This window comes from Streptomyces sp. NPDC048288, assembly GCF_043201555.1.
In the GTDB taxonomy this organism is placed as follows: Bacteria; Actinomycetota; Actinomycetes; order Streptomycetales; family Streptomycetaceae; genus Streptomyces.
This window is the reverse complement of the sequence record NZ_JBICZD010000012.1, coordinates 57155-283173: the sequence shown is the minus strand read 5'-3', so window position 1 is coordinate 283173 and position 226019 is coordinate 57155. Positions and strand designations below refer to the sequence as shown.

The 226019-nt window shown below is 72.4% G+C and carries 210 protein-coding genes, 2 pseudogenes and 2 riboswitches (2 of these 214 running past the window's edge); of the genes and pseudogenes, 108 read left to right on the top strand and 104 right to left on the bottom strand.

What is annotated here, in order from left to right:
• The 3 genes in view from ACGFZS_RS37515 to ACGFZS_RS37505 are tightly spaced (at most 29 nt apart) and all read left to right on the top strand, a layout consistent with a single transcriptional unit that may run on beyond the window.
• Window positions 1–808 carry the 3' portion of a carbohydrate ABC transporter permease gene (locus tag ACGFZS_RS37515; protein ID WP_393667145.1) on the top strand. It extends 188 nt beyond the left edge of the window, so 808 of the gene's 996 nt are visible here — the last part of the coding sequence; its start codon lies beyond the left edge, outside the window; its stop codon occupies window positions 806–808.
• Window positions 805–1641 carry a carbohydrate ABC transporter permease gene (locus tag ACGFZS_RS37510; RefSeq protein ID WP_393544184.1) on the top strand — a complete coding sequence of 279 codons (837 nt, stop codon included), beginning with the start codon at window positions 805–807 and terminating at the stop codon, window positions 1639–1641. The genes ACGFZS_RS37515 and ACGFZS_RS37510 overlap by 4 nt, the downstream gene beginning before the upstream one ends.
• Before the next feature lie 29 nt (window positions 1642–1670).
• Window positions 1671–2735: an endo-1,4-beta-xylanase gene (locus tag ACGFZS_RS37505; protein WP_393798853.1), complete on the top strand. Its 1065-nt coding sequence runs from the start codon at window positions 1671–1673 to the stop codon at window positions 2733–2735.
• 107 nt (window positions 2736–2842) lie between these two features.
• On the opposite strand, the gene ACGFZS_RS37500 is transcribed toward ACGFZS_RS37505, so the two are convergent.
• Window positions 2843–3049 carry a DUF5999 family protein gene (locus ACGFZS_RS37500; protein ID WP_355714643.1) on the bottom strand — a complete coding sequence of 69 codons (207 nt, stop codon included), beginning with the start codon at window positions 3047–3049 and terminating at the stop codon, window positions 2843–2845.
• Window positions 3050–3446: 397 nt separating this feature from the next.
• A complete protein-coding gene (locus tag ACGFZS_RS37495) occupies window positions 3447–4031 on the bottom strand; it encodes a hypothetical protein (RefSeq protein WP_393798852.1) in 585 nt (194 codons plus the stop codon).
• A gap of 556 nt (window positions 4032–4587) precedes the next feature.
• On the opposite strand from ACGFZS_RS37495, the gene ACGFZS_RS37490 reads away from it, so the two are divergent.
• Window positions 4588–6108, top strand: coding sequence for a glutamate--cysteine ligase (locus tag ACGFZS_RS37490; RefSeq protein WP_365689523.1), 1521 nt, complete (start codon window positions 4588–4590; stop codon window positions 6106–6108).
• 25 nt (window positions 6109–6133) lie between these two features.
• On the opposite strand, the gene ACGFZS_RS37485 is transcribed toward ACGFZS_RS37490, so the two are convergent.
• A complete protein-coding gene (locus ACGFZS_RS37485; RefSeq protein WP_393798851.1) occupies window positions 6134–7894 on the bottom strand; it encodes a substrate-binding domain-containing protein in 1761 nt (586 codons plus the stop codon).
• 120 nt (window positions 7895–8014) lie between these two features.
• Between ACGFZS_RS37485 and ACGFZS_RS37480 the strand changes: the two genes are divergently transcribed.
• On the top strand, window positions 8015–8815 hold the full coding sequence (locus tag ACGFZS_RS37480) for a CPBP family intramembrane glutamic endopeptidase (RefSeq protein ID WP_393544192.1): 801 nt from the start codon (window positions 8015–8017) through the stop codon (window positions 8813–8815).
• Here the strand turns inward: ACGFZS_RS37480 and ACGFZS_RS37475 are convergent.
• On the bottom strand, window positions 8805–9617 hold the full coding sequence (locus tag ACGFZS_RS37475) for a PhzF family phenazine biosynthesis protein (protein ID WP_393798850.1): 813 nt from the start codon (window positions 9615–9617) through the stop codon (window positions 8805–8807). The genes ACGFZS_RS37480 and ACGFZS_RS37475 overlap by 11 nt on opposite strands.
• Before the next feature lie 142 nt (window positions 9618–9759).
• Between ACGFZS_RS37475 and ACGFZS_RS37470 the strand changes: the two genes are divergently transcribed.
• A complete protein-coding gene (locus ACGFZS_RS37470; protein ID WP_393798849.1) occupies window positions 9760–10662 on the top strand; it encodes an aminoglycoside phosphotransferase family protein in 903 nt (300 codons plus the stop codon).
• A 292-nt stretch (window positions 10663–10954) separates the two neighbouring features.
• Here ACGFZS_RS37470 and argG read toward each other — a convergent pair whose 3' ends face one another.
• Window positions 10955–12403 (bottom strand): argininosuccinate synthase, encoded by a 1449-nt coding sequence (gene argG, locus ACGFZS_RS37465; RefSeq protein WP_393798848.1) that lies wholly within the window; start codon window positions 12401–12403, stop codon window positions 10955–10957.
• Window positions 12404–12570: 167 nt separating this feature from the next.
• Here argG and ACGFZS_RS37460 point away from each other — a divergent pair, with 167 nt between their 5' ends.
• Window positions 12571–13200: a PadR family transcriptional regulator gene (locus tag ACGFZS_RS37460; protein WP_355714513.1), complete on the top strand. Its 630-nt coding sequence runs from the start codon at window positions 12571–12573 to the stop codon at window positions 13198–13200.
• A gap of 61 nt (window positions 13201–13261) precedes the next feature.
• On the opposite strand, the gene ACGFZS_RS37455 is transcribed toward ACGFZS_RS37460, so the two are convergent.
• Window positions 13262–13690 carry an SRPBCC family protein gene (locus ACGFZS_RS37455; RefSeq protein WP_355714510.1) on the bottom strand — a complete coding sequence of 143 codons (429 nt, stop codon included), beginning with the start codon at window positions 13688–13690 and terminating at the stop codon, window positions 13262–13264.
• Window positions 13691–13815: 125 nt separating this feature from the next.
• On the bottom strand, window positions 13816–14010 hold the full coding sequence (locus tag ACGFZS_RS37450) for a hypothetical protein (protein WP_355714508.1): 195 nt from the start codon (window positions 14008–14010) through the stop codon (window positions 13816–13818).
• Between the two features lie 199 nt (window positions 14011–14209).
• Between ACGFZS_RS37450 and ACGFZS_RS37445 the strand changes: the two genes are divergently transcribed.
• Together ACGFZS_RS37445 and ACGFZS_RS37440 are read left to right on the top strand one after the other, a co-directional pair.
• Window positions 14210–14815 carry a Clp protease N-terminal domain-containing protein gene (locus tag ACGFZS_RS37445; RefSeq protein ID WP_393798847.1) on the top strand — a complete coding sequence of 202 codons (606 nt, stop codon included), beginning with the start codon at window positions 14210–14212 and terminating at the stop codon, window positions 14813–14815.
• A 46-nt stretch (window positions 14816–14861) separates the two neighbouring features.
• Window positions 14862–15836, top strand: coding sequence for a DMT family transporter (locus tag ACGFZS_RS37440; RefSeq protein ID WP_393798846.1), 975 nt, complete (start codon window positions 14862–14864; stop codon window positions 15834–15836).
• 25 nt (window positions 15837–15861) lie between these two features.
• Here ACGFZS_RS37440 and ACGFZS_RS37435 read toward each other — a convergent pair whose 3' ends face one another.
• Window positions 15862–16554, bottom strand: coding sequence for a pyridoxamine 5'-phosphate oxidase family protein (locus ACGFZS_RS37435; RefSeq protein WP_393798845.1), 693 nt, complete (start codon window positions 16552–16554; stop codon window positions 15862–15864).
• A 36-nt stretch (window positions 16555–16590) separates the two neighbouring features.
• Between ACGFZS_RS37435 and ACGFZS_RS37430 the strand changes: the two genes are divergently transcribed.
• Window positions 16591–17922 (top strand): aminotransferase class I/II-fold pyridoxal phosphate-dependent enzyme, encoded by a 1332-nt coding sequence (locus tag ACGFZS_RS37430; RefSeq protein ID WP_393798844.1) that lies wholly within the window; start codon window positions 16591–16593, stop codon window positions 17920–17922.
• Here ACGFZS_RS37430 and ACGFZS_RS37425 read toward each other — a convergent pair.
• Entirely contained in the window at window positions 17919–18905 is a 987-nt protein-coding gene (locus tag ACGFZS_RS37425; RefSeq protein WP_393798843.1) for a DMT family transporter, read from the bottom strand. The two genes, ACGFZS_RS37430 and ACGFZS_RS37425, sit on opposite strands and share 4 nt — an antisense overlap.
• Window positions 18906–18979: 74 nt before the next feature.
• On the opposite strand from ACGFZS_RS37425, the gene ACGFZS_RS37420 reads away from it, so the two are divergent.
• Window positions 18980–19882 (top strand): LysR family transcriptional regulator, encoded by a 903-nt coding sequence (locus ACGFZS_RS37420; protein ID WP_393798842.1) that lies wholly within the window; start codon window positions 18980–18982, stop codon window positions 19880–19882.
• Between the two features lie 6 nt (window positions 19883–19888).
• Here ACGFZS_RS37420 and ACGFZS_RS37415 read toward each other — a convergent pair whose 3' ends face one another.
• Entirely contained in the window at window positions 19889–20356 is a 468-nt protein-coding gene (locus ACGFZS_RS37415; protein ID WP_355714488.1) for a pyridoxamine 5'-phosphate oxidase family protein, read from the bottom strand.
• 85 nt (window positions 20357–20441) lie between these two features.
• Here ACGFZS_RS37415 and ACGFZS_RS37410 point away from each other — a divergent pair, with 85 nt between their 5' ends.
• Window positions 20442–21089 (top strand): cysteine hydrolase, encoded by a 648-nt coding sequence (locus tag ACGFZS_RS37410; RefSeq protein WP_393798841.1) that lies wholly within the window; start codon window positions 20442–20444, stop codon window positions 21087–21089.
• Between the two features lie 3 nt (window positions 21090–21092).
• Here the strand turns inward: ACGFZS_RS37410 and ACGFZS_RS37405 are convergent, their stop codons facing one another.
• The 4 genes from ACGFZS_RS37405 to ACGFZS_RS37390 form a co-directional block, all read right to left on the bottom strand.
• Entirely contained in the window at window positions 21093–21590 is a 498-nt protein-coding gene (locus ACGFZS_RS37405) for a Rieske (2Fe-2S) protein (protein ID WP_359216769.1), read from the bottom strand.
• A gap of 271 nt (window positions 21591–21861) precedes the next feature.
• Complete coding sequence (locus tag ACGFZS_RS37400; RefSeq protein ID WP_393798840.1) at window positions 21862–23145, bottom strand: hypothetical protein; 1284 nt, start codon at window positions 23143–23145, stop codon at window positions 21862–21864.
• A 73-nt stretch (window positions 23146–23218) separates the two neighbouring features.
• Window positions 23219–25045 carry a LamG domain-containing protein gene (locus tag ACGFZS_RS37395; protein ID WP_393798839.1) on the bottom strand — a complete coding sequence of 609 codons (1827 nt, stop codon included), beginning with the start codon at window positions 25043–25045 and terminating at the stop codon, window positions 23219–23221.
• A gap of 296 nt (window positions 25046–25341) precedes the next feature.
• Window positions 25342–27672, bottom strand: coding sequence for an ATP-binding protein (locus tag ACGFZS_RS37390; protein ID WP_393798838.1), 2331 nt, complete (start codon window positions 27670–27672; stop codon window positions 25342–25344).
• 329 nt (window positions 27673–28001) lie between these two features.
• Here ACGFZS_RS37390 and ACGFZS_RS37385 point away from each other — a divergent pair.
• Window positions 28002–28311: pseudogene (locus ACGFZS_RS37385) on the top strand (hypothetical protein); the annotation flags it as partial.
• 53 nt (window positions 28312–28364) lie between these two features.
• On the opposite strand, the gene ACGFZS_RS37380 reads toward ACGFZS_RS37385, so the two are convergent.
• Window positions 28365–28925: a hypothetical protein gene (locus tag ACGFZS_RS37380; protein ID WP_393798837.1), complete on the bottom strand. Its 561-nt coding sequence runs from the start codon at window positions 28923–28925 to the stop codon at window positions 28365–28367.
• Between the two features lie 399 nt (window positions 28926–29324).
• Entirely contained in the window at window positions 29325–29894 is a 570-nt protein-coding gene (locus ACGFZS_RS37375; protein ID WP_393798836.1) for a hypothetical protein, read from the bottom strand.
• A gap of 855 nt (window positions 29895–30749) precedes the next feature.
• On the opposite strand from ACGFZS_RS37375, the gene ACGFZS_RS37370 reads away from it, so the two are divergent.
• The 7 genes from ACGFZS_RS37370 to ACGFZS_RS37340 all read left to right on the top strand — a co-directional run bounded on the left by ACGFZS_RS37370 (window position 30750) and on the right by ACGFZS_RS37340 (window position 36959).
• Window positions 30750–31514, top strand: a complete 765-nt coding sequence (locus ACGFZS_RS37370) for a HipA family kinase (RefSeq protein ID WP_393798835.1) — start codon at window positions 30750–30752, stop codon at window positions 31512–31514.
• Window positions 31511–31960, top strand: a complete 450-nt coding sequence (locus tag ACGFZS_RS37365; protein ID WP_393798834.1) for a DUF3037 domain-containing protein — start codon at window positions 31511–31513, stop codon at window positions 31958–31960. Before ACGFZS_RS37370 ends, ACGFZS_RS37365 begins: the two co-directional genes overlap by 4 nt.
• Window positions 31961–32110: 150 nt before the next feature.
• The gene (fabG, locus tag ACGFZS_RS37360; RefSeq protein WP_393798833.1) at window positions 32111–32872 is read left to right on the top strand and encodes a 3-oxoacyl-ACP reductase FabG; all 762 of its coding nucleotides are present in this window, start codon (window positions 32111–32113) and stop codon (window positions 32870–32872) included.
• A gap of 41 nt (window positions 32873–32913) precedes the next feature.
• On the top strand, window positions 32914–33675 hold the full coding sequence (locus tag ACGFZS_RS37355) for a glucose 1-dehydrogenase (RefSeq protein ID WP_390980838.1): 762 nt from the start codon (window positions 32914–32916) through the stop codon (window positions 33673–33675).
• A gap of 231 nt (window positions 33676–33906) precedes the next feature.
• Window positions 33907–35484, top strand: coding sequence for an ABC transporter substrate-binding protein (locus tag ACGFZS_RS37350; RefSeq protein ID WP_393798832.1), 1578 nt, complete (start codon window positions 33907–33909; stop codon window positions 35482–35484).
• Window positions 35485–35577: 93 nt separating this feature from the next.
• Entirely contained in the window at window positions 35578–36264 is a 687-nt protein-coding gene (gene ung, locus ACGFZS_RS37345) for a uracil-DNA glycosylase (protein ID WP_393798831.1), read from the top strand.
• Between the two features lie 170 nt (window positions 36265–36434).
• Complete coding sequence (locus ACGFZS_RS37340) at window positions 36435–36959, top strand: hypothetical protein (RefSeq protein ID WP_393798830.1); 525 nt, start codon at window positions 36435–36437, stop codon at window positions 36957–36959.
• Window positions 36960–37013: 54 nt separating this feature from the next.
• Here the strand turns inward: ACGFZS_RS37340 and ACGFZS_RS37335 are convergent, their stop codons facing one another.
• A complete protein-coding gene (locus ACGFZS_RS37335; protein WP_393798829.1) occupies window positions 37014–37487 on the bottom strand; it encodes a hypothetical protein in 474 nt (157 codons plus the stop codon).
• 112 nt (window positions 37488–37599) lie between these two features.
• Entirely contained in the window at window positions 37600–38112 is a 513-nt protein-coding gene (locus tag ACGFZS_RS37330; RefSeq protein WP_393667200.1) for a DinB family protein, read from the bottom strand.
• Between the two features lie 98 nt (window positions 38113–38210).
• On the opposite strand from ACGFZS_RS37330, the gene ACGFZS_RS37325 reads away from it, so the two are divergent.
• Window positions 38211–39122 (top strand): Gfo/Idh/MocA family protein, encoded by a 912-nt coding sequence (locus ACGFZS_RS37325; RefSeq protein WP_393798828.1) that lies wholly within the window; start codon window positions 38211–38213, stop codon window positions 39120–39122.
• Here the strand turns inward: ACGFZS_RS37325 and lnt are convergent.
• The 3 genes from lnt to ACGFZS_RS37310 form a co-directional block, all read right to left on the bottom strand.
• Complete coding sequence (lnt, locus tag ACGFZS_RS37320) at window positions 39040–40614, bottom strand: apolipoprotein N-acyltransferase (RefSeq protein ID WP_393798827.1); 1575 nt, start codon at window positions 40612–40614, stop codon at window positions 39040–39042. The genes ACGFZS_RS37325 and lnt overlap by 83 nt on opposite strands.
• 76 nt (window positions 40615–40690) lie before the next feature.
• Complete coding sequence (locus ACGFZS_RS37315; protein WP_393798826.1) at window positions 40691–41173, bottom strand: nuclear transport factor 2 family protein; 483 nt, start codon at window positions 41171–41173, stop codon at window positions 40691–40693.
• Between the two features lie 92 nt (window positions 41174–41265).
• Window positions 41266–41937, bottom strand: coding sequence for a hypothetical protein (locus tag ACGFZS_RS37310; protein ID WP_393798825.1), 672 nt, complete (start codon window positions 41935–41937; stop codon window positions 41266–41268).
• A gap of 242 nt (window positions 41938–42179) precedes the next feature.
• Between ACGFZS_RS37310 and ACGFZS_RS37305 the strand changes: the two genes are divergently transcribed.
• Window positions 42180–42920, top strand: a complete 741-nt coding sequence (locus tag ACGFZS_RS37305) for an SDR family oxidoreductase (protein WP_393798824.1) — start codon at window positions 42180–42182, stop codon at window positions 42918–42920.
• Window positions 42921–42933: 13 nt separating this feature from the next.
• On the opposite strand, the gene ACGFZS_RS37300 is transcribed toward ACGFZS_RS37305, so the two are convergent.
• The gene (locus ACGFZS_RS37300) at window positions 42934–43113 is read right to left on the bottom strand and encodes a hypothetical protein (protein ID WP_355714438.1); all 180 of its coding nucleotides are present in this window, start codon (window positions 43111–43113) and stop codon (window positions 42934–42936) included.
• 251 nt (window positions 43114–43364) lie between these two features.
• Window positions 43365–44195 (bottom strand): helix-turn-helix domain-containing protein, encoded by an 831-nt coding sequence (locus ACGFZS_RS37295; RefSeq protein WP_393798823.1) that lies wholly within the window; start codon window positions 44193–44195, stop codon window positions 43365–43367.
• A gap of 134 nt (window positions 44196–44329) precedes the next feature.
• On the opposite strand from ACGFZS_RS37295, the gene ACGFZS_RS37290 reads away from it, so the two are divergent.
• The gene (locus tag ACGFZS_RS37290; protein WP_393798822.1) at window positions 44330–45037 is read left to right on the top strand and encodes an alpha/beta fold hydrolase; all 708 of its coding nucleotides are present in this window, start codon (window positions 44330–44332) and stop codon (window positions 45035–45037) included.
• Between the two features lie 38 nt (window positions 45038–45075).
• Here the strand turns inward: ACGFZS_RS37290 and ACGFZS_RS37285 are convergent, their stop codons facing one another.
• Window positions 45076–45951 carry an undecaprenyl-diphosphate phosphatase gene (locus tag ACGFZS_RS37285; RefSeq protein WP_393798821.1) on the bottom strand — a complete coding sequence of 292 codons (876 nt, stop codon included), beginning with the start codon at window positions 45949–45951 and terminating at the stop codon, window positions 45076–45078.
• A gap of 379 nt (window positions 45952–46330) precedes the next feature.
• On the opposite strand from ACGFZS_RS37285, the gene ACGFZS_RS37280 reads away from it, so the two are divergent.
• Genes ACGFZS_RS37280 through ACGFZS_RS37270 form a run of 3 tightly spaced genes read left to right on the top strand, consistent with a single transcriptional unit; the run spans window position 46331 to window position 49136 of the window.
• Entirely contained in the window at window positions 46331–47488 is a 1158-nt protein-coding gene (locus tag ACGFZS_RS37280) for a Gfo/Idh/MocA family protein (protein WP_393798820.1), read from the top strand.
• Entirely contained in the window at window positions 47485–48414 is a 930-nt protein-coding gene (locus ACGFZS_RS37275; protein WP_393798819.1) for a PmoA family protein, read from the top strand. Before ACGFZS_RS37280 ends, ACGFZS_RS37275 begins: the two co-directional genes overlap by 4 nt.
• Window positions 48408–49136, top strand: a complete 729-nt coding sequence (locus tag ACGFZS_RS37270) for a cupin (protein ID WP_355714422.1) — start codon at window positions 48408–48410, stop codon at window positions 49134–49136. The genes ACGFZS_RS37275 and ACGFZS_RS37270 overlap by 7 nt, the downstream gene beginning before the upstream one ends.
• Window positions 49137–49143: 7 nt before the next feature.
• On the opposite strand, the gene ACGFZS_RS37265 is transcribed toward ACGFZS_RS37270, so the two are convergent.
• Window positions 49144–49614 (bottom strand): winged helix-turn-helix transcriptional regulator, encoded by a 471-nt coding sequence (locus ACGFZS_RS37265; protein WP_393798818.1) that lies wholly within the window; start codon window positions 49612–49614, stop codon window positions 49144–49146.
• Between the two features lie 114 nt (window positions 49615–49728).
• On the opposite strand from ACGFZS_RS37265, the gene ACGFZS_RS37260 reads away from it, so the two are divergent.
• Entirely contained in the window at window positions 49729–50901 is a 1173-nt protein-coding gene (locus tag ACGFZS_RS37260) for a thiolase family protein (protein ID WP_393798817.1), read from the top strand.
• Between the two features lie 129 nt (window positions 50902–51030).
• On the opposite strand, the gene ACGFZS_RS37255 is transcribed toward ACGFZS_RS37260, so the two are convergent.
• Entirely contained in the window at window positions 51031–51792 is a 762-nt protein-coding gene (locus ACGFZS_RS37255) for a TVP38/TMEM64 family protein (RefSeq protein ID WP_393798816.1), read from the bottom strand.
• A gap of 333 nt (window positions 51793–52125) precedes the next feature.
• On the opposite strand from ACGFZS_RS37255, the gene tuf reads away from it, so the two are divergent.
• Both tuf and ACGFZS_RS37245 read left to right on the top strand, forming a co-directional pair.
• Window positions 52126–53295, top strand: coding sequence for an elongation factor Tu (gene tuf, locus ACGFZS_RS37250; protein ID WP_393798815.1), 1170 nt, complete (start codon window positions 52126–52128; stop codon window positions 53293–53295).
• A gap of 129 nt (window positions 53296–53424) precedes the next feature.
• Complete coding sequence (locus ACGFZS_RS37245; RefSeq protein WP_393798814.1) at window positions 53425–54270, top strand: spermidine synthase; 846 nt, start codon at window positions 53425–53427, stop codon at window positions 54268–54270.
• Here the strand turns inward: ACGFZS_RS37245 and ACGFZS_RS37240 are convergent.
• Together ACGFZS_RS37240 and ACGFZS_RS37235 are read right to left on the bottom strand one after the other, a co-directional pair.
• On the bottom strand, window positions 54232–55536 hold the full coding sequence (locus tag ACGFZS_RS37240) for an MFS transporter (RefSeq protein WP_393798813.1): 1305 nt from the start codon (window positions 55534–55536) through the stop codon (window positions 54232–54234). The genes ACGFZS_RS37245 and ACGFZS_RS37240 overlap by 39 nt on opposite strands.
• Before the next feature lie 113 nt (window positions 55537–55649).
• Window positions 55650–56669, bottom strand: coding sequence for a hypothetical protein (locus ACGFZS_RS37235; RefSeq protein WP_393798812.1), 1020 nt, complete (start codon window positions 56667–56669; stop codon window positions 55650–55652).
• A gap of 190 nt (window positions 56670–56859) precedes the next feature.
• Here ACGFZS_RS37235 and ACGFZS_RS37230 point away from each other — a divergent pair, with 190 nt between their 5' ends.
• Entirely contained in the window at window positions 56860–57297 is a 438-nt protein-coding gene (locus ACGFZS_RS37230) for a DUF4442 domain-containing protein (RefSeq protein WP_393798889.1), read from the top strand.
• Between the two features lie 436 nt (window positions 57298–57733).
• On the opposite strand, the gene galU is transcribed toward ACGFZS_RS37230, so the two are convergent.
• Window positions 57734–58696: a UTP--glucose-1-phosphate uridylyltransferase GalU gene (gene galU / locus ACGFZS_RS37225; protein WP_393798811.1), complete on the bottom strand. Its 963-nt coding sequence runs from the start codon at window positions 58694–58696 to the stop codon at window positions 57734–57736.
• 426 nt (window positions 58697–59122) lie between these two features.
• Here galU and ACGFZS_RS37220 point away from each other — a divergent pair, with 426 nt between their 5' ends.
• From ACGFZS_RS37220 to ACGFZS_RS37185, 8 genes are all read left to right on the top strand, one after another.
• Entirely contained in the window at window positions 59123–61003 is a 1881-nt protein-coding gene (locus ACGFZS_RS37220) for a ricin-type beta-trefoil lectin domain protein (protein WP_393798810.1), read from the top strand.
• A 265-nt stretch (window positions 61004–61268) separates the two neighbouring features.
• A complete protein-coding gene (locus ACGFZS_RS37215; RefSeq protein WP_393798809.1) occupies window positions 61269–63749 on the top strand; it encodes a beta-glucosidase in 2481 nt (826 codons plus the stop codon).
• Between the two features lie 529 nt (window positions 63750–64278).
• A complete protein-coding gene (locus ACGFZS_RS37210; RefSeq protein WP_393798808.1) occupies window positions 64279–71088 on the top strand; it encodes an SDR family NAD(P)-dependent oxidoreductase in 6810 nt (2269 codons plus the stop codon).
• 1 nt (window position 71089) lies between these two features.
• Entirely contained in the window at window positions 71090–76000 is a 4911-nt protein-coding gene (locus ACGFZS_RS37205; protein ID WP_393798807.1) for a beta-ketoacyl synthase N-terminal-like domain-containing protein, read from the top strand.
• Entirely contained in the window at window positions 75997–76314 is a 318-nt protein-coding gene (locus ACGFZS_RS37200) for an acyl carrier protein (RefSeq protein WP_359226744.1), read from the top strand. The genes ACGFZS_RS37205 and ACGFZS_RS37200 overlap by 4 nt, the downstream gene beginning before the upstream one ends.
• 3 nt (window positions 76315–76317) lie before the next feature.
• Entirely contained in the window at window positions 76318–77169 is an 852-nt protein-coding gene (locus tag ACGFZS_RS37195; RefSeq protein WP_393798806.1) for an alpha/beta fold hydrolase, read from the top strand.
• Complete coding sequence (locus ACGFZS_RS37190) at window positions 77166–78356, top strand: glycosyltransferase (protein WP_365689725.1); 1191 nt, start codon at window positions 77166–77168, stop codon at window positions 78354–78356. The genes ACGFZS_RS37195 and ACGFZS_RS37190 overlap by 4 nt, the downstream gene beginning before the upstream one ends.
• Window positions 78340–79395, top strand: a complete 1056-nt coding sequence (locus ACGFZS_RS37185) for a class I SAM-dependent methyltransferase (RefSeq protein ID WP_393798805.1) — start codon at window positions 78340–78342, stop codon at window positions 79393–79395. The genes ACGFZS_RS37190 and ACGFZS_RS37185 overlap by 17 nt, the downstream gene beginning before the upstream one ends.
• A 9-nt stretch (window positions 79396–79404) precedes the next feature.
• Here ACGFZS_RS37185 and ACGFZS_RS37180 read toward each other — a convergent pair whose 3' ends face one another.
• On the bottom strand, window positions 79405–80397 hold the full coding sequence (locus ACGFZS_RS37180) for a YbhN family protein (RefSeq protein ID WP_393798804.1): 993 nt from the start codon (window positions 80395–80397) through the stop codon (window positions 79405–79407).
• A gap of 202 nt (window positions 80398–80599) precedes the next feature.
• On the opposite strand from ACGFZS_RS37180, the gene ACGFZS_RS37175 reads away from it, so the two are divergent.
• The gene (locus tag ACGFZS_RS37175; protein ID WP_393798803.1) at window positions 80600–81244 is read left to right on the top strand and encodes a DedA family protein; all 645 of its coding nucleotides are present in this window, start codon (window positions 80600–80602) and stop codon (window positions 81242–81244) included.
• A 62-nt stretch (window positions 81245–81306) separates the two neighbouring features.
• Here the strand turns inward: ACGFZS_RS37175 and ACGFZS_RS37170 are convergent, their stop codons facing one another.
• Window positions 81307–81834 carry a gamma carbonic anhydrase family protein gene (locus ACGFZS_RS37170; protein WP_393798802.1) on the bottom strand — a complete coding sequence of 176 codons (528 nt, stop codon included), beginning with the start codon at window positions 81832–81834 and terminating at the stop codon, window positions 81307–81309.
• A gap of 118 nt (window positions 81835–81952) precedes the next feature.
• On the opposite strand from ACGFZS_RS37170, the gene ACGFZS_RS37165 reads away from it, so the two are divergent.
• A complete protein-coding gene (locus ACGFZS_RS37165) occupies window positions 81953–82717 on the top strand; it encodes an acyltransferase (protein WP_393798801.1) in 765 nt (254 codons plus the stop codon).
• A gap of 1 nt (window position 82718) precedes the next feature.
• On the opposite strand, the gene ACGFZS_RS37160 is transcribed toward ACGFZS_RS37165, so the two are convergent.
• A complete protein-coding gene (locus tag ACGFZS_RS37160) occupies window positions 82719–83576 on the bottom strand; it encodes an EamA family transporter (protein WP_393798800.1) in 858 nt (285 codons plus the stop codon).
• 115 nt (window positions 83577–83691) lie between these two features.
• Here ACGFZS_RS37160 and ACGFZS_RS37155 point away from each other — a divergent pair, with 115 nt between their 5' ends.
• Window positions 83692–84264 (top strand): helix-turn-helix domain-containing protein, encoded by a 573-nt coding sequence (locus tag ACGFZS_RS37155; protein WP_355719155.1) that lies wholly within the window; start codon window positions 83692–83694, stop codon window positions 84262–84264.
• 31 nt (window positions 84265–84295) lie between these two features.
• Window positions 84296–84850, top strand: coding sequence for a YbaK/EbsC family protein (locus tag ACGFZS_RS37150; RefSeq protein ID WP_393798799.1), 555 nt, complete (start codon window positions 84296–84298; stop codon window positions 84848–84850).
• On the opposite strand, the gene ACGFZS_RS37145 is transcribed toward ACGFZS_RS37150, so the two are convergent.
• Complete coding sequence (locus ACGFZS_RS37145; RefSeq protein WP_393798798.1) at window positions 84847–85986, bottom strand: cation diffusion facilitator family transporter; 1140 nt, start codon at window positions 85984–85986, stop codon at window positions 84847–84849. The two genes, ACGFZS_RS37150 and ACGFZS_RS37145, sit on opposite strands and share 4 nt — an antisense overlap.
• Before the next feature lie 62 nt (window positions 85987–86048).
• On the opposite strand from ACGFZS_RS37145, the gene ACGFZS_RS37140 reads away from it, so the two are divergent.
• On the top strand, window positions 86049–86426 hold the full coding sequence (locus tag ACGFZS_RS37140; RefSeq protein ID WP_393798797.1) for an ArsR/SmtB family transcription factor: 378 nt from the start codon (window positions 86049–86051) through the stop codon (window positions 86424–86426).
• A 30-nt stretch (window positions 86427–86456) separates the two neighbouring features.
• On the top strand, window positions 86457–86624 hold the full coding sequence (locus tag ACGFZS_RS37135) for a hypothetical protein (protein WP_393798796.1): 168 nt from the start codon (window positions 86457–86459) through the stop codon (window positions 86622–86624).
• A gap of 4 nt (window positions 86625–86628) precedes the next feature.
• On the opposite strand, the gene ACGFZS_RS37130 is transcribed toward ACGFZS_RS37135, so the two are convergent.
• From ACGFZS_RS37130 to ACGFZS_RS37115, 4 genes are all read right to left on the bottom strand, one after another.
• Complete coding sequence (locus ACGFZS_RS37130; protein WP_393798795.1) at window positions 86629–87852, bottom strand: 4-hydroxybenzoate 3-monooxygenase; 1224 nt, start codon at window positions 87850–87852, stop codon at window positions 86629–86631.
• Between the two features lie 75 nt (window positions 87853–87927).
• Complete coding sequence (locus ACGFZS_RS37125; protein WP_393798794.1) at window positions 87928–89565, bottom strand: APC family permease; 1638 nt, start codon at window positions 89563–89565, stop codon at window positions 87928–87930.
• Window positions 89566–89783: 218 nt separating this feature from the next.
• A complete protein-coding gene (locus tag ACGFZS_RS37120; RefSeq protein ID WP_393798793.1) occupies window positions 89784–90197 on the bottom strand; it encodes a CoA-binding protein in 414 nt (137 codons plus the stop codon).
• A 94-nt stretch (window positions 90198–90291) separates the two neighbouring features.
• Window positions 90292–91449: an ROK family protein gene (locus ACGFZS_RS37115; protein ID WP_393798792.1), complete on the bottom strand. Its 1158-nt coding sequence runs from the start codon at window positions 91447–91449 to the stop codon at window positions 90292–90294.
• A 186-nt stretch (window positions 91450–91635) separates the two neighbouring features.
• Between ACGFZS_RS37115 and ACGFZS_RS37110 the strand changes: the two genes are divergently transcribed.
• From ACGFZS_RS37110 to ACGFZS_RS37075, 8 genes are all read left to right on the top strand, one after another.
• Window positions 91636–94086 carry a glycoside hydrolase family 3 C-terminal domain-containing protein gene (locus tag ACGFZS_RS37110; protein WP_393798791.1) on the top strand — a complete coding sequence of 817 codons (2451 nt, stop codon included), beginning with the start codon at window positions 91636–91638 and terminating at the stop codon, window positions 94084–94086.
• Between the two features lie 36 nt (window positions 94087–94122).
• Window positions 94123–95751, top strand: coding sequence for a carboxylesterase/lipase family protein (locus ACGFZS_RS37105; protein WP_393798790.1), 1629 nt, complete (start codon window positions 94123–94125; stop codon window positions 95749–95751).
• 158 nt (window positions 95752–95909) lie between these two features.
• On the top strand, window positions 95910–96473 hold the full coding sequence (locus tag ACGFZS_RS37100) for a hypothetical protein (protein ID WP_393798789.1): 564 nt from the start codon (window positions 95910–95912) through the stop codon (window positions 96471–96473).
• Between the two features lie 124 nt (window positions 96474–96597).
• Window positions 96598–97329: a hypothetical protein gene (locus ACGFZS_RS37095; RefSeq protein WP_393798788.1), complete on the top strand. Its 732-nt coding sequence runs from the start codon at window positions 96598–96600 to the stop codon at window positions 97327–97329.
• Window positions 97326–97865 carry a SixA phosphatase family protein gene (locus ACGFZS_RS37090; protein ID WP_393798787.1) on the top strand — a complete coding sequence of 180 codons (540 nt, stop codon included), beginning with the start codon at window positions 97326–97328 and terminating at the stop codon, window positions 97863–97865. Before ACGFZS_RS37095 ends, ACGFZS_RS37090 begins: the two co-directional genes overlap by 4 nt.
• Before the next feature lie 26 nt (window positions 97866–97891).
• Window positions 97892–98518 (top strand): YigZ family protein, encoded by a 627-nt coding sequence (locus tag ACGFZS_RS37085; RefSeq protein ID WP_393798786.1) that lies wholly within the window; start codon window positions 97892–97894, stop codon window positions 98516–98518.
• Between the two features lie 130 nt (window positions 98519–98648).
• Entirely contained in the window at window positions 98649–99794 is a 1146-nt protein-coding gene (locus ACGFZS_RS37080) for an exonuclease SbcCD subunit D (RefSeq protein ID WP_393798785.1), read from the top strand.
• Window positions 99791–102781: an AAA family ATPase gene (locus ACGFZS_RS37075; protein WP_393798784.1), complete on the top strand. Its 2991-nt coding sequence runs from the start codon at window positions 99791–99793 to the stop codon at window positions 102779–102781. Before ACGFZS_RS37080 ends, ACGFZS_RS37075 begins: the two co-directional genes overlap by 4 nt.
• On the opposite strand, the gene ACGFZS_RS37070 is transcribed toward ACGFZS_RS37075, so the two are convergent.
• A complete protein-coding gene (locus ACGFZS_RS37070; protein ID WP_365689763.1) occupies window positions 102778–103224 on the bottom strand; it encodes an Lrp/AsnC family transcriptional regulator in 447 nt (148 codons plus the stop codon). The genes ACGFZS_RS37075 and ACGFZS_RS37070 overlap by 4 nt on opposite strands.
• A 136-nt stretch (window positions 103225–103360) precedes the next feature.
• Between ACGFZS_RS37070 and ACGFZS_RS37065 the strand changes: the two genes are divergently transcribed.
• Both ACGFZS_RS37065 and ACGFZS_RS37060 read left to right on the top strand, forming a co-directional pair.
• Complete coding sequence (locus ACGFZS_RS37065; RefSeq protein WP_393798783.1) at window positions 103361–103834, top strand: rhodanese-like domain-containing protein; 474 nt, start codon at window positions 103361–103363, stop codon at window positions 103832–103834.
• A 47-nt stretch (window positions 103835–103881) separates the two neighbouring features.
• Window positions 103882–104397 carry an immunity 21 family protein gene (locus tag ACGFZS_RS37060; RefSeq protein ID WP_359219618.1) on the top strand — a complete coding sequence of 172 codons (516 nt, stop codon included), beginning with the start codon at window positions 103882–103884 and terminating at the stop codon, window positions 104395–104397.
• 7 nt (window positions 104398–104404) lie between these two features.
• Here ACGFZS_RS37060 and ACGFZS_RS37055 read toward each other — a convergent pair whose 3' ends face one another.
• From ACGFZS_RS37055 to ACGFZS_RS37040, 4 genes are all read right to left on the bottom strand, one after another.
• A complete protein-coding gene (locus ACGFZS_RS37055) occupies window positions 104405–105634 on the bottom strand; it encodes a cytochrome P450 (protein ID WP_393798782.1) in 1230 nt (409 codons plus the stop codon).
• 34 nt (window positions 105635–105668) lie between these two features.
• Window positions 105669–107063: an NAD(P)/FAD-dependent oxidoreductase gene (locus ACGFZS_RS37050; protein WP_393798781.1), complete on the bottom strand. Its 1395-nt coding sequence runs from the start codon at window positions 107061–107063 to the stop codon at window positions 105669–105671.
• Entirely contained in the window at window positions 107050–107277 is a 228-nt protein-coding gene (locus tag ACGFZS_RS37045; RefSeq protein ID WP_393798888.1) for a ferredoxin, read from the bottom strand. Before ACGFZS_RS37045 ends, ACGFZS_RS37050 begins: the two co-directional genes overlap by 14 nt.
• A gap of 153 nt (window positions 107278–107430) precedes the next feature.
• Window positions 107431–108102 (bottom strand): hypothetical protein, encoded by a 672-nt coding sequence (locus tag ACGFZS_RS37040; RefSeq protein ID WP_393798780.1) that lies wholly within the window; start codon window positions 108100–108102, stop codon window positions 107431–107433.
• Between the two features lie 177 nt (window positions 108103–108279).
• On the opposite strand from ACGFZS_RS37040, the gene ACGFZS_RS37035 reads away from it, so the two are divergent.
• Entirely contained in the window at window positions 108280–109089 is an 810-nt protein-coding gene (locus ACGFZS_RS37035; protein WP_393798779.1) for an SDR family oxidoreductase, read from the top strand.
• A gap of 40 nt (window positions 109090–109129) precedes the next feature.
• On the opposite strand, the gene ACGFZS_RS37030 is transcribed toward ACGFZS_RS37035, so the two are convergent.
• Together ACGFZS_RS37030 and ACGFZS_RS37025 are read right to left on the bottom strand one after the other, a co-directional pair.
• Window positions 109130–110818: a DUF885 domain-containing protein gene (locus ACGFZS_RS37030; RefSeq protein WP_393798778.1), complete on the bottom strand. Its 1689-nt coding sequence runs from the start codon at window positions 110816–110818 to the stop codon at window positions 109130–109132.
• 33 nt (window positions 110819–110851) lie between these two features.
• Window positions 110852–111343 carry an Lrp/AsnC family transcriptional regulator gene (locus tag ACGFZS_RS37025; RefSeq protein WP_355719092.1) on the bottom strand — a complete coding sequence of 164 codons (492 nt, stop codon included), beginning with the start codon at window positions 111341–111343 and terminating at the stop codon, window positions 110852–110854.
• A gap of 59 nt (window positions 111344–111402) precedes the next feature.
• On the opposite strand from ACGFZS_RS37025, the gene ACGFZS_RS37020 reads away from it, so the two are divergent.
• Window positions 111403–112560, top strand: coding sequence for a trans-sulfuration enzyme family protein (locus ACGFZS_RS37020; RefSeq protein ID WP_393798777.1), 1158 nt, complete (start codon window positions 111403–111405; stop codon window positions 112558–112560).
• Window positions 112561–112659: 99 nt separating this feature from the next.
• On the opposite strand, the gene ACGFZS_RS37015 is transcribed toward ACGFZS_RS37020, so the two are convergent.
• The 5 genes from ACGFZS_RS37015 to ACGFZS_RS36995 all read right to left on the bottom strand — a co-directional run bounded on the left by ACGFZS_RS37015 (window position 112660) and on the right by ACGFZS_RS36995 (window position 121523).
• Window positions 112660–114057, bottom strand: a complete 1398-nt coding sequence (locus ACGFZS_RS37015; RefSeq protein WP_393798776.1) for a GNAT family N-acetyltransferase — start codon at window positions 114055–114057, stop codon at window positions 112660–112662.
• A gap of 114 nt (window positions 114058–114171) precedes the next feature.
• The gene (locus tag ACGFZS_RS37010) at window positions 114172–116832 is read right to left on the bottom strand and encodes a DUF6493 family protein (RefSeq protein WP_393798775.1); all 2661 of its coding nucleotides are present in this window, start codon (window positions 116830–116832) and stop codon (window positions 114172–114174) included.
• Window positions 116829–118262 carry an SWIM zinc finger family protein gene (locus ACGFZS_RS37005; protein ID WP_393798774.1) on the bottom strand — a complete coding sequence of 478 codons (1434 nt, stop codon included), beginning with the start codon at window positions 118260–118262 and terminating at the stop codon, window positions 116829–116831. The genes ACGFZS_RS37010 and ACGFZS_RS37005 overlap by 4 nt, the downstream gene beginning before the upstream one ends.
• Window positions 118263–118403: 141 nt before the next feature.
• Window positions 118404–119984, bottom strand: coding sequence for an alkaline phosphatase D family protein (locus ACGFZS_RS37000; protein ID WP_393798773.1), 1581 nt, complete (start codon window positions 119982–119984; stop codon window positions 118404–118406).
• A 108-nt stretch (window positions 119985–120092) separates the two neighbouring features.
• A complete protein-coding gene (locus ACGFZS_RS36995; RefSeq protein WP_393798772.1) occupies window positions 120093–121523 on the bottom strand; it encodes a PLP-dependent aminotransferase family protein in 1431 nt (476 codons plus the stop codon).
• Window positions 121524–121570: 47 nt separating this feature from the next.
• On the opposite strand from ACGFZS_RS36995, the pseudogene ACGFZS_RS36990 reads away from it, so the two are divergent.
• Window positions 121571–122428: pseudogene (locus ACGFZS_RS36990) on the top strand (DMT family transporter); the annotation flags it as partial.
• Between the two features lie 294 nt (window positions 122429–122722).
• Here ACGFZS_RS36990 and ACGFZS_RS36985 read toward each other — a convergent pair.
• Window positions 122723–123553: an alpha/beta fold hydrolase gene (locus ACGFZS_RS36985; RefSeq protein ID WP_393798771.1), complete on the bottom strand. Its 831-nt coding sequence runs from the start codon at window positions 123551–123553 to the stop codon at window positions 122723–122725.
• 133 nt (window positions 123554–123686) lie between these two features.
• A complete protein-coding gene (locus ACGFZS_RS36980; protein ID WP_393798770.1) occupies window positions 123687–124334 on the bottom strand; it encodes an NADPH-dependent F420 reductase in 648 nt (215 codons plus the stop codon).
• A gap of 120 nt (window positions 124335–124454) precedes the next feature.
• Between ACGFZS_RS36980 and ACGFZS_RS36975 the strand changes: the two genes are divergently transcribed.
• On the top strand, window positions 124455–125357 hold the full coding sequence (locus tag ACGFZS_RS36975; protein WP_393798769.1) for an RNA polymerase sigma-70 factor: 903 nt from the start codon (window positions 124455–124457) through the stop codon (window positions 125355–125357).
• Window positions 125358–125597: 240 nt separating this feature from the next.
• Window positions 125598–126359, top strand: coding sequence for a GntR family transcriptional regulator (locus tag ACGFZS_RS36970; protein WP_393666384.1), 762 nt, complete (start codon window positions 125598–125600; stop codon window positions 126357–126359).
• A gap of 124 nt (window positions 126360–126483) precedes the next feature.
• On the opposite strand, the gene ACGFZS_RS36965 is transcribed toward ACGFZS_RS36970, so the two are convergent.
• From ACGFZS_RS36965 to ACGFZS_RS36955, 3 genes are all read right to left on the bottom strand, one after another.
• Window positions 126484–127641, bottom strand: coding sequence for an ROK family transcriptional regulator (locus tag ACGFZS_RS36965; RefSeq protein ID WP_355719195.1), 1158 nt, complete (start codon window positions 127639–127641; stop codon window positions 126484–126486).
• A 101-nt stretch (window positions 127642–127742) separates the two neighbouring features.
• Entirely contained in the window at window positions 127743–128393 is a 651-nt protein-coding gene (locus ACGFZS_RS36960) for a response regulator (protein ID WP_393798768.1), read from the bottom strand.
• Between the two features lie 14 nt (window positions 128394–128407).
• Complete coding sequence (locus ACGFZS_RS36955) at window positions 128408–129562, bottom strand: sensor histidine kinase (protein ID WP_393798767.1); 1155 nt, start codon at window positions 129560–129562, stop codon at window positions 128408–128410.
• A gap of 109 nt (window positions 129563–129671) precedes the next feature.
• Between ACGFZS_RS36955 and ACGFZS_RS36950 the strand changes: the two genes are divergently transcribed.
• Together ACGFZS_RS36950 and ACGFZS_RS36945 are read left to right on the top strand one after the other, a co-directional pair.
• On the top strand, window positions 129672–130595 hold the full coding sequence (locus ACGFZS_RS36950; protein WP_393798766.1) for an ABC transporter ATP-binding protein: 924 nt from the start codon (window positions 129672–129674) through the stop codon (window positions 130593–130595).
• Between the two features lie 2 nt (window positions 130596–130597).
• A complete protein-coding gene (locus ACGFZS_RS36945; protein WP_393798765.1) occupies window positions 130598–131320 on the top strand; it encodes an ABC transporter permease in 723 nt (240 codons plus the stop codon).
• Between the two features lie 34 nt (window positions 131321–131354).
• Here the strand turns inward: ACGFZS_RS36945 and mug are convergent, their stop codons facing one another.
• From mug to ACGFZS_RS36905, 8 genes are all read right to left on the bottom strand, one after another.
• Window positions 131355–131900: a G/U mismatch-specific DNA glycosylase gene (gene mug / locus ACGFZS_RS36940; protein ID WP_359219632.1), complete on the bottom strand. Its 546-nt coding sequence runs from the start codon at window positions 131898–131900 to the stop codon at window positions 131355–131357.
• Window positions 131897–133348, bottom strand: coding sequence for an adenylosuccinate lyase (gene purB, locus ACGFZS_RS36935; protein WP_393798764.1), 1452 nt, complete (start codon window positions 133346–133348; stop codon window positions 131897–131899). The genes mug and purB overlap by 4 nt, the downstream gene beginning before the upstream one ends.
• Before the next feature lie 76 nt (window positions 133349–133424).
• Window positions 133425–134150, bottom strand: coding sequence for a GntR family transcriptional regulator (locus ACGFZS_RS36930; protein WP_393798763.1), 726 nt, complete (start codon window positions 134148–134150; stop codon window positions 133425–133427).
• A gap of 80 nt (window positions 134151–134230) precedes the next feature.
• Entirely contained in the window at window positions 134231–135718 is a 1488-nt protein-coding gene (locus tag ACGFZS_RS36925; protein WP_393798762.1) for an aldehyde dehydrogenase, read from the bottom strand.
• A gap of 57 nt (window positions 135719–135775) precedes the next feature.
• Complete coding sequence (locus ACGFZS_RS36920; RefSeq protein WP_393798761.1) at window positions 135776–136546, bottom strand: alpha/beta fold hydrolase; 771 nt, start codon at window positions 136544–136546, stop codon at window positions 135776–135778.
• A 1-nt stretch (window position 136547) separates the two neighbouring features.
• Window positions 136548–137099, bottom strand: a complete 552-nt coding sequence (locus tag ACGFZS_RS36915; protein ID WP_393798760.1) for an amino acid synthesis family protein — start codon at window positions 137097–137099, stop codon at window positions 136548–136550.
• Window positions 137096–137698: an amino acid synthesis family protein gene (locus tag ACGFZS_RS36910; protein ID WP_393798759.1), complete on the bottom strand. Its 603-nt coding sequence runs from the start codon at window positions 137696–137698 to the stop codon at window positions 137096–137098. The genes ACGFZS_RS36915 and ACGFZS_RS36910 overlap by 4 nt, the downstream gene beginning before the upstream one ends.
• Window positions 137695–138819: an LLM class flavin-dependent oxidoreductase gene (locus ACGFZS_RS36905; RefSeq protein ID WP_393798758.1), complete on the bottom strand. Its 1125-nt coding sequence runs from the start codon at window positions 138817–138819 to the stop codon at window positions 137695–137697. Before ACGFZS_RS36905 ends, ACGFZS_RS36910 begins: the two co-directional genes overlap by 4 nt.
• A gap of 210 nt (window positions 138820–139029) precedes the next feature.
• Between ACGFZS_RS36905 and ACGFZS_RS36900 the strand changes: the two genes are divergently transcribed.
• The 8 genes from ACGFZS_RS36900 (at window position 139030) to ACGFZS_RS36865 (ending at window position 147575) form a co-directional block, all read left to right on the top strand.
• Window positions 139030–139947 carry a flavin reductase gene (locus ACGFZS_RS36900; protein WP_393798757.1) on the top strand — a complete coding sequence of 306 codons (918 nt, stop codon included), beginning with the start codon at window positions 139030–139032 and terminating at the stop codon, window positions 139945–139947.
• A gap of 32 nt (window positions 139948–139979) precedes the next feature.
• Window positions 139980–141404, top strand: coding sequence for a purine-cytosine permease family protein (locus tag ACGFZS_RS36895; RefSeq protein WP_393798756.1), 1425 nt, complete (start codon window positions 139980–139982; stop codon window positions 141402–141404).
• Window positions 141405–141559: 155 nt separating this feature from the next.
• Complete coding sequence (gene glnT / locus ACGFZS_RS36890; protein WP_393798755.1) at window positions 141560–142867, top strand: type III glutamate--ammonia ligase; 1308 nt, start codon at window positions 141560–141562, stop codon at window positions 142865–142867.
• Window positions 142868–142878: 11 nt separating this feature from the next.
• Window positions 142879–143736: a glutamine amidotransferase gene (locus ACGFZS_RS36885; protein WP_393798754.1), complete on the top strand. Its 858-nt coding sequence runs from the start codon at window positions 142879–142881 to the stop codon at window positions 143734–143736.
• Window positions 143724–144398 carry a glutamate synthase gene (locus ACGFZS_RS36880; protein ID WP_393798753.1) on the top strand — a complete coding sequence of 225 codons (675 nt, stop codon included), beginning with the start codon at window positions 143724–143726 and terminating at the stop codon, window positions 144396–144398. Before ACGFZS_RS36885 ends, ACGFZS_RS36880 begins: the two co-directional genes overlap by 13 nt.
• 121 nt (window positions 144399–144519) lie before the next feature.
• Window positions 144520–145839 (top strand): FMN-binding glutamate synthase family protein, encoded by a 1320-nt coding sequence (locus ACGFZS_RS36875; protein ID WP_365689813.1) that lies wholly within the window; start codon window positions 144520–144522, stop codon window positions 145837–145839.
• Entirely contained in the window at window positions 145836–146927 is a 1092-nt protein-coding gene (locus ACGFZS_RS36870) for an FAD-dependent oxidoreductase (RefSeq protein WP_393798752.1), read from the top strand. Before ACGFZS_RS36875 ends, ACGFZS_RS36870 begins: the two co-directional genes overlap by 4 nt.
• 78 nt (window positions 146928–147005) lie before the next feature.
• Window positions 147006–147575, top strand: coding sequence for an XRE family transcriptional regulator (locus tag ACGFZS_RS36865; RefSeq protein WP_355726549.1), 570 nt, complete (start codon window positions 147006–147008; stop codon window positions 147573–147575).
• Between the two features lie 33 nt (window positions 147576–147608).
• Here the strand turns inward: ACGFZS_RS36865 and ACGFZS_RS36860 are convergent, their stop codons facing one another.
• The gene (locus ACGFZS_RS36860; RefSeq protein WP_393798751.1) at window positions 147609–148187 is read right to left on the bottom strand and encodes a hypothetical protein; all 579 of its coding nucleotides are present in this window, start codon (window positions 148185–148187) and stop codon (window positions 147609–147611) included.
• A gap of 480 nt (window positions 148188–148667) precedes the next feature.
• On the opposite strand from ACGFZS_RS36860, the gene ACGFZS_RS36855 reads away from it, so the two are divergent.
• Both ACGFZS_RS36855 and ACGFZS_RS36850 read left to right on the top strand, forming a co-directional pair.
• Entirely contained in the window at window positions 148668–149903 is a 1236-nt protein-coding gene (locus ACGFZS_RS36855) for a S8 family serine peptidase (RefSeq protein WP_393798750.1), read from the top strand.
• Complete coding sequence (locus ACGFZS_RS36850; RefSeq protein ID WP_393798749.1) at window positions 149900–150148, top strand: hypothetical protein; 249 nt, start codon at window positions 149900–149902, stop codon at window positions 150146–150148. Before ACGFZS_RS36855 ends, ACGFZS_RS36850 begins: the two co-directional genes overlap by 4 nt.
• Before the next feature lie 216 nt (window positions 150149–150364).
• Here the strand turns inward: ACGFZS_RS36850 and ACGFZS_RS36845 are convergent, their stop codons facing one another.
• The 7 genes from ACGFZS_RS36845 to ACGFZS_RS36815 all read right to left on the bottom strand — a co-directional run bounded on the left by ACGFZS_RS36845 (window position 150365) and on the right by ACGFZS_RS36815 (window position 158884).
• Window positions 150365–151147: an SGNH/GDSL hydrolase family protein gene (locus ACGFZS_RS36845; protein WP_393541293.1), complete on the bottom strand. Its 783-nt coding sequence runs from the start codon at window positions 151145–151147 to the stop codon at window positions 150365–150367.
• Window positions 151148–151635: 488 nt separating this feature from the next.
• On the bottom strand, window positions 151636–152649 hold the full coding sequence (locus ACGFZS_RS36840) for a hemolysin family protein (RefSeq protein WP_393798748.1): 1014 nt from the start codon (window positions 152647–152649) through the stop codon (window positions 151636–151638).
• Window positions 152646–153980 (bottom strand): hemolysin family protein, encoded by a 1335-nt coding sequence (locus tag ACGFZS_RS36835; RefSeq protein ID WP_393798747.1) that lies wholly within the window; start codon window positions 153978–153980, stop codon window positions 152646–152648. The genes ACGFZS_RS36840 and ACGFZS_RS36835 overlap by 4 nt, the downstream gene beginning before the upstream one ends.
• Window positions 153981–154143: 163 nt before the next feature.
• On the bottom strand, window positions 154144–154578 hold the full coding sequence (locus tag ACGFZS_RS36830) for a GNAT family N-acetyltransferase (RefSeq protein WP_393798746.1): 435 nt from the start codon (window positions 154576–154578) through the stop codon (window positions 154144–154146).
• A gap of 41 nt (window positions 154579–154619) precedes the next feature.
• Complete coding sequence (locus ACGFZS_RS36825) at window positions 154620–155477, bottom strand: TIGR03621 family F420-dependent LLM class oxidoreductase (RefSeq protein ID WP_393798745.1); 858 nt, start codon at window positions 155475–155477, stop codon at window positions 154620–154622.
• Between the two features lie 46 nt (window positions 155478–155523).
• A complete protein-coding gene (locus ACGFZS_RS36820; RefSeq protein WP_393798744.1) occupies window positions 155524–158091 on the bottom strand; it encodes an ABC transporter permease in 2568 nt (855 codons plus the stop codon).
• 4 nt (window positions 158092–158095) lie between these two features.
• Window positions 158096–158884, bottom strand: coding sequence for an ABC transporter ATP-binding protein (locus ACGFZS_RS36815; RefSeq protein WP_393668639.1), 789 nt, complete (start codon window positions 158882–158884; stop codon window positions 158096–158098).
• 129 nt (window positions 158885–159013) lie between these two features.
• Here ACGFZS_RS36815 and ACGFZS_RS36810 point away from each other — a divergent pair, with 129 nt between their 5' ends.
• A complete protein-coding gene (locus tag ACGFZS_RS36810; protein ID WP_355726538.1) occupies window positions 159014–159265 on the top strand; it encodes a toxin-antitoxin system HicB family antitoxin in 252 nt (83 codons plus the stop codon).
• Window positions 159266–159269: 4 nt separating this feature from the next.
• Complete coding sequence (locus ACGFZS_RS36805; RefSeq protein WP_359219537.1) at window positions 159270–159644, top strand: fic family toxin-antitoxin system, toxin component; 375 nt, start codon at window positions 159270–159272, stop codon at window positions 159642–159644.
• Here the strand turns inward: ACGFZS_RS36805 and ACGFZS_RS36800 are convergent, their stop codons facing one another.
• The gene (locus tag ACGFZS_RS36800; protein ID WP_393798743.1) at window positions 159645–160328 is read right to left on the bottom strand and encodes a class I SAM-dependent methyltransferase; all 684 of its coding nucleotides are present in this window, start codon (window positions 160326–160328) and stop codon (window positions 159645–159647) included.
• A gap of 81 nt (window positions 160329–160409) precedes the next feature.
• Window positions 160410–161096 (bottom strand): triacylglycerol lipase, encoded by a 687-nt coding sequence (locus ACGFZS_RS36795; protein WP_365689837.1) that lies wholly within the window; start codon window positions 161094–161096, stop codon window positions 160410–160412.
• A gap of 116 nt (window positions 161097–161212) precedes the next feature.
• Between ACGFZS_RS36795 and ACGFZS_RS36790 the strand changes: the two genes are divergently transcribed.
• Window positions 161213–163384 carry a LuxR C-terminal-related transcriptional regulator gene (locus tag ACGFZS_RS36790; protein ID WP_393798742.1) on the top strand — a complete coding sequence of 724 codons (2172 nt, stop codon included), beginning with the start codon at window positions 161213–161215 and terminating at the stop codon, window positions 163382–163384.
• A 145-nt stretch (window positions 163385–163529) separates the two neighbouring features.
• On the opposite strand, the gene bioD is transcribed toward ACGFZS_RS36790, so the two are convergent.
• The 3 genes from bioD to bioB are packed head-to-tail and all read right to left on the bottom strand — an operon-like array spanning window position 163530 to window position 166703.
• Entirely contained in the window at window positions 163530–164246 is a 717-nt protein-coding gene (gene bioD / locus ACGFZS_RS36785) for a dethiobiotin synthase (protein ID WP_393798887.1), read from the bottom strand.
• Window positions 164247–164248: 2 nt separating this feature from the next.
• Window positions 164249–165529 carry an adenosylmethionine--8-amino-7-oxononanoate transaminase gene (locus ACGFZS_RS36780; RefSeq protein WP_393798741.1) on the bottom strand — a complete coding sequence of 427 codons (1281 nt, stop codon included), beginning with the start codon at window positions 165527–165529 and terminating at the stop codon, window positions 164249–164251.
• Window positions 165522–166703, bottom strand: a complete 1182-nt coding sequence (gene bioB, locus ACGFZS_RS36775; protein ID WP_365689843.1) for a biotin synthase BioB — start codon at window positions 166701–166703, stop codon at window positions 165522–165524. The genes ACGFZS_RS36780 and bioB overlap by 8 nt, the downstream gene beginning before the upstream one ends.
• A 147-nt stretch (window positions 166704–166850) precedes the next feature.
• Here bioB and ACGFZS_RS36770 point away from each other — a divergent pair, with 147 nt between their 5' ends.
• Complete coding sequence (locus ACGFZS_RS36770; RefSeq protein WP_393798740.1) at window positions 166851–167978, top strand: 8-amino-7-oxononanoate synthase; 1128 nt, start codon at window positions 166851–166853, stop codon at window positions 167976–167978.
• Window positions 167979–168087: 109 nt separating this feature from the next.
• Here ACGFZS_RS36770 and ACGFZS_RS36765 read toward each other — a convergent pair whose 3' ends face one another.
• Window positions 168088–168315, bottom strand: coding sequence for a DUF397 domain-containing protein (locus ACGFZS_RS36765; protein WP_355720398.1), 228 nt, complete (start codon window positions 168313–168315; stop codon window positions 168088–168090).
• 9 nt (window positions 168316–168324) lie between these two features.
• Window positions 168325–169185, bottom strand: coding sequence for a helix-turn-helix transcriptional regulator (locus tag ACGFZS_RS36760; protein ID WP_365689849.1), 861 nt, complete (start codon window positions 169183–169185; stop codon window positions 168325–168327).
• Between the two features lie 211 nt (window positions 169186–169396).
• Here ACGFZS_RS36760 and ACGFZS_RS36755 point away from each other — a divergent pair, with 211 nt between their 5' ends.
• Window positions 169397–169855 carry an ATP-binding protein gene (locus ACGFZS_RS36755; RefSeq protein ID WP_393798739.1) on the top strand — a complete coding sequence of 153 codons (459 nt, stop codon included), beginning with the start codon at window positions 169397–169399 and terminating at the stop codon, window positions 169853–169855.
• 33 nt (window positions 169856–169888) lie between these two features.
• Here ACGFZS_RS36755 and ACGFZS_RS36750 read toward each other — a convergent pair whose 3' ends face one another.
• The 3 genes from ACGFZS_RS36750 to ACGFZS_RS36740 form a co-directional block, all read right to left on the bottom strand.
• Window positions 169889–170362 (bottom strand): C40 family peptidase, encoded by a 474-nt coding sequence (locus tag ACGFZS_RS36750; RefSeq protein WP_355720389.1) that lies wholly within the window; start codon window positions 170360–170362, stop codon window positions 169889–169891.
• Window positions 170363–170365: 3 nt separating this feature from the next.
• Window positions 170366–170550, bottom strand: a riboswitch (cyclic di-AMP (ydaO/yuaA leader).
• A 361-nt stretch (window positions 170551–170911) separates the two neighbouring features.
• The gene (locus ACGFZS_RS36745; RefSeq protein WP_355720386.1) at window positions 170912–171220 is read right to left on the bottom strand and encodes a hypothetical protein; all 309 of its coding nucleotides are present in this window, start codon (window positions 171218–171220) and stop codon (window positions 170912–170914) included.
• Window positions 171221–171227: 7 nt separating this feature from the next.
• The gene (locus ACGFZS_RS36740) at window positions 171228–171863 is read right to left on the bottom strand and encodes an ATP-dependent Clp protease proteolytic subunit (RefSeq protein WP_393798738.1); all 636 of its coding nucleotides are present in this window, start codon (window positions 171861–171863) and stop codon (window positions 171228–171230) included.
• Between the two features lie 143 nt (window positions 171864–172006).
• On the opposite strand from ACGFZS_RS36740, the gene ACGFZS_RS36735 reads away from it, so the two are divergent.
• The 8 genes from ACGFZS_RS36735 to ACGFZS_RS36700 all read left to right on the top strand — a co-directional run bounded on the left by ACGFZS_RS36735 (window position 172007) and on the right by ACGFZS_RS36700 (window position 178982).
• Window positions 172007–172288 carry a type II toxin-antitoxin system Phd/YefM family antitoxin gene (locus ACGFZS_RS36735; protein WP_393798737.1) on the top strand — a complete coding sequence of 94 codons (282 nt, stop codon included), beginning with the start codon at window positions 172007–172009 and terminating at the stop codon, window positions 172286–172288.
• A gap of 423 nt (window positions 172289–172711) precedes the next feature.
• Window positions 172712–173014 (top strand): urease subunit gamma, encoded by a 303-nt coding sequence (locus ACGFZS_RS36730; protein WP_037782101.1) that lies wholly within the window; start codon window positions 172712–172714, stop codon window positions 173012–173014.
• A gap of 11 nt (window positions 173015–173025) precedes the next feature.
• The gene (locus ACGFZS_RS36725; protein WP_355720377.1) at window positions 173026–173337 is read left to right on the top strand and encodes an urease subunit beta; all 312 of its coding nucleotides are present in this window, start codon (window positions 173026–173028) and stop codon (window positions 173335–173337) included.
• Window positions 173330–175051: an urease subunit alpha gene (locus ACGFZS_RS36720; protein WP_393798736.1), complete on the top strand. Its 1722-nt coding sequence runs from the start codon at window positions 173330–173332 to the stop codon at window positions 175049–175051. Before ACGFZS_RS36725 ends, ACGFZS_RS36720 begins: the two co-directional genes overlap by 8 nt.
• Window positions 175052–175067: 16 nt before the next feature.
• Window positions 175068–175742, top strand: coding sequence for an urease accessory protein UreF (locus ACGFZS_RS36715; RefSeq protein WP_393798735.1), 675 nt, complete (start codon window positions 175068–175070; stop codon window positions 175740–175742).
• A 66-nt stretch (window positions 175743–175808) separates the two neighbouring features.
• Window positions 175809–176489 carry an urease accessory protein UreG gene (gene ureG / locus ACGFZS_RS36710; protein ID WP_365689866.1) on the top strand — a complete coding sequence of 227 codons (681 nt, stop codon included), beginning with the start codon at window positions 175809–175811 and terminating at the stop codon, window positions 176487–176489.
• On the top strand, window positions 176486–177247 hold the full coding sequence (locus ACGFZS_RS36705; protein WP_393798886.1) for an urease accessory protein UreD: 762 nt from the start codon (window positions 176486–176488) through the stop codon (window positions 177245–177247). The genes ureG and ACGFZS_RS36705 overlap by 4 nt, the downstream gene beginning before the upstream one ends.
• Window positions 177248–177377: 130 nt before the next feature.
• The gene (locus ACGFZS_RS36700; RefSeq protein ID WP_393798734.1) at window positions 177378–178982 is read left to right on the top strand and encodes an alpha/beta hydrolase; all 1605 of its coding nucleotides are present in this window, start codon (window positions 177378–177380) and stop codon (window positions 178980–178982) included.
• 85 nt (window positions 178983–179067) lie between these two features.
• On the opposite strand, the gene ACGFZS_RS36695 is transcribed toward ACGFZS_RS36700, so the two are convergent.
• Together ACGFZS_RS36695 and ACGFZS_RS36690 are read right to left on the bottom strand one after the other, a co-directional pair.
• Complete coding sequence (locus tag ACGFZS_RS36695) at window positions 179068–179793, bottom strand: lysophospholipid acyltransferase family protein (RefSeq protein WP_393798733.1); 726 nt, start codon at window positions 179791–179793, stop codon at window positions 179068–179070.
• A 503-nt stretch (window positions 179794–180296) separates the two neighbouring features.
• Window positions 180297–182129: a protein kinase gene (locus tag ACGFZS_RS36690; RefSeq protein ID WP_393798732.1), complete on the bottom strand. Its 1833-nt coding sequence runs from the start codon at window positions 182127–182129 to the stop codon at window positions 180297–180299.
• 77 nt (window positions 182130–182206) lie between these two features.
• On the opposite strand from ACGFZS_RS36690, the gene ACGFZS_RS36685 reads away from it, so the two are divergent.
• From ACGFZS_RS36685 to ACGFZS_RS36660, 6 genes are all read left to right on the top strand, one after another.
• Window positions 182207–182755: a TetR/AcrR family transcriptional regulator gene (locus ACGFZS_RS36685; protein WP_393798731.1), complete on the top strand. Its 549-nt coding sequence runs from the start codon at window positions 182207–182209 to the stop codon at window positions 182753–182755.
• A gap of 35 nt (window positions 182756–182790) precedes the next feature.
• The gene (locus ACGFZS_RS36680) at window positions 182791–183384 is read left to right on the top strand and encodes a TetR/AcrR family transcriptional regulator (RefSeq protein WP_393798730.1); all 594 of its coding nucleotides are present in this window, start codon (window positions 182791–182793) and stop codon (window positions 183382–183384) included.
• A 696-nt stretch (window positions 183385–184080) separates the two neighbouring features.
• A riboswitch (cobalamin riboswitch) is annotated at window positions 184081–184258 on the top strand.
• Window positions 184259–184312: 54 nt separating this feature from the next.
• The gene (locus ACGFZS_RS36675; protein WP_393798729.1) at window positions 184313–185344 is read left to right on the top strand and encodes an ABC transporter substrate-binding protein; all 1032 of its coding nucleotides are present in this window, start codon (window positions 184313–184315) and stop codon (window positions 185342–185344) included.
• Complete coding sequence (locus ACGFZS_RS36670; RefSeq protein ID WP_393798728.1) at window positions 185341–186354, top strand: FecCD family ABC transporter permease; 1014 nt, start codon at window positions 185341–185343, stop codon at window positions 186352–186354. The genes ACGFZS_RS36675 and ACGFZS_RS36670 overlap by 4 nt, the downstream gene beginning before the upstream one ends.
• Window positions 186351–187172 carry an ABC transporter ATP-binding protein gene (locus tag ACGFZS_RS36665; RefSeq protein WP_393798727.1) on the top strand — a complete coding sequence of 274 codons (822 nt, stop codon included), beginning with the start codon at window positions 186351–186353 and terminating at the stop codon, window positions 187170–187172. Before ACGFZS_RS36670 ends, ACGFZS_RS36665 begins: the two co-directional genes overlap by 4 nt.
• Entirely contained in the window at window positions 187153–187542 is a 390-nt protein-coding gene (locus ACGFZS_RS36660) for a (2Fe-2S) ferredoxin domain-containing protein (protein ID WP_393798726.1), read from the top strand. Before ACGFZS_RS36665 ends, ACGFZS_RS36660 begins: the two co-directional genes overlap by 20 nt.
• A gap of 70 nt (window positions 187543–187612) precedes the next feature.
• Here ACGFZS_RS36660 and ACGFZS_RS36655 read toward each other — a convergent pair whose 3' ends face one another.
• Window positions 187613–188227: a TetR/AcrR family transcriptional regulator gene (locus tag ACGFZS_RS36655; RefSeq protein WP_393798725.1), complete on the bottom strand. Its 615-nt coding sequence runs from the start codon at window positions 188225–188227 to the stop codon at window positions 187613–187615.
• Window positions 188228–188290: 63 nt separating this feature from the next.
• The gene (locus ACGFZS_RS36650) at window positions 188291–189424 is read right to left on the bottom strand and encodes an FAD-dependent oxidoreductase (RefSeq protein WP_393798724.1); all 1134 of its coding nucleotides are present in this window, start codon (window positions 189422–189424) and stop codon (window positions 188291–188293) included.
• A gap of 237 nt (window positions 189425–189661) precedes the next feature.
• On the opposite strand from ACGFZS_RS36650, the gene ACGFZS_RS36645 reads away from it, so the two are divergent.
• Window positions 189662–190063 carry a DUF6153 family protein gene (locus ACGFZS_RS36645; RefSeq protein WP_393798723.1) on the top strand — a complete coding sequence of 134 codons (402 nt, stop codon included), beginning with the start codon at window positions 189662–189664 and terminating at the stop codon, window positions 190061–190063.
• Between the two features lie 80 nt (window positions 190064–190143).
• Window positions 190144–190749: a DUF305 domain-containing protein gene (locus ACGFZS_RS36640; RefSeq protein WP_393798722.1), complete on the top strand. Its 606-nt coding sequence runs from the start codon at window positions 190144–190146 to the stop codon at window positions 190747–190749.
• A 59-nt stretch (window positions 190750–190808) separates the two neighbouring features.
• Here ACGFZS_RS36640 and rocD read toward each other — a convergent pair whose 3' ends face one another.
• The 3 genes from rocD to ACGFZS_RS36625 all read right to left on the bottom strand — a co-directional run bounded on the left by rocD (window position 190809) and on the right by ACGFZS_RS36625 (window position 193501).
• A complete protein-coding gene (rocD, locus tag ACGFZS_RS36635; protein WP_393798721.1) occupies window positions 190809–192041 on the bottom strand; it encodes an ornithine--oxo-acid transaminase in 1233 nt (410 codons plus the stop codon).
• A gap of 19 nt (window positions 192042–192060) precedes the next feature.
• On the bottom strand, window positions 192061–192870 hold the full coding sequence (ddaH, locus tag ACGFZS_RS36630; protein ID WP_393798720.1) for a dimethylargininase: 810 nt from the start codon (window positions 192868–192870) through the stop codon (window positions 192061–192063).
• 145 nt (window positions 192871–193015) lie between these two features.
• Window positions 193016–193501 (bottom strand): Lrp/AsnC family transcriptional regulator, encoded by a 486-nt coding sequence (locus ACGFZS_RS36625; protein ID WP_355720316.1) that lies wholly within the window; start codon window positions 193499–193501, stop codon window positions 193016–193018.
• Window positions 193502–193611: 110 nt separating this feature from the next.
• Between ACGFZS_RS36625 and ACGFZS_RS36620 the strand changes: the two genes are divergently transcribed.
• Genes ACGFZS_RS36620 through ACGFZS_RS36605 form a run of 4 tightly spaced genes read left to right on the top strand, consistent with a single transcriptional unit; the run spans window position 193612 to window position 197681 of the window.
• The gene (locus ACGFZS_RS36620; protein ID WP_359219468.1) at window positions 193612–194361 is read left to right on the top strand and encodes a LytTR family DNA-binding domain-containing protein; all 750 of its coding nucleotides are present in this window, start codon (window positions 193612–193614) and stop codon (window positions 194359–194361) included.
• Between the two features lie 2 nt (window positions 194362–194363).
• Complete coding sequence (locus ACGFZS_RS36615; protein ID WP_365687948.1) at window positions 194364–194723, top strand: hypothetical protein; 360 nt, start codon at window positions 194364–194366, stop codon at window positions 194721–194723.
• 22 nt (window positions 194724–194745) lie between these two features.
• Complete coding sequence (locus ACGFZS_RS36610; RefSeq protein WP_393541369.1) at window positions 194746–196476, top strand: cation acetate symporter; 1731 nt, start codon at window positions 194746–194748, stop codon at window positions 196474–196476.
• Window positions 196473–197681: a histidine kinase gene (locus tag ACGFZS_RS36605; protein WP_365687946.1), complete on the top strand. Its 1209-nt coding sequence runs from the start codon at window positions 196473–196475 to the stop codon at window positions 197679–197681. Before ACGFZS_RS36610 ends, ACGFZS_RS36605 begins: the two co-directional genes overlap by 4 nt.
• Window positions 197682–197685: 4 nt before the next feature.
• Here ACGFZS_RS36605 and ACGFZS_RS36600 read toward each other — a convergent pair whose 3' ends face one another.
• The 5 genes from ACGFZS_RS36600 to ACGFZS_RS36580 form a co-directional block, all read right to left on the bottom strand.
• Window positions 197686–197868, bottom strand: a complete 183-nt coding sequence (locus ACGFZS_RS36600) for a hypothetical protein (RefSeq protein WP_355720303.1) — start codon at window positions 197866–197868, stop codon at window positions 197686–197688.
• Between the two features lie 83 nt (window positions 197869–197951).
• Window positions 197952–198902: a cytochrome c oxidase assembly protein gene (locus tag ACGFZS_RS36595; RefSeq protein ID WP_393798719.1), complete on the bottom strand. Its 951-nt coding sequence runs from the start codon at window positions 198900–198902 to the stop codon at window positions 197952–197954.
• A gap of 158 nt (window positions 198903–199060) precedes the next feature.
• The gene (locus tag ACGFZS_RS36590) at window positions 199061–200086 is read right to left on the bottom strand and encodes a 6-phosphofructokinase (RefSeq protein WP_393668101.1); all 1026 of its coding nucleotides are present in this window, start codon (window positions 200084–200086) and stop codon (window positions 199061–199063) included.
• 180 nt (window positions 200087–200266) lie between these two features.
• Window positions 200267–200995, bottom strand: coding sequence for a type 1 glutamine amidotransferase (locus ACGFZS_RS36585; RefSeq protein WP_393798718.1), 729 nt, complete (start codon window positions 200993–200995; stop codon window positions 200267–200269).
• Window positions 200996–201015: 20 nt separating this feature from the next.
• On the bottom strand, window positions 201016–202254 hold the full coding sequence (locus tag ACGFZS_RS36580) for a MurT ligase domain-containing protein (RefSeq protein WP_355720292.1): 1239 nt from the start codon (window positions 202252–202254) through the stop codon (window positions 201016–201018).
• A gap of 152 nt (window positions 202255–202406) precedes the next feature.
• Here ACGFZS_RS36580 and def point away from each other — a divergent pair, with 152 nt between their 5' ends.
• On the top strand, window positions 202407–202946 hold the full coding sequence (gene def / locus ACGFZS_RS36575) for a peptide deformylase (RefSeq protein ID WP_393798717.1): 540 nt from the start codon (window positions 202407–202409) through the stop codon (window positions 202944–202946).
• Window positions 202947–202949: 3 nt separating this feature from the next.
• Here def and ACGFZS_RS36570 read toward each other — a convergent pair whose 3' ends face one another.
• Window positions 202950–203591: a TetR family transcriptional regulator gene (locus ACGFZS_RS36570; RefSeq protein ID WP_359219453.1), complete on the bottom strand. Its 642-nt coding sequence runs from the start codon at window positions 203589–203591 to the stop codon at window positions 202950–202952.
• Between the two features lie 172 nt (window positions 203592–203763).
• On the opposite strand from ACGFZS_RS36570, the gene ACGFZS_RS36565 reads away from it, so the two are divergent.
• Window positions 203764–204990, top strand: a complete 1227-nt coding sequence (locus ACGFZS_RS36565; protein ID WP_365687943.1) for an acyl-CoA dehydrogenase family protein — start codon at window positions 203764–203766, stop codon at window positions 204988–204990.
• Between the two features lie 112 nt (window positions 204991–205102).
• Here the strand turns inward: ACGFZS_RS36565 and ACGFZS_RS36560 are convergent, their stop codons facing one another.
• The 3 genes from ACGFZS_RS36560 to ACGFZS_RS36550 are packed head-to-tail and all read right to left on the bottom strand — an operon-like array spanning window position 205103 to window position 207940.
• Window positions 205103–205624 carry a cupin domain-containing protein gene (locus tag ACGFZS_RS36560; RefSeq protein ID WP_393798716.1) on the bottom strand — a complete coding sequence of 174 codons (522 nt, stop codon included), beginning with the start codon at window positions 205622–205624 and terminating at the stop codon, window positions 205103–205105.
• Window positions 205625–205631: 7 nt separating this feature from the next.
• Complete coding sequence (locus ACGFZS_RS36555) at window positions 205632–206879, bottom strand: cytochrome P450 (protein ID WP_393798885.1); 1248 nt, start codon at window positions 206877–206879, stop codon at window positions 205632–205634.
• Complete coding sequence (locus ACGFZS_RS36550; RefSeq protein ID WP_355720275.1) at window positions 206876–207940, bottom strand: type III polyketide synthase; 1065 nt, start codon at window positions 207938–207940, stop codon at window positions 206876–206878. Before ACGFZS_RS36550 ends, ACGFZS_RS36555 begins: the two co-directional genes overlap by 4 nt.
• Before the next feature lie 160 nt (window positions 207941–208100).
• Between ACGFZS_RS36550 and ACGFZS_RS36545 the strand changes: the two genes are divergently transcribed.
• Entirely contained in the window at window positions 208101–208793 is a 693-nt protein-coding gene (locus ACGFZS_RS36545) for a transcriptional regulator (RefSeq protein ID WP_393798715.1), read from the top strand.
• A gap of 55 nt (window positions 208794–208848) precedes the next feature.
• On the opposite strand, the gene ACGFZS_RS36540 is transcribed toward ACGFZS_RS36545, so the two are convergent.
• The 5 genes from ACGFZS_RS36540 to ACGFZS_RS36520 form a co-directional block, all read right to left on the bottom strand.
• A complete protein-coding gene (locus ACGFZS_RS36540) occupies window positions 208849–209079 on the bottom strand; it encodes a DUF6213 family protein (protein WP_359219442.1) in 231 nt (76 codons plus the stop codon).
• A gap of 25 nt (window positions 209080–209104) precedes the next feature.
• Window positions 209105–210490 carry an NADP-dependent succinic semialdehyde dehydrogenase gene (locus ACGFZS_RS36535; RefSeq protein ID WP_393798714.1) on the bottom strand — a complete coding sequence of 462 codons (1386 nt, stop codon included), beginning with the start codon at window positions 210488–210490 and terminating at the stop codon, window positions 209105–209107.
• A 181-nt stretch (window positions 210491–210671) separates the two neighbouring features.
• The gene (locus tag ACGFZS_RS36530; protein ID WP_393798713.1) at window positions 210672–211139 is read right to left on the bottom strand and encodes an NUDIX domain-containing protein; all 468 of its coding nucleotides are present in this window, start codon (window positions 211137–211139) and stop codon (window positions 210672–210674) included.
• Entirely contained in the window at window positions 211136–212692 is a 1557-nt protein-coding gene (locus ACGFZS_RS36525) for an ATP-dependent DNA ligase (RefSeq protein ID WP_393798712.1), read from the bottom strand. Before ACGFZS_RS36525 ends, ACGFZS_RS36530 begins: the two co-directional genes overlap by 4 nt.
• Before the next feature lie 39 nt (window positions 212693–212731).
• A complete protein-coding gene (locus ACGFZS_RS36520) occupies window positions 212732–213664 on the bottom strand; it encodes an NAD(P)/FAD-dependent oxidoreductase (protein ID WP_393798711.1) in 933 nt (310 codons plus the stop codon).
• A 78-nt stretch (window positions 213665–213742) separates the two neighbouring features.
• On the opposite strand from ACGFZS_RS36520, the gene ACGFZS_RS36515 reads away from it, so the two are divergent.
• The 6 genes from ACGFZS_RS36515 to ACGFZS_RS36490 all read left to right on the top strand — a co-directional run bounded on the left by ACGFZS_RS36515 (window position 213743) and on the right by ACGFZS_RS36490 (window position 219000).
• On the top strand, window positions 213743–214315 hold the full coding sequence (locus ACGFZS_RS36515; RefSeq protein WP_355720254.1) for an XRE family transcriptional regulator: 573 nt from the start codon (window positions 213743–213745) through the stop codon (window positions 214313–214315).
• A gap of 109 nt (window positions 214316–214424) precedes the next feature.
• Window positions 214425–215393, top strand: coding sequence for an NADPH:quinone oxidoreductase family protein (locus ACGFZS_RS36510; protein WP_355720251.1), 969 nt, complete (start codon window positions 214425–214427; stop codon window positions 215391–215393).
• The gene (locus ACGFZS_RS36505; protein ID WP_393798710.1) at window positions 215390–216571 is read left to right on the top strand and encodes an acyl-CoA dehydrogenase family protein; all 1182 of its coding nucleotides are present in this window, start codon (window positions 215390–215392) and stop codon (window positions 216569–216571) included. The genes ACGFZS_RS36510 and ACGFZS_RS36505 overlap by 4 nt, the downstream gene beginning before the upstream one ends.
• On the top strand, window positions 216568–217641 hold the full coding sequence (locus ACGFZS_RS36500; RefSeq protein WP_393798884.1) for an acyl-CoA dehydrogenase family protein: 1074 nt from the start codon (window positions 216568–216570) through the stop codon (window positions 217639–217641). Before ACGFZS_RS36505 ends, ACGFZS_RS36500 begins: the two co-directional genes overlap by 4 nt.
• 201 nt (window positions 217642–217842) lie before the next feature.
• Window positions 217843–218703 carry a phosphatidylinositol-specific phospholipase C/glycerophosphodiester phosphodiesterase family protein gene (locus ACGFZS_RS36495; protein ID WP_393798709.1) on the top strand — a complete coding sequence of 287 codons (861 nt, stop codon included), beginning with the start codon at window positions 217843–217845 and terminating at the stop codon, window positions 218701–218703.
• A gap of 102 nt (window positions 218704–218805) precedes the next feature.
• Window positions 218806–219000, top strand: a complete 195-nt coding sequence (locus ACGFZS_RS36490; protein ID WP_355720240.1) for a hypothetical protein — start codon at window positions 218806–218808, stop codon at window positions 218998–219000.
• A 9-nt stretch (window positions 219001–219009) separates the two neighbouring features.
• Here the strand turns inward: ACGFZS_RS36490 and ACGFZS_RS36485 are convergent, their stop codons facing one another.
• A complete protein-coding gene (locus ACGFZS_RS36485) occupies window positions 219010–220251 on the bottom strand; it encodes a phosphodiester glycosidase family protein (protein WP_393798708.1) in 1242 nt (413 codons plus the stop codon).
• Between the two features lie 76 nt (window positions 220252–220327).
• Window positions 220328–220693 carry a DUF779 domain-containing protein gene (locus tag ACGFZS_RS36480; protein ID WP_359222398.1) on the bottom strand — a complete coding sequence of 122 codons (366 nt, stop codon included), beginning with the start codon at window positions 220691–220693 and terminating at the stop codon, window positions 220328–220330.
• 469 nt (window positions 220694–221162) lie between these two features.
• Here ACGFZS_RS36480 and ACGFZS_RS36475 point away from each other — a divergent pair, with 469 nt between their 5' ends.
• From ACGFZS_RS36475 to ACGFZS_RS36465, 3 genes are all read left to right on the top strand, one after another.
• Window positions 221163–221888 carry a hypothetical protein gene (locus tag ACGFZS_RS36475; protein WP_393798707.1) on the top strand — a complete coding sequence of 242 codons (726 nt, stop codon included), beginning with the start codon at window positions 221163–221165 and terminating at the stop codon, window positions 221886–221888.
• A gap of 138 nt (window positions 221889–222026) precedes the next feature.
• Entirely contained in the window at window positions 222027–223364 is a 1338-nt protein-coding gene (locus ACGFZS_RS36470) for a gluconate:H+ symporter (RefSeq protein ID WP_393798706.1), read from the top strand.
• A gap of 35 nt (window positions 223365–223399) precedes the next feature.
• On the top strand, window positions 223400–224731 hold the full coding sequence (locus ACGFZS_RS36465; RefSeq protein WP_393798705.1) for an enolase C-terminal domain-like protein: 1332 nt from the start codon (window positions 223400–223402) through the stop codon (window positions 224729–224731).
• Window positions 224732–224756: 25 nt separating this feature from the next.
• On the opposite strand, the gene ACGFZS_RS36460 is transcribed toward ACGFZS_RS36465, so the two are convergent.
• On the bottom strand, window positions 224757–226019 hold the 3' portion of the coding sequence (locus tag ACGFZS_RS36460; RefSeq protein ID WP_393798704.1) for an MFS transporter. The gene runs 330 nt beyond the window's last position; 1263 of the gene's 1593 nt are visible here — the last part of the coding sequence; its start codon lies beyond the right edge, outside the window; its stop codon occupies window positions 224757–224759.

Genomic DNA, 226019 nt, shown 5'->3' with positions numbered 1-226019 from the left:
CTCGTTCTTCCGCTGGGGCGGCTTCGGCATGCCCTCCGACTACACCGGCGCCGACAACTTCACCCGGCTCTTCCAGGACGACGTCTTCCTCGGCGACCTGTGGCGCTGCCTGCTCCTGGTCGTGCTGTCGCTGGCGCTGCAACTGCCGTTCGCGCTCGCCATGGCGGTCCTGCTCAACCAGCGGATCCGCGGCCGGGCCGTCTACCGGATGCTGTTCTTCGCGCCGTACGTGCTCTCCGAGGCGATCACCGGCGTGCTCTTCGGCATGATCTTCGCGCCCGGCGACGGGCTCGCCGACCACCTGCTGAGCGACCTCGGCCTGGGCGCGCTCGGCGGCAAGTGGTTCTCCGACCCCTCCACCGTCATGGCCACCCTCTTCCTGGTCATGACGTGGAAGTACTTCGGCTTCCACATGATGCTCTACCTGGCCGGACTCCAGTCCATCCCGGCCGAGTTGACGGAGGCGGCGACGGTCGACGGCGCGGGCGCCTGGCAGCGCTTCCGCCATGTCACCCTGCCGCTGCTCGCGCCCACCCTGCGGATCAGCGTCTTCCTGTCGGTGATCGGCTCCATCCAGCTCTTCGACCTGGTGTGGGTGGTCACCGCGGGCGGCCCCGACCACCACTCCGAGACCATGGCCGTGACCATGTTCCAGTACGGCTTCAAGCGCTACCAGGTCGGCTACGCCAGCGCCATCAGCGTGGCCATGTTCGCCGTCAGCCTCGTCTTCGCCCTCGCCTACCAGCGGTTCGTGCTCCGCCGCGACCTGGCCGGCGCCACCACCACCATGAGGGGAGACGGCGCATGAGCGGCAGCCGCAGGACGACCGTACGGAACCTGCCCCTGCACGTGATCCTCGTCGTGGTCGGCGCGGTCATGGTCGTACCCCTGCTGTACGCCCTGCTGTCCGGGTTCAAGACGACGGACGAGCTGTCCGGCAACCCGGTCGGGCTGCCCCGGTCCTGGGTGACCGCCAACTACACCGGCATCCTCGGCTCCGGCACGTTCTGGCGGCTGGTCGGGAACAGCACCCTGATCGCGGTGGCCACCACCGTGCTGGTGGTCGCGGTGTCGGCGCTCGCCGCCTTCTCCTTCGCGCGGTTCGCCTTCCGGGGCCGTGAGGTGCTGTTCACGGTGTTCACGATGGGGCTGATGTTCCCCTTCGCGGTGGCCGCGCTGCCCCTCTTCCTGCTGCTGCGGTCGATGCACCTGCTGGACAACCCGCTGGGCGTGATCCTTCCGCAGGCCGCGTTCGGGCTGCCGATGACCATCATCATCCTGCGCGGTTTCTTCCGGGAGATCCCCGGGGAGCTGGAGGAGGCGGCCACGCTGGACGGCTGCGGGCCGTTCGGCTTCTTCTGGCGGATCCTGCTCCCGATGGCCCGGCCCGCGCTCGGCACCGTCTCCGTGCTCGCGGTCGTCACCAGCTGGAACAACTTCTTCCTGCCGCTGCTGGTCTTCACCGACTCGACCTGGTGGACCATCCCGATCGGCGTGCAGCAGTTCCAGGGCCAGTACTCCACCGACACCGCCCGGGTCTTCGCCTATCTGGTCCTCGCCATGGTTCCCGCCCTGGCCTTCTACTCGGTCGCCGAGCGCCAGCTGGTCGGCGGCCTCACCGCAGGCGCCACCAAGGGCTGAACTCCCCTTCCACGAACAGGAGTCGCACGATGTCCCGCACACGTCTCAGACTCGCCGGAGCCCTCGCGGCCGTACTCGTGGCGGCCTCGGTCGCCGCCGGCCCGGCCGCCCAGGCCCACGACCGGCAGCACCACGGTGGTGCCACCCTCGCCGAGCTGGCCGAGCGCCACGGCCGCTACTTCGGCAGCGCCACCGACAACCCCGAACTCACCGACACCGCCTACACCGCGCTGCTCGGCGGCGAGTTCGACATGATCACGCCCGGCAACGGCATGAAGTGGTACGCCACCGAACCCCGACAGGGCGTCTTCGACTGGACCAACGGCGACCAGATCGTCGACCTCGCCCGCGCGAACCACCAGCGGGTCCGCGCCCACACCCTGGTCTGGCACAGCCAGCTGCCGGACTGGCTCACCTCCCGCGACTGGACGGCCGGCGAGCTGCGGGCGGTCCTGAAGAAGCACATCCAGACCGAGGTACGGCACTACCGGGGCAAGGTCTACTCCTGGGACGTCGTCAACGAGGCGTTCAACGAGGACGGCAGCTACCGCGAGACCCTCTGGTACAAGACGCTCGGCCCCGGCTACATCGCCGACGCGCTGCGCTGGGCCCACCAGGCCGACCCGCACGCCAGGCTCTACCTCAACGACTACAACATCGAGTCGGTCGGCGCGAAGAGCGACGCCTACTACGCCCTCGCGCAGGAACTGAAGGCCGCGGGCGTCCCGCTGGACGGCATCGGCTTCCAGGCCCACCTCGCCCTCCAGTACGGCTATCCGGCGACCCTGGAGGAGAACCTCCGGCGCTTCTCCCGGCTCGGCCTGGACACCGCGCTCACCGAGGTGGACGTCCGCATGCAGCTGCCGGCCACGGACGAGAAGCTGGCCGAGCAGGCGACCTGGTACGCCGACCTGACCAGGGCGTGCCTCGCGGTGCGCCGCTGCGTGGGCGTCACGGTCTGGGACTACACGGACAAGTACTCGTGGATCCCGGCGTTCTTCCCCGGCGAGGGCGCGGCCCTGCCCTGGGACGAGCGGCTCGCTCCCAAACCGGCCTACTTCGCGCTGCGCGCAGCGCTCGGCTACAGGGGGTAGTCACCCCCGGACGCACGTCGGGGCCGGTGCGCACCATGGGTGTGCGTCCGGCCCCTGCTGGTCACCGGGCGGAGCGGCGGGGCCGCCCGGGTACTGCGGGTGGTCTGTCAGGCGGCGGTCATCACGCTGCCGGCACCGACGGGGCGGTGCGGAGCGATGATCTGGCCGTCGGGCAGAAGCTCACCGGTGTCCTCGAAGAGGAGAACGCCGTTGCACAGCAGGCTCCATCCCTGCTCCGGGTGGTGCGCCATGAGGCGGGCGGACTCCCGGTCGGCGGAGGAAGCTGTCGGACACGGCGGCTGGTGCTGGCACATGGGTGGGGTCTCTCGCTCGGTCGTGGTCATGTCGTCCCCCGTGATGATGAGTCGGTCGGAAACCAGTCTTGCCCTCCGGGCGTTGTTCCGCAGGGATTTCGCTGCACCGCTTCTCACAGGTTGGAGACGCGTCACCCGCGCGGACGGTTCATCCCCGCCGGGTTGTCAATTCGGATGGTTTTCCATGGCCGGATAGGGCTAGTCCGGGCGATGGGAAACGGTAAATAGCTCTTGAGAGCGGAGAATTGCTCGAACGAGCGGGCTCCGGTGCCCCAGGCAATGACTTACTGCCCGGCCGATGACTTACTGCCCCGGACAATGACTCACGCAAACATGAACGCACCCCGTCACTCGTTTCCGGGTGACGGGGTGCGTACGGTGACGGCCTCGGGCGGGCTCAGGCCGGCGTGATGAGCAGGGGCGCCGGGGTGGCCCGGTGGGTGAGCACCGGAAGCAGGTCCTCCATCAGGTGCGGCCGGTGCGCGGCGATGCCGGGCGGGGCCGGTGCCAGCGGGATGAGCAGATCGGTGGCCGCCGGGTGCCCCTCGGCGCCGTCCGCGGTGCGGTCGCCGTGCAGCCACAGGGTGAGCATGTACAGGCTCGGCAGGGACAACAGGCGCGGCTGGTAGGGCTGTTGCAGGGCCTCGGCCTGGTGCAGGGCCCGCTCGGTGGAGGTGATGTACGGCCCCTCGAAGAAGTGCGAGAAGGCCCAGCCGTCCGGGGTGAGCATGGTGTCGGCCGCGGCCACCGCCCGTTCGCCGCAGCGGATCAGGAAACGCCAGCCGGCCAGCCGGGTGGCGGACATGCCCTCCGGGGTGATCCGGTCCAGCACGTGCACGGGCAACGGGAGTTCGGGGATCGCGGGTCCCTGCGCGGCGCGCAGGGAGGGGGTCCGGGCCTCACGGACCGCGGTGGGGGAACCGAGGGCGGTGAGGACGGAACGCAGTGCGGGCGCGGGGGCAGGAGGGACGTGCAGGGGCATGGTGGGTCGCCTCTCGTTCGACAGGCGCGGTGGCGCGAGGGCAGGGGCGGACGGCGCTGTCAGCTCACGGGGGGTCAGAGAGGCGGGGGCCCGGTTCGGTGAAGAGGGGTGCGGGCGTTGCCTGCCGCACGTCACTCAGACGGCAGGAACCAGGACCGTGGGCGCCAGCCTTCTGCCTTGTTCGCGGAGTTTATACGACGCCTGTTCAGCCGGTGTTTCACCGGGCCGTTTCTCAGAACGGAACAAGGCGCAATTCAGCCGTCGATTCGCGGGGAATCCTCCCGTTTTCCCGCCTGCCGGAACCCCGCTGACCTCGGGATTCGAACCTGTCGCGGTCGGCCGAATGTCGTCGGCGTTTTTCACGACGGGAACGGGGAACCCGAAGATGCGGATGCTCCATGCCCCGTGAATGTGCCGCGGGACACATTCCAACAGAGTAGCGGGTGCCCGTCCCGCGCGCGACGTTATCGATCGCCGCGACGGGGCATCATCCCCGGTGGACCCGGGACACCGGCGGCCGGAACCTCGGTCCGCCCATTCGAGGAGGGACACTTCGATGGGGGAGAAGGTCGTGGCGGGCCGGTTCGACCTGTCCGATCCCCGGCGCTACCGCGAAAAGCTCCGCAGTTGTCTCGCGGGACTGGAGCGGCTGCTGGTGGAGAAGCGGTTCGACCGTCCCAAGAACCTCATGGGCGTCGAGATCGAATTGAATCTCGCCGGTGCCGACGGTATGCCGAGAATGTTGAACGGACAGGTCCTGGAACGCATCGCGAGCCGCGATTTCCAAACAGAACTCGCCATGTTCAATCTGGAAGTCAACATAGCTCCCCACCGGCTCGGCGGCCGGGTTTTCGACCGGCTCGACGAGGAACTGCGGACCTCGCTGGCGTACGCCGACCGCAAGGCGCGCGAGGTGGACGCCGGAATCGTGATGATCGGCATACTTCCCACGCTCGAGCGGGACGACCTGGTCTCCGCGAACCTCTCCGAGGTGGACCGCTACACCCTGCTCAACGACCAGATCGTGGCCGCCCGTGGCGAGGACTTCCAGCTGGACATCGAGGGCGCCGAGCACCTCGTGTGCACCTCCAAGTCGATCGTCCCCGAAGCCGCGTGCACCTCGGTGCAACTGCACCTCCAGGTCACCCCGGCCCGCTTCGCCGACGTGTGGAACGCGGCGCAGGCGGCGGTCGCCGCGCAGATCGCCGTCGGCGCCAACTCCCCCTTCCTCTTCGGCCACGAACTCTGGCGGGAGTCCCGCCCCCCGCTGTTCCTCCAGGCCACCGACACCCGCCCGCCGGAACTCCAGGCCCAGGGGGTACGGCCGCGCACCTGGTTCGGCGAGCGCTGGATCGGTTCGGCGTACGAGCTCTTCGAGGAGAACCTGCGCTTCTTCCCGGCGCTGCTGCCGATCTGCGACGAGGAGGACCCGCTGGCCGTCCTCGACGCGGGCGGGGTGCCGAAGCTGGCCGAACTCGTCCTGCACAACGGCACGGTGTACCGCTGGAACCGCCCGGTGTACGGCATCGCCGACGGCGTCCCCCATCTCCGGGTCGAGAACCGCGTCCTGCCCGCCGGGCCGACCATCACCGACGTCATCGCCAACGCGGCGTTCTACTACGGCCTGGTCCGCGCCCTCGCCGAGGAGTCACGGCCGGTGTGGACCCGGCTGCCGTTCGCCGTCGCCGAGGCCAACTTCGACGCGGCCTGCCGGGACGGCATCGACGCGCGCCTGGTCTGGCCGCGGCGGGCACGGTACGGCGGCGGTACGGCGGAGGTGGACGCGGTCACCCTGGTCCGCGACGAGCTGCTGCCGCTGGCGGAGGCGGGGCTGGACGCGTGGGGCGTGGAGCCGGCCGACCGGGACTTCTATCTGGGCGTGATCGACGAGCGCTGCCGGCGGAGGGTCAACGGGGCGTCCTGGCAGGTGGCGACGTTCCACCGGGCGTTGGAGCAGGGGCTGTCGCGGGAGGCGGCGCTGGCCGCGATGACGCGGCGCTATGCGGAGCTGATGGCGGCGGGGGAGCCGGTGCATACGTGGCCGGTGGGGTTGTTGGAGCCGGTGTTGATGGGGTGAGTGTTGGCGCGCCCCTTCGGGGGCGCTATTCGGTCGCGCCCGCTGCCACGATCGCCTGGAGGATGACCGTGTGGATCTGGGAGGGGTCGTCGACCTGGTGGCCGGAGCCGCCGGTGGCTTCGGCGATCTGCTGGGCCTCTTCCTTGGAGGCGTCGGGGCCCACGGCGATGACGATGAGGGGGACCGGTTTCTCCGGGTCGGAGAGGCGGCGCAGGTTTGCGATCAGAGCGGTGCGGGAGATGCTGCCGGGGTCCTGGTTCTCGCCGTCCGTGAGGATGACCAGGGCGTTGAACTTGCCCTTGGCGTAGGTGGAGGTCGCTTCCTTGTAGGCGGCGAGTGTCGTGTCGTAGAGACCCGTCGCGCCGCCCCGCACCGGCTGGAGGTTGCTGAACGCCGAGGAGAGGAGGTCGCGTTGGGTGCCGTCGGCCTTGCGGTCGCCGAGGCGCTCCGTGGGCACCAGGACGCGGTAGTCCTTGTCGCCGTCCAGCTTGGTGGAGAACTCCCAGAGGCCGATCTCGTCCTCCGGGGTGAAGGTCGCGAGCGCCTGGAGGAGGGACGCCTTGGTGACGTCCATGCGGGAGCGGCCCCCGGAGACCGGCTCGGCCATCGACCCGGACGCGTCGACCACCGTGGTGATCCGGGCGCTCTGCACGGTGATCGTCCAGGTGCCGAGCGCGTCCCGGACGGCGGTGTCGGAGGCCGGTTCCACCGCCGGTTCGGCGTACGGCTGCGGGCTGCTGCCCCCGGCGCCGTCGACCAGCGCGGCCGGCGCGCTCTCCCCGGCCGTACGGAACCCCGCCTTCGTGAGCAGCTTCCGCTGGGCCGGCTGCTGCACGTACGTCATGAACCGCAGCGCGGCCCGGCTCTCGTCGGTGCTCAACTCCGGCTCGTCGACGAGGGCGTAGGGGTGGTCGAGGGCCGGTGAGCCGTCCTTCGGGTAGAAGAGGTCGAGGCGGCGGCCGGAGCCGGCCGTCGCGTTGTAGGCGTACGCCGCCTGTTCCGTGAGGACGAGCGCCTGGTTGCGTTTGGGGTTGCCCTGTTCCGTGCCGGAGGAGTCGCGCGGCAGGGTGTCGACGACCTGGGCGTCCGTGTCGGAGACGCGCTGCGAGAGCGTCTTCATCATCGCGGCGGCCTGGGTGGACCCGCCCTTCACCTGCGCCGCGGCCGTACCGAGCTGGGTGAGCGCGAGCAGCCCCGTCGCACTGCGCGCCGGATCCGCCGCGCCCAGCTTCAGCGAGTCGCCCTGCATCGCGGCCCCGACCAGCTCCAGCCAGCTGTACGTCTTCTCGGGCCACCCCAGCGACTTGGCGGCGGCCGGCACCATCGCCACCGCGACCGGCGTCTCGGCCACCTGCCCCACCGAGGTCACCTGGGTCGCCGAACCGTCCGCCGCGACCCGGTCCAGCCACAGCGACGAGTCCGGCACCCACACCTGCGCGTCCGGTTTCCGGCCCGCCTGGAGCGTGTCGGTGACCTCGTACGACTCCTGCGCGCTGACCGTGACCGCGATGCACCGCCCGTCGGAGGTGACGTCCTCGGCCCGCGCCTGCTTCGCCGCCGCCGTCAGCGCGGGCGCCAGGTCGGGGGAGGCGGCGACCGTCACCCGTACCGGGTCCTCCTGGCAGGAGGCGCCGAAGGAGAGCAGACCGCTCCGCACGGCCGCCGCCGTGCCGCCCGCGACGACCAGGACGAGGACGGTCGTGACGGCCACCGTGCGGCGGCGGGCGCGGGGACGGGGGTCGGCCGCGCCCGCCCCATGATGATCGGGCAAGCTGTGACGTCCCATGACGGTGGTGCCCCTCCCTGTCCCCCCGACAGCCCGGCGCGCACGGTTTTCGTAACTGCTTTCGAGACACTAGCGGCGCGAAGATGGGCATGGGGCGGGATTGTCCAACTGGAGGCAGGAGTGCAGGTGGAGGCGGATCAGGTGGCCGGTGCATATCCACTGGAGCGGCCCTCGCGACGTATGTTCAGGGACGAGACGCTGCTCGTTCTGGGGCTTTCGCTCGGTGCGAGCGGAGTGTCCGCCCTGATCAGCTTTGTCGGATCGGTCACCAAACCGGGCGGCCTGAAGGACCAGGCGGCGACCCTCAACGCGTCGGCCGCGCCGGGCCGCCCCTGGCTGGATCTCGCCTGGCAGCTGTTCGGCATCGCGTCCGCGCTCGTCCCCGTGCTGCTGGTCGCGCACCTCCTGCTCCGCGAGGGCGCGAGCCTGCGCACGCTCGGCTTCGACCGCACCCGCCCCTGGCCCGACCTCGGGCGCGGAGCGGGCGTCGCGGCGGTGATCGGCAGCACCGGGATCGCCTTCTACCTGGCCGCACGGGGCCTCGGCTTCAACCTCACGGTGGTGCCGGAGGCGCTGCCCGACGTGTGGTGGAAGTACCCCGTGCTGATCCTCTCCGCGATGCAGAACGCGATCCTCGAAGAGGTCATCGTCGTCGGCTATCTGCTGCGCCGCCTCGACCAGTTGGGGTGGACCGCGGGGACGGCGCTGGTGGCCAGTTCCGTACTGCGCGGGTCGTACCACCTGTACCAGGGGATCGGCGGCTTCGTCGGCAACATGGTGATGGGCGTCGTCTTCGTCTACCTGTACCGGCGGTGGGGGCGGGTCGGTCCCCTGGTGGTGGCGCATTCCCTCCTCGACATCGGCGCGTTCGTCGGCTACGCGCTGCTCGCGGGCAAGGTGGGCTGGCTGCCTACGGCGTGAGCAGTTCCCCGTCGATCACGGTGACCGCGCGCCCGCTCAGCAGGGTGCGGTCGCCGCGCAGCGAGGTGCGGACCAGTCCGCCGCGGCGGGAGGCTTGCAGCCCCGTCAGGTCGTCGCTGCCGAGACGCCCGGACCAGTGCGGGGCGAGGGCGGTGTGGGCGCTCCCCGTCACCGGGTCCTCGTCGATGCCGACGTTGGGGAAGAAGCAGCGGGAGACGTAGTCGTAGCCCCTGGCCGGGTCCTGGGCACGGGCGGTGGCGATGATCCCGCGCGTGGAGTACGCGCCGAGGGCCCGGTGGTCGGGGGAGAGGCCCAGCACGGTCTTCTCGTCGGCGAGTTCGAGGAGCAGGTCACCGACGTTCGGCCCGGTGTCGAACCCGGCGACGGGCTCGGCACCGAGCGCCCCGGCGACCCCGTCGGGCACGTCCACGCGGGTGAGCGGGGCGGTCGGGAAGTCCAGGGTGATCACCCCGTCCGGGCCGGGCGAGGCGATCAGCACCCCGCTCCGCGTGGCGAACCGGACGGGCCCCTCGTACGCCCCTGTCGTCGCCAGCACATGGGCGGTGGCGAGGGTGGCATGCCCGCACATCGCGACCTCCGCGACCGGGGTGAACCACCGCAACGCCCAGTCGGCGTCCCCGCCCTCGGGCAGGGGGTGCGCGAACGCGGTCTCGGCGTGGTTCACCTCCATGGCCACGTTCTGCATCCAGTCGTCCTCGGGAAAGGCGTCCAGCAGCACGACACCGGCCGGGTTCCCGGAGAAGGCGCGCTCGGCGAAGGCATCGACGATTCGAATCCGCATACCCGAGACGCTAGGCCCCGCACTCGCCCCCCGGCCCGGTCCAATCCCGCGGTCCTGGCCCGATTTCCACCCCATGGGCTCAGCGGGGCCGCCCGGAAAGGCGTTTGACGCCCCACGGCCTCCCCTGCTCGACTCGGCCCCCATGATCACAGGACCGATGCACCCCGACATGCATCCCGTCGACGAGGACCTCGTACGACGGCTGATCGCCGCCCAGTTCCCCCGGTGGGCCGGGCTGACGGTGGCGCGGTGGCCGTCCGGGGGCACGGTCAACGCCATGTTCCGGCTCGGCGACGACCTGGTCGTCAGGCTGCCGCTGGTCCGGAGCGGGGCGCCGGACGTGTCCACGGAGCAGGAGTGGCTGCCACGCCTGGCCCCCCACCTGCCCGTGCCCATCCCCGAGGTGCTCGCCGCCGGAAAGCCGGGCGAGGGGTACCCGTGGCCGTGGTCGGTGTACCGCTGGCTGCCGGGACGGCCCGCAGAGGCGGGTGCACTGCCCCGTCCCATGGGCCTGGCCGAAGACCTCGCCGCGTTCGTGACGGCGATGCGGAGCATCACCCTGCCGGCGGCGCCGCCCGCCTATCGGGGCGGACCGCTCGCCTCCCTCGACGCGGCGACCCGGGCGGCGATCGACCAACTCCGCGCGCTCCCCGCCGAGAACGTCGACTGCGACGCCGCCACCGCCGTATGGGAGCAGGCACTGCGGGCCCCGGCCTCGCAGGAACCCCCGGTATGGCTGCACGCCGACCTCATGCCGGGCAACATCCTCCTCGACGCCGACGGCAGACTGGCCGCCGTGATCGACTTCGGCTGCGCGGGCACCGGCGACCCGGCCTGCGACCTGTTCCCGGCCTGGAACCTCCTCCCGCCGCCCGCCAGGAAAGCCTTCCGCGAGACCTTGTCCCCCGACGACCCGACCTGGACCCGCGCCCAAGGCCGCGCCCTCTCCCAGGCCCTCATCGCCCTCCCCTACTACCGCACCACCAACCCCACCATGGCCCACAACGCCCGCCACACCATCACCACAACCCTGACCCCTCCCTGACCCCCCACCCCGCACCCCTCCGGGAGGGCTGCGCGATCACACGACGGCGCGCCCCTCCCCAGGGGTGCGGGGAACTGCGCGAGACCGCACGGCGGCGCGGCACAGGGCATTGGACCGCAGGCCACGACGGCGTGTCCCTTCAGGGGCGCGGGGAACTGCGCGAGACCGCACGGCGGTGCCGCACCGGCCGTCCAACCGCCCGCTCCCACGGCGCTCCCGCCCAACCACCATCCCCCGGGCAACGAAAAGGGCCGACCCGGTATCGAGTCGGCCCCTTACAGCAGCTCCCCGCTCAGTCCGTGCCCAGCTCCATCGCGGCCCGGTCCAGCAGCTCGTCGTCGTCCGGCGCAGCCTCCCCGCGGGACGCGATCGCCTCGGCGCCGCCCTCCGGCATGGTGCCGATCAGACCGGTCGCCGCCGCCTGCGCCGCACCGATCGCCGGGTTGGCGGAGCCGATCAGCCCCAGCCCGGCGTACTGCTCCAGCTTCGCGCGGGAGTCGGCGATGTCCAGGTTCCGCATGGTGAGCTGGCCGATCCGGTCCACCGGACCGAACGCCGCGTCCTCGGTCCGCTCCATCGACAGCTTGTCGGGGTGGTAGCTGAAGGAGGGACCCGTCGTGTCGAGGATCGAGTAGTCCTCGCCGCGCCGCAGGCGGAGCGTCACCTCGCCGGTGACCGCCGCGCCGACCCACCGCTGCAGCGACTCCCGGATCATCAGCGCCTGCGGGTCCAGCCACCGGCCCTCGTACATCAGCCGCCCGAGCCGCCGGCCCTCGTTGTGGTACTGCGCGACCGTGTCCTCGTTGTGGATCGCGTTGACCAGCCGCTCGTAGGCCGCGTGCAGCAGCGCCATGCCCGGCGCCTCGTAGATGCCCCGGCTCTTCGCCTCGATGATCCGGTTCTCGATCTGGTCGGACATGCCGAGCCCGTGCCGGCCGCCGATCGCGTTGGCCTCCATGACCAGCTCGACCGCGGTCTCGAACTCCTTGCCGTTGATCGTCACAGGCCGGCCCTGGTCGAAGCCGATCGTGACGTCCTCGGGCAGGATCTCGACCTCGGGGTCCCAGAACCGCACGCCCATGATCGGCTCGACGGTCTCGATGCCGTTGTCCAGGTGCTCCAGGGTCTTCGCCTCGTGCGTGGCACCCCAGATGTTGGCGTCGGTGGAGTACGCCTTCTCGGTGCTGTCCCGGTACGGCAGCCCATGGGCCACCAGCCACTCGGACATCTCCTTGCGGCCGCCGAGCTCGGTCACGAAGTCCGCGTCCAGCCAGGGCTTGTAGATCCGCAGGTGCGGGTTGGCGAGCAGCCCGTACCGGTAGAACCGCTCGATGTCGTTGCCCTTGAAGGTCGACCCGTCGCCCCAGATCTGGACGTCGTCCTCCAGCATCGCCCGGACGAGCAGCGTGCCGGTGACGGCGCGGCCGAGCGGGGTGGTGTTGAAGTACGACCGGCCGCCCGAGCGGATGTGGAACGCACCGCAGGTGAGCGCGGCGAGGCCCTCCTCGACCAGCGCGGCCCGGCAGTCGACCAGGCGCGCGATCTCGGCACCGTAGGTGTGCGCGCGGCCGGGCACCGAGGCGATGTCGGGCTCGTCGTACTGGCCGATGTCGGCGGTGTAGGTGCACGGGACGGCGCCCTTGTCGCGCATCCACGCGACCGCGACCGAGGTGTCGAGCCCGCCGGAGAAGGCGATGCCGACGCGCTCGCCGGCGGGAAGGGAGGTGAGGACCTTGGACATAGGAAGATTATGCATGAGACCGCATGGTCATGCAACGTCCCTGTTGGAACCGCCGCCGGCCGCCCGCCGGGCTCTTCCGGGGGGCTTGCCATCCGAACTCTTCCGATATATCGTTGAGGCATCGCGAACGATACGCGACAGATCAACGATGGAATGGAGTGGTTGTCATGCGTTCCCACGGATTCGAGCGTGGACATGGTCAGGACCGCCCGCACGGCCGGGGCGGTTTCGGTGGACGTGACGGTCGCCGTGCGGCGTTCGGGCCCTTCGGTCCGGGCGGCCCCGGTTTCGGTCCCGGGGGACCCGGTTTCGGACCGGGGCCCTGGGGGCCGCGAGGGCGCGGCGGTCCCAGGGGAAGGGCGCGGCGCGGTGATGTACGGGCCTCGATCCTGGCCCTGCTGAAGGACCGCCCGATGCACGGTTACGAGATGATCCAGGAGATCGCCGAGCGCAGCGGCGGCGCGTGGAAGCCGAGCCCCGGCTCGGTCTACCCCACCCTGCAGCTGCTGGAGGACGAGGGCCTGATCACCAGCGAGAGCGAGGGCGGCAAGAAGCTGTTCTCCCTCACCGACAGCGGCCGCACGGCCGCCGACGAGGGCCCGGACGCCCCCTGGGAAGAGGCTTCCCGCGGTGTCGACTTCGAGGCCCTGAACGAGATCCGCCAGGCCGGCTTCGGTCTGATGGAGGCCTTCGGCCAGGTCTGGAAGACCGGCAGCAAGGAGCAGCGCGAGAAGGCGCTGACCGTCATCAACGAGGCCCGCAAGAAGCTGTACCTCATCCTCGCCGACGAGGACTGAGCCACGGCGCACAGGGCGCCCTCCGGATTGCTCCGGGGGGCGCCTTTTCGTGCGTAGGGCCTCAGGCCACCAGTCCGCCCAGCTTGCGCAGCGACTCGTTGAGGGCCGCCGTCGCCGAGTCCTTGAGCTTGCCCGCCATCAGCGACACGGCCGCGCCCGTGAACTCGCCGTCGATCCGCACCCCGGTCGCGTCCCCTTCCGGGGTCAGGGTGTAGCGCGTCGCGACGGTCACCGCCATCGGGCCCTTGCCGCGGATCGCCAGCACCCGGGCCGGCTCCAGCTCCTCGATGGTCCACTCGACCTCGGCCGGGAACCCCATCAGCTTCATGTTCTCCTGGAAGGTCCCGCCCACCGCCAGCGTCTCGGGGCCGCCCTTGGGGAAACTGGTGTGGGTCGCGTTCCACTCGCCGTACGCCGACCAGTCGGTGAGCTGTGCCCACACCTTCTCGGCCGGTGCCTGGATGCGTGTCTCCGCGCTGACTTCGGCCATCGGGCCACCCCTTCGTGTCGGGCTACGGTGTCGCGGAACGTAGCCCCGGGGCCTCGAACATTCAATACTGATGAACCGTCAGGAAATGTGTGGGTCCGGCCCCGGTCCGTGCCGGCTCCGGCCGCTCAGCCCACGCGCCGTATCTCCGCCGCGTCGAACAGGTCCCACGCGCGCGGGAGCGCGCTCTCGTCATGGCAGTGCCACGCCTCCCAGAACAGGTCCGCGAGCAGCGCGTCCTCCGGGGCGTACACCCTGTACACGTACTGTCTGCCGTCGACCGCCGGCAGGGCGACCAGCCAGCAACCGCACGCGCTCTCCACATCGGTAAGGGACGTGCGACCGGTGCGCGACGGTTGCGCGAGGGGCGCACGGCAAGGCGGCGCGCGCCCCAAGGGGCATCTCGGCCTGATCTCATCCGTAAGGAGGAGATTTGGGCCGTCGCCGTCCACTCTGCGTGGGACGCGAAAATGCTTCCCCCCGCCGATGACTCAGGCCGCTGAGGTTGATGAGGTGGGGGATGTGCAACCCCGTATTCCCCGCCAGCCGGCCCAGGATCAGGGCAGTATCCACGCGGACGACGATGCCGGGCTCGGTGCCGAGCTGGCAACGGTGGTGGCGGGTGCCCGCCGCAGGGCCGTGCGGGACGGGGACCGCCAGGTCGACACCGCCCATCTGCTGCACTCCCTGATCGAGTACGACCCCGAGGTCCGGGACGTCGTCGGCGACGCCCCGCAACTCGCCCGCCTGCTCGGCTACCTCGTGCAACGCAGCATCGGCTACGGGCTGCGCTGGCAGAGCGGGGTCGAGGACTCCGGCGCGCTGCCGGCCGTCCCGCACGCCGCGGGCAGGGCCGACGGCGCCTGGTCGCCGGTGGCCGCGGCCGCCCTGGAGTACGCCCGCTGCCGCGCCCGGCACCGCGGCGACGGCCCCGCGGGCGGCATCGACCTGCTGGCGGGACTGGTCGTCGACCCGGAGTCGCGGGCCGTGGAGGTGCTGGAGCGGGCCGGCGTGGCCGCCCGCGCCCTCGCCGTGCGGATCGACGGGGATGGCGAGATCCGGGACGGCGGGATCGGGGACGGCGGGATCCGGGACGCCGGGGCGGAGCGTCGCACGTCCAGCCGCTGAGACAGGTGTCATAGGGGGTGACGCTCATGTCGTCCCCTGTCATCATGTGCCGGTGCACATCACTGACAGCAGCCATGGCAAGGGCCTCGGACTCTCCCTCGCCCTCGGATCGGCGCTCGCCTTCGGGGGCTCAGGCGTCGCCGCCAAGCCCCTCATCGAGGCCGGACTCACGCCGCTGCAGGTGGTGTGGCTGCGGGTGGCGGGTGCCGCGCTGGTGATGCTGCCGCTGGCCGTCCGCCACCGGGACCTGCCGCGCCGCCGGCCCGCGCTGCTCGCCGGGTTCGGGCTGCTCGCCGTCGCGGGCGTCCAGGCCTGCTACTTCGCCGCGATATCCCGCATACCGGTGGGGGTGGCGCTGCTCGTGGAGTACCTCGCCCCGGCGCTGGTGCTCGGCTGGGTCCGCTTCGTGCAGCGGCGGCCGGTCACCCGCGCGGCCGCGCTCGGTGTGGTCCTCGCGGCCGGCGGCCTCGCGTGTGTCGTGGAGGTGTGGTCGGGGCTGCGGTTCGACACGCTGGGACTGCTGCTGGCGCTGGGGGCCGCGTGCTGCCAGGTGGGGTACTTCGTGCTGTCGGACCACGGCGGCGGCGAGGGGGCCGATCCCCTGGGGGTGATCGCCTACGGGCTGCTGGTCGGCGCGTTGCTGCTGACCGTGGTCGCCCGGCCCTGGGAGCTGGACTGGTCGGTGCTGGGCGGCTCCGCGCGGATGAACGGGACGACGGTGCCGGCGGTGGCGCTGCTGGGCTGGATCGTGCTGGTCGCGACGGTCGTCGCCTACATCACCGGGGTGGTGTCGGTACGGCGGCTGTCCCCGCAGGTGGCGGGGGTCGTGGCCTGCCTTGAGGCGGTGGTGGCCACGGTGCTGGCCTGGGTGCTGCTGGGGGAGCACCTGTCGGCGCCGCAGGTGGTGGGCGGGGCGGTGGTGCTGGTCGGCGCGTTCATCGCGCAGTCGTCGGCACCCGCCAAGGGCTCTGCCGAGCCCTTGGCACGGAGTGAGGGTGTCGTACGGGAGCCGGCCGTCTGAGCGTGGTCGGCCGCCGTGACTCCGGTCAGGCGCCGCTCCTCAGGTACGACGGGACCGCGATGCCCGCCGCCACGTCGTCGTTCGTGATCGGGGCGTCGTAGCCCTTCCGCAGCGGGACCACGCCCGCCCAGTAGGGGAGATCCATGTCCTCGGGCTCGTCGTTGGCGCCGCCGGTGCGGGTCTTGGCGGAGACCTCGTTCAGGTCCAGGCGGATCACCGCGGTCGCGGCCAGTTCCTTCTTGTTGGCCGGGCGGGAGTCGGCGGAGCGGCCCGGCACCACGTGGTCGACCAGGGCGTCCAGCGCGAGGCGCTTCTCCTCGGGGTCGGTGACCTGGTGGGCGACGCCGTGCACCACGGCCGAGCGGTAGTTGATCGAGTGGTGGAAGGCGGAGCGGGCCAGCACCAGGCCGTCGACATGGGTGACCGTCACGCACACCGGGAGCCCCGGGTCGGCCTGCCCGGTCATCCGCAGGGGCCGCGAGCCCGTCGAGCCGTGCAGGTACAGCACCTCGCCGACCCGGGCGAAGAGCGTCGGCAGCACCACCGGCGCGCCGTCGCGGACGAAGCCGAGGTGGCAGACGTAGGCCTCGTCGAGGATCGAGTGCACCGCTTCCCTGTCGTACGACGCCCGTTCGGCGGAGCGGGTGGGGACGGTGCGGTCGGTCGTGGGGTAGGCGGCGGGCTGGGCCGGGACGGTGCCCTGGACGGCGGACTCCATTTGGCATCTCCATTGCACTAGTGCATAATCTACTTTGTGCTAGGAGAATATCCGATCGAAGGGCGTGGCGCAGCAGAGATTGCGGCCAGCGTCGAGCGCGCGGTGGGTTCCGGGGAGCTGGAGCCGGGGCAACTGCTTCCGCCCATGCGGGAGTTGGCGACCCGGCTCGGGGTGAATCCCAATACGGTCGCGGCCGCCTACCGCACCCTGCGCGAGCGCGGGGTGATCGAGACCGCCGGCCGCCGAGGCAGTCGTATCCGGCCCAAACCGGCGACCACCGGGCGGGACCAGAGCCGGATCGACGTACCCGCCGGGGTGCGCGACCTGTCCTCCGGCAACCCCGACCCCGCGCTGCTCCCGTCCCTCGCACCGGCCCTCGCGGCCGTGGCGGCCGAGGGCGATCGGGTGTCGGTCCTCTACGGCGCCGACCCCGTCGAGCCGGAGCTGGAGCGCGTCTCGCGTGCCGAGTTCACCGCCGACGGCGTGCCCGAGGGGCCGTTCACCGTCACCTCCGGCTCCCTGGACGCCGTCGAACGCGTGCTGCTGGCGCACCTCAAGCCCGGCGACCCGGTGGCCGTCGAGGACCCCGGCTGGGGCCGCACCCTCGATCTCGTCCCGGCGCTGGGGCTGCGCACCGTCCCGGTGGCCGTCGACGACGAGGGGCCGCGCCCCGACGGCCTGCGCCGGGCGCTGGAGTCCGGGGCGCGCGCCCTCATCGTCACGGCCCGCGCGCACAACCCCACCGGTGCCGCGGTGAGCGCCGCACGCGCGCGTGCCCTCCGTGCCGTCCTGCGCGAGCACCCGCACACCGTGCTGATCGAGGACGACCACGGCCACGGCATCGTCGACCTCCCCCTGCACCCGCTGGTGGGCGGTACCCACCACTGGGCCTTCGTCCGCTCGGTCGCCAAGGCCTACGGCCCCGACCTGCGGCTGGCCGCCCTCACCGGTGACGCGACCACGGTCGACCGGGTCAGCGGCCGGCAGCGCCTGGGGCCGGGCTGGGTGAGCCGGCTGCTGCAGCGCACCGTGGTGCGGCTCTGGACGGACGGCGCCGTGGACGGGCCGGCGGTGGCGGCGGCCTACCGGAGCCGCCGCGACCTCCTGATCGACGCGCTGGCGGACCACGGTGTCGAGGCCCACGGCCGCAGCGGCATGAACGTCTGGGTGCCGGTCCCGGACGAGACGAGCGTGGTGTCCCGGCTGCTGCACGAGGGCTGGGCGGTGGCCCCCGGCGCGCGCTACCGGCTGGCGACCCCGCCGGGCATCCGCGTCACGGTCTCGACGCTCACCCCCGAGGAGGCCGGTCCGCTGGCGGCCGCGGTGGCGGCGGCGGTGGTCCCGGCGCGGGGGCGGGTCCAGGCCTAGACGGGGCGGTTCTTCCGGACCCGGTCGGTGCCGCTCTTCCGGGACCGCACCTGGGTGAGCGCGGCGCCGGCCAGCACCACGACCGCGCCCACCGGGGTGCTCCACCGCAGGGACTCGCCGAGCACCGCGACCCCCGCCGCCGTGGCGATGACCGGAATGAAGTAGGTGACCATCTGCGCGGTGGTCGGCCCCACCTCCGCCACCAGGCCGTACTGGATCAGCACCGCGAGTCCCGTGCCCAGGGCGCCCAGTGCGGCGACCGCCAGCAGCGGGACCCAGGAGACCTGCCCGGGGAACGAGGTGAACAGCGGCGTGACGACAGCCAGTTGCAGGGTCGCCAGCAGCAACTGCGCCCCGGTCATGGAGAGATGCGACTCGCCCGTGCCCGCCAGCGTCCGCCGGACGTAGATCCAGCCGATCGGATAGCTGAGCGACGCCAGCAGCGCCAGCACCGTCCCGGTGGCATTGAGGCCGTGGAACCCCTCCCAGGCGCCCAGCACCGTCAGCACCCCGAGGAAGCCCAGGCCGAGCCCGGCGAAGCGGACCCGGGTCGGCCGGTCCTCCGACAGGGCGACCAGGGACAGCGCCATTCCCCACAGCGGCGAGGTCGCGTTGCAGATCCCGGCCAGCGTGGACGGGATGGTCAGCTCCGCGTAGGCGAACAGGGAGAACGGCAGCGCGTTGAGCAGGAACGCGGCGACCGCCAGCCGGCCCCAGACGCGGGCCCCGCGCGGCAGCCGCTCCCGCTTCACTGCCATCGCCGCCGCCAGCACCGCCGTACCGAACACCAGCCTGCCCAGGGTGACCTGGAACGGCGCGTACCCCTGGGTCCCGACCTTGATCAACAGGAAGCTGAAGCCCCAGATCAGCGACAGGGCGCCGAAGCGCAGGCGCCAGTCGAGGCGCGGGCGGGAACGGTCGGTGCCGAGGGCCGGCCGACCGGTGGCGGTGGCCGTGGTGGTGGCCGTGGTGACGGTGCTCATGCCCTCCACCATGCGGGAGCCGACGTCGTAGCACAATCGAGATTTCCCACTCGGTACCTCGTAGAATCACTTACATGTTGAACCTGGAGCGCCTGCGCACCCTCGACGCCCTCGCCCGGCACGGCTCGGTCAGCGGGGCCGCCGAGGCCCTGCATGTCACGACCTCGGCGGTCTCCCAGCAGATGGGCAAGCTGGAACGCGAGGTGGACCAGCAGCTTCTCGCCAAGAACGGCCGCGGGGTGCGGCTCACCGACGCGGGACGGCTGCTCGCCGAGCACGCGGCCCGGATCCTCTCCCAGGTGGAGCTGGCCCAGTCCGACCTGGAGGCGCACCGGGGTCAGGTCGTCGGCGAACTCAGACTCTCCGCGTTCCCGACGGCCGCCCGCGGCCTGTTCCCGGCCGCGCTGGCCGACCTGCGGGGCCGGCACCCGGCGCTGCGCGTGCGCTCCACCGAGCTGGAACCGGAGCGGGGCATCGCCGGAGTCGTCCGCGGCGACCTCGATCTCGCCGTCGTCCTCGACTGGTACAACAAGCCGATGCCGCTGCCCGACGGGCTGGTCAAGGCGCCCCTGCTCGACGACCCCGCCGACGTGGCGCTGCCGGCCGGGCACCGGCTCGCCGACCGGGACGAGGTGGACCTCGGCGAGTTCGCCGACGACGAGTGGATCACCTGGGGCGAGGGCGAGTTCTGCCACGAATGGCTGATGTTCACCCTGCGCTCGCGCGGGATCGAGCCGATCGTCGGACACCGCGCGGCCGAGACGCACACCCAGCTCAACCTGGTCGCCACCGGTCTCGGGGTCTGCATCGCCCCGCTGCTGGGCCGCCACCCGGTGCCCGAGGGCGTGGTCATGGTGCCCCTGAAGCAGCGGGTGCGCCGCCATGTGTACGTCGTCTGGCGGGCCGACGCCGACCGCCGCCCCTCGATCCGGGCGGCGGTGCAGGCCCTGCGCGGCGCGGCCGGGACGATCGCCTGAACCGGCCTACGCCCCGCCCAGCTTGCGGAAGTCCCAGGACGCGGTCTTCGTCGGGGTCAGCCGCGCCCAGGCGTGCCGGCCGTCGTGCGGCATCTCGTCCAGGCCGAAGTTCTTGCGGGCGAACAGCGTCTCCACGTAGTCGAGTTCGGCGACCAGTTCGCCGGTGCGCGGGACCTCGCCCACGAACTCGACGGACCCGCGCAGCTCGACCCCGCGCAGACTGTCGTACTCCTCACCGGAGTCGACCACGACCGCCACCCGCGGATCACGGGTGAGGTCCTTCCAGCGCTGGCTGCGCACCACCGAGTACAGCCACAGCGATGTGCCGTCCCAGGCGAACCACAGGGCGCTGACGTGCGGCGCCCCGGACGCCGATACGGTCGCGACCCGGCAGGTGCGCTGTGTGGTGAGGAACTCGTCCAGCTCACCGGGCGTCATCATGATCTTCCGGCCCCGGCGCTGAGTGACGGTCATGCGGCCCCCCTCTTCTTCTCTTCTTCCGTTCCCGCGCGATGGCGGTTAGTGTCGCCCGCCCCGCACCAACGCGGAAGGGGGCGTCATGCCGTCGTCGTACGACCGGCTCGCGGAACTCGTCGATCCCGCGAGCACCGTCCTGCTCACCGTCGAGTGCCAGCAGGGTGTGCTGGGCCCGGACAGCGCACTGCCCGAACTCGCCCACGAGGCACGGGCGTCGGGGGCGCTCGCCAACATCGCCCGGCTTGTCGCCGCCGCGCACGACACCGGTGTCCAGGTGATCCACGCGATCGCCGAACGCCGTCCCGACGGCCGCGGCGCGAACCACAACGCCCGGCTCTTCCGCGCCGCCGAGCGGCTGCCCGTCCAGCAGCTGTCCGGCACCGCGGCGGTCCGCGTGGCGCCCCCCATCGAGGTCGCGGAGGAGGACCTCGTCGTACGACGGCTGCACGGTCTGTCGCCCATCCAGGGCACCGACGTCGACCCGCTGCTGCGCAACCTCGGCTGCCGCACCCTGGTCGTCACCGGTGTCTCGGCGAACGTGGCGATCCCCAATGCCGTGTTCGACGCGGTGAACCGGGGCTACACGGCCGTCGTCCCGGCCGACGCCATCGCGGGAGTGCCCTCCGAGTACACCCCCGCGATGGTCCGCAACACCCTCGCGTTGGTCGCCACGGTCGCGACCACGGACGAGGTGCTCGGCTGCCTCAAGCGCCCGCGCCGGCGGGTCTGAGTGTCAGGCCAGCGTGATCTGGTCGCCGGAGACGGTGATGTTGGCGGCCGTCAGACCCGTGGTGGCGGGGCCCTTCTTCACGCTGCCGTCCTCGATGGAGAACTGGCTGCCGTGACACGGGCAGACGATCGCGCCGTTGGCCACGCTGGTCACCGGGCAGCCGGCGTGCGGGCACTTCGTCGCGAACGCCTTGTAGGTGCCCGCCGTCGGCTGGGTGACCACCACGGCCTGGTCCTTGTAGATCGTGCCGCCGCCCTCGGGGATGTCCGTGGTCTTGGCGAGCGCGGTACCGCCGGCCGCCGCGGTCGAACCGCCCGAGCCGTTGCTGTCCTGGGTGGTGGAGCCGGCGCCGGTGGTCGCCGCGCCGTTCGTGGTGCTCGACGAGTCGTCGTCCGACGACCCGCAGGCGGTCAGCGCGGCGGCGAGCCCCGCCGCTCCGGCCGCCGCCATGACGGTACGGCGGGCCGGTCCGGTTGAGGGGTTGAGCGATGCGCTGGTCATGAGGGGTTCCCTTCCGCGGAGCTTCTCGTTGATCCGTCCAGGGGTACGGCCTTCGGGCACCACCTGTTCAGACGGCATCCAGATAGTCATCACCCCGACATGAGGCTCCGATGAATCAGCGCTGTCGGTTCACTGTCGACGCCCCCGGCTCCCCCTCAGGGCCGGAAATCGCCCTGCGGTGGAGTCACGCCCTCGCGCGGCGGCATGCCGAAACCGCCGTTTCTGAGGGCGGTTTCGGCATGCTGCCGTCGGCGAGCGGATTTCCTGCCGGTCAGAACACGACGAGCGGTGCGTTCGGGCCGGGGTCGTAGTCGAATTTGAAGTTGATCCGGGTCTCGCCACCACTGCAGCTCTTGGTGGTCAGGATCTCGGTTCCCCAGCCGAAGCTGGGATCGTCCCCGACGCACGTACTCCGGTTCTTGGGCCTGATCGAGAGCTGGCCGGTGTCGCTCCAGTAGTTCGGGTCGAAGAGCTGGTCGGAGGCGCCGTTGCAGGACCACTGGATGATCCTTCCGGCGTTGTCGCTCCAGCACTTTCCGGTGGTCCGGTTGACGATGCTGTAGAGACCACCGCCGGCGGGCACGAACTTCCAGCTGCTGTAGTCCCTGAGTCCTCCCGTCAGCACCTCGACACCGTTGGTGCCCGACGAGACGCTCAGATACCGGTTGTCGTCGTGGGCGTTGAGCAGTTGGACGCCCGCGTTCGCGGCCAGGCGGCGGAACCCGACGGCGTAGTGGTCGGACGACATGGCGCGCACGATGCCGCCGTAGCCGGCGATCCGTTCGTTGGACACCATGTAGTCCAGTTCCCCGCCGCTCTGCTGGGTTGTGGCCTGGCTGATGTACCTGTGCCAACCTCGTTGGATGGTGAGCGTGCTCGGGGCGCGGTTCCAGTCGCCCATCGCGGCCCAGATGCGGGTCCCCGCTATCGCGCTCATGTTCGACAGCAGCTGTGTGCCGTCGTTGCCCCCGCTCGCCAGGGCGTGGACGGTGAAGAAGAGCGTGCCGCCCAGGGTGATACCGAGGGCCGGCCGGGACGTCGGAAGCCCGTTGCTGCCGTAGAACGCGGGCCTGGCGATGTGTACCTCAGGGGCGTCGTAGCTGGTCAGAATGGCGAGGTTCACCCGGTTGCCGCCGAAGTCGGTGCGCGTGTAGTAGATGTGCCAGTTCTGGGACTGGCCGGGCGGCCGCCACAGGTACTCCTGTACGCGCCACCCGCTCCAGTACGTGGTGCCCCCCAGGTAGCGGGATGTCCAGATCAGTTGTCCGGGCGGGTTGGGGCCGGCCTCCTGCAAGGAGATCACGTTGTAGCCCGCGCTGGTCAGCTGGGGGATGTCGGTCGACCACTTGCCGCCGCCGCCCTGCATGTTGTAGGTCGCGGGCCGGTAGTCCTCCACGGCCGCGTCGGCGCGTTGCGGTGCCCCGAGGGTGATGAGCGCGCTCGCGAGAACGGCCACGGCGAGCAGCGGCACGATGAACTTCGTCCGCAGGAGACCACCGCTGCCGCGGTGGCGGCGCGGTCTTTCGCGGGATGCCCGGGAGAGGGGAAGCCTCATGGGGTGTCCTTTCTGGCCCACGCCGAAGACGGCGTGAGAAGTGTGCGAGGAGTGCGTGAGGGGTGCACGGGGGTCAGCTGCCGACCGTGTCCGAGCTGTCGGTGGTGGCGGCCGGCGTGGGTGCCGTGTAGGCGTGGATCACGACCTGGTCCGGGTACGCGGTCGTCAGCGGATCGGTGACCGACGCCGGGGCGTCCGTGTCCACGACGATCCGGTCGTTCATCCCGTCGTAGTGCACGGCCACGCTGTACGCGGTGGTGTCGCCGTCCGCCGACACCTGCCGGACGACCTCGTTCTGGATGTCGGTGATCTGGGCGAGCGTGAACTGCTGGCTCTTCGCGGTGGTGGGAGTGGGCCAGTCGGCCGGGATCTCTCCGTACTCGGAGGTCCAACCGGGCGGCTTCCGCAGGTCGTCGATGTCGCCGGAGTAGTCGGAGGGGAAGATGATCACCGGCCCGATGTTCGGGTCGTCGAACGCGGCGAGCGCACAGTTGTAGTCGGCGAGGGCCTGGACCTGCTGCCACTGCAGTTTCGTCGCGGCGTCGCCGAAACCGGACGCGGGTGCCGCGGCGGTGGCCCCGACGGTGCCCACGGCGATCTGGTCCGGGGTGCACTTGGCCGGCGGCGGATTGTCGAGGGTGTACGCCTTGATCTCGAGTTTGCCCGCGTACTGGGCGGCCAGCGGATCGGTCACCGACGCGGGAGCGTCGGTCTCCGCCACCACCCAGTCGTGCATCCCGTCGTAGTGGACGTTCAGCTGGTAGGTGGTGTCGCCGCCCGGCTGTATCTGTGCGGTGACCGCGTCCTGGAGGGAGTTGATCTGGTCGACCGTGAACTGCTGGCTGAGCCCGGGGGTGGGGTCGGGCCAGTCGGTGGGGGTCTGCCCGAACTCGTCGGTCCAGTCCGGCGGCTTCTGCAGGTCGTAGATGTCGCCGGTGTAGTCGGAGGGGAAGATGACGACCGGTCCGACGTCGGGGTCGTCGAACGCCGCGATCGCGCCGTTGTAGGAGGCGAGCGCCTGGAGTTGCTCCCACTGGGCTTCGGCGCCGGTGGCCACTGCCTGTACCTCGGAGGCGGACAGGGCCCGGTTGTAGACGCGGAAGTCCCGCATCCGGCCCTTGAAGTACAGGTCGGAGGAGTACAGCGAGCGTCCGATGTAGTCCGCGGTGGTCGTCCCGCCGCCGATCGCGCCCGGGGTGATCGTCACCGACGTGTTGCGGGCCTTCTCCACGCCGTTCTCGTACAGGACGCCGGTGTTGCCCGTCTGCGTGTACGTCACGTGCTTCCACATGCCGCGGTACAGCGCGTACGAGGTCGACGGCCGGGTCTGCTGCTCGGCGTGGAAGTCGGTCAGCGTGATGCCGGTCCGGAACTGGTTCCCGGTGCTGAACAGGTAGCCGTTGCCGCTGGTGCCGCTCGTGTTGCCGAACCCGTAGAGGAAGTACGGCTTGCCCATGGTGGGATCGATCCACACGTCGAACGCGACGGTGATCGTACTGAGCCCGGCCATGATGTTGTTCGGCACCTTGATGTACGTGTTGGAGCCGTTGAAGCCCAGCCCGTCCGCGGCGCCCCAGTCGGCGGTGCCGTTGACCGTGCCGTCCTTCCCGTGGCCGGAGGCGTCGTGCGCGACCGTGCCGGACGTCTCGTCCAGCTTGTACCGCAGGAGCAGCCCGTCGGTGATCGAGGCCTGCGCGGGGACGGCGGTCGTCAGCGCGCCGCCGGCCGCCAGCAGGAGGGAGAGAACGGCCACGAGCGCGGCGGACATCCGCCGTCGCACGGCGGCGCTCGGGCCGCCCGGCCTTCGGAAGGCGGCCCTGGCGGCAGCCGGGAGCCGGCTCAGCGGGGCCATGACACGAGGGGCCGCGAGGACTGTCCCGGCCGCGTTCGTTCTTCGCATGATCATCCTTTTCAGAGCGGTAGGCGGCATGCGGGAGGCGGGACGCGGACGTCCGAAGCCCAGGCCGCTGCCGGTCGCCGAACCAGGCGTGCGTGAGATCGCCGGGATCCGGGAGACGGACCGCGGCGCACGCCGGTGGGGGATGGTCGCCGTATCTGGAGGGAGGGCACCCGGCCGGTGCCGACCGCCTCGATATGGCTGTCACGAACATGAAAGGCCCGGGGGCAGACCCCGGGCCATGGGTATTTCTACGGGGTTCTCATGCGTTTCTCATGAAAGTGGGCGCCCCGGTCCCGCTACGGGGCGGGCGTCTGGTTCGCCGCCCACCAGGCCGCGATCTGGGCACGGCCGCCGAAGCCGAGCTTGGCCCGGATGTTCTCGACGTGCCCTTCGACGGTGCGGGGCGACAGCACGAGCATCGCGGCGATCACCCGGTTGTTCATGCCCTGGGCCACCAGCGCGGCCACTTCCCGCTCCCGGCGGGTCAGCGGGGCGGCGCCGGCCGGGGCGGCCGTGTCGGCACCGCGCTCGCCCGTGCCCCCGCGCCCGCCCGTACCCCCGTGCCCGCCGTCGTCGCCGTGCTCGCTGTGGTCGCCGCCCAGGGCATACGCCACCGCCCGGGCGGGGCCGTCGTGGCGACGGCCGCTCTCCGCGAGCGCCTTCTCGTACGCCGCCGGACCCAGGGCCCGTACGACCGCCTCCTCGCATCGGCTGTGCAGTACGCCCAGAAGCGGGCCGAAGGCCAGGATGGTGGTGCCGGTGTCCCGCCACAGGGGGCGCGCCGCGCCCAGCAGCCGCGCCGCCCGCTCGTGGTCGCCCTGGGAGGCGGTGATCCAGGCGAGCAGGTCGATCATCAGCGCCGTCCCGACGTAGTCACCGAAGCCCCTCTCGATCTCCAGGGCGTCCCGGATCAGGGCCGTGGCCGCCTCCGGATCGTCGTGCAGCCAGGAGTCCAGGCTCAGCGCCCACAGCGCGTGCGCACGGGCCCACCGCTCACCGTGCGCCTGGGAGATCGCGACCGCGCGCCGGCCGGTCTCGGCCGCGCGCTGGTCCTTCGGATGCGTCTGGGCGGCGGCCAGTTGGAACAGCAGGAAAACCGCCTCGGGTCCGTCGCCCAGCGTCGTCCGGGTGGCGAGTGCGTCCTCGAACAGCGACTCGGCCTCCTTCCGCCGCCCCCTGAACATGGCCAGCGTGGCCCGGAAGCACAGGACGTGCGCACGCACCACCACGTCGTTCGACTGCTCGCCGAGCTCCTCCGCCTCGTCCAGCCACCGCTCGGCCGCCGGGTGGTCGCCCTGCAGCAGCGCCACCCAGGCGGCGACCCACAGCGCCGTGGCCCGGGCCGGGGTGGGCTCGGGCGCGGCGGCGAGAGCCCGGTCGAGCCGTCGCCGACCCTCGCCGAGGAACGCGTCGGCGCACCAGTGGAAGCGCAGCGCGGCGGCCAGCGCGAGGGTCGCCTGCGGGTCGCCGCCGCAGTCCAGCGCGGCCCGCATGTTGCCCTGCTCGGCGCGGAGCAGGGCCAGCGCCGCCTCCTGGCCGGGGCCGTACCAGCCGTCGGCGAGCCGCTCGGCCAGGGCGAGGAAGAAGTCGCGGTGCCGCAGCAGCAACCGCTGTTCCTCGCCGGATGCGGCGAGCCGCTGTCTGCCGTACCGGCGGATGGTCTCCAGCAGCCGGTAGCGCGGCTGGCCCTCGTGCTCGGTGGCCAGGACGACGGACTGGGCGACCAGCCGGTCCAGCAGATCCAGCACCTCGTCCCGGTCGATTCCCTCTCCCGAGCAGACGCCTTCGGCGGCGTCCAGGCCGAAACCGGAGGCGAAGACCGACAGCCGGTTCCACAGCAGCCGCTCGGCGGGACGGCACAGGTCGTAGCTCCAGTCGATCAGCGCGCGCAGCGTGCGCTGCTGCGGACGGGCGGCCTGGCTGCCGCCCGTGAGCAGCTTGAACCGGTCCTCCTCCAGTCGGTCCACCGCCTGGTCGACGGTGAGCGTGCGCAACCTGGACGCCGCCAGCTCGATCGCCAGCGGCAAGCCCTCCAGGTCGGCGCAGAGCCGGCGGACCCCGGCCCAGTTCGCGTCGGTGATCCGGAAGTCCGGCCGGACGGCGGTGGCCCGGTCCCGCAGCAGCTCGACAGCCTCGTCCGGCACGGACAGCGGCGGTACGGTGACGACGTGCTCGCCCGTGAGGCCCAGCGTCTTGCGGCTCGTCGCCAGGATCCGCAGTTCGGCGGAGGCCGACAGCAGCCTGTCGGCCAGCTCGGCGCAGGCGTCCACCAGATACTCGCAGTTGTCCAGCACGATCAGTGCCCGGCGCCCGGCCAGATGCCTCGCGAGGTCGTCCAGGACGGGTCTGGCGCCCAGGTCCGGCACCCCCAGCGCGGTCGCCGCCGCACTCGCGACCGCCGACGGTTCCCGCACCGGGGCCAGATCCACCAGCCAGCACCCGTCCGCGAAGGCCTTGCCGCACGTCGCGGCCACCGCCAGCGCCAGCCGCGTCTTGCCCACCCCGCCCACCCCGGTGAGCGTCAGCAGCCGCGCCGAGCCGAGGAGGCGGCGGATCTCGACGATGTCCCGCCGACGGCCCACGAACGTGGTGAAGGCGGCGGGCAGATTCCCCGCTTCCGAGATCACACCAGGCACTGACACCGTCCTCGACACCATGACCTAAAAGGATGATAAATCAGACTGCCGCGAGGGTTGGAGGGTGCGGCGCATCGGGTGCTGAACGGGCGAGTGTCGTCCTGCCCGAACAACTGGGCCCGGTCAGCTTGAACAGCATCTGGCCGGAGTCGCAGCCCACCATGACCTTCTCGACCGAGTTTCCCCGGCCGCCCCCTCAGTCCCAGCGCTGCTTACTCTCCGTGTTGAATGAGCACCCTTGTGACGGCAGCGGCGAAGCCCCAGATTCTCCCCGGCGGCGCTGGGCGGGGCGGCGTCCTCGAAAAAAGCTGTGACAGGACGGTTATCCGGTGGTGGCCGCGGCCGATCCGCTGCGAGGGCTGAACAGCGATGCCGCGTACGTCGAGGACCTCCTGTCGAGCATCGCCGGGCCCGTTGTGCTGGCAGGGCATTCCTACGGGAGAGCCGGTCTGGAAGAGCACTCCGGCCTGGGCACCGATGGCCACGGAGGACCTCAACATCCCGCCGCGGGCACAGCGGTTCATGGCCGCGCGTGCGAAGGCGCGCACGGCGGAGGTCCGGGCTTCGCATGCCGTGGGCGTGTCACGCTCCGATGGCGTCGCCGACATCGTCGAGACTGCAGCGCGTACGACCTGCTGGCCAACGCGCTCGACAGGACGGGGCCCTGAGCTCGGCCCGTGTCGCTACCGGTCCTGTTCGGGTGCCGTAATCCCGAGGTCGGCGCGCATGACGCGGCGCATGTCCCACAGGGGATCCCACAGCTCGTTCAGGCTCTCCCGGGCGGCTTCCGCGTTCTCTCCCGGCTGGGCCGTGCCTCCGTCGATGCGCATCAACAGGCCGTACAAGTCGCCGAGATGGCGGTTCGCGGTGCCGGCCGCCTCCGCGACCGTGTCGGGCAGCACCATCTGGGCCTCGGCATGGCGCAGGCGGTGGTCGCGGCGCGCCCGGTCCAGATCCGACCGCAGTTCCCCGGTCATCTCGCCCTTCTCCAGGGCGTGGAGGGCCTTCGTCATCACGTTGGCCAAGTCGCGGGTGCCGGCGCTGAGCGCGGCGTAGCACGCGCGCCGTGCCTGAAGCCGGGCCTGGCGAGTGGCGTACTCGCGTTCGTCCTGCTGGAGTTGCCTGGTGTGCTCCAGCTCGCGGGTCCTGGCGCGGTCCGCGCCGCGCTGTGTGATGACGGCGGCCGCGAGCGTGCCGCCGATGCCCAACACCGCGATCACGATCTGGCTGACCGAACTGTCCAAGCTGCCTCCCCCGGCTGTGATCGGCTCGTAGGGACTTGTACCCGCTGCGGGACGTTCCCCTCAACGGACGGCGCGCCGGTAGCAGATGAGCGCACTGGCGAGGGCGACGCATGCCGGGGAGTGCTCGCGCGGCCGTACCGAGCAGCTGGTCGGTGCGTCCCCGCAGGGTGCGGACTGTTGCTCGGCTCCGACTGAGATCGTTTGGCGGAGCGGTGGCCGATCACGTGCCCAAGGACGTAGGCGCCGAACACCAGCACGATGACCAGCGCAACCAGTGCCATCCGGTCACCTTCGGCCGCAGCCCGCGCCGTGAGTTTCTGCTCTCTGTGGAGTGAGAGCGGCACGGCCGGCGGATACGGCGGATAGCCGGCCGACCCCGCCGGTGCCCTCCGGCGATGTTCAGCTCATGAGAATGACGGCGCCGAAGACGAACGGATAGGCGACGGTCAGCGCGCTGGCGGGCGGGCCGAGGAGGGCGTACGCGAGGAACGAGAAGGTACGGACTACGGGTCCCTTACGGGCGGCGATCCGGTCTTGGTCGTACGGGTCGTACGTCACTTCGACGCGGGCCGGGTCTGTGGCGACCAGCTTTCCGCCGCCGCCACTGTACGTTCGCCTGGTGCCCGAAGCGTCGGTGAATGTGTAGACCTTGGTGACCGTGGTCTCGCCGTCGGGCCCGGTGCCGTGGACGTTCTCTTTGAAGGTGGCCACGACCGTGATTCCCCGGCGGCGAAGCAGCCACCAGTTCACCGTGGTTTCGTACACGCTCAGGGCGACCGCGCACCCGGCGAGGAACGGTGTGAAGAGGACGGCCCAGAGCTTGGCGAGGTTCCGGTCTCCGGTCGCCGAAGTCAGCGCGAGCCCGAGGACGAACAGGGCGCCCAGGGCCAGGAGGCGCGCCCGGTCCTGGGCCGCTGCCAGCCAGCGGTCCTTGCGCTTCTCGGCGGAGAGCCGGGGCTCTGTCGTCACCAACTCCGCGCCGTTCACGCGCGGTTGTGCGGCATCGCGTACCGGCAGGGCCGCAGTGACCGTTGAGGCGAAGACCTGGGCGGCCTCGGCGCTCGGTGAGCTGAGGGTGTAGACAACGGGATCCGTGCTCGTGGAGGCGGAGGTCAGGACGATCTCGGTGACGCGCTGCTCGGGCCGACCCGTCGTACGTGCTCGCGAGTCCTGTCCGGCACGTCCCTGCGTACGGACCGTCTCTATGGCGGTGAGCGGTATACGGATTCTCGATCGTCTCCGCGCCCGCTCCAACAGCACCGCGTCCCGCGTGAAGCGTGCCGTGACCCGGCGCCCCGCAACACCAGTTCAGTCATGTGGTGACCGTACGGCAGGTAGGCGAGTTCTCGACACGGTGTTGCGCGATCGACGGCCTCGCCGACACCACTGGCAACGGCAGGCTCGACCCCGGCGGCCGTCATGACGACGGCGTCCTGGGCTCGCTCCAGGTCGAGGACAGTTCTACGAGAAGGCGGCGCTGACCCATCAGGGTGCCAAGGCGTGGCTTCGTCGTGCCGCACCTTGGACAACTCCCTCTCAGTCTCCTCGGTCGACTACCGGCGCGGCATCCTGTCCGGGCTGATTCCGGAGGGCATCGGCTCTGGGCGAGGCGGAAGACGTGTGCCGTCCACATACCCTTGCTTCCACGTGCTGCGGCACTCCTCGCGCGCGATCACCCTCGGTTACTATGCTCACTTCATGCCGGAGGCCGGCAGCAAGGGGCGCACCGCCTTCGGCGGACTGCTTGACGGGTGATTCCCGCTGCTCCACCTCCGCAAAGCCTGCTGTGGATTGCAAGGTTGAAGAGATGGGCGGCCTGGGAAAGTGTTGAAAGAGGTCACCGCGACCCGTTACATCACGCCGTTGCGTGAGGGTGGGTCGCTGCCGGGGCTCGTCGAGGCCGACGACTTCGGGACGTACGTCCTGAAGTTCACCGGTGCCGGGCAGGGGCGCAAGACGCTGGTCGCCGAGGTGGTCTGCGGGGAACTCGCCCGCCGGCTCGGGTTCCGGATGCCCCGGCTGGTCACCGTCGAACTCGACCCGGTACTGGGGCTCGGCGAACCCGAGCAGCAGGTGCAGGACCTGCTGCGGGGCAGCGGCGGCACCAACCTCGGCATGGACTTCCTCTCCGGCGCCCTCGGCTTCGACCCGCTCGCGTTCTCCGTGGGCCCCGAGGAGGCCGGCCGGATCGTCTGGTTCGACGCGCTGATCAACAACGTCGACCGCTCCTGGCGCAACCCCAACCTGCTGGTGCACCGCGGCGAGCTGTGGCTCATCGACCACGGCGCCACCATGATCTGGCAGCACAACTGGCCGTCGGCACAGACCTCCGCCGCCCGGCCGTACGACGCCTCGGACCATGCGCTGAACCGGTTCGCCCCCGATGTCGGGGCGGCCGCCGCCGTGTTGGCGCCCCGGGTCACCGAGGAACTGCTCGACGAGGTCACCGCCGAGATCCCGGACGTCTGGCTGGCCGGTGAGCCCGGCTTCGACACGCCCGACGACCTCCGGCGCACCTATGCCCGTCCGCTGCTCGCCAGGGCCGCCGTCATCCACGAGCGCATCACCGGCATCGAGGGGGCCAAGTGAGCGAGACCCATATCTACATGGCCGGGCATGTGACCGAGCGCCACATCACCCGGGCCGGCCAGGGCGGCGACCGGGACGTCTTCGAGTACGCCCTGCTGCGGGTCGTACCCCGTGTGGAGCGCGGCGAGTGCATCAACGCGGGCGTGATCGTGTACTGCCGGGCCAAGGCCTACGTCGGCGCGCGCACCCATCTGGACGAGGCCCGGCTGCTGGCCCTGGACCCGGACGCGGACGTCGCCGGGGTGCGGGCCGCGCTCGGGGCGGTCGAGGGCGTCTGCGCGGGCGGGGCGGCGGCGGGACCCGCTGCGGGGGACGACCCGGGCAGGCGCTTCCGCTGGCTCGTCGCGCCCCGCTCGGCCGTCGTGCAGCCCGGGCCGGTGCACACCGGGCTGACCCGCGATCCGGCCGCCGAGACGGCACGGTTGCTGGACCTCCTGGTGAGGTAATGGATCACACCCGCGCGGTGTGACGTTGACACCGCGTGCCAGGGCTTCTAGCGTCACGTCTACCGAAGGTACTAAGCGGTCGCTCACCGCGGAGGGGCTCCGCGAGCGGGCTCTCTCGATCAGTTCTCTCAAGGGCGAGGAGACACAGGAATGTCCACCACTGAGCAGCGGGTAGCCGTCGTCACCGGTGCGGCGCGCGGAATCGGCGCCGCCACCGCCGTACGCCTGGCCGCCGAGGGTCGCGCGGTCGCCGTCGTCGACCTCGACGAGGCCGCCTGCAAGGACACCGTCGAGAAGATCACCGCGGCCGGCGGCAAGGCGATCGCGGTCGGCGCCGACGTCTCCGACGAGGCCCAGGTCGCGGCCGCGATCGCACGGGTCGCCGAGGAGCTCGGGGCCCCGACGATCCTCGTGAACAACGCCGGTGTGCTCCGCGACAACCTGCTGTTCAAGATGTCCGCGTCGGACTGGGACACGGTCCTGAACGTGCACCTGCGCGGCTCGTTCCTGATGACCAAGGCCGTCCAGCAGCACATGGTCGAGGCCGGCTGGGGACGCGTGGTCAACCTGTCCTCCTCCTCGGCGCTCGGCAACCGCGGCCAGGCCAACTACTCCGCCGCCAAGGCCGGTCTGCAGGGCTTCACCAAGACCCTCGCCATCGAACTCGGCAAGTTCGGCATCACCGCCAACGCCGTCGCCCCCGGCTTCATCGCCACCGAGATGACCAAGGCCACCGCCGAGCGCGTCAAGATGGGCTTCGAGGAGTTCAAGGCCGCCGCCGCCACCCAGATCCCCGTGCAGCGCGTCGGCGAGCCCGAGGACATCGCCAACGCCATCGCCTTCTTCACGAACGAGGCGGCCGGCTTCGTCTCCGGCCAGGTCCTGTACGTGGCCGGCGGGCCGCTCGACTAGCGGGCAGCAGAGACCCATCGGGACTATCGAGGATCACAGACATGACTGAACTGCCCGAGCTGTCCGGCAAGGTAGCCGTCGTCACCGGCGCCAGCCGTGGCATCGGCTACGGCGTCGCCGAGGCGCTGATCGCCCGCGGCGACCGGGTCGCCATCACCGGCCGCAACGAGGAGGCCCTCAAGGAGGCCGTCGAGAGCCTCGGTTCCGAGCGGGTCATCGGCATCGCGGGCAAGGCGCACGACCTCGCCCACCAGGCCGAGGTCGTCGAACGCACCATGGAGGCCTTCGGCCGCGTCGACTACCTGGTCAACAACGCCGGCACCAACCCGGTGTTCGGCCCGATCGCCGACGTCGACCTGGACGTGGCCCGCAAGGTGTTCGAGACCAACGTGATCTCGGCGCTCGGCTTCGCCCAGAAGACCTGGCACGCCTGGCAGAAGGAGCACGGCGGCGCCATCGTCAACATCGCCTCCGTCGCCGGGCTCTCCGCCGCGCCGTTCATCGGCGCGTATGGCATCAGCAAGGCCGCGATGATCAACCTGACCCAGCAGCTGGCGCACGAGTACGCGCCCGGCGTCCGGGTCAACGCGATCGCCCCGGCCGTCGTCAAGACCAAGTTCGCCGAGGCCCTGTACGAGGGCCGGGAGGCGGAGGCCGCCGCGGGCTACCCGCTCAAGCGGCTCGGCGTGCCCTCCGACATCGGCGGCGCCGCGGCCTTCCTGACCTCGGAGCAGTCCGACTGGATCACCGGCCAGACGCTCGTCGTCGACGGCGGCATCTTCCTCAACGCCGGCGTCGCCTGACGACACCGCAGGTCGTCCGACCCGCCTCCGGGCGTCGTTTTCGTCACAGACATTCCGTCCCAGGAAAGACGAAACGGCGCCCGGACGGCTGTCCCCGATCCGCACCGCCAAATGACAACGTCGTCATAGCACATTCGATCAACGCCCGTGTTTCCGGGGTGGTTCCAGGCGCACAACGCTGCGGTATGGTCTGCCGCCGACCCCTGGTGCGGCGGATCGAGGAGTGTGCGCGTGTTCAACCGGAACCGAAGCCTGCGAAGAGCGGCTGCGGTCGCGTCGATATCCCTGGTGGCCGGCTGCGGCGTGTTCTCCGGCAGCAGTACGAGTGACAGCGGGCCGATCGTCGTGGGCACCACCAGCGCTCCCAGCACCCTGGACCCCGCCGGTTCCTGGGACGGCTCCTGGGAGCTGTTCCGGAACATCTACCAGACCCTGCTCGCCTACCCCAACGGCGCCACCACCCCCCAGCCCGACGCGGCCTCGAAGTGCGCCTTCACGGACTCCGGCAACCGCACCTACCGCTGCGAACTGCGCTCCGGCATGAAGTTCGCCGACGGCGACACCCTGGACGCCACGGCCGTCAAGTACTCCATCGACCGGATCCGGAACATCAACGCGCCCAGCGGCCCGGCCGGCCTGCTCGGCAGCCTCGACCGGGTGCAGGCGCTCGGCGACCGCGAGGTGGTCTTCCACCTCAAGAAGGCCGACGCCACCTTCCCGTTCGTGCTCGCCACCCCGGCCATGTCGATCGTCGACCCCGACGACTACCCGGCCCACTCGCTGCGCAAGGACCCCTCCGTGCACGGCTCCGGGCCGTACACGCTCAAGTCCTACGACGAGGGCAAGAAGGCCGAGCTGGTCCGCAACGACAACTACCAGGGCTTCGCCGACCGGCAGAACGGCGCGGTGACCATCCGCTACTTCCAGGACTCGGCCACCATGGTCAAGGCCCTGCGGTCCGGGGACATCGACGTCACCTACCGCGGCCTCGCCGCCTCCGACATCGTCGCCCTGCAGGCGCACCGGAACACGGACCTGCAGCTGATCGACGGCACCGGCACCGACATCAGCTACCTGGTGTTCAACCCCAAGGACCCGTGGGCCAAGCTGCCCGCCGTGCGCAAGGCCGTCGCCCAGCTCGTCGACCGCTCCGCGATCGCCCACACCGTGTACAAGGGCACCGTCGACCCGCTCTACTCCATGGTCCCGGCGGGCCTCACCGGACACACCACCGGCTTCTTCGACGACTACGGCGACCCCAGCACCTCCAAGGCCCGCAAGATGCTCGCCGACGCCGGCATCACCCAGCGGGTGCCGCTCACCTTCTGGTACACCACCGACCGGTACGGCTCCGAGACCGCCAGGATGTTCCAGCTGCTCAAGCAGCAACTGGACGAATCCGGGCTGTTCACCATCACCCTCAAGAGCCGTCCCTGGAAGACGTACGTCGTCGGCTACCAGAAGGGCGAGTACCCGGTGTTCGGGCGCGGCTGGTTCCCCGACTTCCCCGACGCCGACAACTTCATCGCCCCGTTCGTCGGCGAGCAGAACGCCCTCGGCACGCCCTACCCGTCGCCGGTGATCACCGGCAAGCTGCTGCCCCAGTCGCGCACCGAGAGCGACCGCGGCGAGGTCGTCAAGGACTTCGAGGAAGCCCAGCAGATCCTCGTCAACGACGCCCGGCTGATCCCGATCTGGCAGGGGCGGCAGTACGTCGCGGCCAGCGACGACGTCTCCGGCGGCGAACAGGCGCTCGACCCGTCGACGATCATGATGATGTGGGAGCTGCACCGCAAGACCAGCTGGTGAACCGGCGGTCCGGCACCCGTTGTCAGTGGTCGCCTGTAGGTTCTTCGTCATCGGCAGGAACCGCAAGTGACCGCAATTCGTGAGGACGTTGACGTGACCGACATCGCCATGCTGCCCGAGTCCTGGCGCGGGGTTCTGGGTGACGAGCTGCAGCAGCCCTACTTCAAGGAGCTGACCGAGTTCGTCGAGGAGGAGCGGGCGAACGGCCCCGTCTACCCGCCCCGCGAGGAGGTCTTCGCCGCGCTCGACGCCACCCCGTACGACCGGGTGAAGGTCCTGGTCCTCGGCCAGGACCCGTACCACGGCGAGGGCCAGGGCCACGGCCTGTGCTTCTCCGTCCAGCCCGGCGTGAAGATCCCGCCGTCGCTGCGGAACATCTACAAGGAGATGAAGGGCGAGCTGGGCTGGGAGGAGACGCCGGACAACGGCTACCTGATGCCGTGGGCCCAGCAGGGCGTGCTCCTGCTCAACGCGGTCCTCACCGTCCGCGCCGGTGAGGCCAACTCCCACAAGAACAAGGGCTGGGAGAAGTTCACGGACGCGGTCATCCGCGCGGTGGCCGAACGCCCCGACCCGGTGGTCTTCGTCCTGTGGGGCGGCTACGCCCAGAAGAAGCTCCGCCTCATCGACGAGACCCGGCACGTCGTCGTCCAGGGCGCCCACCCGTCCCCCCTCTCCGCCAAGAAGTTCTTCGGCTCCCACCCCTTCACCCAGATCAACGAGGCGGTAGCCGCCCAGGGCCACGAGCCCATCGACTGGCACATCCCCAACCTGGGCTGACAACCCGCGGGGGCATAACCCCCTAGGGGCGCGGGGAACTGCGCGACCAGCCCCCACCGGGCCCGCAGCCGCCCACCGGCCTGTGCCCCGACGGCGCCGCCTGACCACAAAACCAGGCGGCTCCACCTAACGTCGGCAGCACACAACCGGCCGACAGCCCGGAGGGCCTCGTGGCGGAGCGACAGGAGCGCACGGCACCCGACGCCGTGCTCACACGGATCGGCCAGGTGGTGATGCTGCACCACGCCGGGGACCGCGAGGAGGCCCGCCGCCGCCTCCTCGACCTGTGGGCGGAGATCGGCGAGCACGGCGCCCCGCTGCACCGCTGCACCCTGGCCCACTACCTGGCCGACACCCAGGACGACCCGGGCGACGAACTCGCCTGGGACCTGAGGGCGTTGTCGGCGGCGGACGAGGCCACGGACGGGACGGCGGACGGGACGGAGGGAGCCGCGGGGCTGCGCGGCTTCTACCCCTCCCTGCACCTCAACCTCGCCGCCGACTACGTCAAGCTCGGCCGCACCGAGGCCGCCCGCACCCACCTGCGCCGGGCCCGCGGCGCGTCCGACGCCCTCGGCGACGACGGCTACGGCGACGGGGTCCGGGCCGCCATCAGCAGACTGGCGCTACGGCTCGGCGAGAACGACGCCCCGGGCGGCGACTCCTGGGGCCCGCCACGGCAGCGCCCGAACTAGCGGGCGAACCAGCGGGCGGACCGGCGGGCGCACCACGGCCTCGGCTCGGCGGCTTCAGTGCCCGTACGTCTGCTCGCAGATCCGCGCCTGCGGACTGTCCGCGCGCCAGCCGCCGTACTGCTTGCCGAGGGCACAGACGTCCGGAGCCTTCGGTACGGAACCGGTGACGTCGGGGAGGTCGGTCCGCGGAGTGTGCGTGCGGTGCGGCTGAGGGTGCGGCGGGGTGGCGGCGCGTGCGGCCGGCTGCCGGTGGTGGGCCGGGGGAGGGGGCGGTGCGGGAGTGTGCGGCGGGGCGGCCGAGGGGTGCGTCGGGGGCCGGGACGGGCCGACCATCTCCAGGGCCTCCTTGACCGGCGCCTGGACCACCTTCGGCTCGGCGCTGCCGTCCGGACGGGGCACCGACGGCAGCGAGGGCGCCGTCCCCGGCGGGGGGCCCGGCGCCGCCGGACGCTGGACCGTCACACAGCCGGAGAGGGCCGAGACGGCCACGGTGACCAGGAGCGCTGCGGTGGTGGTCGTTCGATGCACCCGCGCAACTCTGCTGGCTGGGCGCGGGCGTTGACACCGCCGACAGGAGTTTGGTGCCCCGCACGGGTGATCTCGTGCCCCGTACGGGGGACGGGCGGGTGCCAGGCTGACGTCAGTCGCCGGTGGCGCCGTCGATCCGCTCCCGGATCAGGTCGGCGTGGCCGTTGTGCCGGGCGTACTCCTCGATCATGTGCGTGTGGATCCAGCGCAGGTTGAACTGCTCTCCGGTGCGGTGATGGCGGCCCTTGGAGAGGTCGTCGAGGCCGAAGCCGGCCGCGGCGCGCCGGGCGGCCTCGATCTCGGCCTGCCACTGCGCGTACGCCTCCTGCCAGGTGTCCGCCTCGGTGAGGTGGAAGTCGCCGTCCGGATCCTCGTCGCTCCAGTGGAGCGACGGCGCCGCCTCGTCGGCGAGGACCCTGCGGTACCAGGACCGCTCCACGTCGGCCATGTGCCGCACCAGCCCCATCAGGGACAGCGGGGACGGCTCCACGGAGGCGGTCCTGAGCTGGGCGTCGGTCAGGCCCTCGCACTTCACCGCGAGGGTCTGCCGGTGGAACTCCAACCAGCCTTCCAGCATGGTGCGTTCGTCGGCGTCGATGGCGGGCGCATGGCGTTCGGTCGTCATGCCCCGCATCCTTGCCGAGCCCGCTCGATGCCACCACGGATTTTCGGCGCCGTATGCTTCGGGACAGGCACGCGTAGGCAACCGCTAGGGGAGCGCCAGTGAAGGTCGGCTGCATCGGACTCGGCGACATCGCGCAGAAGGCGTATCTGCCGGTCCTGGGCACGCGGCCGGGGCTCGAACTCCACCTCCAGACCCGCACCCCGGCCACCCTGGACCGGGTCGCCGACAGCCTCCACCTGCCCGCCGGCCGGCGCCACCTCACCCTCGACGACCTGCTCGCCCAGGACCTCGACGCCGCCTTCGTGCACGCGCCCACCGGCGCCCACCCCGAGATCGTCACGCGGCTGCTGGAGGCCGGCGTACCGACGTACGTCGACAAGCCGCTCGCGTACCGGCTGGCCGACTCCGAGCGGCTCGTGACGCTCGCCGAGGCCCGGAACGTGTCGCTGGCCGTCGGCTTCAACCGGCGCCACGCCCCCGGCTACGTCCAGTGCGCCGACCATCCGCGCGAGCTGATCCTGATGCAGAAGAACCGCATCGGGCTGCCCGAGGAACCGCGCACGATGATCCTCGACGACTTCATCCACGTCGTCGACACCCTGCGCTTCCTCGCCCCCGGCCCGGTCGACGACGTCACCGTCCGGGCCCGGGTCGCCGACGGTCTGCTGCACCACGTGGTGCTCCAGCTGTCCGGGGACGGCTTCACCGCGCTCGGGGTGATGAACCGGCTGAGCGGCTCGGCCGAGGAGATCCTGGAGGTCTCCGGGCAGGACACCAAGCGCCAGGTCGTCAACCTCTCCGAGGTGATCGACCACAAGGGGCAGCCGACGGTCCGCCGGCGCGGCGACTGGGTGCCGGTCGCCCGGCAGCGCGGCATCGAACAGGCGGTGCTCGCCTTCCTCGACGCCGTCCGTGCCGGCAAGGTGCTCAGCGCCCGGGACGCACTGGCGACCCATGAGCTGTGCGAGCAGGTGGTACGAGAGGTGCGCCAGCACCCCGGCGCAGCCTGACCGTCCGCAGCCCCTCGGACAGGCAGTAGACCGCAAGGACCAGCAGCGCGCCGTCCACCGGCCAGTCGCCGTAGCGCACGAACGGCGTGACACCGCGGGCGATCGGCACGGTGTAGACCTGTGCCGTGCTCGCGTCCGTGCCGAGCCACGGGCCCACCCGTTCCCCGCTAGGGCCGTACACGGCGGAGACTCCGGTCAGGGTGGCGTGCACCATCGTGCGGCCGGTCTCGGCGGCCCGCAGCGCGGCCAGCGAGGCGTGCTGCTCGGGGGCCCAGCTGTGCTGGAACGACGAGGTCGAGGACTGGCCTATCAGCACCTGGGCGCCGTCCTGGGCGAGGTGCCGGCTCATGTCGGGGAAGGCCGTCTCGAAGCAGACCAGCGGGCCGACCCGCAGCCCGTGGCCGACGTTCATCACCACCTGCTCGGTGCCGCGCCGCCGGTCCTCGCCGGCCGCCTTGCCGACCGAGGTGGCCCAGCCGAACAGCGAGCGGGCCGGTATGTACTCGCCGAACGGGACCAGCCGCATCTTGTCGTACCGCTCGCCGGTCGGGCCGTCCGGGCCCACCAGGATGGAGCTCTTGTAGATGCCGGGCCGGTCGGAGCGCCGGGCGTCGACGTTGACCAGGATGTCCGCGCCGGTCTCCCGGGAGAGGACCGCGATCCGCCGTGCGAGATCGGGCCGGTCCCCGAGGTCGTACCCGACGCTGCTCTCGCCCCACACGATCAGGTCCGGATGCTGTCCGGCCAGCTGCCTGGTCAGCTGCTCCTCCCGGTCGAACCGCCGGTCGCCGCTGTCGCCGCCGTCGACGACGCCGGGCTGTACGACGGCGATCCGGACGTGCCCGTCGACGTCCGGGCGCGGTGCCCACACCCAGGCGGCGGAGGTCGCGGCGGCCGTGGCCACCAGGGAGGCGACCGCCGGTGCCCGCGCCTCGCGCACGGAGACGAGCACGGCCACGGCCACGTTGACGGCCACCACCAGGAAGCTCAGCAGCCACACCCCGCCGACGGAGGCCAGCCGCAGCGCCGGCGTCACCTGCCACTGGGTCGCGCCGAGCATGCCCCAGGGCCCGCCGAGCCCCTGCCAGGACCGCACCAGCTCCACCATCAGCCAGCCCGACGGCAGCACCAGCACCGCGACCGCGGCCCGGGCCGGCGACGGCTCCCCGCCCAGCAGCCGGTGCGTCAGCCAGCCCCAGGGCGCCCAGAGCAGGCTCAGCAGCCCGGCGATCAGGAAGATGAAGACGTGCAGGCTCGGCAGCAGCCAGCTGTGCACCGCCACCATGAACCCGAACCCGCCGCACCAGCCGTCGTAGGCCGCCCGCCGCCCGGTCGGCGCCGAGCGGGCCAGCAGCAGCCAGGGAACCAGCGCGACATACGCCAGCCACCACAGCGACGGCGCCGGGAAGGCCAGGACCGGCAGCGCGCCCGCCAGCGCCCCGGCGCAGGAACGCCGCCAGGGGGAGGTGAGCCAGCGCTCGACGGTCCTCATGCGTCGCCTCCTGCCCGCGGGTCCTTCCAGTGTGCGGGACCGGGCGGGATCTCCGACAGGGGGCACGGGAGCGGGCTCAGTCGGTCAGGGCGGCCGTGCGCTCGGTCATCTTCCGCCACTTCTCCTCGACGACCACCCGGCGCAGCCGCCAGCCGTCCCGGGTGCGCAGCAGCGCGAAGGAGTAGCGGCCGCCGCACACGAAGTCGGGGGCGGTGGAGACGCCGTCGCCGCCGGCGAAGCGCATGGGGTTGATGTAGTCGGCCTGGACCTGGGCGCTGTCGCCGGTGTCGTGCTCCAGCACCCCGAACCGCGTCCGGCGGTTGACGATCAGATGCTGGCGCATCGCGAACAGCGCGAGGTTCTCGGCGAGCCACCCGGAGATCTGCTCCGCGTCCCCCTCGATCCCGCCGGCGGACCGGTAGTCGGCCCGCCCGTCCGCGGCGAACAGTCCGCGGTACGCGGCCCAGTCACCGTCGTCCACGGCCACCGCGTACTGGGTGACCACCTCGTCCACGGCCAGCCGGTCCATCACGGTCGCGAGCTCCACACGCTGCGTCATCGGCACAGTGTTGGGCACGGCGCGGGCCGAGCCAAGGGGTACGGGCGATTTTCGGGAGGTGTTCGATCTCGGCCGCGGACAACACACCGCGGTCACTTGGCAGCGGTCGGCACCTTGCCGAGCTTCTTCAGCTGTGCCCTGATGACCGCCTCCGGCACGGCGGCCGACTCCTCGCCACCCGGCCCGCCGGGGCGGTTGAAGGTGGTGAACATGGCGACCGTCGCGCCCTGGCGGACCGCCACCACCGCGTACGGCACCCGCACCGGCTCCTCGTCCGCGCTGCCGGCGGCCAGTTGGGTCAGCCGCAGGGACACGGACTCGTCGCCGTAGCCGGGGTCGGGCCGGACCTGGACCTCGGCGTAGTCGAAGTCCACCAGGACGTCCTTGAAGGTCCCGCACCGCTCGGCGGCCGTCCGCAACGCGTCGATCACCCGCTCCGCGTCTCCGGAGCCGTGCGACGAAAGGGTCAGGTGCGCACTCGGTCCGTGCGCCGTCGAGGAGACGATCCGGGCGGTACGCGCGGTGGCGGCGAAACCGCTGCTGCCGCCCACCGCCTGGACGGCGGGGGCGCATTCGGCGGGCTCCGCCGTCTTGCGGGACGCGGAGGTGGCCGCCAGGTCCCGCCGCACCTCGTACCCGTCGAGATCCGTGCCCGTGAGCGTCGCCCGCTCCAGTGCCGCCTTGCTCAACGGCTCGGCCGAGGTGCCCTCCTGGGCGTCCTGCCCCGTTCCGCAAGCGGCGAGCACCCACGCCAGCGAGGTCATGACCATGGCCATCGCACTGCCGGCACGTCTTCGGCGAACCACTGTTTCCCCACCCGTTCGTTTCCGGAACGCGAGCCCGCGATCCCGGCTCGGAGCATCGAGCAGCAGAGTAGATCGTCGGACGGGGAGGCGAACCGGGTTTTCGCGGACGCCCGGGAGGAGCCGGCTGCCCTCCTCGTCTCCGGGGGCTCGGGCGCCGGCGGTCGTAGGATCTTGGTCCGGTCCGCATTCAGGAGGTTCGCATGACACGTCCCGTCACGGTCGTCACCGGCGGCAGCCGGGGGATCGGCGCCGCGACCTGTCTGCGGCTCGCGGCCGACGGACACGATCTGGTGATCGGGTACCGCCGGGACGCCGACGCCGCCGAGACGGTCGCGGAGGGGGTGCGGAAGGCCGGGGCGCGCGGTGTCGTCGTACCGGTGGACACGGCCGTGGAGGCCGAGGTGGAGCGGCTCTTCGACACGGCGGAGGAGCGGCTCGGGCCGGTCTCGGGGCTGGTGAACAACGCGGCCGTGACCGGCCCGTTCGGGCGGCTGGTGGATGCCGGGACCGCGGATCTGCGGCGGGTCGTGGAGGTCAACCTGCTGGGCACGCTGCTGTGTTCGCGGCGGGCGGCGCGGCTGATGGCGGCGCGGGGGAGCGGGGCGATCGTGAACGTGTCCTCGGCGGCGGCCACGCTCGGCAGCCCCGGCGAGTACGTCCACTACGCGGCGACCAAGGCGGCCGTGGACGCGCTCACCGTGGGCCTCGCCAAGGAACTCGGCCCGGACGGTGTGCGGGTGAACGCGGTGGCGCCCGGCGTGATCGAGACGGAGATCCACGCGGCGATGGGCGACCCCGGCCGGGCCGAACGGGTCGGCGCCGGCACCCCGTTGGGCCGCGCCGGGAGGCCGGAGGAGATCGCCGGCGCCATCGCCTGGCTGCTGTCGCCCGAGGCCTCCTACACGACGGGCGCGGTGCTGCGGGTCTCCGGCGGGCGCTGAACCCGGCGCCGGGTCAGGCCGCCTCGATGATCCGCTCGCGGATCGCCTCGGCCCACTCGACCACCAACAGCTCGTACTCCGCCCGCTCCTGGGCCGACAGAGTTCCGCCCGCACGCAGCCACAGCGCCCGGATGTGCTCGTTGACCTCGGCAGCAGACCGCGCGGAACCAGGGGTTCGGGAATCGGGGGACATACGGAACAGCGTAGGGGCAAGAACTGACGGTGCGCTACCGGGCCACTACGCAGACCGTATGGGGTTGGTCACGGGCGATACGGCGGGCGGGCGGCCGAGCCCCGGCATTTGCCGGACGGGTGGTCACGGCACGGACCCGGCCCTGGGCCCCTGGGCAGGCCTTCGCTCTCGCCGGAGCCGATTCGGCGGCCCGACGCCCGGGAGAACGGGGGGATTTCGGGGTTGGCCGAGATACGGCGCCCGGGCCGGACTCACGCCGTGTGCGCCGCGGAGGCGAGCAGGGCCAGCTTCTCCGCGCTGTCGCTGCCCGGGTCCGGGTGGTAGACGACGAGCGTCTGGCCGGCCGTGCCGCTGACGCCCAGCCGCTCCCGGTGCAGCCGGAGCCGGCCGACCTGAGGGTGGTCCAGGCACTTGGCGGCGCCCTCGCAGGCGGCCACGTCGTGACGGGCCCAGAGGCGGCTGAACTCTGGGCTGGCGAGGCAGAGTTCACCGATCAGGTCGATGACGCGGGGATCGTCCGCGTCGGTCCCGACGGAGCGGCGGAAACCGGCGACCATGCCCGCCCCGGCGTTCTCCCAGTCCGGGTGCAGGGCCTGCTCGGCGGGGTCGAGGAAGGTGTCCCGCAGCCGGTTGGCGCCCACCGTGAGACGGGGTGACAGGGCGGTCGCCAGGGCGTTGACGGCGAGCACGTCGAAGTAGCGGCCCTCGACGACGGCGGGGAGCGGCAGCGTGGCGACGAGCTGGGCGATGCCGGGCGGGACGGTCTCCCCGCGGGCACGGCGGCGCCGCCGGGGCCTTCCGGTGCCCGGACCGGCCAGGCCGAGCAGGTACGCCGTCGCGTTCTCGTCGAGCAGCAGCACGCGGGCCAGGGACTCCAGGACCTGTACGGACGGATTGCGGTCGCGGCCCTGTTCCAGGCGCAGGTAGTAGTCGGCGCTGATCCCGGCCAGCATCGCGACCTCCTCCCGGCGCAGGCCCGGCACCCGCCGTGTCCCGAGCACGGGGAGGCCGGCCTGCTCGGGCGTGACGAGCTCGCGGCGGGCCCGTACGTAGGCGCCCAGCAGGTTCGGTGCGTCGGTCATCCCGCCACGGTAGTCCGGGCCGCCGCGCCCGTGCCTGGTCCTGTCACCCCCAGGATCACCGGGGCTCTGCCGCGGCCGGAGCCGGGCCGCGAGCGTTGTCGGCGACAGCCGCGAACGATCCGAGGAGCACGATCATGTCGACGTATCTGCTGGTGCACGGCGCCTGGCACAGCGGGGAGTGCTGGGAGCGGGTGGTCCCGCTGCTGACCGGGGCCGGGCACCGGGTGTACGCGCCCTCCCTGACGGGACACGGCGACAAGGCCCGGCTGCTCGGGCCCGACGTCGGCCTGGACACCCATGTGGACGACATCGTCCGACTGATCACGGACGAGGACCTCGACGACGTCGTCCTCGTGGGGCACAGCTACGCGGGGCTGGTCGTCTCGGCCGCCGCCAACCGGGTCCCCGGCCGGATCGGCCACCTCGTCTACCTCGACGCGATGGTCCCGGAGCACGGCGAGAGCGCCGCCGACATCCAGCCGGTGACCCGGGCCCTGATCGAGCGCACCCTGGCCTCCGGCGACGGCTGGCGGGTCCCGCCGCTGCCCGAACTCCCGCCGCCGTACGGCCTGTTCGGGGTCACCGATCCGGCGGACCTGGCGTGGCTGCGCACGATGCTCACCGACCACGCGGTGCGCTGCCTCCAGCAGCCGGTACGGCTGGACGACCCGGCCGTGCGCGCGATCCCCAGGACCCACATCCACTGCGTGGCCGCCGTACCGGAGGGCGTCGTCCGCCGCCCGGTGCCCGCGGAAGAGCGGGTGTGGGAACTCCCGACCGGCCACGACAGCATGATCACCATGCCGGCCGAGCTCACCGAGCTGCTGCTCAAGATCGCCTGAGCGCCGGAGAACCCGCCGAAGGACGCGCTCCGACCGGGCTAGCTCGCCGACTCCGCCGCGTGCGGGCTCAGCACGTCCGCCGAGACCAGGGCGATGATGACGATGCCGAGGGCGACGCGGTACCAGACGAAGGGCATGAAGCTCTTGTTGGAGATCCACTTCATGAACCAGGCGATGACCGCGTACCCGGAGACGAAGGCGATCACCGTCGCGAAGAGGGTCGGGCCCCAGTCCACATGCCCCTGGCCCACCGAGTCCTTGACCTCGAAGGCGCCGGAGGCGAGCACCGCCGGGATGGCGAGGAGGAAGGAGTAGCGGGCCGCCGCCTCGCGCTTGTAGCCCATGAACAGGCCGCCGCTGATGGTGGCGCCGGAGCGGGAGACGCCGGGGATCAGGGCGCAGGCCTGGCAGAGGCCGAAGACCAGGCCGTCCTTGATACTGAGGTTCTCCAGGGTCTTGCGCTGCTTGGGCGCCCGGTGCTTGCCGCCCGTCTCGTCGCGGGCGGCGAGCCGGTCGGCTATGCCGATGACGACGCCGACGACGATCAGCATCGTCGCCGTGATCCGCAGATCGCGGAACGGGCCCTCGATCTGGTCCTTGAGCGTCACACCCAGCAGGCCGATCGGGATCGAGCCGACGATCACCAGCCAGCCCATCTGGGCGTCGTGGTCCGACCGCATCGCCTTGTCGAACAGCGACCGGAACCAGGCGGAGATGATCCGCCCGATGTCCTTGCGGAAGTAGATCAGGACGGCGGTCTCCGTGCCGATCTGGGTGATCGCCGTGAAGGCCGCGCCCGGGTCCTCCCAGCCGGAGAAGGCCGCGGTCAGCCGCAGATGCGCGCTGGAGGAGACGGGCAGGAACTCGGTCAGCCCCTGGACGAGTCCGAGGATCAGCGATTCAAACCAAGACATGAAGGTACGGCGTCCCAGGGGTGAGGGGGCGGCTGGAGGTCGCGGCGGCGCGCGTGATCATGCGTGTGCAACGGCAGCGTAGCGGGCCCGGATGACAGCCCGGACACAGGGGTTGGGCAGGCGGACCCGGGGCAGGGGCGGGCGGGAGAGCGGGTCGGGGGCGGGTGGGGAGCGGGTGGGGACCGCCCGGGGAGCGGCCGGGGAGGTCGCCATGATCCGCCGGACATCCGAGGGGGTGTTGACCGGTTGAGGTGCCGCCGCTTACGTTTCTGCAGGAGAAAGCGCTTGCTCCCGCACATCGGGGTGCGTGTGCGGCGCACGTCGGGCGGTGGTTCGCACCCATCGTCGGTACACGCCCCGAGGAGTGCTGATCACGTCCATGCCCCGCTCGCCCCGCTCCCCAGCCCCCTTCACCGGCCGGCGCATCCGGGCCGCCGTCGTCGGCGCCGGCGCCATCGGCCGCGGTTCGCACCTGCCCGCGCTCGCCCGGCTGGCCGCGGAGGGCGAGACCGAGGTCGTCGCCGCCGTCGACATCGATGCCGACGCCGTCGGGGAGTTCTGCGCCGAGGCGGGCATTCCGCACGCCTACACCGACCTGGACCGGATGCTCGACGAGCAGCGGCCCGACCTGGTCACCATCGGCACCCCGCCCACCCTGCACAAGGCGCAGACGCTGGCCGCGCTGCGGGCCGGTGCCTGGGTGTGGTGCGAGAAGCCGCCCGTGCCGTCGCTGGCCGACTTCGACGCGGTCGAGGCCGAGGAGGGCACCGACGGCGGGCCGTACGCCTCGATCGTCTTCCAGCACCGCTTCGGCTCCGCCGCCACCCATGTGCGCCGGCTGCTCGCCGAGGGGGCGCTGGGCCGCCCGCTGGTGGCCCACTGCCAGACCACCTGGTACCGCGACACCGCTTACTACGCCGTGCCCTGGCGGGGCCGCTGGGCGACGGAGGGCGGCGGCCCGGCCATGGGCCACGGCATCCACCAGATGGATCTGCTCCTCGACCTGCTGGGGCCGTGGAGCGAGGTGCGGGCCATGGCCGCCCGGCTGGTGCACGACGTGGAGACCGAGGACGTCTCCACCGCCCTGGTCCGGTTCGCGAACGGCGCCCTGGCGACCGTCGTGAACAGCGTGCTCAGCCCCGACGAGGTGAGCCGCATCCGGATCGACTGCGAGCGCGCCACCGTCGAGCTGACCCACCTCTACGGCCACAGCAACGAGAACTGGCGCATCACCCCCGCCCCCGGTGTCCCCGCCGAGGAGGCCGCGGCCTGGCAGGACTTCGGCCCGGACGTGCCCAGCTCGCACCTGGCCCAGCTGCGCGAGCTGATCGCCGGCATGCGGGCGGGGGAGCGGCCGCGCAGCAGCGGCCCCGACGGGCGCACCAGCCTGGAGCTGATCACCGCGCTGTACAAGTCGGCGTTCACCGACACGACCGTGCGCGCGGGCGGGATCGGTCCGGGTGATCCTTATTACACGGCCCTGCACGGGGGCGCCCCGGGCTGGGCGCCGGTCGAGCGCGAGGAGGTGTCCGCGTGAGCGGCGAGCTGCGGATCACGCACGCCCACGGCGACCGGGTCACGGTGACCGAGCCGGTCACCGGGGTGCAACTCTTCACGTACGTGTACCGCCCCGAGGCGGCCTGGGAGGCGCCGCGGCCCTACCTGCACCCGGTCCGCACCCTCGCCGGGGACGTCGTCACCGACTACCGGCCCAACGACCACCGCTGGCACAAGGGCCTCTCCCTGACCGCCTCGCACCTGTCCGGCGCCAATCTGTGGGGCGGCAACTCCTATGTCCACGGCCAGGGTTACGTCGCCATCCCGGAGCGCGTCGGCTCGATGCGCCACCTCGGCTTCGACGAACTGTCCTCGGCTCAGGGGCGGCTCGTCATCGCGGAACGGCTGAGCTGGCATCCGTACGACGGCTCGCTGTGGGCGGACGAGCGGCGCCGCATCGAGGTCCACGACGTCGACCCCGACTCCGGCTCCTGGGCGCTGACCTGGGACAGCGCGATCACCAACCGCCGTGGCGAGCCGCTCCTGTTCGGCAGCCCGACCACCGCCGGTCGCGAACAGGCGGGTTACACCGGCCTGTTCTGGCGCGGCCCGCGCGCCTTCCGGGACGGCCGGATCATCGGCCCGGACGGGGAGGGCCCGGAGCTGATGGGTTCCCAGTCCCCCTGGCTGGCCCTCTCCGGCGAGCACGACGGCGCCGACGGCCATGCCACCGTCGTCTTCGAACACGCCCCGGAGAACGACCACTCGGGCACGGCCGGTACCCATCCCGCCCACTGGTTCGTGCGCAACGACCCGTTCGCCGGCATCGCCCCCTCCTGGGCCTTTCACGACGAACTCGAACTGGCCCCCGGCGACACCCTGCACCGCCGCTACCGGGTGGTCTTCGCGAACGGCGCCTGGGAGCGCGCGGACATCGCCAAGTACCTGGAGGCGCATCCGTGGTGAACGGCGGGGAGTTCGCGTTCGCGGGCCTGCCGGGCGGGGTCGCGGTCTCCCGCCTGTGCGTGTACGACTGGCCCGCCGCCGACGGCGTGCGCGGCGGAACTCCCCATCTGCACCTGGCCTGTTCGGAGGCGTACGTCGTCACCGGCGGCCGGGGTGCGGTACAGACGCTCACCACCTCCGGGTACGAGGTCACGCCCCTGGTGCCCGGCACGGTCGCCTGGTTCACGCCGGGCACCGTCCACCGCCTCGTCAACGAGGACGACCTGCGCATCACCGTGCTGATGCAGAACAGCGGACTCCCGGAGGCCGGGGACGCCGTGCTGACGCTGCCGCCGGAGTACCTGACCGACCCGGCGGCCTACGCGGCGGCGACCACCGTCCCGGCCGACGCGCCGGAGGCCGAGCGGGAGCGGTTCGCCCGCGCCCGCCGCGACCTCGCCCTGGAGGGCTACCGCGCCCTGCGCGAGGCCGCCGGACCGGAGCCGCTGGCCGCCTTCCACCGGGCCGCCGCGGCGCTCGTACGGCCCCGGCTCGACGAGTGGCGCGAGCGCTGGCTGCGCGGCGCGCGGGCCGCCGCCGCGGCCACGGGGGAGCAGCTCGACCGCCTCGGACGGGGCGATGTCACGCACCTGGCCGAGGCCGTCGTACAGGCCGAACAGCCCTTTGAGCAGGGCCGGTTCGGGATGTGCGGGCGGCTCGACGTGTACCGGCAGGGGCAGTAGGGCCGGGTTACGGGGCGGTCGGGCCGGCGACGGTCCAGCCGGGGGACTGCGGGTGGGCCGTCAGGTCCGCGTGGCGGACCTGGTCGCCGCAGGCCGCGCAGGTGACGACCGGGGTGAGGGTCTTCCCGCAGCTGTGCTCGATCACCATGGGGCGGTCGCCCTCCTGGCGGAGGTGGCGGTCGCCCCAGGCCATGAGGGTCATCAGGACCGGCTCCAGTTCGAGGCCCGCCGGGGTGGGCCGGTACTCGAAGCGCTGCGGGCGCTCGCTGTAGACGCGCCTGGTGAGGATCCCGGCGTCGACGAGCCGGCGCAGCCGGGTGGCCAGGATGTCGCGCGGGGCGCCGATGTTGCGTACCAGCTGGTCGAAGCGGCCGTTGCCCAGGAACACCTCCCGCAGCACCAGCAGCGAGTGCTTCTCCCCGACCAGTGCCAGGGCGTCGGCGATCGAGCAGGGTCGGGGATCCTTCGGGGCGGCCATGCCTGCCAGTCTAGAGGCTTTTCCTGGATGGGTTTGATTTTCCAACCCTTCGGGTTACAGTGGGTTCGGATTTCCTACTCACCGGTAGTCAACACTGGCAATCGAGGTCCCGTGATGCGTGACGCAGTCATCGTCGAAGCCGTACGCACTCCTGTCGGGAAGGGCAAGCCGAACGGCTCCCTGGCACACGTCCACCCCGTCGAACTCCTCGCCCACACCCTGCGCACCCTCGTCGAGCGCTCCGGCGTCGACCCGGCCCTCATCGACGACGTCATCGGCGGCACCGTCGACCAGGTCGGCGAGCAGGCCATGAACACCACCCGGTACGCCGTGCTCTCGGCGGGCTTCCCGGAGACCGTGCCCGCGACCACCGTCGACCGGCAGTGCGGCTCCTCCCAGCAGGCCGTGCACTTCGCGGCGCAGGGCGTCATGTCCGGCGCCTACGACATCGTCGTGGCCTGCGGGGTCGAGTCGATGAGCCGGGTGCCCATGTGGTCCAACGTGCCGGCCGGCCAGGACCCCTTCGGTCCCGGAGTCGCCGCGCGCTACCCGGAGGGCCTCGTGCCGCAGGGCATCAGTGCCGAACTCATCGCCGCCAAGTGGTCGCTCTCGCGGGCGGAGCTGGACGCGTTCGCGGTCTCCTCGCACCAGCGGGCGGCGGCCGCGTGGGAGGCGGGGCGGTTCGACGCGGAGGTGGCGCCGCTGGACGGGGTGAGCCGGGACGAGTCCGTACGGCCCGGGACCACCGCCGAGATCCTCGCCGGGCTCAGGCCCGCCTACTACGACCCCGGGTTCGCCGAGCGCTTCCCGCAGATCGAGTGGAACGTCACGGCGGGCAACGCGAGCCCGGTCAACGACGGGGCCTCCGCCGTGCTGATCATGGCCGGGGAGACCGCGGAGCGGCTCGGGCTGCGGCCGCTGGCCCGGCTGCACGCGTTCGCCGTGACCGGCTCCGACCCCTTGCTGATGCTGACCGGGGTGATCCCGGCGACGGAGAAGGTGCTGCGGCGGGCCGGGCTCACGGTGGGAGACATCGACCTCTTCGAGGTGAACGAGGCGTTCTCCAGTGTGGTGCTGGCCTGGCGGCAGGAGACGGGGGCCGACCTGGCGAAGGTGAACGTGCACGGTGGGGCGATCGCGTTGGGGCATCCGCTGGGGGCGAGCGGGACCCGGCTGACCACGACGCTGGTGCATGCCCTGCGGGAGCGCGGGGCGCGGTACGGGCTGCAGACCATGTGCGAGGCGGGCGGGTTGGCGAACGCGATGATTCTGGAGGCGGTTCGGTAGGGGGTGCTGTGCGCCTAAGGAGGGGCCGCGTTGTGTTGTTGTGCGGCTGCTGCGCCGTGGGGGCTGGTCGCGCAGTTCCCCGCGCCCCTGGCGGGGCGCTGTGGTTGGCGGATGCTCAGGAGGCGCGGTCTATTTCGCTCGCAGGTGGTGGCGTTTGCGCCAGGCGACCACTGCGCCGGCGACCGCGGGGATGACGATGGCGGCGACGGAGATCAGGAAGACCGGGGACGTCGGTGTCGAGGCTCGGGCGCCTGCGACGACATAGGCGGCCACGTTCGGGATCGAACCCAGGCCCGTGGCGAGCAGGTACGGGGCGTAGCGCATGCGGGAGACGGCGGCGGCGTAGTTGGCGGCCCAGAAGGGGACACCGGGGAAGAGGCGTACCGCCAGCATCGAGCGGAAGCCGTGCTTGCTGAACTGGTGGTCGGCGGCCTTCAGCAACCGGCCGCGCAGCAGCGGGCGCAGCGCCTCCTGGCCGAGCATCCGGCCGAGCGCGAAGGAGAGCCAGGCGCCGAGCAGGGTGCCCGCCATGGCCGCGCCCATGCCCAGTGCGGAGCCGAACAGCGCGCCGGCCGCGAGGTTCAGGATCGGCCGGGGCACGAACGCCACCGTGATCAGGCCGTACGCCACGGCGAAGATCACCACCGCGGTGGTGCCCTCGACCTGCGGTGGCCAGCCCCGGGTCATCAGTCTCTGCGGCTCGAAGAGCAGCACCGACGCCCCGGCCGCCGCGAGCAGGGCGACGAGCAGGGCCAGTCGCGACCACGGCGACAGCAGCACCCGGGTGCAGCGTGCGGTGAAGTTCACCGGAGCGGGCAGGACAAGGGGCAGCTCCTTGGCGGCGGCCGGGGGAGCGGCCGTGGCGGTGCCAGAGCGGTTGGCATCGAGCATTCGGTGACAGTAACCGAAGCCGATGTGTGATCGCCGTATGGATGCTGTCCATTGGGCGAACCGGCGCCGGAGAAAACCGTTCGACGTGGGGCGACGCGTCGGCAATGATCTGCGTCATGTTCCGGTTCGCCTTCCTCGTCGCAGCATCCGCAGTCGCGGATGCGCCGAAGGCTGCCGTCCCCGTTCTCACGGCCGCTGTCGACGGCGCCCGAAGCTGACCCTCCCCGGATCGCCCGGCGGACCCCGCAGGGGGAGGGTCGGCGGATCACCCGGGGTCCCCGCGTCCCGCCCTGACGGGACGCATCACCGCAGTTCAGGCTTTGAGGTAGAGCCATGCCCAAGACGGCATACGTCCGCACCAAACCGCATCTCAACATCGGCACGATGGGCCACGTCGACCACGGCAAGACGACCCTGACCGCCGCCATCACCAAGGTCCTCGCCGAGCGCGGCACCGGCACGTTCGTGCCGTTCGACCGCATCGACCGGGCCCCCGAGGAGGCACTGCGCGGCATCACCATCAACATCGCGCACGTCGAGTACGAGACCGACACCCGGCATTACGCCCACGTGGACATGCCGGGCCATGCCGACTACGTCAAGAACATGGTCACCGGTGCCGCGCAGCTGGACGGGGCGATCCTCGTCGTCTCCGCGCTCGACGGGATCATGCCGCAGACCGCCGAACACGTGCTGCTCGCCCGGCAGGTGGGCGTCGACCACATCGTGGTCGCGCTCAACAAGGCCGACGCGGGCGACGAGGAACTCACCGACCTCGTGGAGCTGGAGGTCCGGGAGCTGCTGACCGCGCAGGGGTACGGCGGTGACTCCGTGCCCGTCGTACGGGTCTCCGGGCTCAAGGCCCTGGAGGGGGACCCGCGGTGGACGGCGTCCATCGAGGCCCTGCTGGACGCGGTGGACACGTACGTGCCCATGCCGGAGCGGTACCTGGACGCGCCGTTCCTGCTGCCGGTGGAGAACGTGCTCACCATCACCGGGCGGGGCACGGTCGTGACCGGGGCCGTGGAGCGGGGGACCGTGCGGGTCGGGGACCGGGTGGAGGTGCTCGGCGCGGACGTCGAGACCGTCGTCACCGGGCTGGAGACCTTCGGGAAGCCGATGGACGAGGCGCAGGCCGGGGACAACGTGGCGCTGCTGCTGCGGGGCGTGCCCCGGGACGCGGTGCGGCGGGGGCATGTCGTGGCGGCGCCGGGGAGCGTGGTGCCGGCCCGGCGGTTCTCGGCGCGGGTGTACGTGCTGTCCGGGCGCGAAGGGGGTCGTACGACTCCGGTCTCGACCGGGTACCGGCCGCAGTTCTACATCCGTACGGCGGATGTGGTCGGGGACGTCGACCTCGGCGAGGTGGCGGTCGCCCGGCCCGGGGACACGGTGGAGCTGACCGTGGAGCTGGGGAGGGCGGTGCCGCTGGAGGCGGGGCTCGGGTTCGCCATCCGTGAGGGTGGCAGGACCGTGGGGGCGGGGACCGTGACCGCGGTGGAGTGAGGTCGCGGTGGGTGGGGGACTGCGGGCCGGTGGGGGCCGGTCGCGCAGTTCCCCGCGCCCCTTTCGGGGCGCTGGTGTCGCCGTCGGACAGTGCGCGCCGCGCCTCTTGGGGAGGGCGACAATGGTGTCGTGAGTGAATCCATACCCGTCGTCCGTGTCACCGAGCACGGCACCGCCAAGCTCATGCCCGATGTCGATCGGGAACGGGCCTGGCTGCTGACCGTCGACGGGGCGCCGCAGTCGTACGTCGATCTGGACGAGCCCACGCATCTGGAGTTCGAGTACGCCCGGCGGCTCGGGCATGTGCTGGACGCGGTGGCGGAGGCCGGGGTGCCGCTCGACGTGCTGCATCTCGGCGGGGGCGCGCTGACGCTGCCCCGGTATGTGGCGGCGACCCGGCCGGGGTCCCGGCAGGATGTCGTGGACGCCGACCGGGGGCTGCTGGAGCTGGTCACCGAGCACCTGCCGTGGGGGGACGGTGCGGGGATCGCCCTGCATGCCGCCGACGCCCGGGGCTGGCTGGAGGGGGCGCCCGGGGACTCGGCCGATGTGCTGATCGCCGATGTCTTCGGGGGGTCCAGGATCCCCGCGCATCTGACCTCGCTGGGCTACGCGCGGGAGGCCGAGCGGGTGCTGCGCGCCGACGGGGTCTATCTCGCGAACCTGGCGGACTCCGCCCCCTTCGACTTCCTGCGTTCCCAACTCGCCACCTTCGCGGTGGTGTTCGAGGAGCTGGCGGTCATCGCCGAGCCGGGGGTACTGCGCGGGCGGCGGTTCGGGAACGCGGTGCTCATCGCCTCGCACCGGCCGCTCGACGCGGGCGGCCTGGCCCGTCGTACGGCCGCCGACGCCTTTCCGGCGCGGGTCGAACACGGCAGCGTGCTCAGGGAGTTCGTCGGCGGGGCCCGGCCGGTCAGGGACGCGGACGCCGTGCCGTCACCCGAGCCCCCCGGCGGCACGTTCGGGATCGGGTGACTCCGAGGACGCGGTGACCGGGAGCGTGCGGCGGGTCAGGTCGCGCACGTCCGGCACCAGGAGGACCGCGGCGGTCACGGCGACGACCAGGCCCGCGCAGCCCCACAGGGCCGGGCTCCGGCCGAAGGCGTCCTCGGCGGGGCCGGCCAGGGCCGTCGCCAGCGGCAGCAGGGAGACCGAGCCGAACCAGTCGTACGCCGAGACCCGGGAGAGCTTCTCCTCGGGGATCTCCTGGTGCAACGCGGTCATCCAGGAGACCCCGAAGACCTCGACGGTGGTGCCGGCCACGAACATCACCGCGCAGAGCGCCCCGATGGGGACGGGGACCGCCAGCGCCGCCGAGGGCAGGGCGAGCGGGAAGATGCACAGGGTGCCCACGAACAGCAGACGGCGGGGTTTCCAGCGGGTCATCAGCAGGGCGCCGGCCACCGTGCCCGCGCCGAAGGCACCCAGGGCGAGACCCCAGGGGCCCGGTCCGCCGAGGCTGTCGCGGGCGACCAGCGGGCCGTAGACCGCGTCGGCGGCGCCCACCACCGCGTTCGCGATCGAGAACTGGACGACGATGCCCCAGAGCCAGGGGCGCCCGGCGAACTCGCGCCAGCCCTCCTTGAGGTCGGCCAGCAGCCCGTCGCCCGGGGTGCGCGGCGGGATGTGGCTGACGTCGAGGAAGGAGCGGAGGGTCCCGGCGATCGCGAAGGCCGCCGCGTCCACCGCCAGCACCCAGCCGGGGCCGATCGCGGCCACCAGCGCACCGCCCAGCGCCGCACCGCCGAGGGCCGCGCCCTGCATCGCCATCCGGAACACCGCGAAGGCCCGGCCCGCCTGTTCCCCGCTCACCGAGGACATCAGCATGCCCTCCGCCGCCGGGCTGAAGAAGGCCTGGCCGGTGCCGCCCAGCGCCGTGAGCAGCATCATCTGCCACAGGCGCGGCTCGCCGGCGAGCACGAGGACGGCGAAGGCGCCCTGGGAGAGGAAGTTGAGCGCGTTGGCCGCGACCATCACCCGGTGCCGGGGGAAACGATCCGCCACCGCGCCGCCGATGAGCAGGAAGAGCACCAGTGGCAGGGTGCGGGCGGCGGCCACCAGTCCGACGTCCCCGCCGTCGCCGCCCGCGTCCAGCACCGCGAACGCGGCGGCGATCAGCGAGCCGTTGGCGCCCAGGCTCGTCACGATCGCCGCCGCGGTCAGCAGGCTGTAGTTGCGGCCCGCCCAGGCGGGTCCGCGCAGGCGGGAGGGGGTGCCGGGGGAGTCGGAGGTGGAGGTCACCGACCGACTATCCCTGCCGGGAGCCCGGCTTGCCAAACCGATTGTCGGGCATATCGTCGCCCGATCCGGTCAGCCTCCGGCAGGCTCCCGGTCAGCCTCCGGCCCGCTCCCGGTCAGCCTCCGGTCGGGGTGCCGTGCAGTCGGACCGTGCTGAGGATCTTCATGATCGTCGCGGTGGGGACCTCGCCGTTCACGCCCTTGGCGCCGTAGAAGTCCCACGACACCAGGTCGCCGGCCGAGTTCTCGAAGCCGAACGTGATCGCCTTGCCGTCGGTCGCGCACTTCCCCTTGGCGGGGGAGTTCGTCGAACGCGCCCAGGCGTAGGCGCCCTTGAGGCCGGACGCGGTGGTGTAGGCGGTGGCCTTCTTGTCGTAGCCGAGGGACTTCTTGTCCGGGTACGTGTAGCCGCCGTACACCCACCAGGGGACTTCCCGGACGGCCGCGTCGCCCGGGGTCTTCGCGCCGCTCTCGCCCTTGGTGCCCACCGCGGCCAGGGCGGTGTCCTCGGTCCTGCCGTCCTTGTCGTCGTCGCTCGTGCACCACTTCGACTTGTACTGGGCCGGCGCCGACATCGTGATGATCGGCTTGCCGTCCTTGTCCTCGAAGCCGACGGAGGTGCCCGCGGTGAGGACCTCCCAGTCGGCCGGCACGTCGAAGGCCGTGCCCCACTTGGGGTTCACGACGGCCTTCCAGCCGGCGATCGTCGGCTGTACGGCGTCGTCGTCACCGCGCGTGCTGTCGTCCGCCGAGGCGGAGGCGGACGCGGTGGGAGAGGGAGTCGGCGACTGGCTGGACCGCTGGTCCTTCCCGCCGTCCGCCTTGTCGTCCTTCTTGCCGCCGAGCACCAGGAAACCGGTCACCCCGGCCGCCACGACGACGGCCGCGGCGGCGATGATCGCGACCAGTTTCGTCCGGTTGCCGCCGCCTCCGCCACCGCCTCCGCCCTGCGGTGCCTGCGGCGCGCCCGCCGGGCCGGGCGGCCCCCACTGCGGCTGCTGCCCGTACCCGCCTGACTGCGGATACTGCTGGTAGCCGGGCTGCTGGTACGGATTCGGCTGCTGGTAACCCGGTTGCTGATACGGGTTGTTCTGCGGGTACTGCTCGCCCCCTGGCGGCTGCTGTTCTGGCCACATGGCCCGTAACCCTAGTGCCGCCGGGGACACGATCCGGTCACCGGGCTTCGGCGGAGGCGTACCGAAACGGCCGCCGGGCCGGGGCGCGGCCGTGGTGGCCGTCCGCGCCGTGCGACGTCAATCACCCTCGCACCGCTCTGGTCAGACTCGGCTACCCGTGAGTAACATTCCCGGCATGAGCACTGACCAGATGTCGATCGGCGAGATGCTCGCCGCCACGGTCCCGATGGTGCGGACCCTCAACCTGGAGTACCTGGAGACCACTCCGGAGCGGGCCGTGCTGTCCCTGCCGGACCAGGGCGACTTCCACAACCACATCGGCGGCCCGCACGCCGGGGCGATGTTCACCCTCGCCGAGTCCGCGAGCGGCGCGATCGTCCTCGCCGCCTTCGGTGACCAGCTCTCCCGGGCGGTGCCGCTCGCGGTCAGCGCCGAGATCGCCTACAAGAAGGTCGCCCTCGGCCCGGTCAAGGCCACCGCGACCCTCGGCCGCCCGATCGCCGACGTCGTCGCCGAACTCGACGAGGGCAAGCGCCCCGAGTTCCCGGTCGCCGTCGCCATCACCCGCGAGGACGGCGCGGTCACCGGCGAGATGACCGTGATCTGGACCCTCCGCCCCAACGGCTGACCGACCGAGGGAGGCCCGGAGGCCGATCGGTCGCCGGCCGGCGGTGGGTCCCGGCGGCTGGTGGCCTCTGGGCTTGCTCCGGGATCCGGTGACCGGTGACCGGTCGGCTGTCGGTTGATGCCGGGTCCTGGTGGACGGCCGGTTGCAGGCTGATGCCGGGTCCCGGTGACCGGTTGGCTGTCGGCTTGCGGGGGTCCGGAGACCGGCTCGCTGTCGGTGGAGGCGGGATCTCGGGGGGAGGGGGGGGGCCGGCCGGTTGCCGGTCGGCGCCAAGCCGCGTCGGCCGATCGGCCGACGGCCGGCGCCGCCTCCCAGTGGAGGGCCGACCGCGGGGCCGATCGGTTCCGGAGGCGGCTGTTTCCGGGTCCACCGTCCAAGAAACGCCGGATGGGGTGAGGGCCGCCGGGCCCTCACCCCATCCTTCATGGGGGGCCGGTCAGGCGGCGGTGCGGCTCTGCCGGCGCTCGGCCCCGTTCTGGTCCAGGCCCGCGACGAACTGCTTGAGCCAGGCCGTGAACTCGGGGCCCAGGTCGGGGCGTTCACAGGCCAGGCGGACCACCGTGCGGAGGTAGTCGCCCTTGTCGCCGGTGTCGTAGCGGAGGCCGTCGAAGACGACGCCGTGGACCGTGCCGCCCGCGGCCAGTTCCTGCAGCGCGTCGGTCAGCTGGATCTCGCCGCCCCGGCCGGGCGCGGTCCGCTCCAGGACGCCGAACACCTCGGGGTCCAGGACGTAGCGGCCGATGACCGCGTAGTTGCTGGGCGCGTTCTCCGGGGACGGCTTCTCCACGAGGCCGGTCACCCGCACCACACCGTCCTCGTCGGAGGGCTCGACGGCGGCGCAGCCGTACAGGTGCACCTGCGACGGGTCGACCTCCATCAGCGCCACGACACTGCCCTGGAAGCGGTCGCGGACGTCGAGCATCCGGCTGAGCAGCGTCTCGCGGGCGTCGATCAGGTCGTCGCCGAGGAGCACCGCGAAGGGCTGGTCGCCCACATGGTGTTTGGCGCACAGCACCGCGTGGCCGAGGCCGAGCGGGTCGCCCTGGCGGATGTGGTGGATGTCGGCGAGCCGCGCGGGATCGCGTACGGCGTCCAGCCGCACCGTGTCGCCCTTGGCGGCCAGGGCCTGCTCCAGCTCGAAGGCGTTGTCGAAGTGGTCCTCGATGGCCCGCTTGTGCCGGCCGGTGACCATGAGGATGTCGTCGAGCCCGGCCTTCGCGGCCTCCTCCACGACGTACTGGATGGCCGGCTTGTCGACGACCGGCAGCATCTCCTTCGGCGTCGCCTTGGTGGCGGGCAGGAACCGGGTGCCGAGTCCGGCGGCCGGGACCACGGCCTTGCGCACGGACCTGGGGGGCGTGGGGACGGGGGAGGCGTGCGGAGTGTGGGGGGCGATCATGCGGCCCATGCTGGCCCACCGGGATGGGAGCGGGCCGGGAGAAACATGGGAGACGGCTGTGGAACGCTGCGTTCCGCCGACCGTGACCGCGGCCGTCCGGGAGTTGAAGATTTCGTGTGCCATCAGGTCCTTGTCGCACACAAGTTGAACCTGTGCCGCCGCTGATTAACGCAGAGGCGGGGATACCGCCGGTAACTTATCTGAATTCCCGCGACTTTGAACTTGGGTCACCTGAACTTCTTGTTTCCTGTGAGGCCGGTGTGCGAAGGTGAGCCTCCCCGCGGGAGGGTCCAGAGGCCGGTGTGGCCGTAAGGCCGGTCCTTATGGGCTCGAAAAGGTACACACCAAGGTACGCACCAATCAGGCACTGCATTCCTCAGGGCGCCATTTCGTATGCCGTCCTGCGGCTCGGAAGGAAATGGTTCAGTGCACTCCCCCTACCCCCCACGCCCGCCTTACCCGCCCCGCCCCGGTTCGACCCCGGCGGAGTCCGACCGCGATCTCATCGCCCGTCTCACCGGAACCCCCGCCGAGCGCCACCACGCCGTCGCCCTGCTGCTGACCCGGCACTGGCGCGCCACCTGTGACTACGCCGTGGTCTGCCTCGCCTCCGCCACCCCCACCGCCCAGTTGGTGGCCAGCGCCGCCTTCGAACGGGTCCTCGGCCGGCTGGCCGGCGGCGCGGTCGGCGGCGCCCTCCGTCCGCAGCTGCTCGTGACCGTACGGGAGACGGTCCGCGCGTGGGCCGCCGACGAGGCCATTTCCGTGGTCGCCCCGGAGCTGCGCAAAACCACCGGAGGCCGCGGACTCAGTGCCGCCAGACCCGGCACGCCCGAAAGGCGGCAACTCGCCGAGCGCGCTTTCCAGGCCCTTCCCGGAGCCTCGCAATGCCTCCTCTGGCACACCGAGGTCGAAGCCGAACCCATATACATACCAGCTGGTCTGTTGGGTGTCGATATCGATACCGCAACGGCTGCCCTGGACCAGGCCCGTGAGCAATTCAGGTCCGGCTTGGTACGCGCCCACCGGGAACTCGCGCCCTCGAAGGAATGCCGCTTCTACAACCGGCTCCTCGACGTACCGATACGCCGGGGCGGCTCGTTGCTCCCCGATGTGCAACGGCATCTCACCGAGTGCCGGTACTGCCGGCACGCGGCCGAACAGCTCAGCCACTTCGACGGCGGCCTGGAGGTCCTGCTCGCCGAGACCGTGCTCGGCTGGGGCGCCCGCCGCTATCTCGACTCGCGGCCCGGCCGGGGCGCGGTCGTCGAGGCCTGGCCGTCCGCGGCCGAACCCGATCCCGCCGCCGCGCCGTCCGGCGGCCGGCACCGCACCGTCTCCGAGAGCGGGCGGCGCAAGGCGGTGGCGGCCGGCGTCGGCCTGGTCTCCCTCGCGCTGCTCGCCACCGTGCTCGTGGCGAAGAGCTGGTCGGACGACAACGGTGTCCCGCGCCCCGGCGCCACCACCTGGGGAGCCCCCGGCGGCAGTACCCCCGGCGGCAGTGCCACCCGGCCCGGCCCCGCGGCCGACGCCCCCTCCTCGGCCTCCCCGTCCCCGGCCTCCGCGGGCGAGCCCGTCGAGATCGCCCACGGCCGGCTCCGCAGCCTCGACGCCGGGCTCTGCCTGGACGTGCGCGGCGGCCGGGTGCGGGACGGCGCGGACCTGCGGCTCGCCCTGTGTTCGGACGCCGGGTCCCAGCAGTGGTCGTACCAGGACGACGGCATGCTGCGCAGCGCGCTCGACCCCACCCTCTGCCTCGCCGCCGACCCCGGCACGCGCGGTGTCGTGGTCTCCGGCTGTCTGGTGCACGCGGGCGAGGTGTCGTACGACCTGACGGTGCGCGGCGAACTCCTGCTGCGCTGGGACAAGGGCCTGGCGCTGGCCGCGGACGGCGCGCATGTGGTCGTGGCCGGGCGGAACGGGTCGGTGCGGCAACGGTGGGACCTGGACCCGGTCGGCGGGGGAGCGCCGGCGACGCCGAATCCCACGGGCTCCGCACCGGCACCCGCGCCGAAGCGGGACGCGCGGACGGACACCCCCGCACCCCTGCCGGTTCCGGGGATCCCGGGCCAGGCGCCCGGTGCGCCGCAGGAACCGTACGGCACCCGGATCGCCCAGGTCGGCTCCCACGGCCGACCCGCCCCGGTGGCGCGTCCCGGCCACCCGGGGGAGCCCGTCGCCCCGCTCACCGAGACGGCCGGCGCCGCCGTGAACTCCGTGACGGGCTCCGTGAAGGACTCGGTCACGGCCGCCCTGCCCGCCACCGTGACGGACCTCGTCGGCGAAGTGGGCGGCCTGCTGGGTTAGTCGGGGACGAGGATGACGGTTGTCGGAGGGCCACGGTGCGAAGCGGCCCTCCGTTTTCGTTTCTTGTCGGCTCGGGAGTGTTTTCTGTTCAGATCGTTGACACGAGTCACCAGCGGATCTACGTTTCCGACGCGCCGGTGGTGCGCATGACGGGTCGTCAAGGTCCTGTGGCGGGTGTTGCGTTCACAGGCCGAACGCGGTCCGGGTGCCCGGGCGCGCTCGCGGTTCACATCGTCGTGCCCGCACACCGAAGGAGTGACGGCTCATGTCCGAAACCGTCTCCCGGCGATCCGCCCTGCGTCTGACGGCCGGCGCCATCGCGGTCGCCGCCGCGGCCACCGGCGGACTCCTCCCGCTCACGCCCGCCGCCGCGGCCGGCAGACCCGGGGCCGGCGCCGGCCCCCGCGTCGAGCGGCTGATCGCCCGCCTCACCCTCGACGAGAAGATCTCCCTGCTGCACGGGGCCACCGACCCCGGCTCGCTCGGCCAGGCCGGTTATGTGCCCGGTGTTCCCCGGCTGAACATCCCGCCCCTCAGACTCGCCGACGGCCCGGCCGGCGTCCGGATCACCGAGCACGCCACCGCACTGCCCGCCCCGGTGCTCCTCGCCTCCGCCTTCGACCCCGAACTGGCCCGCCGCTACGGCCAGGTGATCGGCCGCGAGGGCCGCGCCCTGGGGCAGGACGTGCTGCTCTCCCCGATGGTCAACCTCATCCGCACCCCCTACGCGGGCCGCAACTTCGAGACGTTCAGCGAGGACCCGCTGCTCGCCTCCGACCTGGTCGCCGCCGAGATCCGGGGCATCCAGGGCGAGGGCCTGATCGCGACCGTCAAGCACTTCGCCCTCAACAACCAGGAGAAGGACCGCAACTCGATCGACGTGCGGGCCGGCGAACAGACCATGCACGAACTCGAACTGCGCGGCTTCGAGGCGGCGGTGGAGGCCGGCACCGGCGCGGTCATGGGCTCGTACAACAAGGTCAACGGCACCTTCGCCTGCGAGAACCCGGCCCTGCTCACGGACATCCTGCGCGACCAGTGGGGTTACCGGGGCTGGGTGATGACCGACTGGTTCGCCGCGCACAGCACCGCCGCCGCGATCACCGCGGGCCTCGACATGGAGATGCCCGACGGGACCTACTTCGGTACGGCCCTCAAGTCGGCGGTGCGGAACGGCAGCGTGGCCGAGACCTACGTCGACCGTGCGGTCCGCCGCATCCTCTCGGTGATGGACCGCTTCGGCCTCCTCGACGGCAGCGCCCCGCCCCGCCCGGACCGCGACGCCGCCGCGGGCGCCGCGGTGGCCCTGGAGGTCGCCAAGGCCGGCGCGACCCTGCTGCGCAACGAACACGGCACCCTGCCCCTGGACGGCGGCGCCGTCGCGGTGATCGGACCGACCGGCGAACTCCCTTTCGTCAGCGGCGGCGGCAGCGCCCATGTCGTCCCCGACCACGCCGACAGCCCCCTCGACGCCATCCGGGCGCGGGCCCGCGGCACCGTCACCCACACCCTCGGCGAGGACCTGTTCGGCAAGGCGATCCCCGCCTCCGCCGTCAGCCCGGCCTTCGACAGCGAGGGGCAGTCGGTGGCGGCCGGGAAGACCTGGGAGTACGACGGCTCGCTCACCGTCGGCGAGGACGACGAGTGGACCTTCGTGCTGCACTTCTCGTCCGCGGCCACCGCCCGCCCCAAGGTCCTGCTGGACGGCGAGGAACTCTTCCCCCTCGCGGCCGGCTACGGCGAGTACTTCTCCGGCGGCCTGGTCGCCGTCGCCCCCGACGGCCTCGGCGTCCGCCGCAAGACCCTCCAACTCGCCAAGGGCGCCCACACGTTGAAGATCACGGCGGACGGCGGGGACGCCGGCCTGCTGTTCCGGCTGCGCCGGATCACCGGTGCGACCCGCGCCCAGGACATCGCCGACGCGGTGAGCGCGGCCCGGGCCGCACGCCATGTCGTGCTGTTCGCCTACGAGGACGCCACCGAGGGCCTCGACCGCACCACCGTCGCCCTGCCCGGCCACCAGGAGCAGCTGATCCGGGCGGTGGCCGCGGCCAACCCGCGCACCACCGTCGTCCTCAACACCTCGTCGTCCACCTCGATGCCCTGGCTGGCGCGGACCGGCGCGGTGCTCCAGATGTACTACCCCGGCCAGGAGGGCGCGGCCGCCACCGCCGCCGTGCTCTTCGGCGACAGCGACCCGGGCGGGCGCCTCACCCAGTCCTTCCCGGCCGACGACGACCACCATCCGGTCGCCGGCGACCCGCGCCGCTACCCCGGCGTCGACGGCACCGAGGAGTACTCGGAGGGCATCCACGCCGGCTACCGCTGGTACGACGCGCAGGGCGTACGGCCGCTGTTCCCCTTCGGGCACGGGCTGTCGTACACCTCCTTCGCCTACTCCGAACCCGGGACGCGCTGGACGCACGACGGCCTGGAGGTGACGTTCACCGTGCGCAACACGGGGCGGCGGACCGGGGTCGCGGTGCCGCAGGTGTACGTCGGACCGTCGCCCGACCTCCGTCTCGACCAGGCCGTACGGGTGTTGGGCGGCTACCGGCGGCTGGTGCTGCGGGCGGGGGAGCGGCGTCGGGTGACCGTGCGGGTCGCCGTGCGCACCCTGTCGTCGTGGGACGCGCGGCGGCACCGCTGGGTGCTCGGCACCGGACGGCGCACCGTCTGGGTGGGGGCCTCGTCCGGCGACCTGCGGCTGCGTGCCGGAGCGCGGGTGGGCGACGGCCACCGCTGAATTCCTGTCAATGAGCGGCCGGGGAGCGAGGGCTCTCCGGCCGCTTTACTTCAAGGGTTTACGAGAATTTTCCCCACTGCGTGTTTCATTTGAAGTAATACAGTTGGCGTCAGGTTTCTGTCAGCCTTGGGTCACGGTTGGCGCCATGGCGTTCGGAACCGCTTTCCGGTGTGCCAGGATCGAGCCAGCGGACCGAAGTCATCCCGAATTTACAGAGCTGGGCGCGCCCGCACGGGGCGTTGCGCCGGGGTGAGTGCCCGGTGAATGGCCGGGGTGCTTTGACGGGCTTGTGTCGGTGTGACGCCGGTGGCGGGCGCGGCGAACGGCCGTCGATCCGAAGGGAATTGCCAGCTTTTTCGGCTCTTGCGGTGAATTCCCCGGGCTGGCCGAATCAATACTGCCGGACGTCATGGACCCACTCCGTTATTGACCCGCGAGTAATGAACTCGCTAGTTTCCGGTGGCCTCACCCCGCGCTTTCCGCCGCACACATCCCCCACCGTGCTGTCCTCCCGATTATTCGGAGCATCATGACGTTGCCTGTGCGTGCCGTCGACCTGATCATCTGCATCACTCCTTTCGGGCAACCCGATGCCAGGCTCGCCACGGCGGCCTGTGCCGCCGGCGGACTCGGCGTCCTCGACCTGGGATCCGGTGACCGAAGAACCCGGGAGGCGCTGACCCGGCTGAAACGGGCGGCACCGGGACCGTACGGCGTGCGGGTGGCCGCGGGCTGCGCGCTCACCCCGGCGGACCTGGGCCCGGCACCCGACACGGTGGTCCTGACCGCCGACGCACCCTGGGACATCGCCCAACTCGCCGCGCACACAAGGGTGCTGGTGGAGGTCACCGATCTGGACGCGGCACGCGAGGCGGTCGCGGCCGGAGCGCACGGGCTGATCGCCCGGGGCGCCGAGAGCGGCGGCCGGGTCGGCGAGCTGAGCACCTTCGTCCTCCTCCAACAGCTGCTTGACGCAGCCGAGTCGGACGTCCCGGTCTGGGCCTGCGGAGGCATCGGACCGCGTACGGCGGCTGCCGCTGTGGCGGGCGGCGCGGCCGGGGTCGTCCTGGACAGCCAGCTGGCCCTGCTCGCCGAGTCCCGGCTGCCCGAGGCGACGGCCGCCGCGCTGCGCACCCTCGACGGCTCCGAGACCGTCGTCCTGGCCGGACACCGGGTACTGCACCGCCGCGGCCCGGACGCCGTACGGCCGCCCGCCGACGACCCGGCCGCGGTCGCCGCGCTGCTCGGCGCCGAGGATCCGCGCACCCAGCTGCTGCCGGTGGGCCAGGACGGCTTCCTCGCCGCGCGGTTCGCCGAGCGATGGGGTGATGTGCGCCGGACCGTACGGGAGTTGACCGCCGCGATCCGCACGGACCCGGGCGCCGCCGAGGCGCTGCGTCCCGCGACCTCCGCCATGAGCCGCGCCCTCGGCACCCGGCTGCCCGTCGCCCAGGGCCCGATGACCCGGGTGAGCGACACGGCCGCCTTCGCCGCCGCCGTAGCCGACGACGGGGCGCTGCCCTTCCTGGCGCTGGCCCTCGCGGACGGCACCCGCACCCGCGAGATGCTGACCGAGGCCCGGGCCGCGCTCGACGGCCGGCCCTGGGGCGTCGGCGTGCTCGGCTTCGCCCCCGAGGAGCTCAGGAACGCCCAGCTCGAAGCCGTACGGGAACTGCGGCCCAGCCACGCGATCGTCGCGGGCGGCCGGCCCGCCCAGGCCGAGGCGCTGGAGCGGGCCGGGATCAGCACCTTCCTGCACGTGCCCTCGCCGGGCCTGCTGCGGCAGTTCCTGGAGGCGGGCGCCCGGAAGTTCGTGTTCGAGGGCTCCGAGTGCGGCGGCCACGTCGGCCCGCGCGCGAGCTTCCCGCTGTGGGAGGCCCAGCTCGCCGTACTGGAGGACTTCCCGGACGCCGAGGGCCTGGAGGTGTTCTTCGCCGGCGGCATCCACGACGAACGCTCGGCCGCCATGGTCGCCGCGCTCGCCGCGCCCCTCACCGCCCGGGGCGCGGCCGTCGGCCTGCTCATGGGCACCGCCTACCTCTTCACCGAGGAGGCGGTGGACCGGGGCGCCATCCAGCCCCTCTTCCAGCGCCAGGTCCGGGCGGCCACCGCCACCGCGCTCCTGGAGACCGCGCCCGGCCACGCCACCCGCTGTGTGCCCAGCCCGTTCTCCCTCGACTACCACAAGCGGGAGGCCGAGTTGCGGGCCGCCGGTGTGCCCGACCGGCGGCTGTGGGAGGAACTGGAGAAGCTCAACGTCGGCCGGCTGCGCATCGCCAGCAAGGGTCTCGACCGGGACCCGGACAGCGGCCGACTGGACCGGGTCGACGAGCAACGCCAGCTCGACGACGGGATGTTCATGGCCGGCGAGGTCGCCGTGCTGCGCTCGGCGACCACCACCGTGGCGGCCCTGCACCACGCCGTGACCGACGGCGCGGCCGACCTCCTGGCCCAGCGGTCAGCCGGGGAGCAGCGGCCGGAACCCCCCGCGCCCGCCCCGCTGGACATCGCGATCGTCGGCATGGCCTGCATGTTCCCGCAGGCTCCCGACCTGGCCACCTTCTGGGCGAACGTGGTGGCAGGACACGACGCGGTCACCGAGGTCCCGCCCGAGCGCTGGGATCCGGCCGTCCACCACGCCGACGGCAGCACCACCTCCAAGTGGGGCGGCTTCCTGCCGCCGATCCCCTTCGACCCGCTGAGCTACGGCATCCCGCCCGCCTCCCTCGGCCATATCGAACCCGTCCAGCTGCTCGCCCTGGAGGCGGCGCGACGGGCGCTCGACGACGCCGGATACGGCGACCGGGGACGGGGGTTCGACCGCTCACGCACCTCCGTGGTCTTCGGTGCCGAGGCGGGCAGCGACCTCTCCAACGCGGGCACGCTGCGGGCCGTGCTGCCCTCCTACTACGGCAAGGTGCCCGAGGGGCTGGAGGACCAGCTGCCCCGGCTCACCGAGGACTCGTTCCCGGGCATGCTCGCCAACGTCATCTCGGGGCGCATCGCCAACCGCCTCGACCTGGGCGGCGCCAACTTCACCGTCGACGCCGCCTGTGCGTCCTCGCTGGCCGCCGTCGACGTGGCCTGCAAGGAGCTGACCGCCGGGACGAGCGATGTCGTCCTGTGCGGTGGCGCCGACCTGCACAACGGCATCAACGACTACGTGCTGTTCTCTTCGGTGCACGCGCTGTCGCCGACCGGGCGTTCGCGTGCCTTCGACGGGTCCGCGGACGGCATCGCGCTGGGCGAGGGCGTGGCGTGTGTCGTCCTGAAGCGGCTGGCCGACGCCGAACGTGACGGTGACCGCGTCTACGGCGTGATCAAGGGCCTCGGTTCGTCCAGCGACGGCCGCTCCCTGGGCCTGACCGCGCCCCGCCCCGAGGGCCAGCGGGCCGCGCTGCTCCGCGCCTACCGCAACGCCGGCATCTCCCCGGCCCGGGTGGGCCTGGTCGAGGCGCACGGCACCGGGACCGTCGTCGGCGACCGCACCGAACTCACCATCCTCAGCGAGGTGTTCACGGAGGCGGGCGCGGAGAACGCCAGTTGCGCGCTGGGCTCGGTGAAGTCCCAGATCGGGCACACCAAGTGCGCCGCCGGACTCGCCGGTCTGATCAAGACCACCCTGGCCCTGCACACGGGCGTCAAGCCGCCCACCCTGCACCTGGAGCGCCCCAACCCGGCGTGGACGGAGGCGGACAGCCCGTTCGCCTTCCACACCGAGGCCCGCCCCTGGGCGGCCCCGGCCGCCGAACGGGTCGCCGGGGTCAGCGCGTTCGGCTTCGGCGGCACCAACTTCCATGTGGTGCTGGAGGCGTACGACGGCGCCGTACCGCCGGAACAGGGCCTGGACGCCTGGCCCGCCGAGCTGTTCCTGTTCCGGGGCCGCGACGAGAAGGCCGCCCACCGGGGCGTCGAGGAACTGCTGCGGGCAGCCGAGTCCGGCTCCTGGCGGTTGCGCGACCTGGCGCTGGCCGCCGCCCGCCGTGCGGACGCCTCGCCCGAGCCGGTACGGGCCGCGGTGGTCGCGGACGACGTGGCCGGACTGGCCGGGCAGCTGCGGCGGGTCCTGGCGGGGGAGCGGGACCCGCGCGCCGGGATCCACCCGGCCGACGCGCCCCAGGACACGGGCGCCAAGGTCGCGTTCCTCTTCCCCGGCCAGGGCAGCCAGCGCCCCGGCATGCTCGCCGACGTCCTCATCGCCTTCCCCGAGCTGCAGCACTACCTGCAGCTCGGCCGGGCCCACGCCGACGCCCTCTACCCGCCCGCCGCCTTCGACGACACCACCCGCGAACGCCGCCGGGCCGCCCTCACCGACACCCGGGCCGCCCAGCCCGCCCTCGGCATCACCGGCCTCGCCGCGCACGCCCTGCTCACGGCGGCCGGCGTCCGCCCCGACATGGCCGCCGGACACAGCTACGGCGAACTCGTCGCCCTGAGCGCGGCCGGCGCCCTCACCCCCGAGACCCTCCTGGAACTCAGCGCCGAACGCGCGGCCGCGATCCTGGCCGCCGCGGGCGACGAACCCGGCACCATGGCCGCCGTGTCCGCCGGAGCGCACGACGTCGAGCGGACGCTGCGCGCGGCCGGCGCCCCGGACGCCGTGGTCCTCGCCAACCACAACTCGCCGCAACAGACGGTGATCTCGGGCCCGACCGAGGAAGTCACCGCAGCGGTACGGCTGTTGCGCGAGGCCGGACTCGGCGCCAAGCGGATCCCGGTGGCCTGCGCCTTCCACAGCCCGGTCGTGGCCGGGGCGGGCGACCGGTTTGCGGAGGTCCTGGCGGACACGGCCGTACGACCGCCCGAGTTCCCGGTGTGGTCCAACCGCACCGCCGCCCCCTACGGCGACGGCGCCGAGGCGGTGCGTGCCGAACTCGCCGCCCAGATCGGCTCGCCCGTCGCCTTCGCCGCCCAGATCGAGGCGATGTACGAGGCCGGTGCCCGGGTCTTCGTCGAGGCCGGACCCGGCACCGTCCTGACCCGGCTCGTCGGGCAGATCCTCGGCGACCGCCCGCACACCACCGTGGCCTGCGAGCCCCGCGCCGACGGCGGACTGCGCGGCTGGCTCGACGCCTTCGCCCAGCTGGCCGCGGCCGGCGTGCCGGTGCGCACCGCCTGGCTGCTGCACGGCCGCGACGCCGTGGACGCGCTGCGGACCCCGGCGCCGAAACGGCCCGGCTGGACGGTCGACGGACAGCTCGTGCGCACCGCCGCCGGTGACCTCCTGCCCGGTGCCCTGGCACCGGCCCGACGAGTCGTGGAGACGACGACTGTGACGAACCAGCCGCACGGCGCCCCGGCCGACCGGGACGCGTTGATCTCCGAGTTCCTGCGCACCAGCCGGGAGATGATCGCCGCCCAGCGCGATGTGCTGCTCACCTATTTCGGGGCGACCCAGGTGCCGGTGGCTCCGGTGCTGCTGCAGCAACTGCCGCCGGCCGAAGCGGTCGTACCGCAGCCGCAGCCGCTGCCTGCCGCCCCGGTGGCGGAGGCCGGGCCCGAGCCCGAGGAGACGACCGACGTCGAGCGGGTCGTCCTGGAGATCATCAGCGAGCGCACCGGATACCCCGTCGACATGATCGAGCCCGACCTCGATCTGGAGGCGGACCTGAGCATCGACTCGATCAAACGGGCCGAGATCGCCGGGGAGTTGGCGAAGCGGCTCGGGATCGCGGGCGGGGCGGAGACCCTGGACGACAGCGAGCTGGAGGAGCTGGCCAAGGCGCGGACGGCGGCCGCCGTGACGGGCTGGCTGACGGCGCGGGTCGGCGGGCCCGCCACCGCACCGGAGAAGCCCGTCACCGGTGCGGCTCCGGTCGCGGCGGAGGAGCCCCTGGCCGCTGCCGCCCCCGTCGCGGCGGAGAAACCTCTCACCGGAGTGGCCCCCAAGCGCTTCGAGTTGCGGCCCGTCGCCCTGGCCCAGCCGGACCCGGCGGCCGACCCCGCCGCCGTGCTGTCCGGGCAGCGGTTCCTGCTCCTCGGGGAGCACGCACGGCTCGCGGAACGGCTCGCCGGGTACGGGGCCGAGGCCGTGACCGTCGACGCGAACCAGCCGCTCGGCGCGGCGGACGGGACCGTGGACGGGGTGCTGTACCTGGGCGCCCTGTCCGGCGGTGACACCCCCGTGCTGCCGGAGGCCTTCCCGGTGCTGCGGGCGGCCCTGGCCCGTGGTCCGCGCTGGCTGCTGGCCGCCCGGCCCGCCGACGGCGAGGACGCGGCGCGCTCCGCCGGGCTGCACGGCCTGTTCCGTACCGTCGCCCGGGAGTACCCGGACACGGTCGCCCGGGTGGTGACCCTCGGGGACGTGGCACCGGACGCCGTCGCCGACGCGCTGATCGCGGAGCTGCTGGCCCCGGAGCCGGTCCCCGTCGTACTGCGCACGGCCGCCGGACGCCAGGGGCTCGAACTGGCCGAGGTCCCGCTGGGCGCGCTGGCCACCAGCGGTGCCGGTCCGGCGGGGGAGGGGGCCGCCGAGGCCGCCGCGCTCGGCCTGGACCGGGACTCGGTGGTGCTGCTGGTCGGCGGGGCCCGGGGCATCACCGCGACGTTCGCGGCCGGTCTCGCCGCCGCCTGCCGCTGCCGGATCGAACTGCTCGGCCGGACCCCCGCGCCCACCGGCCCCGAGGCCCCGGACACCGCCTCCGCCCGCACCCCCTCCGAACTCCGCGCGGCCCTCGCCGCCCGGGGCGGGCTAAGGCCCGCCGAGGTGGGCCGCGAGGCCGAACTGATCCTCGCCCAGCGGGAGATCACCGCCACCCTGGACGAACTCGCCGCCCTCGGCAGCGAGGCCCGCTACCGCGCCGTGGACTTCCGCGACCGGGACGCCGCGCTCCAGGCCGTCAAGGAGATCCACGCCGACCACGGCCGCCTGGACGGGGTCGTGTTCGCGGCCGGGGTGATCGAGGACCGGCTGATCGCCGAGAAGACCCCGGAGTCCTTCCAACGGGTCTACGGGACCAAGACGGCCGGTGCCACGACCCTGCTCGCCGCGCTGGCGGAACTCCCCAACGGCCCCGGTTTCGCCGTGCTGTTCGGCAGCATCTCGGCCGTCCTCGGCAACCGCGGCCAGGCCGACTACGCCGCCGCCAACGACGCCCTGGAGAGCCTCGGCGCCGGCTGGGCGGAGCGCACCGGCAACCGGGCGCTGACCGTGCACTGGGGGCCCTGGGCGCCCACCGGCGGCCACACCGGCATGGTCAGCCCCGAGCTGGGGCGCGAGTACGCGCGGCGCGGGGTACGGCTGATCGACCCCGGCGAGGGCACCGCCGCGCTGCTGCGGGAACTCGCCTGGGGCGAGCCGTCCGCGCGGGCCGTCGTCTACACCGCCTCGGGCTGGTGACATGACCGACGACCGTCAGACACCGGTCGCGATCGTGGGCATGGCGGTGCTGCTCCCCGGCGCCGCGGGCCTCGACGCGTACTGGCGAAATCTGCGCGACGGCGTGGACGCCATCGGCGAGGTGCCGCAGGGGCGCTGGGACGCCGACTACTACCGGCCCGGTACGGCGGCCGGGCCCGCCGTCCCCGACCAGGTCTACTGCCGGCGCGGCGGCTTCGTCGACGACCTCGCCGAGGTCGAGGTCACCCGGTACGGGATCATGCCGAACTCCGTGGACGGCACCGAACCCGACCAGCTGATCGCCCTCGACGTGGCGGCCGCCGCGATCGCGGACGCGGGCGGCGAGGACCGGCTGCCCGAGCGGCACCGGATCGGGGTGGTGCTGGGCCGGGGCGGCTACCTCACCCCCGGTCTGGTCCGGCTCGACCAGCGGGTCCGCACGGCCGGACAACTCGTGCGCACCCTGGGCGAGTTGGTGCCCGACCTCACCCCCGGACAACTGGCCCGGGTACGGGAGGCGTTCACCGAGCGGCTCGGCCCGGCCAGCCCCGAGTCGGCGATCGGCCTGGTGCCCAACCTCGCCGCCTCCCGGATCGCCAACCGCCTCGACCTGCGCGGCCCCGCCTACACCGTGGACGCGGCCTGTGCCTCCTCGCTGGTCGCCGTCGACCAGGCCGTCACCGAACTCACCGCCGGGCGCTGCGACGTGATGCTCGCCGGGGGAGTGCACCACTGCCACGACATCACCCTGTGGAGCGTGTTCTCCCAGCTGCGCGCGCTCTCCCCGAGCGAGCGCATCCGCCCCTTCCACCGCGACGCCGACGGCATCCTGATCGGCGAGGGCACCGGAGTCGTCGTCCTCAAGCGCCTCGCGGACGCCGAACGGGACGGCGACCGCGTCTACGCCGTGATCCGGGGCACCGGCGTGGCCAGCGACGGCCGTACCTCCGGGCTCGTCAACCCCGACCCCGGCGGCCAGGCCCACGCCGTACGCCAGGCCTGGCGGGCCGCCGGACTCGACCCCGCCGCACCGCGCTCGGTCGGCCTGCTGGAGGCGCACGGCACCGCGACCCCGGCCGGCGACACGGCCGAACTCACCACCCTCGCGGAGGTGTTCGGGCCAGGCATCGACAGTGAGCGGGCCGTGCTCGGCTCCGTGAAGTCGATGATCGGCCACACCATGCCGGCCGCCGGAGTCGCGGGCCTGGTCAAGGCGGCCCTCGCGCTGCACCACGCCACCCTGCTGCCCACCCTGCACTGCGACGACCCGCACCCGGCCCTCGCCACCACCCGCTTCCGCACCCTGGACCGGGCCGAACCCTGGCGGACCACCCCCGAACAGCCGGTCCGCAGGGCCGGGGTGAACGCCTTCGGGTTCGGCGGGATCAACGCGCACGTGGTGCTGGAGGAAGCACCCGGCCGCCGCCCGGCCGCCGTCAGCCGTGGCACGGGGGGCACCGGGTCCCGCGCCGGGGAAGCCACCGGACCCCGCAGCACCGAGGCCACCGGACCCCGCGCCGCCCAGGTCACCGAAGTCTCCGAACCCGAGCGCATCCTCCTGCTCGCCGCAGACACCCCCGACCGGCTGGCCGCGCTCCTCGCCGCCGACGACTCCGCCCTCCTCGCCGCCGGCCTCGCCCCCGAAGGGACGCATCCGGGGGCGGGCCCGGTCCGCCTGGGCATCGTCGACCCCACCGCCAAACGGCTCGCCCTCGCCCGCCGCGCCGTCGGCAAGGGCCGGGCCTGGCAGGGCCGCAACGACGTGTGGTTCCGGCCCGCCCCGCTGCTCCGCACCGGCGGACTGGCCTTCGTCTTCCCGGGCCTGGAAGGCGAGTTCACTCCCCGCGTCGACGACATCGCCGCGCATTTCGGCCTCCCCACCGTCGCCGGGCCCGTCGCACAGGACGTGCGGGTCGGTGACGTAGGCCGTCATGGGTTCGGTGTCGTCGGCGTGGGGCGGCTGCTCGACACGGCGCTGCGCCGGATGGGCGTGGTCCCGGACGCGGTCGCCGGGCACAGCGTCGGCGAGTGGACGGCGATGGCGGTCGCCGGGCTCTACTCGGGCGAGCAGGTCGACTCGTTCATGGGCGAGTTCGACCCCGACGCGGTCACCGTCCCCGGTCTCGCCTTCGCCGCGATCGGCGCCCCCGCCGACCGGGTCCTCGCGGCACTCGACGACGACTGGGCGGACGCCGGGATCGTCCTCTCACACGACAACGCGCCGGGCCAGTCCATGGTCTGCGGCCCCGACCGGGCCGTGGAGGGCTTCGTCCGCGCCTTCCGCGCCGACGGCGTCCTGTGCCAGGTGCTGCCGTTCCGGTCCGGCTTCCACACGCCGATGCTGGAGCCGTACCTGACCCCCATCAAGGAGGCCGCCGAGCGGTTCCGGCTGCACCGGCCGACCGTCCCGGTCTGGTCCGGCACCATCGCGGCGCCCTTCCCGGAGGCCGAGTCGGCGGTGCGGGAGCTGTTCGTCCGGCACCTGCTGGAGCCCGTCCGCTTCCGGCAGCTGATCGAGGCCCTCTACACCGCCGGGCACCGCACCTTCGTGCAGACCGGCCCCGGCCAACTGGCCTCCCTCATCAGTGACATCCTCGGCGACCGCGATCACCTGGCCGTCGCCGCCAACTCCCCGCACCGCTCCGGCATGGCCCAACTCCGGCGCGTGGCCACCGCGTTGTGGACGGCGGGCGCGGCGGTGGCCCCGGCGGTCCCGGTGGCGGCGCACGGCACGACCACGGCCGTACGACACCGCCCGCCCGTCCGTCTCGACCTCGGCGGCGCGCTGGTGTCCCTGGACGGGCCGGTCCTCGCCGCACTCCGCGCCGAGCTGGGCGGCGGAGCGCTGAGCACGGCGACGCCCGTCCCCCGGCACGCCGCCGCTGGCCCGTCCCCGCTCGACGACCTCGCCGTACGCATCCCGGCCGCCGCCGAACTGAGCGCGCTCCTGCGCGACACCGCCGACACGGCGGCCGCCGTACTCGGCGCGATCCGCACGACATCCGCGACTCCGGCCAGGACTCCCGCGCCGCCGACGGCGATTCCCGTGCCGCCGGCCGCGATGGCCGTGCCGCCGGACACGGCAACCGTGGGGCCGGACATGGCACGCGTGGGGCCGGTCACGGCAACTGTGGGGCCGGACATGGGAACTGTGGGGCCGGTCACGGCAACTGTGGGGCCGGACATGGCACCCGTGCGGCCGGTCACGGCACCCGTGCCGTCGGCCGTGGGATCCGGGTCTCCGGCCACGTCGTCCCGCACCCCCGCCACGTCGTCCCGCACGCCCGCCACGTCGTCCCGCACCCCCGCCACGCCCCACGGCCCCCGCCTCCACGGCCCGGCCGCGGCAGCCCCACCACTCCGTGCCACCACCCTCCGGGTGTCCCCGGAGACGATGCCTCACCTCCTCGACCACTGCTTCTTCCCGCAGCGCCCCGGGTGGCCGGATGTCGAGGACCGTTGGCCGGTGGTCCCCGCCACCACGATCGTCCGGCACATGACGGACGCGGCGGAGGCGGCCACCGGCCTGCGGGCGGTGGCCGTGCACCGGGCCCGCTTCGACCGCTGGCTCACCGCCACCCCCGCCGTCGACGTCCCGGTCACCGTCACCCCCGAGGGACCCGGCCGGGTCGCCGTCACCTTCGGCCCCACCGCCCGCGCGGTCGTCGAACTCGCCCCGGACCACGCGCCACCCCCCTCCGCCCCCGAGCGCCCCCCAACCCCCGAACGCACCCCCGACCACACCGCCGCCCAGCTCTACTCCGAGCGCTGGATGTTCCACGGCCCGGCGTTCCAGGGCGTCACCGAGCTCACCGCGATCGGCGACCGGCACGTCCGCGGAGTGATCACCACGCCCGCCGCCCCGGGCGCGCTCCTCGACAACGTCGGCCAGATCCTCGGCTACTGGATCATGGCCACCCGCACCGAGCGGACCGTCGTCTTCCCGGTGCAGATGCGGGAGATGCGCTTCCACGGCCCGCACCCGGCCCCCGGCACCGAGGTCGGCTGCCTGGTGCGGATCACCTCGCTCACCGACACCGTCCTGGAGGCGGACGTGGAGCTCACCGTCGACGACCGGATCTGGGCGAGCATCGGCGGCTGGCAGGACCGGCGCTTCGACAACGACCCGCAGACCCGTCCCGTCGAGCGCTTCCCCGAGCGCAACACCCTCTCCGAGGCCCGGCCCGGCGGCTGGGTGCTGCTCCACGAACGCTGGCCGGACCTGGCCTCCCGCGACCTGATCATGCGCAACTCGCTGGGCGGGGCGGAGCGTTCGGAGTACGCCGAACGCGCGCCGCGCGGCCGCCGGCAGTGGCTGCTCGGCCGGATCGCCGCCAAGGACGCGGTACGGCAGTGGCTCTGGCAGCACGGCGAGGGCCCCGTCTTCCCGGCCGAACTCCGCGTCCGCAACGACGCGTCGGGCCGCCCCTACGTGGTCGGCGTGCACGGCCGCATCCTGCCCGCCCTGGACGTCTCCCTCGCCCACCGGGCCGAGGCGGCCGTGGCGATCGTACGGCCGCACACCCCAGGACCCGGCCCGGGCATCGACCTCGAAGAGGTCACCGGACGCGACCCGGCGGCCATGGAGGCCGCGCTGGGCGCGGACGAACTCCGGTTGCTGCACGCCCTTTCCGCCGACGACTCGACCGCGCTGTGGTTCACCCGGTTCTGGGCCGCCAAGGAGGCCGTCGCCAAGGCGGAGGGCACCGGGTTCGACGGCCGGCCCAGGGACTTCGCCGTCCTGGAGGCGGCCCCGGACGGCAGCCGGCTGCTGGTCTCGGGCCGGCTGGAACGCGCCTACCCGGTGCACTGCGCGCCGGTCCGCAATCCCCCCGCACTGCCGGACCGCGACTACGTCGTGGCCTGGACGACCGGACCGGCAGCCGCAGACCCAGAGGAGGACCCGCGATGAACCCCACCGAACCCGAAGTCCGCGCCGACGAGGAGGCGGTGCTCGCCGATCTCGGCCGGATGCTCCGCACCCTGCTGGAGGAGTACGGCGACGACGACGCCGAGATCGGCATGAGCACCACCTTCAACCGCGACCTGGAGCTGGAGAGCATCGACCTGGTGACCCTCGCCGGGCTCCTGGAGGAGCGGTACGGCAAGCGGGTCAACTTCGCCGAGTTCCTGGCCGGGATGGAGTTCGACGAGATCATCGAGCTGACCGTCGGCCGGCTCGTCGAGTACGTCGTGTGGAGCCTGAAGGCCACGGAGGCGGGCTGAGCCATGGCGATCGTCGACACCGGAGACGTCCGGCTGCACGTGCAGAGAATGGGCCCGGCGGAGGGCCGGGTCCCCGTCGCCACTGTGGTCCTCGTGCACGGACTGCTCACCGACAGCCTGGCCAGCTACTACTTCACCGTGGCCCCCGCCTTCGCCGCCTCCGGCCTCGACGTGGTCATGTACGACCTGCGGGGCCACGGCCGCAGCGGCCGTCCGCCCGGCGGCTACACCCTCGACCACAACATCGACGACCTGGAGGCCCTGCTCGACCACCTGTCGATCACCGGCCCGGTCCATCTCGTCGGCAACTCCTACGGCGGCACCATCGCCTTCGGCTACGCGGCCCGCCACCCCGCGCGCACGGCCAGCCTGACCCTCATCGAGTCCGAACCGGCGACCGCCGCCTGGGCCGCGAAACTCGGCGGCATCCTGCACCGGGTGGTCACCGAACTCGCCCACAACGAGTCGGACGCGATCGCCTGGATCACCGCCCACCGCAGCCACAACACCGCCCGCCTGGCCAAGGGGGCGGCCCGGCTCGCCCGCGAGACCAGCCTGGGCCGGGACATCCCCGCCAGCCGGGTCCTCACCGAGGAGCAGATCAGCGCCGTACGCTGCCCGGTCCTCGGGGTGTACGGCGGTGACTCGGACCTGGTGGAGGTGGTGCCGCTGAAGGAGGCGCTGCTGGCGGACTACCGGTCCGTGGTGCTGCCCGGCCACGAGCACTCCGTGCTGGTCGAGGCGTCCGGCACGGTCGGCGGCCACATCCTGCAGCTGATCCACTCGGTCGGCTCCGTCGGCTCCGTCGGCTCCGTCGGTTCGGTCGGCGTGGCGCGGACGGCCGGGGTCCGGTGAGCGGCTTCCTGTTCGTCGTCCCGCCGCTGGTCGGGCACATCAACCCGGCCGTCGGCGTCGCCGCCGAACTCACCGCGCGCGGGCACCGGGTGGCCTGGGTCTGCCCGGACGCCGGCCTGGTGCACCGGCTCGCGGGACCGCAGGCCACCGTGTTCCCGTGCGCGGGCGCCGTCGAGGGCGAACGCCCCGCCGATCTGCGGGGCGCGGAGGCGCTGAGGTTCCTGTGGGAGTGGTTCCTGGTGCCGCTCGCCGACGCCATGGCACCCGGGGTCCGGGCCGCCGCCGACGCCTTCCGCCCCGATGTCGTCGTCGCCGACCAGCAGGCCTTCGCCGGTGCCCTGGTGGCCGAGCGGCTCGGCCTGCCCTGGGCGACCTCGGCGACCACGTCCGCCGAGTTCGGCGGGGCGTACGACGGCATCCCCAAGGTCGCCGAGTGGCTCCGGGCCCGCCTCGCCGACCTGCGCGAGCGCATCGGGGACCCGGCGGGTACGGCCGACCCGCGCTTCTCGCCCCGGCTGACGCTCGCCTTCACCACCCCCGAACTGGCCGGCGGCACCGACCGTCCGGCGGTCCGGTACGTCGGCCCGTCGATCTCCGCCCGCCCGGCCGCCGACGCCTTCCCCTGGGACTGGCTGGACCCGGGCCGGGAGCGGGTCCTCGTCTCCCTGGGCACCGCCAACGCGGACGCGGGCGCGCGGTTCCTCGCCGAGTGCGTGAGCGCCGTACGCGACCGGGCCGACCGGGTCCAGGCGCTGGTCGCCGACCCCGGCGCCACCCTGCCGCCCGCACCCGACGACAAGGACGTCCTCGTACTCCCCTCGCTGCCCCAGCTCCCGCTCCTGGAACGGGTCGACGCGGTCGTCTGCCACGCCGGGCACAACACCGTGTGCGAGGCGCTGTGGCACGGCGTCCCGCTGGTCGTCGCCCCCATCCGCGACGACCAGCCGGTGATCGCCGGCCAGGTCGTCGACGCGGGCGCGGGCCTCCGGGTCAGGTTCGGCCGGGTCACCGCCGACCGCCTCGGCGAGGCCCTCGACACCGTCCTGTACGAACCCGCCCACCGCACGGCCGCGGCCCGGATCCGCACCGCCTTCCGCGCGGCGGGCGGCGCCCCGGCCGCCGCGGCCCACCTCGAAGCCCTCGCAGCCGACCCGCACGCAAGGAGAGCCGATGAGCAAGCAGAGTGAGATCGAGGCGCTGCGCTCCGCCTACCAGCGGGACCTGGCCGAGGGAACCGACCGCTTCTTCGAGCCCCGGCGCACCACCTGCCCCTGGTGCGACTCCGACCGGCTCACCACCCGCCTGCGCACCACCGACCTGCTCCAGCACAAGCCCGGCGGCTTCGCCCTCGACCGCTGCCAGGACTGCGGGCACACCTTCCAGAACCCGCGCCTGAACGAGGCCGGCCTGGAGTTCTACTACCGCGACTTCTACGACGGCCTCGGCGAGCAGAAGATGAGCGGCACCTTCGGCGGCCGCACCAAGATGTACCAGGGCCGCGCCGGGTCGATGGTCCCGCACGATGCGACCCCCAAGAACTGGCTCGACGTCGGCACCGGCCACGGCCACTTCTGCGAGGCCGCCCGCGAGGTGCTGCCCGGCACCGCCTTCGACGGCCTCGACTTCACCGACGGCGTCGAACTCGCCGCCCGCGAGGGCCGCGTGGAGCACGCCTACCGGGGCGCCTTCCCCGACCTCGCCCCCGACCTCACCGCCCGCTACGACGTGGTCAGCATGTTCCACTACCTGGAGCACAGCACCGACCCCGACCGCGAACTGCGCGCCGCCCACGAGACGGTACGCCCCGGCGGCCACCTCCTCATCGAGGTCCCGGACCCCGAGAGCCGCTACGCCCGCCTGCTGGGCCGCTGGTGGCTCCCGTGGCTCCAGCCGCAGCACCTGCACTTCATCCCGGTCGCCAACCTCCGCGCCCGCCTCACCGACCTCGGCTTCACCGTCGTCGCCGAACAGCACGCCGAGGCCCACGACCCCGTCGACCTGCTGGCGGCCGTCTGGCTCGCCCTGGACCACACCGCCCCGCGCGAGGACGCCCCCTGGCTGCCGGAACCGCCCGGCACCCTCCAGAAGACGCTCCGCGCCACGCTGCTCATCGGGGGCATCCCGGCCCTGATCGCCGGCACCCTCCTGGACCGCTTCGCGGTACGGCCCCTCTCGCACCGCCTCCGCGTCTCCAACGCCTACCGCATCGTCGCCCGCCGCGACTGACGCCCGGCCTCACAGCACCTTCGCGCGGATCATCGCCGACAGCACCAGGGCGCCCGGCAGCAGCGGCACCCAGTCGGTCAGCACGCGGTAGCCGATCACGGTCGCGGTGGCCACCGCCAGCGGGGAGCCGAACGCGGCCAGCGTGAACACCAGCGCCGCGTCCACCGCGACCCCGCCGGGCACCGGCACGGCACCCCCGGCCGTGCCCGCCGCCAGATACGCCAGCGCCACGTCCGCCCACGACAGGCCCAGCCCCAGCGCCTCCCCGGTGCAGGCCAGCACGCTCGCCTGCACCAGCGGCATCGCCGTGGCCCCGCCCCACAGGGCGAGCGCCCGGGCGGGCCGCGCGTGCACCGTCCGCGCGTCGGTGAAAGCCGACCGCACCAGCCCGGTCAGCGGCCGCCGCAGCGGTCGTACGACGGCCATCGCCACGCCCGCCAGGGTGAGCACCGCGGCGACCGGGATCAGCACCACGCCGTCCGGGAGCAGCTCGCCCAGCCGCCGCCAGGCGGACGAGGACAGCAGGAACACGATCAGCACCACCGCCTTCGCGCCCGACTTGGCCACCGAGTACAGCGCGATCGAGGCGGTGGCCCGCTCCAGGGGGACACCCCGGGTACGCAGGAACCGCACGGTGACGGCGTGTGCGCCGAGCCCGGCGGGCAGCGCGTGGTTGGCGGCGCCGGCGGCGAACTGCGAGGCCAGCAGCAGCCCGGGCGGCAGCCGGTCGGACACGGCGCCCTGCCGCATGCACGCGGCCACCACCCAGGTCAGGCAGGTGCAGGCACCCGCGGCCAGCAGCCACGCCGGTTCGGCGTGGGCGAGCCGGGTGACACCCTCGTACAGCAGCGACTGGTTGGTCAGCCCCCAGATCGCCGCGATGAGCAGCGGGGACAGACACAGGGCGAGCCGGAGCGGCCGGCCCGCCATCGAGGGCGCCCGTAGCGGGCGCACGGGCGGCGCGTCGGGGCAGGGCGGGGACAGTGAGGACAGTGAGGACACGGGGACGTTGTCCTTCCACAGCGGGCCCGTGGTGGGGAGCCACGAGCGAGCGAGACCGCCGGGGAGCCTTCCCGTCCCGTATGACACCCGGATGTCCGAAAACCGAAGGCGGGAGGGCGGGTGGGTGCCACGGGCGCTGTGGTACCCCGCCGACCCGGTAGCCTTCCTGGGGAAGGAGCACGCGACAGGGGAGGAACCGGCGGTGCACGTCCAGGAATGGCTCGACTCGGTACCGGCGGTCGCCGTCTACGCAGTGGTGGCCCTGGTCATCGGACTGGAGAGCCTGGGCATCCCGCTGCCCGGCGAGATCGTCCTGGTCTCCGCCGCGCTGCTCTCCTCCCAGCACTCCGGCGTCAACCCGTTCGTCCTCGGCGCCTGCGCCACCGCGGGCGCGGTGATCGGCGACTCCATCGGCTACGCGATCGGCCGCAAGGGCGGCCGGCCCCTCCTCGCCTGGCTCGGCGCGAAGTTCCCGAGACACTTCAGCGAGGGCCACGTCGCCACCGCCGAGCGCTCCTTCGAGAAGTGGGGCATGTGGGCCGTCTTCTTCGGCCGCTTCATCGCCCTCCTCCGCATCTTCGCGGGCCCCCTCGCCGGCGTCCTCCACATGCCCTACTGGAAGTTCCTCACCGCCAACCTCCTCGGCGGCATCTGCTGGGCCGGCGGCACGACAGCCGTCGTCTACTACGTCGGCATCGTCGCCGAGGACTGGCTGAAGAGGTTCTCGTACTTCGGCCTGGCAGCGGCGGTCCTCTTCGGCCTCGCCTCCATGCTGATCGTCCGCCGCAAGGCAAAGAAGGTCCAGCTCACGCAGAAGGAAGCCGAACCTGTAAGCGCCGGAGAGTAGACCCACCTAGGGGCGCGGGGAACTGCGCGACAAGCCCCCACCCACCCGCACCCGCCCCCCACCTACTCATGCACCCCGCGATGCGCCTTGCCCAACTCCGCATACAAGGTCCCGTTGAGGGTCACCCCCTGCCGTTCCTCGGCGCTGAGCTCGCGCCGCACCTTCGCCGGCACCCCCGCCACCAACGACCCCGCCGGCACCACCATCCCCTGCGGCACCAACGCCTGCGCCGCCACCAGCGACCCCTCCCCGATCACCGCCCCGTTCAGCACGGTCGCCCCCATCCCGATGAGGCAGTCGTCCTCCACCGTCGCCCCGTGCACCACGGCGTTGTGCCCGATGGACACCCGCTCCCCGATCCGCACCGGGAACCCCGGATCCGCGTGCAATGTCACATTGTCCTGCACATTCGCCTGCGCCCCCACGGTGATCGTCTCGACATCCCCCCGGATCACCGCGCCGTACCAGACACTCGCCCCGGCCTTCAGCGTCACGTCCCCGATCACCGACGCGGTCGGCGCCACGAACACCTCGTCCTCGATCCTCGGCTCACGCCCGCCGATCCCCACGATCAGCGCCTTGTGCGTCATCACGGTCTCCCGCCGTCGTCGATGTCCCCGCAGTCTCCGCAACCTACGCCACCACCTGGGGCGAAGATCACAGCGGCCCGCCCTCTCGCCGACGGCCCCCGCTGAGTACCGTGACCCCGTGCCGAAGCCCAAGAACACGTTCTCGTCCTGGCGCCGCCGCCTCGCCCAGCGCGCGGTGCACGCGGCCTGGTCCTGGGCGCAGCGCACCGGCTCCGTCACCGCCGATCACCCCGGCCGCCTCCGTTTCGGCGCGATCGGCGAAGCCACCCGCCTCGCCTTCCCGCTCGGCACGGTCTTCGGCGAGCCGTGGATCCACCTCGGCTCGCACTGCATCGTCGGCGAACAGGTCACCCTCACCGCGGGCCTGATGCCCGACCTCGACCTCGGCCCGGACCCGATCCTGCGCATCGGCGACGGCGTGGTCCTCGGCCGCGGCAGCCACGTCATAGCGGACACCACGGTCACCATCGGCAGCGACTGCTACTTCGGCCCGTACGTCTACGTCACCTCCACCAACCACTCCTACGACGACCCGCACGAGCCCATCGGCCGGCAGTGGCCCCGCATGGAGCCCGTGGAGATCGGCCCGGGCTGCTGGATCGGCACCGGCGCGGTGATCCTGCCGGGCGCGCGGATCGGCCGGAACGTGGTGGTGGCGGCCGGTGCGGTGGTCCGGGGCACGGTGCCCGACCACGCCGTGGTGGCGGGCGCCCCGGCCCGGGTCGTACGACGCTGGACTCCCGAGACCGGCTGGCAGCCGCCGCTGCGCACCCCCGCGCCGGTGCCGATCCCGGACGGCACGACACCGGAGCAGCTCCGCGCGCTGGCGGAACTGGACGAGGAGAGCGTGGCGAGGCTCGCCGCGCTGGAGCCCGAGGGCTGACTCAGCCGGTGGCCAGCAGCAGGGTTCCCACCAGCGCCAGCCCCGCCCCCGCCGCCTGCACGGCCCGCAGCCGCTCGCTGAGGAAGCCCCGGGCGGCGAGCGCGGTGACCACCGGGTAGAGCGAGGCCAGCACCGCGGCGACGGTGACCGGCCCGTGCTGGGCGGCGACCGAGTACGTGCCGTTGGCCGCGACATCGGCGAGGCCGACGAAGCCCAGCGCGGGGAGCGTGGACCGGTCGAAGCCGCCCGGCGGCAGCGCGGGCGTGCCCTTGCGCACGGACAGCCACAGGGCCGCGCCGCCCGTCGCGACACTCGTCAGGCGCTGGACGAACAGGGCCAGGAAGAGGCCGGTGACGGTGGTGGACGCCTCCGTGATCAGTGCGAAGACCGTGCCGAAGCCGCCCGCCGAGACCAGGGTGAGCAGGACCGTCCGGCGCTGGACGGGCGCACCGCGCAGCTGCGGGCCGCCCGCGAGCACGACCCCGCTGACGGCGACCGCGATCCCCGCGACCTGTATCAGCCCCGGACGCTCGCCGAGAAACAGCCCCACGCCGACCGGTACCGCGACGCTCAGTGTGGCCAGCGGGGAGACCACGCCCATCGGGCCCAGAGCGAGGGCCTTGTAGAAGGAGAACAGCGCCACCGGCCCCACCAGCCCCGCCGCGAACGCGAACCAGAGCCGTGGCCCGGCCTCGCTCCAGCCGCCGGTGGCGAGAACGATCACGCCGAGGACCACCGCCGCCATGCCCTGCGACACCACGACCACCGTGAGCGCCGGGGCACGTCGTGTCAGCAGCCCGCCGCCGAAGTCGGCCAGTCCCCACAGGAGACTGGTGGTCAGGGCGAAGAATGCTGTCACGGCCCGCCTCGCAGTACAGTTCGGTGAACGATCAGGTACACCCCACCGTAGTTCACCAAGTTGAACTCTGTCATTCAGAATATTGGACCGCGATGCTCTCGACGATGGACGGAACGTGTCGGACCTCGACCTGCTGACCCAGTCCCTGGCCCGCAACGTCAAGCACTGGCGCTCGGTGCGCGGCTTCACCCTCGACGTGCTCGCGGCCCGGGCCGGGGTCAGCCGGGGCATGCTCATCCAGATCGAGCAGGCTCGCACCAACCCGAGCATCGGCACCGTCGTCAAGATCGGCGACGCGCTCGGCATCAGCATCACCACGCTGCTCGACTACGAGCAGGGCCCGAAGGTCCAGATCGTCCCCGTCGAGAAGGCCGTACGGCTCTGGCACACCGAGGCCGGCAGCTTCAACCGGCTGCTCGCCGGCACCGAGGCGCCCGGCCCGCTGGAGATGTGGGACTGGCGCCTGATGCCGGGCGAGAGCAGTCCCTCGGAGCCGCACCCCACCGGCACGGTGGAGATCGTCCATGTCACCGCCGGTGAACTGACCCTCACCGTCGACGGGGCCGACTACCGGGTGCCGACGGGCGCCAGCGCCTCCTTCGAGGCCAACACGGCCCACGTGTACGGCAACACCGGGGACGTGCCGATGGAGATGGTGATGACCGTCTCCGTCCCGCCCGTGCCCTGAGCCGCCCGCACCGGGCTGTTAGCGTGCGGACATGCGCGCACCCATCGGAGACTTCGAGACCGCCACCCCCGCCCCCGACTGCCTCGACGAGCTGACGGTCCCGGTCGCCGACGCCGTGCGCCACTGGAGCGGTGCCGTCCCCGCCGACCAGATCCTCTACGTCGAGACCGACCCGCAGTGGGCGGACACCGCGGTCTTCGTCGAGCACTACGGGCGCGACCTGCTGGAGCGGTCCGCGAACTGCGTGGTCGTGGCCGGCAAGCGCGGCGGCGAGAGCACGCTCGCCGCCTGCCTGGTCCTCTCCACCACCAAGGTCGACGTCAACGGCGCCGTGCGCCGCCAACTCGGCGCCCGCAAGGCCTCGTTCGCACCGATGGACCTGGCGACCGGCGAGACCGGCATGGAGTACGGCGGCATCACCCCGATCGGACTCCCGGGCGACTGGCCCCTGTTGGTCGACCCCGCCGTCGTCGACCTGCCCTGGGTCCTGGTCGGCAGCGGCCGCCGCCGCGGCAAACTCCTGGTGCCCGGCAAGGCGTTCGCCCAGCTCCCCGGCGCGGTGGTGCTCGACGGGCTGGGCGTCTAGGACGACACCAGGTGGTGCGCCAGCGCCAGGTGCGGGTCCGCCTCGCCCGGCGCCGGTGTCGGATCCGCGTGCACCAGGGCCGCCGTCAGCCTCGGTACGGCGTGCAGCAGCGCGTGTTCCGCCGCGACGGCGATCGCGTGTGCCTGCCGTACGGTCGCCTCGCCGTCGACCACGACCGCGACCTCGGCGCGCAGCCGGTGCCCGATCCAGCGCAGCCGCAGCTCGCCCACCGCGCGCACCCCGGGCACCTCGCGCAGCGCCCGCTCGGCCCGGTCCACCAGCTCCGGGTCCACGGCGTCCATCACTCGCCGGAACACCTCGCGGGCCGCGTCCCGCAGCACCAGTGCGATCGCGGCCGTGATCGCCAACCCCACGATCGGGTCGGCGAGTTGCCAGCCGAGGGCCGCGCCGCCGGCCCCCAGCAGCACGGCCAGCGAGGTGAACCCGTCGGTACGGGCGTGCAGTCCGTCGGCCACCAGCGCGGCCGAGCCGATCTCCCGGCCCACCCTGATCCGGTACCGGGCCACCCACTCGTTCCCGGCGAACCCCACCAGCGCGGCCACCGCGACCGCCGGGACGTGGCTGACGGGCCGCGGATCCAGCAGCCGGTCCACCGCCGTCCACGCGGCGAAGAGCGCCGACGCGGTGATCGTCAGCACGATCGCGATCCCGGCGAGGTCCTCGGCCCGCCCGTAGCCGTAGGTGAAGCGGCGGTTGGCGGCCCGCCGCCCGAGCACGAAGGCGATGCCCAGCGGTACGGCGGTCAGCGCGTCGGCCGCGTTGTGCACCGTGTCCCCGAGCAGCGCGACCGAGCCGGACAGCACCACGACCACCGCCTGGACGAGCGCCGTGGCCCCCAGCACGGCCAGCGAGACCCAGAGCGCCCGCATGCCCCGCGCCGAGGCCTCAAGGGCGGGGTCGAGCTTGTCGGCGGTCTCGTGGGAGTGGGGCTTGAGGAGGTGGGCGAGGCGGTGGGCGAGGCGCTGGCGCGGGCCGCCGGACGAGGAGCGGGGGTGCCCGTGCCCGTGTTCATGCCCGTGTCCGTGTTCATGCTGGTGGTCGTGGGCGGGCTCGCCGTGCCGGTCGTCCGCGTGTGCGTGTGCGTGTGCGTGTTCGTGATGGTGCCGGTCGCTCATGCGGCTCCCCTCTCCGTGCGCGGGACGTGGACATGCGACGCCCTCCACGCCATTATGTGCGTATGAGCGCACGCATGCACCTATCACCTGCGCATCATGCGCATCCGCGCACCCCGGGCGAGGAGCAGTTCGCGCTCGCCGCCGAACTCCTCGCCCTGCTCGGCGACCGCACCCGGCTGACCCTGCTGCACGCCCTGACCGCGGGGGAGGCCGACGTCAGCACCCTCACCGAGGTGTGCGGCGCCGCGCGGCCCGCCGTCAGCCAGCACCTGGCGCGGCTGCGGCTCGCGGGCCTGGTGGGCACGCGCAAGGAGGGGCGCCGGGTGGTCTACTCGCTGCGCCACGGCCATCTGCGCCGACTGGTCGAGGAGGCGCTGAAGGTGGCGGACCACCGGCTGACCGAGACCGCCGCCGAAAGGCCTACCGAAGCAGGGAGCTGAGCTTCCGGCGTCAACAACACGGTCCGGCAGTTGGGTTCGGTCCTCGGTTCGGCCGCCGCCACCGCCCTGATGGCCGCCGGGGCCACGCCCCTGGCCGGTATCCACCTGGCGATGGCCCTCGGGGTCGTGCTGCTCGCCCTCGCCGGTACGGCCCTCCTCGCGACCCGCACCGCGGCCCCGGCCGCCGTGCCGGCGTGAGCGGTCAGAACGCGGCGGCCGAACCGAGGTACTGCTCGGCGAAGGCCGTCGCCGCCGCGCGGGAGGTGAACAGCCTGCGCAGCCGGGCCAGGCTGGTGCCCGCGAGGAACGGATCGCCGGAGGCGGTGCCGTGGTAGATGCCAGACAGGAACTGGGAGAACTCCTGGTAGTCCCAGACCCGGCGCAGCGAGGCGTGGGAGTAGCCGTCCAGTCCGGAGCCGTCGCCCTTCGTGACGTGCGCGACGAGCGCGTCGCCGAGCAGGAAGGCGTCGTGCAGGGCGAGGTTCATGCCCTTGGCGGCGATCGGCGCGGTCAGGTGCCCGGCGTCGCCGGCCAGCAGGAGGCGGCCGAACGCCAGGGGCTCGACCACGTAGTCGTGCATGTCCAGCACGCGCTTCTCGATCAGCCGCCCCTCGTGCAGCGGGGGTGCGTCGGTCGCGCCGAGGCGGGCGCGCAGCTCGGCCCAGACCCGGTCGTGCGGCCAGTTCTCCGGGTCGTCGCCCGGCGGGCACTGCAGGTAGTAGCGGGTGACCTCGGGGCTGCGTGCCATGTGCCCGGCGAAGCCGTTCGGATGGACGCCGAACAGCACGCAGTCCGAGGACGGCGGCGCCTCGGCGAGCAGCGCCAGCCACCCGACGCCGTAGTCCCGCCGCGAGACCCGGACCCGCCCCTCGGGGATCGCGTCCCGGGTCACCCCGCGCGCTCCGTCGCAGCCCGCGACGAACTCGCAGCGCAGGACGTGTCGTTCGCCGGTGCCGGGGTCGGTGTACGACACGGCGGGCCGGTCGCTCTCCAGGTCGTGCAGCGTGACGTCCCGCACCCCGAACCTGATGTCCCCGCCGCGGACGTCGGCGTACTCCCGGACCAGGTCCGTCACCAGCAACGGCTGCGGATAGACGTAATGGTGATGATCCGTCAGTTCGTGGTAGTCGAAGCGGAAGCGCTCGCCGGCGAAGCGGAACTCGCACAGGGAGTGCGCCTGCGCCCGGGTCAGCAGGTTCTCGGCCAGCCCGCGCTGCTCCAGGCCGCGCACCGCCCATTCCTCGATCACCCCGGCGCGCGGCCGGGTCTCGATGAACTGCCTGCTCTCGGTCTCCAGGACCACGCAGTCGACGGTGGCGGCCCGCAGGATGTTCCCGATGGTCAGCCCGGCGGGTCCGGCGCCCACGACGACGACCGTACTGCGTTCCTCGGGCCCGGAGTTGGGGTGGGGGGAGGGGTGAGTCACCCCCGCATTATGACGGTGTCCCGTCAGCCACGGCAGTGCCGACGTGGCTGACGGGACGTAGGGGGGAGGAGCGGGTCAGTGTGCGGGGGCGTCGGTGACCACGACCTCGTCGATGCTGCGCTCGATGTCCGCGGCCGAGGACGAGGTCGCCTTCGCCCAGTAGTAGATGACGACCGAGAAGACGGCGATGACCGCGATGTCCCACCACAGCGGCAGGTTCCCCTGGCCGCCGAAGCCGCCCTGCCAGGAGATCAGGCCCATGCCCAGCAGGTAGACGGGCAGCCACTGCGCGGCCCGGAAGTCCAGTCGGGGCGCGTCCGGCAGGTTCCTGCTGTGGGCGTAGTAGGCGTAGCCGCCGAGCAGCAGATAGCCGAGCACGATCGCCAGGCCGAGCCGCCACAGGGTGTCCCACCCGGCCCAGTAGATGATCAGGTTGGCGACCACGAACGACAGCGGCGAGATCACCTTGCCGCCGGGCAGCCGGTACGGGCGCTCCAGCCAGGGCAGCTTGTCGGCGAAGACGCCGTAGGCCAGCGGGGCGCCCGCGTACATCAGCACGCTCGCGGAGGTGATGAAGCCGACCAGCTTGTGCCAGCTCGGGAACGGCAGGAAGCAGATCACGCCGGTCACGAACGACATGATGAGGCCGAACCACGGCACACCGCGCGCGTCGGTCCTCGTGAAGATCTTCGGCGCGTAGCCGTTCTTCGCCAGGCCGTAGGAGACGCGTGAGGTGGCGGTGGTGTAGATCAGGCCGGTGCCGCCGGGGGAGATGATCGCGTCGAGGTAGAGGACCCACGCCAGCCAGCCGAGACCCACCAGGGTCGCGAGACCGGCCCACGGGCCGTCGTCGCCCGTGTAGTGCAGGTGGCCCCAGCCGTGCGCGAAGGAGCTGTGCGGCAGCGCGGCGATGAACACCACCTGGAGCAGGACGTAGATGACGGCGCCGATCGCCACCGAGCCGAGCGTGGCGCGCGGCAGGTCCCGCTTGGGGTTGCGGCTCTCGCCCGCCAGCTGGATGGCCTGCTCGAAACCGAGCAGCGCGAAGATGATGCCGCTGGTACTGATCGCGGCCAGCACGCCCTTGGCACCGAACGGTGCGAAGCCCTCCGAGTGGAAGTTGGCGGGGTGGAAGTCGGTCGCGGCCACGATGAAGATCGCGCCCAGCGGGACGGCGATCTTCCACCAGGTCGCGGCGCTGTTGGTGTGCGCGAGCGCCCGTACGCCGAAGAAGTTCACCCCGACGAAGACCGCCATGAGCACGATCGCCACCAGCAGGCCGCTGGTCGTCAGGGTCTTGTCGGCGTGCTGGAAGTGCCGGGCCCACGACCAGTGGCCGGCGTAGCCGATCATCGCCTCGACCTCGATCGGCGCCACGGTCGCGGCCTGCAGCCAGGAGAACCAGCCGAAGGACATGCCGGCCAGTCCGCCGAACGCGTAGTGCGGGTAGCGGGCCGTACCGCCCGCCACCGGGAACATGCCGCCGAGCTCGGCGTGCACCAGGGCCAGCAGCACGATCGCCACCGCGCCGATCACCCACGAGATGATCGCCGAAGGGCCTGCCTGTATGACCGCGTCGTGCGCGCCGTACAGCCAGCCGGACCCGATGATCGAGCCCACAGAGGCCCACATCAGGCCGATCAGCCCGACGTTCCGCCTCAGACCGCCCGAAGGTGTGATGTCCTCCGTCGCGGCTTTCTCGACACTCACCATGTCAAGTGGCCTCTCATTTTCTGAACGCAGCTTTAACGAGCAAGAGGCCACAAGTTAAGGGTGAGTGCCGGACGGACTGAAGAGTGTTGCCCAAAACTTGACCCTCGATCTTTCCTGTCTTGGCCAAAGCTTTTACGCAGGTCAGTGAGGGTCACAGAATGTCCGTATTCAGTTGAGAAATGTGAGAAGAAGGTAAGACAGGCAAGCTCAAGTAAAGCTCAAATTCGGTTCAGCCGGGGAATTTCGATGGCTGGGCAGCGGTCCATGACCATGGCGACGCCGGCGCCGCGGGTGCGGTCGTACGCGGCTTCGTCGATCACGCCGAGCTGGAACCAGACCGCCTTGGCGCCGATCGAGAGCGCCTCGTCGGCGACGGCGCCCGCGAGGTCGCCGTTGACGAAGACATCGACCACGTCGACTTCGAAGGGGATCGCGTCGAGCGAGGGGTACCCCACCGCGCCGTGCACCGTCTCCGCCTTCGGGTGCACCGGCACGATGCGCTTGCCGAAGCGCTGGAGGACCGCGGCGACGCCGTACGCCGGACGCCGTTGGTTCGTCGACAGGCCGACGACGGCCCAGGTGTCGCCGAGTTCGGTGAGGATCTTGCGGACTGCAGCTTCGTCGCCGTACACGCTCGGGCTCCTTGTGGTCGGTGCGAACACGCTTGTCCGGCTCAACCGTCGGAGGGCTGTGACGATTCCGCCCGACCATGGGCGTGGCGGCCGTTCACCGCGGACGTGGGCAGGAGCGGAGGACGTCCCGCAGGGCGATGTCCCGAGCCAGCGTGAGACTCCCGATCAGCTCGGCGCGGGTGCCGAGGGCGGACGCGACGACCAGGACGCGGTTGTCGAAGCCCGGTTGGGCGAGCCGTTCGATCGAGTCGCGGACGCCGTCGACGAACGCCTCGCCCGCCTGGCCCATCTCGCCGCCGATGACGACGGCCGCGGGGTCGAGCAGTGCGCACAGATTGGCCAGGACGCGACCGAGGGTGCGGCCGGATTCGGCGAAGATCTTCCGGGCCACCGGGTGGTGGGCGATCTCCGGTAAGCGGGACCGCAGGTCGGCGTCGCCCGGGTAGAAGTGCCGGACCTGCTGGAGCACCTGGCGGACCGAGACGATGGTCTCCAGGCAGCCGCGGTTGCCGCATCGGCACCAGTCCCCGTCCGGGATCACCTGGGTGTGCCCGATCTCGCCCGCGGCCCCGAAGCTGCCGCTGACCGGGATCCCGTGGACGATGAGGCCCGCCCCGATGCCGTCGGACGCCTTGACGTAGATGAGGTTGCCGCGGTGGTCGGCGGCGCCGTGCCGGTGTTCTGCCAGGGCTCCGAGGTTCGCGTCGTTGTCGAGGGAGACCGTCAGTCCCGTCCGGGAGCCGAGTTCGGCCGCCAGATCGAGGCCTGACCAGCTGGACAGGATGGTGGGCGACGCGATCGCCCGTTTACTCATGTCCAGCGGCCCCGGTATGCCGACGACGCACGCGTTCACGGGCCCCTCGACCATGGGCCGGACCTCCTCGACCGTACGCCGGATCATGTCGGCCGTGATGTCCAGGGCCGCCGTCGGCCGGGTGTCCACGTCGATCGCCACCCGCCGCTCGGCCCGGACGGTCAGGTCGAGGGTGGCCGCGGCGACGGTGAGATGCCGGTGGCCGACGTCCACTCCGACGACCGCGCCCGCCGGATAGCGCGGCCGAAGGCGGCGGCCCGGGCGCCCGCGGCCGCCCGTGTTCTCCCCCCGGTGCTCGGTCAGCAGCTCCCCGGCGAGGAGGTCGCGGACGACGGCCGCGACGACCGGACGGCTGATGCCGAGCGCCGTCTGCAGTTCGGGGCGCGACGCGCTCCCGTGCCGTCGGACATGGGCCAGGACCTCGTCACGTGCCGACACGTGTCACCTCCCTCATGGGGGCGTCAATTTATGTCGGGCAGGAACGGAATTCCAGAGGGTTGACGCATCGAATGTGCGAATTTAACCTCCTTGGACGTTCGATCTTTTATAGAGCCACCTGCTGTGACTCGAATTCTGTCCAGCGGAGACATAAATCGTCGAGCACTTCAGTGGTGAGGAGTCCGCATGGAGCCCGTTCGGAGATCGGTACGACGCCACGGCGGCCGTTTACGCCGTACGGCACTGATCGCGGGAGTGAGCGCGGCGCTCCTGGCCGGGAGCGCGCTCGTGGCTCCCACCGCCTCGGGCGCGGGCGGCTCGGGTGTCACCGTCAGGGTGTCCGCCCGCGTCGCCGCCCTCGTCGCCCGGATGACGCTGGACGAGAAGCTGTCCTTCGTGCACGGCGGTACCGATCCGCAGGCGCTCGGGCAGGCCGGATACATCCCGGGGGTGCCCCGCCTCGGCATCCCCGAACTGCGGCTCACCGACGGCCCGGCGGGCGTCCGGGTCAACGAGCACGCCACCGCGATGCCGGCACCGGTCGCCCTGGCCTCGTCCTTCGACGACCGACTGGCCCGGGAGTTCGGCCGGACCGTCGGACGCGACGGCCGAGCGCTCGGCCAGGACGTCCTGCTCGCGCCCATGACGAACACCATCCGAGTTCCGTACGCGGGGCGGAACTTCGAGACTTTCAGCGAGGACCCGCTGCTCAGCTCCCGCATGGTGGCCGGCGAGGTCGAGGGCGTCCAGAGCCAGGGCCTGATCGCCACCGTCAAGCACTACGCGGAGAACAACCAGGAAGACAACCGCATGGGGGTGAACGTCAACGTCGACGAGCAGACCCTGCGCCAGATCGAGCTGCCCGCCTTCGAGGCCGCCGTCGAGGCCGGCGCCGGGGCGGTGATGTGCTCGTACAACTCGGTCAACGGCAGCCACGGTTGCGGCAGCGACGAACTGCTCGACTCGATCCTCAAGGAGCAGTGGGGCTTCACGGGCTGGGTCATGTCGGACTGGGGCGCGACCCACGCGACGACCGACATCGTGAACGGCCTCGACCAGGAGATGCCGAGCGGTGTCCACCTGGGCGAGGAACTGAAGACCGCGATTACCGACGGCGCCATTCCGGTTTCGGAGCTGAATGATTCGGTCGCGCGCATTCTGCAGCAGATGGCGAAATTCGGTCTCCTCGACGGTGCGGCGACCAAGCGGCCCGCACGCGATCCGAAAGGCGGCGCGAAAGTCGCCCAGAAGGTGGCCGAATCCGGCGCGGTCCTGCTGAAGAACACCGGTAAAGCGCTTCCGCTGACCGGCGAGGACACCAGCATCGGACTCATCGGCCCGACCGCGAAGACGCCGAAGGTCACCGGCGGCGGCAGTTCCAACGTCGTACCGGACTCCGCGGCCTCGCCCCTGGACACCATCACCGCGCGAGCCGGCCGGCACGCCACGGTGCGCTACGCGGCCGGCGGCGACAACACCGGCGTCCCCATCCCCGCCTCGGCCCTCAGCCCCGCCCTGCCCATCGACGCGGACGGCTCCATCCCGGTGACACCGGACGCCTCCTTCTACTACAGCGGCACCCTCACCGTGCCGACCGACGGCGACTACTCCTTCGTCTTCGACCTTCCCGCCGCGTACGGCGCGCTGAAGATCGACGGGAACAGCGTCATCACCGGTTTCCTGGGCTCCAGCAGTGCCACGGTGCACCTCACGGCGGGCACGCACAGCCTTGAGGCCGGTGCCCTCGCGATCCAGGGCGGACCGACGAAGGTCCGGCTGAGCTGGGTCACCCCGCAGGCCGCGCAGGCCGCGAGGGATCAGGCGGTGGCCCTGGCCCGCCAGGTGAAGACCCCCGTCGTCTTCGCCTACGACGACGGCACCGAGGGCTACGACCGGAAGAACCTCTCCCTGCCGGCCGACCAGGACGGGCTCATCTCCGCCGTCGCCGACGCCAACCCGAACACGATCGTCGTCCTCAACACCGGGTCGTCGATCACCATGCCGTGGCTGTCCAAGGTCAAGGCGGTGCTCGACATGTACTACCCCGGGGAGAACGGCGCCGAGGCCACCGCCGGACTGCTCTACGGCGACGTGAACCCGTCGGGCAAGCTCACCCAGACGTTCCCCGCGAGCGAGTCCGCGACACCGGTGGCCGGCGACCCGCTCAGGTACCCGGGCGTGGGCGACCAGGAGAACTACTCCGAGGGCATCTACGTGGGCTACCGCTGGTACGACAAGGAGCGGGCCGCCCCGCTCTTCCCCTTCGGCTACGGGCTGTCGTACACCTCCTTCGCCTACCGCGACCTCGCGGTACGGCAGAGCCACGGCGCGCTGACCGTCTCGTTCACCCTGAAGAACACCGGCACCCGAACCGGGGCCGAGGTCGCCCAGGTCTATGTCGGCGCGAGCCCGGCGACCACCGCGCCGCAGGCGGTGCGCGCGCTCGGCGGCTACCAGAAGGTGCGTCTGCGCCCGGGTGAGTCGAAGACCGTACGCGTCCGGGTCGACGCCCAGCAGCTGAAGTACTGGAACACGTCCGCCCGTGCCTGGGTGCTCGGCACCGGGAAGCGGGACGTGTGGGTCGGTTCCTCGTCGCGGACGCTGCCCCTGCACGGCAGCGTCGGCGTCACCCGCTGACCGCCCGGTCCCTCGTATCCCGCCAGAGAGGTCCCCATGACTGCCCGCAGAATCCGTACTGCCCTGGGCGGCGCGCTGATCCTGTCCATGACCACCGTCGGGCTGCTGCCCGCGACGGCGAACGCGACGGCTTCCGTGGCCGCGTCCGCGAGTGCGCCGACCGTCGTGCCCACCGACAGGGGCGCCGTGCGCGGCGCTGTCTCCCAAGGCGTCGAGCGGTTCGTCGGCATCCCCTACGCGGCGGCCCCCACCGGCTCCCTGCGCTGGAAACCGCCCCGGCCCGCGGCGCGCTGGACCGGCGTCCGGGAGGCCACCGCCTTCGGCAACCCCTGCCCCGTACTGCCCAGCGGCAACGGCCCCCGCAGCGAGACCGAGGACTGTCTCGACATCAACGTGTGGCGGCCGGCGGGAGCGCGGGCCGGCGCCCGGCTTCCCGTGCACGTCTTCATCCACGGCGGCGGCCTGACCAACGGCAGCGGCGCACAGAACGACGAGTCGAAGCTCGTACGGGAGACGGGCGTCATCGGCGTCTCGCTCAACTACCGGCTCGGTGTCTTCGGCTTCCTCGGACTGCCCGCCCTCACCGAGGAGGGCGGCGAGTCCGGCAACTACGGCTTCATGGACCAGCAGGCCGCGCTGCGCTGGGTGCAGCGCAACATCGCCGCCTTCGGCGGGAACCCCGGCGCGGTCACCATCGACGGCGAGTCCGCGGGCGGCTGGTCCGTCTGCGGGCATCTGGTCTCGCCCGGCTCGCGCGGACTGTTCGCCCGCGCCATGATCCAGAGCGGCTCCTGCCCCAGCGAGCCGCAGGACGCGGCCGAGGCCACCGGAACGGCGTTCGCCCGCCAGGCGGGCTGCGACGGCACCGACCGGACGGCCGTCCTCGGCTGCCTGCGGTCGGCTTCGGCGGGTTCACTCCTCGACGCGAGCCGGACCTTCTCGGCCGCTTTCGTGGACGGGACCCCGACGTTCCCGGTCAACGTGCGCGAGGCGGTGGACAGCGGACGGTTCGCCCGCGTGCCCGTGCTCGTCGGCGCCAACCGTGACGAGGGCCGCACCTTCGCCCAGGGCTACCTGGGGGCGGGCAAGGAGGCCTACCTCGCCTTCGTCCGGGGCGTCGCCGGGGACCGCGCCGACGAGGTCCTCGCCCGCTACCCCTGGCCCGGGACGTCCGACGCGTACACCGCGGCGTACCTCGTCGGCGCGATCATGACCGACTCGGGGATGATCGGCGGGATCGGCGGATGCGGGCAACGTTCGCTCGTCCGGACCTTCGAGCGGTACACCCCCACCTACTCGTACGAGTTCGACCACCGGACCGGGCCCGGCCTCACGCAGATACCCGGTTACGTCTGGGGAGCCGGCCACGCCGCGGAACTCGCCTACATCTGGCCCAGCTTCGACAACGGCACACCGATCGCCCCGCTGTTCAACGCCGACGAGCGCCGGCTCGCCCGCGAGATGACACGGTACTGGGGCGCCTTCACGAAGACCGGCCGGCCGCACGTCGCCCGGCAGACCACCTGGCCCGCGTACGCCGGCGGCAAGGGGTCGACGCTGTCGCTGCGCGCGGGGGGCAGGAGCGTACTGATCGACGACGTCCGGTTCTCCGTGGAACACCAGTGTTCGCTCTGGGACACCATGCCGCTCACGCACAGCTCCTGAGGACACGAGGCGTTCGACGTGATCAGGACCGCGGTCAGCCGTCCCGCACTCCGCCCGCGGACGGGACGGAAGGCCGCCGTACCATCGAAGAGCGGTCAGCAGTGCGGTCACCGGCGCGGTCGGCCCGGGCCGGGCGCTGATATCAGGAACAGGCAAGGATGAACGAGCAGAGCAACCCCACCGCCACGACGGGTGGCACGGCCAAGGGATTCGCACCGGACAACCCCACGCTGCGCCGCCGCCACCGACGGGCCGTGGGGCAACTGGCCCTGTGCGTGTGCGTGCTCGTCCCTTGGACCGTCTACCTGGCCGTTTCGTTGCCCGATCGCTTCGAGGCCCGGTACTGGCCCATGGTGTGGGTGGGCTTCGACGTCATGCTGCTCGTGTCGCTGGCCGGTGCCGGGGTCGCGGTCTGGTTGAAACGGCAGGCCCTGGTGCCGATGTCCTTCGTGGCGGCCACGCTCCTGGTCTGCGATGCCTGGTTCGACGTCTCCCTGAGCTGGGGGCGAGGCGATGTGTGGGGAAGTACGGCCTCGGCCGTGCTGGTGGAACTGCCGCTCGCCTTCCTGCTCATCATCCGTGCGCGCCGGGTGCTGAAGATCTCGGCGCGGCTGGCCTGGCAGCGACTCGGGCTGGACGGCGAGCCTCCACCGCTGTACAAGATGCCGCTGTTTGTCACTCTGACGCCTGACGTCCTCGGGACCGACTCACGTCTTCCGTAGCGGCCGGCACCGTCAGGTCTGCCCGGGCGGCAGGAGGTGTCGCATGTCCCGCATGTCCCGCCACGGTGACCGGAATCGTCGCAAGGTGCCTGCGTACGGCTCTCCGCGCGCCTACGCTCAGCCCGTGCTGCGCATCCTCGACGCCAAGACCGGTCAGACCGTCCCCGCCGCCCCCGCCCGCCGTGCCCTGACCCGGGTCGAGGCACACGCCTCCGGGCACGACCTGACGGCGCTGCGGGTCCTGCTCACCACCGACCTGCTCCTGCGCGCCCTGGAGATCGGCGGCACCCCGGTCCTGCCCCTGCTCACCGCCGCCCACCACCAGGCGGAGCTGCACGCCGCCGCCACCACCCTCGGCATCCGCCCCTTCGAGGACGGCCGGGACCTCGCCTCGGGACTGGGCGAGGCCCAGGTCGTCCACGTGGCGGCGGAGGGCGTCACCGTGCCCGGCGCCGGGGTGACCGTCGCCGTCGCCCCCGCGAGCGGCCCCGACGCCGACGTCCTCAACCGGCTCGCCGACCCCGCCGCGCTCCGGCTCGCCCTGCTCGACGCCCCGCGCCGCACGGCCGTGCACCTCGGCGCCGGAGCCCTGGACGCGGCCGCCCGGCGGCTCGTCCGGCTGCGCCGGTCGGTGGCCCACTGGGCGCGCAGCCCCTCGCGGCCGGTCCCCGAGAAGGTGCGGGGACGCCTGCGGGAGGCCTGGGAGGACGACCTCGACGTGCCCGCGGTGCTCGGCGTGCTGCACTGGATGGAGAGCCAGCCCGAGATCCCCGACGGCGCCCGCTTCGAGACCTGCGCACACGCCGACCGGCTGCTCGCCCTCGAACTCACCCGCGAGCTCGGGAGTCTCGGGTGACCGCCCGGGCGGGCGCCGGCCCGCTGCGCCGCCTGGTCGTCCTGCGGCACGCCAAGTCCGCCTGGCCCGAGGATGTCCCCGACCGGCTGCGCCCGCTCGCGGCCCGGGGCCGCCGCGACGCGCCCGCCGCCGGCCGCGCCCTCGCCGAGTCCGACTGCCTGCCCGACCTCGCCGTCTGCTCCACCGCCGTCCGCGCCCGCCAGACCTGGGAACTGGCCTCCGGCCAGTGGGGCACCCCGCCCCCGGTCCGCCACGACCGGCGGGTCTACGCCGCCGATGCCCCCGACCTGCTGGAGGTCGTCCACGAGGTCCCGGCCGAGGTGGAGACCCTGCTGCTGGTCGGGCACAACCCGGGCCTTGAGGAACTGGTCCTGGAGCTGGCGGGCGACGGCCTCGACGACACCCTGGAGCAGGTGCGGAGGAAGTTCCCCACCTCCGCGATCGCGGTGCTGGCCTGGCACGGGACGGAGTGGGCGGCACTGGCCCCGGGGACGGCGCTGCTGACGGAGGTGACGGTGCCCAGGGGGAAGGAGTAGTACACGGGTGCGCATAGGCTGGGCGGATGCAGGACGAGTACCGCACAGTCGCCCGCGCGGGCACGCACGAGACCGAGGTCAACCGCTCCCGCTTCCTGTGCACCCTCGCCCCCGCGGCCACCGAGCAGGAGGCCCAGGACTTTGTCGCGGCGATCCGCAAGGAGTACGCCGACGCCACCCACAACTGCTGGGCCTACGTCATCGGCGCCGACGCCTCCACCCAGAAGGCCAGCGACGACGGCGAACCGGGCGGCACGGCCGGTGTCCCCATGCTCCAGATGCTGCTCCGCCGTGACATGCGCTACGTCGTCGCCGTCGTCACCCGCTACTACGGCGGTGTCAAGCTCGGCGCCGGCGGCCTCATCCGCGCTTACGGCGGCGCGGTCGGCGAAGCCCTCGACACCCTCGGCACGATCACCCGCCGCCGCTTCCGGCTGGCCGCGGTCACCGTCGACCACCAGCGGGCCGGCAAGCTCCAGAACGACCTCCGCGCCACCGGCCGCGAGGTCCGCGACGTCCGCTACGCCGAGGCCGTCACCATCGGGATCGCCCTGCCCGACGCCGACGTGGACACCTTCCGCACCTGGCTCGCCGACACCACGGCGGGCACCGCACACCTCGAACTGGGCGGGGAGGCCTACGGGGACGCGTGACGATCCGAGGTACGTGATGGTCCAGGGGGCGAAATGCGTTAGCGTGGCAGGCGTTGACCACGGGCCGTGGACCGGTTCGTGCCGGTGATACAGGTGCAATAGGGGCAAAGGTGCGGGACAGGGTGATCTCATGAAAATCCTGCACACCTCCGACTGGCATCTCGGCCGGGCCTTCCACCGCGTGAGCATGCTCGGCGCCCAGAGCGAGTTCATCGGCCACCTGGTGACGACCGTGCGGGAGCACGCCGTCGACGCCGTGGTCGTGGCGGGGGACGTGTACGACCGTGCGGTACCGCCGCTGGCCGCGGTCGAGCTCTTCGACGACGCGCTGCACCGGCTGGCCGACCTGGGCGTGCCCACGGTGATGATCTCCGGCAACCACGACTCGGCCCGTCGGCTCGGGGTCGGCGCCGGGCTCATCGACCGCGCGGGCATCCATCTGCGGACCGAACCGGCGGCCGTCGCCACGCCCGTCGTGCTCGCCGACGCCCACGGCGACGTGGCCTTCTACGGCCTGCCGTATCTCGAACCCGCCCTGGTGAAGGACGAGTTCGCGGTCGAGAAGGCCGGTCACGAGGCGGTGCTCGCCGCCGCCATGGACCGGGTCCGCGCCGACCTCGCCGCCCGCGCCCCCGGCACCCGCTCCGTGGTCCTCGCGCACGCCTTCGTCACCGGCGGCGAGGCCAGCGACAGCGAACGGGACATCACCGTCGGCGGGGTGGCCGCCGTCCCGGCCGGTGTCTTCGACGGCGTCGACTACACGGCACTGGGCCATCTGCACGGCTGCCAGACCATCACCGGGCGCGTCCGCTACTCCGGCTCCCCGCTGGCGTACTCCTTCTCCGAGACCGACCACCGCAAGAGCATGTGGCTCGTCGACCTCGCCGCCGACGGCACCGTCACCGCCGAGCGCCTCGACTGCCCGGTCCCGCGCCCCCTGGCCCGCGTCCGCGGCACCCTGGACGACCTGCTCGCCGACCCCGCGCTGACCCGGCACGAGGACGCCTGGATCGAGGCCACCCTCACCGACGCGGTCCGGCCCGCCGACCCCATGGCCCGCCTCACCGAGCGCTTCCCGCACACCCTCAGCCTGGTCTTCGCCCCCGACCGCGCCCCCGACGACCCGGACCTCTCCTACGCCCGCCGACTGGCCGGCCGTACCGACCGGCAGATCGCCGAGGACTTCGTCGCCCATGTCCGCGGCGCGGGCCCCGACGAACGCGAACTGACCGTGCTGGGCGAGGCGTTCGACGCGGCGCGGGAGGTCGCCCAGTGAGGCTCCACCGGCTCGACGTCACCGCCTTCGGACCCTTCGGCGGCACCCAGAGCGTCGACTTCGACGCGCTCTCCGCCGCCGGGCTCTTCCTGCTGCACGGCCCCACCGGCGCCGGAAAGACCTCCGTCCTGGACGCCGTCTGCTACGCGCTCTACGGCACCGTCCCCGGCGCCCGCCAGACTGGCCAGGGCCTCACCCTGCGCAGCGACCACGCCGAGGCGACCGCCCGCACCGAGATCCGCCTCGAACTCACCGTCACCGGACGCCGGTTGGAGATCACCCGGCAGCCGCCCTGGGAGCGGCCCAAGAAGGGCAAGCGCCAGGGTACGACCGTCGACAAGGCCCAGACCTGGCTGCGCGAGTACGACGCGACGGCCGGTGTCTGGAAGGACCTCAGCCGGTCGCACCAGGAGGTCGGCGAGGAGATCACCCAGCTGCTCGGCATGAGCCGGGAGCAGTTCTGCCAGGTCGTCCTGTTGCCCCAGGGCGACTTCGCCCGCTTCCTGCGCGCCGACGCCGGCGCCCGCGGCCAGCTGCTCGGCCGGCTCTTCGACACCCAGCGCTTCGCCGAGGTCGAGAAGCGCCTCGCGGAGCGCCGCCGGACGACCGAGGCACAGGTGCGGGACGGCGACTCCGCGCTGCTGGCCGACGCGCACCGGATGCAGCAGGAAGCCGGCGACGCGATGGAACTGCCGGAACTGACCCCGGGCGAACCGGGGCTGGCCGACGCCGTGCTCGGCGCCGCCGCCGTCGCCCGCAGCACCGCGCGCGAGCGCCTCACCGTCGCCCACTGCCGCCTCACCGCCGCCGAGTCCGCCCAGTTCGCCGCCGACCGGGCGCTGGCCGGCGTACGCGAACTGGCGCGGCTGCAGGGCCGGTTCGCCGAGGCACGGCAGCGGGCCGTACGCCTGGAGGAGCGGGCCGGCGCCCATCGTGAGGCGCAGGCGCGGATGGAGCGGGGGCGGAAGGCGGCGGCGGTGGCGCCGGCGCTGGAGCTGCGGGAGGCCGCCGAGGCGGGGCACCGCAGGGCGGCCGCCGCCGAGGCACGCGCGCGGACGCTGCTGCCGGAGACGTTCGCGGGCGCCGGTGCGGCGGGGCTCGCCACCGCGGCCCGCCGGGTCACCGAGGAGCTGGGCGGGCTGGAGTCCGCGCGCCGGGCCGAGCGGCGGCTCGCCGAGGTCGTCGAGGAGCGCGGCCGGCTCGACCGGCAGGAGCGGGACGACGAGGACGTGCTGCGGGAGGCCGACGGCTGGCTCGCCGACTGGGACGCCACCCGGGCGGAACTCCAGTCCCGTATCGACACCGCCCAGGAGGCCGCGACCCGGGCCGAGCAGCTCGCCGTCCAGCGCGAACCCGCGCGGCGGCGGCTGGCGGCGGCCCGGCTCCGGGACGAACTCGGCCAGGACACGGACGAGGCCCAGCGCACCGCCCTCGCCTCCGCGCGCCGGGCCGCCGACGCGCGCGAGCACTGGCTCGACCTCAAGGAACAGCGGCTGACCGGCATCGCCGCCGAGCTGGCCGCGCAGCTCACCGCGGGCGAGCCGTGCGCCGTCTGCGGAGCCACCGAACACCCCGCGCCCGCCGAGAAGTTCGCCGGTCACATCGACGGCGAGGCCGAACAGCGCGCGGAAGCCGCCTTCCAGCGCGCCGACGCACAGCGCGCCCAGGACGAGCGGGGCCTGGGCACCGTACGCGAGGCCCTGGCCGCCGCCACCGCCGAGGCGGGCGACGCGTCGACCGCACAACTCGCCTCCCAGGCCGATGAGTTGGAGCAGGAGTACACACGGGTCCGGCGGGCCGCCTCCGCCCTGCACCCGGCGCAGGAGGAGCTGCGGCTGGCCGGGCAGGAGCGCGAGCGCCGACTGGCCGGCCGACAGCAGGCCGAGGTGCGGGCCGCCGCGCGGCTGACCCGGCGCGAGGGCATCGACGCCGAACAGGCCTCCCTGGAGGAGGAGTTGGCGGCGGTCCGGGGGAGCGCCGCCAGCGTCGCCGTGCGGGCCGGGCAGCTGGAGCGGCAGCTCGCGCTGCTCACCGACGCCGCCGACACCGCGCGCGCCGCCGAGGACACCGCCCGGCATCTCAAGGACGCCGACGCCCGGCTCGCCGACGCCGCCTACCGGGCCGGGTTCGAAACCCCGCAGGCCGCGGCGGCCGCCCACCTCGACGACACCGCCCACCGCGAGCTCCAACGGCGCCTGGACGACTGGCAGTCCGAGGAGGCCGCGGTGCGCGCGGTGCTGGCCGAGGCCGACACCGCGGCCGCCGCCCAGCAGCCGCCCGCCGACCTCGACACGGCCGAGCGCACCGCCGCCGCCGCGGACCGGCGGCTGCGCGACGCCGCCTCCGCCCGGGACCGGGCCGCCCGCTCCTGCGCCGAACTCGACCGGCTGTCCGCCCACGCGAGCGCGGGAGTACGCCGGCTCGCCCCGCTGCGCGAGGAGTACGACCGGGTCGCCCGGCTCGCCGGACTCACCGCCGGCACCTCCGCCGACAACGAGCGCAAGATGCGCCTGGAGTCGTATGTGCTGGCGGCGCGGCTGGAACAGGTCGCCGCCGCCGCGACCGTACGGCTGCGGCGCATGTCCTCCGGCCGCTACACCCTCGTCCACTCCGACGACCGCAGCGGACGCGGCCGCAGCGGCCTCGGGCTGCATGTCGTCGACGCCTGGACCGGACGCGAACGCGACACCGCCACCCTCTCCGGCGGCGAGACCTTCTTCGCCTCCCTCGCCCTCGCCCTGGGCCTCGCGGACGTGGTCACCGACGAGGCCGGCGGGGTCCGGCTCGACACCCTCTTCATCGACGAGGGCTTCGGCAGCCTCGACGACCAGACCCTGGACGAGGTCCTCGACGTCCTCGACTCCCTCCGGGAACGCGACCGCAGCGTCGGCATCGTCAGCCATGTCGCCGACCTGCGCCGCCGGATCCACGCCCAACTGGAGGTCGTGAAGGGGAGATCGGGCTCGGCGCTGCGGCAGCGTTCCTAGGTGCCGACGGCGCGGCGGGGGAGGGGCGAGGAGTAGACGACGCTCGTGGTCACCGAGCCCAGGGCGCCGATCCGGCCGGAGACCTCCTCCAGGTGGCGCATCGAGCGGGCCGTGACCTTGATGACGAAGCAGTCGTCGCCCGTGACGTGATGCGCCTCCAGGATCTCCGGGGTGGCGGCGACCAGGTCGTGGAACGGCTTGTAGTTGCCGTTCGGGTAGCGCAGCCGGACGAAGGCGAGGATCGGCAGGCCCAGCCGCTCCGGGTCCACCACCGCCGCGTACCCCTGGATCACCCCCGCCTCCTCCAGGCGCCGCACCCGCTCGGTCACCGCGCTCGGGGACATCGCCACGGCGCGCGCCAGCTCGGCGAAGCTGGCCCGGCCCTCACGCTGGAGGACGTCGAGGATGCGCCAGTCGGTGGCGTCCGGGGAAAACACGGTCATGGGGGATGGATAACAGGGAATCCCCGGCCGGACAAGACCCGGGCCGGGGATCGCGCCTTCAGGGCGGCAGGTCACCGGCCGTAGATTTCCGGTCATGGAGATCCGCCGCCCCGGCAGCCAGTGAAAGGCCGACGAGATGACCGCCACCACCGCCAACCCCGTGCTCCGGGTCGCCCCCGCCGCCCCCGCCGAGGCCGCCGCCCACTTCCGGGCGAGCCTCGCCTTCCACGCCGACGTCTCCGACGTGGCCGCCGCCCTCGCGGCCGACGGCGACCCCGGCTTCGTCGTCCTGGACTCCCGCTCCACCGCGTCCTGGGACCAGGGCCACATCCCCGGTGCCGTCCATCTCCCCACCGCGCTCGTCGCGGAGCAGGCGGCCGCACTCCTCGACCGGGAGGTGCCCGTGGTGACGTACTGCTGGGGTCCCGGGTGCAACGGCGCGACGCGCGCCGCGCTCGCGCTCGCCGAACTCGGCTACCGGGTCAAGGAGATGCTCGGCGGATTCGAGTACTGGGTGCGTGAGGGCTTCGAGTTCGAGACCTGGCAGGGCCGCGAGCGCCGGGATCCGGACCCGCTGACCGCCCCCGTCGACGGCGACTGCGGTTGCTGATTCCCGGAGGTGAACCTGTGTCGTCGCTGTACGTGTAGGTTCACCCCATGACTCGTTACGCGGATCCAGGCGCGCTGGAGTGGGTGGAGTCGGGCGGCGGCCCGCTGGTGGCGGTCCCGGAGACGGTCCTGCCGTTCTGGGCCGGCGCCGACAGCGAGGACCTGGCCACCGACTACGACCGGGCCTGCGAGGTCGACGGCTACGTCGGACTGCTCCCGGTCGGCGACAGCGCGGCCCTGGTCCTCGGCGACGAACCCGCCTCGACGTCCTTCCTGCCGGACCACGGCACCTTCGTCCGCTGGTCCGCCGCGAACTCCGAGGCCGAGCTCCTGGCCCAGGTCCCCGCCGCCCTCGACAACGCCGTGTGGGAGAACGAGCTCCGCTGGCAGGTCCCGGGCCCCGTGGTCCTGTTCGACTCCGCCTGGCCGGGCGGCGAGGCGGCGGGCGGGGAGCATCTGCGGGTCCCGCTGGAGCCCGGTACGTACGCGGTGCGCGCCGCCTACACCAGGCCGGGCCCGGAAACCTGGCTGGGCCTGGTGCAGTTGCGCAGGCTGCCGTCCTGACTGTTCGTCACTTCAGGCCGTCGATCGCGATGTTGAGGTGGCGCGGGCCGCGCAGCACCGCGTTCGGGCGGTACGGCGGCGGATCCTCGACGAGCCGCGGGTTGTCGAGCCGGCGGGCCAGCTGAGACAGCGCGATCTGGGCCTCCAGGCGGGCCAGCGGGGCGCCGAAGCAGCTGTGGATGCCGCTGCCGAAGCCGAAGTGCTGGAGGTCCTGGCGGTCCGGGTCGAAGCGGTCGGGGTCGGTGAACCGGTGCGGATCCCGGTTGCCCGCGGCCAGCATGAGAAAGATGCGCGAACCCTTGGGAATGGTCACCCCGTGCACCTCGATGTCGGCGATGCAGGTGCGCTGCGGCAGGAGGTGCACCGGCGGCTCGTAGCGCAGCAGTTCCTCCACGATCCGCACCGACAGCCCCGGGTCGTCGCGCAGTCGTTCCAGAATCTCCGGATGCCGCAGGAGGGTGAGCATGCCGTTGGTGATGAGGTTGACGGTCGTCTCGTGGCCGGCGATGAGCAGCATCACCGCGGTGCTGAGCACCTCCATGTTCGTCATGGAGCCGTCCGGACCACTGCTGTGCACCAGATCCGAGAGCATGTCGTCACGGGAATCCCTGGCCCGCTGCTCCACCAGCCCGTTCAGGTACATGCCGAGCTGCAGCCGGGCCTCCTGCGCGGCCCGGTGGGATTCGTCGGCCGTACGGGGGTCGGGGTCCAGACCGGCGACGATCGGGTCGACCCAGGTCCGGAAGCGCGGCTCGTCCTCGCGGGGCACGCCGAGAATCCGGCAGATCGCGGTGACCGGGAAGGGGTACGCGACCTGGTCGACCAGGTCGAACTCCCGCGCGTCCCCGAGTCCGTCGATCAGCCCGGTGATGATCTCCTCCAGCTGCGGCCGCATGTCGTCGATCCGGTGCGGCCGGTGCGGCGGCCCGAAGGAGCTGTTGGCGATCCTGCGCAGCCGGTCGTGCTCCGGCGGGTCGAGCCGGATGAAGCTCGGCGGCAGCCCCGTCGCCTCCGGGCCGGACAGCTCGTCGTTCCGGCCGAAGAGCACGTTGGACTCGTCGGAGCTGATCCGCGGATCATGGAGCAGGGCCTCGATGTCGTGATAGGTGCTGATGAGGTAGGGGCCGTCCTCCTCCTCGTGCAGCACCGGTGTCTTGCGGAGTTCCTCGTACAGCGGGTACGGGTTGGCGCGGTTCGCGAAGTCGGTGATCCGGTGCAACATCGAGGTCTGCGGCATGACAGGTCCTTGCAGCGTCGGGGCCGGGTGGCGGTCAGTGACGGGCGGGGTGGAAGACCAGCTGCTGGTCGGTCGGCGAGTAGCCGCTGAGGGTCACCATGGGGTCGTGCGTCGGCAGGGCCGGGTCGGGGAAGTCGGCGCCGACCGGCACCCGCCCCTCGGGACGGCGGTCCACCGTCGGGAACTCCACCGGGAACGGCGCGCCCTTCTCGATCTGCCGCTGGTAGAACTCCAGCCACCGCGTGTTGTCGAAGGTCACCGCCGCGATCGTCCGGCCCTGGTAGCCGTACACCCCGACGAACCGGCGCTCGGTCAGCGAACCCTGCGTGATCATGATCTGGTCGCCCATCGGCGGCACCCCGACCGACTTGATGTTCACCCCGAACTGCGACGACCAGAACGCCGGCACCCACAGATGCGGCTTGCGCTCGGCACTCGGGCTGATCATGTTGTGCGCGGCGATCTCGGCCTGGGCGACGGCGTTGCCCCAGTGCTCCAGGGACAGGAACTGGTAGCCGAACAGCGCGTGCGGGGACCGGGCGACATCGCCGGCGACGAAGATGTCGTCGGTGACGATGCCGCGGAAGTCGAAGGCACGGCAGCCCGCGTCGCAGGCGATGCCCCGCGGACCCGCGCCGAGCCCGGATCCGGTCAGCCAGTCGGTGTTGCGGACCGCGCCGAGCGACACGACCACCACGTCCGCCTCGACGACGGACTCGTCGGACAGGTGGACCGCCCGCACCCGCCCGGCCGGGTCGCCCTCCAGCGCCGTGACCATGACGCCGGTCCGCAGGTCCACCCCGTTCTCCCGGTGCATCTCCGCCGCGACCGCGCCGATCACCCCGCCCAGGGCACCCACCAGCGGCGCGCCCGCGCGTTCCGCCACGGTGACCGCGATGCCCTGCTCACGGCAGGCCGAGGCGATCTCCGAACCCGTGAACCCGGCGCCGATCACGAACACCCGGCGCGGCCCGGCCTTCAGCCGCCGCAGCAGCGCCGCCGCGTCGTCCCGGGTGCGCAGGGTGAACACCCCGTCCAGCCGGGCCTCGTCCTCCTTGGGCCAGGGCCGGGCCCGTACCCCGGTGGCGATCAGCAGCCGGTCGTACTCGACCTCGTCGCCGTCGGCCAGCCGTACCCGCCGCGCCTCCATGTCGAGACCGGTCGCGGCCACGCCGAGCCGCCACTTGGCGTCGATCTCCCGGCGGTGCGGCAGCCCGGTGTGGTGCGGGACCGCCCTGCCGAGCAGCACCGCCTTGGACAGCGGCGGGCGGTCGTACGGCTCGTACGGCTCGTCGCCGATCATGGTGAGTTCGCCGGCGAAGCCCTCGGCGCGCAGCGTCTCGGCGGCCCGCAGACCGGCCAGCGAGGCGCCGACGACCACGATCCGGCCCTCGCGCCGCAGCCAGTCGAGATAGTCAGTGGGCGGCATCGGACGTCCCTCCCGCCACCCCGTCCAGCCCGTCGGCGGTGATCGCCTGCACGGGGCAGGCGGCGACGGCGCGGGCCACCCGCTCCCGCTGCTCCTCCTCCGCCTGCGGGTTGTAGACGAGGGATTCCTCGCCGTGCATCGCGAAGACGTCCGGAGCGAGGAACGCGCACTGCGCGTACCCCTGACATCTGTTGAGGTCGACGACAAGGCGCATCATGGCTCCGCCCTTCCGGTGGCCAGGTCCGGTGCGTACCGCCGGCCCGACAGCGCAGTCCCGGACGGCGGGGAACTCCCCGCACGCCAGCATGGGAGCCCGCACCCGCCACCGCGCGCCGAGGCCCTCCGATCGGGTGAGCCCGCCCAGCCCTCAGACCGCCGGGGCCGCGGTGGGGCGGCGGAAACTCTCCGCGACGATGAACACGCTGAGCAGCAGCGACCAGCCCGGGAACACCAGCTCCGACCAGGGCACACCGGGCGAGACGAACAGCAGGACCAGGGTGACGAGCAGGCCCAGCACCGTGAGCCAGCGCGGCATGATGCCCAGCCGGTGCCCGATCACCGACGCGGAGCAGGTGAACACGGCCGCCATCCGCATCGCGTACCCGATCATCAGCGTGTACGCCAGGTGCTGACCGAAGTCCCAGGCGGGCCGTGAGGGCGAGGTACCCGCCGGATGCGCGGTGTCGAGCACGGCCGCGGCCGCCGCCGCGCCGCCGAACATCGTGGCCGTGAAGACCAGGCCGCTGCCGAGGAACACGGTGGCCATGAACCGGTCCTCGGCGTCGCCGACGTGCGAGCGGACGGCGCCGATGAACCACAGGAAGAAGATGCCGGCGAACGGCACCAGGGTGAGGGCCGCGTGCACGGCGCTGCGCCGGGTGGGATCCGGCACCTGGGCGGTGACCGCGTCGGCGCCCTGCGGGATCCCCAGCCGGATCAGCACTATGGCGGCGGCGAGCAGCAGCGCGAAGACGATCCCGGCCACCCCGGCGGCCCGTGGGGTCTGCAACGGCTGCCGTGCCGGCGTAGAGGTCTGCATCCGCGGCTCGCTTCCTGTCTCCGGTGGCCCCCGCCACCAGCAAGCCGTCTGCACCCGGCCCCCGCCACCGGAACAGACCCGAACGGCAGACGGCACCTCGCCGGGCGGTCGTCTCCTTCGGTCCATCGGATTTATTGGGTCGCCGCCCGGACCACGGCCTCCCTAGCATGATCCGCCATGCCGTCCGAAGAGCAGCTCCGCCGTGACCCCCTGCCCCTGCGCGGCCGCAGCGCCCTCGTCACCGGCGCGAGCCGTCGGGCCGGTATCGGGCATGCCGTCGCCCGGCGGCTCGCCGCGTACGGGGCGAGCGTCTATCTGCACCACCACGTCCCGCACGACTCCGCCATGCCCTGGGGCGCCGACCGCGTCGAGGACGTCGTCGCCTCCGTGCGCGAGGCGCTCGGCGACCCCGGCGCGCGGGTCGTGGCGGGCCCCGGCGACCTGGCCGATCCGGCCGAACCCGCCCGGCTGGTGGAGCGGGCGGTCCGGGAGTTCGGCGGTCTCGACATCCTGGTCGCCAACCACGCCCTCAGCGGCTCCGACGGCACCCTCGACGCGATCGACGCGGCCATGCTGGACGCCCACTGGGCGGTGGACACCCGCTCGGTGCTGCTGCTCGTGCAGGCGTACGCCCGGCAGGCCCGGCCCGGCGGGCGGATCGTGATGATGACCTCGGGGCAGGACCAGGGCGACGGGATGCCGGGCGAGCTCGCGTACGCCCTCCAGAAGGGCGCCCTCGCCTCCGTCACCCGGTCCCTCGCCACCGGGCTCGCCGACCGCGGGGTCACGGTGAACACGGTCAACCCCGGTCCCGTGGACACCGGTTACGCGACCGGCGAGGTCCACGCGGCCGTCGCGGCGCGCTTCCCGGGCGGGCACTGGGGCCGGCCCGACGACCCGGCGCGGCTCATCGCGTGGCTGGCCACGGACGAGGGGCGCTGGGTCACCGGGCAGGTCGTCAACTCCGAGGGCGGCTTTAGGCACTGACCCGGAAGGAGGCCTGCGGCTCCGGCGTGCCGTCGGCCCGTCAGAGCTGGGCCAGCTCCGCCACCAGGTCGTCCAGGCCCAGCGAACCCTGGGACAGGGCCGCCATGTGCCAGGCCTTGAGGTCGAAGCCGGCGCCCCGCCGCTCCCGGGCCTGCTCCCGGCCCAGCAGCCAGGCCCGCTCGCCCAGCTTGTAGCCGATCGCCTGGCCCGGCATGGACAGGTAGCGGGTCAGCTCGCTCTCCACGAAGTCCGCGGGACGGCTGCTGTGCGCGCCGAAGAACTCCTGCGCCAGCTCCGGCGTCCAGCGCTCCCCGGGGTGGAAGGGCGAGTCGTCCGGGATCGTCAGCTCCAGGTGCATGCCGATGTCGATGATGACCCGCGCGGCCCGCATCATCTGCGCGTCCAGGTAGCCCAGGCGGCGCTCCGGGTCGGTGAGGAAGCCCAGTTCGTCCATCAGCCGCTCCGCGTACAGCGCCCAGCCCTCGGCGTTGGCGCTGACCATGCCCACGCTCGCCTGGTAGCGGGAGAGGTTCTCGGCGATGTGCTTCCACTGCGCCAGCTGGAGGTGGTGGCCGGGCACGCCCTCGTGGTACCAGGTCGAGACCAGGTCGTAGACCGGGAACCGGGTCTGGCCCATGGTCGGCAGCCAGGTGATGCCGGGGCGCGAGAAGTCGTCCGACGGGGGCGTGTAGTACGGCGCCGCCGCGCTGCCGGGCGGCGCGATCCGGGACTCCACCCGGCGGACCCGCTCGGCCAGGTCGAAGTGGGTGCCGTCGAGCTTCTCGATGGCCTCGTCCATCACGGACTGCAGCCAGTTCCGCACCTCGTCGACGCCCTCGATGTGGGTGCCGTGCTCGTCCAGGTGCGCCAGCGCCACCCACGGGGTCTCGGCGCCGGGCAGGATCTTCTCGGCCTCGGTCCTCATCTCGCCGAGCAGCCGGTGGTACTCGGACCAGCCGTACGCGTACGCCTCGTCCAGGTCGAGGTCGGTGCCGTTGAAGTAGCGGACCCAGCGGGCGTACCGCTCGCGCCCGACCACGTCCGGCGCGCCCCCGATGGCCGGCGCGTACACGTCCCGCATCCAGTCGCGCAGCGCGACCACGGCCTCGGTGGCCGCTCCGGCCGCCTCGTCAAGACCGGTGCGCAGCGCCTCGGGCCCGGCCGCCGCGAACTGCTCGAACCAGCCCTTGCCGTCGCCGGTGTCGGCCCACTCGCCGAGCTGTCCCACGAAGGTGGCGGTGGCCCGCGGGCCCGCGTACAGCTTCCGGTCCAGGCCGAGTTCGAGGGACTGCCGGTAGCCCTCCAGCGCGGCCGGTACCGCGCGCAGCCGCTCGACGACCGCCGCCCAGTCCTCCTCGGTGGCGGTGGGCGTCACCGTGAACACCTGGCGCACGGCGTGCGCGACCGAGCTCAGGTTGCTGACGGACCGCAGGCTCTCGTCCGCCTCGTGCACGGCGAGGGAGGCGGTGAGCCGCTCGCGCAGCAGGCGCGCGCAGCGCCGCTCGATGTCACTGTCGGCGCCGGGCTGCCGCTCGGCCTCCGCCAGCTTGGCGAGCGTGTCGCGCTGGAGCCGGGCGACCGCTTCGTCACCCGCCGGCGAGGTGTCGGGCAGCCGGCTCGCACTCTCTTTGACGCCGAGGAACGTACCGGTGATCGGATCGAGGGCGATGAGTTCGTCGACGAAGGCGTCGGCGACCTGACGGGGCAGCGGGTTACTGGTCTGTGACATGCGGTCCATCCTCGTACGACGGACCGCCGCGCGTCACGGGGATTGAGCCGACGACACGGGCGGGAGCAGCGGTCCGCACTCCCACTGCTGGAAGATCAGCCGGGTCTCCACCCGGGCCACCTCGCGCCGCGAGGTGAACTCGTCCAGAACCAGCCGCTGCAGGTCCGTCATGTCCGCCACGGCCACGTGCACCAGGTAGTCGTCGGGACCGGTCAGATGGAACACCGTCCGCGACTCCGGCAGCGCCCGGATCCGCTCCACGAACGGCCCCACCAACTCCCGCCGGTGCGGCCGCACCTGCACCGAGAGCAGCGCCTCCAGGCCCCGCCCGAGCTTGGCCGGATCCAGCTCCAGGCGGTGCCCGAGGATCACCCCGGACCGCCGCAGCCGGGTCACCCGGTCCAGACACGTCGACGGCGCCACGCCCACCTGGGCGGCGAGCTCGCGGTAGGTGCTCCGGGCGTCGTTCTGCAGCAGCCGCAGCAGATGCAGATCCACCGGATCCAGTACGACGGAATCGGCCATGGCCCGAACGTAACACGCTGTATCGCCCGCACGGCCCGCCCGATGTTCACCCTTCCGCCATGGACTCCGTGAGCATCCGTGACCACGTATCCGGCGCCCCGCGCGCCCTGGCCACCGAGGCCGTGCACGCCGGCCGCGACGACCTCGCCGGCCAGGGCCTGCACACCCCGCCGATCGACCTGTCGACCACCTACCCCTCGTACGACAGCCGCGCCGAGGCCGCCCGCATCGACGCCTTCGCCGCCGACGGCGCGGACCCCACGGGACCCCCGGTCTACGGCCGGCTCGGCAACCCGACGGTCGCCCGCTTCGAGACCGCCCTGGCCCGCCTCGAAGGCACCGGGTCCGCCGTCGCCTTCGCCAGCGGCATGGCCGCCCTGTCCGCCGTCCTCCTCGCCCGCGCCGCGACCGGCCTGCGCCATGTCGTCGCCGTACGGCCCCTGTACGGCTGCAGCGACCACCTGCTCACCGCCGGTCTCCTCGGCACCGAGGTCACCTGGACCGACCCGGCCGGCATCACCGACGCGCTGCGCCCCGACACCGGCCTGGTACTGGTCGAGTCCCCGGCCAACCCGACCCTCGCCGAACTCGACCTGCGGGCCGTCGCCCACGCCTGCGGCACGGTCCCGCTGCTCGCCGACAACACCTTCGCCACGCCCGTGCTGCAACGCCCGGCCGCACACGGCGCACGCCTCGTCCTGCACAGCGCCACCAAATACCTCGGCGGCCACGGCGACGTCCTGGCCGGAGTGGTCGCCTGCGACGAGGAGTTCGCCGGGCAGCTCCGGAAGATACGGTTCGCGACCGGCGGCGTCCTGCACCCGCTGGCCGGCTACCTCCTGCTGCGCGGCCTGGCCACCCTCCCCGTCCGGGTCCGCGCCGCCTCCGCCACCGCCGCCGAACTCGCCCGCCGCCTCACCGCCGACCCACGCGTCGCCCGCGTCCGCTACCCCGGCCTGGGCGGCGCGATGATCGCCTTCGAGGTGTACGACGACCCGCACGAGGTCGTCTCCCGGGTACGGCTGATCACCCCCGCCGTCAGCCTCGGCAGCGTCGACACCCTCATCCAGCACCCGGCGTCCATCAGCCACCGCATCGTCGACGCCGACGACCGCCGCGACGCCGGCGTGAGCGACCGGCTGCTGCGGCTGTCGGTGGGTCTTGAGGACGTGGACGATCTGTGGGCGGACCTGGACTGGGCACTAGGGGCGCTCTAGCGCGCCCCTCGGGGGCGCGGGGCTGTATTCATGTGCGGCTACCGCCGCGCGGGCGCGACAAGCCACAACGCACCCGCAGCCGCCGCGCGGTCCGCACCCCTATGGAGCTTCGGCCCTCTCCGCCTCACCCGCACGAGAGAGCCCCGTAACTCCCACGGCGTCCAGGCGCGCGGTGATGACCAGCGTCCCCTCCTCGATCTGATAGTCGAGCGGCAGCCCCAGCGCCCGCATCGCCGCCACCATCCCGGTGTTGGACGCCTGCGTCACCGCGTACACGCTCTCGCAGCCCGCCTCGACCGCCATCCCGACCAGCCGGCCCAGCAGTTCACCGCCGATACCCCGCCGCTGCCAGTCGTCCTCGACGAGCAGCGCGACCTCCGTCTCGTCGCCGTCCCACAGCAGGTGACCGAGGCCGACGATCCGGCCCGACGCGGTCTGCACCGCCAGGGTCCGGCCGAACCGCGGGCTGAGCAGGTGGTTCAGATAACGGTCCGCGTCCCCGACCGGCCCGTGGTAGCGCAGCCCGAGCGTGCGCGTCGAGCACCGCTCGTGCATGGCCTTGGCCGCCTCCAGGTCAGCGGTGTCGGCCCGGCGCACGGTGATCGAGTTGCCCTCGGGCAGCGTCAGCACGTCCTGGCTGCGCGGGATGCGCGGGCCGAGCCGGGCGTCCAGCTCCACCAGCGCCCGCGCCCGCGCGAACTCGGTGGGCGTGAACGGCAGATACGGCCGCTCCACGGTGATCACACCGCCTTCCGGTGCGCGCAGCCGCATCACGGTGTCCTCCAGGGCCCCTTCGACGGGTACCGTCTCGGGGCTCCGGGCCCCGCCGACCGGATGGGCGGGGAGTGAACGGATGGTGCACCGTCCCAACAACTGCCGGAGGGCCAGCGGAAGTTCCGCCGCGTCCAGCGCGGTACGGGTCGCCAGCCCGAGGACCCTGGTCGGGGCGTCCACCAGATCGTGCGCGTCGGCCCGCTCGATCCAGGTGTCCGTGCCCCCGGCCAGCGCGACCGCCCGGGTGATCTCGGCGGCGGTCAGCTCACCGGGGGCCCGCAGCAGGAACTCGTCCACCGTGCCGTCGCCCAGCGGATGCGTCTGCAGGCTGAGGATGTCCACCAGGTGCCCGGCGAGCCCGGTGCACAGGGCGGCCAGCGATCCCGGCTCGTCCCGCACCGTCGTCCGCAGCCGCCACAGCGTGGTGTCCCCACCGGCCCCGGCCTGTCCCGTCGCGGAGACGGCCGGCCGGGTGCCGGTATCGGTATCCGTCACCGGCGGTGCGTGACCTGGGCGCCTCGCCCACCAGACGTGAAAGCCCGCGGTCGCCGCCAGCACCAGCGCCGAGATCACCAGCAGGGCCGGACCGTCGGGTCCGTGGCCGATCAGGTTCGCCACCGCGTCCGCCACCGCGACGGCCGTGAACAGGGCGGCGAGTTCGACGACGTCCCGCCGCCAGTGGTGCACGGGCCGTCCGTGCCGTGCGCGTGTCACATCAGACATGTCTCGAGTCATGCATCCACTGTGAAGGAAGGGTGTTGCGTGATCACGAACGCTCTGTGACCGATGGGTAAAGCATGCTTATGTTCTTTTTGCGTACTTTTTTGCCGCTCCTTGTCAGGCGGCCCTCTCCTCGGTCAGTGCCTCCCTGAGCCGACGGGCCTGGACCACCAGCCGGGAGGAGCCGCGCCGGGCCGCCGCCTGGGAGAGATGGGGCAGCACACCGCGGGCCCCGGACCGCTCGGCGCACTCGGCGGCGACGGAGAGCAGCTCCCCGAGCCCGCGCGCGGAGGCCGGCACGGCCGTGCCCGCCGTCGCGAGGTCGGCGAGCTGCACCGGCAGGGTGTGCCGGAGCATCTCCCATATCGTCGTGTTCGCCCCGGTGGCCGCCGCCGTCCGCGCCGACTCGGCCAGCCGCAGCGGCTTCACCGCACCCCGCCGGACCAGCTGGCCCAGGTCGGCACCGAGCCGCTCCGCGTCGAGCTGTCCGCGCGCGGCGAGCACCAGCAGCGCGTCCACCGCGGCCAGCCGGTCCTCCGGATGCCGGGCACCCAGTCCGTACGCCAGACACAGATGCGTGCTCTCGCCCGCCGGGCCGCCGGACTCGGCGAGCAGGGGGAGAGCGGCGGCCGTGCCTCGCTGGTCGTCCACGGCGGCCTGGGACAGGTTGTGCAGCAGCCGCACGGCGACCAGCTCGCGCCGTTCCGGGAGCGTCGCCAGCCAGTGCCGGTGGCTCTCCTGGCTCCAGTGGTAGCAGTACCGGCGGCCACTGAACGGGGTGACCGGCCGGCCTAGGCGCCGGAACTCCTCGGGGAAGTCCGCCTGGAGTTCGAGGACCTCACCCGTCTCGACCAGGATCCGCACGCCCGAGGTACGACGGCGGGACATGGGCTGGGCGGGCTCCTCGGCGGACAGCCAGCGCGCGAGCCGCTCGCCCTCCGGAGTGCCGAGCGCGGCTGCCCGCCCGGCCGCCGCCAGAGCGGCCGTACGGTCCTCGCGGCGCACCCGGAACAGCGCCTGCGCGAAGTCGGCGGCACCGACCCGGGCGCCCAGGCGGTGGTAGGCGTCGAGCCGGTCGACCAGTTCGCCCGGTTCGAGCAGCCCGGTGCTCCAGGTCGGCGTGGCCAGCAGCAACGGCTGCGGATCCGTCCGTATCCGGTGGGCCAGTTCACGCAGCCGTACGTCGAACACCCGGGAGAAACCGGTGTGCGCGCACTCGTGGTCGGCCGGTCCGCGCCGGAGGGCGGCGAGCAGGGTGTCCGTGCTCACGACCCCGAACAGCGCGGCCACGAGCAGTTCCAGGCCGTCCCGGGCACCGAGGAGGCCGTAGCGGGAGTTGCCGAAGTACTCGTCGGTGTGCCACCAGCGGTGCGCCTCGGGCTGCTTCCACCAGCGGGTCGCGGCCACCGGTTCGAGCGCTTCGCGCAGCGCCTCCTGGTCGCGGTGGGCGTGCCGGGCCAGCCCGTCCAGTGCCCGCTCGAACGCGGCCACGTCCCCGTCGGACGCCAGCAGGGCGCCGATCTCCTCGGCGAGTTCCACCGCCGACTCCGGCGCCGGTGCCAGCCGGAACGGCTCCGGAGCCGGTGGCAGCACCTCCTCGTACACCTCGGTCGCCGGCTCGTGCGCGATCCCCAGCGCGTCCGCCGCCCGGGCGCGCAGGGCCGGGCTCAGTCCCTCGGTGGCGGCGGCGATCCCGGCCCGGACCGCCGCGTCGTCGAGCCGCTTCGCATGCCGCTCGACCAGCTTCAGCGCCCGCTCCTGCACCTGGGTGTCCTCGTGCCCGAACGCCTGGGCCACGGCCGGCAGCAGCTCCGCCGACGCGGCCGGCTCGCGGGTCAGCGCCTTGCCCAGCAGCACCAGTTGGGCGCGCACCAGCTTCTTCTCGGTGCGGAACAGCAGTCCTTCGGAGGCCTCGGCCAGCTGCCGCGGGGTGAGGTCGCCGTCGAGGGCGAGGGCGGCGAGGACCGACTGGGCGTGGGCGGCGACGGGGGAGGCGGCGTCCCGGGCCAGGGCCGTCCAGTCGGCGATCCGCGCGCGCTCCTCGTCCCGGGTGAGGGCGAGCAGGCCCAGCAGCGGCAGGAAGGTCCGGTGGTCGGTCGGGCCGCCGCCGCGCAGCAGCCGGGCGACACAGGCATCGGTCACGGCCGCGCGGTCCAGCTCACCGGTGCGGGCCAGCTCCGCGAGGGCGCTCTGCCAGGAACCGGGACCGTCGCCGAACAGCCAGCGGACCTCGCCGAGATCGGAGAGTTCGAACAGGCCGTTCACCAGCGGCGCGAGGTCCGGCTCGGCGCGCAGCCGGTCGACGAGCGGGACCTGCCCCCAGCTGCGGCCGATGTGCCTGACCCAGCCGACCACATAGGCGTCCGTCACCGGCACCTCACACCCCGAGGCGTGTACCAGCCCCGCCATCAGTCCGAACGGCACGTCCGCCGAGACCGGCCGGGCGGCCAGCCGCCGGGCCACATCCGCCAGCCAGCCGGTGTCCCGGTCCGCCAGCGCCTTCAGCAGCGTCTCCGCCGGAGTCCGCCGCCAGCGCATGTCCGCACCGGCGATCCAGGTCGCGGCGGCCGCGGCCCCCGAGTGGCACATCGCGCCGGCCACCTGGAGGGCCGGGTACACCCGGTCGTTCCGCTCGGTCCAGGGCGTGGCCCGCAGCTCCTTGCGCAGGTTCTGCAACTCCGGCAGCAGCTTGCGCCGTTCGGCATCCGTCATCCTCTTCAGCAGGAGCTCGGTCAGTCCCGTCCGACCCGCCCGCACCGCTTCCAGCACCTCGCTCATCGCGCACCCCCGCCGATCTCCGCCATGTCCTGTCCGATGTCCTGTCCCGCGTCCCGCGCCGCCGTGGCGCCCCGCCGTACCATCCGCACCGCCAGCGCGTGCTTGCACGGCCCGCGCCCGCCCCGGTACTTCGCCCACCACAGGCAGCTGCAGCTCAGCACCCCCGCCGCGTCCCGCACCCGGTGCACATGGCCGTCCTCGGCCGTCACCGTCCCCAGATCGCCGTCCACGGCCACCGCGCCCGCGGCCACCAGTGCCCGGGCCGAGCGCAGCCGCGGGTTGTGCCGCTCCACGCGCCCCGCGTCGTAGGGCAGTTCGCGGTGGAAGTAGGCGGCCTCGGCCGTGTCGTACCCGACCCGTCCCGAGGTGCCGAGGCGGACCAGGGCCGCGCGGACCCGCTCCGGGGCGAGGCCCGAGGAGGCGGCCAGGTCGGCGACGTCCACGCGAGGCTCCCAGGCCAGCAGCACCGCGATCAGCTCCGCGTCCTCGGCGGCCTCGTCGGTGGCGAGCGCGTCCAGCACACCGCCCTCGCCGGAGAACCCGCGGGCCGCGTCCGGCGACAGCGTCAGGGTGAGCCGCATCCCCGGCAGCACGACCTCCCAGGCGGCGGCCGTTCCGGAGGCGGAGAGGGCGCCCTGCGGGCCGTACACCCGCAACGCCGTCGCATGGCGCAGGACCCGCTGCAGGGCCGCGAGCCGCTCCGGCCCCGGCAGGCACACCGCGCCCGGCACCGGGCGGGTCGTCGGACGCAGCGCCCGGCCCGCCGGCACCACCCAGCGCGGACCGGCCGTGCCCCGGCGCCCCGTGCCGCCGCGGGGGAGTGAGCGCAGGAAGCGCACCGCCTCGTCCGCCGGGAGTTCGGCGCGCAGGTCGAACCCGGCCGCTATGACCTGTGCCTCCGCGAAGCCGCGCAGCCAGCGGTCCGGGAGCGGCACCTTCTTCTCCACCACCGGTCCGTCCAGCGTGGTGACCGCCAACTCCTCCGGCCCGACCCGCAGATGCAGCGGGTCGTCCGTGCCGAGCCGGGAAAGCGCCTCCCGCAGCGGGTTGTTGACGTCGACGTTCGTCGTGCCGTGCCCCACCTCGCCGCCGTCCAGGCCCGCACGGAGGACGTCCAGCCGGGCGTACACCCCGCCGCAGCCGGAGAAGGACTCGAAGCGCAGCCGGTCGCCGTTGCCCGTCACCACCGGGTCCAGCGAGGCGCGCGACTGCGGCTGGTAGTAGCGCGCGGCCGCCACGTCGGCCACCGCGAGCAGCCCGGCGGCGGCCACCTGGGGCGAGGTCAGAAAGCCCGCGAAGAAGCGCGGATGGTCCGCCGTCCCGGTGGGTGTCGCACCCCGGGAGGTCTCAAGACCGAGACGGCGTCCGTCGGCGCCCGAGCGCAGCACGGAGGGTTGGCGATAGGCCACGGCCTGTGAAGATCGCGTCATGGGAAAAACCGTAGAGGCGCCCACTGACAATCGGCCCTGACCTGCGAAAACGCCCTGCTTCAGGGTGAGTTCGGGGGATGCGGCAGGGCCGCGCACCGGGGGATGACGCCGGGGCGCGGCCCTGTGCAGAGCGTACGGGAGTTACTGGCCGACCCGGCCCGGCTGCAGGGTCTGGGTGAACAGCACGGTGCCGTCGTACTCGCGCAGACGCACCGTCAGTTCGCCGCTGTCGCCGTCGATGTCGACCTCGCCGAAGAACTGGTAGCCCTCCGCGGGTGACACGTTCGAGGCGGTCGGCGCCTTGACGAACACCCGGTCGGGGCCGAACGTGCCGTCCAGCGCGTTGGCCGGGAAGGCGCCGGCGTTCAGCGGGCCGGAGACGAACTCCCAGAACGGCGCGAAGTCCTTGAACGCGGCCCGCGACGGGTCGTAGTGCTGGGCCGAGGTGTGGTGGACGTCGGCCGTCAGCCACACCGTGCCGGTGACCTTCCGGTGCTTGATGTACCGCAGCAGCTCCGCGATCTGCAGCTCACGGCCGAGCGGCGCGCCCGGGTCGCCCTGGGCGACGGCCTCGAAGTTCGCCTTGCCCTCCACCGGGTCGGGCACCACCAGGCCGAGCGGCATGTCCGCGGCGATCACCTTCCACACCGCCCGCGACCGGGACAGCTCGCGCTTGAGCCACTCCAGCTGCTCGGCGCCGAGGATGCCCTGCGGGTCGGTCGTCTGGTCGTCGGGGGAGTTGGCGTTGCGGTAGGTCCGCATGTCCAGGACGAACACGTCGAGGAGCGGGCCGTGGTGGTGGACGCGGTAGATCCGGCCGTCGGGACGGCCGCTGATCGTGGAGATCGGGAAGTACTCGGAGAACGCCTGCCGGGACCGCAGCGCCATGTCGTCCAGCTTGGTGCCGGCCGGGTAGGCGGTGCCGGAGCCGATGACCTCGCCCGGATACCAGTTGTTGCGGACCTCGTGGTCGTCCCACTGGATGACGTTCGGCACCTGGGCGTTGAACCGGCGCAGCGCCTGGTCCAGCAGGTTGTAGCGGAAGTTGCCGCGGAAGTCGTCCAGCGTGACCGCGACGTGCGACTTCTCCTCGCTGGTCACGTTGCGGTACAGGCTGCCGTCGGGCAGCGCCTGGGTCGCCGAGATGACGCCGTCGGCGTAGATGTTGTCACCGCTGCACAGGAAGAAGTCGGGGTCCAGCTTCGCCATCGCGTCGAAGATGCGGTAGCCGCCGATGGACTCGTTGATGCCCCAGCCCTGTCCGGCCAGGTCGCCCGACCACACGAACTTCACGCCCTGACGGCGGCGCGCGGAGGCCGTCCGGAAGGTTCCGCCGACCGGCTCGCCGGTGCGGCGCGGGTCGTCGGGGTCGGCGAGCAGCACGCGGTAGTGGATCTGCTCGCCGGACGGGAGCCCGTGCAGCCGGGTGGTGCCGGTGAAGTCGCTGCCGGAACCGAGCAGCGGACCGTGCCACCTGCGGGCGTTGCGGAACGACTCGGTGGCCGAGGTCTCCACGATCATCCGGGCCGGCCGGTCCGAACGGACCCACACCAGGCCGGAGCCGGCGGTCACGTCGCCCGCCTGTACGCCCCAGTCCGCGCGGGGGCGCCCGGACAGTGCGAACGCCGGCGCCGAACCGAGCGCCGTGGGCAGGGTCAGGGCCGCCGACGCGGCGAGCGAGCCGCGCAGCACGCTGCGGCGGCCGGGGAGCGAAAGGGACATGGAAGGGCCTCCAGGGCGGGGATCCGGCCAGTTGTGCACCGCCACAACTACTGGGGCGCCGCAGCGCGCACGGAAACCGCAAGTGAACAACGGACCGGGCCGGGAAGGTCACCCGGCAACCGCTTGCGCCATCAGCCGCACACCCTCCCGGATCCGTGCCGACGGCAGATGTGCGTACCCGAGCACCAGCCGTACGGCGGACTCGTCGCCCCGCGCGTGCGCGCACTCCCCGAGCGGCCGCACCGCCACCCCCGAGGCCGCCACCCGCCGTACGAAACTTCTCTCCGGCCCGTAGCGCTCCGGCAGTTCGGCGATCGCGTGCAGCCCCGCCGCGATCCCCGACACGCGCGCGTGCGGGAAGTGCTCGGCCAGCGCGGCGACCAGGGCGTCCCGCCGCTCGCGGTAGGCGCGCTGGCAGCGGCGCAGCTGCCGGTCGTAGTCGCCGCGTGCCACGAACCGGGCGAACACCGCCTGGTCGAGGGAGGGATGACCGAGGTCCATGGTCCGCTTGCGGTCGACGACCTCGTCCGCCAGGGACTCCGGCACCAGCAGCCAGCCCAGCCGCAGGCCGGGGGCGAGGGACTTGCTGACCGATCCCGCGTAGGCCACGCGTTCCGGGTCGAGGCCCTGCAGGGCGCCGACCGGGGCGCGGTCGTAGCGGAAGTCGCCGTCGTAGTCGTCCTCCAGCAGCAGGCCGTCCACCGAACGGGCCCAGTCGAGCAACTGGGCGCGGCGGTCGGCGGAGTAGGCGATCCCGGTCGGGTACTGGTGGGCGGGCGTCGTCACCACCGCGCGGACGCCCGACGCGCGCAGCGGGCGCAGGGCGAGGCCCTCGTCGTCCAGGGGCAGCGGCACGGCCCGGGTCCCGGCCGCCTCGTAGAGACCGTCGTGCTGCGGGCTGCCGGGGTCCTCCACCCCGATCTCGCGCAGCCCGCGCGCGTGCAGCACGGATCCGAGCAGGGCCGCCGCCTGCGCCACTCCGGAGACGACCACGATCCGCTCCGGGTCGGCGGCCACGCCCCGGCGCCGGGCAAGCAGTTCGGCCAGGGCCGAGCGCAGCCGGGGCAGCCCGCGCGGGTCCGGGTAGCCGAGGTCGCGGTGCGGGAGTTCCGCCAGCACCTCGCGCTGGGCTGCGGCCCACGCGGCGCGCGGGAACAGCGACAGGTCCGGCGACCCCGGTACGAAGTCCACGCGTACGCCCGCCGGACGCGGTGCGAGGTCCCGCGCGCGGGGCGACGCCGCCCGAACGGCACCGCCCACCCAGGTGCCCGCACCCCGGTCGCTGCGCAGATAGCCCTCCGCCGTCAACTGCTCGTACGCCTCCGTGACCAGCCCCCGGGACACGCCGAGGTCTCGCGCGAGGTCGCGGCTCGACGGCAGCCGGGTGCCGGGCGCGAGCCGTCCCGCGCGGATCGCCTCGCGCAGCGCCGCCTGGAGGGAACGGCCACGCGCGCGTGCCGGTGCCGAGGCGGCAGGCAGCAGCAGTTCCCACGCGGCGGAGCCGGGCAGGCCGTCCGGATTGGTCCCCGATGACGTCATGGAAGTGGACCTTAAACCGGACCGCCCGCGTTCCTAGCGTCGTCCTCATGAACGCGACCACCACACGCGGCGCCGCACTGACCGCGCTCGCCTACGTCCTCGTCGGAGGTTCCTTCACCGCCAACAGCGTGCTGGGCCGCTATCCCTACGTGGGCGGCCAGTTCGTCCGCTACGCACTGGCCTGTCTGCTGCTCCTGCCGTTCGTCGGGCGGGGCGCGGCGGAGCGGCTGCGCGGCCTGGGGGCGCGCGCCTGGCTCCGGCTGTCCCTCCTCGCCGCCGTGGGAATGGTCGGCTTCAACCTGGCGATCCTCGCCGCCGAGCGCACCGCGGAACCGGCGGTGCCGGGGGTCTTCGTGGGCTGCGCGCCGGTGGTGGTCGCGGTCCTGGTCCCGCTCCTCGACGGGCGCCGGCCCCAACGTCAGGTGTTCCGCGGGGCGTTGCTGGTCGCCATCGGCGCCTTCGCCGTCCAGGGCTGGGGACGGACGGACGCGCGCGGCATCGCCTTCTCGCTCTGCGCGCTCGCCGGTGAGGTCGGGTTCGCGGTGCTGGCGGGGCCGGTGCTGCGGGCGCTCGGGCCACGGCTGCTGACCGCCACGGTGTGCGCCCTCGCCGCGGCCGAGGCGGCGGTGGCCGGGGTGGTCCTCGACGGCGGGGCGTGGCTGCGCCGGCCCGACGCCACCGAGACGGCCGCGCTGCTGTGGCAGGCCGCGGTCGTCACCGTCGTCGGCTTCGTCTGCTGGTACATGGGCGTCCAGCGGATCGGCACGGAACGCGCCACCCTCTTCACCGGCCTCGTCCCCCTCGCCGCCGTCTGCACCGCACCCCTCGTCGGCACCGGCACCTACGGCCCCGCCCAGGCCGTCGGCAGCGTCCTGGTGGGCGCGGGCGTCGCCCTGGGCACGGGAACGCTGCCGCGCCTGGGCGACCGGTGGGCGGGTCCGGGAGCCGCGCGCCGCTTTCGCCCGTGGGCGGTGGCCGCGGATCTGTGGCGCCGTCCGCGCGACCGGTCGGTGGTCGCGGGCGCCGGGTGCCGTCCTGCTCACCGGCCGGCGGTCGCGGGAGTTCCGGGTCGCCCCGGTCGTCGGTCGGCGGCGGGAGCCGGGCCCCGCCGCACCCGTCGATCGGCCCCCACGGGGAGCTCGGCCTCTCCGAGCCCCCGGTCGGCGGCTGCCGGAGCCGTGGGGCGTGCCGGTCGGAGGTCAGCGGCTGCCGTCGAGGATGACGCGGGCGACGAGGGCGGGGTCGTCGTTCATCGGGCAGTGGCCGCAGCCGGGGAGGCGGACCAGGCGGGCCTTGGGGATGATCTGCTTGGCGCGGACGCCCTGGCGGCGTACGAGCAGCATGTCCCGGGTGCCCCAGCCCACGGTGACGGGGATGCCGGGGAGGTCGTCGCTGAACTGGACGGCGGCGCCCGCCCGCAGGGTGTCCGCGAAGCCGGTGGCCTGCGCGAGCGCGAGCGTCTCGGCGACCACGGCCTCGGGTGAACGGCGCGCCGGGCGGGCGTAGATGGTGCTCGTCAGGGCCGTCCGCCCGGCGGCCGACCGGGACAGCCGCTCGACCAGCGGCAGCGGCAGCCGTTCGGCGATTCGCCGCATGGTGATGAGCACGCCGAAGGCGTAGCGCCGTTCGGCCTGCGACCAGAACCCGGCCGGGGAGAGGGCGGTGACGGACCGGACGAGCTTCTCGCGGCCCAGTTCCAGCGCCAGCAGCCCGCCGAGCGAGTTGCCCGCCACATGCGGCCGGTCCAACTCCAGCGTCTCGAACAGGGCGGCGAGCACGGCGTTGGTCGTCGGGAGGTCGTAGGCGAGGCCCGCGGGCAGACCGGGGGAGGCGCCGAAGCCGGGCAGGTCCACGGCGATCACATCCCGCTCGGTCGCGAGGATGTCCACCACGGGGTCCCAGGCCTGCCGGTGATGCCCTATGCCGTGGATCAGGACCAGCGGCTCGCCGCGGCCCACGCGCGCGTAGGAGACGGTCACGTCCTGCTGCCCGTGCGCGGCCGGGACCTTGAAGGAGACGGTGGCGGACATGGGGCTCCTCGTCTGGGACTGCGGCGGGATGCCTGGGACCTCGGCGGACGCCGTGCCGTAGACAGCTTGTCAGCAATTGCTACTCACGGGTAGTCCCCGGCGGGGTGTGTCGTGCGCCGCCCCGCGCGGGCCGTCAACGCGCCCCGCGCAGCTCCAGGTTGAAATCGGGGTGCCCGAAGCGCCGCATGAGGGAGACCCACAGCGGCAGCCACATCTCCACCGCCCGCGAGGCCTCGATCCCGCCCAGGTCCAGCACCCGCTCGGCGGGCCAGCCGAACTCCCCGAGCAGCGAGGTCACCTGGGCCTTGGCAGCGGCGTCCGCGCCGCACACGAACAGGTTGTGCGCACCGGGCACCCGCCCCGGATCCACCATCACCCGGCAGTTGACCGTGTTCAGCGTCTTCACCACGCGCGCGTGCGGGAACGCCCGCTGGATCTGCTCGCCCACACTGTCCGACCCGACAGGATCCAGCCGTATTCCGCCGTCCTCGACCGCCAGCGGATTGGAGACGTCGATGAGGACCTTCCCGGCGAGATGCTCCGCGCCCGCCGCCTCCAGCGCCGCGAGCGCCACCCGGCCGCCCACCGCGTTGACGACCACCTCGGCGGCGGCCGCGGCGTCCGAGAACGTACCGGCGCGCCCGCCGGTCGCCCGGGCCCACTCCAGAGCGGCCGGACTGCCCTCGGTGCGCGAGCCGAGCGTCACCTCGTGCCCCAGCTCCACCAGCTTCCCGCCCAGCGTGCGGCCCACCTCGCCCGTGCCCAGTACCGCGTACCGCATCGGCCACCTCCCCTGTCCGCCGCCGGCCACCGGCGGTCCGCCGATCATTCTGGGCCGGGCGCACGGGGGAGGGAGCAATTCCGCCTGGACACGGGGAAACGTGTCGGATGGGATGGGGCCGTGACCGCCGACACCCTCACCGACGTCTTCGAGGAACACCGTCCCGCGCTCATGGGGGTCGCCTACCGCATGCTCGGCCGCGTGGCCGACGCGGAGGACGTGGTCCAGGACGCCTGGCTGCGCTGGTCCGGCGCGGACCGCGGCGACGTCCGCGAACCGCGCGGCTACCTGGTGCGCGTCACCACCCGGCTCGCCATCGACCGGCTCCGCCAGATCCGGGCCCGCGGCGAGACCTACGTCGGCCCTTGGCTCCCCGAGCCGTACGTCACCGACTTCGGCACCACCGCCACGGCCACCACCACTGCCCCCAACGGCGCCGAGCGCGCCGAACTGGCCGACTCCGTCTCGCTCGCCGTCCTCGTCGTCCTGGAGTCGCTGTCGCCTCTGGAACGCGCCGTGTTCGTGCTGCGCGAGGCCTTCGGGTACCCGCACGCCGAGATCGCCGCCATGCTCGACCGGGGTGAGGCCGCGGTGCGGCAGCTGGCCGGGCGCGCCCGCCGGCACGTCGACGAGCGGCGCACCCGCTACGAGGTCGACCCGGCCCGGCGCAGGGACCTGACCGAACGGTTCCTCGCCGCCGCGGCCGGCGGCGACCTGGAGGGGCTGATGGCCCTGCTCGCCCCCGACGTGCGCCTGGTGAGCGACGGCGGCGGCAAGGCGTCGGCGGCGCTGCGCGTCATCGTCACCCCCGGCAAGGTCGACCGGTTCCTGCTCGGCGTCGCCCGCAAGGAGGGCGCCGGGACGTCCTTCCGCTTCCTGGAGCTCAACGGCGGCCCGGCGGTGCTCCTGCTCGCCGACGGCCGGCCCGACAGCGTGTTCCAGCTGGACGTCGACGGGAGCGCCGTCCGGGCCGTCTACATCATCCGCAACCCCGACAAACTGCGGTCCCTCTCCGGCCTCTGACCCCCCGCGACCGGCGGCTCCCGCACCGCGACGGGAGCTTTGCCGCCATGTCACGAAAACGCCCCCGCGCGAACGCCTCATGAACGGTGCATGGCACCGCTTTCTATGCGTTGCCCCAGGGATCGAGGATTGGTCTTGACCAAGGGTGTGCGCCGCCCTATGGTCGCAGATAAGTACAACAACCTTTAATAAACAAGGGCGCTAAAACGCCGCCGGACCACGGCGATTGCGGAGGACAGGGTGGGGACCACGCAGCTGGAATCGGTGCCGGAACCGAAGTACTGGCATCTCAAGACCGTGCTCAGTGAGGCACTCGACTCGGAGTTCTCGGTCGGCGAGATCCTGCCCAACGAGCGCGACCTCGCCGCCCGCTTCGGGGTGGCCCGCGCCACGCTCCGTCAGGCCCTCGAACAGCTTGAACTGGAAGGCCGCCTGCAGCGCCGCCGCGGTGTCGGTACGACGGTGGCGCCCCCGCGCATGGGCGTGGCCGTGGGCAGCGACCAGCACGCCTGGCCCGGCGCCCCCGAGGACGCCTGGCAGCCCGTCGACTGCACTCTCGCGGTGCCGCCCGCCGCGGTCGCGGCCGCCCTGGAGACCGGCGCGGAGGAGCCCGTGCACATCGTGCGCCGCTCCCGTGTCTCGCACGGCCAGCCCGTCGCCGCCGAGCTGCTCTACGTCCCGGCCGCCTCGGTCCCGGACCTGACGGCGATCGACGCGCCGTCCGCGGCGGCACGCGCGCGTGCGGTGCTGCGCGAGCTGCAGCGCCTGGAGCTGGACGGCCAGAACCGCGCCGTGGAACTCGGCTCGGCCCGCGCGGACGACGCCAAGGAACTCGATCGCCTCCCCGGCGCCCCGGTCCTGGTCGTCACCACCCGCTTCCTCGCCGCCGGCCGCGTCGCCGCGCTCTCCAGCGCCACCTACCGCGCCGACACCTGCCGCCTGACCTTCGGCGACTCCGGCGGCGTCGAGATCCACCACGGCCCCGAGCAACAGGCCTCGTAGCCACCGCACCGGACCGAATCGCGCCCCGAACCCCCTCCGGGGCGCGACGCGTCTCCCGCCCCGGCCGCTCAGCGCCGTGCGGTGACCGTGCCGTCCACTGCGACGCGTTTCTCGCCCCGGCCGCTCAGCGGCGCGCGGTGACCGTGCCGTCCACCGCGAACAGCTGCTCCTCCACATGGTCGAGGGCGAGCCGCAGGGCGCCCGTCGCCACCGCCGCCTCGCCGAGGAGCGACAGGGCGACCCGGGGCGGACGCAGACAGTAACGGGCCAGTTCGCGGCGGAGCGGCTCCAGGACGCCGTCGAGGCCGGCCGCCCAGCCGCCGATCACCACCAGCTCCGGGTCCAGGGCCAGCACCAGCGCGGCCACGTCGTGGACCAGCCGCTGGATGAACCGGTCGACGGCGGCCCGCGCCCGCGCGTCGCCCTTGCGGGCCAGCGCGAACACCTCGGCGACCGCCTGCTCGTCCAGCGGGTGCAGCGGCTCGTCGGTCGTGGACAGCAGCGTCTCCGGCGTCACCTCGCGGCCCAACAGATGCAGCGCGCCGATCTCCCCGGCCGCCCCGCCGTAGCCCCGGTGCAGCCGCCCGCCGATCAGCGAACCGGCGCCCGGACTGAGTCCGGCCAGCACCATCACCACGTCGTCGGACTCGGTCGCGGCCCCCTTCCAGTGCTCGGCCACGGCCGCCGCGTTGGCGTCGTTCTCCACCAGCACCGGGCACTTGAAGGACCGGCTCAGCCGCTCGCCGAGGCGCAGCCCCGTCCACTCGGGCAGCGCGGTGCCCAGCCGTACCGTGCCGTCCGCCTCGACGATGCCCGGCGTCCCGACCCCGACGGCGCGCAGCGAACTGCGCGCCACCCCGGCCCGGCGCAGCAGTTCGGCGACCGCGGTCCGCAGCCGCTCCAGCCGCTCGTCCGCGTCCGCCGTCTCGTCGACGTCCTTGGCCTGCGCCCCCAGCATCCGGCCGTCCAGATCGGACAGCAGCGCGGCGACGCGGTGCGGGCCGATCTCCAGGCCCAGCAGATGCCCGGCCTCGGCCCGGAACCGGAACCGCCGGGCCGGCCGCCCCTGCCGCCGGGCCGCGCCCTCCTCGGCCGCCGTCTCGACGACCAGACCCCCCTCGATGAGCCCTTCGACGACCCCCTCGACCGTCGGCCGGGACAGCCCCGTCACCCGGGTGATCTCCGTGAGCGTCGCGCAGTCCGTGGCACGCAGCGCGTGCAGCACCACCGCGGAGTTGATCCTCCGCAACAGCGACGGATCACCGCCGGTCAGCCCCGCCAACGTCCGTCCTCCCAGCTTGCCGAGCGTGTTGGCCGGATCGTACTTCCCCACCGACGACCCCGGCGAGTGTCCGGCGCCCCCTACCTGCCGGGGATTCCCGGTCAGCGGGGCGCGACGAACCCCGACTCGTACGCCGCGATCACCGCCTGGGTGCGGTCCCGCGCGCCGAGTTTCGCCAGCACCGCTCCCACATGGGACTTCACGGTCTCGGTCCCGACGACCAGCCGGACGGCGATCTCGGCGTTGGACAGCCCCTGTGCCATGAGCCGCAGCACCTCGGCCTCCCGCCCGGTCAGCCGCGCCCACTCCAGCCCGTCCCGCCCGCCGCCCTCGCCGTACCGGGCGGCGAGCTGCCGTACCGAGGCGGGGAAGAGCAGCGACTCGCCCTCGGCGACCAGCCGTACCGCGTGCACGATCTCGGCGGGCCGGGCCCGCTTCAGCAGAAACCCGTCGGCACCGGCGCGCAGCGCCTCGTACACGTACTCGTCGTCCTCGAACGTCGTCACCACGAGGATCTTCGGCGGCTCGGCGACCGTGCGCAGCACCGCGCGCGTGGCCTCGATCCCGTCCAGCAACGGCATCCGCACGTCCATCGCGACCACGTCCGGCCGCAGCTGCCGCACCAGCGGGATCACCGCCGCCCCGTCCGCCGCCTCGCCGACCACCTCGATGTCGGGCTGAGCCTCCAGCACGGCCCGCAGACCGGCGCGTACGAGAGGTTCGTCGTCGACGAGGAGAACGGTGACCGGCATCCGGCCAGCGTAGATCAGCGCACCGGCAACTCGGCGTGCACCTGCCAGTCGCCCCCGTCCGGTCCGGTCCGCGCGCTGCCCCCGAGCAGGGCCGCGCGCTCGCGTATCCCGCGCAGCCCGCTGCCCCGCCCGGGCCCGGGTATCGGACCGGGGAGCGGATTGCGGACCTCCAGACCGAGCACCCCGCCGGACACGGTCACCCGGACCCGTACCGGCACCGGCCCCGCGTGCCGCAGCACATTGGTCAGCGCCTCCTGGAGGATCCGGTAGCCCTCCCGGGAGACCGGGCCCGGCACCGTCTCCAGCGCGCCGGTGACCTCCGAGTCCACCTTCGCCCCCGAGGCCCGCGCCGACTCCAGGAGCCGGTCGGCGTCGGTGAGCGTGGGCCGCCCGCTCACCGGCCGCCGCTCCTCGCGCAGCACGCCCAGCACCCGCTCCAGGTCCTCCAGCGCCCTACGGCCGGTCTCCTCGACGGCGGCCAGCGCCCGGTCGGTGAACTCCGGATCACCCGCCGCCCGGGCCGCGCCCGCCTGCACCACCGCCACCGTCAGCGCGTGCCCGATGGAGTCGTGCAACTCGCGCGCGATCCGGGTGCGTTCCAGCAGTTGCTCGGTGCGCTCCTCCAGGGCCGCGAGCCGTTCGGCGGCGGACGGGCCGAGCAGCCGCCGGGCGATCGCCGTGATCAGCTCCCCGAAACCGACGACCGCGCCGTAGAGCGCGATCAACGGTAGCGGGACCAGCAGGGCGTACGCCCAGTGCGGCCGGGCCGCGTCCAGCAGGGGGAGGCCGTCGGGCACCTGGCCCGCCGCGAGCCGGGCGAGGTCGAACGCGATCGCCGGCAGCCACACCGAGACCATCGCACCCGCCGAGCCGAGGACCATCCGCGCCTCCAGCCACAGCACCGTGCGCCCCCGGTCCCGCCAGGTCGCCGACGGCGTCTCCGAGATCCCCGAGTCCGCCTCGCCCGGCGTGAGCAGCAGCCGCGCCTGCACGCCCTCGCCCCGCCGCACGGCGGGGATCAGCCCGACCGGGACCAGCACCAGGGCCGGCACCCACGGCGTCGACGGGTCGACGAACAGCCAGAGGCCCACGACGAGCAACGGCACCCACAGGTGCACCAGTCGTGTGTACGTCGTCCCCCGCAGCAGCGGGCGCAGAAACCGGGCCATGCGGACATCGTGACAGGCACCACTGACAACGGACCTCCCCCGGGCGGGGGAGACGATCTCCACCGGCGGGGGAGGAGCCCAACCCGCCCCACCGGCCAGAGTGTTGGCCATGACCAGCCTCGACGTGCACGACCTCACCAAGGAGTACGGCGGCCGACGGGCCGTGGACCACCTCACCTTCACCGTCCACCCCGGCCGGGTCACCGGCTTCCTCGGCCCCAACGGCGCCGGCAAGTCCACCACCCTGCGCCTCGTCCTCGGCCTGGACCGCCCCACCTCCGGAACCGCCACGGTCGGCGGCCGCCCGTACCCCGAACTCCACGAGCCCCTGCGCCGGGTGGGCGCCCTGCTCGACGCCGACGCCGCGCACGGCTCCCGCACCGGACGCGACCACCTGCGCGCCCTCGCCGCGAGCAACCGCGTCCCGGACCGCCGGGTCGACGAGGTGCTGGAGGAGACGGGCCTCGCCCCCGCCGCCCGGCGCCGGGTACGGACGTACTCCCTGGGCATGCGCCAGCGGCTCGGCATCGCCGCCGCCCTCCTCGGCGACCCCGAGGTGGTCCTCCTCGACGAGCCCGCCAACGGCCTCGACCCCGAAGGCATCGTCTGGATCCGCCGGTTGCTGCGCCGGCTGGCGGCGGAGGGCCGCACGGTACTGGTCTCCAGCCATCTGATGAACGAGACGGCCTCCTTCGCGGACCACCTGATCGTCCTGGGCCGCGGCCGCCTGCTGGCCGACACCCCGGTCCGGGACTTCATCCACGCGCGCGTGCGGCCCGCGACCAGGGTCCGCACCACCGACGACGGGCAACTCGACCGACTGCTCACCCGGCACGGATACGAAGCGCGGCGCCGCGCGGACGGCGCCTGGACCGTGCTCCACGCGCGCGTGGAGGACATTGGGCGCGTCCTGGCCGACGCCGGCGTCCCCGTCCTCGAACTCGCCCAGGAGGAGGCCACCCTGGAGCAGGCCTACCTCGATCTGACGTCGGCGGAAGCCGAGTTCACCGCACACCACCACCAGGAGGCCTGACCGTGCCCGTCCAGCCCGTCCTGCCCGTCCTGCACGCCGAGTGGATCAAGATACGGACCCTGCGCCCGCTCGTCGGCGGCCTGGGCGCGCTCCTGGCCGTCACCGTCGCCTTCTCCGGGCTCGTGGCGGCCGGCACCGACGACGGCTCCGACCCGCTCTTCACGGTGTTCTTCGGCGTCTCCTTCGGGCAGATCGCGGCGATCGCCTTCGGCGCCACCGCCGTCTCGTCCGACCTCCGCGGCGGCGCGCTGCGGCTGGCCCTGTCCGCCGTACCCGACCGGCGCCGGTGGTTCGCCGCCAAGGCCACGGCGATCGCCCTGCCAGTGCTCGCTGTGGGCCTGGTCACCGGCCTCGCCACGCTGGCGCTGGGGAAGTACCTGCTCGGAGCGGCCCGTCCCACGTGGGCAGAGGGACTGCGCGGAGCGGTGGCCTGCGGTGTCTACCTGACGCTGATGGCCCTGTTCGCGGCGGGACTCACCGCCGTACTGCGCAGCGGCACCGCGACGCTGTCCGTCCTGATCCCGTTCCTGCTGACCGTGTCCTTCGTGATCGGCGACCTCTCCGGAGGCATCGCCGACCTGCTGCCCGACCGCGCCGGCCAGGTGGCGCTGCACAGCACCCGGCACGGCTCCCTCGGCCCGTGGACCGGACTCGCGGTCACCGCACTGTGGACGGCGGCCGCACTGCTCGCCGGCGCCCGGAGCCTGCACCGACGGGACGCCTGACCACCCCCCGACGGGACGCGGCCCCCTCCGCCGGTCAGCCCCGCGCCGCCTCCCGCAACCGCCCGAACTCCTCCGCCATCGTGGCCGCCGTCCAGTGTGCGTTCAGCCCGCTGGGGTTCGGCAGCACCCACACCCGGGTGTCGCCGATGGTCCGCTCCTGCGGTCCCATCCGGGCCTTGCGGTCGTCGAAGGCGGCCCGGTAGGCCGTGATGCCCACGACGGCCAGCCATCGCGGCCGGACCCGCTCCACCTTCGCCGTCAGCAGGCGTCCGCCCTCGGTGTACTCGGCGGCCGTCAGCTCGTCGGCCCGCGCGGTCGCCCGCGCCACCACGTTGGTGATGCCGAGCCCGTACGACGGCAGCTCACCCTGTTCCGCGGGCTTGAGCAGCCTCGGTGTGAAGCCGGACAGGTGCAGCACCGGCCAGAAGCGGTTGCCGGGGCGGGCGAAGTGGTGCCCGGTGGCCGCCGTCATCAGGCCGGGGTTGATCCCGCAGAACAGGACGTGCAGGCCGTCCGCGATCACGTCCGGGACGAGACGGTCGCGGGCGGCCTCCAGCTCCGCCGCCGTGAAGCGGGTCAGAGGATCGCTCCGGGCGTGTAGCCGGCCGCCTCCGGGTGCTGCTTGGCGATCTCCTCGATCCGGCCGACGACGACACCGACCTGGGCGGCCGCCGCACCCGTGAAGGACAGCTTGTCGGCCATCAGCGCGGCGAGCTGCTCGCGGTCGAGCGGCAGCCGCTCGTCGGCCGCCAGCTTGTCCAGCAGGTCGTTGCGCTCGGCGCCCTGCTCGCGCATGGCGAGTGCGGTGGCGACGGCGTTCTCCTTGATCGCCTCGTGCGCGACCTCACGGCCGACGCCCGCCCGCACCGCGCCCATCAGCACCTTGGTGGTGGCGAGGAAGGGGAGGTAGCGGTCCAGCTCGCGGGCGACGACGGCGGGGAAGGCACCGAACTCGTCGAGGACCGTCAGGAAGGTCTCCAGGAGGCCGTCGAGCGCGAAGAAGGCGTCCGGCAGGGCCACCCGGCGCACCACCGAGCAGGACACGTCGCCCTCGTTCCACTGGTCGCCCGCCAGCTCGCCGGTCATCGAGGCGTAGCCGCGCAGGATGACCATCAGGCCGTTGACGCGCTCGCAGGACCGCGTGTTCATCTTGTGCGGCATCGCCGAGGAGCCGACCTGGCCCGGCTTGAAGCCCTCGGTCACCAGCTCGTGCCCGGCCATCAGCCGGATCGTCTTGGCCAGGGAGGAGGGCGCGGCGGCCAACTGTACGAGCGCGGTCACCACCTCGTAGTCCAGCGAGCGCGGGTACACCTGGCCGACCGAGGTGAACGCCTGCGAGAAGCCGAGGTGCCCGGCGATCCGGTCCTCCAGCTCGGCCAGCTTCGCCGCGTCCCCGCCCAGCAGGTCCAGCATGTCCTGGGCGGTGCCGACCGGGCCCTTGATGCCGCGCAGCGGGTAGCGGCCGAGCAGCTCCTCCACGCGGCCGTACGCCACGAGCAGCTCGTCGGCGGCGGTCGCGAAGCGCTTGCCGAGGGTGGTGGCCTGCGCGGCCACGTTGTGCGAGCGGCCCGCCATCACCAGCTCGGCGTACTCGCCGGCCAGCTTGCCCAGACGCGCCAGGACGGCCACCGTACGGTCGCGCACCAGCTCCAGCGAGAGCCGGATCTGCAGCTGCTCGACGTTCTCCGTCAGGTCACGGGAGGTCATGCCCTTGTGCACGTGCTCGTGCCCGGCGAGGTCGTTGAACTCCTCGATCCGCGCCTTCACGTCGTGCCGGGTGACCTTCTCGCGCTCGGCGATGGAGGCCAGGTCGACGGTGTCGAGGACCCGCTCGTAGTCGGCGATCGCCGCGTCCGGCACCTCGATCCCGAGGTCCTTCTGGGCCCGCAGTACGGCGAGCCAGAGCTGCCGCTCCAGCTTCACCTTCTGCTCGGGCGACCAGAGCGTGGCGAGCTCGGCGGAGGCGTAGCGTCCGGCGAGGACGTTCGGGATGCGGGGCTTGGCGGGTGCGGCTGAAGTCACGTGCACGGAGTTTACCCGGCGCCCGGCACCGCCTCCGGAGCGTCCACGGAGCAGACGCCCAGGTGAGGCCGGGACCTGACGGTCACCTCGGGGAACCGGCCCCGCCCGGGTCCCCCTCCGCCTGCTCCCGTTCGTCCATCCCCGCCAGCAGCGCCTGATGGCTGCGCCGGACGTGCTCGCGCATGACCCGTTCGGCGCCGTCGCCGTCCTTGGCGAGGACGAGGTCCAGCACCCGGTGGTGCTCGTGGTCCGACTCGGTCAGGCGGCCCGGCTGGGCCAGCGAGGTGCGGACCAGCCGGGCATAGGCGAGCTGGTTCATCAGGGTGCGGTAGTGCGCCTCCAGCTTGGTGTTGTCGGCGCCGACGACGATCAGGTCGTGGAACTCGTGCACCAGCCGCCCGTACCCCTCGGCGTCACCCGCCCGCACCGCCTCGTCGGCCTCGCGCATGTTGTCGCGCAGCCGGGTCACCTCGGGCACGTTGCCCCGGAAGGCCAGTAGCCGGGCCGCCGCGCCCTCCAGCAGCTCCTTCATCTGGAACAGCTCGGTGATCTCCCGCCGCGAGGGCACCGCGACGAACGTGCCGACCCGCGGCCGTACCTCCACCAGGCCCTCGATCTGCAACTGCTTCAGGGCCTCGCGGATGGGGGTACGGCTGACCCCGAAGGTCTCCGACAGCGCCATCTCGGACAGGCTGGAGCGCGGTGGCAGCTCACCGGTGATGATCATCTGCCGCAGCTCCTCGGCGACGCGCGCCTGCATGCTCGTCTGCTGGAGCGGCTTCCGCGCCCGGCCACTGGGTTCTTGCATGGTACGTGAACATAGTCGGGGGCGTCGGGTGACGTCAACAGTCCGTGGCGATGTCGGCCGCTCTGCCATACAAGGGTCGTTCATGACCGCAGGATGAACGGGTCACCGGCCGGTTCCTCGCTCGTGTTGACCCACACGCTCTTTAGCCGCGTGTACTCCCGGATCACCTCCGTGCTGTGCTCGACACCCGTGCCGCTGCTCTTGAAGCCGGACCGCGGGGACATCGGCGACATCGACCGGTAGGTGTTGGCCCACACGGTGCCCGCCTCCAGCCGCGCCGCCATCCGGTGCACCCGGTTCACGTCCCGGGTCCACACGCCCGCGGCCAGGCCGTACGCCGAGTCGTTGGCGATGGCCAGGGCCTCCTCCTCGGACGCGAACGGCAGGACGGTGGCGACCGGGCCGAAGATCTCCTCCCGGCAGATCCGCATCGCGTTGTCGGTACCGGTGAAGACCGTGGGGGAGTAGAACCAGCCGTCGAGACCGGTGTCGGGCCGGGCCCCGCCGCAGACCACCTTGCCGCCCTCGGCCAGCCCGAGTGCGACGTACGACTCGACCTTGGCCAGCTGGTCGGCGAGGGCCAGCGGGCCGAGTTCGGTGGAGTCCTCCAGCGGGTCGCCGATCCGGATGGTGGCGGCCCGCGCGGTCACCCGCTCCAGGACCTCGTCGTACACGTCCTCATGCACCAGGACCCGGCTGCCGGCCACACAGGTCTGGCCCGCCGCCGCGAAGACGCCCGCGATCACGCCCATCGACGCCGACGCCAGGTCGGCGTCCGGGAAGACGATGTTCGGTGACTTCCCGCCGAGTTCGAGCGTGCAGCGGACGAACCGGTCGGCGCAGGTGCGGGCGATACGGCGGCCGGTCTCGGTGGAACCCGTGAAGGTCACCTTGGCGACGTCCGGGTGCTCGGTGAGGGGGCCGCCCGCGGTCGGGCCGAAGCCGGTGACCACGTTGACGACACCCGGCGGGAAGCCGGCCTCCTCGAAGAGCGGGGCGAGGGCGAGGAGGGAGGCCGAGGTGTGCTCGGACGGCTTGACGACCACGGTGTTGCCCGCGGCGAGGGCCGGGGCGAGCTTGGTCGCGGTGAGGAGGAGGGGGGAGTTCCAGGGGGTGATCGCGCCGACCACGCCGACGGGTTCGCGCAGCGTGTAGTTGAGCAGGTCACGGCTCGCGCCGGGGATGACCTCGCCGTGGATCTTGTCGGCCAGGCCGGCGTAGTAGTGGAAGTACTCGGGGAGACCGGCGAGTTGGGCGCGCATCTCGCGCAGGAGCTTGCCGTTGTCGAGGGTTTCGGTGCGGGCGAGTTCCTCGGCGTGCTCGCCGATGAGGTCGGCGAGGTTGCGCAGCAGGCGGCCCCGGCGGGTCTGGCTGAGGTCGCGCCAGCGGGGGTCCTCGAAGGCGGTGCGGGCGGCGCGGACGGCGCGGTCGACGTCTTCGGCGGTGCCGCTCGCGGCCTCGTACCAGGGCTGGGCCGTGGTGGGGTTGAGGCTGGGGAAGTACTCGCCGGAGGCCGGTGCGGTCCATTCTCCGGCGATGTAGTGGTCGTGGCGGGGGAGTGGGGGCATGCGGTGGGCTCCTCGGGTGCGGGTTGAGTGTGGTTGCTCGCGCAGTTCCCCGCGCCCCTAAAGGGGCGCCCAGGGTGCCGTGTGTTTCAGGATCACCTCGGTCAGCTCCTCAGGGCGTTCCAGCGGCAGCAGATGGCGTGCTCCGGGCAGGACTTCCGCATGGGCACCTGGAATTCGGTCGGCCAGTCGGCGGGTCATCTCCGGGGTCGAACCGGGATCGTCCGCACCGGTCACCGCGAGTGTCGGTGCTTTGATCTCGGGCAACCGGGGCCACAGCGGGCCGTCCGCCGTCGCGAACACGTCGTAGCAGGCCAGGTACGAAGTCCGGTCGTTCGCCAGCAGTGTGGCGAGTACCCGGTCCGCCGACTCCGGCTCACGCGACCGCCATTGAGGGGAGAACCAGCGGTCCACCGCCGCCCGCGCCGACCCCTCGAAATCCGCCCGCGCCCGCTCCCGCCTCCCGGCCACCGCCGTCCGCTCCTCCTCCGACCGCCCGGCGACCGAGCTGACCAAGGTGAGGGTGGCCGTCAACTCGGCTCGTGTGACGGCCAGTTGCTGGGCCACCAGGGCGCCCAGCGAGAAGCCCACCAGATGGGTCGGCCCGTCCAGGAGTTCGGCCACGTCCTCGGCCAGGTCCGCCAGTGACACGCCCGGGGCCGCCGGTGGGGAGTCGCCGTGCCCGCGCAGGTCGACCAGGGTCACCCGGTGCCGTGCCGCCAGCGACGGCAGACAGCGCGCCCACATGCTCCGGTCGAGCCCGACACCGTGCAGCAGCACGAGATCCGTACCGTCGCCGTGGATCTCGTGGCTCAAGGCCGCCGCCGTCATGTCACTGTTCCGTGGCCAGCGGAGCCAGCCGTGCCTGGGGCCTGCCCTGGGCCGCCGCCGCGAGGCCGATGACGATCTCGTCGGCGCGGGGGCCGTCCGGGACCCGGACCTCGATGCTCTGGTGGTGGGAGCGGATCGTCGCGTCGGTGACGTGCTTGAGCGGGATGTCGAAGACCGTGCCGGCCGCCGCCCGCTTCTCCACCGCGGGCAGCAGGGTGGTCGCGTCGGCCGCCTTGCGGAAGTGGTCGCCGAACTTCAGCGTGTGGATCAGGCCCGAGCCGTGCTCGATCTCCCCGTCCAGGCCGACGATCGCCGCCTTGCCGTACGCCTCCACCGGCGCGCCGAGCGCGGCGACCACCCGGGGTGCCAGCAACTCGCCGAGCTGCGGGGCGACTTCGTCGATGGCGGGCAGCAGGTCGGCCACGAAGCCCTGGCCCGCCCACGGGTTCTCGATCACCGCGAGCACCACCGCCGTACGGGCGGGCGGGTCGACCGGTCGGCCGCCCTCGGTGTGGATGTCCTCCGTGTACGTGATGATCTTCCGGACGTTCATCGGGCGCTCTCCAGTTTCTCCAGGTCGGCGAGGCGGACCACGGGGTCGGTACGGCGGTCCCCGATACGGGCGTTGGGGCGGGGCCCGGACGCGGCGGCGGCGATCACCACGATCTCGTCGGGGCGGGGCGCGTCGGGGACCCTGATCTGCACGGTCTGGTAGTGCGAGCGGGTCGCGGCGGCCGTCTTGTGCCACAGCGGCACGGTCAGCGGTTCGCCCGCCGGCAGCCGGTCGTCGTTGAAGACGATGATGGAGGTGCCCTCCGTCAGCTCCCGCAGGACGTTGCCGAAGTACGGGGTGTGGATGAGCGCTCCGCCGTGCTCGACCTCGCCGTCGAGCCCGACCACGGCCGCCTTCCCGAAGGCCTCCACGTGGTCGGCGCCGCCGATTTCCGCGATCAGCCTGCCGGTCAGGAGCTGCGCCAACTCCGGTGCCACCGCCTCCACCTCGGGCTGGAGGTCGGCGACGAAGCCGCGCCCGGCCCACGGGTTGCGGATCACCGCGGCGACCGCGACCCGCCGTGCCGGAGCGGCCACCGGGCGGCCCAGTTCCAGCAGCACCTCGTCGACGACGGTCACGACCTTGCGGATGTCCGTCATGCGGTGAACTCCGGCATGACCTTGTCCGCGAACAGCTCCAGGCTGCGCATCGCCTTGCGGTGTTCCAGACCCGGGTGCGTGGTCCACAGGAGCAGGTGCTCAAGACCGACCTCGTCGCGGAGTTCGGCGATCTTCTCCGCGACGTACTCGGGGGTGCCGACCAGCAGGTTGCGGCCGTGCAGGAAGTCGTACGACAGCTGGTGCGCGTCGGTGAGCTCCTCGTCGGCCTCCATCAGGTTGGCCAGGCCCCGCCAGTGCATGATCCAGCGGTACGTCGTCATCAGCGCCTCCTCGAAGTCGGCGCGGGCCTGCTCCATGGTGTCGGCGACGTACACGTCACGGACCAGGCCGATGCCCTCGCCGAGCGCGTACTCCCGGCCCGACGCCAGGCTGGCCGTGGTGCGGTACAGCTCGAAACGTTCCTTCAGGGCGGAGACCGGCGGCAGCCAGAACATGCCCTGGACGCCGTCGGCCGCGGCGGCCTGGATGGAGCGGGGGCTGTCGATGACCTGCCAGAGGGGCGGGTGCGGGCGCTGCAGCGGGAACGGGGTGACCTGCATCTTCGTGATCACGCCATCGGTGGTGTAGTCGTCCGTGGCGGGGGAGAGCGGGTGGTTCCACTTCACCCCGGGGGCCGGGAACTCGTAGAAGCGGCCGTGGTGCGCGAAGAACTCGCCGCTCCACGCCTTGCGCAGGATCTCCACCGTCTCGTCGTACAGCGCCCGGTTCTGCTCCTGGTCGCGCGGGTCGGCGAGCGCGTTGAGGTTCAGGGCCTCGCGGCCGTACAGGCCCCGGCCGAGGCCGACCTCGACGCGGCCGCCGGAGAGCTGGTCGAGCATCGCGATGTCCTCGGCCAGGCGCAGCGGATGCCAGAAAGTGGCGATGGAGGCCGCCTGGCCGATCCGGATGCGCGAGGTGCGGGCGGCGATGTCGGCGCCCATGAGGACCGGGTTCGGGGTGATCTCGATGGCCTCGTGGCCGAAGTGGTGCTCCGTGTACCAGGTGGACCAGAACCCCGCTTCTTCGGCCGCTACGGCGAACTCGCGTGCCTCGTCCATGACTTGGGCGTACTCACCGAGCCGGCCGGGCGCTCCGAGGTTGTGGAATATCGAGAACCGCATCAAGTGTCCTTTCCACTTCGGCTGTGCCATGCAAGCGAGGCTAGGAGTGCGGATCGGGCCCGTCAAGGGTTCACCTCGTCGAAACAAGCATGACCTGTGTATTTGACGCGTCTACCAGGGCGGATCGAGCTTTTGCGTCGGGGGTGTTGACACGGTTGTGTGGCGTACTTACCGTCCTCTGCCATACAAGAGCTGACCGATGGGACCGCCATGACCCACACTCTTGACCGCACCTCCCTCCTCCGCTCCGCCTGGCGGGCCGCCTGGGACCAGGGGCGGGTCGACGCCCTGGACGACCTGCTCAGCCCCTCCTACGTCCGCCGCCGCGGCCCCGCCGGCGCCACCCAGACCCGCGACCAGTTCAAGGACTCCGTCCGCGCGGTGCGGGAGGCGTTCCCCGACCTGCGCACCGAGATCGAGGACGTCGTCGAGGACGGCGACCGGGTGGCGGTCCGCTGGCGCAGCACCGGGCGCCACACCGGCGCCTTCCTCGGGGTGCCGCCCACCGGCAAACCCGTCGAGGTCTCGGGCGCCACCTTCGCCCGCTTCGAAGGCCCGGCCGTGGCCGAGGAGTGGGTGACCTTCGACTCCCGTCAGCTCCTCGAAGCGCTCGGGATCATCACCACCGCACAGCAGGCCGCCGTCGACCCGGACCTGGTGCGCGGGGTGCACCGCAAGTTCATCACCGGCGTCACCGTGGTCACCACGGACGACGACGGCACCCCCCGCGGGCTGGCCTGCAACGCCTTCTCCAGCATCTCCCTCGACCCGCCGATGGTGCTGGTCTGCGTCCAGCACAGCTCCGCCACGCACCCCGCCCTGCACCGGGCGAGCCACCTCGGCATCAGCATCCTCGCCGCCGACCAGCTCGACGTCGCGAAGACCTTCGCCGCCAAGGGCGACGACAAGTTCGCCCGGATCTCCTGGACGCCCGGTGCCTTCGGCGCCCCGCTGATCGACGGCTCCTGCGCCCAGCTGGAGGTGGAGATCGGGGAACGCCTGGAGGCCGGCAGCCACACCGTGTTCACCGGCCGGGTGGTCTCCGCCCGCCACGACGACCTCGCCCCGCTGGTCTACAGCGGCGGCGGATTCTTCGACATCTCGCACACGGCGCCGCTGCCGTGGTGACCTTCCTCCCGTAGCAAGAGCAGGAGCACCGCATGACAGAAGGAACACCGGCGCCGGTCTACGGCAGCGCGGTCACCAAGGTCGAGCCCTTCGGCGTCGACCACATCCCCGACAACGAGCGGCACGGCAGGCCCAGTTCGCAGTTCTTCGTCTGGTTCGCGGCCGGCCTCAACTTCCCGATCATCCTGCTCGGCTTCAGCGCGGCCTGGTTCGGGCTGAGCTTCGGCGCCGCGGCAACGGCCATCGTGATCGGCGCGGCGCTCGGCTCCCTGCTGATGGCCGTGATGTCCCGGATGGGCGTACGGCTCGGGGTGCCGCAGCAGATCCAGGCCCGCGGCCCGCTGGGCTTCTTCGGCAACTTCCTGCCGGTGGCCTACATCAACGTCTTCGCGGGGATCGGCTGGGCCTCCGTCACCGTGATCCTCGGCGGCAAGGCGTTCGCCGAGCTGACGCATCTGCCGTTCTGGCTGTGCGCGGCCGTGCTCACGGCGGCCGAGCTGGTGGTGTCGATCTACGGCTACAACATGATCAACTACCTCCAGCGGGTGCTCACCTACGTCCTGACCCCGCTGTTCCTGCTGATCACCGTGGTCGCCGTGGTGCGCGGCGGCAGCTTCTTCCACGCCGACCCGCACGCCTCCGGATACATCGGGGCCACCGGCGGCTGGATCACCTTCGGCGGCTGGTTCCTCTCCTTCCTGGTCGCCTGGGCCCCCTTCGCCTCCGACTACTCGCGCTACCTCCCCGACACCCCCGAGGTCGTCACCCGCACCGCCTGGTACACCGGGCTCGGCAACTTCGTCACCATCTGCTGGCTGGGCATCCTCGGCGTGGTCGTCGGCGGCAGCGCCACCAGCTCCGACTCCATCACCGCGCTGCACGAACTGGCGGGCCCGTTCGCCGTCCCGGCCCTGATCGCCGTCGGCCTGTCCGCGCTCGCGCAGAACTTCCTCAACGTCTACGGCGGCGCGATCTCCGTACAGACCCTGAAGGTCCCGGTCAGCCGCAGTCAGGCGGTCACCGCGATCTGCCTGCTGGCCTACGCGATCAGCCTGTGGGGCGAGTCCGGCACGGAGGACAAGTTCAAGGTCTTCCTCAATCTCACCGCCTACTTCATCGCCCCGTTCGCGGCCGTGCTGCTGCTCGACTTCTACCTGGGCGGCCGCTCCGACCCGTCCCGGATCGCCGAACTCTACGACCGCCGCCGGATCCTGGACTGGGGGTTCGTCGCCTGGGCGGGCGGGGTCGCCGCGTCGGTGCCGTTCTGGCAGTCCAGCTTCTACACCGGGCCGTTCTCGAAGGCATTCCCCGGCGCCGGCGACCTGAGCATGTTCGTCGCGGCGGGCGCGGGCATGGTCCTCTACCTGCTGACGTACCGGCTGAAGCCGCTGTGGATCGCCGACGGCGGGCCGACACCGGCCCTCGTCGCCGACAAGGCCGCCGCCGACCTCTCCTGACGGCTCCTCAGGGCCGGTCATCCCTCCTCGGAGGCGGTGACCGGCCCTTCGGCTTACGGGGAACTTCCCGGGCGGAAATCCCGCCGTAACGCACCGACTGTCTACTGGTGTGCAACAGTGATTCATGTCAGTGGACACCTCCCGGGAGGCCCCCCATGACGACCGACCTCGCCGCACTGGTCCGGGACGACGGCATCGAGTTCGTGCTCGCCGTCTTCGTCGACCTGACCGGCAAGCCGTGCGCCAAGCTCGTCCCCGCCCAGGCCGTCGAGGAACTCCGGGACGAGGGCGTCGGCTTCGCCGGATACGCGGCCGGCGCGCTCGGCCAGCAGCCCAGCGACCCGGACGTCGTCGCCCGGCCCGACGTCTCCTCGTACACCCCGCTCCCCTTCGTCAAACCCGGCCTCGCGCTCGTCCACTGCGACCCGTACGTCGAGGGAGAACCCTGGCCCTACGCCCCGCGCGTCATCCTGCGCTCGCTGCTTGAGCGGGCCGCCGCCCGGGGACTCTCCCTGGCCGTGGGCGCCGAGGTCGAGTACTTCCTGGTCAACCGCGACGAACACGGCGTCCTCAGCGTCGCCGACGCCAGGGACACCGCCTCGCAACCCTGTTACGACGCCCGCGGCCTGACCCGGATGTACGACCACCTCACCGCCGTCTCCACCGCGATGAACAGCCTCGGCTGGGGCAACTACGCCAACGACCACGAGGACGGCAACGGCCAGTTCGAGCAGAACTTCCGCTACGCCGACGCCCTCACCACCGCCGACCGGGTCATCACCATGCGCTACCTGGTGTCGGTCCTCGCCGAACAGCGCGGCATGACCGCCACGTTCATGCCGAAGCCGTTCACCGACCGCACCGGCACCGGCATGCACCTGCACCTGTCGCTGTGGCGGGACGGCGAACCCGCCTTCCCCGACCCGGCGGACACCCGCGGCCTCGGCCTCTCCCCGCTCGCCTACTCCTTCGTCGCCGGGATCGTCGAGCACGCCCGCGCCCTCCAGGCCGTCATCGCGCCCACCGTCAACTCCTACAAGCGCACCGGCGCCGTCTCCACCCGCTCCGGCGCCACCTGGTCGCCCCGGGTCGCGGGCTACGGCGGCAACGACCGCACCCACTTCGTGCGCGTCCCCGACGGCAACCGCGTCGAACTGCGCGGCGGTGACGGCGCCGCCAACCCCTACCTCGCCGCCGCCGGTGCGCTGGCCGCCGGACTCGACGGCATCGAACGCGGCCTCGACCCGGGCGAGCCGGGCGCCGGGGGCAAGGGACCGGAACTCCCGCCGACCCTGCTGCACGCCGTCGAGGCCCTCCAGTCCGACGACGTCATCAGCGGCACCCTCGACGCCGCCGGGCCGGGCGTGAGCCGCTACTTCGCCGACCTCAAGCGCGAGGAGTTCTTCGACTGGCACTCCACGGTCGGCCCCTGGGAGCTGGACCGCTATCTCACCGCCTTCTGAAGGGACTCGGTATGTGCGGAATCGTCGGGCTCCATCTGCGGGAGCCCGCCCTCGAACCCCGGCTCGGCGAACTGCTCGCCGCGATGCTGGGACAAGTCGTCGAACGCGGGCCGGACTCGGCGGGCGTCGCCGTCTACGGCGACCCGCGGCTGTCCCCGCCCGGGCAGAGCGTGGTCTCCCTGCTCGGCACCTCGGTCGCCGAGGTCCGGACGGTACTGCCGGGCGCGGTGGCCTACGACGCCGACGCCACGACCGTCGTCCACGCGGAGCCCGCCCGGCTGGCCGAACTCCTGCCCCACGCCCGGGTGATCGGCTCCGGCGAGGGCTGCGCCGTACTGAAGGGCACCGGAAACCCGGTGCGGCTGGCCGAGTCCTTCGGGCTCGCCGGCGTCACCGGCTGGCAGGGCGTCGGGCACACCCGGATGGCCACCGAGTCGGCGGTCACCCCCGAGGGCGCCCACCCCTTCTCCGTGGGGCCAGGACAGTGCCTGGTGCACAACGGCTCCTTCGCCAACCACGCCACCATCCGCCGTGAACTGCGCGCCCAGGGCGTCGAGTTCGACAGCGAGAACGACTCCGAGGTCGGCGCCCGGTTCGTCGCGCACCACCTCGCCCAGGGCGCCGACCTGGAGAAGGCGCTGAAGCTGCTGTGCGAACGCTTCGACGGCTTCTACACGCTGCTGGTCTCCACCGGCGACTCCTTCGCGGTGGTCCGCGACGCCATCGCCTGCAAGCCGGCGCTGGTCGCCGAGACCGCCGACTGGGTGGCGATGGCCTCCGAGTACCGGGCGCTGGACGTCCTGCCGGGCATCGAGAACGCCCGCATCTTCGAACCCGAGCCGGAAGAGGTGTACGTATGGCGACGCTGATCGACCTGGCGACGACGCCGGTGCGCGAGCTCAACGGGGCGTTGCACGCGGCCGGGGCCGACGACTGGCGGGTGCTGAACCCGCGCGGGGCGCACGCCGTCGCCTGCGGCATCCGGGAACCGCTCACCGTCGACATCGAGGGCCACGTCGGCTACTACTGCGCCGGCATGAACCAGCACGCCACGGTCACCGTGCACGGCAACGCGGGGACCGGGGTCGCCGAGAACATGATGTCGGGGACGGTCCGGGTGCGGGGGAGCGCCTCCCAGTCGGCGGGGGCCACGGCCCATGGAGGGCTGCTGGTGATCGACGGGGACGCGTCGGCCCGGTGCGGGATCTCCATGAAGGGCGTGGACATCGTGGTCGGCGGAAACGTCGGTCACATGAGTGCGTTCATGGGGCAGGCCGGGCGGTTGGTGGTCTGCGGGGACGCGGGGGAGGCGCTGGGGGACTCGCTGTACGAGGCGCGGATCTATGTGCGGGGGGCGGTGAAGTCGCTGGGCGCGGACTGTGTGGAGAAGGAGATGCGGGGTGAGCATCTCGCCGAGTTGGGTGAGTTGTTGAAGGCGGCGGAGCGGGAGGAGGAGCCGGGGGAGTTTCGCCGGTACGGCTCGGCGAGGGAGTTGTATCACTTCAAGATCGACAACTTGGGTGCGTATTAGCGCCGTTGTCGGCTGCGGGCTGGGTGTGGCTGGTCGCGCCCGCGCGGCGGTAGCCGCAAATCGATAACGCCCCGCGCCCCTGAAGGGGCGCTTCATCGAGCCCTGTTTGGAGTTATGAACCTTGGAACCCGCATCCCATGGTCTGCGTGAGTCGGCCACCTTTGATCGTGCGACCATCCATGCCATCCAGCGTGCCGCCGACACCGGGATCTATGACATCCGGGGGTGGGGGGCCAAGCGCAGGCTGCCGCACTTCGATGATCTGTTGCTGCTCGGTGCCTCCATGTCCCGTTATCCGCTGGAGGGTTACCGGGAGCGGTGTGACACGGACGTCGTGCTCGGTGCGCGGCACGCCAAGAACCCGCTGCGGCTCGCCACGCCCGTCACCATCGCCGGCATGAGTTTCGGGGCGCTCTCCGCGCAGGCCAAGGAGGCGCTGGGGCGGGGGGCGAGTGAGGTCGGTACGTCGACGACCACGGGGGACGGTGGGATGACCCCCGAGGAGCGTGGGCACTCCAAGCACCTCGTGTACCAGTACCTGCCGTCGCGGTACGGCATGAACCCGGACGACCTGCGGGCCGCCGACGCCATCGAGGTCGTCCTCGGGCAGGGGGCCAAGCCGGGGGGCGGGGGGATGCTGCTCGGGCAGAAGGTCACCGAACGGGTGGCGGGGATGCGGACGTTGCCGGTCGGGATCGATCAGAGGAGCGCGTGCAGGCATCCCGACTGGACCGGGCCCGACGACCTCGCCATCAAGATCCTCGAACTGCGCGAGATCACCGACTGGGAGAAGCCGGTCTATGTGAAGGTCGGCGCGACCCGGACGTACTACGACGTGAAGCTGGCCGTGCACGCGGGCGCCGACGTCGTGGTGGTCGACGGCATGCAGGGCGGTACGGCGGCCACCCAGGACGTCTTCATCGAGCACGTCGGCATCCCGACGCTCGCCGCCCTGCCCCAGGCGGTGCGGGCCCTTCAGGAGCTGGGCGTGCACCGGGAGGTCCAGCTGGTGGTGTCGGGCGGCATCCGGTCCGGCGCCGACATGGCGAAGGCGCTGGCGCTGGGGGCGGACGCGGTCGCCATCGGTACGGCGGCGCTCATCGCGCTCGGCGACAACCACCCCCGGTACGAGGAGGAGTACCGGCGACTGGGGTCGGCGGCAGGCTACTTCGACGACTACCAGGACGGCCGCGACCCGGCCGGCATCTCCACCCAGGACCCGGAGCTCGCCGCCCGGCTCGACCCGGTCGAGGGCGGCCGGCGGCTCGCCAACTTCCTGCGGGTGATGACCATGGAGGCCCAGACCCTGGCCCGCGCCTGCGGCAAGGCCCACCTGCTGCACCTCGAACCCGAGGACCTGGTCGCGCTCACCATCGAGTCCGCCGCCATGGCCCGGGTCCCACTGGCGGGCACGGACTGGATCCCGGGGACCGGGCTGTGATCGCGGTCGTCGGCGCCGGGCTGATGGGCGCGGCCACCGCCTGGCAGCTCGCCCGGCGCGGCCACCCGGTCACCCTGATCGAGGCATACGACATCGGGCACAAGCGGGGCAGCTCCCACGGCAGTTCACGCATCTTCCGGCATGCCTACGCCGACCCCTTCTACGTCCGCCTGACCGGGCGGGCGCTGGAGGAGTGGCGGGTGCTGGAGGAGGACACCTCGACTCCCCTGCTGCGCACCACCGGTGGGCTCGACCTGGGGGAGGGACGGGACCCGGAGGGCCTCGCCGAGGTCCTTGCGGCGGCCGGAGTGCCGTACGAACTCCTCGGCGCCGAGGCCGCCCGGGAGCGCTGGCCGTCGATCCGGTTCACCGGCCCGGCGCTGTACCACCCGGGTGCGGGGGTGCTGGACGCGGACGAGACCGTCGCCGCCTGTGTGCGCGGGGCGGTGGAGCACGGGGCGGACGCGGTGATCGGCGCGCGTGTCGTGGGCCTGGAGGTGGTCGCGGGCGGCGCGGTGCTGCTGCGTACCGACGACGGCCGGGAACGCACCGCCGACACCGTGGTGATCGCGGCCGGCGCCTGGCTGCCCGAACTCGAACTGCCGCTGGCGCTCCCGCCGTTGACGGTCACCCAGCAGCAGGTCTTCCACTTCCGGCAGCGGGACCCGGGCGAGCGGTGGCCGATCCTGGTCACCAAGGACGCCGACCTGCAGGTCTTCGGGCTGCCGTCGGGCAGCGACGGGGGCTTCCTCCCGGCGATGAAGGTGGCCGAGCACGACCGGGGCACGCCCACGACGGCCAGGACCCGCAGCGGGGTGGTCGACCCCGCGTCCCGGAGCCGGGTGAGCGGCTTCGTGCGTGACCGGCTGCCGGGGCTCGACCCCGCCCCGGTCGCCGAGGCGACCTGCCTCTACACCACCACCCCCGACGAGGACTTCGTCCTGGACCGGCACGGGCCGTTCGTGATCGTCTCGCCGTGCTCCGGGCACGGCGCGAAGTTCGCCCCGCTCATCGGGGCGATGGCGGCCGACCTGGCGACCGGCCGGGCCGAGCCCCAGCCACGCTTCCGGCTCGAACGCGCGGGCTAGGATGCGCCGGTGACCGAGCAGCACACAGACGGCGACGACGGCGACAGCAACGCAAGCGACGATTTCGACGAGAAGGCACTGGAGCGGATCATCGCGGTCCGCACCCGTGAGTACCGGCAGGCGGCGGGGGTCTCGGTCGGGGAGATGGCGCAGCGCGTCGGGATCTCCAAGGCCATGCTGTCGAAGATCGAGAACGCCCAGACGGCGTGCAGCCTCACCACCCTGTCGCGCCTCGCCCGCGGCCTCGACGTCCCCGTCACCGCCCTGTTCCGGGGCATGGACGACGACCGGGAGGCGGTCTTCGTGCCGGCCGGCCACGGCGCCCGGATCGTCCGGCGCGGCAGCCGCGTCGGCCACGAGTACGCTCAGCTGGGCTCGCTGCGGGGCGCCCACAAGCGGATGGACGCCCTGCTGGTCACCCTCACCGAGCAGAGCGAGGTCTTCCCGCTCTTCCAGCACGGCGGCACCGAGCTGCTCTACATGCTGGAGGGCGAGATGGTCTACGGCCACGGCAAGGCCAGCTACACCCTGCGCCCCGGCGACGCCCTCCAGTTCGACGGCGAGGCCCCGCACGGCCCCGAACGCCTCGTCGCCCTGCCGATCCGCTTCCTCACGGTGACGGCCTTCGGGGACAGCCCCCAGCACTGAGCCGGGAACCGGCCCGCGCGGGATGACACCCGGTCAGTACTTGGCGGCCAGACTGACCTGAGTGTCGCCTCCGGCTCCTACGAGCCGCCACCGCAGCCACTTGCGGTCGGGCGCGTTCGTGTTCACGGAGAGCCAGTGTCCCGGAACGACCGTGCCCTGCCAGTTCTGGACCCAGAAGCATTCCTGGCCGTTGCACTGCCACATGTCGACGAAGAGGGTGGCGTTGTGCGACCCCTCGCGACCCACCATCGCGATCCCTGTTCCGAAACCCACAGCGCGATCCGTCCCGCAGGTCGCCCAGTCCCAACCCTGCAGACACGCCTGGGCGCCGTTGCAGAACGTGTTCCGGAACCAGACCTGCTCGTCCGTGGTGAGCACCGACGGATCGCCGTCGCCGGCCCGTTCGCCACTCGCCTGCTTCCCGGCGTCGGGCGGTCCCTCGACCTCGCCCGGAGTGGCGGGAACCTGGTCGATCGCGCGGCCGCTCTCCACGATCGCCTTCGTACCGTCGAAGAACTCGATGATCTGGATGGCGTGGTCGTCTCCCAGCGCCATCGTTGCCTGAATGCTCGGAGGCAATGCCTGCTTGATGTTGACGGTCGTCGTTGTCATCTCAGACTTCCTCTCTCCGGCAAGGGATGCGTGGTGGCGTGCCCTGCCAAGATGAGTCTGCTGAGGCGGGATTGAGGGTTTCCGGTGCGTGCGGTCACGCATTTCCACCCGTACGACCCCGCTCGTTCTCAGATGGATAGTGCTGGTGCGACTGCCCTACCTGGCCCTGTCGAGCGCGTTCGCCTTCATACGGCTGCTGCCGATGAGCACCGCGGACAAGGGCAATATGGGGCCTTTGTGTGCATTCTATCAGCGTCTCCAGTTGCGGCGCGGGCGCCACCGCTGAGTTGCGGGCCTCCATGCCCAATGCCACGGTCTAAACAGGGGGATGCCGACGCGCGCGCCTACAAACCGGGAAGCGCACAGAGAGCGGGAAATTCAATGGTGAACGGACCTATGGACAGGCGTGTCTTCAATGGGCAACCCGATCGGCCCAATGGCCCCGTCACGGGCCAGGGCACGGAGTACACCGGTCGGTACGTGGTCCTGCTCGACCCGAGCAACCAGGAGAGCGGCCTGAACGCCCTGAGGTCCGCCGCCGACATCGCGCCTGTCGAACGCGTCCGGGGCACCGAGGTCGCGAACGTCGCCGAACTCCTCGAACGCCCCGATGTCTCGGTGCACTTCGAGGAACTCGGAGTCGCCGTCGTCGAGGTACGGCCCGAACTGCGCCACACGCTGGTGACGACGGCCGAGGCGGAGCCGTCGATCATCGCGGCGGAACCGGAGCGCATGGTGTACGCCATGCCGATCACCGCCCCGCAGCAGGCACCGACCGAGTTCTTCCCGGCCTACCGCAGCGACGAGGACGTGGTCACCCGCCACACCAGAGCCGAAATCGCCGCCGCCCAGGGCCCGGCCCTGGACGAGCAGACGTTCACCTGGGGCCTGCAGGCGATCCGGGCCAACCTGTCCCACCTGACCGGACGCGGTGTGAAGGTCGCTGTCCTCGACACCGGCGTGGACACCACCCACCCGGACCTGGTCCGGTGTGTCGAGGACACGATGTCCTTCGTGACCGGCGAGGCGGTCGAGGACGGCCACGGCCATGGCACCCACTGCATCGGTACTGTCGCCGGCCCGAAAGACCCCCAGCAGAAACCCCGTTACGGCGTGGCCTGCGACGCCCGGATCCTCGCCGGGAAGGTCCTCAGCAACCAGGGCAGCGGCGCCGACGGCCAGATCCTGGCGGGTATGGCCTGGGCCATCGCCCGGGGCGCGCGGGTGATCTCCATGTCGCTCGGCGCTCGGGTCCAGCCCGGTGAGCTGTTCCCGCAGACGTACGAGATTCTGGCCCAGCGCGCGCTCGAGCGCGGGACGGTGATCGTCGCCGCCGCGGGCAACGACAGCAGCCGGCCCTCGAACATCCTGCCGGTCAGCCGACCCGCCAACTGTCCCTCCGTCCTCGCGGTAGCCGCGCTCGACAAGTCGATCACGCCGTCGTTCTTCTCCAACGGCGAAATCAACGGCCAGGGCGGTGAGATCAACATCGCCGCGCCCGGCAGGGACGTGCGCTCGGCCGCTCCGGGCGGCGGGTACCAGACCATGAGCGGCACGAGCATGGCCACGCCCCACGTCGCGGGCGTCCTCGCCCTGCTCGCCGAAGCCAGCCCCGACGCTTCCGCGGCCGATCTCGTGGCGAGCCTGAAATCAGGCGCGTTCCCCCTGACACAGCCCGTCCGGGACGTCGGCGCGGGCCTGCTGCAGGCCCCATGAGTGAGTCAGCCCGGTCCGCGCCGGTCGGGGTCGTCCTCGCGGTCGACCCCGACCGGTTCGCGGAGGTGGTAGCGGCCCTGCGGCAGGCCGGGCTCACGGTCACGGGCGAGCAGCCGGTCCTCGGTACGCTCTCCGGCACCGTCGCGGAGGACCGTGTACCAGGCCTGGAGGCGGTCGACGGCGTCGCATCCGTCGATCGGGAGCGCACCGTCCGGCTCCCCCCGCCCGACACCCCGATCCAGTGAGCTCACTGACGGCCGTCCTCCGTACGTCGGCCCTCCCCGTTCCGCCTTCACCGGTCACCCGCCAGTGAGCATCTGATCAGCCGTCCGCCGTCCGCCGTCCGCCGTCCGCCGGCTCGGCGGTGGCCCGGCCGTGCAAGCCGGGGTCTGTGTCGCCCGTAGGGGTGACCCAGGAGGCTTTGCCCGGCTCAGCGCTGGGCCGGGAACCGGCCCGCGCCGCTACGCCTCGTAGGGCAGCAGCTCCGGCCGCTTCGGCGCGCGGCCGTCGCCCGAGGAGCGGCCGGTCAGGCGGCGGCCTATCCACGGCAGCAGGTACTGCTTGGTGAAGCGGGCGTCCGCGATCCGGCGCGCGGCCCAGCCGGGCGGCGCCGTGGCCGGTAGCGGCGTCCGCCACTCGGGGTCCTCGGCCTCGTGGCCGAGGGTCTGCCAGACCGCCTCGGCGACCCGGCGGTGCCCCTCGTCCGTCAGGTGCAGCCGGTCCACGTCCCACATCCGGGGGTCGGCCAGCGAGGGCGCGCCGTACAGGTCGACCACGAGAGCGCCGTGCCGTGCGGCCAGCTCGTCGACGCAGGCGAACAGCTCCTCCATGCGCGGCCGGAACCGCTCCAGGACCGGGCCCTGGCGGCCGGGGCTGCGCATCAGCACCAGCTGCTCGCAGGCCGGCGTCAGCCGCTCCACCGCCTCGGTGAGCAGATCCCGGACCCGGCCCATGTCGCACTTGGGCCGAAGCGTGTCGTTGAGGCCGCCGACCAGTGTGATCACGTCGGGCCGCATCGCGACCGCCACGTCCACCTGCTCCTCGACGATCTGTGCGATCAGCTTGCCGCGCACCGCGAGGTTCGCGTAGCGGAAGCCGGGGGTGCGGGCGGCCATCCGTCCGGCGAGGACGTCGGCCCAGCCGCGGTAGGAGCCGTCGGGGTTCAGGTCCGACATGCCCTCGGTGAAGGAGTCGCCGATCGCGACCAGGCTGGAGTGTGCGGGAGGCACCGGGTTCTTGTGCATGGCGACGCAAATGGTATCCCGAGGCTCATACCCGCCGGTCGGTCGCTCCCCCTCCGCCCCGCACCCGTCCCACGCGCAGCCTGCCCCCACCCGGACCGGGCTCACTCGGGCCCTGTTCTCACTCGGACCGGGCTCACTCGGGCCCTGTTCTCACTCGGACCGGGCTCACTCGGGCCCTGTTCTCACTCGGACCGGGCTCACTCGGGCCCTGCTCTCACTCGGACCGGGCTCACTCGGGCCCTGCTCTCACTCGGACCGGGCTCACTCGGGCCCTGTTCTCACCCGGACCGGGCTCACTCGTGCCCTCCTCCCACCCGGACCGGGCCCACCCGCGCCCTGCTCGCGCGCGAGCGCGGCCCGCCCGCGCCCCGCTTCCGCCTGAGCCCGGCCCGGTCCCGCCCGCTCCCGCCCGGTCGCGGCCCGCTCGCCCGCCGATTAGGGCTCCGCTCCCGCCCGGGCGCGGTTTCGGCCGCGCCCGGGACCGGGGCCTACGCGTGCTGCCCGAACAGCTCTCGCAGTACGTCCTCCATCGTCACCAGCCCGGCCAGCCGCTCGTCGTCGCCGAGTACGCCGGCCAGGTGGGTCCGGCTGCCGCGCATCGCGGTGAGGACGTCGTCGAGCGGGGTGTCGGCGCGGACGCGGGCGATGGGGCGCATGTCGCGGAGCCGGAAGGCCTCGGCGCGGGGGGAGGCGTCCAGTGCGTCCTTGACGTGGAGATAGCCGACGATCCGCCGGCCCTCGTCCACCACCGGGAAGCGGGAGAAGCCGGACTCCGCCGAGAGCCGCTCCAGCTCCTCCGGGGTGACGCCCACGCGGGCGTAGACGACACGTTCCAGCGGTACGACGACGTCCCGTACCGGGCGGCGGCCCAGCTCCAGGGCGTCGTGCAGCCGCTCCCGCGCCCGGTCGTCGATCAGGCCCGCCTCGCCGGCGTCCCGGACGATCTCGGCGAGCTGGGTGTCCGTGAAGGTCGCCGAGACCTCGTCCTTCGTCTCCACCCGGAGCAGCTTGAGCAGGGTGTTGGCGAAGGCGTTGATGGTGAAGATCACCGGGCGCAGCGCCCGGGACAGGGCCACCAGCGGCGGGCCGAGCAGCAGCGCGCTGCGCACCGGCTCGGCCAGCGCCACGTTCTTCGGCACCATCTCGCCGAGCAGCATGTGCAGATAGGTGGCGAGGACCAGCGCGATCACGAAGGACACCACATGGCCCGCGCTCTCGGGCACGCCGACCGCGTGGAACACCGGCTCCAGCAGGTGCTCGATCGCCGGTTCCGCGACCACGCCCAGCACCAGCGTGCACAGCGTGATGCCGAGCTGGGCGGCGGCGAGCAGCGCGGACACGTGCTCCAGCCCCCACAGCACGCTCTTGGCCCGCCGGTCGCCCGCCTCGGCGTGCGGCTCGATCTGGGAGCGGCGCACGGAGATCAACGCGAACTCGGCGCCCACGAAGAACGCGTTCACGACCAGCGTCGCGAACCCGATCAGCAGTTGTACGGCGGTCACCGCTGCTCCTCCTGCTCCGACTCGTCGGCGAGCGGTGCGTGCAGCAGCACCCGGGCCGCCCGCCGCCCCGACGCGTCCACCACGTCCAGCCGCCATCCGGCGACCTCGACCCCGTCCCCGGTCTCGGGTATCCGGCCCAGCTCGGCCGCGACCAGCCCGGCGAGCGTCTCGTACGGCCCCTCGGGCGCCCGCAGGCCCACCCGGGCGAGCTGGTCCATCCGGGCCGCGCCGTCCGCCGAGTAGAGCGCGCGGCCCGACTCGTCGGCGCCGGCGGGGGCGAGGTCGGGGGTCTCGTGCGGGTCGTGCTCGTCGCGGACCTCGCCGACGACCTCCTCGACGATGTCCTCCAGGGTGGCGACCCCGGCCGTACCGCCGTACTCGTCGATGACGACGGCCATGGTGCGCCGGCCGCCGAGGCGGTCCAGGAGGCGGTCGACGGTGAGGGACTCGGGCACCAGCAGCGGCTCGCGCATCACCTGGGCGACCCGGGTCCGGGACCGCTCGTCGGTCGGCAGGGCGAGGACGTCCTTGATGTGGGCGGTGCCGACGACCGAGTCCAGGCTGTCCCGGTAGACCGGGAAGCGGGACAGACCGGTCGCACGGGTGGCGTTCGCCACGTCCTCGCAGGTCGCCCGGACCTCCAGGGCGACGACCTGGACGCGCGGGGTCATCACGTTCTCGGCGGTGAGGTCGGCGAGGTTCAGGGTGCGCACGAACAGCTCGGCGGTGTCCGGCTCCAGCGCGCCCTGCCGGGCCGAGTGCCGGGCCAGCGCGGCCAGCTCCTGGGGCCCGCGCGCGGAGGCCAGCTCCTCGGCGGGCTCGATGCCCAGGCGCCGGACCAGCCGGTTCGCCGTGTTGTTCAGATGGGTGATGAAGGGCCGGAAGGCCGCGCTGAACCAGCGCTGGGCGTTGCCCACCCGCTTGGCCACGGCCAGCGGCGAGGAGATCGCCCAGTTCTTGGGCACCAGCTCGCCGACGACCATCAGGAACACCGTGGACAGCGCGGTGCCGAGCACCAGCGCCAGCGAGCTGGCCGCCGACGCCCCGAGGCCCACGGCCTCCAGCGGACCGGCCAGCAGCTTGGCGATCGAGGGCTCGGAGAGCATGCCGACCACCAGGTTGGTGACCGTGATGCCGAGCTGGGCCCCCGAGAGCTGGAACGTGAGGTTCCGTACGGCCTTGAGCGCGCCGGCCGCCCCGCGCTCGCCGCGCGCCACGGCCCGCTCCAGCTCGCCGCGCTCGACCGTGGTCAGCGAGAACTCGGCCGCGACGAAGGCACCGCAGGCGAGCGACAGCAGGATCGCCACCAGCAGGAGGAGCACTTCGGTCATCGGGTCACCTCCGTCCCATGATCGGACAGGGCGGACGGGACCGCGCGGTGTTGTCGGTACGGAGAACTGGGAGGCTCGCCCATGGGCGGACGCTCACACACCTTTCATCGAGGAGACCGGGATGCGGAATGACTCCTCAATGGTAAAGGATCGGCAAAGCAGGTCACTCGGCGGTCTCCGGCAGCGGTTTCACCCACCGCCGCCACTTCTCCTCCGGCGCGTACCCCGCCGCCCGCCAGGCATGGTGCGCGGTCTCGTTGCGCACCAGCACCATCGCGTCCCCGCGCCGCCCGCCGAGGCGTACGAAGCGCTCCTCGGCGGCCGCCAGCAGCGCCGACCCGATGCCCCGGCGGCGCCGCTCCGGGTGCACCGCCAGCCGGTACAGATGGCAGCGCCAGCCGTCGAAGCCGGCGATCACCGTGCCCACCAGCTCGCCGTCCAGCTCGGCGAGGAGCAGGGCCCCGGGGTCCCGGGCGACCAGGCGGTCCACCCCACCCCGGTCGTCGCTGATGCTGGTGCCCTCGGCCGCCGCCTTCCAGAAGGCGAGCACCGCGTCCAGGTCGTCGGGCGTCGCGGCCCGTATGCGCAGGTCGGTCATCCGGCGATCCCATCACGACCGCCCGCGCGGAACCCGCGTTTTCACCATGTGGACAGCGCGGCCAGCACCGGGGCGAACGCCTCCATGTACGGCTCCAGCACGGTCAGATAGGAGATGCCGTACCGCTCGCGCAGCCCCCGCACCCGCCCGGTGATCTCCTCCAGGGTGCCGACCAGGATGACGGGCAGGTCCAGGGCCCGCTCCAGGGTGAGCTGGGGGTGCCGGCCGAGCAGCGGGCCGAGCACGGACGCCGGGTCGTCGGTGACGGCCACCATCTGGAGGAGCAGGTTCCGTTCCGCTGGTTCCGCGCGGCCCGCCGCCCACTGCGCGTAGCGGGCCACCCGTTCGTCGAGTTCCGCCGCCGCGACCGGCTCCAGCCGCCCCTCCGTGTTCCCCGGGACCAGACGGGCCCCGGCGAAGGCCGCGATGTCCGCGTGCTCGGCTGTCAGCCGCAGCATCCGGTCGCCGTTGCCGCCGATCAGCAGGGGCACCCGGCACTCGTCCGACTTCCGCAGTTCCTCGACCGTGCGCCGCAGCTGGTCCACCCGCTCGCGCGGCGAGCCGAACGGCAGCCCGGCCCGGTCGTGCTCGGCCTGCACATAGCCGGTGCCGAGCCCGAGTTCGAGACGGCTGCCGGTCAGCTCCGCGGTCGTCGCCACCTCGCGGGCCAGCAGCACCGGGTTCCAGAAGCCCGCGTTGAGCACGAACGTGCCGAGGCGCGGCCGCTCGGTCGCCCCGGCCGCCGCCACCAGCGCCGGGAAGGGCGCCGGCATGCCGAGGTGGTCGGGGACGAGGATCACGTCGTACCCGAGTTCCTCGGCGCGCCGGCACTTCGCGCGCCACTCGTCGGCCGGCGCGGACGTGAGCAGGTTGACCCCGAAGCGGAACGGACGCGGCATGAACTCTCCTCGGCAGCCGGCGGTTCGAGCCCTCCGCCGGATTCCATCACTCGTGCGCGATGGCCGCCAGCACATTCATGCGCGATGCACGCAGGGCCGGCAGCAGGGCCGCCACGATGCCGACGACCGCCGAGCCGATCACCACCGCGACGATCGTGCCCCAGGGGATCGCGAGGGCCTTCATGCCCTGGAGGGCCAGGACCTGCTGGACGCACACGCCCCACACCAGGCCGAGCGCGAGCCCCAGCACCGCGCCGAACACCGCGATCACCACCGACTCCAGCCGGATCATCCGGCGCAGCTGCCGCCGGCCCAGCCCGATCGCGCGCAGCAGCCCGATCTCCCGGGTGCGCTCCACGACCGACAGGGCGAGGGTGTTGACCACGCCGAGCACCGCGATCACGATCGCGAGGCCGAGCAGCGCGTACACGAGGTACAGCAGCACGGCGATCTGGTCGTGGACCAGCTTCTTGTAGTCGGCCTGGTCACGGACCTGGACCTGCGGGAAGGGGGCGAGGGTCCGCTCCAGGTTCGCGCGGAGCCGGTCCGCGCTCGTGCCCGCGGTCCGGTTGACGTACAGCGAGGAGTCCTGGCCGCCGGGGACGTACTTCGCCACGGTGCCGATCCCGAAGAACAGCCCGCCCTGGGTGCCGAAGCCGCCGCTGCCGTCCTGGTCGGTGAGCGCGCCCACCTTCATCTCGGCGGTCTTCCCGCCCTGGAACTCCACCGGGACCACACTGCCCAGCCGGACCTTGTGGTCCGCGGCGAAGGTGGCGTCCATGCCGAGGCTGCCGGCGGCCAGCGCGGCGGCGGTGTCACCGCCCTTGTAGGCGACATGGGCGACGTCGTCGACCTGCGGGTCGTACCCGGCGGCCGTCGTGGTGATCCGCCTGCCGTCCGGCAGCCGTACCGCCACGGGCGCGAACCGCTGCCGTACGACGAGACCCACGCCGTCGGTGGCACGCACCTTGTCGGTGATCTCCTGGGTGAACGGCAGGAAGTTGCTGTTCTGGATGACGAAGTCGGCGCCCAGCGTCTTGTCGATCTGCTGGTCGAAGGACCTGGACATGGAGGCGCTGGCCACCGACATCCCGCCGACCAGGGCGAGGCCCACCATGAGCGCGGCGGCGGTGGCACCGGTACGGCGCGGGTTGCGCAGGGCGTTGCGCTGGCTCATCCGGCCGACCGAGCCGAAGAGGGCGGGGAACGCGCCGCCGAGGACCCGGATCACGGGCCGGACCAGCAGCGGTCCGGCGATGACGGTCGCGATCAGGGTCAGCACGACACCGAGGCCCAGCAGCGAGGCGGCGGAGGCGGTCTTCGTGGCCGTCGCACAGCCGGTCAGGGCCGCCGCCCCGAGCGCGCCGACGACCGCGCCGACGATCGCCCGCACCTTCAACGGCTTGCCCACACCGGCGATCTCGGCGTCCGCGAGCGCCGCCATCGGGGAGACGGTGGCCGCGCGCCGGGCGGGCAGATACGCGGCGACGAAGGTGACCCCGACCCCCACCACGTACGCGGCGACGGGCGTGCCCCAGCCGATGACCATCTCGGTGGCCTTGAGGTTCATCCCGAACGCGCTCATCAGCTTGATCAGCCCGAACGCCAGCCCGATCCCGGCGCCCAGACCCAGCGTCGAGCCGACGAGCCCGAGCAGCGTCGCCTCGGTGAGCACGGACCGCCGCACCTGCCGGCGGTCGGCGCCCAGGGCCCGCAACAGGCCCAGTTCACGGGTGCGCTGGGCGATCAGCATGGAGAAGGTGTTGACGATCAGGAAGACGCCCACGAGCGTGGCGATGCCCGCGAAGCCCAGCATCACGTACTTGATGACGTCGAGGAAGCCGCCGAGGTCCGCGGCCGAGGACTTGGCCTGTTCGTCGGCGGTCTTCAGGTCGTAGGTGCCGGTCCCGATCGCCGCTCCGACGCGGCTCTTGAGCTCGGCGTCGGTGACCCCCTGCGCCGCGTCCACCGAGATGCTGGTGGCCCTGGCCGCGGAGCCCAGCAGTTCCTTCGCGGCGACGGACGGGTCGAGGAAGACCAGGGCGGCGCCCGGGTTGGTGGTGGTGAAGGTGGCGATGCCGACGATCTCCACCTCGAAGGTGCCGGGCTGGGCCTGCACGGTCAGCGTGTCGCCGATCCGCACGTGCTTCTTGTCGGCGGTGTCCGCGTCGAGCAGTGCCTGGCCGGCGCCCTGCGGGGCGTGCCCCGAGGTCAGCCTCACGGGGCTGCGCGGGGTGAGGTACCAGTCGGTGGCGATGGTCGGGGCGCCGGTGGTGGGGCCGACCGACTTGTTGTGGCTGTCGACCACCACGATGTTCTGCACGGACACGTCCGCGTGCGTGTCCGCGACCCCGTCGACCTTGGCGACCTGGTCCTTCAGGGAGGCCGGCACGGTCTGGACGGCGCCGGTCGGCACCGACGACTTGAGGTCCTCCTTCGGCTCCACCGTCACATCGGCGGAGGTGGAGGCGAACAGCCGGTCGAAGGTGCGGGTGACGGTGTCGGAGAAGATCAGGCTGCCCGCGACGAACGCCACGGACAGGACGATGGCCAGCGCGGACAGCAGCAGCCGTCCCTTGTGCGCCAGGAAGCTGCGCAGGGTCGCCTTGAGCACTGGGTCAGTCCTCCTCGGGTCCGGCGGACCCGCGTCCCACGTCGAATCGCTTCATGCGTTCCAGCACGGCGTCCGCCGTCGGGCTCTCCATCCGGTCCACGATCCGGCCGTCCGCGAGGAAGAGCACCAGGTCGGAGTGGGCGGCGGCGCCCGGGTCATGGGTCACCATGACGACCGTCTGGCCGAGCTGGTCGACCGCGTCCCGCAGGAAGCCGAGCACCTCCAGACCGGCCCGGGAGTCCAGGTTGCCGGTCGGCTCGTCGGCGAAGATCAGCTCGGGGCGGGAGGCCAGCGCCCGCGCGCAGGCCACGCGCTGCTGCTGGCCGCCGGAGAGCTGGGCGGGCCGGTGCTTGAGCCGGTCCCGCAGCCCCAGGGTGTCGATGACCTGGTCCAGCCACTTCTCGTCGGGCCTGCGGCCCGCGATGTCCATGGGCAGGGTGATGTTCTCGGCCGCGTTCAGCGTCGGGATCAGGTTGAACGACTGGAACATGAACCCGATCCGGTCCCGGCGCAGCCGCGTCAGCTCGCGCTCCCTCAGACCGGTGATCTCGGTGCCGCCGAGCCAGACCTGGCCGGCCGACACGGTGTCCAGCCCCGCCAGACAGTGCATCAACGTGGACTTCCCGGAGCCGGACGGGCCCATGACCGCGGTGAAGCGGCCGCGCGCGATGTCCACGTCCACCGAGTCCAGCGCCAGCACCGCCGTCTCGCCCGCGCCGTACGCCTTGGTCAGCCCGCGGGCGCGGGCCGCGGTCCCCTCGGCGGCGGGCGCCTCCGCAGCTGCTGTGGACACGACTGCCTCCCCGTTCGCACGACCTCTTTGTCCGGGTCGAGCGTAGTGTGACCCGTCGCACAGGCGGTATCACTTTTCGATTCCGATGCGCGCTTGCCCTCGCTAGCGTTCCGGCGCTAGCTTCGGTGTATGGCGAAGACCCAGCTGAACGTGCGCGTGGACGAGGGCACCGCCAAGGCGGCCCGCGAGCGCGCTCTCGCGCGTGGTGTGAGCGTCAACCGCTACATAGAGGAACTGGTCATGCAGGACACGGGTGAAGCGGGCCGTACGTTCGTCGAGGCCGCCGCCGACTTCATGAAGCAGTACGAGTCCGTCTTCGCCGAGGAGTTCGGCGAGACGCACGGTACCGACACGTCTGACAAGACCGAAGGCCGTCACTGATCCCTTGAGCGACCTGACCATCGATCTCGCCTGGCTCCTCATGCTCGCCGAACAGAAGACCCCCGGGGACCCGCAGGTCACCGACTGGGGCGCGCTGATCGCGGCGGTCGCACGGCACCGGGCCGAGATATTCGACGTCCCCGTCTACGACTCCCCGCAGGCCCGCGCCGCCGCCCTGCTGCAGCTCCTCATCCATGTGCCGGCCCTGGAGCGCTCGAACGCCCTGTTCGCGGCCTCGGTCGCCTACGCCTACCTGGTCGCCAGCGGCCTCAAGGTCGCCACCTCGCCCGAGCAGGTCCGCGATCTGGCCCGGCTGGTCAAGAACGGCCAGGCGAGCGTGGCCGACATCGCCGAGGAGCTGCGCCGCTGGAGCCTGTGATCAGGACTCCGGGGGCTTGCGCGCGACCCCGAGCACACAGTAGGAGGACGGCAGCCGGGGTCCGTGCTCCGGCAGCAACACCCGCCGGTACGGACCGAGTTCGAACCCGGCCGCGCGCAGTGCGGCGACCGGCTCCCGGGACAGATGGCAGTCGCCGCTCAGCAGTGGCCACACTGTCCGGTCCAGTGCCCGCTGGGTGAACCGCATCGCCGGGCCGCCGCCCGAGCCGTGCTCGAAGAACCGCAGCTCACCGCCCGGCCGCAGCACCCGCCGCACCTCCGCGAGCGCCCGCGGCACGTCCCGGACACTGCACAGCACCAGCGAGAGCACCGCCGCGTCATAGGCCTCGCTCTTCACCGGCAGCGCCTCCGCCGTGCCCGGCACCACGTCCACCGGGACCTCGGCGCGCACGGCGGCGTCGGCCGCCAACTGCCGCAGGGTGCGCTCCGGTTCGATCGCGACGACCTCCGCGACCGCACGGGGATAGCGCGCGAAGTTGAGCCCGTTGCCCGCGCCGATCTCGATCACCCGCCCGGACAGCCCGGAGAGCAGCCGCTCCCGGATCACCGCCATGCCGAGTCCGGTCTCGGCGGCGACGCTGCAGCGGGCGTAGAAACGGGCGAACAGCGGGTGGTGGACGGGATCCCGCACCGGTTCCCCGGAACTGAGGGACATCAGCCGCATGACGACCTCCAGACCTCCAGACGGAAGCAGGTCTACGGTGATTGTCCCCCGCACGGGCCCGTCGCACCCCCGCGACGGGTTTTACGCGATGAAGTCGCGTACCTGCTGGTACACGCCGTAGTCGTTGTTCATGTCAGTGTGCGAGATGCAGCCGACGCCGACATTGGTCGCCCCGCTCAGCAGCGCCGAGCTGTCCGGGTCGATCGCCGAGTCGCAGTTCGACCAGTACGCCGCGTACGTGACGCTGCCGGGCGTCTCGTCACCGGAGTTCAGGGCGGTCAGGAAGGAGCTGCCGGTGGTCATCTCCTTGCAGGAGGTGTACAGCCACCCGCACAGCGAGGCGACGCTCGTCCCGTGGTTCACCCCGGCGACCGACACGAAGTCGTCCACGTACGCGGTCCCGCCGAGGTTCTTGAGGTAGTAGCGGCTGTTGAGCGCGCCCATGGAGTGGACCACCAGGTCCACCTTCGAGGCGCCGGTCGTCGAGAGGACGGACTGGATGTAGGTGGACAGCTGCGAGGCGGTGGTGACATTCGACTTCGTCCAGTCGTACGACCAGGCGTACAGCTCCGACGAGGTGTACCCGTCGGCCTTGAAGTCCGCGATCCAGTCGTCCCAGCTGCTGGAGTCGCTGCTCAGACCGTGCACGAACACGATCGGGTTGTGGCTGGCCGCGTGTGCGGGAGTCGTGGCCAGGGGGAGTGACAGAAGGAGCGAACCGGCTATCGCCGACAGAGCCGTTGCGATGCGACGCTTTGCGCGTTGCATGATGCCTCCTGAAACGGGTGGGGTTGTTCAGGAGTGTCGGGACAGGTCTACGCGCGCCGCATCGGCGAAGTCGCCAGTCTTTACGAGTCAACTAACTCGCCAGTAACGTCTTTGGTGTGGTGATACCGGTGAATCCCCCACCTCTTGACCGCACTTCGCCACCGCAGACCACCGACGCGGGGCCGTGCCCGGCTTCGGCGCTCCCCGAGGGCGTCCGCGCCCGGGTGCTCCGTGTCGTATACGAGGACCAGCGCGCCGCGGCCGAACTCGTGCCGCGCCTCACCGCACGGCAGGCCTCGGGCGTCGACCCGCTGCCCGTCGAACCGGCCGAACTCGCACCGCGGTTGCTCCACGCCCTGCGCCGGGAGAACCGCGCCCTGCCCGACGACACCCGGCTGCTGCTGCTCCTGGCCGCCGCCGACCAGTACCCGGTCGCCACCCACGCCTTCCTGCGCGCGGTCACGGCCGCCCGGATCGACACCCGCGCGCTGGACGCCGCCGAGACCGCCGGGGTGGCCCACGCCAGCGCCGGCGGGGTGTTCTTCCGCGACGCCTGGACCCGGATCGCCGCCTACGAGACCGCCTCCCCGGCCGACCGGCGCGCGGCCCACCAACTGCTCGCCCGGGTGCTCGGCGGCAAGGGCGAGACGACCCGCCGCTCCTGGCACCGGGGCGCCGCCGCGCTCGGCCCCAGCGCCCGGCTCGCCGCCGAACTCCGGGTCGCCGCCGACCGGGCCCGCGCCGAGGGCCGCCCCGCGCTGGCCCGGGCGCTCGCCGAACGCTCCGCCCAGCTCTGCCCGGACCCGGTCGCCCAGGCCCGGCTGCTGGCCCGGGCCGCCGCCGACGCCTGGCGCTCCGGAGAGCCCGACCGGGCCAGACACCTCGCCGCCCGCACCGACAACGCCGCCCTCAACGGCGTCCTCGCCCTCCGGGCCGGCAACGCCTCCGAGGCCTTCGACGCCCTGCTCACCGCCGCCGTCCGGCAGGAACGTTCCGCCGATGCGGCCGAACTGCTCGCCCTCGCCACCGAGGCCGCCGTCTACACCGGCGACCTCAGACGCTGCCGGGAGGCCCATGTCCTCGCCCGGTGGCTGGACCTCCCCGCCTCCGGCGTCCTCGGCGGACTCGCCGCCGCCGTCGAAGGCCGCTACGAGGACGCCCGGGTCCTCCTCAGGGGCGCCGCGGGCCGCTCCGGACCCGGCGGCGACCCCGTGCTGCTGATCCACTCCGGCATGGCCGCCCTGATGCTCGGCGACCACACCCGCGCCGCGACCGCCACCCTCCGCGCAGCCGCCTCGGCCCGCGCCCGGGGCCTGCCGGCGACGGCGGCCCAGGCCATGGAGTTCCGCGCCTACGCCGACTTCTGGACCGGCCGCACCCGGGCCGCCGAGGCCGCCGTCCACGAGGCCCTGAGCCAGGCGCACGCCACCGGGCAGGACAACGGGGCCTGCCATCTCCAGGCCGCGCTCGCCATGTTCGCCGCCGTCACCGGCGACGAGGAGGCCTGCCGGGAGCGCGCGGCGGCCGTCCGCTCCTACGCCCTGGCGCACGGGCTCGGCCTGCCCGCCGCCCTCGCCCAGTGGGCGCTCGCCTTCCTCGACCTGGCCAACGGCCGCTTCCCGGCCGCCGCCGCCCGGCTGCGCGCCCTCGCCGGGTTCGGACCCGGACACGGCCACCGGGCCATCCGGCACCTGGCCACCCCGCACTATGTGGAGGCCGCCGTCCGCACCGGCGACACCCGGGTGGCCCGCGCCGCCCACGCCGACTACCACCGCTGGGCCACCGCCGTCCGCAGCACCGACGACCTCGCCCTCAGCGCCCGCTGCCGGGCCCTGCTCGCCCCCGGCGCCGAGGCGGTCCCGCACTACCGTGCCGCGCTCGACCTGCACGCCCGGGGCACCCGCGACTTCGAACGCGCCCGCACCGAGCTGCTGTTCGCCGGCGCCCTGCGCCGGCTGCGGCACCGCACCGAGGCCCGGGACCGGCTGCACAGCGCCCTGGAGGCCTTCGAGTCCTTCGACGCCCCGCACTGCGCCGCCCAGGCCCGCGCCGAACTCCGTGCCCTCGGCACGCCGTCCACCCCGAACTCCGGCGCGGACCCGGCGGCCGTCCTCACCGCCCAGCAGCACATGGTCGCCCGGATGGCCGCCGACGGCGCCACCAACCGGGAGATCGCCGACCGGCTGAACCTCAGCCCGCGCACGATCGACCACCATCTGCGGGGCGTCTTCAGCCGGTTGGGGATCCGGTCCCGGATCGAACTGGTACGGCTGCTCGGTGAGTCGTGACGCGGCAGGTCGTCGGTCGGGTGCGGCACCGTCGTGGCTGGTCGCGCAGTTCCCCGCGCCCCTGAAGGGGCGCTCCACCGACGTCCCTTTTTGGGGGCGCGGGGAACTGCGCGACCAGCCCCCACACAGCCGCACCCGACGACGGCTAGGCCACCACCCGCATCCGGAACGCCTCCGCGTCCCAGTCGCCGTCCAGCCGTGCCGACAGCCAACTCGGCGCCACCGCACGGAATTCGGCGGGGGCCAGCGCCCCGGCCCCGGCGGGCAGCGCACCGAGCAGCGGTGCCCCCGCCACCTCCGGGAGGTCGGCCACATTGCACCGCGAGGCCAGGTCGGGGGAGTGCGGCCAGCTGCCGATCACCACACCCAGCAACTCCAGGTCACGGGAGCGCAGTTCACGGGCCGTCAGCTCGGTCGTGTTCAGGGTGCCCAGCCCGGCCGATGCCACCAGCAGCAGCGGCGCGTTCAGCAGCCGCGCCACGTCCGCCAGGGTGCCGCCCGTCGCGTCGAAGCGGACGAGCAGTCCGCCGGCGCCCTCCACCAGCACCAGATCGTGCTCGGTGGCCAGCTTGGCGGCCGCCTCCGCCACGTCCTGCGGACGCACGGGGGGCATGCCCGCCCGACGGGCCGCCGTGCCCGGCGCCAACGGCTCGGGGAAACGGGCGACTTCGGCCGCCGTCACGGCACCCGCGAGCCGCGCGACCTCGTCGGCGTCCCCGCGCTCGTCCGGTCGTACCCCGGTCTGCGCGGCCTTGAGGACCGCGACCGAGCGGCCCGCCGCGACCGCCGCGGCGGCGACCGCGGCCGTGGTGACCGTCTTGCCGACCTCCGTGCCCGTCCCCGTGATCACCAGGATCGGCATGCTCATCCCTCCCGCGCCGCGGCGCACACCGCGCGCGCGATCCGTGCCACGTCCGCGTCACCCGTGACGTACGGCGGCATCGTGTAGACCAGGTCGCGGAAGGGCCGCAGCCACACGCCCTCGCGCACCGCCGCGTCCGTCGCGGACTTCATGTCGACCTCGTGGTCGAGCTGGACGACCCCGATGGCGCCGAGGACCCGGACGTCCCGGACGCCGGGCAGGTCCCGCGCGGGCGCGAGTCCGTCGCGCAGGCCGGACTCGATCCGCTTGACCTCGCCGAGCCAGTCCTGGCCGAGCAGCAGCCCGAGCGAGGCGCAGGCCACGGAGGCCGCAAGGGGGTTGCCCATGAACGTCGGCCCGTGGGCCAGCACCGGCACCTCGCCCCGCGAGATGCCCTCGGCCACCCGGGGCGTGCACAGCGTCGCCGCCATCGTCAGATAACCGCCGGTCAGCGCCTTGCCCACGCACATCACGTCCGGGGTGACGGCCGCGTGGTCCGCCGCGAACAGCGCACCCGTGCGCCCGAAGCCGGTCGCGATCTCGTCGAACACCAGCAGCACGTCGTGCGCGTGGCAGGCCTCGCGCAGCACCCGCAGATAGGCGGGGGAGTGGAACCGCATCCCGCCCGCGCCCTGCACCACCGGCTCCACGATCACCGCGGCCAGTTCGTGCGCGTGCCGCTCGATCACGGAGCGCAGGTGGTCCGCGTACGACTCCTCGTACTCCGCCGGCGGCGCGTCCGCGAAGACCTGGCGCGGCAGTACCCCGGACCACAGGTCGTGCATCCCGCCCTCGGGGTCGCACACCGACATCGGCTGCCAGGTGTCGCCGTGGTAGCCGCCGCGCCAGGTCAGCAGGCGCTGCTTCGCGGGGCGGCCGAGGGAGCGCCAGTACTGCAGGCACATCTTCACGGCGACCTCGACCGACACCGAACCGGAGTCGGCGAGGAAGACGTGTTCGAGTCCGTCCGGCGACATGTCGACAAGGAGCTTCGCCAGCCGGACGGCGGGCTCGTGGGTGAGCCCGCCGAACATCACATGACTCATCCGGCCGAGCTGCTCGCGCGCGGCCTCGTTGAGCACCGGGTGGTTGTAGCCGTGGATCGCCGACCACCAGGACGACATGCCGTCGACCAGGTCGCCCGAGCCGTCCGCGAGCCGCAGCCGGACCCCGCTCGCCGACTCCACGACGAGCGGTTCGGCCCGGCCGGGCATCGGACCGTACGGGTGCCAGACGTGCCGGCGGTCCAGGTCCAGCAGCTCGGGGACGCTCAGGTCAGGCATTGGGCGCGAGATCCGTTCCGGCACCCCGGCGGCGGACGGCGACCAGGTCGGTGCGCGGCTCGTTGACCGGAGCCGTACCGCAGACGTCCTCGTGGGAGCCGCAGCCGCCCGATCCGCATCCGGCGTCGGCCTGCCCGGCGTGCGATCCGCAGCCGGCACCCTGGACCTCGGCCCGGTGCTGGGGCAGCGTCACCTCGTCGGCGCCCTCCACGGTGAACCCGGCGTCCGCGATCATCTCCAGGTCGGCCTGCCCGGCCTGGCCCTCGGTGGTCAGGTAGTCGCCGAGGAAGATCGAGTTGGCCAGGTGCAGCGCGAGCGGCTGCATGGTGCGCAGATGGACCTCGCGGCCGCCCGCGATGCGGACCTCCACGTCGGGGCAGACGAACCGCACCATCGCGAGGATGCGCAGGCAGCGCTGCGGGGTGAGGTTCCACTCCTTGGCCAGCGGGGTGCCCTCGACCGGGATCAGGAAGTTGACCGGCACCGAGTCCGGGTCCAGCTCGCGCAGCGAGAAGACCACGTCGACCAGGTCCTCGTCGCTCTCGCCCATACCGGCGATCAGACCGGAGCAGGCGGACAGGCCGGCCGCGTGCGCCTTGTTGACCGTGTCCACCCGATCGGCGTACGTGTGGGTGGTCGTGATGTCCCCGTACGTCCCCTCGGACGTGTTGAGGTTGTGGTTGTAGGCGTCGGCGCCCGCCTCGCGCAGCCGCTCCGCCTGGCCGTCGGAGAGCAGGCCGAGGCAGGCACAGACCTCGACGCCCTCGTTCTGCTCCTTGATGGCCTTGATGGTGCCGGCGACCCGGTCCACGTCCCGGTCGGTCGGACCGCGCCCGGACGCCACCAGGCAGACCCGCTTGGCGCCCCCGGCGAGGCCCGCGGCGGCCGCCTTGGAGGCCTCGTCGGGTTTCAGCCAGGAGTACTTCAGGATCCCGGTCGTGGAGCCGAGGCGCTGCGAGCAGTAGGAGCAGTCCTCCGGGCACAGACCGGACTTGAGGTTGACCAGGTAGTTGAGTTTCACGCGCCGGCCGAACCACTGCCGGCGCACCTTGCCGGCCGCGGCCACCACATCGAGCACGTCGTCGTCGGAGGTCGCCAGAACGGCGAGCGCTTCCTCGCGGGTCGGCAGCTCGCGCCGAAGCCCCTTGTCCACCAGCGTGTTCAGCAGGTCCATGAGAGCCGATCCTGTACTACGAGGCTGCTCCGGGCCAAGGAGAGTTTGCACAACCCTGTCAGTTCGACGTGTGGGTATTGCCACACAGTGGGTGACCGGTCGTCCCGCTAGGGTCTGTCCACTGCCTACAAAATCACCGGAGGGGTCATGGCGTTCGGCTGGATCGACGGACAGGCGGAACAGCGCCGCCGCGCCGGACTCGTCCGGACCCTGCGCCCCCGCCCCGCCGACTCGCCGCTGCTGGACCTGGCGAGCAACGACTACCTGGGTCTCGCCCACCACCCGGAGATCGCCGCGGGCGCCGCCGAGGCGGCCCGGACCTGGGGCGGCGGCTCCACCGGCTCCCGGCTGGTGACCGGCACCACCGAGCTCCACACCGAGCTGGAGCGCGAGCTGGCCGAATTCAGCGGGTTCGAGGCGGCCCTGGTCTTCTCCTCCGGCTACGCAGCCAACCTGGCGGCCGTCACCGCGCTCGGCCCGCACGGCTCCCTGATCGTCTCCGACGCGCTCAACCACGCCTCCCTGATCGACGGCTGCCGGCTGGCCCGGGGCACCACCCAGGTCGTCGGACACGCCGACCCGGACGCCGTGCGCAAGGCGCTCGGCACCCACGAGGGACCCGCGGTGGTCGTCTCCGACACGGTGTTCTCGGTGGACGGGGACGCGGCGCCGCTGGCCGGGCTGGCCGCGGCGTGCCGGGAGCGCGGCGCCGGGCTGCTCGTCGACGACGCGCACGGGCTCGGGGTCCTCGGGGACGGCGGGCGGGGCGCCGCGTACGCGGCCGGGCTCTCCGGCGCCGACGACGTGGTGGTCACGGCGACCCTCTCCAAGTCGCTGGGCAGCCAGGGCGGGGTCGTGTTCGGACCGGCCCGGGTGATCGACCACCTGGTCAACGCGGCCCGCACCTTCATCTTCGACACCGGCCTGGCCCCCGCCGCGGCGGGAGCGGCCCTCGCGGCCCTGCGGCTGCTGCGACGCGAGCCCGGGCGGGCGGCCCGGGCCCGCGAGGTGGCCGCCGACCTGCACGCACGGCTGACCGCCGCGGGCCTGGAAGCGGTACGGCCGGACGCCGCGGTGGTCTCCGTGCGGGCACCGTCCCCGGAGGGGGCCGTGCGTTGGGCGGCCGACTGCCGTACGGCAGGCCTGGCCGTGGGCTGCTTCCGTCCGCCTTCCGTGCCGGACGGCATCTCACGGCTGCGGCTGACCGCCCGCGCGGACCTCTCCGGGGCCGAGATCGAACGCGCTGTACGTGTGATCGGCGAAACACGACCATGAGTCGGCGTGACACGGCCGGGCTGCGCTCGGATGCGGATACGGAGTCGATTACGGATTCAGTTGCGTACTGATCAGTTTTGTTCGCAACCTGATCAGCGGGGAGCGCCGATCAGTCGCTGACCGCGGCCACGAAACCCGCCCAGCTCTCGGGGGAGAAGAGCAGCGCGGGCCCGGCCGGGTTCTTGGAGTCGCGTACGGCGAGCAGTCCGGCCGGTGGGCCGGAGTGCGGCCGTGCCGTCTCCACGCAGTTGTTCGCACCGGTGCTGTAGCTGCTGCGCAGCCACCGCAATCCGTGCAGATCAGCACTTGAAGGTACGTTCCGAGGCAGTGCAGTCATGGTGCCTCCTTACGCGCCGTCCTGTATCCCGGCGATGTAATCCAACGAGTCCTCGGGCGAAAGGGCGTGGATCTGAAGGGTGTTGAAGGCCTCCGCGTAGGCCTGGAGGTCTTCTTTCCGCTCCAGGTAGAGGCTACTCGTCAACTGGTCGAGAACAACCACATCCAGATCAGAAGTGCTCGGAAATGAGAAGATTACGAAAGGCCCGGTGATGCCGATATGCGCGCCGGCCGCGAACGGCAGCACCTGGAGCCGTACCTGGGGCAGCCGGGCCGCCTCCACCAGCCGCGCCAGCTGCCGTGTCATCACCCCCGGGCCGCCGACCTCCCGGCGCAGCACCGCCTCGTCGAGCACCGCGCTGAGCTCCAGCGGCGGATCGTTGCGCAGCACGTCCTGCCTGGCCAGACGTACCTCCACCAGGGCGTCCAGGGCCTCGTCGTCGAGCCCGTCGGCGGCCACCCGGGTCACGGCACGCGCGTACTCGGGGGTCTGCAGCAGCCCCGGGACGACCAGGGTCTCCAGGGTGCGCATCGCCCCGGCCTGCGATTCCAGGCTGATGAAATCCCGGTAGGCGGGCGGCAGCACCCCCCGATAGGCGTGCCACCAGTGGTGCCGCCCGGCCGTGTCCTCGGACCCCGCCAACACCAGCAGCAACTCCCGCAGTTGTCCTTCGACGACTCCGTAGGCGTCGAGGAGTAACCGCACATCGGCCGGTTTCACACCGCTGGCGCCGGTCTCGATCCGGCTCACCTTCGACTGATGCCAGCCCACCAGACGGGCGGCCTCACCGCTCGTGAGACCCGCACCGGTGCGCAGCATGCGCAGTTCGGCGCCCAGTTTCCGGCGGCGTACCGCGGGACCGTTCTGCATGGGCTACTCCTTACTCCTTCCGAGCCGCCCAAATACGGTCTGAGGTCGCAGAGTTCACCGCTTTGAGCGACAGATATATGCATATCTTGGTGGATCGCTCCCCTGACCGGCCCGGTAATGGCAGTCTGACGAAGAAGCACCAGTCCGGGACCGTACTCGAACCTTCCGCACCGTGTCGGACTCCGGTCCCGAGGAAAGGGACGACCTCGCCATGGCAGACCACCTGGAAGCATCCGTCACTCTGCCGAGCGATCCCGCCTCGGTCTCCACGGCCCGCTCCTACGTGCTCGACGTCCTCGCGGAGTGGGGACTGCCACCGGAGACGGAGACCGCGGACACCATCCGCCTCATCGTCTCCGAACTCGCCACCAACGCCGTACAGCACACCTTCGGACAGTCACCCACCTTCACGGTGGACATGATCCTCGACCGCGACGAACACCTGCGCATCGGCGTCACGGACAGTCATCCGCGGTTCCCCAAGAGACTTCCCGCCGCGGTCCAGCAGGACAACGGCCGCGGCATGGTCATCATCCGCTGGCTGACCGCCGAATGCGGCGGCAAACTCCGCGTACGCCCCACCCGCGAAGGCGGCAAGACCGTCTCCATCGAACTCCCCTGGACCGTCCCGGCCGGCACCGTCACCACCGCCGGCCAGCAGGAACCGTAGCCCCGAGTTCCTGCCGGCCGGCCGGTGGGTGCGTCAGCTGACGCGGCCGTACCAGACGCTCTTCGTCCAGATCTTCTGGAGCTTGACCACGTCCCCGGTCTTCGGGGCGTGCCAGATCTTTCCCTTCCCGGCGTAGATGCCGACGTGGTAGACGCTGGAACCCGAGTGGAAGAAGACCAGGTCCCCGGCCTTGCGGTTGCCGGCCGAGATGTGACGGGTCTTGTTGTACTGCTGGGCCGCCGTACGAGGCAGCTTCTTGCCCGCCTTCTTGAACGAGTACAGCGTCAGCCCGGAGCAGTCGAACCGGTTCGGTCCGGTGGCGCCCCACCTGTAGGGCTTGCCCTTCTTGGACGCGGCGACCTGAAGCGCCTTGGTCCCCATCGTGGCGGCCGAGGCGTCGGAGGCGACCCCCGGGATCACGATCGAGCCGCCCACGGCGGCGATCGTCAGCGCCGAGGCCGTACCGGCCCGGACCATGAGCGACGGAACGCGATTGAGCGCGGTCATGCGCAACCCTTCGTCAGCCGCCTGTGAAGGATGACCTGTCGGATTCGGGCTGGCGAAGTTGCCCGGCCGTGTCACCACGGCTTCACCCCAAGGGCTGCTCGGCCCGGTCATGGTGTGACCGTCCCGGCGACCCGTCGTGCTTGGGTCCTCCACTCCTGCCGATGCACTTCTGTCGACGGGTCAATCCGGGCGGCGGCAGGACTCGGCGTCCGCCCGGACCGCCCCGCCGCTGTGGCGGGGGCTTGTCGTCAGACAGGGATCTTCACTCACACGTGTCCGAAAATCCCAATGGAATCGGGGATTTGTGGGGTTACTCACCACCCACCCGTTCGGGTGGACAGTACTGTGTTCGATTCTTCGTCAACTGCCCTGCGTAGCCCCGGACCTGCGGAGAAGCACTCGGCGGGCACTCTCGAACGGGCGTACCGAGCGGCCCTGTCGGTCAGGTAAAACCACGCCACGCTCCGCCGAACGGGGGTAACCCCGTTGGGCCGTTTCAACTCCGGCGCGGACAGGGCGTCGACGTGCCCCGCCCGGCCTCTGCGGCGGTCACCGTACGCAGTCCGGCGGGAGTACGACGCGAGCGGTCCGGCGCTCGCCGTCGAGCACCCGCAACGCCCGTGCCAGCGTGTCCCCGTGCAGCTCCGTCTCGCCCCGCCCGTGCATCAGCGCCAGCGCGTCACGCAGCTCGGACGCGGCGCGCACCAGCGCCTGCGCGGCGCGCAGCCCGCGGTAGGTGTCCTCGTTCTGCGCCGGGTTGATCCGGCCCAGCAGGTCGACCACGTCCAGGTAACGGTCGATCAACTCGCCCTCGGCGCGGGTCAGCGCGGGCAGCGGCGGCAGCTCCGGTGGCAGCATCGCCGGATCACCCCGCGTCCGGCAGGCCGCGCGAGGTCCGGTGGGTGGGCACGACCCGGTCCACCAGCCCGTACGCCAGCGCCTCCCGCGCGTCCAGCACCAGGTCCCGCTCCAGGTCCTGGTGGATCTGCTCGGGGGTGCGCCCGGTGTGCCGGACCAGCATCGTTTCGAGCATCGTGCGGACCCGCTCCAACTCCGCCGCCCGGATGACCAGATCACTCGGCTGGCCCTGTACCGGCTCGGGCAGCGACGGCTGCTGGAGCACGACACGGGCGCCCGGCAGCACGGACCGCTTGCCCGGCGCGCCGGCCGCGAGCAGCACGGCGGCGGACGCCCCGGCCTGCCCCAGGCAGATCGTCTCCACGTCACAGGTGACGTACTGGACCGTGTCGTAGATCGCGGCCATCGCGCTGAACGACCCGCCCGGAGAGTTGATGTACAGCGAGATGTCCCGCTCCGGAGCCGCGTGTTCCAGATACATCAGCTGCGCCATCACATCGTTGGCGGAGGTCTCGTCCACCGGCGTGCCCAGGAAGACGATCCGCTCCTCCAGCAGCTTCGAGTACGGATCCAGGGTGCGCTGCCCGGAGCTGGTGCGTTCGGTGAACTCGGGCAGGACATAGCGGGCGGACGGTCGGGTCATGGCATACCCCTCCTCGCGGCCGAGGCGGTGTCTCGGCGGCCGGACTCTCTGTAAAAAATGTACAGGACGTACGTAGTGCTGGAGGGGGATTCCGCTGTCGCCGAACAAGAGGTGTTGTCCGAGGTGCCCCGTAAGCTGGGTTCATGGCCTACGAGATTCCGGTGACGCAAGCCAGGGCTGAGCTCGCCGAACTGATCAACCGGGTGGTGTACGGCGGCGAGCGCGTCGTCGTGACCCGTCACGGCAAGCCGCTGGTCGCCCTTGTCTCCGCCGCCGACCTCGAGCGCCTCGAAGAGCTCCCCGAATCCTCCGAGGAGCACGTGGTCAGCTCGGTCTCCACGGTGCGCGAGACCGCCTCCGTCCGCCCCGAACGCGGCCGCCGTTTCGGCATCGCGGCCGAGCACCGGGGAGCCGCGGGCTCCTGACCGCAGGTACGGACCGCCGCCATGGCATCGGCCCCCTCCGGAGCGCCCGGAGAGGGCCGATCGGGTGTCACGGGGTGTCGTCAGGCGACGGCGACATCCTCGGCGCTCCCCACCCGCCCGGCACGGTGTCCACGGCCCCCGGCGTCACCGCGTTCACCCGAACGGCGTGCTCCGGTACCGCCTGCTCCCCGACCACGCGCCCCTGGACGGAGGCGGCGGGACGGCGACGGGCGGAACCGGTGGTCCGTGCGGGGCGCTGAACGCCGTCACGACGGCCGCTCCTCGCGATCACAGCCCGGTTAACGTCGTTGAAACTCCGGCGAACTAGCCTGCCCATCCACGCCACCAGCGGTTTTGTGTCCGGACGGGTGGCTGCGGCAACCGGGCCCCGCACGGTCCGGAGCGAGGACTGTGAGGTGGGACGTGCAACTGACCCCGCACGAGCAAGAGAGGCTGCTGATCCATGTGGCGGCCGACGTGGCCGAGAAGCGCCGGGCCCGTGGGCTCCGGCTCAACCACCCCGAGGCGGTCGCCCTCATCACGTCGCACATCCTCGAAGGCGCGCGGGACGGCCGTACCGTCGCCGAGCTGATGGCCTCCGGCCGCAAGCTGCTCACCAGGGACGACGTGATGGAGGGCATCCCCGAGATGATCCATGACGTCCAGGTCGAGGCGACCTTCCCGGACGGCACCAAGCTCGTCACCGTCCACGACCCGATCGTCTGAGGAGGCCGCCGATGATCCCCGGAGAGTTCCTCTTCGCCGACGGGCCCATCGTGTACAACGAGGGCCGCGAGGTCACCCGGACGACCGTCCTCAACGCGGCCGACCGGCCCGTCCAGGTCGGCTCCCACTACCACTTCGCCGAGGCCAACCCCGGCCTCGAGTTCGACCGGGACGCGGCGCGCGGCAAACGGCTGAACATCGCCGCCGGCACCGCCGTCCGCTTCGAGCCCGGCATCCCCGTCGACGTCGAACTCGTCCCGCTCACCGGCGCCCGTGTGGTGCCCGGACTGCGCGGGGAGACCGGAGGTGCCCTCGATGCCTGAGATCTCCCGCGCCGCGTACGCGGACCTGTTCGGACCGACCACCGGCGACCGGATCCGGCTCGCCGACACCGACCTGATCGTCGAGATCGAGGAGGACCGCTCCGGCGGACCCGGGCTCGCCGGGGACGAGGCCGTCTTCGGCGGCGGCAAGGTCATCCGTGAATCCATGGGCCAGTCGCGTGCTACGCGCGCAGACGGCACCCCCGACACGATCGTCACCGGTGCGGTGATCATCGACCACTGGGGCATCGTCAAGGCCGACGTCGGCATCCGCGACGGCCGGATCACCGGCATCGGCAAGGCCGGCAACCCCGACACCATGGACGGGGTCCACCCGGACCTGGTGATCGGCCCCGAGACCGAGGTCATCGCCGGCAACGGCCGGATCCTCACCGCCGGCGGCGTCGACGCGCACGTCCACTTCATCTGCCCGCAGATCGCCGACGAGGCGCTGTCGGCGGGGGTCACCACCCTGGTGGGCGGTGGCACGGGCCCGGCCGAGGGGTCCAAGGCGACCACCGTCACCCCGGGCCCCTGGCATCTCGCCCGGATGCTGGAGGCGATGGAGCAGTACCCCCTCAACATCGGCTTCCTCGGCAAGGGCAACACCGTCTCGCACGAGGCGATGCTCTCCCAGATCCGGGGCGGGGCACTCGGGCTGAAACTGCACGAGGACTGGGGCTCGACCCCCGCCGTCATCGACGCCGCCCTGACCGTCGCCGACCGCACGGGCGTGCAGGTCGCGATCCACACGGACACGCTGAACGAGGCGGGTTTCGTGGGGGACACCCTGGCCGCCATCGGGGGGCGCGGGATCCACGCGTACCACACCGAGGGCGCGGGCGGCGGGCACGCGCCGGACATCATGACCGTCGTCTCCGAGCCGCACGTCCTGCCCAGCTCCACGAACCCGACCCGGCCGTACACGGTGAACACCGCCGAGGAACACCTCGACATGCTGATGGTGTGTCACCACCTCAACGCGGCGGTGCCGGAGGACCTGGCCTTCGCCGAGTCCCGGATCAGGCCGTCGACCATCGGGGCCGAGGACATACTGCACGACCTGGGCGCGATCTCGATCATCTCCTCCGACGCCCAGGCCATGGGACGCGTCGGCGAGGTCATCCTCCGGACCTGGCAGACCGCGCATGTCATGAAGCGGCGGCGCGGGGCGCTGCCGGGGGACGGGCGCGCCGACAACCACCGGGTACGGCGGTATGTCGCCAAGTACACGATCAACCCGGCCCTCGCGCAGGGGCTGGCCCGGGAGATCGGCTCGGTGGAGACCGGGAAGCTCGCCGACCTGGTGCTCTGGGAGCCCGCGTTCTTCGGGGTCAAGCCGCACCTCGTCCTCAAGGGCGGGCAGATCGCCTACGCGCAGATGGGCGACGCCAACGCCTCGATCCCGACCCCCCAGCCGATCCTGCCGCGTCCCATGTTCGGGGCGATCGGACGGGCACCGGCCGCCAATTCCTTCAACTTCGTCGCCCCGTTGGCGATCGAGGACGGGCTGCCGGAGCGACTGCGGCTCGGCAAGCGGTTCGTCGCCATCGAGTCGACGCGTGCGGTGACCAAGGCGGACATGCGGGAGAACGACGCGCGTCCGACGGTGAGGGTCGACCCCGACAGCTTCGCCGTGCACATCGACGGGGAGCTGGTCGAGGCGGCTCCGGCCGCCGAACTGCCCATGGCCCAGCGCTACTTCCTCTTCTGAGGGCTGGGGGTACGTGATGTCTCGGGCAGCGTTGCTGGTCCTCGCCGACGGCCGCTTTCCCGCCGGAGGGCATGCGCACTCCGGCGGCGCGGAGGCGGCCGTCAAGGCCGGGCGGATCGCCGGGGCGGCGAGTCTGGAGGAGTTCTGCCGGGGGCGGTTGCACACGGCGGGACTGGTGGCGGGCGCGCTCGCCGCGGCCGCCGTACTCGGAGCGGACGTACGGGAGTTGGACGCGGCGGCCGACGCGCGGACGCCGTCCCCGGCGCTCCGTGGCGCCGCCCGCCGGCTCGGGCGGCAGCTGCTGCGGGCCGCGCGGGCGACCTGGCCCTCTCCCGAACTCGACGCCGTGGCACGGGAGTTCCCCAAAGGCGCGCATCAGCCGGTGGTGCTGGGCGTGGTGGCCAGGGCTGCGGGGCTCGCGGCCGAGGACGCGGCCTACTGCGCGGCGTACGAGAACGTGAGCGGGCCGGCCACGGCGGTGGTGCGGTTGCTGAGCCTGGACCCGTTCGAGGCGACCGGGGCGCTGGCCCGGCTGGCGCCCGAGGTGGACCGGGTGGTCGACCGGGCCGTGGAGGCGGCGCGGGGGGTGGCCGGGGGCGGGGTCGACGCGCTGCCGGCGGCTTCGGCGCCGCTGCTGGAGATCGGGGCGGAGTGGCACGCGGGGTGGGCGGTGCGGTTGTTCGCGTCGTAGCTCTCCCCGCACCCGGGGGCTGCCGCCCCGGACCAGAAGCAAGGCCAGTCGAACAAGGAGCCGCACATGCACCTCGATCACGCACACCAGCACGGCCCCGTCGCCGTGAGCGCCGACGCCCATCGGCCCGACGGGTCCCGGCGGGCCCTCCGCATCGGGCTCGGCGGGCCCGTCGGGTCCGGGAAGACGGCCACCGTCGCCGCGCTCTGCCGGGCGCTGCGGGAACAGCTGTCGCTCGCGGTCGTCACCAATGACATCTACACGCGCGAGGACGCCGAGTTCCTGCTCCGGGAGGCCGTGCTGCCGCCCGAGCGGATCACCGCGGTGGAGACGGGGGCCTGCCCGCACACCGCGATCCGGGACGACATCTCGGCCAACCTCGAAGCCGTGGAGGACCTGGAGGACGAGGTCGGGCCACTGGACCTGATCCTCGTCGAGTCGGGCGGGGACAATCTCACCGCCACCTTCTCCAAGGGGCTCGTGGACGCGCAGATCTTCGTGATCGACGTGGCGGGCGGGGACGACATCCCGCGCAAGGGCGGGCCGGGGGTCACGACGGCGGATCTGCTCGTCGTCAACAAGACGGACCTCGCCCCCCATGTGGGCTCGGATCTGGCGCGGATGGCCGCCGACGCCAAAGCGCAGCGGGCCGAACTGCCCGTCGTCTTCCAGTCGTTGCGCAGCGAGGCCGGGGTCGGGGACGTGGCCCGCTGGGTGCGGGAGCGGCTCGCCGCGTGGACGGTGTGACCGTCACCGGGGTGCGGGCGACCGCGCGGATCGTCGCCCGGGCGGACGGGCGGGGCGGCACCTCGCTCCCGGTGCTGGAGGGTGAGGGACCGCTCGCCCTGCGGCGCACGCGCGGCAGCGGGTCCGAGGCCCGGGTGATGATCGTCGGCGCGATGAGCGGGCCGCTCGGCGGGGACCGGTTCGCGGTCGAGGCGACGGTGGAGCGCGGGGCACGGCTGAGCGTCGGGTCCGCCGCGGCCACCATCTCGCTGCCGGGACAGGCGAAGGGCGAGGCACGCTACGACGTCCGGCTCGACGTCGCCGACGGCGGTGAACTGCGCTGGCTGCCCGAGCAGTTGATCGCGGCCAAGGGCAGCGATCTGCATGTCACGACCCGCGTCGACGTCGGTGCCGGCGGGCGGCTCGTGCTGCGTGAGGAGCAGGTGCTCGGGCGGGTGGGGGAGGAACCGGGGCGGCTCACCAGCCGGCTCACCGTGCGCGTCGCCGGACGGGCCGTGCTGGACCAGGAGCTGGCCTGCGGTCCCGGTGCGCCCGGCGGCTGGGACGGGCCCGCCGTGCTGGCGGGACATCGGGCCGTGGGCCAACTCCTCGTCGTACGACCCGAGTTCGACGCCGAGCCGGAGGCGGCCCGGATGCTGGGGGAGTGTGCCGCGCTCACTCCGCTCGCCGGGCCCGCCGTTCTGGTGAGTGCGGTGGCCGGTGATGCGCTGCGGCTGCGGTGGGTACTGGACGAGGCGTTGGACCTGCTCGGCGGCTGATCCGCTCAGCGGGACGTGATCGTCCGGTTATCGGATTGGTAAAGACGGCGGTCACACCCTGTCCTCAGGAGGTTCACAGCCGGAAGGATCCCCCCTGACCATTCGTAACCATGTACGGGGAGGGGCCCTCTTGAGGGACAACTTCAGATCGAAGAGCCGTGTGCTGGCGCTCGGTTCGGCGGGAGCGCTCGTCACCGCCACCCTGCTCACCGGTGCGCTCGCGGCGCCCGCCTCCGGTGCCGAGGCGCACAAGGGCGGCCAGGACCGCGCGCAGTGGGGTGCCGCGGTCGCCGCCGCGGCCGCCGCCAAGGCCGGGATCGCCTGGGCGGACTGTCCGTCCGACTGGGGCCTGGAGAAGCCCATCCAGTGCGGCTGGGTCAGCGTGCCGCTCGACTACACGAAGCCGTACGGCAAGCAGATCAAGCTGGCCGTCGACCGAATAGGCAACACCGGGACGAAGGCGGAGCGCCAGGGCGCGCTCGTCTACAACCCCGGCGGACCGGGCGGCTCCGGGATGCGTTTCCCGCGCCGGGTCACGACGAAGAGCCCGCTGTGGGTCAACACCGCGAAGGCGTACGACTTCGTGGGCTTCGACCCGCGCGGTGTCGGCCACTCCGCGCCCATCTCCTGCATCGACCCGCAGGAGTTCGTGAAGGCGCCGAAGGCCGACCCGGTGCCCGACACCGAGGCCGACAAGACCGCCCAGCGCAGGCTCGCCAAGCAGTACGCGGACGGCTGCGCCGCGCGCACCGGCCGGGCGATGCTCCAGCAGATGACCACCCCGAACACCGCCCGCGACCTGGACGTCATCCGGGCCGCGCTCGGCGAGAAGAAGCTCAACTACCTGGGCGTCTCCTACGGCACCTACCTCGGCGCGGTGTACGGGACGCTGTTCCCGGGCCATGTGCGCCGGATGATCGTCGACAGCGTGGTCAACCCCTCGCGCGAGAACATCTGGTACCAGGCCAACCTGGAGCAGGACATCGCCTTCGAGGGCCGCTGGAAGGACTGGGAGGACTGGGTCGCCGCGCACGACTCCGCCTTCCACCTCGGCACCACGCGGGACGCCGTCCAGGCCAAGTGGCTCCAGCTGCGCGCCACCGCCAAGGCGAACCCGATCGGCGGGGTCGTCGGACCGGCCGAGCTGATCTCCTTCTTCCAGAGCGCGCCGTACTACGACTCCTCGTGGGTCCCGGTCGCGACCGTGTTCAGCAAGTACGTCGCCGGTGACACCCAGGCGCTGGTCGACGCGGCCGCCCCGGACCTCAGCGACACCGCCGGCAACATCACGTCGGAGAACGGCAACGCCGTCTACACCGCCGTGGAGTGCACCGACGCGAAGTGGCCGACCAGTTGGAAGAAGTGGGACCGCGACAACACCGAGCTCAACAAGCAGTACCCGTTCATGACCTGGGCCAACGCATGGATGAACCTGCCCTGCGCCACCTGGCCGGTCAAGCAGCGGACGCCGGTGGACGTCACCACCCACAAGGGCCTGCCGCCGGTGCTGATCGTCCAGTCCACGCGTGACGCCGCCACCCCGTACCCGGGCGCCGTCGAACTGCACAAGCGCTTCAAGGGCTCCCGCCTCATCACCGAGCAGGGCGCCGGCTCGCACGGGGTGACCGGCCTGGTCAACCCGTGCATCAACGACCGCGTCGACACCTACCTGCTCACCGGCAAGCTGGACGGCGCGGACGTCACCTGCGCGCCGCACGCCACCCCGCAGCCGTAACCCTTCCGGCACGGCTTCCGGCAGTACGAGGGGCGGCGGGATCCACTCCCGCCGCCCCTCATCCGTGCGCGTCGCGGCAACGCCCTCAACTCAGCGGTGCCCGAGGGAACTTGCGCTCCTTCTCGCCCTTCGCCACCGCCTGCCCGGCCTTGGCGACCGCCGCGTACTCGTCGACGTACTCCTGCTCGGAGAGGGTCAGGATGGCGTACATGATCTCGTCGGTGATGGCGCGCAGGATCGCCTTCTCGCTCTCCATCCCGGCGTAGCGGGAGAATTCGAGGGGCTTGCCGAAGCGGATCACCACCGGGTGGATCCTCGGGATCACCGCGCCGGGCGGCTGCGCCTCGAAGGTGCCGATCATCGCGCAGGGGATCACCGGGACACCGGCCCGCAGGGCCATCACCGCCACCCCGACCTTGCCCTTGTAGAGGCGGCCGTCGTGCGAGCGGGTGCCCTCCGGATAGATCCCGAGCAGCTCGCCCTTGCTCAGCACTCCGAGCCCCTCGCGGATCGCGGCCTGGCCCGCCTCCTTGCCGGAGCGGTCGACCGGGATCTGCCCCGCGCTGCGGAAGAAGAACGCGGTCAGCCGCCCCCGTACACCGGGGCCCGTGAAGTACTCGGCCTTGGCGAGAAAGGTGATGCGCCGCTTCAGGACGGCCGGCATCAGGAAGTGGTCGGAGAAGGAGAGGTGGTTCCCGGCGACGATGGCCGGCCCCGACTCCGGCACGTGTTCCAGACCCTCGATGCGGGGCCGGAACACCACGCGCAACAGCGGCCCCAGCAACACGTACTTGAGCAGGTAGTAGAACACGGCTCTCTCCTCACTTTACCGGTTCCCGATGGAACTGGTGTTTTCCCGGATCGGATGCCCTGTGGAGGATCCGGGATGATGTGCATCTGTGGTCAGCTGTAGCCATGTTCGGTCGCCTCCACGCTGACCTCTTGCCGAGTTACCTGATGGTTCGTCAGGTCCGACCGGAAGCGGGCGGACGAGCCCGCTGGCCTTCGGGCATGCCTGTGGGCATCCTTAGCGGCGACGCAGCGGATTGAACATCGTCTCGTCGGATTTCATTATGTTGGACGGTGAGGCGTCGCCTGCCTCGTGAGCAGAGACCGGCCACTCGGCGACACCTCCCGCCGCTCCCATTCACTCACCGCCAGGGCGCCTGGGCGAGGAGACCCGCGGGCGAGCACTTCTCAGCCGACGCGGCGACAGGGAACGGGTGATGTTCCAGCGCATCTGCGGAAACAGGGTGCGCTGTTGATGCTGATCGGCCGCCCCGACCGGCACGTCGGCACGTTCCCCCACACGGCCTAGCCGCGCACCCAACTCTGGGAGGCCGTGCCGGGGTCGCAGGTGGCCTCGGCGACTCCGCCGCCGAAGGCGAGGGCGAGGCAGCCGCCGTCGTAGACCGTGGCGAGGGTGTTGCTGGCGCCGGTCTTCCAGAGCCGGGCGGTGCTGCTGAGCGAGCAGTCGCCGACGAAGACGGCCTGTCCGTTGCCGTTCGCGCTGAGGCAGGCGCCGGTCGAGACGTTGACGACCTTGACGCTGCTGCCCGAGGCGCTGCGAAAGGTCCACTCGGCCGTGGAGTCCGAGCAGGATCCGAGACCGGAGGAGCCGTAGACCTGGATCAGGCACTTGCCGTTCTCGCCGTTCTTCAGCGTGAAGGTGCTCGAACTCCCGGACGTGCTGGGGGTGGTGGTGACCGTGGTGCCGCCGGAGGAACCGCCGGATGCCGATCCGCCGGAGGACCCGGAGGACCCGGAGGAACCTGACGACCCGGAGGACCCGGACGAGGAGCCCGTGGTGGACGAGCCGCCGGAGCTTGTCGATGCCGAGCCGGACTTGCCGGTTTTTCCTGTGCCGCCGGCGGAGGTCTTCCCGCTCTTGTCCTCACCCTTGGCACTGCCCTTGCCCCTTCCCGAGGCCGTGGGCGAAGGCGTGCCGGTCGGGCTCGCGGAGGTGTGAGGGGAAGAGGGCTGACCTGAGGGGGAGTCGGACGCGGAGACGGAGGCGGCCGGGGTGCCCGCCGTACCGCCGTCGTGGTCGTGGCGCGAGCCCGTCGCGTACGGGAGCAACTGGAAGGTGACGGTCGCCACGATCACGACCGGCACGGCGACCGCAAGGACGCGGGTGCGGCGACGTCCGGGCCGACGCTCGGGTTCTCGCTCGGGCGGCACGACGACCACCTCGGGCTCGGCCGCCGTCACCTCCGGCACGTCCGCCGCGAAGGCGGCCCGTTCCGCGAGGCGCCCGTTGATCGGCTCGGGCCACAGCGGGGGCCCGGACGGGCCGCGTCCCGCCGTCAGTTCGAGGAGTTCGGCGGCGGTGGGACGGCCCTCGGGGTCCTTGTCCAGGCAGGAGCCGACCACCTCGGCCAACTCCGGGTCGGCGTCGCGCAGTTCATGGAGGTCCGGCTGCTCGTGGACGATCCGGTACAGCACCCCGTGCCCGGACTCGTCCCCGAACGGCGGCCGCCCCGAGCCCGCGAACGCCACCACCGAACCGAGTGCGAACACGTCTACGGCCCCGGTCAACCGCCGTGCCCCCGAGGCCTGTTCGGGAGACATGTAGGCGGGCGTGCCGACCACCATCCCGGTCCGCGTCAGCTGGCTCTGCTCGGCGGCCCGTGCCACCCCGAAGTCGATGAGCGTCAGCCCCTGAGACGTCAGCATGACGTTGGACGGCTTGATGTCCCGGTGGACCATGTCCCGTTCGTGGACGGCCGCCAGCCCGGCCGCCGCCTCGCGCAGCAGCAGCCACAGCGACTCGGCGGGGAGCGGACCGCCGTAGACCTCGAGCGCCTCGCGCAGGGTCAGCCCGGGCACGTACGCGGTGGCGAACCACGGCGGCCGGGCGTCGCGGTCACCGGCCAGCAGCGGCGCGCTGGCCCCGGCGGGCAGCCGGGCGAGATTGTCGAGTTCGTGTCCGAAGCGCCGTACGAAGTCCTGGTCCTCGGCGACCACCGACGGCAGCACCTGTTTGACCGCCGCGTAGCGGCCCTCGTGCACGCCGAGATAGACCCGCCCCATGCCGCCGGCCCCGAGCCGGCCGACCAGCGGGATGGGCCCGATCCGCCGAGGATCGTCGTCCTCCAGCGGCTCGACGCCCACCCCGCTGCCCCCGTCGCCCCCGTTGTTGGTCACGAGAGGCAGAGTACTTCCGTGTCGAATTTTTTTCTAGAAACCCTTTCTAGAAAAATCATCTACTAGGCTGCCGCGCCATGACCCCCAGGCAGCAGCGCGGTACGGCGACCGCCGAGGCGCTTCTCGACGCGGCGCTGCGCGTGCTCGCGGCCGAGGGTGAGCGAGGGCTGACCGTGCACGCGGTCACCGAGGCCTGCGGGGTCAGTCCCGGCAGCCTCTACCACCACTTCGGCAGCATCGAAGGGCTGACCTCGGCGGTGACGCTGCGCTGGCTGGAGCGGCTGCTGGCGGAGATGACGGCGGCGCTGGCGGACGCGCGGACGGCACGGGACGGGATCGGGGCCGCCGTCGGGGCCTACCTCGCGTTCATCCGGGACCACCGGGACGCGGCCCTGCTGATCCACTCGCCGTCGGCCGACCTGAGCCCGTTCCTCCGGTGGGCCGAGGCGCAGATCCGCTGCGGCGAACTCGCGCCGCTCCCCGCGCCGTTGATCGATGCCCTGGTGCTCGGTCCGATGATCGGCGTGGCCCGGCGCTGGCTCTCCGGCCGCGACGACGTGGACCTGGAGGAGGCGGCACGGGTACTGCCGGACCGGATCTGGCGGGCCGTGGGCAGCACGGGATGAGAAATTCACGGGAGGACGGATGACAATATGGAGCGGTGAGACGCAAACAGCAGCGGGGTGAGGCCACCTACGAGCAGTTGCTGGACGCTGCCTTGCGCGTGTACGCGGAGTCGGGCGACCAGGGGCTGACCGTCGGTGCTGTGACCAAGGCGAGCGGGGTGAGCCTGGGCAGCCTCTACCACCACTTCGGCAGCATCGACGGCCTGTTGGACGCACTGCTGATGCGCTGGCTCGGCCGGTTGCTGGAGGCGACGCTCACCTCCCTGGAGGGCACCCGGTCCGCCCGGACCGGTATCCGTGCGATCGTCACCGCCTATCTGGGCTTCGTACGCGACCATCACGCCGCCGCCCTGCTGCTGCACTCCGCCGACGCCGACCGCCGGGGCATGCGCGACGGCAAGGGTCTGAGGGACGCCCAGGAGGCCCGGCTGTCCCCACTCGCGCAATGGGCGCGGGGGTATGTGGACGCCGGTGAACTCGCCCCGCTGCCGCCGGGACTGATCGAGGTGCTGGTCCTTGGCCCGGTGATCGGCGTGGCCCGCCGCTGGCTGTCCGGCGTCGACGACGTCGACCTCGACGAGGCGGCGGAGCTGCTGCCGGAGCGGATCTGGCGGTCGGTGGCCCCCTGAGCGGTACACCTGCCGGGCCGCCGTACGACCGCGCGCGGCCCGCCGACCACCGCCGCACCCCGACCCCGCACCGCACGGTGGGCGCAGGCAGCGGGCGAGCGATTCGCCGAGCAGGTCAGGGTCGTCGATCTCCAGGCCGAGGAGGGACTCTACGCGGCCGTGGCGCAGGTGCACTTCCGGGGCTCGGACCAGGTCAATGGGGTGGGCGGCCTCCCCAGTGGGTTCGGCGGACGGCACGGTCGGCGCGAGTTCGAGAGTGGCACGGGCCGCGTGGCCCACGCCGATCGTGGTCCCCGGCGATCGTGGCCCCCGTCTCGAATACCGCGCGGAAGGCATTCTGGATGGCCCGGAAGGGAGTGCCGTAACGGCAGCGGATTTGCTCGGACGCGTCCCGGAGCCTGAAGCCATCGGTGAGGAGGAGTTCGCCGCTGTCCGGGGAGTTGGCGCCTTCGTGGACTGCGCTGGTGCGGGTCGCCCCCGGTTCAGGCGGAGCCGAGCAGCAGGGGGAGCACCCAGCGCACCGAGCGGTCCAGGGCGCCGCCCCGCCCTGCCGGTTCCCGCTGGAACCGGTATTTCCCCAGGGCAGATCGGCTGAAGGGGGTCCGGGCCGTTGCGATCGCCACCGTAGTCGAAGCCTGCCCCGGTGCAGGGACGAGCCGCGCCACCTGATCGGATGATCTGGCCGTATGACTGACTTGATAGCCTCATCAGGCCAGTCGAGCCACACCCGAGGCCAGGGAATCCGGTGCGAATCCGGAACTGACGCGCAGCGGTGAGGGGGACGGGCGGGGCACGCCAGCCACTGGGAGACCGGGAAGGCGCCCCGGCCGGACGAACCCGAGTCCGAAGACCTGCTGGCACCTTCGCGCCCCGGCGCGGAGGGACGTCCGTAGGCCAGGCTCCGCGTACGAGCCCCGACCCCCGAGGCATGCCCGTGCTCCGCACCCCCGCTCTTCTTCTCGTGTCCGCCCTCCTGCTCACCGCCTGCGGTGGCACCGGGAGCGGCGGCGCCGACACGGCGACGGCCGCCGCCGGCCGTCCGGTCACCCTCACCAACTGCGGCCACACGGTCGCCCTGAAGTCACCGCCGAAGCGGGCCGTCTCCCTCAACCAGGGCACCACGGAGATCCTGCTCTCCCTCGGCCTCGCCGACCGCATGGCCGGCACGGCCACCTGGACCGACCCGGTGATGAAGGGCCTGGAGAAGGCCAACGCGTCCGTGCCGCGCCTCGCCGACGACAACCCCTCCTTCGAGAAGGTCCTGGACGCCGAACCCGACTTCGTCACCGCCTCGTTCGTCTCCACCCTCGGAAAGGGCGGGGTCGCCACCCGCGGGCAGTTCGAGAAGCTGGGCGTGCCCACGTACGTCTCGCCGTCCGACTGCTCCGAGGGCAAGGACAACGACAGCGGCGGCGACGGTTCGCGCTCCACACCCCTCACCCTCGATGCCGTGTACGGCGAAATACGCGACCTGGCCCGCGCGTTCGGCGTCGAGGAGCGGGGTGAGACGCTCGTCGCTTCGCTGAAGAAGCGGGTGCGCACGGCCACCGCCGGACTGCACGCCTCGGACGTGTCCCTCATGTACTGGTTCGCCAACTCCCAGTCCCCGTACCTCGCCGGCTGCTGCGGCGCGCCCGGCGCCATCACCCGCGCGGTCGGCGCGAAGAACGCGTTCGCCGACACCCACGACGAATGGCCCCAGATCAGCTGGGAGACCGTCGCCGACCGCGACCCCGACGTCATCGTCATCGGCGACCTGACCCGCAAGCAGCAGACCGCCGAGACCGCCGCGGCCAAGATCCGCTTCCTGGAGACCAACCCCGCCACCCGCAACCTGACCGCCGTGAAGAAGAAGCGGTACGTCCTGCTGAGCGGGCAGGCCATGAACCCGTCCATCCGCACGGTCGAGGGGATCGAGGAGGTCGCAGCCGGTCTGCGTGACTTCGGGTTCGCCAAGTGAGCGTCCGTGCCCTGTTGTTGACCGGCGGGGGACTGGCCGCCCTGCTGGTGTCGATCGCCGTGGCGGTGACGATCGGTCCCGCCGACATCTCCACCGGTGACGTCTGGGCGTCCGTCGCGGCCCATCTCGGCCTCGGCGAGGGCACGTTGGCGCCGCTGCGGGACAGCATCGTGTGGAACCTGCGGATGCCCCGCACGCTGCTCGCCGCCGTGTGCGGGGCCGGACTCGCCGTGTGCGGCGCGGTCCTGCAGTCGCTGCTGCGCAACCCGCTCGCCGACCCCTTCGTGCTCGGGGTCTCCTCCGGCGCGTCCACGGGGGCGGTCGCCGTGGTCGTGCTGGGCGTGGGCGGAGGAGCGGTGTCCCTGTCGGCCGGTGCCTTCCTCGGCGCGCTGCTCTCCTTCGGCCTGGTGCTGCTGCTCAGCCATTCCCTCGGCGGCAGCACCGACCGGGTCGTCCTGTCCGGGGTCGCGGCGATGCAGCTGTTCTCCGCGCTGACCTCCTTCACCGTGCTCACCTCGGCGGACGCGGAGACCACCCGGGGCGTGCTGTTCTGGCTGCTCGGCTCGCTCACCGGCGCCGACTGGGGACAGGTACTGCTCTGCACCGTCGCCCTGGCGGTGGTGCTCGTCGTCTGCCTCGGGTACGCCCGTACGCTCGACGCGTTCGCCTTCGGCGAGGAGGCCGCCGCCGGACTCGGGGTCCGGGTCGCCCGTACCCGCCTGGTCCTGCTCTGCGCGACCGCGCTGCTCACCGCCGCCCTGGTCAGCTGCGCCGGGGCGATCGGCTTCGTCGGCCTGGTCCTGCCGCACGCCACCCGCGCCCTCACCGGCTCCGGGCACGCCCGGCTCCTGCCGGTGACGGCACTGACCGGAGCCGTGTTCCTGGTGTGGGCGGACACCCTGGCCCGAACCGTCCTCGACCCCCAGGAGGTCCCGGTGGGCGTGGTGACGTCCCTGATCGGCGTGCCGGCGTTCGTGGCCGTGCTCCATCGCGGACGGAGCAGGGCATGACCGGCCTGGACGCGGACCGCGTCGGACGGCGCGTCGGCGACCGGGTCGTGGTCGACGACGTAACCCTGACCCTGCGCCCCGGCGAGACCGTCGGCCTGCTCGGCCCCAACGGCTCGGGGAAGTCCACCCTGCTGAGACTGCTGGCCGGGGTCCTCGCGCCCACCGCCGGCGTCGTGACCCTGGACGGGCGCCCGCTCGCCGAGGTCGGCCGCCGCGCCACCGCCCGCCGGGTCGCCACCGTCGAACAGCACACCCACACCCAGACCGAACTGACCGTCCGGGACGTCGTCGCCCTCGGCCGGATCCCGCACCGCCGCGCCTGGACACCCCCGACGGCGGCCGACGCGGCAGCCGTCACCGAGGCGCTGCGGCGCACCGGACTGACCGACCGGGCCGGCCAGTCCTGGCACACCCTCTCCGGCGGCGAACGCCAGCGCACCCAGATCGCCCGCGCCCTCGCCCAGGAACCCCGCGAACTCCTCCTCGACGAACCCACCAACCATCTCGACATCCAGCACCAGCTCGACCTGCTGGAACTCGTCGTGAGCCTGCCGGTCACCACGGTGATCGCCCTGCACGACCTCAACCTCGCCGCGATGTACTGCGACCGCCTGCTCGTCCTGCGCGACGGCCGCGCGGTCACGGAGGGCACCCCCGCCGAGGTCCTGACCCCCGCCCGCATCGAACAGGTCTACGGCGTCCGCACCGAGGTCACCCACGACCCCGGCCACCCCGTCATCCGCTTCCTCCGTCCCGCGCCTCGGGACGGAGCCCCGTACGAGAGGAGCACGACGAGCGATGCCCCGACGGCAGGCTGAGGACGTAGCCACCGAGAGCGCCACCGCCCAACCGGCACCGTGTCGTGTCGTGGTCTGCCGCGACTGCTGCTGCGGAACCGGGAAAGTCCCCGGCGTGGATCACGACGAGCAGCTCGCGCGCCTGGCCGAGAGCGTCCCCGTCCGGGTCTCGGACTGTCTCGACGTGTGCGAACACGCCAACGTGATCGTCGTCCAGCCGTCCGCCGCCGCCCGCGCCGCGGGCGCCCGCCCGGTCTGGCTCGGCCTCGTCAACGACCCCGACGCCACCGAGGACATCACCGCCTGGGTGCGGGCCGGCGGGCCCGGCGTCGCGCCCTGCCCCGACATCCTCGACCTCTACGCCTTCACCCCGCCCCGAAGAGCACGATGACCGCGTATGCCCCCGATGGGGCTGCCGACAGCTCGGCCGGGTCTACCTGGTCGGGTCTACCTGGTCGGGTCTACCGGTCGGGGGAGGCTAGCGTGCTCCAGCCGTTCTCCAGCAGTTCGAAGGCGCGGGTGACGGCCTGGCTGAAGTCGGCCTGGTCGAGGGCCACGCGGGGGATTTCGAGGGCGAAGTGGGCCAGCGCCGCGCACGCGGGATCGTCGGCGGGCAGGCCGCTCTCCTCGGCGATGACGCCGGCCAGCGCGGACGAGTGGCGCAGCCACATGGCCTGCTGGTAGTCGCGCAGCGCCGGGGTGGTGTTCACCAGCTCGAAGAAGGCCTGGAAGGCGGGGTCCCGGCGCGCCGCACGGACGCGGTGGTGCAGCGCGTGCTCGCGGAGCGCCTGGGGGATCGACTGCCCCTGCGGCCGTTCGCGTACGGAGGCCAGGAGCAGCGCCTCCTTGTCGGCGTCCAGGTCGAAGACGAGTGCCTCCTTGACCGGGAAGTGCTTGAACAGGGTGGTGGTGGAGACGTCCGCGGCGTCCGCGATCTCGCGGATGCCCACGTCGTCGTAGCCACGCTCCAGGAACAGGCGCAGCGCGGCGTCGGCGATGGCCTGCCGGGTCGCGGCCTTCTTGCGTTCGCGGCGGCCCGTGGGTGCCGGTGCCGTGGAGGCGTGGATATCGGTCATGTCATGACCCTACTCCGCTGGTTGTGCGGCTTCGAAAGTTGCCTCGCTGCACTTATTGGGGTGTCAGCGGTCGTTGTCGTCGGCGAAGTCGGGCAGTTCGGTGCCGAGCAGGCCCTCGGCGCCGTTGTCGAGGAGCTGCTGCATCTGGGCGGAGCGGGGCAGCATGGTCTTCTCGTAGGCGAGGAGGGCGTCGTCGACGGTGGTGTGGTGCGCGAGGGCGAGGGCGAGTTCGCAGGCGTCCAGCATGGCGAGGTTGACGCCCACGCCGAGCGGGGGCATGAGGTGGGCGGCGTCTCCCAGCAGGGTGACCGTGGGGTTGTGCTGCCAGGTGTGGGGGACGGGCAGGGCGTGGATGGGACGGTCGACGTAGCGGCCCTCGTTGTCGGTGAGCTGGCGGCGCAGGGCCGGTGACCAGTCGCGGTAGCGGTCCAGGAGGAGGGCGCGGATGCCCTCGGTGTCCTGGATGGTCAGGCCGGCGGCGGCGATCCAGTCGGCGGGCACGCGCTGGATGGCGTAGACGCGGATGTGGTCGCCGCTGCTGCGCTGGGCGAACAGGGCGCGGTCGCCGTCGGCCGCCGTGGCGCTGCCCCGGCCGACGAGTCCGGCGATCTCGGGGTGCTTGTTCTCGACGTCGTGGAACCAGGCTTCGAGGAAGCTGACGCCGGTGTACCGGGGGGTGGCGTCGGAGACGGCGCGGCGGACCCTGGACCAGGCTCCGTCGGCGCCGATGACGAGGTCGGCCTCGACGGTGGTGCCGTCGGCGAAGCGCAGCTGCCGGGGTCCGGCGGCGGGGCCTTCGACGGAGCTGAGTGTGTGGCTCCAGTGCACGGTGCCGGGTTCGAGGGAGTCCAGGAGGAGGTCGCGCAGCTGTCCGCGGTCGATCTCCGGCTTGAAGCGCTCGCCTTCCTCGGGGGTGTGGTGGAGCAGCAGGGTGCCCGCGGGGTCCATCTGGCGCATCTCCTGGCCCTCGGGGCGGGAGAGCCGGAAGAAGTCCTCCAGCAGTCCGGCTTCGCGCAGGGCGATCTGGCCGTTGTCCTCGTGCAGGTCGAGGGTGCCGCCCTGGTCGCGCCGGTCGGGGCCGGCCTCGTGGTCGTGGACGGTGGCGCTGATGCCGTGCCGCTGCAGGATGCGGGCACAGGTGAGGCCGCCGGGGCCGGCGCCGATGATGGCGATGCGCGGGGTGCGGGTGGTGTTCATGGTGGTGCTCCGTTCGTGCGAGGTGGGTGGGCCGGTCTTCGTCAGGGGGACCGGGCACGGCTGCGGCCGCCACCCCAGAAAAGCACACCGACTCAATAAGTGCAACCGCTGCACTTTTATAGCGGTGCAACTCAGGGAGGTGATCCGGTGATATGACCCAAGAGGCGTGACCTGGCGGTGGGTTCGAGATCGTGCCGGTGCCCGACCGCTCTCAGGGCATGCATAGGATGAGTCCCGATGCGCCCCACCGAGCCCCCCGCCCCGCGACCGCCCCACCGGCGGTGGCGAGCCGTGCTCGTGCTGGGGCTGCTGGCCGGACTGCTCGGCATGCACGCGCTGGCCCCCGGTGGCGCCATGGGACACGGCGGGCACGAGCGGGTCGCGCACGCGACGGTCATGGCCACGGCGTACGACGGCTGCTCCGGCGACGACGGTCACTGCGGCGGCGGCCATGTGCACCACGCCGACGCGACCTGCGCCTCGGGCGCGGTGAGCGGCGGACCGTCGCTGCCCGCGCTCGTCCCGGACCCGGTCCCCGCCCTCGCCGCCGGGTGCGCGGCCACCTCCCGCCGGGCCACGGCACCGGACGGCGCCCGTGCGCCCCCCGACCTGGCCGAACTCCAACTCCTGCGGATCTAGAGGCATCCGAGCCGGCCGTGCGCGCCCCGCCACGGTCGTGCTCCCGCGTGCTCACTCACCCCTATCGCAGGAGATCCAGCATGACCACCACGCGTACCCGTGCCGTCCTCGTCGCGCTGACCGCGACCGCCGCCCTCGCCCTCACCGCGTGCGGCGGCAACGACGACACCACGAACGGCGCACCCGCCGCGACGTCCGCCCCGGCCACCGCCACCGCCGGCGCGCACAACGCCCAGGACGTGTCCTTCGCGCAGGGCATGATCCCGCACCACCAGCAGGCCCTGGAGATGGCGCAGCTCGCCGCCGACCGCGCCTCCTCGGCCCAGGTCAAGGACCTCGCCGCCCGGATCGAGAAGGCGCAGGACCCGGAGATCAACACCATGACCGGCTGGCTGAAGGCCTGGGGCGAGGACGTGCCCATGGCCGGCATGGACCACGGCGGGCACGCCGGCATGGCCGGGATGATGTCCGACAAGGACATGACCGCGCTGAAGAAGGCCCAGGGGACGGACTTCGACACGATGTTCCTGACCATGATGGTCCAGCACCACCAGGGCGCGGTCGAGATGGCCGGCACGGAGAAGTCCAAGGGCGACTACGCCCCGGCCACGAGCATGGCCGACGCCATCGTCACCACCCAGAACGCCGAGATCAAGGAGATGAACAAGCTCCTCGGCAAGGGCTGAGCACAAGGCGGCGGCCGCGCCCACCGGCGCGACCGCCGCCCGCTCGGGCCGCCGCCCGCTCAGGCCGTCAGGACCTTCTCCAACGATCCGAGCGCCGAACGCAGTTCCTCCGCCGTGACGGTCAGCGGCGGGGCCAGCCGGATCGTGGAGCCGTGGGTGTCCTTGACCAGGACGCCCTCGCGCATCAGACGTTCGCTGATCTCCCGCCCGGTGCCGATCGCCGGGTCCACGTCGACGCCCGCCCAGAGCCCGCGCGAGCGGAAGCCCACCACGCCCTTGCCCACCAGCGCGGCCAGCCCGTCCCGCAGGACCAGGCCCAGCTCGGCCGCCCTGCGCTGGAACGCGCCGCTCTCCAGCAGTTCCACCACGGCCGTCCCGACGGCCGCCGCGAGCGGGTTGCCGCCGAACGTGGAGCCGTGCTCGCCCGGCCGCAGCACGCCCAGCACCTCACGCCGGGCCACCACCGCCGACACCGGCACGATCCCGCCGCCCAGCGCCTTGCCGAGCAGCAGCACGTCCGGCACGACGTCCTCGTGGTCCACGGCGAGGGTGCGGCCGGTGCGGCCGAGACCCGACTGGATCTCGTCCGCGACGAAGAGGCAGCCCTTGCGCCGGGTCAGCTCGCGCACCCCGGTCAGATAGCCGTCGTCCGGGATCAGGACCCCGGCCTCGCCCTGGATCGGCTCGATCAGCACGGCCGCCGTCGTCTCGTCGACCGCCGCCTCCAGCGCCGCGAGATCGTTGTACGGCACGATCCGGAAGCCCGGGGTGAACGGGCCGAAGCCCGCGCGGGCCGTCTCGTCCGTGGAGAAGCTGACGATGGTCGTCGTACGGCCGTGGAAGTTGTCCGCCGCGACGACGATCGTGGCCCGGTCGGCGGGGACGCCCTTCACGTCGTAGGCCCATTTGCGGGCCACCTTGATGCCGCTCTCCACCGCCTCGGCGCCGGTGTTCATCGGCAGCACCATGTCCAGACCGGTCAACTCCGCGAGCCGCTCGGCGAATTCGGCGAGCCGGTCGTTGTGGAAGGCGCGGGAGGTCAGGGTCAGCAGATCGAGCTGGCGGTGCGCGGCCTCGATCAGGGCCGGGTGGCGGTGGCCGAAGTTGAGGGCCGAGTAGCCGGCCAGCATGTCGAGGTAGCGGCGGCCCTCGACGTCCTCCACCCAGGCGCCCTCGGCGCGGGCGACGACCACGGGCAGCGGATGGTAGTTGTGCGCGAGGACCGGCTCCTCCGCCTTGATCAGTTCGGCGGAGGAACGCGCGGCGGAGCGTGTGGACGCGGGTGCGGTCATCAGGGGGATCTCCTGGTCCTCAGCGGATTTCCTGGGTGCAGCACTTGATGCCGCCGCCGGCCTTGTGGAACTCCGACAGGTCGACGGGGACGGGCTCGTAGCCCTGGTCGGCGAGGCGGCCGGCGAGCGCCTCGGCCTGCGGGGCGATGAAGACATGGCGGCCGTCGGAGACGGAGTTCAGCCCCCAGGCCATGGCGTCGTCGCGGGTGGCGAGCACCGCGTCCGGGTACAGCCGGCGCAGCACCTCGCGGCTGCCGGCGGAGAAGGCCTCCGGGTAGTACACGATGTTGTCTTCGTCGAGGACGAACAGCGCGGTGTCCAGGTGGTAGAAGTACGGATCCACCAGGGTCAGGCTGATCACCGGGTGGCCGAAGAACTCCTGCGCCTCCCGGTGCGCCTCGCGGCTGGTGCGGAAGCCGGTGCCGGCGAGCAGGTACCGGCCCGTCCAGACCAGGTCGCCCTCGCCCTCGACCACCGAGCCGGGGCGGTGCACGTCGTAGCCCGCCGTCTTGAACCAGAGGTCGTAGTGGGTGGACTCGGGGCGCCGCTCGGGCGCGTGGAAGAGCGAGCCGAAGACCCGGCCGCCGACGACGACCGCCGAGTTCGCGGCGAAGACCATGTCGGGCAGACCGGGGACCGGCTCCAGCCGGTCGACGCTGTGGCCATGGGTGCGGTAGGCGCTGATCAGCGCGGTCCACTGCTCCCGGGCCAGGTCGACGTCGACCCTGGTGTCGGGGTTCATCCAGGGATTGATCGCGTACTGCACGGCGAAGTGTCTGGGTTCGCAGACGAGGAAGCGCCGGACGCGCGGCACACGGCTATCGGACACAGAGGTGTTCCTCCGCTTTCCTGCGGTGTCGACTGAGGGTTGACACCACGGTAGAAAGCGACTGATCCGGACGACAAGGAATAAATATTGCGCGTCTGCGCAGGAATGCTGCGTCTCCGGTCATACAAACGCAGCGTCGGTGCGTTTACTCGGGAACCGGCTGGGTGGCGCCCGCCTCCGGGCTCTCCGGGAGCAGATGGGACAGCACCATCACACTGATCGTCTTCCGGATGAACGGCTCCACCCGGATCCGCTCCAGCACCTCCTCGAAGTGCCCCACGTCCCGGGCCCGGACATGCAGCAGCGCGTCCGCCCCGCCGGTCACCGTCATCGCCGCGGTGATCTCCGGATGGTTGCGCACCACCTCCGCGAGCCGCCTCGGCGGGGCCGCGCCCTCGCAGTACACCTCGACGTACGCCTCCGTCCGCCAGCCGAGCGCCGCCGGTGTCACGGTGGCCGTGAACCCGGTGATCACCCCGGTCTCGCGCAGCCGGTCCACCCGCCGCTTCACCGCGGTGGCGGAGAGCCCGATGGCCGCGCCGATCTCGGCGAAACTGGTCCGCGCGTTCGCCATCAGCGCGGTGGTGATCTTCCGGTCGAGGTCGTCGAAAGGGGCGGTGCCGCTGTTCATGAGCGCACTGTATCCACGGGACGGGCCGGGCGGGGACGCCACTTCATCCGGCGCGAACGTCCACGTCCGGTACATGTCCAGCGCCCCACCCCGCCGCCTACACTCCGTTCATGCTGCGCGCCCTCGCCGTCGACGACGAACGCCCCTCGCTGGAGGAGCTCCTGTATCTGCTCAACGCCGACCCGCGCATCGGAAGCGTCGAGGGCGCCGGGGACGCCACCGAGGCGCTGCGCCGCATCACCCGCGCCCTGGAGTCCGGCCCCCTGGGCGCGGACGCCGTCGACGTCGTCTTCCTCGACGTGCAGATGCCCGGCCTGGACGGTCTGGAGATGGCCCGCCTCCTCGCCGGCTTCGCCCGTCCGCCGCTGGTCGTGTTCGTCACCGCCCACGAGGACTTCGCGGTAAGGGCCTTCGATCTCAAGGCCGTCGACTACGTCCTGAAGCCGGTACGCAAGGAACGCCTCGCGGAGGCCGTACGCCGGGTCGCCGAACTGCGCGGCGCCGCACCGCGGATACCGGTGCACGAACCCGACCCCGACCACATACCCGTCGAACTCGGCGGTGTCACCCGGTTCGTGGCCGTCGACGACATCACCCATGTCGAGGCCCAGGGCGACTACGCCCGCCTGCACACCGACCGCGGCAGCCACCTCGTGCGCATCCCCCTCTCCACCCTGGAGGACCGCTGGCGCTCCCGCGGTTTCGTCCGCATCCACCGCCGCCACCTCGTCGCCCTCCGCCACATCGGCGAACTCCGCCTGGACGCGGGCACGGTGAGCGTCCTGGTCGGCGGCGAGGAACTCCAGGTCAGCCGGCGCCACGCGCGCGAACTGCGGGACCTGCTGATGAGGAGGGCCTGACGATGCCCGCGGACCCCGCCGAACGCCGGGTGGTCGTCACCGGCCCGCCCCGGCGCAGCCGCCACACCTCCGGCTACTACCGGCCGCGCACCGAGATCGACGAGCAGACCACCCTCGGCCACACCTATGTCCGCTCCCTCATGCGCACCCAACTCCGCGCCGCCCTGGTCGTGTTCGCGGTCCTGGTCCTCCTGGTCGGCCCGCTGCCGCTGGTCTTCGCCGCCGCCCCCGACGCCCGCCGCCTGGAATGGCTGGTGCTCGGCTTCTGCCTCTACGCCCCGCTGATCCTGCTGGCCCGCTGGTACGTGCGCCGCGCCGAACGCAACGAGGAGGACTTCGTCCGCCTCGTCGAGGACCGATGAACTCCCGCCGCGACGAGGACAGATGAACTCCAGCTACGCCGTCCCCGCCGTCGCCCTGGTCGTCGTCGCGACCGTCCTCGTCGGCGCCTTCGGCCTGCGCATCTCCCGGACCACCTCCGACTTCTACGTCGCCTCCCGCACCGTCGGCCCCCGCCTCAACGCGGCCGCGATCAGCGGCGAGTACCTCTCCGCCGCCTCCTTCCTGGGCATCGCGGGCCTGGTCCTGGTCCAGGGCCCCGACATGCTCTGGTACCCGGTCGGCTACACCGCCGGCTACCTGGTCCTGCTGCTCTTCGTCGCCGCCCCGCTGCGCCGCTCCGGCGCCTACACCCTCCCCGACTTCGCCGAGGCCCGGCTCGCCTCGCAGCCGGTACGACGGCTGGCCGGGGCGTTCGTGGTGGGCGTCGGCTGGCTCTACCTGCTGCCCCAACTCCAGGGCGCGGGGCTGACGTTGACGGTCCTCACCGGCGCGCCCGGCGCGCTCGGCGGACTCATCGTGGCCGTGGTCGTGGTGGCCACCGTGGCCGCCGGCGGCATGCGCAGCATCACCTTCGTCCAGGCCTTCCAATACTGGCTGAAACTCACCGCCCTGCTGGTCCCCGCCCTCTTCCTGGTCCTCGCCTGGCAGGGGGCCGGCGCCCCCACCCACGCCTTCGACGAACCGGCCGCCTTCCGCGACCGGCGCACCGTCGACGTCCGGAACACCCTCGCCCTCAAGCTCGACCGCCCCCTCACGGTCACCGTCACCGGCACGGTCGACGGCCGCCCGCACGACGACACACGGCTCACCCTCCCCGAGGGCACCCACCGCATCGCCGCCGGCACCCGCCTGACCTTCGCCAAGGGCACCCGGGTCCCCGCCACCGACCGGGGCACCAACGGCGGCATGTCCACCTCGCTCGCCGAGAGCCGCGAGGAACGCCCGCTGTACGCCACGTACGGCCTGATCCTCGCCACCTTCCTCGGCACCATGGGCCTGCCGCACGTCGTCGTCCGCTTCTACACCAGCCCGCACGGCGTCGCCGCCCGCCGCACCACGGTCGCCGTCCTCGCCCTGATCGGCCTCTTCTACCTCCTGCCGCCCGTGTACGGCGCCCTCGGCCGCCTCTACACCCCCGAACTCACCCTCACCGGCAACGCGGACGCGGCCGTCCTGCTGCTGCCCGACCGGGTCATCGGCGGCCTCGGCGGCGATCTCCTCGGCGCGCTGGTGGCGGGCGGCGCCTTCGCCGCGTTCCTCTCCACCGCCTCCGGACTGACCATGGCGGTCGCCGGAGTCCTCACCCAGGACGTCCTGCCGTCCCGCGGTGTGCGCCACTTCCGGCTCGGCACCGTGCTCGCCATGGCCGTGCCGCTCGCCGCCAGTGCGCTCGTCGGGGGACTGCCGGTGGCCGACGCCGTCGGGCTGGCCTTCGCCGTGTCGGCCTCCTCCTTCTGCCCGCTGCTGGTCCTCGGCATCTGGTGGCGGCGGCTGACCCCGCCCGGCGCCGCGGCCGGGATGCTGACAGGCGGCGGCTCGGCCTTCTGCGCGGTGGCCGCGACCATGGCCGACTTCCCGGGCACCGGCTCCCTGCACGCGCTGCTCGCCTGGCCCGCGCTCTGGTCGGTCCCGCTCGGCTTCCTCACCATGATCCTGGTGTCCCTGGCGACCCCGGGCCGGGTCCCGCCCGGCACGGCCGCCGTCCTCGCCCGCTTCCACCTGCCGGAAGAGCTGCGCGCGGAGACCACCGGACCCCGCGAGGCGCGGCTGTGACCGGCTTCCTCGCCGGTCTCCTGGTGGCCGTGCTCCCGCTGCTCGCCGCCGGCTTCTGGCTCGGCCGCCGCACCGCCCGCCCCGAGCGCCTCGGCGGCGGCCTCGGCACCCCGGTCGAACACGCCACCTTCGAGACCCTGCACACCGCGTCCCTCGCCGCGCCCCCGCTGCGCGCCGGCCTCACCGAGGAGACCGCCCGCCGCTCCGCCCGCCGGCTGCGCACCCTGCTCGGCACCGACGCGCTCTGCCTCACCGACCACGAGAACCTGCTGGTCTGGGACGGCGTCGGCGGCCACCACCGCACCGAGATCATGGAACGCCTCGCCGGACCGCTGGAGTCCGGCCGCGGCGAGGCCTTCCGGCTGCACTGCGAGGAGCCCGACTGCCCCCTGCGCTGGGCCGTGATCGCCCCCCTCACCGTCGACGACCGCGTCCACGGCACCCTGGTCGCCTGCGCCCCGCGCGAGTCCGCCGTACTGGTCCGCGCGGCCGGCGAGGTCGCCCGCTGGGTCAGCGTCCAGCTGGAGCTGGCCGACCTCGACCGCTCCCGCACCCGCCTGATCGAGGCCGAGATCCGCGCCCTGCGCGCCCAGATCTCCCCGCACTTCATCTTCAACTCGCTCGCGGTGATCGCCTCGTTCGTCCGCACCGACCCCGAGCGCGCCCGCGAACTGCTCCTGGAGTTCGCCGACTTCACCCGCTACTCGTTCCGCAGGCACGGCGACTTCACCACCCTCGCCGACGAGCTCCACGCCATCGACCACTACCTGGCACTGGTCCGGGCCCGCTTCGGCGACCGCCTCACCGTCACCCTGCAGATCGCCCCCGAGGTGCTCCCCGTCACCCTGCCCTTCCTCTGCCTGCAGCCGCTCGTCGAGAACGCCGTCAAACACGGCCTGGAGGGCAAGACCGGCACCTGCCACATCCAGATCACCGCCCAGGACGAGGGCGCCGAGGCGCTGGTCGTCATCGAGGACGACGGCGCCGGCATGGACCCCGTCCTGCTGCGCCGGATCCTCGCCGGCGAGCTCAGCCCCTCCGGCGGCATCGGCCTGTCCAACGTCGACGACCGGCTCCGCCAGGTGTACGGCGACGACCGCGGCCTCGTCATCGAGACCGCGGTCGGAGCGGGCATGAAGATCACCGCCAGGCTGCCGAAATACCAGCCCGGGGTGCACCAGGCCGCCCGCCTCACCCCGGACTGAACGGTCAGCCGCTGCTCTGGGTGACGACCATCGCGAGCGTCAGCAGCCCCAGCACCACCCACCCGAACCACAGCCAGCCGTTGCTGCCGAGCGCCACCGTGTAGGCGGTCACCACCACGAGTCCCCCTACGGTGAGGACCCCCATCGCCTTGGTGGAACCGTTCGAACCGTTCGCAGAACCGGGCATCAGGACACCCTCCTCATGGTCCGTCTCCCTCCATGGTGCCCCGGGTTCGGCGTCCACGGGATACGGAGAGACGGAAAGGCTTCTCAGCCCTTGCGCGCGTGCAGCGAGGCCAGATAGGCGTTGTACGCCTCCAGCTCCTTGTCGCCGTCCCGGTCCGCGGCCCGGTCCGTGCGGCGGGCCTGGCGCTGCTCGGAGCCGTACCACTGGAACAGCAGGGCGATCAGTACCAGCACGGACGGCACCTCGCTGAACGCCCAGGCGATCCCGCCCGCCGCGTTCTGGTCGGCGAGCGCGTCGATCCCGAGCGAGGCCGGCGGGTTCTTGAACGTCTCCACCATCGGCTCGGACGCCATCATCAACGCGATACCGAAGAAGGCGTGGAACGGCATGCCCGCGAACAGCTCCAGCATGCGCATGAGGTATCCCGGCCGGTGCGGACCCGGATCGATCCCGATGATCGGCCAGAAGAAGACCACGCCGACGGCGAGGAAGTGCACCATCATCGCGATGTGCCCGGCCTTCGACCCCATCAGGAAGTCGAACAGCGGGGTGAAGTAGAGGGCGTACAGGCTCGCGATGAAGAGCGGAATGGTGAAGGCGGGGTGGGTGATGATCCGCATGTACCGGCTGTGCAGCAGCGCCAGCAGCAGCTCACGCGGCCCCTTGCGCCCCCGCGCGGCGACCGGCAGCGCCCGCAGCGCCAGGGTCACCGGGGCGCCCAGCAGGATCAGGATCGGCGACAGCATGCTGATGATCATGTGCTGCACCATGTGCACGCTGAACATGACCATCCCGTAGTCGTTCAGCTTGGTGCACATCACGAGCATGATCGTCAGCACACCCACGACGAACGACACCGTCCGCCCCACCGACCACGCGTCCCCCCGCCGCCGCAGCCGCACCAGCCCCCACCCGTACAGGGCGAGCCCCGCGACACACGCGACCAGAAAGAACGGATCCGCCGACCACTCCAGCCCCCGCCCCAGCGTGAACGGCGGCAGATCCATCATCATGCCGTGCCCGCTGTGATCCATCCGGCGGCTCCTGATTCGTGGGGGGTGTTTCTATCGACCCCACATTAGAACCGCGGCCAACCCAGCTTGTGAGCGGGGTGCACGATCCCTACCTAAAGGGGCGCGGGGAACTGCGCGACCAGCCACAGCTCACCGGCAGACAACACACAACCGCACCCTTAAAGCACGGTCTCCGCTTCCTCGTACCGCTCCGAAGGAACCGTCTTCAACGTCTCCACGGCCTCCGCCAACGGCACCATCACGATGTCCGTCCCCCGCAGCGCGGTCATCCGGCCGAACTCCCCCCGGTGCACCGCCTCCACCGCGTGCCACCCGAACCGCGTCGCCAGCACCCGGTCGTACGCCGTCGGCGTGCCACCCCGCTGCACATGCCCGAGGATGACCGGCCGCGCCTCCTTGCCGAGCCGCTGCTCCAGCTCGATGGAGAGCTGCCGGGCGATCCCGGCGAACCGCTCGTGGCCGTAGATGTCCTTGCCGCCCTCGTCGAAGTCCATGGAGCCCGCCCTCGGCTTGGCCCCCTCCGCCGCGACGACGATCGCGAACCGCTTGCCCGCCTCGAACCGCTCGCCGACCCGGCGGGCCAACTCCTCGATGTCGAAGGGCCGTTCCGGTACGACGATGGCGTGCGCGCCGGCCGCCATGCCGGAGTGCAGGGCGATCCAGCCGGTGTGCCGCCCCATGACCTCGACGACGAGCACCCGCTGGTGGGACTCGGCGGTGGTCTTCAGCCGGTCGAGCGCCTCGGTGGCCACGCCCACGGCCGTGTCGAAGCCGAAGGTGACGTCGGTGACAGCGATGTCGTTGTCGATGGTCTTCGGGACGCCGACGATCGGCAGACCGGCGTCGGACATCAGCCGGGCCGCCTTCAGCGTGCCCTCACCGCCGATCGGGATGATCGCGTCCAGGCCGAGCTCGGCGACATGGCCCCTGGCCCGCTCCACGCCGTCCCGCAGGTGCGAGGGCTGGACCCGGGACGAGCCGAGGATGGTGCCGCCGCGGGCCAGGATGCCGGCCACGGCGTCGAGGTCGAGCTTGAGGTAGTCGCACTCCAGGAGGCCCTTCCAGCCGTCCCGGAAGCCGATGACCTCGTCGCCGTGGTCGGCGACGGCACGGTGCACGACGGACCGGATGACGGCGTTCAGGCCGGGGCAGTCGCCGCCGGACGTGAGGACACCAATGCGCATAGCCCGAAACAACCTTCTCCACGTGGGCCGGAGACCGGACCACGCTGTCCGGCTGACATCGCGGCCACCCTACCGGCGCAAGGGGGTCATTCCGTACCGGGCGTCCGCCTGCTGGACGTGCCCGCACATGTGAGCGGACACCCTGTCAGGCGGGCCCGGAATCCACCTCTCCGGTACAGCTCAGGCGGGCTGCTGGGCGGCCGCGATCCGCTCGCCCCGCAGCGCCTCGTACCAGCGGTCGTCGATCGGCGGCAGCGCGTTGACGTCGAGCGCCAGCTTCAGCAGCAGGTCGGCGATGAGCGGGTTGCGGGCGAGGACCGGCCCGTGCATGTACGTACCGAAGACGGTCTCGTTGTACGCGCCCTCCGTGCCGTCCCCGGTGCCGTTGCCCCGGCCCAGCTGGACCCGGGCGAAGGGGCGGGCGGTGGGGCCGAGCTGGGTGATGCCCTGGTGGTTCTCGAACCCGGTGAGCTGGGGCAGCCCGAGGCGCGGGTCGATGTCGGCGAGGACGTCACCGACACACCGCTCGCCGGTGCCGCGCACGGTCGTCACGTCCAGCAGCCCGAGGCCGGGCTCGCGCTGCCCGAGGTCGTTGATGAACTCGTGCCCGAGGATCTGGTAGCCGGCGCACACCGAGAACACGATCGCGCCGTTCTCCACCGCCCGGTACAGGTGCCCGTCCCGGCGCAGCCGCTCGGCCGCGAGCCGCTGCGGGCGGTCCTCGCCGCCGCCGATCAGGTAGATGTCGCCGGAGGTCGGGATCGGCTGGTCGCTGCGCACGTCCAGCCGGGCCACGTCGAGACCGCGCTGCCGGGCCCGGCGCTCCACGACGAGCGCGTTGCCCTGGTCGCCGTAGGTGCTGAGCAGGTCCGGGTAGATCCACACCAGCCGCAGTTGGTTGTCGCTCATGAAGTCTCTGTCCTTCGTGGTCAGTTGCCGACGCGGCGGCGCAGGTCCTGGAACGCGGTGTAGTTCGCGATGACCTCGATCCGGCCGGGCGGGCACATCTGCACGGCCTGGTCCAGGCTGTCGCAGACCTGGAAGTGCTGGCCCGCGACCTCCAGCCGCACCGCGAGGTCCAGCTTGCGGTCACCGAGTACGAAGATCGGGTGGCCGGTGAGCCGGGTGTAGTCCACGTCCCACAGCCAGGAGGTGTCGGTGCCGTCCGCGCCGCGCGCGTTCACCGAGAGGATCACCGGCGCCGGCGGCGGGTCGATCAGCGAGAACGTCTCCAGCCAGCCGGCCGGGTTCTTGGCGAGGAGCAGCCGCAGGTCACGCCCCTGGAACTGCACGACGTCGTAGCGTCCCGCGACCGCCTGCACCTGGTACATCCGCTCCAGGGCGACCTGCGGCGGCACCCCGAAGACCGCGGCGACGGCGGCCGAGGAGGCGGCGTTGGCCTTGTTGGCGCGGCCCGGCAGCTGCAGGTGGATCGGCCAGGCGGACCCGTGCGGGTCGAGGACGTGGTCCCCGGAGAGCACCCAGCTCGGCGTCGGCCGCCGGAAGCCGCACTCGCCGCAGAACCAGTCGTCGCCCGGGCGCTGCATCACGCCACCGCAGGACGGGCAGGACCAGGCGTCGTCCTTCCACATCTGCCCGGCGGCGACCCAGACCACGTTGGGGGAGGAGGACGCGGCCCAGACCACCAGCGGGTCGTCGCAGTTCGCCACGATGACGGCCTTGGACCCGGCGAGGCCCTCGCGCCAGTTCTCGGCGAGCATCCGGGTCTCGGCGGCGCGGTCGAGCTGGTCGCGGGAGAGGTTGAGCAGGGCGATGCACTTCGGCGCGGTGTCCCGGGCCACTCCGGCCAGGTACTTCTCGTCGACCTCGATGACACCGAACTTGGCGTCCGAGCCGCCGGCCAGCGCCGAGGTGATGCCGGCGGGCATGTTGGCGCCGAGCGCGTTCGACACGACCGGGCCCGCGGCCTTCAGCGCCTCGGCGATGAGCCTGGTGGTGGTCGTCTTGCCGTTGGTCGCCGAGACGAGCGTGACGTCCAGGTGGGTGGCGAGCCGGGCGAGGAGATCGGGGTCGAGTTTGAGCGCGACCTTGCCACCGATCACGGATCCGCTGCCGCGTCCCGCCGCACGGGACGCCGCCGCGACCGCCTTGCCCGCGGTCACGGCCAGCTTGGCCCGCGGCGTGAGCGGGTCCGAGTTGCCTGCCATCAGTTCTCGATCCTCCTAGCCGTACGCGCCGCGCCTGAGTCATCCGGCAACGTGGTGTGCACCTCAGCCTATCGAGATCCGTTCGCACGCCCGAATTCCGGCCCATGCCTGCGCGGCGGGCAGGGGCCGAATCGAACCGTACCCTTGCGGCCATGCGACAAGGTTCCATTCCGGGCGCCCACGGGCGGGTCCGGCCCCTCACCCTGCTCGGCGACCCGGTGCTGCACGCCCGCTGCGCGGAGGTCACCGAGTTCGGCCCCGAACTGTCCCGGTTGGTGGAGGACTTGTTCGCCACGATGTACGCGGCCGAGGGCGTGGGCCTCGCGGCCAACCAGGTGGGGGAGTCGCTGCGGGTGTTCGTGTACGACTGCCCCGACGACGAGGAGGTCCGCCACCTGGGCCATGTGGTGAACCCGCGGCTGGTGGCGGCGGACGGGGTGACGCTCCGCGGCCCGGAGGGCTGCCTGTCCCTGCCGGGCCTGGAGGCGGGCACGGAGCGGTACGACCACGCGGTCGTGGAGGGCTTCACCGCGCAGGGCGACCCGGTCACGATCCACGGCACGGGCTTCTTCGCGAGGTGCCTGCAGCACGAGACCGACCACCTGGAGGGCCGTGTCTACGCCGACCACGTCACGGGCCTGCGCAAGCGCAGGCTGATGCGGCAGGTGGCGAAGTCCTCCTGGCACCGGTGACCCTCAGAACCCCGGACCGCCCACCCTGTCTCCCGCGGCCGCCAGCCGGCCCCACAGCAGGTCGGCCAGACTCTTCACCAACTCCGCACGAGAACACGGCCGTTCCCCCAGCCACCAGTCCCCGGCGGCGTGCATCATGCCGACGATGCCGTGTCCCCACACCCTGGCCAGCTGCTGGCTGCTGGGCCCCAGGTCCAGCCGGTCCTCGATGACCTGGGCCAGTTCCTCGCCCATCCGCCGGAGCAACGGAGCCGAGTGCTTTCCCACGTCGAACCCCTGGTCGGTCCCCGTGCTGCCCTCGGCGGGATGCATCAGGAACCGGTACACCTGGGGCCGCGCCTCGATCGCCGCGAGGTACGTGTCCAGGGTCGCCTCGACCCGCTCACGGCGCTCCGCGGGAGCGTCCAGCGCGGCCCGCAGGGAGTTGAGCAGCGCGTCCGTGTGCCGCTTGGCGAGCGCCGCGTACAGTCCGCCCTTGTCGCCGAAATGGCGGTAGAGGATAGGTTTGGTGATGCCGGCCTCCGCCGCGATCGCGTTCATCGAGGCTTGTGGGCCGTCGCGCAGCACCACCCGGTCGGCGGCCTCCAGCAGCTCGCGCCGCCGGCGGTCGGCGGACCTCTGCTGTTCGGTCCGTGTGGTGTCCATGTGCTCTCCCCACCCCGTGCTGTTTCGGTACTGCCTGCGCAAACTAACACCTGGCGGCCACACCATCTCGAACTGGCTGCCGAGGTGACCTTGGGAGTTGACTTTTCCTACCGACGAGTAACAGACTCGGGTTACCGCTAGTAACACATTATGCGCCGCCGCTGGAGGGGTCATGGCCGAGTTCACCATGGAACTCAACGACGAACAGAAGGAGGTCCGGGACTGGCTGCACGGCTTCGCCGCCGACGTCATCCGCCCCGCGGCCGCCGAATGGGACGAGCGTGAGGAGACTCCCTGGCCGGTCATCCAGGAGGCCGCGAAGGTCGGCATCTACTCCCTGGATTTCTACGCCCAGCAGTACTTCGACGCCACCGGTCTCGGCATCCCGATGGCCATGGAGGAACTCTTCTGGGGCGACGCGGGCATCGCCCTGTCCATCGTGGGCACGGGTCTGGCCGCCGTCGGCGTCCTCGCCAACGGCACCGAGGAGCAGATCGGCACCTGGATCCCCCAGATGTACGGCGACCCCAACGACGTCAAGGTCGCCGCGTTCTGCTCCTCCGAGCCCGACGCCGGCTCCGACGTGGGCTCCATGCGCACCCGGGCCGTCTACGACGAGGCCAAGGACGAGTGGGTGATCAACGGCACGAAGACCTGGGCGACCAACGGCGGCATCGCCAACGTCCACGTGGTCGTCGCGGTCGTCGACGCCGAGCTGGGCTCCAAGGGCCACGCGTCCTTCATCGTCCCGCCGGGCACCCCCGGGCTCGCCCAGGGCCAGAAGTTCAAGAAGCACGGCATCCGTGCCTCGCACACCGCCGAGGTCGTCCTGGACAACGTCCGGGTGCCCGGTTCCTGCCTGCTCGGCGGCAAGGAGAAGCTGGACGAGCGCCTGGCCCGGGCCCGGGAGCGGGCGAAGTCGGGCGGCGAACGCGTCAAGAACGCGGCGATGGCCACGTTCGAGGCCTCGCGGCCGGCCGTCGGCGCGATGGCGGTCGGCACCGCCCGCGCCGCGTACGAGGTCGCCCTCGACTACGCCATGACCCGTGAGCAGTTCGGGCGGCCGATCATCGACAACCAGGGGATCGCCTTCCAGCTCGCGGACATGCGGACGTCCATCGACGCGGCCCGGCTGCTGGTGTGGCGGGCGTCCTGGATGGCGATCAACGGCAAGCCGTTCACCGCGGCCGAGGGTTCGATGTCGAAGCTGTTCGCGAGCGAGACGGCGAAGAAGGTGACCGCCCAGGCGATCCAGATCCTGGGCGGCAACGGGTACACGCGGGAGTATCCGGTGGAGCGGATGCACCGGGACGCGGCGATCTACACGATCTTCGAGGGGACGAGTGAGATCCAGCGGCTGGTGATCGCCCGGACGCTTTCGGGGATGCCGATCCGGTAGCGCCGTAGGGGGTGCGGTGCGCTGCGGACTGACGGCCGTCAGTGGCTGGTCGCGCCCACGCGGCGGAGCCGCATATCGATAACGCCCCGCGCCCCCAAACAGGTTGGCACAGTCACCGGTGCTTCAGAGGGGTGAGCTGTTCGATGTCGTAGCGCTTGCGGAGTTGCTCGATGGCCTCGTGGTTCGGAGGGCCTTCGCTGTCGAGGATTTCCAGGAGTTCCTCGAAGTAGCGCTCGTGGTCGGGTGGTGGCGAGGCCTGGAAGAACATCCTCGCCGGGGTCTCCGTGGGGTTGGCGAAGGCGTGGGGGCATCCCGGTGGTACGACGATCACCGTGCCCGGGGTGGCCCGGACCACCCTGGTGCCCGAACCGGACTCCCAGCGCTGCCAGTTGTCGGGGGTGCGGATGCGGGGCTCGAAGGCGAGGACGTCCAGCTCGCCTTCGAGGACGTAGAACAACTCCTCGCTGCGGGTGTGCACATGGGCGCCCACGTCGAAGCCCGGGGGGACCTCCACCTCGAAGGTGGAGGCCATCCGCGAGTGCGTGCCGGTCACCTTGAAGGTGACCCGCTGGGCCGGCGTGTGGACCACGCGCCCGTGTCCGGGTGGTACGAGGAGTCCCTCGGTCGTGGTCATGGGCCACTCACCAGGTCACCGGAAGGGCCTCGGGTCCCCGGATCAGCGCGCCCTTTCTGAAGGGCACCTGCTCCGGGGGCACGGCGAGCCGCAGCCCGGGCAGCCGGTCCAGCAGGGCGTCGACGAGGAGTTCCTCCTCCAGCCTGCCGAGCTGGCCGCCGGGACAGTAGTGCGGGCCGAACCCGAAGGACACATGCGGGTTGGGACTGCGGGTGAGGTCGATCGTCTCGGGGTCCGGGAAGACGTCCGGGTCGCGGTTGGCGGCCAGGTACGAGACGTAGATCGGATCGCCCGCGCGGATCCGTACGCCCTTGATCTCCACGTCCCGCAGGGCGATCCGGGAGAGCCCGACCGCGCTGCGGTGCGGGATGTAGCGCAGCAGCTCGTCGATCGCCCGGGGGCGGATCGCCGGGTCGGTGCGCAGCCGGTCGAGGAGGTCGGGGCGGGTCAGCAGCAGGTAGAACATCTGCCCGCTGTTGTTGGTGACCGCCTCGCCGCCGATCTGGAGGAGGACGGCCAGACCGACGGCCTCCTCCAGGGTGACCTCGCCCCGGGCCACCGCGGGGCCCAGCAGCGAGCACACGTCCTCGCCCGTGCTGGTCTCCCGCAGCCCGATCAGGTCGGCGAAGTAGGCGCCCATCTCGCGCTTGGCCTTCTCGCTGACCTCCTTGCCGTGCGAGGAGGAGAGGATCAGCTGGGTCCAGATGTGCATGGTGTGCCGGTCGGCGGCCGGCACGCCCATCACCTCGCAGATCACCGCGATGGGGAACGGGCTCAGGACCGTCGCCGTGAGATCGGCGGGCGGCCCGTCCTGGACCAGCTCGTCGACGAGCTCGTCCAGCATCAGACGGGCCTTCTCCCGGACCCGCTCCACGCCCTTGGTGGTGAGCGCGGAGGCCACCGAGCGGCGCAGCCGCGTGTGGTCGGGCGGGTCCAGGAAGCCGACCGCGCCGCGGTCCGGGATGAAGTGCGGGGCGAGCCGGGTGACCGGCTGCTCCATCACGGCCTCACGGCTGAACCGGGGGTCGTTGGCCACCATCCGTACGTCGTCGTACCGGGTGACCAGCCACGCCCAGCCCTCGCCGTTGGGGAGCTGGATCCGGGTCACCGGTCCCTCCCGCATCAGCTCGGCCAGGGTGGGGTCGAAGTCCACCCCCGCCAGGTCCGGCACCTCCCAGTGCCGGACCGGACAGGTGACCTCGCCGTCGGCCTCGTCCGCGGGGTCGAGCGGTTCGGTGAGCGTCATCTCGGTTATGCCGCCTCTTCGTCCGAACGCCGCCAGCGACCCAGCGACATTTCCGCGGTGATGCCGGGACCGAACCCGGCGAGCAGGCCGCGCGCCCGGTGCTCGGCACCGCCCTCGTCGAACATCCGGCGCAGTGCGTCCAGGACGACGGCGCTGGCGATGTTGCCGTACTCGGTGAGCGTGGCCCGGCTGAACCGGAACGCGTGCGGATCGACCTGGAGGAACTTGCTCAGGTCGTCCAGGATCCGCGGCCCGCCGGCGTGGACTATGTAGAAGTCCAGGTCGGAGGCGTCCCAGCCGTGCAGTCCCGCGAGGTCCTGCAGGGCCGGAGCGAGCGGCTCCATGGTCGCCGGGACCCGCTTGTCCAGCAGGAAGTGGAACCCGGTGGCCCGGACGTCGTACATGATCCACTCTTCGGTCTTCGGGATCAGGTACGAGCCGTTGCGTTCGAGCTCGACGCCGTTGCCGCCCTTGCCGCGGACCACGGCGGCGGCGATGCCGTCACCGAAGAGGCCGTTGGACAGGAGCGAGCCGATGCCGAGGTCGGTCGGCTGGTAGCACAGCGAGCAGAACTCGCAGGCCACGATGAGCGCGTTGGCGTCCGGGTACGCCGAGCAGAAGTCGTGCGCCCGGTTGATGGCCGCTCCGCCGGCCGCGCACCCCAGCTGGGCGATGGGGATCTGGCGGGTGGTGGAGTCGAAGTCCATCTCGTTGATCAGCCACGCCGTGAGCGAGGGCATCATGAAGCCCGTGCACGAGACGTAGATGATCACGTCGATGTCGCTGGTGAGCAGTTCGGCGTCGTCGAGTGCCCGCTGGATGACTGCGGGGACCCGGGCCTTCGCCTCGACCTCGTAGAGCTTGTTGCGCTCCTCGAAGCCGGGGTGCTTGAGGGTTTCCTCGATCGGCTGCACGATGTGCCGGGTGCGAACGCCCGTGTTCTCGATCAGTCTCAGCGCCAACGGCAGCTGCGGGTGGTTCTCGTGGTGGGAGCGCGCCAGTTCCAGCGTCTCCTCCATCGTGATCACGTACTCCGGGACCGACACTGAGGGCTTGCACAAAGTCGCCATGAACCGTGCCTGCTTTCAGCCTTCCGGCGGGTTTTGACCCCGCCGGCCAGAAGGTGGTTCACCTCAGGAGGTGGTTTTCTCACGATCACCCGTGAGGGCGATGATCTCTCGCCGGACTACTCCGAACCGGTGACCCCGTGTCAGGGTCGGAGCAGCGCCGATGAATCCCGACGAGGAGGGTGCGATGCCCCGCACGGCTGCGGAACTGCTGAAAACGACCAGGTCAGAGCTGGCCCCGGACCCCAACGCGAATCCATTTGTTCCCCCCGTCGCCAGTGGCCGGGCGAGTCTGGAGACACTCGCCGTCCTGGCCCTGGAACAACACCACGTGATTCCCGCCGACCGGCGCGCGTTCGTGCATCTGGCGCAGCGCGCCGCCGAGGAGCCCGCGGCCGCCGGGTTCTTCACCATGCTGGCCGAGGGCGAGGAACTGGCGGCAGAGCGGCTGGGCGCGTTCATGGTGGCGTGCGAAGTGGATGAGCGGCGCATGCAAGCGTACGAGCCCCTACCGGGCTGCCAGGCGTACCCGGCGTACATCTCCTGGCTCGCCCTGAACGCGGCCCCGACGGACGCCGTCCTGGCCATCACGGCCAACTTCGCTACGTGGGGCACCTATTGCGCGACCATCGCGCAGGCCCTGCGCACCCACTACGGCTTCACCGACGGGGCATGCGGCTTCTTCGACTTCTTCGCGGCACCGGCCCCGGCGCTGGACCGGCAGGCAGAGGCAGCGGTTCAGGCGGGACTGGACACCGGTCAATTGGACGAGGGGCGCGTCTACGCCTACGGCCGCCTGCTCCAGTCGTACGAGCAGATGTTCTGGACGTCGCTGGCTGGACAAACCCGCTTTTAGGGGCGCGGGGAACTGCGCGAGCAACCACGAACCACCCGCACCCGCCGAACGACCCTCACTCCCCACTGCTGTGGGCGATACAAGCCACGTCGATCCGATCCGCGAGCTTCGCCAGCTCGATCGTCAGCGCCGCCACCGTGTCCTCGTCCAGCCCGCTCTCCCCGGCCTCCACCAGACGCAGCCACCGCCCGCCCATGGTCCGCAACAACTTACTCACATCGGCCGCGGCCACCTGCAAGGTACCGCTGTCGTCGACGATCAGAGGCAGAGTCACTTCGCGGTTCACACCGGGGATCGTAGTCGCGCGACCCTCACGCACCCTGCCAAACGGTGGTGATGTTGCAGAACTCCCGGATTCCGTGCCCGGACAGCTCACGGCCGTATCCGGACCGCTTCACGCCGCCGAAGGGGAACGCCGGGTGGGAGGCGGTCATGCCGTTGACGAACACGCCGCCGGCCTCCAGGTCCCGGACGAACCGGTCCACCTCGGCCTCGTCCCGCGTCCACACGTTCGAACTCAGCCCGAAGGGCGAGTCGTTCGCGATGAGCACCGCCTCGTTCAGGTCTCCGGCCCGGTACAGCGTGGCCACCGGCCCGAACGCCTCCTCGCGGTGGATGCGCATGTCGCGGTGGATCCCGGCGAGGACGGTCGGCGGGTAGTACCAGCCGGGCCCGTCCGGCCGCTGCCCGCCGCACAGCACCTCGGCACCCGACCGCCTGGCGTCCTCGACCAGTTCCTCCAGGTCCTTGCGCCCCTGCTCGCTCGCCAGCGGCCCGACGTCCGTGCCCTCGTCCATCGGATCGCCCGTGCGCAGCGCCGCCATGGCCGCCACGAACCGCTCGGCGAACGCGTCGTAGACGGCCGTGTGCACGATGAACCGCTTCGCGGCGATGCAGGACTGCCCGTTGTTCTGCACGCGCGCGGTGACCGCGATCCGTGCGGCGCGGTCGATGTCCGCCGAGGGCATCACCACGTAGGGGTCGCTGCCGCCCAGCTCCAGCACCGTCTTCTTGATCATCTCCCCGGCGGTGGCGGCGACCGCGCGGCCCGCGGGCTCGCTGCCGGTGAGCGTCGCCGCCCGCACCCGCTCGTCGCGCAGGACGTCGTCGACCGCCCCGGCGCCGATCAGCAGGGTCTGGAAGCAGCCCTCGGGGAAGCCCGCCCGGTGGAACAGGTCCTCCAGGTACAGGGCGGTCCGCGGGACGTTCGACGCGTGCTTGAGCAGGCCCACGTTGCCCGCCATCAGCGCGGGCGCGGCGAAGCGGACGACCTGCCAGAGCGGGAAGTTCCACGGCATCACGGCGAGCACCGGGCCGATGGGCCGGTACCGCACCCGGACCCGGGACGCGCCGGAGTCCTTCACGTCCGTCTCGGCCGGCTCCTCGTCGGCCAGCAGCTCCTCCGCGTGGTCGGCGTACCAGCGCATCGCCTTCGCGCACTTCGCGGCCTCCGCGCGGGCCTGCTTGACCGGCTTGCCCATCTCCGTGGTCATCGTGCGCGCGATGTCCTCCTGGTCCGCGTCCAGCAGGTCGGCGGCCCGGTGCAGCAGCCGGGCGCGCTCCGCGAAGGCGCTCGTGCGGTACGTGCGGAACGTGGCCTCCGCGAGTTCGAGCCGGCGTTCGAGCTCGTCCTCGTCCATGGCCTCGAACATTTCGAGCGTCTCGCCGTTCGCCGGATTGACCGTGGCGATGGGCATGGCTGACCTCCCTGGGAGCGGGCTTGCTAGGGGGTGTCCGGCGGATCATGCCGGCGTCGCGGGGTCTGGTGCGCCGCTCGGCCCGGCCGGACGGCACCGTTTCTTTCAGCCGACCTGATCCGCCGGACACCCCCTCGACCTTCCCGCGCGGCCGGGCCGATCGCAACGTAGGGGGCGCTGTTCAGCGGGTGTGCTGCGCCAGGCGGTCGAGGAAGGCGGACTGGGCCTTGACGATCAGCTCACGGGCGCGGTCGGGGGTGAGCCAGGCCACCCGGTCGAGTTCGGGGAACTCCTGGATGCGGCCCGAGCGCGGTGGCCACTCCATCACGAAGGTGCCGGGGGCGATCGCGGCCGGGTCCAGGTCGGCCTCGATCGCCCACGCCGTGACGATCTTGCCGTTGGTCTGGCGGACCTCGCCGAGTCCGATCGCCTCGCCGTCCGGCGGCCGCAGGCCCAGCTCCTCCTGGAACTCGCGGCGGGCCGCGTCCCAGGCGGGCTCGTCGGGCTCGTACTCGCCCTTGGGGACGGTCCACGCACCGGCGTCCTTCTTCGCGAAGAACGGGCCGCCCATATGGCCGAGCAACACCTCAAGGCCGTTGTCGCTATGCCGGAACAACAGCAGTCCGGCGCTTCGCCTCGGTTCCGTCACGGCCGTACCTCCGGGTGGGCGGCCAGCAGGGTCTCCACGGTATCGGCCTCCTGGGGCCGCTTGTCCTCGCGGTAGCGGACGACGCGGGCGAAGCGCAGGGTGACCCCGGCGGGGTAGCGGGTGGACCGCTGCAGGCCGTCGTAGGCGATCTCGACCACGAGTTCGGGGCGTACGGTCACCACCCAGCCGTCGTCCGAGACCTCCAGTTCCTTGAGGCGGGCGGTCTGCCATTCCAGCAGGGCGTCGGTGAGGCCCTTGAAGGTCTTGCCGAGCATGGCGAAGGAGCCGTCCGGGGTGCGGGCGCCGAGGTGGAGGTTGGAGAGCCTGCCGGTGCGCCGTCCGTGCCCCCACTCGGCGGCCAGGACGACCAGGTCGAGCGTGTGCACCGGCTTGACCTTCAGCCAGGAGGCGCCCCGGCGGCCCGCGCTGTAGGGGGAGTCGAGCGCCTTGACGACCACGCCCTCGTGGCCGCGGGCCAGGGTCGCCGCGAGGAAGTCCTCGGCCGCCGCGGTGTCCGCCGCGGCCGTCGTGTCCCCGGGCCCCGGCACCAGCGCCCGGCGCACCCGCATCGGCTCGGGGACCAGGCGGGCCAGCCGCGCGTGCCGTTCGGCGAAGGGGAGGTCGAGGAGGTCGTGGTCGTCGACCGAGAGCGCGTCGAAGAAGACGGGGGAGACCGGTACCTCCCGGGCCGCCTTCGCCACGTCCGTCCGGGAGCCGACCCGGCCCGCCGTCTCCTGGAAGGAACGGGGGCGGCCGTCGGAGTCGAGGGAGATCACCTCGCCGTCCAGCACGAACCGGTCGCCCGCCAGCTCCCGGGCGGCGGCCGTCACCTCGGGGAGGCGGTCGGTGATGTCGTCCAGGGTGCGGGTGAAGACGCGGACGGTGTCGCCGTCCCGGTGGACCTGGACCCGGATGCCGTCCAGCTTCTCCTCGACCGCGCAGGCGCCCAGCTTCGCCACCGCCTCCGTCACCGAGGACGCGGTGTGCGCCAGCATGGGCAGCACCGGGCGGCCCACGGTGAGCCGGAACCGGGCGAGGGCCGGCGGCCCTTCCGCCAGCAGCGCCCCGGCCACCGTCTGCAGGGACCCGGCGAGCATCACCGCCCGGCGGACGTCCGCCGGGTCCGCGCCGGTCGCCCGCGCGAGCCCCTCCACGGCCACCGCGTCCAGGGCGCCCTGCCGCACCTCGCCGCCGATCAGCCCCAGCAGGAAGCGCTGCTCGTCCGCGGTCGCCGCGCCCAGCAACTCGCCCACGATCCGGGCGCGCTCGGCCTGCGAGCCCGGACCGGAGACCTTGCCCAGCCCGGTCAGCAGGGCGTCGACCTCACGCACGGTGAGGGAGGGTTCGGCGGCCGGCGGGACCGGCCGGCCCAGCACCTTCCAGCCGACGCCGAGCCGGCCCTGCGGGAGCCGTCCGGCCAGGTAGGGGATGACGATCGGTACGTCGTCCGGGGCCGTCTCCCGGAAGAGTTCGGCGAGCAGCGCGGTCTTGCGGGACCGGGCCGCGGTGGCGGCCACCTCCCGGGACACTTCGGCGAGCCGGGTCAGCAGCATGCAGCCATGGTGCAACGGGTGTGGCCGAACCACACCCGCCTACACCCGCACGGCCGCGTCCAGGTCGGTGAAGAGCAGCTCGCCGTTGATCGCCGCGCCGGCGCGGTAGCCCCGGCTCGCCGCGTTGACCACCTGCTCGGCGAACCCGCTCGCGTTGCCCGCCGCCCACAGCCCCGGCACGGTCGTCAGACCGCGCTCGTCGATCACGGGGTAGGCGCCGAAGGGGGTCTCCGTCATCTCCGCGCCCAGCGCCCTGAGCAGGTCGTTGCGCGGTACCGGTCGCGGGGCGACGAAGAGGGCCTCCCGCGCGTGCACGCTGCCTTCCGCCAGCCGTACGCCCGTGAGCCGGTCGTCCTCGATCCGCAGTCCCGCCACCTCGCCGGGCACCACGCGCACCCCGGCCACGGCCAGCCGGCGCAGATCGTCGTCGGTCAGCTCGGCCTCCCGGACCTGGTGCAGGAAGAGGGTCACGTCCTTGGACCACTGGGTGACCATCAGCGCCTGGTGCACGCTCATCGCCGTCGCGGCGAGCACACCGAACGCCTGGTCGCGGACCTCCCACCCGTGGCAGTACGGGCAGTGCAGCACATCCCGGCCGAACCGCTCGGCGACCCCGGGCACCGGCGGCAGCTCGTCCTTCAGGCCGGTGGCCACGACCAGCTGCCGGGCCCGGACCGTACGGCCACCGGCCAGCGACACGGTGAAACCGTCGTCGACTCCGGTGGCGTCCACCGCCCGGTCCCGGACCAGCTCCACCCCGTACCGGGCGATCTCCTCCCGGCCCAGGGCCAGGAACTCCCCGGGCGGCATGCCGTCCCGGGTCAGGAAGCCCTGCATATGGGCGGCGGGGGCGTTGCGCGGCTCGCCCGCGTCGACCACCAGGGTGCGGCGCCGGGCCCGGCCCAGCACCAGCGCGGCGGACAGCCCGGCCGCGCTGCCTCCGACGACGACCACCTCGTACGTATCGGTCACGGTGACCACCTCCGGGGCCGACGGTCGCGCACCGCCTGCCGGATTGACAAACGTCTTTGCCGAAACTGCAATACGGTCATGACGACGGACGACGTTCTCGCGGGGGTGGGCCCCCGGCTGCGCCGGATCCGGAAGGAGCGAGAGGTCACCCTGGCCGCCCTCTCCGAGACCACCGGCATCTCGGTCAGCACCCTCTCCCGGCTGGAGGCGGGGCTGCGCAAGCCCAGCCTGGAACTGCTGCTGCCGATCGCGCAGGCCCACCAGGTGCCCCTGGACGAACTGGTCGGCGCCCCGTCGGTCGGCGACCCCCGGGTGCGGGCCAAGCCCATGGAGCGCTACGGCCGCACCTTCTGGCCGCTGACCCGGCAGCCGGGCGGACTGCAGGCCTTCAAGGTCGTGGAACCGAAGCGGAAACTCGACCCCGAGCCCCGAACCCACGAGGGCTACGAGTGGTTGTACGTGCTGTCGGGGAAGCTGCGCCTGGTGCTGGGCGACCACGACGTCGTCCTCGCGGCGGGGGAGGCGGCGGAGTTCGACACCCGGGTGCCGCACTGGTTCGGGTCGACGGGAGAGGGGCCGGTGGAGTTCCTCAGCCTGTTCGGGCCGCAGGGGGAGCGGATGCATGTGCGGGCGCGGCCGAAGCAGGCGTGACGGATCCGCTGTTACCTCGGACACGGTTCCCTCGATGGCAAGCGACCGCTTAGTATGCGGTGGACCCCGGTCAGACGACGCAGTCGACGCAGTCCCGTGGAGGCACCGCATGCAGGCATGGCAAGTGCACGAGAACGGCGAGCCGAGCGAGGTGATGCGGCTCCAGGAGGTGGAGCGGCCCACGCCCGGCGACGGCCAGGTGCTGCTCAAGGTGCGTGCCGCCAACATCAACTTCCCGGACGTGCTGATGTGCCGGGGCCACTACCAGGTGCGCCCGCCGCTGCCGTTCACCCCCGGCGTGGAGATCTGCGGCGAGACCGAGGACGGGCGCCGCGTGATCGCCAACCCCGTGCTGCCGCACGGCGGTTTCGCCGAGTACGCGGTCGCGGACGCCGCGGCCCTGCTGCCCGCGCCGGACGCGCTGGACGACGCCGAGACCGCCGCGCTCCACGTCGGCTACCAGACGGGCTGGTTCGCCCTGCACCGCCGGGCGGCGCTCCAGGCCGGCGAGACGCTCCTGGTGCACGCCGCCGCCGGCGGGGTCGGCAGCGCGGCCGTGCAGCTCGGCAAGGCCGCCGGGGCGACGGTGATCGGTGTCGTCGGCGGGGCCGACAAGGCCGCCGTCGCCCGCGAGCAGGGCTGTGACGTCGTCATCGACCGGCGCTCCGAGGACGTCGTCGCCGCCGTGAAGGCGGCCACCGGCGGGCGGGGCGCGGACGTGATCTACGACCCGGTCGGCGGCGAGGCCTACACCCAGTCCACCAAGGTCGTCGCCTTCGAGGGCCGGATCGTGGTCGTCGGCTTCGCCAGCGGCACCATCCCGAGCCCGGCGCTCAACCACGCCCTGGTGAAGAACTACTCCATCCTGGGCCTGCACTGGGGCCTGTACGCCACCAAGAACCCCAAGCTGATCCTGCACTGCCACGAGCAGCTCACCGAACTGGCCGCGAGCGGCGCCATCAAGCCGCTGGTGAGCGAGCGGGTGCCGCTGACCGAGGCCGCGGCTGCCGTGCAGCGGGTCGGCGACGGTGTCACCACCGGCCGGGTCACCGTCGTACCGAACGGAGCCGCAGCATGACCGACGCCGCCGAACTCCAGCGCCGCACCGCCGAGTTGCTGGCCGCGTATCCGGTGGAGACCACCGATCGGCTCGACTTCCTCAAGGCCCGCTTCGACGCGGGACTCGCCTGGGTGCACTACCCGGAGGGCCTCGGCGGCCTCGGCGCGCCCCGCTCCCTCCAGGCCGTCGTGGACGCCGAACTGGAGGCCGCCGGCGCCCCCGACAACGACTCCCGCCGCAACGGCATCGGGCTCGGCATGGCCGCGCCGACCATCCTCAAGTACGGCACGGAGGAGCAGAAGCGGCGCTTCCTGCGGCCGCTGTGGATCGGCGAGGAGGTCTGGTGCCAGCTGTTCAGCGAGCCCGGCGCCGGCTCCGACCTGGCCGCGCTCGGCACCCGGGCGGTGCGTGAGGGCGACGACTGGGTCGTCAACGGGCAGAAGGTGTGGACGTCCGGCGCCCACAACGCCCGCTGGGCCATCCTCATCGCCCGCACCGACCCGAGCGTGCCCAAGCACGCGGGCATCACCTACTTCGTCTGCGACATGACCGACCCGGGCGTGGACGTCCGCCCGCTGCGGCAGATCACCGGCGAGGCCGAGTTCAACGAGGTCTTCCTCACCGACGTCCGCGTCCCCGACGCCCACCGCCTCGGCGAGATCGGCGACGGCTGGCGGGTCGCCCAGACCACGCTCAACAACGAGCGCGTCGCCATCGGCGGCATGCGGCTGCCCCGCGAGGGCGGCATGATCGGCCCGGTCGCGAAGACCTGGCGCGAACGCCCCGAACTGCGCACCCACGACCTGCACCAGCGGCTGCTGAAGCTCTGGGTCGAGTCCGAGGTCGCCCGGCTCACCGCCGAACGGCTGCGCCAGCAGCTGGTCGCCGGACAGCCAGGACCCGAGGGCGCCGGCATGAAACTCGCCTTCGCCCGCCTCAACCAGGAGATCAGCGGCCTGGAGGTCGAACTCCGGGGCGAGGAAGGCCTGTTGTACGACGACTGGACCCTGCGCCGGCCCGAACTCGTCGACTTCGTGGGCCGGGACGCGGGCTACCGCTACCTCCGCGCCAAGGGCAACAGCATCGAGGGCGGGACCAGCGAGGTCCTGCTGAACATCGTCGCCGAACGCGTCCTGGGCCTGCCCTCGGAGCCGCGCACCGACAAGGACGTCGCATGGAAGGACCTCTCCCGATGACCGACCTGCTGTATGCGGAGGAGGAAGAGGCGCTGCGGGCGGCCGTACGGGACCTGCTCGCCGACCACTGCGACGCGCCGGGCGTCATCGCCCGCACCGAGTCGGACGCCCCGCACGACCTCGCGGCCTGGAAGGCCCTCGCGGACGGCATGGGGCTCGCCGGGCTGCTGGTCCCGGAGGAGCTGGGCGGCCAGGGCGCCTCGCACCGCGAAGTCGCCGTCGTCCTGGAGGAGTTGGGGCGGGCCGTGGCGCCCGTGCCCTATCTGACCAGTGCGGTGGTGGCGACGGAGGCGCTGCTGGAGTGCGGTGACGAGGAGCTGCTCGGGAAGCTGGCGTCCGGGCGGACGATCGGGGTACTGGCGGTGGGGCTGCAGGTCGCCCCGGGGGCCGCGTTCCAGGCCGTACGGGTCGAGGACGGGCGGCTGACCGGTGAGCTGACCGGGATCGCGGACGCCGTCGCCGCGGATGTGCTGCTGGTGCCGGGGGACGACGGCGGGCTGTACGCGGTCGCCGCGGACGCGGTGAGCGTGACCCCGCAGATCGCCTTCGATCTCACCCGGCCGCTCGCCGCGGTCACCCTCGACGGGGCGGCGGGGCGGCGCGTGGGCGATGCCGGGCCCGCGGTACGGCGTGCGCTGCGGGCCGGGGCCGGGCTGCTGGCCTCCGAGCAGTTCGGTGTCGCCGAGTGGGCGTTGACCGAGACCGTGCGCTACCTCAAGGAGCGCAAGCAGTTCAACCGGCCGGTGGGCGGGTTCCAGGCGCTCAAGCACCGGCTGGCGCAGCTGTGGCTGGAGGTCGTCAATCTGCGGGCCGCCGCGCGGGGGGCCGCCGATGCACTTGCCTCCGGCGTAGATGCGGATGTTCTGGTCGCCGTTGCGCAGGCGTACGCGGCGCCGGTTGCCGTGCGGGCGGCTGAGGAGGCGCTGCAGTTGCATGCGGGCATCGGCATGACCTGGGAGCACCCGATCCATCTGTATCTGAAGCGGGCGAAGGCGGATTCGATCGCTTTCGGTACGGCGGGGGCGCATCGGGAAGCCCTGGCCGCTCTGGTCGATCTTCAGATGCCGTGATGTAACGGTTTTCGGCCGCGGGTGCGTGGGGGCTGGTCGCGCAGTTCCCCGCGCCCCTTCGGGGCGCTGCTGTCGGGGGGCGTATGAAGTGAACCGGGGGTGGCAGTCCAGCCAACTCCCTGCGCAGATGGGCCCATTGGGCCTTGCTCGAACAGATACTCCCTTTGGTTCCTCATGGCCCTACAAGGGAGGCAGAGCATCATGGCCCTCACCACCCGTCGCAGAGCCCTCACCACCCTCGGCGCCGCGCTCGCCGGTGCCGTCGTGCTGCCCGGGCAGGCCTGGGCGGGCGGCGGTCACCGCGGCCCGCGGCCGCTGTGGCGTGCGCACGCCCACAACGACTACGAGCACACCCACCCCCTCTTCGACGCCCTCGGCCACCGCTTCGGCAGCGTCGAGGCCGACATCTTCCTCGTCGGCGACCAGCTGCTCATCGGCCACACCGTGGACGACCTCGACCCGAGCCGCACCCTCGAATCCCTCTACCTCGACCCGCTGGCCGCGCTCGTGAAGGCCAACCACGGTTCGGTGTACCGGGGGTGGCGGCAGCCGCTGCAGCTGCTGATCGACATCAAGACCGAGGGCTCCTCGACGTATCTGGAACTCGACCGTCATCTGCGGCGCTACAAGCACCTGTTCACGACGTACGCGCACGGCCGGGTCGTCCCCGGTGCCGTCACCAACGTCATCTCCGGTGACCGGGCGGCGCGTACGCCGATGGAGGCGCAGACCGTGCGCCGGGCCTTCTACGACGGCCGGCTCACCGACCTCGGCACCTCGGCGCCCGCCTCCTTCGTCCCGCTGATCAGCGACAACTGGACCCTCAACTTCACCTGGCTGGGCGAGGGCGAGTTCCCCGAGGCCGAGCGGCAGAAGCTGCGCGGGATCATCGCCGAGGCGCACGCGAACGGGCAGAAGGTGCGGTTCTGGGCCACCCCGGACGTCGCCGGACCGGCGCGCGACGCGCTGTGGGGTGAACTGCTCGTCGCCGGTGTCGACTACTTCAACACCGACGACCTGGCGGGCCTGGAGGCCTTCCTGGACGCCCACCAGGGGTCGTAACACCACTCGATCGGGGGACGTGTCAACCGCACGGACCAACCCTCCGCTACGCCACACTTGCGGCCGAACGCCTCGAAATGGGCGTGGCGGAGGAGGTTCGCGATGGCCGTTTCCATCTCTGTGGTGCTGCTGCTCCTGTTTCTGGCGGTGCTCTTCATGCGCCAGGGCGCGCTGAAGATCTCGCACGCCCTGGTCTGCATGCTGCTCGGCTTCTATCTGGCCAGTACCAGCATGGCGCCCACCATCAGCAGCGGGCTGACGGCGACCGCCGACCTGGTCGGCAGTCTGCGGCCGTGAGCCGGGCGGTCAGGGTTTCCAGAAGACCCCGATCCCGTTGGCCACGGCGCGCTCCGGGCTGTCGGTCGGGTGGTTGAGCACGCTCACCGTCTTCGCCCCCGCGGTGCGGGCCACCAGTGTCGTGGAGCCGCCGCCGTCCAGGCTGAACGCGTCGGACGCGCCCAACTCCCGCATCTCGTCGGCCACTTCGGCGATGGTCATGCCGCTGCGGTAGGCGGCCGCGCCGTCCAGGGCGAGGAGCAGGAGCTGGTGGCCGCCGGTCGTGTAGCCGGCGGCGGTGCGCACGGCCGAGGTGGTGTTGTTCAGGCCGGCCAGCGGCTGTCCGTCGCGCAGCACCGGGTAGCCGCCGACCGCGAAGCGGTAGGGGATCCTGGAGGCCGACGTCATCATCCACTTCCGTACCGTGACCCGCTCGCCCTTGGTGAGCGTGCGCAGCTTGTCCGCGCCCGCCTCCCGGCCCAGCAGGACGGTCGTACCGGCCGCGATGGCGCCGCTGCCCGGGGTGGCGGACGTGGCGACGACCTTCCCGTCGCGGATCCGCACCTCGTAGGTGTCCGTGCTGCAGCCGGCCGCCCGGCTGGTGTCCGAGCCGCAGGTGGCGCGCTTGCGGGAGACGGTGCCCCAGGCGGGGGTGTAGGCGCCGATGGAGTCCTGCGCCAGCGCGTACTGGTTGAGGCCGCGCAGCGCGAGGTTCCCGTCGGGGGTGCGGACCGTGCCGACGAGGGTCAGCCGGTCCAGCCGGGCCCGGCGGTCCACGCCGACGCCGAGGACGTCGGTGGTGTCCGTGCCGGGCGGCAGGGAGGGCCCGAACCGCTGGGCCGTCGGCACCGCCGCCTTGAGCAGCCGGCCCTGGGCGATCGCCGGGCCGACGCTCGCACCGGTCGCCGCGACCCCAGGGTGCTGGGTCTCGGTGATGTTGAAGAAGTCGCCGTTCACACCGGCGACCGCGCCCGCCGCGTCCGCCATCGCCGACACCTGGGCCCGGGCGGCCACCGCGTCCGGGTGGAGCAGGTCCACGCGGACGTGCGGGTTGGTCAGGTCCACGGTCAGCAGATGGGCGTGGACCGTGCCCTTGGCCGCCGGGACGTCGAACTGCCGGTAGCTGACACCGGACGAGATCCGGCCGGCGCCCGACGCGGCGCCGGCCGGTGCCGCCCCCGCGAGGGCCGCACCGGCCAGCACGCCGGACGTCGTGGCGATCTTGAACAGAGTTCGGGTCGTCGCTGCAAATCGTCTCTGACGATGCGTCACCGCACCCCCTGATGTCTCGTCGACTTCCGCGGATATCAGGGGGCAGTGCAGCAGACGTGAGTGACCTACAGGTCTGCTAGACGTCTACTACGCGAGAACGGGTGAGAAAACGCACCCCCTCGGGTGCCTCCAGCGAGAAACCGCTCCCTCGTCCGGGGACCACGTCCACGATCAGCCGGGTGTGGCTCCAGACCTCGTACTGGCTGCGGGACATCCAGAAGGTGACCGGCTCCGCGACCCCGTCCACCGCGAGTTCGGCCAGCAGCACGTCCGAGCCGCCGGTACGGAACTCGCCGTCCGGGTAGCACATGGGCGCGCTGCCGTCGCAGCAGCCGCCGGACTGATGGAACATCAGCGGGCCGTGCTCGTCGTGCAGCCGGCGCACCAGTTCGGCCGCCTGCGGGGTCAGCTCGACGCGTGGAGGCGCCGTCCTGTCGTCCATGGTCACCGTCCTGGGGGCCGGGGCATGCGATCCCCTCAGTCTCACGCCTCGTCACCGGCCCGTCCAGCAGCGGTCGTTGATCCACTCCGTGCACGGCGCCGTCGGCCGTACGGACCCGGGGTCCCGCACACCCCCTTCGGTGTCGAACCCCGCTGGTGGTGGTCACCGTCGGACTGCGGAGCCGGAAGGTGCGGGCGGCCGAGAGCCGGGTCCGGCCGGCGGAGGCGGAGCAGCGCCGGGCCGAGGCGCTGCGCGGGCCGCCCGGCAGCAGCTCGGCGGCCGAACGGGCCCGTGGCCGCGATGCCTTCGGCGAGCACTCCGCTGCTCGTCGTCCTCACCGCGGATCCGGCCGTCCACGGGGACCGTGTGGCGCCGACGGCTGAGGGCGGGGCGGGGAGTTGCTTCCCGGACGGGACGGGATCGCGGCTCGCGCCCCTACCCTGGGACCGGGGGACGGGGGCGGTGCCGGATGCAGTTCATCGAGGTGACCGGGCTGGCGGGGGTGCGCTCCGCCGTCATCCGGTTCCGGCGGCCGGGCTCGGGGCTGGAGTTCCTGCTCTTCCCGATGATCCATCTGGGCGAGGCCCGGTTCTACCGCGAGGTCACCTCCCGGCTGCGGGAGCGCTGCGACCTGGTGGTCGCGGAGGGGGTGGGGGAGGGGTCGCCGGGCGCGGACGCGCTGGTGGCCTCGTACGCCCGGCTGGACGGGCACGAGCGGCTCGGGCTCGTTGTGCAGGACATCGACTTCGACTCCCTCGGGGTGCCCGTGATCAACCCCGACATGAGCGGGGCGGAGTTCGAACACGGCTTCCGGCGGCTGCCGTTGCAGGAGCGGGTGATGCTGGCCGCGGTGGTGCCCGCGATGGTGGCGGGCATGCGGATGTTCGGCACCCGCCGCTATCTCGCCCGCCATCTGACGACCGAGGATCTGCTGACCGATGCCGAGGAGGCGGCGCAGGACGCCCTGCCCGGCCTGGACGATCTGGTGGTGCGCCGCAGGGACCGGCTGCTCACCCGGGCCCTGACCGACGCCCACCGGGCCTGGGACGAGCGGTCCGGAGGCTTCACCGTCGGCGTCGTCTACGGCGCCGAGCACATGCGGGCCGCGTCCCGCACGCTGACCGAGCTGGGCTACCACGCGGCGGACGCCGAATGGCTCACCGTGTTCCTGGTGGAGCCGCCGGTCTCCGGGTGACCTCGGATTCCTCCCGCACACCCATTGACCTGAGCATGTCCGGATCCCTAGCCTCCGTCTCCATACGTAGATGCAGTCTCTGTATGCAGGCGTCATTCAGGCATATGGACGTGACGCCCAGTTCAAAGGAGAACTGGCTTGCCTCTGGTCGTCGTAGGGATCAGCGTCCTGGTCCTGCTCTTCCTGATGACGAAGCTCCGGCTGAACGGCTTCGTCGCGCTGCTGGTCGTCGCCGTCGGGGTGGCCGTGGTCCGGGGGATCCCGCTGGAGAAGATCCCGGACACCCTCTCGGAGGGCATCGGCGGGCAGATCGGTGACACGATGCTCACCATCGGCCTCGGCGCCATGCTCGGCCGGGTGATGGGCGACTCCGGCGCGGCCCAGCGCATCGCCGGCAGGCTGCTGGCGATCAGCGGCCCGCGCGGGGTGCAGGTGGCCATGGTGGTCACGGCCATGATCATCGGTGTCACGATGTTCTACGAGGCCGCGTTCGTCATCATCGTCCCGGTCGCCTTCACCCTCGTCCGGGTCACCCGGTCGAACCTGCTCTGGGTCGGCCTGCCGATGTCCATCGCCCTCTCCACCATGCACAGCTTCCTGCCCCCGCACCCGGGCCCGACCGCGGTCGCGGCCGCCTTCCACGCCTCCGCCGGACTCACCCTGTTCTACGGCCTGTTCATCGCCGTCCCGGTCGGCGCGCTGATCGCCCTGGTGTGGCCCCGGCTGCCGTTCGTGCGGGCGATGAACCCCGAGGTGCCCAAGGGGCTGGTGAGCGAGCGCGTCTTCGAGGACGAGGAGATGCCCGGCACCGGCTGGTCACTGGCGATCGCGCTGCTGCCCGTCGTCCTGATCGCGGGAGCGGCGATCACCGACCTCGCCACCTCCGCCGACACCCCGGCGATCCACCTCGTCGACTTCGTGGGCTCCGCCCCGGTCGCCCTGCTGCTCACCCTGCTCGTCTCCCTGTGGGCGTTCGGGCCGCGCGTCGGACGCACCATGGAGGAGGTCGCCCGCTCCTGCCGCGAGGCCGCGGCGGCGATGGCGATGATCCTGCTGGTCATCGGGGCCGGCGGCGCGTTCAAGCAGGTGCTCGTCGACGGCGGGATCTCCGACTACATCAAGGACTTCACCGACGGCTGGTCCATATCGCCGATCATCCTGGCCTGGCTGATCGCCGCCATTCTGCGGGTCGCGCTCGGTTCGGCCACCGTCGCCGTGGTCACCGCCTCCGGTGTCGTCCTGCCGCTGCTCGCGGGCAGCGGGGTCCATCCTGAACTCATGGTCCTCGCCGTCTCCTGCGGCTCGATCGCCTTCTCCCACGTCAACGACCCGGGCTTCTGGATGTTCAAGGAGTACTTCAACCTGTCGGTCCTGGACGCCATCAAGGCCCGTACGACCTACACGACCGTGCTCGCGGTCCTGGGCCTGGGCGGTGTCCTGCTCATGGAACAGATCCTCGACGCCCTCGGCGTGTAAGCCCCGTCTCCCCTCTCCGGTAAGGACGTTCGCCCATGAGCCAGCCCGTCGTCACCCGCTTCTCCGTGTACCCGGTGGCGGGCCGGGACTCCATGCTGCTCAACCTCTCCGGCGCCCACGCCCCGTACTTCACCCGCAATGTGGTGGTCGTCGAGGACTCCGAGGGGCGGACGGGGCTCGGTGAGGTGCCGGGCGGGGAGGCGATCACGCGCACCCTGCGGGACGCGGAGCCCCTGGTGCTCGGTGCGCGACCGGGCGACCACAAGCGGGTGCTGCGGGCGATGGGCGAGGCGTTCGGCGGCCGGGACGCGGGCGGACGCGGCGAGCAGACCTTCGACCTGCGCACCACCGTGCACGCCGTCACCGCCGTCGAGTCCGCCCTGCTCGACCTGCTCGGGCAGCATCTGGAGGTGCCCGTCGCCGCCCTGCTCGGCGACGGCAAGCAGCGCGACTCGGTCCGCGTCCTCGGCTATCTCTTCTACGTCGGCGACCCCGACCGCACCGACCTGGACTACCCGCGCGAACCCGGCGCCGACGTGGAGTGGTACCGGATCCGCCACGAGGAGGCGCTCACCCCGGAGGCGATCGTCCGGCAGGCGGAGGCGGCCTACGACCACTACGGCTTCCGGGACTTCAAGCTCAAGGGCGGGGTCCTGGCCGGCGCCGAGGAGGTCAAGGCCGTACAGGCGCTGAAGGAGCGGTTCCCTGAGGCCCGGATCACCCTCGACCCGAACGGCGCCTGGTCGCTGCGGGAGGCCGTCGAGCTGTGCCGGCCGCTGCTCGGCACGCTCGCCTACGCCGAGGACCCCTGCGGTGCCGAGGACGGCTACTCCGGGCGGGAGATCCTCGCCGAGTTCCGCCGGGCCACCGGGCTGCCCACCGCGACCAACATGATCGCCACCGACTGGCGGCAGCTCACCCACGCGCTCGCCCTGCAGTCGGTGTCGATCCCGCTCGCGGACCCGCACTTCTGGACCCTGAGCGGATCGGTGCGGGTGGCCCAGCTCTGCCACGAGACGGGGCTGACCTGGGGCTGCCACTCCAACAACCACTTCGACATCTCGCTGGCCATGATGGCCCACTGCGGGGCCGCCGCCCCCGGCGAGTACAACGCCCTGGACACCCACTGGATCTGGCAGGAGGGCCGGGAGCGGCTCACCGCGGAGCCCCCGAGGATCGTCGGCGGCGAGGTCGCCGTCACCGACGCCCCCGGGCTCGGCCTCCGCCTCGACCGGGACCGGCTGCTCGCCGCCCACGCCGTCCACGAGGAACTCGGTCTCGGCGCGGGCCGGGACGACGCGGCCGCGATGCGGTACCTCGTGGAGGGCTGGAGCTTCGACGCCAAGCGGCCCTGCCTGGTGCGGTGAGCCGCCGGGCCGACGGCCGGCGCCGTCAGGCGTCCTGTACGGCCGGGGCCTTCTCCTGGGTGGTGTGTCCCGCCGCCCTGAGGGTCGGCGTCTGCCGGGGAGCGCGCAGCAGGACCGCCGCGACCAGGGCGGCCAGCAGGGTGAGGCTGCCCGCCGTGACCAGGCACAGCCGCATGCCGTCGAGGAAGGAGTCGCCCAGCGCGCCCATCGCCTGGCCGGTACGGGCCCCCAGGTTCAGGTCCGCGACCGCGCCGAGGCCGTCCGACTGCGCGGTCGTGACGATACGGTCCTGGGTCGCGCCGGTGACACCCGCCTCGGTGAGGTGACCGGGGAGCGCGTCGATCGCCCGGGTGCTGAGCAGCGCGCCCAGCACGGCCGGGCCGAGGGCGCCGCCGACCTGCCGGAAGGCGTTGTTGCCGGCCGCCGCCATGCCGGCCAGCTGGTACGGCACGGAGGCCACCGCGGTCGCCGTCATGGGCGTCATCACGAAGCCCATGCCCAGGCCGAGCAGAGCCAGCCGCCAGGCCGCCGAGGCGAAGGAGGTGTCGGCGGCAAGGCCGGTCAGCGCGAACTGGGAGGCGGCGACGAGCAGCAGACCGCCGGTGATCATCACCCGCGCGGAGATCCGGTGCATCAGGCGTCCGGCGGGGCCGCCGACCAGCAGGGCCGCCCCGGTGACGGTCAGCAGCCGCCACCCGGCCTCCAGGGTGTCCAGCCGCTGCACCATGCCGAAGTAGAGGCTGAGCACGAAGAAGAACCCGATCATCGCCAGGAAGCTGATCATCGCGACCAGCGTGGTGGCGGTGAAGGCCGGGCTGCGGAACAGGCTCAGGTCCAGCATCGGGCTGTCGCTGCGCCGCTCCACCAGCACGAAGGCGACACCCGCGACCACGGCCGTGAACAGCGCCACCATCACCTTGACGCCGGTGAACGAGTCCGCGCCGCCCTCGATCACGCCGTACACCAGCGCGGTGACCGCGAGCGTGGCGGTGAGCTGGCCCGGCCAGTCCAGCCGGCGGCCGTGCGGAGCCCGGGAGTCGGTCAGCCGCCTGGCCGCGACGGCGACGGCGAGCAGCGCGACGGGGACGGACGGCAGATAGATCCAGCGCCAGGAGAAGTGCGCGACGACCACCCCGGCGATCATCGGCCCGACCGCCAGGGCCGCCATCAGGCAGGTGGCCCATATGCCGATGTACTTGCCGCGCTCCCGGTGGTCCGGCACCGCGTGGCTGATCAGCGCCAGGGTCGTGGGCAGCAGCGCGGCCGCGCCGATCCCGGCCAGCGCCTG

What these genes read in the sequence shown, in the direction of transcription:
- ACGFZS_RS36985 (WP_393798771.1), bottom strand. Translation starts at nt 123,553, where the DNA reads ATGTCCGCCACCGTCTCCTTCAAGGTCCCGGCCGCGCACGGGCAGCAG.
- ACGFZS_RS37310 (WP_393798825.1), bottom strand. Translation starts at nt 41,937, where the DNA reads ATGACCTCGCTGGCGTGGGTGCTCGCCGCTTGCGGAACGGGGCAGGAC.
- ACGFZS_RS36950 (WP_393798766.1), top strand. Translation starts at nt 129,672, where the DNA reads ATGACCAGCCTCGACGTGCACGACCTCACCAAGGAGTACGGCGGCCGA.
- ACGFZS_RS36850 (WP_393798749.1), top strand. Translation starts at nt 149,900, where the DNA reads ATGAGTGAGTCAGCCCGGTCCGCGCCGGTCGGGGTCGTCCTCGCGGTC.
- lnt (WP_393798827.1), bottom strand. Translation starts at nt 40,614, where the DNA reads ATGAGGACCGTCGAGCGCTGGCTCACCTCCCCCTGGCGGCGTTCCTGC.
- ACGFZS_RS37140 (WP_393798797.1), top strand. Translation starts at nt 86,049, where the DNA reads ATGAGCGCACGCATGCACCTATCACCTGCGCATCATGCGCATCCGCGC.
- ACGFZS_RS37305 (WP_393798824.1), top strand. Translation starts at nt 42,180, where the DNA reads ATGACACGTCCCGTCACGGTCGTCACCGGCGGCAGCCGGGGGATCGGC.
- ACGFZS_RS36770 (WP_393798740.1), top strand. Translation starts at nt 166,851, where the DNA reads ATGGCGTTCGGCTGGATCGACGGACAGGCGGAACAGCGCCGCCGCGCC.
- ACGFZS_RS36905 (WP_393798758.1), bottom strand. Translation starts at nt 138,819, where the DNA reads ATGCGGTTCTCGATATTCCACAACCTCGGAGCGCCCGGCCGGCTCGGT.
- ACGFZS_RS37410 (WP_393798841.1), top strand. Translation starts at nt 20,442, where the DNA reads ATGCCGTCGTCGTACGACCGGCTCGCGGAACTCGTCGATCCCGCGAGC.
- ACGFZS_RS37500 (WP_355714643.1), bottom strand. Translation starts at nt 3,049, where the DNA reads ATGTGCCAGCACCAGCCGCCGTGTCCGACAGCTTCCTCCGCCGACCGG.
- ACGFZS_RS37195 (WP_393798806.1), top strand. Translation starts at nt 76,318, where the DNA reads ATGGCGATCGTCGACACCGGAGACGTCCGGCTGCACGTGCAGAGAATG.
- ACGFZS_RS36765 (WP_355720398.1), bottom strand. Translation starts at nt 168,315, where the DNA reads ATGACTGCACTGCCTCGGAACGTACCTTCAAGTGCTGATCTGCACGGA.
- ACGFZS_RS37215 (WP_393798809.1), top strand. Translation starts at nt 61,269, where the DNA reads ATGTCCGAAACCGTCTCCCGGCGATCCGCCCTGCGTCTGACGGCCGGC.
- tuf (WP_393798815.1), top strand. Translation starts at nt 52,126, where the DNA reads ATGCCCAAGACGGCATACGTCCGCACCAAACCGCATCTCAACATCGGC.
- ACGFZS_RS37010 (WP_393798775.1), bottom strand. Translation starts at nt 116,832, where the DNA reads ATGAGCGAGGTGCTGGAAGCGGTGCGGGCGGGTCGGACGGGACTGACC.
- ACGFZS_RS37235 (WP_393798812.1), bottom strand. Translation starts at nt 56,669, where the DNA reads ATGTGGCCAGAACAGCAGCCGCCAGGGGGCGAGCAGTACCCGCAGAAC.
- bioB (WP_365689843.1), bottom strand. Translation starts at nt 166,703, where the DNA reads ATGGACCTGCTGAACACGCTGGTGGACAAGGGGCTTCGGCGCGAGCTG.
- ACGFZS_RS36675 (WP_393798729.1), top strand. Translation starts at nt 184,313, where the DNA reads ATGCCCGTGCTCCGCACCCCCGCTCTTCTTCTCGTGTCCGCCCTCCTG.
- ACGFZS_RS37065 (WP_393798783.1), top strand. Translation starts at nt 103,361, where the DNA reads ATGACCGCCACCACCGCCAACCCCGTGCTCCGGGTCGCCCCCGCCGCC.
- ACGFZS_RS36780 (WP_393798741.1), bottom strand. Translation starts at nt 165,529, where the DNA reads ATGCCTGACCTGAGCGTCCCCGAGCTGCTGGACCTGGACCGCCGGCAC.
- ACGFZS_RS37080 (WP_393798785.1), top strand. Translation starts at nt 98,649, where the DNA reads ATGAAAATCCTGCACACCTCCGACTGGCATCTCGGCCGGGCCTTCCAC.
- ACGFZS_RS36515 (WP_355720254.1), top strand. Translation starts at nt 213,743, where the DNA reads ATGACGACGGACGACGTTCTCGCGGGGGTGGGCCCCCGGCTGCGCCGG.
- ACGFZS_RS37510 (WP_393544184.1), top strand. Translation starts at nt 805, where the DNA reads ATGAGCGGCAGCCGCAGGACGACCGTACGGAACCTGCCCCTGCACGTG.
- ACGFZS_RS37455 (WP_355714510.1), bottom strand. Translation starts at nt 13,690, where the DNA reads ATGGCCGAAGTCAGCGCGGAGACACGCATCCAGGCACCGGCCGAGAAG.
- ACGFZS_RS36740 (WP_393798738.1), bottom strand. Translation starts at nt 171,863, where the DNA reads ATGACCCGACCGTCCGCCCGCTATGTCCTGCCCGAGTTCACCGAACGC.
- ACGFZS_RS37125 (WP_393798794.1), bottom strand. Translation starts at nt 89,565, where the DNA reads ATGGTGAGTGTCGAGAAAGCCGCGACGGAGGACATCACACCTTCGGGC.
- ACGFZS_RS37315 (WP_393798826.1), bottom strand. Translation starts at nt 41,173, where the DNA reads ATGACGCAGCGTGTGGAGCTCGCGACCGTGATGGACCGGCTGGCCGTG.
- def (WP_393798717.1), top strand. Translation starts at nt 202,407, where the DNA reads ATGCGACAAGGTTCCATTCCGGGCGCCCACGGGCGGGTCCGGCCCCTC.
- ACGFZS_RS36910 (WP_393798759.1), bottom strand. Translation starts at nt 137,698, where the DNA reads ATGACGGACATCCGCAAGGTCGTGACCGTCGTCGACGAGGTGCTGCTG.
- ACGFZS_RS37490 (WP_365689523.1), top strand. Translation starts at nt 4,588, where the DNA reads ATGGGGGAGAAGGTCGTGGCGGGCCGGTTCGACCTGTCCGATCCCCGG.
- ACGFZS_RS37145 (WP_393798798.1), bottom strand. Translation starts at nt 85,986, where the DNA reads ATGAGCGACCGGCACCATCACGAACACGCACACGCACACGCACACGCG.
- ACGFZS_RS36570 (WP_359219453.1), bottom strand. Translation starts at nt 203,591, where the DNA reads ATGGACACCACACGGACCGAACAGCAGAGGTCCGCCGACCGCCGGCGG.
- ACGFZS_RS37435 (WP_393798845.1), bottom strand. Translation starts at nt 16,554, where the DNA reads ATGGAGTCCGCCGTCCAGGGCACCGTCCCGGCCCAGCCCGCCGCCTAC.
- ACGFZS_RS36795 (WP_365689837.1), bottom strand. Translation starts at nt 161,096, where the DNA reads ATGCAACGCGCAAAGCGTCGCATCGCAACGGCTCTGTCGGCGATAGCC.
- ACGFZS_RS37085 (WP_393798786.1), top strand. Translation starts at nt 97,892, where the DNA reads ATGCAGGACGAGTACCGCACAGTCGCCCGCGCGGGCACGCACGAGACC.
- ACGFZS_RS36565 (WP_365687943.1), top strand. Translation starts at nt 203,764, where the DNA reads ATGGCCGAGTTCACCATGGAACTCAACGACGAACAGAAGGAGGTCCGG.
- ACGFZS_RS36500 (WP_393798884.1), top strand. Translation starts at nt 216,568, where the DNA reads ATGACCGACCTGCTGTATGCGGAGGAGGAAGAGGCGCTGCGGGCGGCC.
- ACGFZS_RS36615 (WP_365687948.1), top strand. Translation starts at nt 194,364, where the DNA reads ATGCCCGCGGACCCCGCCGAACGCCGGGTGGTCGTCACCGGCCCGCCC.
- ACGFZS_RS36585 (WP_393798718.1), bottom strand. Translation starts at nt 200,995, where the DNA reads ATGAGCGACAACCAACTGCGGCTGGTGTGGATCTACCCGGACCTGCTC.
- ACGFZS_RS36835 (WP_393798747.1), bottom strand. Translation starts at nt 153,980, where the DNA reads ATGACCGAAGTGCTCCTCCTGCTGGTGGCGATCCTGCTGTCGCTCGCC.
- ACGFZS_RS36880 (WP_393798753.1), top strand. Translation starts at nt 143,724, where the DNA reads ATGGCGACGCTGATCGACCTGGCGACGACGCCGGTGCGCGAGCTCAAC.
- ureG (WP_365689866.1), top strand. Translation starts at nt 175,809, where the DNA reads ATGCACCTCGATCACGCACACCAGCACGGCCCCGTCGCCGTGAGCGCC.
- bioD (WP_393798887.1), bottom strand. Translation starts at nt 164,246, where the DNA reads ATGCCGATCCTGGTGATCACGGGGACGGGCACGGAGGTCGGCAAGACG.
- ACGFZS_RS37110 (WP_393798791.1), top strand. Translation starts at nt 91,636, where the DNA reads ATGGAGCCCGTTCGGAGATCGGTACGACGCCACGGCGGCCGTTTACGC.
- ACGFZS_RS37420 (WP_393798842.1), top strand. Translation starts at nt 18,980, where the DNA reads ATGTTGAACCTGGAGCGCCTGCGCACCCTCGACGCCCTCGCCCGGCAC.
- ACGFZS_RS36665 (WP_393798727.1), top strand. Translation starts at nt 186,351, where the DNA reads ATGACCGGCCTGGACGCGGACCGCGTCGGACGGCGCGTCGGCGACCGG.
- ACGFZS_RS36750 (WP_355720389.1), bottom strand. Translation starts at nt 170,362, where the DNA reads ATGACCGCGCTCAATCGCGTTCCGTCGCTCATGGTCCGGGCCGGTACG.
- ACGFZS_RS36760 (WP_365689849.1), bottom strand. Translation starts at nt 169,185, where the DNA reads ATGCAGAACGGTCCCGCGGTACGCCGCCGGAAACTGGGCGCCGAACTG.
- ACGFZS_RS37035 (WP_393798779.1), top strand. Translation starts at nt 108,280, where the DNA reads ATGCCGTCCGAAGAGCAGCTCCGCCGTGACCCCCTGCCCCTGCGCGGC.
- ACGFZS_RS37060 (WP_359219618.1), top strand. Translation starts at nt 103,882, where the DNA reads ATGACTCGTTACGCGGATCCAGGCGCGCTGGAGTGGGTGGAGTCGGGC.
- ACGFZS_RS37415 (WP_355714488.1), bottom strand. Translation starts at nt 20,356, where the DNA reads ATGACCGTCACTCAGCGCCGGGGCCGGAAGATCATGATGACGCCCGGT.
- ACGFZS_RS36475 (WP_393798707.1), top strand. Translation starts at nt 221,163, where the DNA reads ATGCAGTTCATCGAGGTGACCGGGCTGGCGGGGGTGCGCTCCGCCGTC.
- ACGFZS_RS36800 (WP_393798743.1), bottom strand. Translation starts at nt 160,328, where the DNA reads ATGCGGCTGATGTCCCTCAGTTCCGGGGAACCGGTGCGGGATCCCGTC.
- ACGFZS_RS36465 (WP_393798705.1), top strand. Translation starts at nt 223,400, where the DNA reads ATGAGCCAGCCCGTCGTCACCCGCTTCTCCGTGTACCCGGTGGCGGGC.
- ACGFZS_RS37260 (WP_393798817.1), top strand. Translation starts at nt 49,729, where the DNA reads ATGCGTGACGCAGTCATCGTCGAAGCCGTACGCACTCCTGTCGGGAAG.
- fabG (WP_393798833.1), top strand. Translation starts at nt 32,111, where the DNA reads ATGTCCACCACTGAGCAGCGGGTAGCCGTCGTCACCGGTGCGGCGCGC.
- ACGFZS_RS36645 (WP_393798723.1), top strand. Translation starts at nt 189,662, where the DNA reads ATGCGCCCCACCGAGCCCCCCGCCCCGCGACCGCCCCACCGGCGGTGG.
- ACGFZS_RS37055 (WP_393798782.1), bottom strand. Translation starts at nt 105,634, where the DNA reads ATGCCGCAGACCTCGATGTTGCACCGGATCACCGACTTCGCGAACCGC.
- ACGFZS_RS37025 (WP_355719092.1), bottom strand. Translation starts at nt 111,343, where the DNA reads ATGGCCGATTCCGTCGTACTGGATCCGGTGGATCTGCATCTGCTGCGG.
- ACGFZS_RS37200 (WP_359226744.1), top strand. Translation starts at nt 75,997, where the DNA reads ATGAACCCCACCGAACCCGAAGTCCGCGCCGACGAGGAGGCGGTGCTC.
- ACGFZS_RS37475 (WP_393798850.1), bottom strand. Translation starts at nt 9,617, where the DNA reads ATGCGGATTCGAATCGTCGATGCCTTCGCCGAGCGCGCCTTCTCCGGG.
- ACGFZS_RS36620 (WP_359219468.1), top strand. Translation starts at nt 193,612, where the DNA reads ATGCTGCGCGCCCTCGCCGTCGACGACGAACGCCCCTCGCTGGAGGAG.
- ACGFZS_RS37280 (WP_393798820.1), top strand. Translation starts at nt 46,331, where the DNA reads ATGCCCCGCTCGCCCCGCTCCCCAGCCCCCTTCACCGGCCGGCGCATC.
- ACGFZS_RS36480 (WP_359222398.1), bottom strand. Translation starts at nt 220,693, where the DNA reads ATGGACGACAGGACGGCGCCTCCACGCGTCGAGCTGACCCCGCAGGCG.
- ACGFZS_RS36915 (WP_393798760.1), bottom strand. Translation starts at nt 137,099, where the DNA reads ATGAACGTCCGGAAGATCATCACGTACACGGAGGACATCCACACCGAG.
- ACGFZS_RS37170 (WP_393798802.1), bottom strand. Translation starts at nt 81,834, where the DNA reads ATGACGCACAAGGCGCTGATCGTGGGGATCGGCGGGCGTGAGCCGAGG.
- ACGFZS_RS36810 (WP_355726538.1), top strand. Translation starts at nt 159,014, where the DNA reads ATGGCGAAGACCCAGCTGAACGTGCGCGTGGACGAGGGCACCGCCAAG.
- ACGFZS_RS36685 (WP_393798731.1), top strand. Translation starts at nt 182,207, where the DNA reads ATGACCCCCAGGCAGCAGCGCGGTACGGCGACCGCCGAGGCGCTTCTC.
- ACGFZS_RS36650 (WP_393798724.1), bottom strand. Translation starts at nt 189,424, where the DNA reads ATGAACACCACCCGCACCCCGCGCATCGCCATCATCGGCGCCGGCCCC.
- ACGFZS_RS37045 (WP_393798888.1), bottom strand. Translation starts at nt 107,277, where the DNA reads ATGCGCCTTGTCGTCGACCTCAACAGATGTCAGGGGTACGCGCAGTGC.
- ACGFZS_RS36550 (WP_355720275.1), bottom strand. Translation starts at nt 207,940, where the DNA reads ATGGCGACTTTGTGCAAGCCCTCAGTGTCGGTCCCGGAGTACGTGATC.
- ACGFZS_RS37505 (WP_393798853.1), top strand. Translation starts at nt 1,671, where the DNA reads ATGTCCCGCACACGTCTCAGACTCGCCGGAGCCCTCGCGGCCGTACTC.
- ACGFZS_RS37425 (WP_393798843.1), bottom strand. Translation starts at nt 18,905, where the DNA reads ATGAGCACCGTCACCACGGCCACCACCACGGCCACCGCCACCGGTCGG.
- ACGFZS_RS37000 (WP_393798773.1), bottom strand. Translation starts at nt 119,984, where the DNA reads ATGTCCCTTTCGCTCCCCGGCCGCCGCAGCGTGCTGCGCGGCTCGCTC.
- ACGFZS_RS37005 (WP_393798774.1), bottom strand. Translation starts at nt 118,262, where the DNA reads ATGACGCGATCTTCACAGGCCGTGGCCTATCGCCAACCCTCCGTGCTG.
- ACGFZS_RS37255 (WP_393798816.1), bottom strand. Translation starts at nt 51,792, where the DNA reads ATGCTCGATGCCAACCGCTCTGGCACCGCCACGGCCGCTCCCCCGGCC.
- ACGFZS_RS37020 (WP_393798777.1), top strand. Translation starts at nt 111,403, where the DNA reads ATGGACTCCGTGAGCATCCGTGACCACGTATCCGGCGCCCCGCGCGCC.
- ACGFZS_RS36825 (WP_393798745.1), bottom strand. Translation starts at nt 155,477, where the DNA reads ATGCCGCGTCCGTTCCGCTTCGGGGTCAACCTGCTCACGTCCGCGCCG.
- glnT (WP_393798755.1), top strand. Translation starts at nt 141,560, where the DNA reads ATGACGACCGACCTCGCCGCACTGGTCCGGGACGACGGCATCGAGTTC.
- ACGFZS_RS37015 (WP_393798776.1), bottom strand. Translation starts at nt 114,057, where the DNA reads ATGTCTGATGTGACACGCGCACGGCACGGACGGCCCGTGCACCACTGG.
- ACGFZS_RS36560 (WP_393798716.1), bottom strand. Translation starts at nt 205,624, where the DNA reads ATGACCACGACCGAGGGACTCCTCGTACCACCCGGACACGGGCGCGTG.
- ACGFZS_RS37460 (WP_355714513.1), top strand. Translation starts at nt 12,571, where the DNA reads ATGCGTTCCCACGGATTCGAGCGTGGACATGGTCAGGACCGCCCGCAC.
- ACGFZS_RS36715 (WP_393798735.1), top strand. Translation starts at nt 175,068, where the DNA reads ATGTCTCGGGCAGCGTTGCTGGTCCTCGCCGACGGCCGCTTTCCCGCC.
- ACGFZS_RS37290 (WP_393798822.1), top strand. Translation starts at nt 44,330, where the DNA reads ATGTCGACGTATCTGCTGGTGCACGGCGCCTGGCACAGCGGGGAGTGC.
- ACGFZS_RS37495 (WP_393798852.1), bottom strand. Translation starts at nt 4,031, where the DNA reads ATGCCCCTGCACGTCCCTCCTGCCCCCGCGCCCGCACTGCGTTCCGTC.
- ACGFZS_RS37400 (WP_393798840.1), bottom strand. Translation starts at nt 23,145, where the DNA reads ATGAGGCTTCCCCTCTCCCGGGCATCCCGCGAAAGACCGCGCCGCCAC.
- ACGFZS_RS37285 (WP_393798821.1), bottom strand. Translation starts at nt 45,951, where the DNA reads ATGTCTTGGTTTGAATCGCTGATCCTCGGACTCGTCCAGGGGCTGACC.
- ACGFZS_RS37485 (WP_393798851.1), bottom strand. Translation starts at nt 7,894, where the DNA reads ATGGGACGTCACAGCTTGCCCGATCATCATGGGGCGGGCGCGGCCGAC.
- ACGFZS_RS37105 (WP_393798790.1), top strand. Translation starts at nt 94,123, where the DNA reads ATGACTGCCCGCAGAATCCGTACTGCCCTGGGCGGCGCGCTGATCCTG.
- ACGFZS_RS37470 (WP_393798849.1), top strand. Translation starts at nt 9,760, where the DNA reads ATGATCACAGGACCGATGCACCCCGACATGCATCCCGTCGACGAGGAC.
- ACGFZS_RS36925 (WP_393798762.1), bottom strand. Translation starts at nt 135,718, where the DNA reads ATGCCCCCACTCCCCCGCCACGACCACTACATCGCCGGAGAATGGACC.
- ACGFZS_RS36595 (WP_393798719.1), bottom strand. Translation starts at nt 198,902, where the DNA reads ATGGATCACAGCGGGCACGGCATGATGATGGATCTGCCGCCGTTCACG.
- ACGFZS_RS36510 (WP_355720251.1), top strand. Translation starts at nt 214,425, where the DNA reads ATGCAGGCATGGCAAGTGCACGAGAACGGCGAGCCGAGCGAGGTGATG.
- ACGFZS_RS36720 (WP_393798736.1), top strand. Translation starts at nt 173,330, where the DNA reads ATGCCTGAGATCTCCCGCGCCGCGTACGCGGACCTGTTCGGACCGACC.
- ACGFZS_RS36930 (WP_393798763.1), bottom strand. Translation starts at nt 134,150, where the DNA reads ATGCAAGAACCCAGTGGCCGGGCGCGGAAGCCGCTCCAGCAGACGAGC.
- ACGFZS_RS37330 (WP_393667200.1), bottom strand. Translation starts at nt 38,112, where the DNA reads ATGACGACCGAACGCCATGCGCCCGCCATCGACGCCGACGAACGCACC.
- ACGFZS_RS36640 (WP_393798722.1), top strand. Translation starts at nt 190,144, where the DNA reads ATGACCACCACGCGTACCCGTGCCGTCCTCGTCGCGCTGACCGCGACC.
- ACGFZS_RS36625 (WP_355720316.1), bottom strand. Translation starts at nt 193,501, where the DNA reads ATGAACAGCGGCACCGCCCCTTTCGACGACCTCGACCGGAAGATCACC.
- ACGFZS_RS36525 (WP_393798712.1), bottom strand. Translation starts at nt 212,692, where the DNA reads ATGCTGCTGACCCGGCTCGCCGAAGTGTCCCGGGAGGTGGCCGCCACC.
- ACGFZS_RS37230 (WP_393798889.1), top strand. Translation starts at nt 56,860, where the DNA reads ATGTCGATCGGCGAGATGCTCGCCGCCACGGTCCCGATGGTGCGGACC.
- ACGFZS_RS36755 (WP_393798739.1), top strand. Translation starts at nt 169,397, where the DNA reads ATGGCAGACCACCTGGAAGCATCCGTCACTCTGCCGAGCGATCCCGCC.
- ACGFZS_RS36955 (WP_393798767.1), bottom strand. Translation starts at nt 129,562, where the DNA reads ATGGCCCGGTTTCTGCGCCCGCTGCTGCGGGGGACGACGTACACACGA.
- ACGFZS_RS36960 (WP_393798768.1), bottom strand. Translation starts at nt 128,393, where the DNA reads ATGCCGGTCACCGTTCTCCTCGTCGACGACGAACCTCTCGTACGCGCC.
- ACGFZS_RS37150 (WP_393798799.1), top strand. Translation starts at nt 84,296, where the DNA reads ATGCGCGCACCCATCGGAGACTTCGAGACCGCCACCCCCGCCCCCGAC.
- ACGFZS_RS36545 (WP_393798715.1), top strand. Translation starts at nt 208,101, where the DNA reads ATGAATCCCGACGAGGAGGGTGCGATGCCCCGCACGGCTGCGGAACTG.
- ACGFZS_RS37100 (WP_393798789.1), top strand. Translation starts at nt 95,910, where the DNA reads ATGAACGAGCAGAGCAACCCCACCGCCACGACGGGTGGCACGGCCAAG.
- ACGFZS_RS36885 (WP_393798754.1), top strand. Translation starts at nt 142,879, where the DNA reads ATGTGCGGAATCGTCGGGCTCCATCTGCGGGAGCCCGCCCTCGAACCC.
- ACGFZS_RS36725 (WP_355720377.1), top strand. Translation starts at nt 173,026, where the DNA reads ATGATCCCCGGAGAGTTCCTCTTCGCCGACGGGCCCATCGTGTACAAC.
- ACGFZS_RS37040 (WP_393798780.1), bottom strand. Translation starts at nt 108,102, where the DNA reads ATGCAGACCTCTACGCCGGCACGGCAGCCGTTGCAGACCCCACGGGCC.
- ACGFZS_RS37205 (WP_393798807.1), top strand. Translation starts at nt 71,090, where the DNA reads ATGACCGACGACCGTCAGACACCGGTCGCGATCGTGGGCATGGCGGTG.
- ACGFZS_RS36505 (WP_393798710.1), top strand. Translation starts at nt 215,390, where the DNA reads ATGACCGACGCCGCCGAACTCCAGCGCCGCACCGCCGAGTTGCTGGCC.
- ACGFZS_RS37030 (WP_393798778.1), bottom strand. Translation starts at nt 110,818, where the DNA reads ATGTCACAGACCAGTAACCCGCTGCCCCGTCAGGTCGCCGACGCCTTC.
- ACGFZS_RS36860 (WP_393798751.1), bottom strand. Translation starts at nt 148,187, where the DNA reads ATGACAACGACGACCGTCAACATCAAGCAGGCATTGCCTCCGAGCATT.
- ACGFZS_RS36735 (WP_393798737.1), top strand. Translation starts at nt 172,007, where the DNA reads ATGGCCTACGAGATTCCGGTGACGCAAGCCAGGGCTGAGCTCGCCGAA.
- ACGFZS_RS36830 (WP_393798746.1), bottom strand. Translation starts at nt 154,578, where the DNA reads ATGACCGACCTGCGCATACGGGCCGCGACGCCCGACGACCTGGACGCG.
- ACGFZS_RS36495 (WP_393798709.1), top strand. Translation starts at nt 217,843, where the DNA reads ATGGCCCTCACCACCCGTCGCAGAGCCCTCACCACCCTCGGCGCCGCG.
- ACGFZS_RS36745 (WP_355720386.1), bottom strand. Translation starts at nt 171,220, where the DNA reads ATGCTGCCACCGGAGCTGCCGCCGCTGCCCGCGCTGACCCGCGCCGAG.
- ACGFZS_RS37295 (WP_393798823.1), bottom strand. Translation starts at nt 44,195, where the DNA reads ATGACCGACGCACCGAACCTGCTGGGCGCCTACGTACGGGCCCGCCGC.
- ACGFZS_RS36580 (WP_355720292.1), bottom strand. Translation starts at nt 202,254, where the DNA reads ATGGCAGGCAACTCGGACCCGCTCACGCCGCGGGCCAAGCTGGCCGTG.
- ACGFZS_RS36600 (WP_355720303.1), bottom strand. Translation starts at nt 197,868, where the DNA reads ATGCCCGGTTCTGCGAACGGTTCGAACGGTTCCACCAAGGCGATGGGG.
- ACGFZS_RS36610 (WP_393541369.1), top strand. Translation starts at nt 194,746, where the DNA reads ATGAACTCCAGCTACGCCGTCCCCGCCGTCGCCCTGGTCGTCGTCGCG.
- ACGFZS_RS36590 (WP_393668101.1), bottom strand. Translation starts at nt 200,086, where the DNA reads ATGCGCATTGGTGTCCTCACGTCCGGCGGCGACTGCCCCGGCCTGAAC.
- ACGFZS_RS36920 (WP_393798761.1), bottom strand. Translation starts at nt 136,546, where the DNA reads ATGACGGCGGCGGCCTTGAGCCACGAGATCCACGGCGACGGTACGGAT.
- ACGFZS_RS36655 (WP_393798725.1), bottom strand. Translation starts at nt 188,227, where the DNA reads ATGACCGATATCCACGCCTCCACGGCACCGGCACCCACGGGCCGCCGC.
- ACGFZS_RS36895 (WP_393798756.1), top strand. Translation starts at nt 139,980, where the DNA reads ATGACAGAAGGAACACCGGCGCCGGTCTACGGCAGCGCGGTCACCAAG.
- ACGFZS_RS36660 (WP_393798726.1), top strand. Translation starts at nt 187,153, where the DNA reads ATGCCCCGACGGCAGGCTGAGGACGTAGCCACCGAGAGCGCCACCGCC.
- ACGFZS_RS36490 (WP_355720240.1), top strand. Translation starts at nt 218,806, where the DNA reads ATGGCCGTTTCCATCTCTGTGGTGCTGCTGCTCCTGTTTCTGGCGGTG.
- ACGFZS_RS37265 (WP_393798818.1), bottom strand. Translation starts at nt 49,614, where the DNA reads ATGGCCGCCCCGAAGGATCCCCGACCCTGCTCGATCGCCGACGCCCTG.
- rocD (WP_393798721.1), bottom strand. Translation starts at nt 192,041, where the DNA reads ATGACCGCACCCGCGTCCACACGCTCCGCCGCGCGTTCCTCCGCCGAA.
- ACGFZS_RS37210 (WP_393798808.1), top strand. Translation starts at nt 64,279, where the DNA reads ATGACGTTGCCTGTGCGTGCCGTCGACCTGATCATCTGCATCACTCCT.
- ACGFZS_RS36995 (WP_393798772.1), bottom strand. Translation starts at nt 121,523, where the DNA reads ATGACGTCATCGGGGACCAATCCGGACGGCCTGCCCGGCTCCGCCGCG.
- galU (WP_393798811.1), bottom strand. Translation starts at nt 58,696, where the DNA reads ATGATCGCCCCCCACACTCCGCACGCCTCCCCCGTCCCCACGCCCCCC.
- ACGFZS_RS37070 (WP_365689763.1), bottom strand. Translation starts at nt 103,224, where the DNA reads ATGACCGTGTTTTCCCCGGACGCCACCGACTGGCGCATCCTCGACGTC.
- ACGFZS_RS36900 (WP_393798757.1), top strand. Translation starts at nt 139,030, where the DNA reads ATGACCCACACTCTTGACCGCACCTCCCTCCTCCGCTCCGCCTGGCGG.
- ACGFZS_RS37050 (WP_393798781.1), bottom strand. Translation starts at nt 107,063, where the DNA reads ATGCCGCCCACTGACTATCTCGACTGGCTGCGGCGCGAGGGCCGGATC.
- ACGFZS_RS37355 (WP_390980838.1), top strand. Translation starts at nt 32,914, where the DNA reads ATGACTGAACTGCCCGAGCTGTCCGGCAAGGTAGCCGTCGTCACCGGC.
- ACGFZS_RS36845 (WP_393541293.1), bottom strand. Translation starts at nt 151,147, where the DNA reads ATGCACAAGAACCCGGTGCCTCCCGCACACTCCAGCCTGGTCGCGATC.
- ACGFZS_RS37395 (WP_393798839.1), bottom strand. Translation starts at nt 25,045, where the DNA reads ATGCGAAGAACGAACGCGGCCGGGACAGTCCTCGCGGCCCCTCGTGTC.
- ACGFZS_RS36535 (WP_393798714.1), bottom strand. Translation starts at nt 210,490, where the DNA reads ATGCCCATCGCCACGGTCAATCCGGCGAACGGCGAGACGCTCGAAATG.
- ACGFZS_RS36980 (WP_393798770.1), bottom strand. Translation starts at nt 124,334, where the DNA reads ATGCGGTACGCGGTACTGGGCACGGGCGAGGTGGGCCGCACGCTGGGC.
- ACGFZS_RS37185 (WP_393798805.1), top strand. Translation starts at nt 78,340, where the DNA reads ATGAGCAAGCAGAGTGAGATCGAGGCGCTGCGCTCCGCCTACCAGCGG.
- ACGFZS_RS37405 (WP_359216769.1), bottom strand. Translation starts at nt 21,590, where the DNA reads ATGACCAGCGCATCGCTCAACCCCTCAACCGGACCGGCCCGCCGTACC.
- ACGFZS_RS37300 (WP_355714438.1), bottom strand. Translation starts at nt 43,113, where the DNA reads ATGTCCCCCGATTCCCGAACCCCTGGTTCCGCGCGGTCTGCTGCCGAG.
- argG (WP_393798848.1), bottom strand. Translation starts at nt 12,403, where the DNA reads ATGTCCAAGGTCCTCACCTCCCTTCCCGCCGGCGAGCGCGTCGGCATC.